Source organism: Aquimarina sp. Aq107, from assembly GCF_943733665.1.
GTDB lineage: Bacteria > Bacteroidota > Bacteroidia > Flavobacteriales > Flavobacteriaceae > Aquimarina.
Genome location: NZ_OX030782.1, coordinates 3,517,569 through 3,748,254 on the forward strand (window position 1 = coordinate 3,517,569; position 230,686 = coordinate 3,748,254).

Below are 230,686 nucleotides of genomic sequence, written 5' to 3' on the forward strand. Positions count from 1 at the left end.
ATAACCAATATTATAATCTATTCCTTCATATTCAATTGTTCCAGCAGCTCCGTCTTTTCCTTTAAATTGTTTAAATCCTATAAGTGCTTCTTCAAAACTATTTTGCAAATAATCACATTCTGATTTCCAATAAATTGCTTTTGCTGTAAATTTCGGATCTGTTTGTTGTGCCAACGATTTATCAAAATATAATTTCGCCTCCGCATAATTCGCTTCATTATACAACTCTATTCCACGAAAATATGCTACTTTTTGATATACTACTTTATCACCAAAATTGCGACTTCCCTCTAGCAAATCCATGGCTTCCTTATAATTCTTAGAAGTAATATAGGAACTAATTAACAATTCCTGAATTTCTTCTTTAAACTCAGAATTAGGATATGCTTCTGCATAAGACAATAATACTTTTGGAGTACTCTCATATGAATTACCAATCTCATAACTTAGCTTAGCGTAGTTATATAAAGCATCTTCTTTTATCTTAGCTTCAAAATCCATTTCGGAAGCATTCTTAAATGCGTTTAATGCTTGTTGTTTCTGATCTGTTTTTAAATAAGATTCTGCTAAATGATAATATGCATTCTGTGCAGTTTCATTACGCCCATCTACTATTTTATTAAACTCTGAAATAGCATTAGTATAATCTCCACCTTTATAATACGCATACCCTAATTGATAATAATCCGTATTATTCCATTTCCCTTTTCTACCTCTATATGCCTTTAGGTGCGGAATTGCTTTATCATATTGTCCTAAATTAAAATAACTTTCTCCGATGATTTTATTTAATTCTGACTTTTCCGAAGGTTTAGATCTAGAAAGTTGACCTAACCCATCATTAATTGCATCCTGAAACTTTCCAGACTTAAAATTCATATCACTCTGGAAATAGGATAAATTCTTATTGTATTTATCGAGATCTTTAACCTCATCAAACAATTTATCGGCTTCCTGATAATTATCTCCTTCATATGCGATGAAACCTAGATAGTACTTGGCCTGAGCTCCATATTTATCAGTTTCTTCTACTTTAGTTAAGAATTTTTTAGCTTCATTAAATCGTTGAATTTTAAAATATGCATATCCGTTATTAAAGTTGAACTTTTCTTTTTCGGAACGACTCATATTCCCCTCATCTACTTTGTCATACCATTTACGAGCATATGCATACTTACCATTATCAAAATAATAATTTGCTACATCCAGATATGCTGCATTACGTTTTATACTTGTCGGATACTGCACCACAAATTCTTCCATCAAATCGTCCGCACCTTTTTGATTTAACCATACAGCACAATTTGCTATATAATAAGTACATTCTGCATCGATATTTTCATCGTCTACAGCATCTCTTACTTTATCAAAAAGATTTTGAGCAGCTAGAAATTGCTTATTGTTATAAAGTTCTAATGCCTGATTGTACAGTACTAGTTCATTTGTGTAAATTGCTGATTGTTGTGCAGAAATCTTCGAAGATAGGACCGCTACAAAAAGCATCAAAGTGATGTATTTGTTCATGTAAATATTTCTTTCAAAGTTTAGACTCTGGATAATACCAAAGTTCCAGTTTAATAGAAATCTCAAGGATTGACCTTGACCAATTTTTCTTAAAGTAAATATCGTTTCCCGCGAATAAATTTTGTGTTAAAGATACCCTAATCTTCATACTAATAACGAAATATTTTGGAGATAATTACATTAACCTTCATTTTTTGGATCAGATATAATTTGATTTATGATTTTAGTATATTTTTTTGCCCCTTTATGGTTAAGATGATCAGGGTCGTAAAAATCTGTATCTTCTATCCTAATATCTTCTCTTAGGTTTATATAAGTTACATTCTTATAATGACTTGCTAGATCTTTACACGAATTGGTAATTTTCTCTAATTTACTTGGGTTAAGTAGTTTTAAATACTCATTATATACTGGCATATCAACTAAATAAACATTGCATTTTATTTTTTTGCAATAGGCTATAATCGATTGAAGTCTAATTAAATTTTCTTCGAAATCCATTAAAAAATCCTCATGCCTTTTTGCCGTAGCTCTACTTCCTTCTACTAAAGGTATATTGTTTGTATTTTCATAGTATGTCCCCCAACCCTTATCATCACACCCGATAATTGTTCCTTTATACATATAATCGTGAAATAAAGTAATTGATTTATCAAAACGACGAGTCAATGAGAGACTATATTTTTTCACATCTAGTGGATTAATAATGGGAACATCTAATTCCATTTGATTATGGTAAAAATATTTACGCCATCGATCTTCTTTGGTATTCTCCAGTTGACTTAAACTATAATAACCGATAGTAATAACTACATTTTTTAGATTAGGAAGACTATCTACATGCTTATCAAACAATAATTGATCAAAATACAAGCTCTGACTTATATTAGATGCATTAAAAGTTTTGGTATCCATAAATTCTGGATTAATACCGAAAAAAGCATGAGAATCCCCTAAAACCAATGTCTCTATGTCATTATAAGAGTTACTAATCATTCTATGCTTATAAGAATAATTAGATTCTACAGTTCTATAAAAACACTCTAATGCTACCCAAATAAAAAGCAGTGGTAGTAGAAATAAGAATATTTTTTTTATAAAAACCTTCATAGTTTAGAATTGAAAATAAATAAAGGTTTGTAAATCCCCTGCATAGTAAAACACGACGAATACCGTAACATAATAAATTAGATATCGAATGCTTTTAGACGATATATACTGAATATCCAATAAGTGTTCTCTTTTTTTCTGAAACCATTCTATGCCTAGATATCCAATCAATAAAATCAAAAACAACTTATTCCCTTGTGGAATAGAAAAAAGTGTTGATGAAAAAATACGATCTAGATACCCAAAGGCTTCCGTGATTGAATCTGCTCTAAAAAAAACCCAAGCAATAGTAACTATAAAAAATGTAATACTCATTCTTAAAAAATCAACTACTATTGAATTTTGATTTTGGAGAAAAACCCCAAATTTTGTTTCATTATTTATAAAAACTGTAAATATCAATATGATTCCATGAATCAATCCCCAAAAAATAAATGTAAGATTAGCTCCATGCCATAACCCACTTAGCAGAAAAACAACAAGAATATTAAATACCAATCTAAATTTTGAAACACGATTACCTCCCAACGCAATGTATACGTAATCTCTAAACCAAGTAGAAAGCGAAATATGCCATCGTCTCCAAAACTCAATTAAGTTCTTTGATAAATAAGGGAAATTAAAATTTTGCTTTAAATCAAACCCTAACAATCTTGCAGAACCAATAGCAATATCCGAATAACCTGAAAAATCTCCATAAATCTGAAAACCAAAAAATATAGCACCACATAACAAAGTGCTTCCTGAATATGCTGTATAATCTTCGAACAGTCTATTAACTATTACCGCACAATTATCCGCAATTACCATTTTCTTGAACAAGCCGCCCAAAATTAATCGCAAACCATCAATACTCTTACTATAATTAAAAACTCTACTTTTATTAAACTGAGGCAAAAGATTAGAAGCTCTTTCTATAGGTCCCGCAACTAACTGCGGAAAAAATGAAACAAATGCAAAAAATGAAATGAAATCATTGGTAGCGCGTATTCTTTCTCTGTATACATCTATTGTATAACTCAATGTCTGAAACGTATAAAAACTTATACCTACAGGTAAAACGAGTTGCAATGAACTATAAGATATTGGCTTACCAAATAACAAAAATGCCTCTGTGAACGTTTCTATAAAGAAATTAAAGTATTTAAAGACGAATAAAACACCTAGATTAAAGAATAAACTAATTCCCAAAAGTATTTTTTTTCTAACTCTAGTTGTGGTCTGCAATTGACTAGCAACCAAAAAATCAATCATTGAACTTAAAAATATAAGCGATAAAAATCTCCAGTCCCAAAAAGAATAAAACAAGTAGCTTACCGCTAGAAGAAAGATATTTTGAATCTTTTTTGAGCTGTTAAAAACGAACCAATACAAAACAAAAACGATTGGAAAGAACAACGCAAAATCAACGGTATTAAATTGCAAAATATGAGCATATGAATTCTCTGGAAAAATACTTAAAATCTACGTGGATAAAAAAACATTTTTAATAAATACATTATTGCATAAACTTTTTACTTTTACTAAAATTAATAAAATCAGAATTTCATACTATGTCCGATATGGTTTTAAGCCTTAAAAATGCTTCAATTTATCAACGAGAAAATTTAATTCTTTCAGATGTTAATGTCGAAGTTAATAAGGGAGATTTTGTATACCTGATCGGTAAGACCGGTACAGGAAAAAGTAGTTTCATGAAAACACTTTATGGAGACATTCCTCTAATAGAAGGGGAAGGAAGTATTGTTGATTTTGATTTAAGTACTTTAAAAGAAAATCAAATTCCATTTCTTAGAAGAAAATTAGGAATCGTTTTCCAAGATTTTAAACTTCTTAATGACAGAACTGTAAAGGATAATTTATTGTTTGTACTAAAAGCGACTGGATGGACTGATCAAAAAGCGATGGATAGTAAAATTGATGATGTCCTTGATAAAGTAGGCATGAAAACAAAGGATTTTAAATTCCCATACCAATTATCTGGTGGAGAACAACAGCGTATTGCTATTGCCAGAGCACTACTTAATGATCCAGAATTAATTCTTGCCGATGAACCAACTGGAAATTTAGACCCTCAAACTTCTGTAGAAGTTATGGAAGTACTACAGGACATCAATAAAAATGGTAATACAATTTTAATGGCTACTCATGATTATGCATTGCTATTAAAATATCCATCTAAAACTTTAAAATGTGAGGGTAACAAAGTTTTTGAAGTGGTTCAACGAAAAGGATAATTCTACAAATTAATACAATAATGCGACTAGTAACCCTCGATGACTTTATAGAGACTTACACTAAGTTTAGGCAAAGAGGACTGTCTTTTATTACCTCTAAACTAAACATTAATAGTATTAAAAGAACAAAAAGTGCTTTTAATGAATTAGATATACAATCTGCTAATTGGTGGATCATTCCTAAAATTCAAGAGCGATGGAATCAACTTATAACAGGAGACTCTAAAATTGAATATGAAGACTTTGTGATGAAAAAGTTCTTATCAAATTCTAAAGATCTAAAAATGCTGTCATTAGGCAGTGGAATTTGTAGTCATGAACTCACATTTGCAAGCTATAAGAATTTTAAAGAGATCGTATGTATTGATATTAACGAAGTACTTTTTGACGCTGCTAAAAAATCAGCATCAGAGCAAGAATTGGATAATATTAATTTTAAAATTCAAGATCTGTATTCCTATAATTTTCCGGAAAACTATTTTGATATTGTTTTTTTTCATGCCTCATTACATCATTTTAAAAACATAGAAGAGCTTGTCGGACAAAAAATAAAAAGAACCTTGAAAACGGATGGGAAGCTAATAATTAATGAGTTTGTGGGACCAAATAGATTACAATTCCCAAAACATCAAATAAAAGCTACCAATAGTGCTATAAAACTCATCCCTAAACCCTATAGAAAAAGGTTTAAATTAAATTTGTTTAAAAATAGAATTTATGGCTCAGGCATTATTAGAATGATCCTGGCTGATCCGTCTGAATGTATAGAATCAGAAAAAATATTACCTGCTATTCATAAAAACTATACCACAATTTATGAAGCTTCTTATGGTGGTAATTTGTTAGCAAATGCACTTAAAGACCTATCCCACCATTTTTTAGAATTAGATTCAGAAAAAGAAGTTGTACTAAATAAATTATTTGAGTATGAAGATAATTATTTAAAAAACCACTCCAGTGACTTTGTATTTGGAATTTACCAAAACACTACTAGTTGATTGAGCATACTAAGAATCATCTTTTTTATATACATGTGGATTTTCTCGAATTCCCTTTTTAAATATTTTTCGAACCCCCATTCTTATTGATGAATCGATTTTCAATATTTTATCTCTAAAAAATTGACCTGGCCAACCTCTAAAAGTAGTTACATGGAAAGATCTTTTCGCATCTACTGGTTCCGTAGAGAAATAATAATTAGAAATACAACATCGTACCTTATCCACTTTTACCTTACCAACAGAATGCCAAGAATTCTTATGAGTAGCCATAACGACTAATCTATTACAACGAGAATTTATAGATATTGGTTCGCTTTTAAGTCCTTTTGGCCATAGTTCTAAGTTTCCTCCATTTTCTGACATCCAATCCGGTGTTACATAATATAATAAATTAAGTACACGCCAAAGTTTGACATCCTTATCGTGAGAATTATCTAGATGCGGGTTCAAATAATTTCCTTTGCCCATCATCGAAATTCCTCCTGCATATAAATCTCCATCAGGTTTTACACTGCTATATTCGCATATTTTGGAGATTAAATCAACAATCCTCTTATCCTGAAAAGCATAAATAGTCTCCTCTAATAAAGGGTGATATCTATTCATTTGGGCAGCTACATATTTATACTCTCTTAAACTCCTTTTTACTTTTATATCCTTCGTACTAGGAAACTTATCAAAAATTTCACTAGTTAAATGTTCTGGTAGCAGATCATCTAAATAAAAATATCCAATACCCTCACTGGTATGAGCAAAGTGTTTTTTTAAAACTTCTTCATTATCTTTGAGCTTTAAAAAAATGAGATCAGCAATTTTATCTCTATTAGGGTGATTCATCTATCCAATTACAATTTTGTCTTAAAAATAATTATAAACTTCTAGTAAAACATCTATAAATGTTATCAATTTTGATCCCTGTCTATAATTATAACATTATTCCGTTGATTAAAGAGGTTCATCAGCAAATTTCATTATGTAACGTCTCTTTTGAAATATTAGTGTTTGATGATCATTCAGATCATTTCATAAAAGAAAATGATGGTGTTCATGAATTATCAAATTGCTCTTTTAAGAAATTACCAAAAAATATAGGCAGAAGTGCTATTCGGAATCTATTAGCCTCTAAAGCAACATATGATTCTCTTCTCTTTATAGATGCTGGAACACTTCCAGAACGCAAAAACTTTATTAAAACATATCTAGATAATATAAACCATAAGGTTATAACGGGTGGAATGACTTATTTAAAAAAGCCACCCAGCAAACCTTATCGCCTTAGATGGATGTATACTAAAAAAAGAGAATCTTTAGCTAACAGAAATAAAAGATCTATCGTTTGTTCATCGAATTTTTTAATTCAAAAAGAAATTTTTAAAACCATAAAATTTGATGAATCTTTAGAAAAATATGGATGTGAAGATGTAGTATTTTTTGATGCTATTGCTAAAAAAAACATTCCAATTACATATATTGACAACCCTGTAGTACATGATGCTAATGATAATGCAGAGGCTTTTATTATAAAAACAGAGCAAGCCATTGAAAACCTAATTGTTTTAATCAATACCAATAAACTTTCTTATGATAGATACAAGGTTTCTAGTATTTACTACAAAATAAATAAAATAAAAATCGACAAAATCATCTCATTTACCTTCAGAATTTCGAGAAACCTTCTTAAAAGAAATTTCAATTCTTCTTATCCTTCTATGGTATGCTATGATTTTTATCGTTTAGGTTACTTTTGTTTAATTAAAAACAAGATATAGTGCCTTTTTTCTCCATCATTATTCCACTTTACAATAAAGAAAAAAATATCGAGAAAACGATACAATCCGTATTCGCTCAAAATTACACGAACTATGAGATTATAATCATAAATGATGGTTCTAATGACAACAGTGAAAAAATCGTAAATACTTTTACGGATGAAAGGCTGCGATATTTTTTAACAGAAAACAAAGGAGTTTCTAACGCTAGAAATTTTGGGATTGACAAGGCGAATGGAGAGATTATTGCCTTTCTGGATGCAGATGATTATTGGTATCCAAATCATCTCGAAATATTATTTCAATTATATAAAAAATTTCCTGATGCTGGTTTACTAGCAACATCTTATGAGAAAAAATTTAATACAAATTCTATATTTTTAGCGGACTTTAAGAGCATAAAAACGGATAGTAATTCTTTCATAATTATTGATGATTATTTTGATTCTAGTTCCATTGATGCTATTGCATGGACTTCGGCCAGTGCAGCTCCCAAAACTGTTTTAAATGCAATTAAAGGTTTTGATTCTTCTATAACACACGGTGAGGATACAGATCTTTGGATTCGTATTGCATTACGGCATAAAGTAGCTTTGGCAACATATGTCACTGCCACATATAATCTAGATGCCAAAAATCGATCAAAAGAAATAAACATAAAGAACAAAAACTTTATAAAGTTTGAAAAATTTGTTGAAGAAGAAAAACATAACCCTTCTTTAAAAATATATCTAGATGCTAACCGATATTCTATAGGATTAGAATATAGAATTGCTGGAGATTATTTGACCTCAAAAAAATATTGTGAAAATATTAATTGGAAAAACCTACATTGGAAAAATAGATTTTTAATAAAACAACCTAAAATAATATTACTATTGCTAAAAAAAATCCAGAATATTTTAATTTCTATTTTTAGGCTAAAACTATCTAGTTTTAAATAGTTTAAAATCATTAAAGCTTCTGATATAATCTTCTTCTTTATATACATCAGAAGCTAATACTAAACAAACTGATCCAGAAGAAAAATTTTCTAACTCTCTCCATATTCCAGATTTAATCAATAATCCTTTATTGGGTTTATTAAGAGTTATTTTCTTTTGATTTTCCCCGTCATGTAAAATCACATCAAAACTACCACTTAATGCAATCAAAAATTGTTGTAAATTTTTATGCGCATGACCTCCTCGACTTGCATCACTAGGGACATCATACAAATAATATACTCTTTTTGTTTCAAAAGGTATAACATCCTTCTCTACCACCGCAATATTACCCCTAGGATCTTTTATTTTAGGAATTTCAATAATTTCACAATCCTCGGCGGTTGTCATATTTTCTATTTTTTGGAAGGAAGTATTGCTTGCCATTGTGGTATTATATTTTCTATTTCAAATTTTGAAACACTAGAGATCGTACCATTTTTACATTTTTGATAAAAAGCCTGATCTTCTATCATTTTATTTAAAGCCTCCGTAAAAGCCATTTCTTTATTTAAAGGCACTAATATACCATTCTCACCGGTAACAATCACTTCTGAGGGACCTGATTTACAATCTACCGACACTACTGGCGTCCCCATAGCTAAAGATTCTATTAACACCATCGGAAAACCTTCGTAGTTACTGGTTAATGTTGTATACAAAGCTTTTTTTACATAAGGAAATGGGTTTTCCGAAAATCCTTTGAAAACCACATAATCTTCAATCTTTAATTTTTTAACCAGATTTTGAATCTTTATTTTATCAGGCCCATCACCGATTATAAGAAGTCTTATACCTTGTTTCGGTAATCTTGATGCAGCATATGATTCTACTAGAAAACTATAATTTTTGGAGTCTTCAGAAATTCTACCATAAGATAAAATGTAAGGATAACTAGGTGTCTCTACATTTACCTCAGACATCGTATCCCAACGTTTTCTATCAAATGCATTATAAATACAACTTCCTTTACTTAAACCATATTTTTCTTTAAAATGACATACTGCTTCTTTAGAAACTCCAATCAATTCATATGCATCCTTATATAACAATTTTCCTAAAAATCTATTATCAGGAAAATAAATACCGATATTATAACTGTGAATAATAAAGACTGTATCCGTCTTTTGATACACAAAAGTATTAATAAACCATTGTCTAAACCACCAAGGTCTTGGAGCTGCATCGATGATATAATCAAACTTATTTTCTTTAATAAGTTTTCTACTAATTACAAATTTTCGCCAACGTTTGTGCAAACCCTTATTAGAAGTAGTAAGCAATTCTAAATTTACTAGGCTTCCTTTATAATCGTAAACAATATCATCAAGAATACTAACAATCGTAACATCATACCCAGAATCTTCTAGCATTCTCGACAAAATAGCACTTGATCGCTCAGCTCCTCCCGCACCTAAGGAAGAAACCATCAGACAAATTTTTATGCTTTTGTTTTGCGTCACGCTAGTTAAATTTTCCTATCTGGTCCAAAAAAAGATTTTCTGAACACTAAAATCAACAATAAAAAATAAAAGACATAATTAAAAAGATATGCCATAGAAGCACCAATAAACCCGAATTGGTTTATCAAATAAATACTTGCAAAATATAAAAATGTAAACGAAATAATTTCTGTAATTATATAATACCAAAACATTCTTTTAGCCAAAAATTGATATGCTATCACTAATGATGCTATTTTAAAAAGATCCCCAAACAATTGCCAGATAAACAAGGGTTCCATTGCGGTAAAATCATTTGAAAAAAGAATTTCAATTATAATATTTCTCAAAAAATAAATAATCAAAAATCCAATAACAAATATTGGTAAAATCGTCTTATAAAAATTAAAGACTTCTAATTTAAAATTTTTGCTACTACTTATTTCAGACAATCTAGGTAATAAATATATAGTTAACAAAGTCGTTATAAATAACATGTATTGACTACTAATACTCTGTATTGCTTCCCAATAACCGGCTTCTTCTAAGCCTTCATTAGCAATAATAAAATTTCTTATTCTGATCAAAATAGCCGGTAAAACGGTTACAGAAACCAATGTCATAATGGCAAATGAGCTTAATCTTTTTAGATATTTTGGCGATATCTTAGTAGATGGCAAAAATTTAGTAACATCTTTTTTATTCAGTATGATTACAATGGTAAAACATAATGATACCGCTGGATTTATGATAATAGCCCAAAATGCACCTTCTAGTTTATATTCCCAAACTAAGATAACTGTGATCAGCAAACCTAAAATACTACTAGCAATATTGAGTAGTATATACATCTTATATTTAGAATATCCATTAATTATTGCCAAACACAATGTGTTTACAGAATAAAAAGGTAGTGCTATTGCTATTGCTTTAAAAACAAAATTATATTGATAACTACCACCAAAAACCAGATTATTCCAAAATGTTGGAAACAAATAAAGCCAGGTAGACAAGAAAATGGTTACGACAAAACACAAAAGATAGGAAGTTGATAACATAGACCTAATCTCCTTATTATCACTCTTAAATTCTGCAATATATTTTACAATTCCATTATATAAACCTAGAGTACCGATTGATTGAATAGAGGTCAGAACATTTCTAAGATTACCAATCAATGCTAATCCTTCTGGACCTAAAAATATAGCAACTACCTTAAGACTTATAAAGCCGGTTATCATTTTCACGAAAACACCAATGGCATTAAAAGAGCTAACTTTAATTAAAACATTATTTTTTAGTTTATCAAAGTATGAATCCACTCCTTTAGTATTCGTTTAAGGTTTTTATAATCTTACCAACCTCTTGATCGGTTAGGCTTGTATTAAGGGGAATACTAACAACTTCTTTGTGCATTCTTTCCGTTATAGGTAATGAAAGTTCTGAAAACTCCTTTAGGGCATTCTGTTTATGTGGTGGAATCGGATAATGGATATGGTATCCAATTCCTAAATCATCTAAATATTGACAAAATTCTAAACGATTTTTGACTCTAACCACAAAAAGATGAAATACATGATTCCCGGAACCGTCCCAACCTGGCAGAACAATCTTATCATTTTCAATTTCTGAAAGATACCTTTTCGCAATTTGTCTTCGCCTTTGATTATCTTCCTTCAGGTCTTTTAACTTCTCCAATAAAAATGCTGCTTGCAGTTCATCCAATCTAGAATTAACTCCTAAATAATTGTTTTCATATTTTTTAGAAGAACCGTAATTCCCAATACTTCTTACCATATCCGCTAATTCTTTATTATTAGTAGTTATTGCACCAGCATCTCCCAATGCTCCTACATTTTTTGCAGGATAAAAACTAAAAGAAGAAGCATTACATAAATCACCTACCAACCTACCATCGTCATATATTGCTCCGTGCGCTTGAGCGGCATCATCAATTACAAGTAAATTATATTTCTTTGCGATTTCATTGATTTCGTTCATTTGTGCTAGTTGACCATACAAATGAACAGGCACAATGACTTTAGTTTTATTAGAAATATGTTTTTCAATTCTATTAATATCTATATTAAAAGTATCTCCATCAGGTTCCACCAACACAGGTTTTAATCCCGCATATTTAATAGATAAAATTGAAGCTATAAATGTATTTGAAGGAACAATTACTTCGTCTCCAGAATTAATTTTTCCAAGTTCAATATATCCTTTAAGGATTATTGTTAACGCATCTAGTCCATTACCAACACCAATACAATACTTAGCTCCACAAAACTCGGCATAAGAATCCTCAAACTCTTTAACAAAAGTTCCTTTAATATATCTACCCCCATCCAAAAACTTAGAAAAACAATCTTTATATTTTTCATGATAACGACTATTTATTTTATGAAGATCTAGAAATGGAATCAACTGTTTAGGGTTTGTCATTATCAAAAATATCTATCTACATTTATGAATTATCTTGTACAAAAAGAATTCAGTAGGATTCAGTTTTTATTATTACAGTATTAAAAATACCTTTACAGCAAAGATATTTGTTTTTGTGAAAGCCCATAAAAACGTATGATAATTTTTTAAAGTCTTTAATATAGGGACTTAACGTTACTTGAATGAAAATATTATTAGTAGGAGAATACAGTCGATTACACAATTCGCTCAAAGAAGGTCTAATAAAAAATGGACATGAGGTAACTATTGTGGGTAATGGTGATGTATTTAAAAAATTTCCAATTGATATAGATGTTGATGGAAGTATTGTAAAAAACAATTTTGTACTTAATAAGATCAGACACTTAATTTTTAAAATTACTTCGATTGATATTGCATCTGTGGAATCCTACATTAAATTCAAAAAAAATAAGGCCTCTCTATCCAATTATGATTTTGTTCAATTAATTAACGAAACTCCTTTTAATATTGGACAATATTTCGAGAAAAAACTTTTAAAATTTCTTTTTCAAAACAACAAGAATGTTTTTTTACTTGCTTGCGGCGATGATTTTAGATTTATTTCTTATTTACTTTCTGGAAAATTCCCATACAGCACCGTAAGTCCTTTTTTAAAAGACAACACTCTAAAAAAAGAATATAAACACACTTTAAAATTCGTTTCTAAAAAACAAAAAAGCATACATGATTTCGTCTTTAAAAATATAAAAGGGGTGATCCCTGTAAGTGTGGAGTATCATATTGCATATAAAAACACTCCTAAAGTATTACCACTGATTCCAAATCCTGTAAATATTGACTCTATCAAGATAATCCCTTTCGTAAAGCATAAAAAGATAAAAATACTTCACGGAATCAATACTTCAAATTACTTAAAAAAAGGAAATGAATATTTTGAAAATGCTTTAACCATTATTACTAACAAATATCCTGATAAAATCGAATTAATTACCACCAAAGACCTCCCGTATAACCAATACATCAAACACTTCTTATCTGCAGATATTATATTAGACCAAGCTCAAGCTCATGATCAAGGGTATAATGCCTTAGAAGCTATGGCAATGGGCAAAGTGGTTTTTACCGGTGCTGGAGAAGACTTCAGGAAATATTATAATCTTAAAGATATTGTAGCAATTGATACATACCCTGATAGTTCTAAAATAGCTCAAGATCTCGAAAAACTAATTCTTAATACTGATATGGTTTTTGAAATAGGAAAAAATGCCAGGGCATTTGTCGAAAAGGAGCATCATTACATTAATGTCGCAAAAAAATATATTGAAACCTGGAAAACATATAGTTGACACCTAAACAACCAACTCATAAAAATCCTGTGTATAGATTTCGCATCCTAACTCCTCCTTCTGTTTTAACAATCCAAAATTATTTTCAGTAACTGTACCCATATCGAAAAAGCGATACCCTTCTTTTCTATACTTATCAATTAAAGAGATAAAAAGAAAATCCAATGCTCTATATTGCTCACCTTTATCAGTAACCGCTCCATATTGAGACTTTACTACTCCTTCATTTTTAAAAATGGTAATTCCTGCAAGAACTTCTTTATCTAAACTTATGACAAACTGTTTTATAGATTCGGGAAACTTCTTTTTTAGCAAATGGATCTCTTGAAGTGTATGAACAGGTTTTACATTATGCTTTTCTTTCAGCCTTGGTATCAAGACACTATTCCAGAAACCTGAAAAGTCATTTACTTCTTGTATTTCAAAACCAATATCTTTCCTTTTTTCATAATGCTTAAGTTTACTCTTATGAATGCTAGATGGTAGACTATAATCTATAGCTAAATTTAGATCTCTACGATAAATTTTCCCTCCATGTTCTAACAAAAAAAACGTGAACTCATTCGTTGGCTTTTTATTGTAAAAAATTGGAATAGTCTTAACAAATAGATTACGAACTTTATAAGAATCAAGAAATTTAATTATTTCAGAAAGAATATTTCTTACTTTTTCTCCTCCAATACTCTTTTTAAGAATTATACCTCCATAGGTTAAGCCTTGATGCGAATAAACCGCTTCATTCTTGATGTTAGCAGGAAAAACAGCTATCAACGTTGAATTATTAAAAACTAATAAAGAGAAATCAAGGAATCTATCAGAATGATATTCCATAAAATCCCGGTTAAAAAGAAAAGTACCGTTCTTAGAGTTATCTATAAAATCATTCCATAACGAATAATCTTCTTTTTGATATTTTTTAATTGTATACGTTGACAAAATAAGTATTTATGAAAGTGAAAATAGCTAATTTGTTTGAGTATCTGGAATATAAAACTTACTTTTAGATGATTAAGTAAGAAGTTATGCTTCTTTTCTTAAAAAAAGGTAATAAAAGTTTATACCCGCAATTGCTGTATTAGTAATTATTATTGGCAATGACCAATTGAGTAAGACCCCATAAATTACAAAAGCCACACACCCCACAGTATTTATTAGACGAAGTTTTTTGATATTACGCATCAAAAATGATACAAGCACCATAAATGATGCAAAATACCCAACTAGTTCTATTATTAAATTTTGATCTAAAGACATAAAAAAATGTATTTTATCGATAAAAAATGTATTTTACCGTTATTTTGAAGAATTTTACAAGTTTATAGTTATTTCAAAAAATTACATTTGCACCGATAAAAAATTATACTAATAAGCAATTACCCCCACAAACGAATTAATCCCAAAACCATAATTACCCCAAGATTTCGACAAAAAATCCCGAGTTTCCTCGGGATTTTTTAATTGTATATTATAAATAAGAAATTTTAGACTTATACAATCTTATTTCTCTTACGTTCAACTTCGGTTAAGAATACTTTTCTTAATCTTAAATGATTAGGAGTTACTTCTACATACTCATCTTTTTGAATATATTCTAAAGCTTCTTCTAAAGAAAATTTAATTGCAGGAACGATCTTAGCTTTATCATCAGCTCCAGAAGAACGTACATTACTTAACTTTTTAGTTTTAGTAATATTAACTGTCATATCATCTCCTCTAGAATTCTCTCCTATCACTTGACCTTCATAGATATCCTCACCTGGATCTACAAAAAACTTTCCTCTATCCTGTAATTTATCAATTGAATATGGTATTGCAGAACCTTTTTCCATAGATACTAAAGATCCATTAATACGACCTGGAATATCACCTTTAAGCGGTTGATATTCTTTAAATCGGTGCGCCATAATGGCCTCTCCAGCAGTAGCGGTTAGTAACTGATTACGTAATCCAATAATACCTCTTGATGGTATCATGAACTCACAAACCATTCGTTCTCCTTTGGCTTCCATGCTTAACATTTCTCCTTTACGCATTGTTACCATTTCTACCGCTTTACCAGATACATTCTCCGGTAAGTCAATAGTTAATTCTTCAATAGGTTCGCATTTTACACCATCAATCTCCTTAATAATTACTTGCGGCTGTCCGATTTGTAATTCATATCCTTCTCTACGCATTGTTTCAATAAGAACAGATAAGTGAAGTACACCTCTACCGAAAACCAAGAATTTATCTGCACTATTAGTTTCATTAACTCTAAGTGCTAAATTTTTCTCTAATTCTTTTTCTAATCTTTCTTTGATATGTCTTGAAGTAACAAATTTTCCGTCTTTACCAAAAAACGGAGAATCGTTAATTGTAAATAACATACTCATCGTTGGCTCATCAATTGCGATTGTTTTTAAACCTTCTGGATTTTCAATATCAGCAACGGTATCACCAATTTCAAATCCTTCTAGGCCAACTAAAGCACAAATATCTCCTGCTTCTACTTTATCGACTTTCATTCTTCCTAAACCTTCGAAAGTATGAAGTTCTTTTATTCTTGATTTCTTTATAGTTCCATCACGTTTTACCAAGGAAACCTGCATTCCTTCCGTTAATGTACCTCTTTGTAAACGACCAATCGCTATACGACCTGTAAATGAAGAAAAATCTAATGATGTAATTAACATCTGTACTGTTCCTTCTTCAATCTTTGGCGCAGGAATATGCTCCATTACCATATCCAATAATGGTTCTATACTATCAGTTTCGTTCTGCCAATCATCACTCATCCAATTGTTCTTTGCAGAACCATAAACTGTTGGAAAATCTAACTGCCACTCCTCTGCTCCTAATTCGAACATTAGATCAAAAACTTTCTCATGTACCTCATCTGGAGTACAGTTCTCCTTATCTACTTTATTAACAACTACACAAGGTTTTAATCCTAAATCAATTGCTTTTTGAAGTACAAAACGTGTTTGCGGCATTGGCCCTTCAAAAGCATCTACTAATAATAGCACACCATCAGCCATATTTAATACACGCTCTACTTCTCCACCGAAATCGGCGTGACCTGGTGTATCAATAATGTTGATTTTAGTTCCTTTATAAGTAACAGAAACATTCTTAGAAGTAATCGTGATTCCTCTTTCGCGCTCTAAATCATTATTATCTAAAATTAAATCTCCTGTATTCTCGTTTTCACGAAATAATTGACAGTGATACATAATTTTATCTACCAAGGTAGTTTTACCGTGATCTACGTGAGCAATAATAGCAATGTTTTTTATAGCAGTCATATACGCCTGAATTTAAGGGTGCAAATGTACGTTATATTTTAATAGGTTGTACATTAAAACAAGAATAATAAAACAGCTTCAAAATCAAACACTTAAACCTCTCTTTTAAAGCTCCTTAAATTTCAGTTAACAATTAAGTATTCGAACAATAATATCTTGATAACATAGGGTAAGACAGCTAATATTCAACACTGTAATAGACATCAAACTTCTTGATAAATAATCTTTTCATTCGACCATTAAAACGCATATCTTTGCATTCTTAAAATATTGATATGGAACTTTCAAAGATTAAAAATCTAAAAAACCTTGATGCTAATAATTTTTTCCTTCTTGCAGGGCCTTGTGCCATTGAGGGAGAAGAAATGGCTTTAAGAATTGCTGAAAAAGTAGTAGAAATTACTTCTAAACTTAAAATTCCATATGTTTTCAAAGGTTCTTTTAAAAAAGCAAATCGAAGCCGTATTGATAGTTTTACGGGTATTGGAAATGAAAAAGCATTAAAAATATTACGTAAAGTAGGAGAAACTTTTGAGGTTCCAACAGTTACCGATATTCATGAGAATGATGATGCAGCTATGGCTGCAGAATATGTTGATATTTTACAAATTCCTGCATTTTTGGTAAGACAAACTGATCTAGTAGTCGCAGCAGCCAAAACCGGAAAAACAGTAAACCTTAAAAAAGGGCAGTTTATGAGCCCAGAAGCGATGCAACACGCAGTAAAAAAGGTTAACGATAGTGGTAGTGACTTAGCTATGATTACAGATAGAGGAACTATGTTCGGATATCAAGATATGATTGTAGATTTTAGAGGAATACCAACTATGAAACAATATGCTACAACAGTTCTTGATGTTACACATTCTCTACAACAACCTAATCAGACTAGCGGAGTAACGGGCGGAAGACCAGATATGATAGAAACGATCGCACGCGCTGGAGTAGTAACTGGTGTTGATGGTTTATTTATGGAAACGCATTTTGATCCTTCAAATGCGAAAAGTGATGGTGCTAATATGCTAGATCTACAATATCTAGAAAAGTTACTTAGTAACTTGGTTGCTATTAGACAAACCGTTAATTCGTTATAATTTTTTTATTTCTATGTAAATATGCTTGCTCAAGGAGGTCAATAAGCGTGTCTTCTTCTATTTCCTTTGGCTCAAAATAGCGTAAAGATTTAACGTATTTTCTTTTATCTGACACTAGCTTATCCATGTGCTTGGTAAAATATTGTGCTCCCCAAAAGCCAATATCCACATATCCTTTAGTTACATTTAGATAGCAAATAGGACTTTTATCTATGTAATAAAAAGGAACTTTCCACTTAAATAGCAATTGTACCTCTGGCAAAGTAGTTTCAATAAGTACCTGTAAATGAAGTAACATAGATCGAAATGGTTCCGGTTGGTTAAGAATATAATTTTCTGCAGGATTCAATAAAAAATGGTATTTTTAAATAGTTAATTTTACAATTATTAACCCCAAGATATCTAATCACATTGAAACCTCAAAACTCAATTCAATTAATCTTCTTTTTCCTTTTTTTATTACCTGGACTAGCTGAAAGTCAGATAAAAAAAAAGAAACAAGAAACATATGCCATAGAAGCAACTGTTCTGGATAAGAGCACCAAAACTCCTTTGCCTTTTACGAATGTTTTAATTGACGGAACATCAATAGGAACTATAACTAATGAAGAAGGAAAATTTGAGTTAACTATTAGTAAAAAATATGAATCCCGTAAAGTTGTATTTTCTTTTGTAGGTTATAAAAACAGTAGTATATCAATAAAAAAATTAAAAGATACTTCTAAAAAAGTATACCTAAATCCAGTTTCTACTTCATTAGATGAAATTGTTGTAACGGTAAAAAACAAATACAAAGAACTGATTGATCAAGCTATTTCATTAATTCCAGAAAATTACTCTCAGCAATCCACTGAACTAGAAGCATATTACAGAGAATTAACAAAAATAGATAACAATTACACAAAATTCTCCGATGCTGCGAGCCTTATACATTACTCCGCTTATGATTCTAATTTTGATTATTTATTATCTAGGACAAATTACATGCAGTTTAATCGTCTAGAATATAATATTAACCAAGTTCCTTTTCCTGAGCCCCAAAAATTTGTAGCTGACACCAGAGACAAGGCCAAAATAATAGCCTTAAGAAAAAGTAATAATCTACAAGATTATAAAATTTTAGAACAATCAAAGAAATTAAAATCTATCGACACTTTAAATCTAAAATGGTTGGAAAATAATGAAATAGGTGGAGGTCCTCTTCGATTAACTGGAGCAGATAAAGTAAAAAGGAAAGAAGATTTCTTTGATTCCCAAATAAATAACAAATATCTTTTCACCCTTTATGGAAAGAGCACTTATAATAATAAGTTAGTTTATATTATTTCTTTTAAGCCAAAAGATTTCTCTGATATTGAAACTCCCTATATTGGTGAAGTGACTATAGAAGAAGATAGCAAGGCAATTATTTCATATCAATATAAACTTACTAACGAAGCAAAGAGTACTTTAAACCAGCGATTCGCAGCCCAACTAAAAACTCCAGAAGTTATAGAAAAAAGTAGCAAAAAAGCATTTATTACGCGCATTACCAGTCTAAAGAACTATCAAGTTTATGTTACATTCTCTGACTATAAGAACACATGGTATCTAAAGCGAATTAAAGCAATTAATTCGTATGAAAACACAGGTGATTTATTCGAAAACTATAAAATAACTACAGAGTCAGAATTAATAGTTGGCGCGGTTAATATTGAAAAAATTTCTTCTTTTACTAATGACGAAATATTTAAAAATAATTTTTCTAATGCTCTATTTAACTACCCGCTTTCCTATGATAGCAATTTCTGGAATAACTACAATACCCTTATAGCTACTGGTGTTGTAGGAGAGGCATTAGAAGATTTAGAAGTTAAAGGAAGTTTAGAATCACAATTTAAACGTAAAAACTAATTCCAGATTAAGTTCAAAAAAATTTGTGAGTTTCAACATTTTAATTTTACTTTGTATTTCAAAGTACTTTTAATATGAGCACAGAAGATTATTTAAAAGATATTACGGAGATCAAGGATATGATGAATAAATCATCACGATTTTTCTCCCTTAGTGGTTTATCAGGAATATTAGCAGGTGTATATGCAATCATAGGTGCAGCAATTGCTTATTATCTTGTTAGTATCAGCGGTATAGATTATGTTATCGCCGAAGGAAAGATATTTAACTATATTCTAATTGACCTTGCAGCAGTAGCGCTTTTAAGCATTATAACCGGTATCATATTAAGCAACAGAAAAGCTAAGCAAAATAACGAAACCCTTTGGAATGGAACTTCCAAAAGATTACTCACTGCTTTTTTAATTCCATTGGTTACTGGTGGTATTTTTATTATCATCAAAGTTTATAATCATCATTATGGCCTTACTGGATCATTAATGCTAATTTTTTATGGATTAGCCTTAGTAAATGCGTCAAAATACACTATTGGAAACGTAAAATATTTGGGGTATGCAGAAATTATATTAGGTTTGGTGTGTTCTGTATTTCCGAATTATGGTTTCTGGTTTTGGGTTATAGGATTTGGGATAATGCATATTGTGTATGGTAGTTTAATATACTTAAAACACGATAGATAATTCTTAGAAACACTTAAATTTTAAGCTTAAAAGCTAAGAAATGAGCAGTATAATTGGAAACATAAATAAAGCATTTGATCACCGAATACGACTGGGTATTATGTCCATATTGGTGGTTAATGAGTACGCTGATTTTAAAATGCTAAAGGAATTGTTAGGTGCAACTGATGGAAATCTAGCTAGTCACACCAAAGCACTAGAAAAATCAGAATATATATTAGTTGAAAAATCTTTTATAGGGAAAAAACCAAACACGCGATATAGTGCCACTAAAAAAGGGCGTGAAGCCTTTAAAAAACATGTAGAAGCTATTGAAAAATTACTAAAGCAATAGCTATATTTTTTTATCTTTTTACTTTGAAATTCAAAGTACTTTTAAAAATTAAAAAATGAGATCAGTATTATTAGAAATATTATATGAATGGAGTAAAATACCATATCAAAAATGGTTTAAGAAAGAAGATCCTTGGGATATTCCTATATCACAATTATTGAGATATCCCCAAACCACTCTTGGGTTTCACTTAGGAAGCTTTTTATTACAACATGATTTCACACCTCAACCTAAATTAGAAAATCACGATGTATTCCATGTATTAACAAAAACTGGAATTACAGTTCCTGAAGAAATATCAATGCAATATTACCTTCTTGGAAACGGCAAAAAGAGTGCTTACCTATATACTGTAATCCTGATAGGAACCTTACTCTATCCTGATAAGTTTAAAGTATTTAGAAATGCATTTAAACAAGGGCGTAATGCCTATTCATTTCATCAATTGGATTTCAAAAAATTACTAGATCAATCACTGGACACCATAAGAACAACTTTTTTAATATCTACACCATGCAAATAACACAATCAGCAAATCGAAACGCCCTTATGATAGCAACCTTTAGCTTTCTTTTAGGCACGATACTCTTATTACTACATCTAATTGTTCCATGGGAACAAATAACCACAATAGGTCTATTTTATGTTATAATTGCCGTTGTTCTTAACGGAATAACTTTTATAGGATTATTAGCAAATACAGTTATCAATTATCACTGTTACAAGGAAAACTTAACCACTGTATTAGTTTTCTTATTAAATATTCCTATTGCTATTGGATACTTCTTAATCGTTATCAATAACCCTTTTCATACTATTATTTTATAATGAATTCTTTACAAAAACAACTCCCGTTTATTAAAGGTTTTAGTATAGCCGTAGCATTTAGCATAACACTTTTAATTATTAGAGTTACAAAATTAGATTCTGTTTTCTTTCTATTTTTAATCTGGAACTTATTTCTAGCCTGCATCCCATACGGAATAACAACCGTGCTTAGTTTTGACAGAATACACAAAAATAGATTTCTATTCGGATTAGGTTTTATAGCCTGGTTAGCTTTTTTACCTAACGCGCCTTACATACTAACCGATTTACAGCATATTAGACTTAGTTCTCTACATTCTGTATGGTTCGATGTGCTTCTCATCTTATCTTTTGCCATTAACGGATTAATAATTGGATTTGCTTCTTTGCGAACAATGCAGCGACTACTTCGGGAACACTTCACTAATAAAGTCACCAATATCATAATACATTTAACCTTATTACTATGTGGGTTTGGTATATACATGGGACGAATACTTCGATGGAATAGTTGGGATCTCCTTCAAAATCCACTACACATTCTCGGTGACATATTTAGACGAATAATATCACCTATCGAACACATACATACTTGGGTATTTACCATTGGTTTTGGCAGTTTTTTGATCATCACCTATCACTTAATACAATATTATCACAAAGAAAATAACTAAAAATACAATCACTATAAATTTAAACAGTCATGGAAAATCAAAAACCAAAAAAGTCCTTTGGACAATGGATAAAGACCTCAATCACCATTCGTATGCTTATGGTAGGTATATTAATTTTAGTTCTATTGATTCCTCTTTCTTATATCAAAAGCCTAATACAAGAACGTTCTATAAGACAAGAACAAACTGTAGTGAGTGACATCAATCAAAAATGGGGAAATCAAGTAATGCTTTATGGACCCATTCTAAAAATCCCCTATCAAACTCACAAAATAAAAAAAACATGGGATGAAAAAACTAAATCATACACCGAGGAAGATATCATTACTGTTCATCATGCGTTCTTCTTTCCTGATTTATTAGATATAAAGGCCAATGTAACATCCGACACACTAAAAAGAGGTATTTATAAATCTCCTGTATACACTTCTGACATGAAGATTAAAGGATCATTTTCAATACCATCTTTCGACACTCAAGACATTGCGGAAGAAGATATTTTATGGGATAAGTCTACTATTATTCTTAACTCTACAAATCTAAAAGGAATAAAAAGTAATCTCCAACTAAAACTCGGTACAGAAAATTACTTGCTCCAATCGAAATACTCAAAAAATTCATACACCAATACATTAGAAACTAAATTTCTAAACGAAAACTCCTGGCCGAAAGAAAAAGCAATTGACTTTAACCTAGATCTTATCATCAACGGAAGTAATCAACTAAAATTCATCCCAGTAGGTAAAGAAACCAATGTAAGTATAACTTCTGATTGGGCTTCTCCAAAATTTGATGGAAACTATTTACCAGACCCAAAAACTAAATCAATTACCGAGAAAGGATTCAAAGCTAGCTGGAAAGTTTTACAAGTAAACAGAGAATTCGAACAAGAGTTTTTTGGTGAATTACCACATATTAATTCATCTGCCTTTGGAGTAAAATTCATTGTACCTGTAGATGATTATCAAAAGAGTGAAAGGACTGCCAAGTATGGATATTTAGTTATAGCGCTTACTTTCTTAGTCTTCTTTTTAATACAAACTATTAGTAAGATAAATATTCATCCATTTCAATACCTAATGATAGGATTAGCATTGACCATGTTTTATACTTTATTGATATCAATCTCCGAACACTCTAGCTTTTTATATGCTTATCTGATTGCTGGTACATCTGTAGTAGTATTAATTTCTATTTATACTAAAGCAATCCTTAGAAGTTTTAAGTTTATGGCCATGATATCAACATCTTTAACTGCTCTGTACGCCTTTATATTCGTAATCATTCAATTAGAAGATTACGCTTTACTAGTCGGCAGTATTGGATTGTTTCTAATATTAGGAACTATTATGATGGTATCCCGAAAAATCGATTGGGGAAATGATGGAGTCTAATCTATTACTAACCCATTCATCTAATTCTAAAAAAATAAAATTCTAAACTATTAAATAACAAACAAAAATGCTGGTTAGTTAGTTGAGAAAAGTCGTGCTTCGAATTTTTGAAGTGCGGCTTTTTTTTAACAAAGATTTGTTTCTTTTAGAAATTGTGTTTCACAAAGAAAACCGTTACTTTTCGTTCTTAAACAGATCTTAACTCATATTGGACCAACAAAAAGAAAATACTAATGAAAAAAAACATATTTGTGTCAGTAATACTGGTTTTCAGTTTATTTATTTTCTCTTGCAAAAAAGAAACCGATAAAAAAATAGTCACAGAAGAGATAAAATTCACAAAAGAAGGAGAACTATCTATTTATAACTTACAAGATTCAATCCCAAGTCAAATTGTTTCGTTAGACATAGAAATCGCGGATAACGATTATGAAAGAGAAACGGGACTGATGTATCGTAAAACTATGGAAGAAAAAAGAGGTATGTTATTTATTCAGGAGAAGTTTAAACTACAAAGTTTTTATATGAAAAATACATTGATCCCTTTAGATATTATCTACATTGATGATCAATATAAAATCGTGAGTTTTCAAAAAGATGCAAAGCCATTAGACGAAACATCTCTTCCTTCTGGAAAACCTGCTAAATATATTTTAGAAATAAACAGTGGGTTATCTGATCAATGGAATTTAAAAATTGGTGATTCTATATCCTTTAAAAGAAACTAAACTTATCTGAGTCAAATAAAAACCCTTGAAAGATTATTCTTTTCAAGGGTTTTACCCAGGGATAAATCGGAAAAATTATTTAATAATCTTCACAACCTTATTAATAGTTTTACCACTGAATTTCACAAAATATATTCCTTTTGTCACATTAAGAGGTATTGATATCACTCCATTTTTACTTGATATCACATCAGAATAATACAATCCTCCTTTTACATCTCTAATCGTAACACTAAGAGACCTATCCTCTCCCAATATTTTAAAGTTAATCTCATCTTTAAAAGGATTAGGATAAGGTGAAGAAATCCTTACCGCATTTTTTTCTGGTTCTTTATTTAAAGGCTCATTTACCCAACCGTTATCATACCATCCTTCACCGCATATTTCTAAATCTCCTGTTTGTTGTTCTCCATTTATACTAAAAATAACTTTTGCACATGTTACCCCAGATAATGTATACTCATACCATCCATCTCCATCTATATCCGTCATTTGGGCACCAGGCCAAGAAGTAGTCAAAGATGTGGGAGTTGTTTCCCAGTAATATAATGTTACAGAATTCCAATTAGTATTGTTATTATTAAAATGAATTGTCAATTCATCATCAGAAACATCGCCAGGACAAGCTGTTGGACACTGATCATACCATTGATTAGTAGATGAATCATACCATCCATCTACTTCTCTCATCAAATCATCTGATTGCCCTCCATTGTTGTTGTTATTAAACACAATACCTATGTCAGCATTTTCTTCGATCAAAAATGAGTACCACTGTGAGGATTGTTCTCTATCCATTGATCTACCTGGCCAATTCCAACCAGGTAATGGTTGATTTGTATTTTTATCAAATAAATACACATATACATCATTCCAGTTAGACATATTTCGATAATAAACAGTAAATGATTGAGCCTCGGTGATATTATAATCTTCAGAAATAATCGATGACTGACCGCTACTATTATAAGCAATAGCCCTTAATGTAGTATCTTCTGTAAAAATCAATTCATTTTGATATAAAGAACTAGAATCCGAAGGTTCTGATCCATCTACGGTATAATAAATTACTCCTTGATTGGTAGTCGATAAATTAACCGAAACGCTTCCTTCATAAGATCCTCCTAATGGAGTAACTGACAATTCAGGCAATCCTAAAACTCCCGGACAATCCGAAGGGCATTGATCATACCAAATATTTTCTGAATACACATACCAACCATCTACATTTCTAAATTGATCGTCTGACTGTTCACCATTTCCATTTGTAAAAACAAGACCAACCTCTACTGACTCCGCTATGATTGTAATGTACCAAGGCGAATCTTGTTCTTTAGTCATTAATTTACCTGGCCAATTCCAACCAGGTAATGCTGCATTATTATTTTTATCAAAAGCGTATACATAAACCTGACTCCAATTAGAAGTGTTCTTAAAGTGAATACTATAAGAAGGCAAGTCACCAAATGTATAATTCCTAGTGATTACTTCTGAAGAATTTCCATTTTCATCAAATGCTATTGCTTTTAAGATGATTGGTTCACTATCAGCACTACCAATATCGAATGAATTCGAATATTCAGTACTTGATTGATCAGGATCTGATCCATCTATAGTATAATAAACAACAACCCCATCATTAACAGATGTTGTTGAAGCTTCTAACACTACTTCAATCGTATCATCATAATTTCCAGAATCGGGGGTTACAGTTAGAGTTACCTGATCACTACTATTAAATTCCCCAACATATACATGTTGAATAGGGGTCTTAAACACATTCCCCTTGGTATCCACAGCTTCTACATAATAATCTACCAATACATTAAAGAGACCTTTAATCTCTGCATAACATAAATCTGCAATAGCTGTTGGTTCTATAAATAAATCAATTTCTGGATCTTGTGTTACATTACCTTTTGGAAATTCTTTCTGTATCATAGAGATACTATTCCAAGAACTCACACCTTCACTAGTTGAATATACGTCATTCACATTATCAGAAATAGGATTTACGCCATCATTATCTGTTCTATATTTTAACTCTACTGAAGCCAGACCATTTACATCATGTGCAAATGTCCAAACATGAAAATCAGAAGTATTCTGAACTTCTTGATACGCATAAATAGGCCCAAACCCTTTACCTCCAGGATTATATGGAAAACGTTGTGGAATAAACACAGATGGTGGCGTATTGTCTTGTTCTGGGGCGTCTCCAATTTCTGCTTTCGCATGTTCTATTGCAATATTACCCGCTAGCGTCTGCTTAACCTCCATATCAATTGCTTTCCCATAATACATATAACCACTAGTTAAAGATGGTAAGAAAAAATGCCAAGCTTTTTCCGCATTAGAAGCCCCGAAAGAAGGGTCAATAACTTTTGCAAGATCAACACCTCCACTATTGTCCTCTGCAGTTAAAACATAGTTTTCTGCAGCAGTTATTACCGCCCAATTTCTAGCATCCTCAGTCCATCCATCCGGATTAAACGTATAATCTGTGGTATCATACAAAGGCCATAACCAATTAATAAATTGAGGGTGTCCCCAATCATTAGCAGCATTTACCCAAGATCCATCTTCTACTCTCACAATATCACTTTCTGGAACTGGGTAAGAGTTTAAGAATTGTTGTATTGTAGTAGGGTCATACCCCTTAGAAGCAGCTTCATTAGCAAATCCAGGAACTGACTCCTGATAATAGCTATCTCCACCACCCCAAGCATTATCACCATCATGAGCCAACAATACAATTGATGGTTGACTAGAATTACTAAAAGGAGCTATATTAGCATCTATTTCTCCTGTTCCCATAGAACTGAATCCATTCTGATAACTTAACAAATCTGCCATAGGGACTACGTCCATTTTATACGCTTGACCAGTTTCTGGATCAATATATTGAGCTTTATGTGCTTGATAACAATATGGAGCAGCAAAAGTACCTCCTCTCCCGTCTATTTGACCTTTCCACCAATTCTGTCCATTGGTAGCTACTTTATCCGCAGCATTAGGTGGGTCAATATTAACCCCAGAAGTTCCATAATCCAATGGGTAATCGTTTAAAGTACGTGATAAATGGCTATTAGCTACAACAGACCATTGAAAACCCTCTTCTACCAAAACCTTTATGATCCTTTCGGAAAAAGAACATTCTGCTGGCCAAAAACCTTTAGAATACTCTCCTCCAAAAGTTTCAGTCATTATTAATTTATGCGTTTTCAATTCCATTCTTAAAGCACGTTCACTTATTAATGGTGCTAATGCATGATGAAACGTAAATCCCGTTAGATCCATCCTAGGCTGTCCACCAGATGTTTTCCAGTTTTTAGCTTCTATAAAATTATTTTCCCAGCCCTGGCTATAACCCCAAACTCCAGCATTTCCTAGGCTATTTACATTTTCTATCAAACAACCAGAATAATTAACCTGCGCACCACCATTTGGTAATCCCAACAATGTTTGAACAGAGTTCTTTGGTCCATACTGATATGCTTTTACACGATCGTATTTCCCAAAAATTTCCTCCAAATTATTTAATGGATGACTTATTCCATCATCATAAATATTCCAGGAGTCACCAGAAATTTTTAGATTATGAGACTCTAGAACAGTCTGATAGCGGTTAGGATTTTCTTTACTTTTCTCAGGCCAATAATTGGGCTGTTGCATATGCCACAAATAAGAAGTGTGGACTTGTTGTGCTACTATCCCCGAATAGACAAATAGCAATACCAAAAATAAGTTAGTGTTTTTCATGAATCTTGTGTGTTAAATATATAATAGTGTTATGTTGTAAAACAACATTTATATATTCCAACGACAACTAACCCCTGCAAAGAAAATTTTCCCAGATCTTTTATTTGCAAACTACCTATAGATACTTCAGCGTCATTATATGTTCAAAAAAATGAACAACTAAAACTTTCGATTATGTATAACTACATAATACTAAAAAGTGGATAGCTGCTATTTTTACATCACACTCTTAAACTATCAATTAGTCAAAAAATTAACTATTTAATAGTGATATTTTCAAATGTAGGTAATTAAAAAAAATAATTTCTTACTCCATTATTACGCAAACGATATAGTGTTAACAAAAAGACAAAGATTCATAAAACAGTAACCTATCATTAGGGAAAATTCAAACAAAAAAAGAGTTGCATCCAACAAAGGACACAACTCTTTTTTTTCAAAATTTATAGAAAACTTACTCTTCAGTCTTCTTCTTTTCTTTTAAACCTACTTTCTTCACCGTATCATACATTACAGGAGTTGCAATGAATAATGAAGAATACGTACCTACTAATACACCAATAATTAATGAGAACATAAACCCTCTTAATGGTTCAGCAAAAATAAAGATTGCTATCAATACTAATAAAGTAGTTAACGAAGTATTTAATGTACGACTTAATGTACTATTTAATGCTCCATTAATATTCTTGTCTAATGACCAACCTGTGTGTTCCGCAAAATATTCACGGATTCTATCAAACACAACCACCGTATCATTCAGAGAGTACCCTACAACCGTTAATATGGCTGCAATAAAGGCTTGATCAATTTCCATATTAAATGGCATAAATTTCCAAGTAATTGAGAATACACCTAATACAACTAAAACATCATGAAATACTGCTGCTACTGCACCTAAACTAAACTGCCATCTTCTAAATCTAAATAAGATATACAAGAATACTACAATTAAAGATCCGATAACCGAAACAAATGCTGCTTGCTGAATATCATCTGCAATAGTTGGTCCTACCTTTCTAGAAGACATAATACCCACTTGCTTATCTTCATCTCCATTAGAGAATTCCGCATAAGTCATACCATCTGTCAAATAAGGTTTTAAAGCAGTAAATAAAGAATTAGAGATTTCAGAATCTACTTCTTCACCTGTTTCATCTACCTTATATTTTGTTGTAATCTTTAACTGATTATTAGCACCTAAGGTTTTTGCTTGCGCACTACCAAAAACAGCTACCAAATCCTTTTCTACATCTGTAGGCACTACATCCTGAGCAAAACGAACAGTATAGGTTCTTCCTCCAACAAAATCTACACCTTCATCTAATCCTTGTCCTGGAGTAAATAGTGATACAAGACCAGCTACGACGATAATACCCGAAATCACATATGCAATCTTTCTTTTTGCAAGGAAATTGATATTTATATTCTTAAATAAATTCTTAGTAGCCGCAGTAGAAAATGCTAGTTCTTTACCATTTTTACCATATCCATCAATAAATAATCTTGTAATAAAGATTGCAGTAAATAAAGATGTAAGAATACCAATTAACAAAGTTGTTGCAAATCCCTTAATTGGACCTGTACCAAAGAACAAAAGAATTAAACCTGTTAGACCTGTTGTAATGTTTGCATCTAATATAGATGACAATGCATTATTAAAACCGTCTTTAATTGCATCTACTTGAGATTTCCCTTTTGCAAGTTCTTCTTTAATCCTTTCAAAGATAAGTACGTTCGCATCCACAGACATACCAATCGTTAATACAATACCCGCAATACCAGGTAATGTCAATACAGCTTTTAATCCAGCTAGTACTCCAAAAATAAATAGAATATTTACTACCAAAGCAACATCAGCAAAAGCTCCAGCCTTACCATAGTAAAAAATCATCCAGATTAAAATCAACACCAATGCAATACCAAATGACATCACTCCACTATCAATAGCCTCTTGTCCTAAAGACGGTCCTACTATTGCACTCTCAATAATATCTGCAGAAGCTGGTAATTTACCAGCTCTCAATACATTTGCTAAATCTTGTCCTTCTTCAACAGTAAAGTCTCCAGAAATTTCACTTCTACCTCCAGAAATTGGTCCTTTAGAAACACCCGGTGCAGAATATACTATATTATCTAAAACGATAGCAATCTGACCTCTTGTTTGCGAAGCCCTTCCTGTCATTTCTTCCCATTTCTTAGCTCCTTTACCATCCATCTGCATGGTTACTATTACATTATTAACCTGATCATAAGTTTGTGCAGCATCCGTAATTACTCCTCCACTTAATTCTGGAGTACTATCACGGTTTCCTTTTAATGCATATAAATCTACTCTCTCGCCTTCTTTCTCAGGTTTACTCCAAGCAAATTTTGTGTACCTCAAAGCTTGAGGTAATAAAGCTCTAATGTCTTTTCTACTTAAATACTCATCAAATTGCTCTACATCCTTAATTGCAACTGAGATCAATGCTCCTCCAACTGAAGGAGGACCGATTAAATCGTTTATTGGATTTACCTGTGTTTCTACATCTGTAGAATCTTCTGAATCTGCCAATAATTTTTCTATTTCAGCATCTGCATCCGTTTTAGTAGTATCTCCCTGAACGGTATCTAATACTTTTTCTGATTCTATAACCTCATCAGTTACTTCTTCTTTAACTTCTACACCATCTTTAGCTTCTAATTCTTTCTTAAGCTTCTCATTCATTCTGCTTAAGAAAATACCAAGCTCTTGAGCATTTTCTACATCCCAAAACTCTAATTGTGCAGTACTCTGTAAAAGCTTTTTTACACGATCTACATCTTTAGCTCCTGGCAATTCTACTAAAATACGCCCTGACTCTCCTAAACGTTGGATATTAGGTTGTGTAACCCCAAACTTATCAATACGCTTACGAAGTACTTCGAATGCTGAAGTTACTGACTCGTCAATTTTTCTTTTTAAAACTGGCTCTACAATGTCATTAGACATATCAAAAGTAATATCATCACTTAAATTTTTATTCGCAAAAATATCTGGAGAAGCTAACTGAGCATCCGGTATTTTTTCAAACTCTATAAAGAAATCTTCAACATATGTATTCTGACTATTTTTCTGAGTCTGATCGGCAGCATCTAACGCCTGGATAAAAGCAGGGTTTTTAGAATTATTAGCCAATCCTTCTAAGATATCTCTAACAGAAATCTGAAGAATTACGTTAATTCCTCCTTTAAGGTCAAGACCTTTATTTAGTTCTTTTGATTTAGCATCGTTATAACTAAAATTTGCAAAAATTGGATCCTTACCAATAGAATCTAAATAAGTTTTTTCTGCTGTATCTCTTAATGCAGAAGCGTCTGCTTCTGGGTGTTTAGCTAAGGCATAAGCTTCAGCTTCTTTTTCTTTTGTGTATGTTAAGTACGTAAACGATAGTTGGTAAATACATACCAATCCAAATAAAATCGCAAATACTCTAACAAGTCCTTTATTTTGCATTACTATTTATTTTGGTCAAACCCTTTTAATCCTATAGGATTCAACAATTATTAATTTATTAGAAATTTATTATTAGAAAGCTTTGTCAAAATTTCGACATCAGCTATATTAAAAGTCAGAATATACTTCAGATAAGAAAACAATTTGATTTCCCTCTATTTAATAGACTTTTAAGAATGTAGTGGCATAAGGAATATTAAAAACAATATATTCCTACTTAGGAAATCGGCCCTGCTCTTACCTCAGGTATTTTATGAGAAATATTATCTATTGTAATAGCAATAGATCTATTAACTTTTTGAGCTAATTTTATTAAATTATCTAAATGATAAGTGTCATTTTCTGAATCAAAACTATATGCATAAAAACTTGAAGCTCTTTCTTGTTTTTGTTTTACTTCTAGAACAAAAATTCCATTAAAGTCTTTATCTAGATCCGAACTCTTATGAATTTTATAAACATCTAGATTATAATCTGAAGAATTTTTATTAAACGGAAATTGATCTTCTCCCCCATTCTGGTCATAAAAAATATGATCTAATGCAACATTTTGTTCTTTGGCAAGTATCTTTTTTATACTTTCTACATCAGCATCACTGTAGTAAGAAATTTTAAGTTTACCATTATGCAACTCTTTAGAGATTCGAGTGTTTTTCACTCCAATAGACTCCAATTGTTTCTTTACAACTGTAATTGCATTCTGTGCCTCTAAAGAAGTTACTTCAACATCAGTAAACTCTAAAACAATTTCTTGGTTAGGCACAACAGTTTGATGCTGCATTACAACCAACAGTGCAAATGCAGTAATTAAAACCTTGAAGTACCATTCTTTCTTCATGTGCGCAAATATAGAAAAAATTAAAACTGCATTTCTAAAGTCATACAATAAATGTCTTATAAAATAGTAATCAATGTAAAATATCTTTTTTTACAAATAAATCGTTATTTTGATTTTGAAAATTTAAACAACGAAATCTGTGAGATACATTTTTATAATATTGTTATTATTAAGCGTTCACTGGAGTCAAAAACTTATTGGGCAAGAACAATTCCCGCTTTCAACTTTAATAACTGTAGAGGGAAAGGAAATTAAAATTGAGGATAAATTAACAAAATTAACTGTTATTGATCTTTGGGCTACGTGGTGTAAACCTTGTATTAAAGAAACACCATACCTAGAAGAAATTAAAAAACAATATGGAGATAATATAGATATTATTTACATATCCTTAGACACTAATAAAGATAGATGGTTACAGTACGTTAAAAAGAAAAAGAATACTGAAAATCAATTTTGGGTACCACAAAACAGTCCAATACTAGCATTTATTTCTGAAACTACAGAAATGGGAGGAGTCACTTCAACATCTTGGTCTATTCCAAAATTTTTTCTTGTTGATGCTACTGCTAAAAAAGTGAGTCGCTTTTGTCCATTACCGTCTTCCGGAAGATTACAGGGTTTAATTGACAAAAATTTATAAGAAAGTGATTTTATAATTTATCAAAAAAAGAGCCGCTATATTAATAGCGGCTCTTTTTTTATAGATGAATGAATTATAATTCTAATAATCCATTAGTTTTCTTAACTCCTTCTGCACTCTCTGCAAGTTTAGCTTTTTCGGCATCACTAAGTTTAATTTCTACAATCTTTTCGATTCCGTTTTTACCTAGCACTACAGGCGCTCCTATACAAAGGTCATTTAAGCCGTACTCACCTTCCAACAACGTAGAACAAGGAAATATTTTTTTCTGATCACAAGCAATAGCCTGAACTAACCCAGAAACAGCAGCTCCTGGAGCATACCAAGCAGAAGTTCCTAATAAACCAGTAAGCGTAGCTCCACCAACTTTAGTATCTGCTGCAACTTGCTCTAAACGATCATCAGAGATAAACTCTGAAACCGGAACACTATTTCTTGTCGCTAATCTAGTTAGAGGCACCATACCTTTATCACTATGTCCTCCAATCACCATTCCATCAACATCAGAAATTGGAGCTCCTAATGCTTCAGCTAATCTATATTTAAAACGAGCACTATCTAAAGCTCCGCCCATTCCAATAATTCTATTTTTAGGGAGATCTGTAGTTTTATGAACTAAATAAGTCATTGTATCCATAGGATTACTTACTACGATAATAATTGCATTTGGAGAATGCTCAATCAAACTAGATGAAACAGATTTTACAATCCCTGCGTTAATACCAATCAATTCTTCACGTGTCATTCCAGGTTTACGCGGAATACCAGATGTAATTACAGCAATATCACTTCCTGCAGTTTTGGAATAATCGTTTGTAGTTCCTGTTATCTTAGTATCAAATCCATTTAAAGAAGCCGTCTGCATCAAATCCATTGCTTTACCTTCTGCATATCCATCTTTAATATCTAACAATACTACCTCTGAAGCAAAATTCTTAATGGCAATATACTCGGCACAACTTGCACCCACTGCACCAGCTCCTACTACTGTAACTTTCATTATCTCTATATAATTTTGATTAATATTATCTTGTCGTATTGAATCTCTTCAATATCAGCGCGAAAATACAAATTCTTTAACGATTTTGTTTGTGAATTCTTAGTTAAATTACCAACCAAAATTCAATCCTATAGAGAGATTTTGATAGTTCTGAAGTGTATAATCCAAATTAGCTCTAAAAAAACCTAATTTCACATTAGCTCCAATAGTAGCTTTAAGTCCAGAAGCTTTATTATTAACAGAAATTGGATCCTTAACAGTTTGACTAGCTAGTGGACCTCTTTGAATTTCATAAGTACCCAAAATATCTGCTTTACTATTTCCTGCATAATACCCAAAACCACCGTAAAAATTAAATTTAGGAAGCTTCGTTGAAATAATACCACTAACCAACCAAGAATTAGATTTTAATCGTATTTCTTGATCTGCTCCATCAATCTGGCTATCTGCAGTAAAATCATAAAACCCTCTAACATTAGTATACCCTATTAATCCAGAAAATCTAAAAGGAAGTCTTTTCCAAGAAAAAATCCAATCCGTCAATTCATGCTGAATTGCCAATCCATAAAGAAAAACTTCTGTGTTCTCTCGCACAGCAATTTTTGGTAAAAATCTTGCTTTAATCTCTGTGCTTCTTGATATCCCCATAGACCCCTGAAAAAATCCTGTGGGTGCAATATTTACTTCTTTTCCACCAATCCCATCCGGAAGTGTAATTTCTACTTGTCCTAATTGTCCTTGATCCAAAACCACCGAAATGTCTCCGCGATTACCTCCAAAAGCATTCGCCACCAACTGACTCGAAGGACCTTCACTAAATTCTAAACCTTCATATTCTGCTGTATTGAGAATAAATGACTGCTTTTCTTCTCTTACAAAAGAAAGATTTCCGATAAAACCTACCTCAAAACGCCACAACTTTTTTACTTCGGCAGTTTTATACCAACCATTAGACATACTATTTACCAACAATTCTCCTGCCGGAGCAAAATAATCAGTACTAAAACGCTGTGCATTTTCTATACCTAATTCTAATAACTGATCTACATTGGTTTGGGAATATGATACTTTAAACAAAAGCATCGTAAAAAGCAGTATCGTTTTTTTCATCTGTTTCTATCTATGGTTATTCAATAATCAGATGGAATGCACATAAACTAATATTTGAAAAAGTATTCAAACATTTTAGGTCTGTTCATTTCACAAGATTTGGGTTTAATAGGCGGGACAATATATAAAAAAATCCGCTATACATAGTATAACGGATTTCATTCTAAATTATTTAATAACACTTACATTACGCATCAATGTTTGCGTAAACGGCATTTTTCTCAATAAATTCTCTACGTGGCGGTACCTCATCTCCCATTAACATAGAGAAGATTCTATCCGCCTCTGTTAAATTATCAATTGTTACCTGACGCATCGTTCTAAACTCTGGATTCATAGTAGTATCCCATAATTGTTCAGCGTTCATCTCTCCAAGACCTTTATATCGTTGAATTTTAGAATTTTCCCCAAATTCTTTAACAATCATATCTCGTTGATCATCATTCCAAGCATATTGCTTTTTAGCACCTTTCTTAACCAAATATAACGGTGGTGCGGCAATATAAATATGACCTGCTTCGATCAATTCTTTCATATAACGGAAAAAGAATGTAAGAATCAGAGTTGATATATGACTACCATCCACATCGGCATCACACATAATTACAATTTTATGATATCTTAATTTAGAAAGGTTAAGTGCCTTACTATCTTCTTCTGTACCAATAGTAACTCCAAGAGCCGTGAATATATTTTTTATCTCTTCATTCTCAAAGACTTTGTGATGCATTGCTTTTTCTACATTCAAAATCTTACCACGTAGTGGCAAAATAGCTTGAAACATACGATCACGTCCTTGTTTTGCAGTTCCACCTGCAGAATCTCCCTCGACAAGGAACACTTCACATAAAGCTGGATCTTGTTCTGAACAATCAGATAACTTTCCAGGCAACCCTCCTATACTCATTACCGTTTTACGCTGTACCATTTCACGAGCTTTCTTAGCTGCGTGACGTGCTTGAGCTGCTAAAATTACTTTCTGAACAATCGTTTTAGCATCTGAAGGGTTTTCTTCAAGATAGTTTTCTAACATTTCAGAAACCGCTTGAGAAACTGCAGAAGTAACTTCTCGATTTCCTAGTTTAGTTTTTGTTTGTCCCTCGAATTGCGGCTCAGCCACTTTTACAGAAACGATTGCTGTCAACCCTTCTCTAAAATCATCACCTGCTACTTCGAATTTTAACTTATCAAGCATACCAGAAGCGTCTGCATATTTCTTTAAGGTAGAAGTAAGTCCTCTTCTAAAACCTGAAAGATGCGTACCACCTTCGTGCGTATTAATATTATTAACATATGAATGAAGATTCTCTGCATAAGAGTCATTATAAATCATAGCAACTTCTACTGGAATATCATTCTTCTCTCCTTCCATTGAAATTACATCTCCAATGATCGCATTACGACTGGTATCTAAGAATTTCACAAACTCCTTTAATCCTTCTTCGGAATGGAAAGTTTCAGAAACGTGATTCCCTTCTTCATCAGTATGTCTCTTATCCGTAAGAATAATTGTAATACCTTTATTAAGGTATGCCAACTCACGCATACGACTTGCTAAAGTATCATAATTATACTCTAGAGTTTGCTGAAAAATAGTAGGATCAGGTTTAAAAGTAACAATTGTACCATTAAAATCAGTATCTCCAGTGGATTTTACAGGGTATAAAGGTTTTCCTCTTTCATACTCTTGTTCCCAAACCTTACCATCTTTATGTACAATAGCATGTAAATGATCAGATAGTGCATTTACACAGGAAACTCCTACTCCGTGCAAACCACCAGATACTTTATACGAATCTTTATCGAATTTACCACCAGCTCCAATCTTAGTCATTACAACCTCTAAAGCCGAGACACCTTCTTTTTTATGTATCCCTACAGGAATACCACGACCATTATCTTTAGTAGTAATGGAATTATCTTCATTTATTGTAACATCGATAGCATCACAATGACCAGCCAATGCTTCATCAATGGAGTTATCCACAACTTCATATACCAAATGGTGCAAACCTCTAGTCCCTACATCTCCAATGTACATGGATGGACGCATGCGTACATGCTCCATTCCTTCTAACGCCTGAATACTATCGGCAGAATAATTATTTTTCTTTGCTTCTTCGCTCATAAATCAGCTTTATTTATTACAATTTTTGGTCAACAAACAAAGATAAAAAAACAGCTAAATGTTCAAAGGGTTTTATAAGGTATGATTTAAAGAGTTATCAACAATTAGTTAAGAACAAGACTAGGAAAAGAAAAAAACTCCTTAAAAGTGATTAAAACAGCCTTAAAATCGATTTAAGATTAAATTAATACTTTATATAATTCTCCTAAAACAAATACAATGCTTTGTAAACAAACACTTTAACATCAAAAAGAATCTTTTACAAAAATGCAGATTTATTTTCTGATGAAGAAAATAAATCTAAAAGCAAACAACAATATTAAAATAATGTTCTCCCTTAATGTCTTTACGTTTCCTCACCCAACTCTTACGAATAATAAACGCCTCTTAATTAAAGGACGTTATTCACAATAATACAACTTACTTCCGTTAAACCAACCAGACTACAGATGTAGTCGAATTAAAGGAAATACACACAATCAACAAATTTAATTTTTAAAAATGAAGACTAAAAATTTAATGAATTTAGGCAAAATTGCTTTTATCTGTCTAGGACTAACAATAGGTTCTTGTACAAATGAAAATTTTGATGAAGAAATTAGCAATGAGGAAAACAATGATATTGAACTTCTAAAAAAGTCCTTTCTAGGAGAAGCTATTTATGTTCAAGACTTAGGCAATGGAGAATATTTATCTGGTGACACTAAGTATTTTGAAAGTCAATTTGATAATGGTAATTTCGATCAAGATCCTGTACCTGGTGAAGAAGTTGAAAGGCTTGGAGTTTTTCCTGGAATCACAAAATGGCCGAATAACACTGTGATTTACGTGTTGGATAACAGCTTAACTTCTAATCAAATTTCAGTCACTATAGCATCTATGGAAGAATGGTCCTCTAAGACCAATATTAGATTTAAAGAAAGAACTAACGAAAATTACTATGTAACCATTCAAAATGATGGTCAAACTTGTAATTGCGGAAGAGCAAATCTTGGTGTAAATGGAAACAGAGGAACAATCACTATAGGTACCAGAACAGGCACCGGAGTCATGATTCATGAAATAGGTCATACTCTTGGGTATATCCACGAACAAAATCGTAGTGATAGAGATCAATTCGTAAACATACTACCTGAAAACATTCAGAACGGAGCTATAAGCCAATTCAGAATAACAAACAATTCTGTTAATCCTGGTGCATTTGATATAAATTCTATCATGATCTATAGCAGTTTTACATTTAGTAAAAATGGGCAACCAGTTATGCTTACGTCTGCAGGAAATCGCATACCTTTTAATGGTCGTTTATCTACTGGGGACATCGAGGGGACTAATATTATTTACCCAGCTGGTGACGGAGATGGTGACGGAGATGGTGATGGTGATGGTGATGGTGACGGAAATGACATCTGTGATGGAATAGACGAATGGTCTAGAAACATTAGATACAGTGTTGGAGACAAAGTTACTTATCAAGGTTTTTTATATGAAAGAGATTTTAACAGCTGGAATCGTTTAGGAGAATGTGGAGAAACTCAACCAGCGGACATCTGTGATGGTATTGACGCCTATAACGGAAACACAAGTTACTCACCTGGTGATCAAGTTACGTATAACGGATATTTATATTTACTACAAAGCAATAGAAGATGGTCTAATCAAGGCCGTTGCGGAAGTTAATAATCACTTTATTTACCTAACTAAAACAATAGGGCTACATTGATATGTAGCCCTATTCTTATTTGATATAATTCAATAAATAGTACTTATTAAATTATGTACAAGGAATAAATATTATTAAAAATTAGGACAAATAGGATCTGTCCCATCCAAACAAATATAGTCGCTTTGTACTCTGCACACTTGTCCATTAATAATACACGCACAAGGACCACCGAAAGGTGGTGCCCCAGGGAAAGTACACGCCGATGGTATAAATCCTCCGTTAATTGCCTGTTGTTCTTTTTTACTTAATTGTTGAGTCGTATTGAGCTTTAAAATGTTTTTTAACATAATAGAAAATTAAAATATGCTGCGAAAATTTCAAAGATGTTCACGACTTACACCCTATTAACAAAATTGATAATTTGATACTTGACAACTTAAAATGTTTTAGTACTCGATAACTAACACACACAATAAATTTCTCATAAATCTAATTATAAAAACACGGTATATTCCCCAAAAAATAGTTAAACTTATTATTTTAACAGCCCTAGATAATTAATTCTTTTTATAAGAAAATCACTAACTACAATGCAGTTATCTCTATCTTCAAAAAATATTTATTGATTACAAACATGTAAAAAACCCCAAGAAAATTCTTGGGGTTTTACATCTCAATTAACTCAACTTTCAGCGACTCAAGCTGAAATTTTTAAATTTCTTTTTATTCTATTACTATTGTGCAACTTCATCTAATAAATATGCATCGTCATGAACATTTGCTACTGCTCTTCCGCTAGGATCATTCATGTTTTTAAAAGCTTCATCCCATTCCAATGCTATTTTTGTACTACAGGCGACAGAAGGTTCTTGAGGAACACTCAATGCCGCAACATCACTTGGGAAATGTCCTTCGAAAATTGATCTATAGTAAAATTCTTCTTTATTCTGTGGTGTTTGTATTGGAAACCTAAAATGAGCATTAGCCATTTGTTCATCAGTTACCTCAGCATCTACTACTTCTTTTAAAGTATCTATCCAGCTATACCCAACACCATCAGAAAATTGTTCTTTTTGTCTCCAAGCAACGCTTTCCGGCAAATATGATTCAAAGGCTTTACGAATAACCCACTTCTCCATTCTTTCTCCGTTAATCATTTTATCCTGTGGATTAATACGCATAGCAACATCCATAAATTCTTTATCCAAAAATGGTACTCGTCCTTCAATTCCCCATGCCGCTAAAGATTTATTTGCCCTTAGACAATCATACATATGTAACTTATCCAACTTACGCACTGTCTCTTCATGGAACTCTTTTGAATTTGGTGCTTTGTGAAAATATAAGTATCCTCCAAATATCTCATCCGCACCTTCTCCAGACAACACCATCTTTACTCCCATAGACTTAATAACTCTTGCCATTAAATACATAGGTGTAGACGCTCTGATAGTTGTAATATCATAAGTTTCCAAATTATATATCACATCCTTAATAGCATCCAATCCTTCTTGAATTGTAAACTTAATTTCATGATGTATTGTTCCTATATGATCTGCTACTTTTTGTGCAGCCTCCAAGTCTGGCGATCCTTCCAAACCAACTGAAAAAGAATGTAATTGAGGCCACCAAGCTTCTTTAGTATCACCTGACTCAATTCTTTTTTCTGAATATTTTTTAGCTATTGCTGAGGTAACCGAAGAATCCAATCCTCCAGAAAGTAATACCCCATAAGGTACATCTGACATTAATTGTCTATGAACGGCTGCTTCTAAAGCTTCTCTCAACTCATCAATACTTGTTTGGTTATCTTTTACTGCTTCAAAATCAGACCAATCTCTAACATACCATTTAGTTAATTCTCCTTTTTTACTATCTAGATAATGACCAGGTGGAAATAATTCTATTTTAGTACAAACACCTTCTAGTGCTTTTAATTCTGAAGCAACATAAAAAGTACCATTCTGATCCCAACCCATATACAGAGGGATAATCCCCATGTGATCACGAGCTATTAAATATGAGTCTTGCTCAGCATCATAAAGTGCAAAAGCAAAAATACCATTTAGATCATCTAAAAACTGAGAGCCTTTTTCCTTATATAGAGCCAAAATAACTTCACAATCAGATTCTGTCTGAAAATTATAAAAACCATCAAACTTTTTACGAATTTCTCCGTGATTATAAATTTCGCCATTAGCAGCCAAAATCAACTTATTATCTTCACTAAACAAGGGCTGTTTACCAGACACAGGATCAACTATCGCAAGCCTTTCATGAGCCAATATAGCTTTATCATCTGCATAAATACCACTCCAATCCGGACCTCTATGTCTTATCTTTTTTGACATTTCTAATAACTGAGGTCTTAACACATCTGCTTTTTCTTTTAATTCAAAAGCGCAAACTATTCCACACATATTCTTATTTTTCTATTAATTGAGAAGTCAAAGATGCGTTTTTAGCTACATTACTTAAACATAAAACTTGTTTTTAGCTTCAAATTAAAACAAATAAGCACTTATTAGTTAAAAAATCAAACTATTACAACGCAAAAAACCTATCAAAACTATCAAGTTGTTATTTAACTCTTTTAACAGAATTTAATGAGAGGATTAACATTTCCCATGTATGTTCCTACATATCTTTACGACAATTAAGAAAATAAAATCACGAATTATGAAAAAATCACTCTTCTTCGCTGTTGTTATGTTTTTAGGAACAATCAGCACCATTAATGCTCAAAAATTCGCAGGACTGCAGAAAAGTCCGACGGATATCTCTTATGCAAAAACAGATAGAAATGCAAAACCAGATATCAAAGTAATTTATAGTAGACCCCAGAAGAAAGGTAGAACTATGCTTGGAGACAAGGTGTCTTTCGGAAAAGTTTGGAGAACAGGAGCTGATGAAGCTACTGAGATAAAACTTTTTAAAGATATGAAATTAGGAGATGGAACAGTAAAAGCTGGCACATATTCTTTATTTACTATTCCTGGAGAAAAAGAATGGACTATCATTCTTAATTCCGATCTAGATGTATGGGGAGCATATTCTTACGATGAAGGTAAGGATGTCGCTAGAATTAAAGTACCTGCGGGAAAAGGTGATGAGTTAGAAGCTTTTTCTATTGCTTTCAAAAAAGTAGACAAAGGATACCATATGGTTATGGGGTGGGAAACTACTAGAGTAGAAGTTCCTTTCTATAATTAGAAATAATACACAAAAACATATTAAATAAAAAAGAGGTTGAAAAATTCAACCTCTTTTTTAGTTTTAATAACCTTCTGACTAAAAAGGTTAAATTATTTCACTGAAATAATAACTATCTGTGGATAGCATTACTAGATGCCCCCGGTAATTCTTTAAGAAAGTCCATGACAATCCTAAAAGTTAATCTGAATTTAGTGTAAAATAGCCCCATAATATTTCCAATTTATTTAGTTACAAGATAACATCTAAAAGACTTTAAATCAACCTTTTTAACAAAAAATGTAAGAACTTTTAGATATAAAGTGAAATTTTACCGATTAAAAACATGTTTTTCAATTATACTAGTAAAATTTATTCCTACTTTTTGGTGTTACTATTAAATCTATATCAAATTATATTACCATATAGATTTATAGTTTTATAGAATGATTAGCATTCAATTTTAAATAACCTTGTTTCCCCAACTATATAATACTAACCGATTATCTATGTATAGCATTACTACTAGCAGATGGTAATTCTCTCAAAAAACTCTTCAATGAATTAAAATCTATTTTGAATATAGTGTAAAAGTATCTCATAATTATTTGATTTTTAATTTGTTATGCAAATATAAATCGCAAACTCAAATCAATAAAAAAAATTAACACCTAGAATTCAATATTTTAGACGTACAACTTATTTTACACGACATAACAACAAAAAACCATTTAAAACAACTATTTTAAAAGGAATTAACCTACAACCAAAAGAGTAAAACTAGGGGCTAATCCCCCTAATGTCGATTAGTTATTTTTATTTCTATCTCATCTTTACGTGGACAGGTTAATATTTTTAATTATTTACACCACCATAAACAACTTAAAAACAATTAAATAAATAACTATTAAGATTTTGAAGAGAAAACAAATGTAAACACACATATTGAACATTACATTTACATAAAATGTAGTTCATAAAACTTTTTATAAAAAACAAAAGATTACAAATTGTTGTAATCTTTTACTTATAAATTAATACGGGATGTTGAACTTAAAATTATCTACGCATTGCATAACGGGAAGCACTCGGAAGATCTCTCACAAAATCAATAAACATTCTAAAATCAAGCCCAAAAATAGAGTATAAGTTTTTCATAAAAATCTGTTTTTAAATTACTTACATAAAATTAAAAACATCTTTCTATAAAATCAAAAAAAAAGATAACTATCATTTAACAATTAGTTAAACACTTGTTTATATACGTTAAAAAACGTAAATCAAGGGAGGCTAAAAAATAAAAAAGAAAGTTTTATCTTACAAAATTACATTTCAATAGAAGGGAAAAATCCTACAAAACTACGGTCTAACCATAATCATTAACATACAAAAGAGCACAGACCATCGAAAAACGTCAAAAACCATAAAACACCTATGTTTTTATATGACCTAATTAAGGAATATTCAAGTACTTATGAGTTTGTAAAGACACCTTCCATTTAGGGTTTTTCATCACATATTCTACAATTAGAGGAATTACCTTGTCCCTAACACTCCATTCCGGCTGTAAATACAATACGCAATCATCCGAAACCTGAGAAGCTTGCTCTTCAGCAAAATCAAAATCACTTTTATTATAAACAATACATTTTAATTCATGAGCTTCACTATATATTTCTTTAGTAGGAAGTTTTACTTTTTTAGGAGAAAGACATATCCAATCCCAATTACCTGTAAGAGGATACGCTCCGGAAGTTTCTATATGGGTTTTAGCACCTTTACTCTTTAAGCCTTTCGTAAGTTCAGACATATCCCAAGTAAGAGGTTCTCCGCCCGTTACTACAATTACATTGCTATATTTTATAGCATTATCTACAATTACAGCAGTAGAAGTTGGTGGATGAAGAGCAGCGTTCCAGCTTTCTTTAACGTCGCACCAATGACATCCAACATCACATCCTCCAATTCTAACAAAATAAGCAGCAGTACCTTTATGATACCCTTCTCCTTGTATGGTATAAAATTCTTCCATAAGAGGAAGCATCTTTCCCTCATTCACCAATGTCTCTGTACTTTCTTGCATAAGGATGCAAAGGTAGATAATGAATTAGTAATCCTAAAGTAAGTTTAGGAATTCTTTCATCCGTATTAAGTATTTCTTTTACTTAGTTCTAGCTGCAACACATTCTATCTCAATCTTTGCTCCCACCGCTAATCCTTTGGCAGCAAACGTAGTCCTTGCTGGTTTATTAGGGAAATACGTTTTATAAACCTTATTAAATGCTGTAAAATCGTTAATATCAGAGAGAATAACTGTACACTTTACTACATCATTCATATTCATATTATGATGTTCTAATACCGCTTTTATATTTTCCAAGGTTTGTTTAGTTTCGGCTTCTATTCCACCCTCTACCAATTTACGTGTGGTATGATTCATCCCAACTTGTCCAGAAAGGAAATACAAATTACCTACTTGAACAGCATCCGAAAATGGGGCATTCGCTTTTTTGGGTTCATGAGTATCATGAAATATAATTTCTGTATTAGAATCATTTTTTTGATTACAACTATAAAAAATTGAAATTAAAATCGTGAATAAATATATCTTCTTCATTGTGATGAATTATGTGTTTCATCGATAAAAATAAACTATAATTTTCTACACTTACTCTTATTGATTTAAAAATTATAAATTTACCTAAAACAAAATCACAATCATTTCGATAGAATAGACAAGATTGCTATTTTTATCAAAATTTACATTAACTATGAGTAGTAATCAAGAATTCCTTGACCATATAAATAAAGGATATACTACCAAAGGCGATTTCATCACCTTAGGAGCTGCAATGCATAATGGAGAAACTGTGACAGATGCACACGTTAAAATTCCTCTAAAGACATTAAATAGACATGGGTTAATTGCTGGAGCAACAGGAACTGGTAAAACGAAAACATTACAAGTCTTAGCAGAAAACTTGAGCGAACAAGGAATACCTGTACTTCTTATGGATATCAAAGGAGATCTTAGTGGTTTAGCAGCCGCAAGTCCAGGTCACACTAAAATTGATGAAAGACATGAAAAAATTGGAATTCCGTTTGAAGCAAAGAATTTTCCTGTAGAAATTCTTTCTTTATCAGAACAAGATGGAGTACGTCTTAAAGCAACAGTAAGCGAATTCGGGCCAGTACTATTTTCAAGAATTTTAGATGTAACAGAAACACAAGCAGGTATCATTTCAATAATTTTCAAATATTGTGATGACAACAAATTGCCATTATTAGATTTAAAAGATTTAAAAAAGGTGTTACAATTTGCGACTCGAGAAGGAAAAGAAGAGCTAGAAAAAGATTATGGAAGAATATCTACTGCATCTACTGGCTCCATATTACGTAAAATTGTTGCTTTAGAACAACAAGGAGCTGATATCTTTTTTGGAGAAAGATCATTTGATGTACAAGATTTATGTAGAGTAGATGACGATGGAAGAGGTTTTATAAATATCTTACGATTAACCGACATACAGGATAGACCAAAACTATTTTCTACATTTATGTTAAGTCTTCTAGCTGAAGTATACAGTACCTTTCCTGAGCAAGGAGATAGCGGAAGACCAGAGTTGATTATTTTTCTTGATGAAGCTCATTTAATATTTAAGCAAGCTTCTAATGCATTAATGGATCAGATCGAAAGTATTGTAAAATTAATAAGATCAAAAGGAGTTGGACTATATTTTGTTACCCAAAACCCTACGGATGTACCAGATGGAGTATTGGGGCAACTGGGGCTAAAAGTGCAGCATGCCCTAAGAGCATTTACCGCTAAAGATCGTAAAGCAATTAAACTTACTGCCGAGAATTATCCTATGTCAGAATATTATGACACAAAAGAAGTACTAACAGCTTTAGGAATTGGAGAAGCATTGGTATCAGCTCTTGACGAGAAAGGTCGCCCTACTCCTCTTGCTGCAACGATGTTAAGAGCTCCTATGAGTAGAATGGATATACTATCCAAAAGTGAATTAGATGATTTATTAAAAAAGTCCACGCTTTCTGACAAATACAATGAAGAGATAGATCGAGAAAGTGCCTATGAAATTCTTAATGAAAAAATAGAAAAAGCTGAAGCTGAAGAAGCCAAAGAAGCTGCAAAAAAAGAAAGAGAGAAACTAAATAAAAGTTCTTCTCGTTCTAAAAGTAGAAAATCTAGTACTACAGAAAAAGCTGTGATCAAAGTTTTAACCAGTGCTACTTTTATAAGAGGAGCATTAGGTGTACTAAATAAATTATTGCGCTAAACTAAACACAAAATCAATCATTGTTTAACCTTGGGAATAATTAACAACCTATTATGATTAAAAAAATCAGCAGTATTTTACTTGTTTGTATAAGTTTACTGAGTTGTCAAAATGACAAAAAACAAGATCCATTCGAAATCTCTTATAACAGAATTGGTCATTTAACTAACACAATCAAAGTGAGTCAATTAGACTCAATATATGCAAATGATTCTATAGTAAAAATGTCAAAAAATGACAATATTATGGATGTTGCAAACACTATTCAAATTTATGAAAAAGGAGGAGCTAAATTATTATTATTAGAACCCAGAGAAGAAAACAATCCTGAATCCTCTATTGAAAGTATACAAGTAATTGATCCAAGATATAAGACTATATCAGGACTATCGGCAAATGGTGTTTTCAAAGATATCAAGGATAACTATTCTATCACTAAGATTACTAATACACTTAGTGCGGCCGTTATATTTGTAGATAGTATCCAAGCGTCGATAACCATTGATAAGAAAGAACTGTCAAGTGAGTTAAAGTTTAATACTGACAAAAAAATTGAAGCTTCTCAAATTCCTGATTCGGCTACAATTAAGCACTTTATTATTAACTGGGAGAATAATTAAAACCTATTATTGGATATTTATGAGTAAAAAATATCAAATTCAAAAATCACCATTTGTGGTACCAACTACAGATGGAAAATTAATTGAAGAACATTTTGGCAAAGCCACTGATGGAAATTCTCAGGTTAGTATAGCGCATATGGTAGCTCCTCCGGGTTGGAGCGAACCATTTCAAACACCAGAATTTGATGAATACACTTATATTATTCTAGGAAAGAAAAGATTTATTATTGATGACGAAGAAATCATCTTAGAACCTGGGCAATCTATTAAGATTGAAAAAAACACCAGAGTGCAATATTCTAATCCTTTCGAATCAGCGTGTGAATATTTAGCGATTTGTCTTCCTGCTTTTTCTATAGAGTCGGTTCATCGAGAAGAATTATGAAAGAAACATTAAAAAAGTACATCCCAATTTTTATTGGCAAACGACTTTTATTGCTCTTCTTTTTTAATAAAAAAAAGGCCTTGCGCAAAGCCTATATCTTATTTAGCACACCGCTTAAAGGAAAGATACTTCCAGATCAAGAATATTTTCTAGAGGAAGCTGAAGATGAAATTATTTCAGTAAAAGATAGGTTTTTACAGACCTATAGATGGCCCAATATGGGAGAAACTGTTTTGATGGTACACGGATGGGATAGTAATAGTCATAGATGGAAAACACTTATCGAAAAACTACATCAACAAAATTATAATGTTATAGCATTTGACGCTCCAGCTCATGGTAACTCTTCTGGCAAGACACTTAGTGTTCCGTTCTATGCAGAATGCCTTCAAAAAATGATAGAATTATACCGACCTAATTACGTTATTGGACATTCTGTTGGTGGTATGACAACTGTGTTTCATCAATTTAAATATCCAAACCTTGAAATAGAAAAACTAATTGTTCTTGCACCTCCTACAGAATTATCTGTAATTATGGAAGGCTATCAAAAAACGCTCAAATTATCTGATAAATTTATGAAAGCCTTAAGTCATTATTTCAAGGAAAAATTTGGTTTTCATTTCGAAGAATTTTCCATAGCTGAATTTGCGAAGGACTTAACTCATCAAGGCTTACTCATCCATGACAAATACGATGAAATTGCCCCGTATACGGGAACTGAAAAAATCAGTAAAAACTGGACTAATGCAAAATTCATTACTACAGAAAACTTCGGCCATTCATTATTCTTTGATGAAGTGGATGATATGATCATTCATTTTTTGAAAGATTAAATTTTATGAGCACCTTTGCACCGTGGAAAATTCTAAGCTTACAAGACTCAATAAATTCCTTAGTGAAGTTGGTTACTGTTCTCGTCGTGAAGCAGATAAACTAATTGATCAAGGTCGCGTAACCCTAAATAATAAAATTCCAGAAATGGGCACCAAAGTGGCTCCTGGAGACGAAGTAAGGGTCGATGGTGAATTGATAAATAAGCCTAAAGAAAAACACGTATACCTTGCTTTTCATAAACCTGTTGGAATTGTTTGTACAACTGCACAAAACGAAAAAGACAATATTATTGATTATATCAACTATCCAAAACGTATTTTCCCAATAGGCCGACTAGACAAGCCCAGTGAAGGATTAATTCTATTAACCAGTGATGGTGATATCGTAAATAAAATTCTAAGAGCAAGAAACAACCACGAAAAAGAATACATCGTTACGGTAAATAAGCTAATTAGCCCACAATTCATTAAAAGAATGGGTAATGGAATTCCTATTCTAGATACTATTACTCGTAAATGTGAGGTAGAACAGATAAATAAATATGATTTTAGAATAGTTCTTACACAAGGCTTAAATAGACAGATACGAAGAATGTGTGAGTATCTTGGATATGAAGTAACAAAACTAAAGCGAATTCGTATTATGAACATTAGTTTAGATACTTCAATAGGCCAATGGCGCTACTTAACAGAAAAAGAACTACAAATTATTAATAAAGATGTAGGAGATTCTAGTAAAACTGAAGAAGCATCTGTAGTCGAAGAAAATAAACCAGTAAGAAGACAAAACAACAATAAACATTTCTCTTCCAAAAATAAAGGTGGAGCAAGTAAAGAAAAACGAAATGGTGCTGCCTCTAAAAAAAGAAAAAGAAGTGATAGAAAACGTTAAAGCATCTATTTTCAAACTCTTAAAATAATCCCTTTCAATCAACGTAAATAACTTATGGAATCATTATCTCCCTTTCATCTTGCAATCCCAGTAGATAATTTAGAAGTTGCGCGCGATTTTTACAACAAAACACTTAATTTAAAAGAAGGACGAAGCAGTGAACACTGGGTAGATTTTAATTTTTTTGGGCATCAACTGGTTATTCATTACAAACCAAAATCAGAATTAAATAATCATCACAATACCGTAGATGGCAAAGAAGTTCCTGTGCCGCATTTCGGAATAATTTTAGAATGGGATACTTGGCAAAGTTTTGCACAAATGTTATCTGATAAAAAAATAGATTTTGTTATTGAGCCCTATATTAGGTTTCAGGGAGAGGTAGGAGAACAAGCAACCATGTTTTTTTATGATCCTTGCGGAAATGCACTAGAATTCAAGTCTTTTAAAGACCCATCTCAGATTTTCGAGAAATAACATACACCGAATTTCAAAAGAACCACGTCTTCATTTCAATAAACAATCGTTAAAAACATACTTTTTTTACTTAAAAAAGTAAAATGTTAAACTTTTACTGCAAATTCTTATTATATTCTGCCCCAATTAGAATACAACAAAAAGAAAATGGATTTTATACAGCCCTTAAAGTATGGCGTACCTTTATTTCTAGTACTTATTGTAGTAGAATTAACGTATAGCAAAAATCACGAAGAACATAAAAACCTTTATAATTGGAAAGATTTATCCGCCAGTTTCACAATGGGACTTGGATCAGCATTTTTAGGTCCTTTTCTTAAAACGGTTTTTTCGGTTGTTTTGTTTACTTATATGTACAATGTATTTAATCCTGAAATTGATGGTGTACGAACCAATATCATGGGTTGGGAATCTTTTAGCTATGCTTGGTATGTATGGCTATTATGTCAATTAGCCGATGATTTTACATATTACTGGTTTCACAGACAAAATCATATGATAAGAGCTTTATGGGCTGCTCACATAGTTCATCACTCGTCAGATAACTTTAATCTTGGAACAGCAGTTCGTAATGGGTGGTTTACTCTTTTATACAAACCGCTATTTTACATGTGGATGCCGATTGTAGGATTTCCTCCAGAAATGGTAATTGTCTGTTTGGGAATAGAAGCTTTATGGCAATTCCAACTACACTCTGTTTTCATTCCTAAAATGGGTTTTATAGAAAAAATATTCAACACCCATACAATGCATCAAGTGCATCATGCCAAAAATGTAGAGTATATGGACAAAAATCATGGAGGGTTTTTAAATATTTTTGACAAGATATTTGGAACTTGGAAAGAACTTGATGACGAAATAGAAGTACAATATGGAGTTACTCACGCGCCTAATTCTTACAATCCATGGGTTATTTTGACGCATGAGTATAAAGATATTTGGAACGACACCAAAAAATCTAAAAATTGGTATCATAAGTTTATGTATATTTTTGGCCCTCCTGGATGGAGTCACGATGGAAGTACGTTAACAGTAAAACAAATGCAGAAAGAGTTAGAATTAAAGAAACGTATGAGCACAGGATCGTAATTCTTTTATAACCTTGTTATATTTGTCATTATGAACTATCAGGAAATCATAAGCAATCAAAAAACGTTTTTTGACACCAATGCTACTAAAAATACATCTTTTAGAGTAAAGGAATTAAAACATCTAAAAAGTGTTTTACAAAAAAATGAAGACCTATTATACAATGCTATTTATAACGATTTTAAAAAATCAAAATACGAAACTTATACGACAGAACTAGCGATCATTTATCACGAAATTGATCTTGCGATAGTTAATATAAAAAAGTGGTCTAAAAGAAAAAGAGTAGGTACAGGATTAGCGAATCTTCCAGGTAAAAGTTATATCATACCCGAACCTTTAGGAACTGTTTTGGTAATGGGTGCTTGGAATTATCCGTTTCAACTGTCCTTAGTTCCAGCCATCGCCGCCATCGCAGCAGGATGCACTGTTGTTCTTAAACCTAGTGAAATTCCATCACATTCTTCGTCTATAATGGCTAAGATTATCAATCAAAACTTCAGTGAATCATTTTTTAGAGTTATAGAAGGTGGTGTACAAGAAACTACTGAATTATTAAAAATTAGATTTGATAAAATATTTTTTACCGGAAGCATACCCGTAGGTAAAATAGTTTATCAAGCTGCTGCAAAACATTTAACTCCAGTTACGCTAGAACTAGGAGGAAAAAGTCCTGCTATTATTACCAAAGACGTCGATATAGATATGACGGCGAAACGTCTAGTTTGGGCTAAATTTCTAAACACTGGTCAAACCTGTATTGCTCCTGACTATATAATGGTAGAATCTACCATACATAATGAGCTTTTATCTGCTATAAAAAAACATATCGAAAAAGCAGATTATAAGGTGGAGAACCAAAATTACACTCAGATAGTAAATCAAAAAAACTTCGAGAGATTACAAGCTCTTATCGAAAATGATAAAATATACCTAGGAGGTCAATGTGATGCAGAAAATAGAATTATAGTACCAACCATCCTTACTGAAGTTTCTTTTACAGATAAAGTAATGCAAGAAGAAATTTTTGGTCCTATACTGCCGGTTTTATCTTTTGACTCCATAGAAAAAGCTATCTCGGATATAAAAACATTATCAAAACCCTTATCCTGCTATATTTTTACAAAAAATAAATCAGTCAAAAACAAAATTCTTAACGAAATTTCTTTTGGTGGCGGAGCAGTAAATGATGCTGTTATGCATTTTATGGAACAAAACTTACCTTTTGGTGGTGTTGGTGATAGTGGTATTGGCAATTATCACGGTAAAGCAGGGTTTGTAGCATTTTCTCATTACAAAAGTATTTTACAAAAATCCTTTTTGATTGAGTTAAATCTAAAATATTCACCCTACACTAGCTCGAAGTTAAAATGGTTGAAAAGACTTATTGGATAACACAATCTTTATTTAACTATCCCATAAGTATTTAAACCTGAAATTATTCGCTTTTCTACCTCCTCAGTATCCCAAATGTTTTCAATATCTTCTATTTGCATGATTTCATCCATAATAGCAGCTTGTTGATCCCCTATTTCTAAAGCTTCAGCATAAGGTCTGTGCGTAAAGGTTACTCTAGTATAAAGAGGAACCCATTTATCGGGATGCTTTTCAGAAAAATGCTTTTCTATTTTCTTTCTTAGAAGAAAGCTACTATCTGCAGTTTTACTACTCATTTCCATAAAATTACGATATGAGAGTTCTGCAATTGCATCGGTACTTGGCTTTCTTGCTTCTTGATATTTTTCAAAAATTTCCTGCCAATTTTCTCCATTATACGTTTCAACAATATCATCTAGCACGGAAATATCTTCGAAACCAGCATTGATTCCTTGACCATAAAACGGTACGATTGCATGAGCAGAATCTCCTACCAACGCTACTTTATCCCAATAGCTCCAAGGATAACATTTCATGGTAACTAATGCACTGGTCGGGTTATTCGTAAAATCTTTAATTAAAGTAGGCATTAAGTCTATAGTATCTGGAAAATTTCGTTTCCAAAATTCTTCTACATCATTCTCATTGGTCAAACTTTCAAAAGAATTTTCACCTTCATGAGGCATAAATAATGTACAAGTAAAACTCCCATCTAAATTTGGTAATGCAATCAACATAAACTTACCTCTTGGCCAAATATGGAGTGAATTCTTATCTAATTTATGGGTACCATCTTCATTCGCAGAAATACCCAGTTCCTTATACCCAGCATCAAGAAAATCCTGAGAATAATCAAACCTACTTCTCCTTTGCATTTTATGACGTACTCTAGAAAAAGCTCCATCACAACCAAAAATCATATCATACTGATACTCTTTCCACTCACCTTTCTCAGTTTCTCCTGTATATATTTTTGCTTCTGGTAAATTAACATCCCAGACTTTTTCATTAAATCTAAATACAACTCCGGATTCTTCAGCAAGACTAATCATTTTTCGATTTAACACTCCTCTAGAAATAGAATATATAGCTTCTCCTTCTTTACCATAGTATTGATAATATTCTGGTTGGCCATCAACGTGCATAGCTCTTTTATTCATGGGAATAGCAAGCTTTCTAATCTCTTCTCCAATTCCAACTTTATCTAATGCTTTCCAACCTCGAACGGACATCGCAAGATTGATGGAACGACCACTAAATTCTACTTTTCGAATATCTGGTCTTCTATCGAATACTGTAACCTGATGATTACGTTTCTTTAAATAAATTGCTAACAGTGAACCTGCTAAGCCACTTCCTACGATAGCGATATTTTTTGCTTGCATACTTTTTTAGTAATTCTAGTTTGCCAAAGTATGAAAAGGAACTACATCATTAAGATCCGAGTCCTAATGTCCTTGACAAACTAGCTCCATAAATCCTGAAGCTTATGCAAACATTAAAACCTTCAACAAATGTAAAAAAATTATCAAAGAATTGTTACTTAAAAGCTTTAATCGCAAATAGTAATGGAAATAATTTATCCGAACTCTCAAACATGCCATTTCTATTCTTTATCAAATCCGGAAAAACATTATAAGGAGATTCATCATATTCTCTCAAATATTCTATTGTTAATCCTGCTTCGGATAAGGATGAAATTACTTCGCCCAGTCCATGATTCCAACCATACTCTTTACTTATCATCTTAGAATTATTATCCGCATATGTACCTTCATACTCTTCATAGATCGCTTCTTTTTGATGATATCCATATTTTATTCTTGGTGTTTCTTCTAGATAGTCAAACATCCAAACTATAGGGTGAAACTCTACCATATAAAAAGTACCTCCTAATTTTAGACGTTCTGCTATCATTCTGCCCCAAGGTTTTAAATCCGGTAACCATCCTATAACACCATAACTTGTATAAACAATATCGAACTGTTTTTTTATATAATTAGAAGTATCCAGGACATTACAACAAACAAAATCAGCATCTAATTTTAATTCACTATTTAATTGTTTTGCTAATTCTACACCTTTTTCTGAAAGATCAACTCCAGTGCACTTAGCTCCTTTCCTACTCCAACTTAATGTATCCTGACCAAAATGACATTGTAAATGCAATAATGATTTTTTGGAAACATCTCCTAAAGCTTCTAATTCATATTTCTTTAAAGAACTCTCTCCTTTTTTAAAAGATTCTAAATCATAAAATTCACTAGATGCATGAACTTCAACTTTTTTATCCCAAGTACTTTTATTTATTTCAAAATACTTTTGCAAATCACTAGACATACCCTTACTATTTAATAATTCCTAAATATAATAAATCTCATTACTACCATTTCTAAACCTAGACTCTTCTTTAAAGAAAATTAAAAGAGACGCTTATCTACTAAATGGATATAAACTTTATAAAAACCTTAAGAGTTGTTCCATCAAAAGGTATTGGAAAGAGGTATTTTATTACCTAAATTTAAACTAATGAAACTTAGTCTAGAAAATCTTCAACAAGTTCAAGAGTTTACCCAAGTTCCAGATAATCAATTACAGTGGTTAATCGATAAATCTTATGTCCAATTTTTAGATAAGGGTTCTTTCTTATTTCAGAGAGGAGATCCAATAGATAAATTATTTATTGTATTAGAGGGGAAAATTGAAATCAAAGTTCAACAAAACGGGAACTATAAACATGTAGCACTATTAAACATAAATCAAATTGGTGGTTTGCTTCCTTTTTCTAGAGCAAGTTCTGCTCTTGGTTTTGGAGAAGTGATTGAAAAAAGTAAGGTCTTAATACTTGAAAAATCTTTTTTTAAAGAAATGATCTCTAATCATTATGAGCTTACAGAATCCTTAGTGCATAAAATGACATCAAGAGTTAGAGAATTTACCAAAGACAATGTCCAAGCAGAAAAAATGATGTCTTTAGGCAAGCTATCCGCAGGATTGGCACATGAGCTTAATAACCCAGCATCTGCAATGGAAAGAAGTGCTAAAGCGCTTAAGGAACATCTTGGTAATGTTCCTGAGAAATTTAAGAGAGTAGTTTCAATCAGAATGGAAGAACAAGAAATTGATAGCATTAACAAAGTGCTTTTTGATAAGTTGCAAAATCGTCCAGAAAATAATATGAAACTAATAGAGCGCAATGAAAAGGAGGATGAATTAGAAGAATGGCTAGAAGATCACGGAGTAGATAACGCATATGAATTGACGGAGACTTTACTAGATTTTTGCATGGATGTAGAAGCTATGGAAGATATTTATAAAACTACAGGTCAAAAAAACTTTTCTAATGCGATTGAATGGATAGAAAATGTATTAACTACAGAAAAAATGGTAGACGAAATTGGCGAAGCTTCTAATAGAATTTCTAGTTTGGTGCATTCTATTAAAAGCTATACACATATGGATCGTGCACCAGAAAAAATAGCTACAAATATTCATGTAGGAATTAAGAGTACTCTTGTTATGCTTAATCATAAGCTTAAAAAGAAAAATATATCCTTAGAAAAAGATTTTAACGATGATCTTCCTAAAATCAAAATTTTTGTGAGTGAGATAAATCAAGTATGGACCAATTTAATTGATAATGCTATTGATGCAATGGATCACTCTGGAATATTAAAAATCAAGACATATAAAGAACAAGATTTCTTAAAAACGGAAATTATTGATAACGGAAAAGGAATTACCGAAGAAAATCTCACAAACATCTTTGACCCATTTTTTACCACAAAAGCTATTGGAGAAGGAACAGGTATGGGATTAGAAGTGGTACAAAGAATTATTAATCAACACCAAGGTGATATTACAGTAAAATCTAAGAAAGGAGAAACAATCTTTACTGTTTGCTTACCTATTACCTAATTACACTTATGAAAAAAATAACAGATATAAAAGGAACATTCAGATTACATAATGGAATTGAAATGCCTTACTTTGGTCTCGGTGTATATTTATCTGACAATGATAAAGAAGTAATTGACGCAGTACAATGGGCACTAGAAGAAGGGTATCGCCATATAGATACAGCAAGTATTTATAAAAATGAAGAAGGAGTTGGAACAGCAATACTTAATAGCAGTGTTCCTAGAGATGAAATTTTTGTAGTAAGTAAGGTATGGAATGCTGATCAAGGCTATGAATCTACTCTTAAAGCATTTGAAAAAAGTCTGCAACGACTGCAATTAAACTACTTGGATTTATATCTTATTCACTGGCCTGTAGAAGGAAAATATATCGAAACCTGGAAAGCATTAGAAAAATTATATAAAGACGGAGTCATAAAAGCCATTGGAGTAAGTAATTTTTTAGAACATCATTTAGAAAATCTTATGCAAACATCTGAGATTAAACCGATGGTAAATCAAATGGAGTTTCATCCTCATCTTGTTCAACAAGATTTGATTGATTTTTGCAACAAACATCACATACAATACCAAGCCTGGTCACCAATGATGCAAGGAAAAATTTTTGAATTATCTATATTGGACAATCTTTCTAAAAAATATAATAAGACAGCTGCACAGATTGTTTTGAGATGGAATTTACAAAAGGGAGTAATTACTATCCCTAAATCCTCTAAAAAACACCGAATTATTGATAACGCTAATCTTTTTGATTTTGAACTTTCTAAAGAAGATATAAATTATATTGACTCTTTAGATAAACATCAACGATTAGGACCAGATCCTGATAATTTCAATTTTTAGTCTGCTTTAACTTATAAAAACGATGAAAAAGCCTATCATATTTGCACTCGATGACGATCCACAAGTATTACGTGCAGTAACTAGAGATTTAAAATCTGAATATCGCAAAGAATATCGTATTATGAGCACTGAATCTGCCAACGATGCTCTAGAAGCTTTGATAGATTTAAAGAAAAAAAATGAAGTTATCTCATTATTTCTAGTAGATCAAAGAATGCCAGAAATGCTGGGAGTAGAATTCTTGCAACAAGCAAAAAAACTATTTCCTAATGCTAAAAAAGTACTATTAACCGCATATTCAGATACGGAAGCAGCTATTAAAGCTATTAACGACGTACAATTAGATTATTATCTGACAAAACCTTGGAGTCCACCAGAAGAAAAACTATTTCCTACTCTTAACGATTTATTAGACACTTGGTTAGTTAATTTTCAACCAGAATTTGATGGAATAAAAGTAATTGGTTATCAATACTCTCCAAAATCTCATGATATAAAAGATTTTTTATCGGGAAACTTATTTCCATTTCAATGGTTGGACGCAGAAACTAGTGATAAGGCAAAGGAAATTATTGACCTTTATGAGCTTACCGCAAAAGATCTACCAGTAATTTCATTACAAGATGGAAGTTGCTATAAGAATCCAGATATTATTGAACTTGCTACTGCACTTGGTTTAAACGCACATCCTAAAGACAATTTATATGATGTAACAATTATTGGTGCTGGCCCATCTGGGTTAGCCGCTGCAGTTTATGGAGGTTCAGAAGGTTTAAAAACATTATTAATTGAAAAACATGCACCTGGTGGTCAAGCAGGAACTAGCTCTAGAATCGAAAATTACTTAGGGTTTCCTAATGGATTAAGTGGTCAAGAACTAACTCATAGGGCTATTACACAAGCCAAACGATTTGGGATAGAATTTTTATCTCCTCAAGAAGTTACCTCTATAACTGAAAAAGATGGGTACAAAAGTATATCACTAGCTAATGGAGAATGTATTAGCACCAAGAGTGTAGTTATCACTACAGGTGTCAATTATAGAAAACTAGAGGCAGATGGGATAGAGAATTATACTGGAGCAGGTATTTATTATGGTTCATCTATGACAGAAGCTCAGGCTTGTTCTAATAAAGAAGTATATATTGTAGGAGGTGGTAATTCTGCCGGTCAGTCTGCTGTTTACCTCTCTAAATTTGCTAAAAACGTTTACATTACGGTTCGAAAAAAAGATCTTACAAGTAGCATGTCCAGTTATCTTATTGATCAAATTGATGCTATTGATAATATCACATTGCTAGGCCATACAAATGTCATAAAAGCAATGGGAGAAAATGACAGACTTACTTCTTTAGAAATAAGTAATAGTATTAATGGGGAATCCAACATTGTCGATGCAGATGCTTTGTTTATTTTTATAGGTGCTAAACCTTACACAGACTGGATTAAATTAGATATTATTAAAAACGAAAGAGGTTTTATTGAAACTGGTCGTGACCTAAGTCGATATGATGACTTTAAAAAGGTTTGGAAAAAAGATCGAGAACCTTTCTTATTAGAGACTTGTAGTCCTGGTATCTTTGCCTCGGGTGATGTCCGAGCTGGCGCTATGAATAGAGTAGCATCTGCTGTAGGAGAAGGAGCTATGGCAATAAAATTTGTTCACGAATATTTAGCTGAAATGTAATATGGGATTTAACACAAAAATTTGCGACCATTTAAAAAGTTTTAACCTACGAAATATCAAAAAAGATGATACTTATGAATGCGCTATTTGTGTACAGAATGGCGATAGCTGGGTACACCTAAGAACCTGTCAGGAATGTGGTATTACTTTATGTTGTGATTCCTCTCCTAATAAACATGCTAGTAAACATTTTAAAAAACATGAACACCCAGTAATAGTTTCTGCCGAGCCTAATGAAAATTGGGCTTGGTGTTATGAACACAAATCTTTTATTCAATTCTAAAATTTATAAACCAATTCAGGTATATTTATTTCATCAACATTGCAAAAATACATTCAAAATAATTAGATTTTCTATAACATATTTTATCCTAGGTAATTACTAAATTTGTATAAAATTACAAATAGCTTCTAAATTATTATTTTTTTATTATCAATCTAATTTATAGATAGTTGCTTTTTAAAAAACACTGATTTGTAATTTTACAAAATCAATTACGACTAATTCTATATATATTTAAAAGTTCTTTTATTTCTTTTTAATTTATTCAATATAACAAATGGTAATATTGACAATAATTAAGGAAAAAATTACCTTTTAATCTATATGTTTTTGCCCCAACTTTGTAGTATATTAAATACGGAATTTATTTCGTGTAAAAAACATTTCATTATGAAGACTTTACGCAATCACATATCAATAGTTATAACATTATTTTTCTTCGCTATATCTTTTTCAGGTCACACACAAGAAAAAACATATAAAACTCAATTAGAAACAGTATACCTTAAAAACACTAAAGAAGTAGTTTATAAAAACACTTTTAGCAATTACAACGAAAATTTAATTGCTCTAAATGAAATTAAATTTAAAAAAGAAATAAAAAATTCTAAGGGAGAAAACACCTCATTGTTTTTTTCTTCTAATAAAAACAATGTAGAGTTAATCGCTTCTTCTTATCTGAAAATCATACGTAAAGCAGCTAATAGAAGTAAGAGCCCCGAAGCATTTCAGGCTTTCTTGATGAACAATTTACCTCAACTATCTAATCAATTCGCTAATGATAACAACCTTGAGGAATTGTATATTATTTCTAGAAAGAATACCTTTAATGGAAGAATAGACGCATTACCCAGTGTTCTATAATAACTAACACAAACTCTAACATATTAAAATGAAAAATGCCTTACCCCTGGTATTAAGAATAATTGTTGCTATTATTCTTATACAAACCCTTAGATTTAAGTTTACTGGACATCCTGATAGTATTTATATTTTCTCTAAAGTTGGCCTAGAGCCATATGGAAGAATAGCTACAGGGATTGTAGAACTTATTGCAGGAGTTTTATTATTAATCCCCAAAACAGTTTGGATAGGTGCTACAATAACCCTAGGAGTTATTGGCGGTGCCATTTTTATGCATATTACAAAACTTGGAGTTGAAATTAATAATGATGGAGGTGTTCTTTTTATCACTGCATTACTAACTTTTATTCTAAGTGGCATTATTCTATGGATGAAACGAAAAGAAGTAAAGTTTTTTTAGAATAAAACATATCATATTATACTTTATATAAACCTCCTTAATTGGAGGTTTTTTTATTTCGGGAAAAATAGACAATTAGTAGGGAAAAACAACCATTCTAAAACCTTCATTAGAGTCTCATCTTTGTACTGTTAATTTAAAACACTATAAAAATGATAACTAATAATAAATCCATATTCAATTTAATAGAGATTTTCCGTCAGGGAAAAAGAAAAATTGTAAACACTCTAAATGCCAAAGCGCACTGTGATCAAAGAAGTCACCACGATTTTTATTGTGATGTAGAAAGACCTTTTATAAGCACTCGAAAATAAGCTAAGGGAAAAATTGACAAGTAGTCGGGAAAAACGACCATTCTAAAGTCCTTAATCCCATCGCATCTTTGTCCTGTCAAATTAAAAGACAATTAAAATTAAATATAAACTCATTCTGAAAAATAAATTCAGGATACTAAAAACATAAAATCATGGCAACATTTAATGTACCAACAAGAGAAGAAGTAAATGCAACAAATCAAGGGATTTTTGACAATCTTAACAGCGCATTAGGTTTTGTACCTAACTTATATGCAACTTATGCGCACAGTGAAACTGCATTAGAAAATTACTTAACTCTATCTAACGCAAAAACATCTTTAAAAGCTAAAGAAAAAGAAGTTGTTAATCTTGCAGTTAGTCAAGTAAACAATTGTATTTATTGTTTATCAGCACACACAGCAATTGGAAAAATGAATGGATTTACTGATGAGCAAATATTAGAGTTAAGAGCAGGGCATGCATCTTTTGATAGCAAATTAGATGCATTGGCAAAACTTGCTAAAAATATTACAGAAAATAGAGGGCGTACAGATCAGGATGTAGTAGATAATTTCTTTGCTGCAGGATATAACAAAGGAAATCTAGTAGATACCATTGTATTAGTAGGAGATAAAACTATTTCGAACTATATCCACAGTACTACTCAAGTCCCTGTTGATTTTCCAGTAGCACAACCACTAGAAACTACTACAGTATAAATCACTCAACCACCAATAAATACATTCAAAAGTTCTGAGGAGAAATAACACGATAAAATACGTTTCTCCTCAGAAAAATTAAAAATAATTTTCAACAATAATCATAAATATTAAAAATCATGAAAAAGTTAATCACATTATTTACATTTATTTTCGCAATTACATTAAGTACATCTGCTCAAGAAGTTAAAACAGTTTCTTTAGAACAAACAAAAGGAGAATTTACTCAGAAACAAGTAACATTATCAGAAGGTAGTTACGTTTTCAATATATCTAACAACAATTCTGGAACTGATGTTGGATTCGTATTAGTCCCTGCTGGTAAAGATGCTTCAGATCCTAAAAATCATATTCAATCAGCGTATGTAACTAAAGTTGTAGCTGAAGGAAAAACTGAAAGTTCTAAAACCGTAACATTAAAAAAAGGAGAATACAACTATTTCTGTCCTTTAAATAAGACACCACAATACAAGTTGATTGTAAAGTAATTGTACATACAAGAACAAATAAAAAAAGCTTCCATAACAGGGAGCTTTTTTTATTAATACCTAAAACGATGTTAATTCAATTCATCACGAATTTTGTTTTTTTATTTTAGCGAAAAACTCAGTCAAGATGAAAAATGTAATTAGCGTATTCCTACTTTCTATGTTAGTAATTGCTTGCAAGCAAGAAACTAAAAAAGAATATCAATACGAAGAGGATGCTGAATTAAAGGAAACCGAAACAGTTCTGCATAAAATACCAACTACGACTGAAGCGATTGCCAATGCGAATGGCTTTAAAAACTGGAAAAAAGTTAAAGAAATAAAATTCACCTTTAATGTCGATAGAGATAGTAGTCATTTTGAACGTTCTTGGAATTGGAAACCAAAAAAAGATGAGGTTACAATGATTACTTCTAAGGATACCATTACCTATAACAGAACTAAAATAGATAGTACTACATTAAAAGCAGATCAAAGCTTTATTAATGATAAGTATTGGTTACTAGCTCCGTTTAACTTAATATGGGATGAAAATAGTTTCTCATCAGAACATGAACTAAAAGCGATTGCTCCTATAAGTTCTAAAGAAATGCAAAAACTTACCATTATTTATAAAAATGAAGGTGGGTATACTCCAGGGGATGCATACGATTTTTATTTTGAAGGTGATTTTAAAGTAAAAGAATGGGCATTTCGTGAAAAGAACAAAAAAGAAGCTTCCTTAATAACATCATGGGAAGATTATGATGATTTTAAAGGAATCAAAATTTCAAAAACTCGCAATAGAAACGAAGGTAGTTGGAAACTTCACTTTACTGGCATAAAAGTAATTACAGAATAACATTAGAAGAATATATTATTTAACAGCTCTTTTTGAAATAAAAAATGTAACAATTAATGCAATTAATGTTGCTATTAACAAGGCTGTAAAACTAAGCTTTAGGCTTTCTATTTTTGATAAAAAACCAAGAAACGGAGGGCTTATCAAAAAACCAAGATAACCAAATCCTGCAACGAAAGAAATTCCTTTCGCAGAAGAAACACCTTTGGTCTTACCAGCTAATCTAAATAACTCTGGAATAATCACAGAGAAACCTAAACCAATTAATCCAAAACCGATTATTGTTAGAACCAATGAAATACTTAACACAGCTAAAAAACCAATAGCGCTAATTAAAGATCCTCCTATAATTATTGCAAAAGACCCAAAATGTTTACTCACAGCATCCCCAAAAAAACGGCCTAGTGTCATCATTAAAGAAAAAGCAACAAAACCAAATCCAGAAATCTTCTCCGAAGATATTTTTACCACATCTTGCATATAAAGTTTACTCCAATGCTCTATTGCCCCTTCGCTACCCATAATTAAAAATGCAATAATTGTAAGTCCTAAGAGAGGTTTGATAAGTTCTAAATCCAACCGTTTTTTAGAAGATTCTTCTTTTTCACCTTTTACAGTTAAATATTGCTTACATACTAAAAAGTTGGTTAAAATCACAAATATTGCGGCATATAGCATATGTAAAAATGGAACCTCAAAATAAGTAATCAAAAAACCACCAATACCTGCTCCAATAACACCTCCTAAACTAAAAAAACCATGAGAAGCAGACATAATATGTACATCATCTTCTTGTTCTATTTCGGACACCAATGCATTCATTGCAATATCAGTTAGGCAAGCAAACAACCCTACAACGAATAACACAATACACAATATCAAATAACTTGGAGCAACAATTGGCATTAAAAAGAGTAAAGAAAAAATTGAAATCCCAATAATTGTAGTCTTACCGATACCAAATTTTCCAATAATCAAGGATGATAAAGGTATCATTGCCAACGTACCTAAAGCAAAACAAAAAAGTGCTATTCCCAATTGCGCATCATCAATTAGCAACTTAGCTCTAATTTTAGGTATATACAACACCCAAGTACCTGTCATTATATTAAGCGAAGCAAAAACCCAAGCAGGTCCAAAATATCGTAATTTAGTAAGAATAAGATATAAAGAATTCAATTCGTGTAGTTTAAACAATTAATATCATATCAAAATTAACTACAAAAATAAATTTAAGGTAAAACAAAGTATTCTAACAATAAGTCAATTTATTCTAAAAATAGCAATAATCTGTTTAATTATGATAATTTTGTCATATGAAGCCATCCTATGAGCAAATTTATCTAGAACAATCCAAGTCTTTAAAAATAGAAAGTTATACTAAGGATTCACTTTGTCACGAAATAAATTGGCATTTACATCCTGAATACGAAATTGTTTTTATTAAAAATGGAAATGGCATTATTCAGGTAGAATCCCATCTTGAAAACTACCAAGAAGGATTACTCATTTTTCTTAGCCCCAATATGCCACATATGCCCTTTGGAAATAAAGATTTTAGAGACAATGTAGAGGTTGTAATTCAATTTAATGAAGATTTTATTGAAGAAAAATTACATCATTTTCCGGAGTTTTCTATAATTTTAGATTTCATAAAGAAATCTCCTAAAGGTTGTATCTTTTCTCAGAAAATTAAAGAAGAATTATCTGCATCTTTTTTAAGATTTTCTAATCAAAATAATATCGAAAAGCTATTAAACTTTATTAATATTCTATATCAGCTTTCCATTTCCAAAAATTATAGATCAATTATAAAAACAAATCATCTAGATATTGACAAAACTTCTTTACCCAGAATATCAAAAGTTTTTGAATATGTAAATAAAAACTATGCTAAAAAAATCAAATCAGAAACTTTAGCTAAAGAATTAGGGTTAACTACAAATTCATTTTGCAGAATTTTCAAATCCTCTACAGGAAAGAATTTTATTAGTTTCTTAAATGAATTTAGAATTAAGAAAGCGCAAGAATTTTTCTATAACAGTAACAATATATCTATCTCAGAGGTGCTATACCAATGTGGGTTTAATGACCCTTCTTATTTCTGCAAACTCTTTAAAAAACAAACTGGTCTTTCGCCTTCTGCATATATTAAGACATTAAAATAGGGATCTTAATTTATAATTTCTGCAATATCCCTTTCTTAAGAATTTGACCAAACTCGTACATATCCTCATAAGAACAATAAAAAGGTGCTGGAGCTAATCTAATTACATTTGGTTCTCTCCAATCTGTAATTACTCCATTTTTCATTAAATAATCAAATAACTTTCTTCCTTCGCCATGGAGAAATACAGAGAGTTGTGTTCCTCTTTCTTCCTGACTCGAAGGAGTTATTATTTCAAAAGTACTTTCTACTTCTAAATCAATCGATTTCAACACAAATTCTAAATAAGCAACAATGAGATTTCGCTTTTTAATAAGTGCTTCCATCCCAACTTTTTCAAATAATTCTAGTGAAGCCAAATATGGTGCTAAGGATAAAATAGGAGCGTTACTCAATTGCCAAGCATCTGCATTAGGCATGGGCTCGAACTCTGGTTTCATCAAAAATCTAGATTCTCTTTTAGTCCCCCACCAACCTTCGAACCGTGGAATATCTTTTCTGTCATGAAATCGTTCATGTACAAAGCAGCCAGAAGCATTTCCTGGACCACTATTCATATACTTATAACTACACCAAGATGCAAAATCCACATCCCAATCATGTAATTTTAATTCTATATTACCCGCACCATGTGCAAGATCCCAACCAACAAAAGCTCCGATATCATGACCTGCTTTAGTAATGGTTTTCATATCAAAAACCTGACCTGTATAATAATTAACACCACCGATTAGAATTAAAGCACACTCCTCTCCTATTGATTTAATAGTAGATAAAATATCTTCTATCCTAAAATTATGTTCTCCAGGGCGTTTCTTAATTTCTACAATAGCACCTTTTGGATCATATCCATGAAATCTAACCTGACTCTGTAACATATATTGATCACTAGGAAATGCTTTCTCTTCACATATAATCTTATATCGTTTTCCTTGAGGTCGATAAAATGAAACCATTAGCAAATGGAGATTTACTGTTAAGGTGTTCATCACCGTAATCTCAGAGGGATTAGCTCCAACTATTCTACTAAGGGGTTTGGCTAAACGTTCGTGATAGTCCCACCAAGGCTTATCTGCATAAAAATGTCCTTCAACAGCAAGTTCTGCCCAATCTTTCATTACTTCATCGACATACTTCTTTGTGTTTTTAGGCTGAAGTCCTAAAGAATTTCCTGTAAAATATATAACCTCTTTTTCATTAACTTTAGGAAAAAGAAACTGATCTCTATAAGAACTTAAAGGATCTTGTTGATCTAACTTTTGAGCAAATTCTTTACTGTTTTCAAATTGCATTTTTGAGTTTTGATTCAAAAATACAGATTAGAAATGAGATTAAATAATCTTTTAAAATGCTGTTAAAAATATTGGGGAAATTATCACTTATCATTATCTTCATAACTAGCAAAAAACTCCTCATAAATATCATAAAAAAAGACACAAATCCCGAGTGTCTATAAATGTTCGGGCATACAATATCTCTTAAACTCATATTTTAATGAAAGAATTAAAAAAATTAGACGGTGTACAAGAAATTAGTAAAAAAGTTCAGAAAAATGTAAACGGTGGACATTGTCCTCCTTGCGGTCCAGGAGAATGTGGACAGATTATTTTCCCTGGGCCAGATTGGTTTTGCGCACCTTGCTAAATAATAAGTAGTGCAGTAGTTTTATATAAAACTACTGCAATTTTTTTAATATAGTTTTTGCTTCATCAAAATTATAATTTCCTTCATCTAAAAGAATATTTTCTAACATTGGTATTGCTTTATTTTTTCTATCTTGTTTTAGATACACTAATGCTTTATACCAATACCCTTTTGATTGATCAACAGCATCAGAGCTTATTAAGCTATCAAAATAATAAACCGCTTCTTCATATTTATTTAATTCCAATGCAGAAAGTCCAGCATATATAAACAGAGATGGTAATGTTTGATCTTTATTTTCTATATAATTTTTAAACAAATTATAACTTTCTTGATATTTCTTTTGCTCGAACATTTTTTGTCCTTCTGCCAACTGATTTTCATCACTTCTACTCGTAAGCGATGGCAAATCTTTCCATTCGCTATATAAAACGTACAAATCCTGAGGTGAACTTTTAGAATTGAATGTATACAAAACTATAAATACTATAAAAGAAGCTGCCATCAATATAGAAACCCTTACTTTATTCTTAAACCAAGAAGAGCTATTATTTTTTTGATAAGCGTTCTTAGCTTTAATAATTGTATCTTTTAATTGTTTAGCCTCTTTACTTTTAAAATAAGATTCTACTTCGTTAACATCTTCTTTATCTGGAGTAAATGATTCATCAATCCAAGCAGATTCGTCAGTTAAAGCAAACAACTCTTGGTGTATCTTGAATTCGTGTAATAATTCAGGATTATTTTTTAATAATTCTTCAAAAAGTGCTTTTTCTTCTATAGAAAGTTCTTCTCTAAGATATGCATCGATTTGATCATGATATTTTTCTTGGTGGTTAGCGTCCATTATGATATCAATTTTTTAAATCGTTTATCGGATTTAACACTTTCTATAAGTTTAGCTTTACATTTAAAAACTCGTTGTCTAGCAACTGTTTCCGAAGAATATGATAATTGCTTAACGATTTCTGCGTAAGATACTTTTTTAAGAAATAAGGTTAATACCTGTCTGCAATTATCCGATAGTTTATCTAATTTCTCTTTAAAAAGCTCCCATCGTTCTTGTTCAAGTAAAGCATATGCCATATCCGATTCTTCACTTACCAGTTCCTTTACTTCTGTATTTGTTACCCGTTTTCTTTTATTTAATTCTCTGCGCCACAAATTTTTACATGCTGTAAATATATAAGCTTCAAAGGTAGAGGTAATAGTTTCTAATTCTCTACATCTAATTCTAGCAGAGATCTGCATTAAAACTTTCTGAAAAATATCTTCTGCATCTACTTCTTGTCCTTTATTACTAAGAACAAAACCTAAGACTTTAGGGAAAAAAGAGGTGTAAATTTCCGTTATCACTCTTTCATCTGAGTTCAGAATTCCTTGTATAAAATATTTATTTTCTGGCATTAATTTTGTGAAAATAATTTCGAAAATTGGGTAACAAAACTAGTTCTTCTGAAACTAACTAAAGAGGTTCTAATCATAAAACTTTATCAATTTTAAAGTTTTATCAATATCACACAATAAAAATCGCAATTTATGAGAAAAATCACAATTATTCTATTACTAGGGATTTTTACATTCTTTTCACAAAACTGTTCTTCTGATGAACACTCAAATTTTGAGGAAAACATAAAAATAAAGGAGAACTTTAATAGCAAAAATAACGGAGCTTCAAGCTCTGATAGTGTCTCATTAACAATTTGTCAGATCGCGTATATCTTTAATGATCCAAATATAACTCTTTCCGAAAAAGAGATCATAAGAAAGCGGTATCATACCAACCATTTTAGAATCTATGATTATACAATCATAAGTAATTATAAGGAAATATGGTCCGTTAATTGTCTTGATTATGAAACTTACAATGAAAATAATCCGAATTGTGACACTGATGGTTGTTATAGCTGTGCAATAGGTGGATGTGGGTCAAGCGACCCCGAAGAAGACGGGCCAGATGACCCATTTGAAATCATAAAAAATCTTCAACAGAATGAATAAAAACAGAATTCATTACCTATTAATTTTCTAAGATTGGGTAACAGATTATATTATTGTGAACTACCCTTTGAAAACTAATTAGCATAAGGTTTTCAAAATAAATAATTATCAATATTTTTAAATAAATTATCATCATGAAAAAAAACACAAATATTATTTTAATTTCATTTTTATTCTTTTTACTACAAGGGTGTTCTGTAGATGAACAAGAATTGATGGAAGAAAATTTAAAACTAACTGAGCAGGTTAATAACAAAAGTGTTCGCAGTGGTGATGAAGGGCCTATTCTTGAAGGATGTGAAATCGAGTATACATTTAGTGATCCTTTCTTAAGTCCCGCCCAGAAAGCTGCTATTAGAAACTCTTACGGCTTTTTTTATTCTTATACTGTAGTCGATCATGATACGGAAATATGGGTTGTTAATTGCGCTACATATCACAATTATGAGGATTTGAACCCTGGTTGTGATGGTAATGGTTGTTATGTGCAAACATCTGGTTGTCCAAGAGGTGGTTGCGGATCTACAGATCCTAAACCAGACGGACCTACAGATCCTTTTGGGAATCACAGATAACAACTAAATCAATAATTGGGAGAACAAGATATTGAATTATGGATTGTAAATTGCCTCGAGTTTGATGCTAACAATTCTCAAAATTCGGAATGTGATATTAATGGATGTTACGAAAAAACAGATTCAAGGTTACGGATCTTCGAATCCTCCATTAAATCGACCTAGCAATCCTTTTGAATAATCAGATCAAGTTCTTCATTAAAAATATTCCATAATCTAACTTAATAAGAGCGTTTAAAATGTTGAAAATTCATTGTAATAGAAAACACATCATTTTATTTGCTCTTATTCTTACTTTAATGGGTATTAATGCTCAAAATAGACCTTCGGATTCATATTATCAAATTGAGAATAATAAAACATATACCGACCTAGATAAAATAAAACATTTCCGTACTCTTCTCGAAAAACTTATTATTGATAAAAATGAGAAGCAATATGGACTTGATTTGACTGGTTTTTCGCGATGGTTATACCAAAATGAACATTATGAAGAGGGTATATTACAAACAAAAAAAGCAATTAATTTTTATAAGTCGTACAAACCATACAATAGTAAATTTCACCTTTACAACCTTAATCTTTTGGCTAGCTTTTATTCTGGAATCCAAGATTATACCAGTTCCAATAAAATTTTACTTAAAATCTTAAAAAATAATGAAACCAAAAATTGGCAAGGTAAAATTTATAGAAACATCGCAGAAAATTATCATGCAGAAGCAAATTATCATACTGCCACAAACTATTTTCTTAAAGCCTCAGTGGCATATCGTAAAGAAAAACGATACCGAAAACTATTCGACAATACGCTTTGGTTATCAAAAAATTATCAAAATATTTTAGATGACACTAGCACTAAAAAAGGTATTACGAGTATAAAAGAATTAGATACTTTAAAACCATATATAGAATATAACCTATATGATGAATATCTTATTAATGAAAGACTTGGAAATCTTTATAATTATGAAAGCTTATTTCATCCCTGTACAAGTTTACCCTATTACAAAAAAGCATTATCTATAGCCGAAGAGTTAAAACAAAATCGGAATATTTCTTTAATTAATAATAACATAGGTTATGTATATCGAGATATAGATAATGATTCTGCATTATTTTATTTTACAAAAGCACTTTCATATTCTCATAATGACAATATACTAAATGCTCAAAATCTATATTCATTAGGATTAGCATATCTAGATCAGGAAAAATATGACCTTGCATATAATTACTTAAATCTTTCTTTAAATAAATTAAAAATAGACCAAAAAATATCAAAAATTTCTGATGAAAACAGTATCAAATTAATTAACAACAACTTAGGTATCCAAGTTTTAAAAAACATGGCAATCACCAAAATCAAACAATTTGAAGTTAAAGATTCTAAAGAACTACTAAAGAAAACTTTTTTACATTTAAAGCAGGCAGATCAATTAATCGATCTTATAAAATTAAAGAGCACACATCAGGAGTCTAAATTGTTTTGGAGAGGATTAGCATCAGATATTTATATAAATCTGGTAAAAGTTTGTTATCTACTTAATGATACTAAATTGGCATATCACTACCTAGAAAAGAACAAGTCACTTTTATTATTAGAAGATCTAACAAAAGAGCGTTCTAAAACTTTTTTTAATATTCCTGATAACATTATAAGAAAAGAACTTTCTTATAAACAGAAAATGGCTAGCATCAAAAACAAATCACTTTCAAAAAATTACACGGATAAATCTCGTTCGCTTGAGCTTTTTGATATTAACAATCAATATAAATCCTTTATTGATTCTCTGCAATATAGCTATCCAAAATATTATCAAAACAAGGAGAAGGCTACTATTTTACCTTTTAAGGATGTAATCAAAAAAGCATCTAAAACAAATACATCCTTTGTTCATTACATTCTTAATGATCAATCAGGATATGGTTTAATTATTTCAAAAAACAAACAAGAACTATTTGAAATACAAAATATTCCATTACTTCAAAAAAATATAGGTAAATATAATTTACTTGTATCAAAACCTTTTTCTTCTAAAACTGAGCAAAAAGAATTTCTGAAGGTGAGTAAGGAATTATACAAAAACCTTTTCCCTAAAAAATTACTTAAAAAAGAAAGAAAGAAAATCATATTTATTCCTGACGACAATTTATTGAGTATTCCTTTTGAAGGATTACTACAAGAAAACAATAGATATTTAATTGAAGATTACGATATAAGTTATGCTTATTCTATATCTTTTCTTGAACAAAATAAGGACTTAAAAAGAGCTTATGAAAAAGAATTTTTAGGTTTTGCCCCTATTGATTATAATAATCTATCAACGCTAATTAATAGCTCTAAAGAAATAAACACAATTGCAACAAAGTTTAAGGGTGATATTTTGTTTCGAAAAGAGGCTTCTAATGAAAACTTAATCAATTCTTTATCCAGTTATAAAATCATTCATCTTTCTACACACGCAAATGCTAATGATTCTATTACTCCTTGGATCGCTACTAGTACCAAAAACATTACTTTAAATGACATTTATAGTACTAAAAACAATGCAGAACTTGTAACCTTAAGTGCTTGTAATACTTCTATAGGAAAATTACAAAAAGGAGAAGGAGTCATGAGTCTGGCTCGTGGTTTTTTTAATACCGGAGCGAATAGTGTAGTCTCTACTTTATGGAAAGCAGATGATCAATCCACTCAAAAAATAATTACCAACTTTTACACATATCTAAAAAAAGGAAAATCAAAACCTGAGGCTCTTAGACAAGCCAAACTTGAATATCTAAAAAATCATTCACTAAGTGAAACTTCTCCTTATTACTGGTCTTCACTTATTTTAATTGGAGATCCAGATCCTATGTATTCTTCAATAAACATCTGGTACATACTCATAGGAATCTTACTTTCTTCTCTATTCATATTTCTTTTTTACAAAAAAAAATAAAAATATTTTTTTTTCTGGGTAACAGAATTATTCTTCCTGAACTACTTCATATAAAGCAAAATATTGCAAATACACACTTGCTTTCGAAAAAGGGTTAGTTCCATGTTCAGAAACATTAATTTTTTAAAACAAACACGCTATGAAAAAAAGTTTATTACTTCTATTCTTATTATCTATTGCTATGAGCACCTATGCTCAAAGACCCTATTTATCTGGAGCATCAACAACTTGTGCGGTCACTCAAAAATATACAATCAACAATGTAGAATGTTTGATTAAAATCGAAAATGTTATTATATCCGGAAATGGATTCTATAGACCACATCCATTTGATGAATACTCTTTTTATGTAGATTGGATTAATCTTACTAATCAGGATTTGAACTCATTATTAACGGTAGAATATGAGTATTACCAACGAAATTTCGGTTCTTCTGGTGGAACAATTCATGGTAATCCGCTTTGCAGTTCTACACAAAAAGATAATAGTTTATTCAAGCAAATCATCATAAAAGGTGATCCTGTTGGAATCCCAAATCCGGTACAGAATGGACTATCTAGTTCGTTCCCTAAAAAGCACACATTCTCCACATCTGCATCCAATGCTTCAAAATATATCTGGAACATTCAAGGAGGTGCTATAATAGGCTGTAATACTTGTAGTTCTATACAAGTTCAAGCAAATCCTGGTGTATGCACTATTACAGGAACAGTTATAGCAGAAAACCCATGTGGTAGAAGATCCGATCCAGTAAGCTTTAACAAAACGATAACCAAACCTTCTTCGATAAGTAGTATTAGCGGACCAACATATGTGGGTGCTTATGGTGACTTCAAACTATATAGTGTTTCTTTAGAACCTAGTGCTACATCATACAAATGGTATTTTGCACCTGGATCCCAATTTTTGGGTTATTCTATTTCCAATAGCATATCTGTAGCTTGTAATACTAATAATACTACTGCAACTACTTTATATGTAGTGGCACAAAATTCCTGTGGGCAATCTTCCGTTAAGGCAAAAACTATAACTGGTGGTATTAATCCACCATATCGAAGCTTTGGAAAAACAACTGAAAAAAACTGGCAGAATATTACCTCTACTACTATTGTCCAGAATCTGGAAGCTCAAATCACTGCTTTGATACCTGATTATCAGAACATATTAACTGTTAATATTTTTGATCTTTCCGGTAAAATGGTAAAAACTTTTGCTCCAACAGGAGTCGAAAACAAGATCAATACTTCATCTTGGAAATCCGGAATATATGTACTCGTTTCTGTAAGTGGCTCTAAAAGAGAAAGTATCAAATTTCATTTAAAATAAAAATTTACAAAAAACTCATTCGCGAAGAGGAGACAGAAATCTCGAATGTCTATAAATGATCGAGAAATCATAACAATTAAATCAAATATTATGTTACAAAACATGTTAAAATTAGAAGGTGTAAACAAATTAAAAAAGAATGATCAAAAAAGGATTTTTGGGGGATTAAGTTTAGCCGGAGCTGATCAAACGTATAACTGCACTTGTAAAAATCAAAATGTTGATTGGACACAACAAGCAGGAAGTGCATCTGAGGCAGCTGAGTCTATTTCATCAAAATGTGATGATGGACAAGGTGCTTGTTGGTAATATTCCTTTAGCTATTCTTAATATAACTATATAGAAACAATCCTATTATTTATTGCTGATTCTCTAACCAAAGTCGAGAATCAGCAATAATTACATTCTAAAAACAATACAAAACCCTTAGCTTTGCAAAAAAATAACACCCTATGCACTTCATTCCAGAAGCATTAGATACATATGTAGTGAACCATACAGAAAAAGAACCTGAGTTATTGGAGCAATTAACTCGTGAGACCTACCAAAAAATATTGCAACCTCGTATGTTAAGTGGACCATACCAAGGTCGTGTATTAAGTATGCTCTCTAAGTTAATTAATCCGAAAAACATTTTAGAAATCGGAACTTATACAGGCTATTCGGCTTTATGTATAGCCGAAGGAATGCAAAAAGATGGAGAACTCCATACCATAGATATTAATGAAGAATTGGAAGATTTCCAACGAAAGTATTTTGATCTTTCACCTTATGGTCATCAAATACATCAACACATAGGTAATGCTACTGAGATTATTCCAAATTTAGCTATGAAATTTGATTTGGTCTTTATCGATGCAGATAAACCAAACTATCCTACTTATTTTGATATAATTATTGACAAAATGAATCCTGGAGGCGTTATTTTATCTGATAATGTTCTTTGGAGCGGTAAAGTTATTGAAGATGTAAAAAAAGATGATCTTTCTACAAAAGCTCTGTTAGCATATAATAAAATGTTAGTAGATGATAATCGTATCGAAACAGTATTATTACCTATTAGAGATGGATTAACAATTAGTAGAGTATTATAAAAAAAGTGGAATCTATAAAGACCCCACTTTTCAGATGTATTAGTAACTACAATTGCTAATTCATTAATTATTGCACTGCTTTTAGTGCGTCGATATTACCGTAACCAAATTTACTATTTCGATTAGGATAAAACTCTCCTGCTCTTTTTAACTTATCCAATACTTGCGCTCTAGACATATTAGGATTACGTGACCAAACTAATGCCGCAATACCAGCAGTCATAGCTGTTGCTACAGAAGATCCGCCAACATAAGATTGTGAACCATTATTAAATCCTAGTACTGGTACAGTTCTACTTGTGTTACTAGCTCTTTGCATAATAATAGTAAAATCAATTTTACTACCATCGTGACAAATATCACAACGATTATATCCATTATCTTTTAATCCTGTTACTGCAACAGTTTCACTCATACTTGCTGGAAATATAACACCATACCAATTGGTAAAAGTAGTAGATGTTCCTCCGGCTGCCATGATCATTTTACCTTTTCCGTACGCATACTTAACAGCATCTTTTACATTTCCTATAGACCAAGGATATCCTACTGACATCGAAATTATTTTAACATCACTTCTATTCCCTAATGCTTTTAATGCATTACTCACTCCTTTGCGTTCGTGATAATCGTTTAAAACAACATCTTCTGTTCCTCTATATGCTACCAAATTAGAATTGTATGCAACACCAACTGGCATAAAATCATTATTACGTGGTGAGGCAATGGCAGAAGCCATCTGAGTTCCGTGCCCACACTTATCGTTCGGACCATCAACATTATTAGACCACCACCAAGGAGAATCAATAAATGTTCCGAAACGTTGTACAGACCTTCCATTAGAAGCTCCATCATTAAAACCATTTCCTAAAAGATTTTGGTTAGCTGACAAGCCAGTATCTATAAGCCCAACAGTAATTCCTGCTCCAGTACTCAGACTCCAAGCATCATCAATATTATGATTTTTATAATTCCAAGGTAATCTCGCATTGGGAGAAATCACGCTATAATCAGCACTGTTAATAGATTGTCCACTTTGAGAACAACCTGCAGATTTTTGTTGTACTTCTTCCTGTAAATAAAACCCATAACCATTAGGTTCTAAATAACGAATATTATCCATTGCAAGTAACTCTTCAATTGTTTCCAATTTGGTTACTTTTAAATCTAAAACATTCAATAAATCATCTTCTGTAATTTGAAAATTAGAACGTTTTTCTCCTTCACTCTTCTGAACAGCAACATAAATATCTTCTACAATAGTATTTAATCTAGACGATCGTTCTGTCCCTTCAATAAAACTTTCTCCTTTTTCTCCGAAACCAATTGTTAATACTTCACCTCCATGCATCACTGCACTATATAACATATGTGCTGATGCATCATTAGCCCAATCCAAATCACCATTTTGCTTAAGCTGTGTCTCAATAAAGGAGTTAATCTCTTCGATGGATAGAATTTTCTGAGAATCCAGATTCTCTTCAATAATTTCTTCAGGATTATTTTTTGAACAAGATACAACAAGGAATAACCCTAAAATTAGAGGAATAATTTTTTTCATTTTAGTATAAGATTAATGAGTTTGTGTGTTAATGACTTTTAAGATCTTTATTTCCTTAAAAACATTAAATAATTATCATTTAGTTAATTTCTGTACTAATTTATTAAATAAAATTTAAATATTGACACATTATATTGAAAGAATCTTAAAAATAATTACGTTCCTATGCTTGCATAAGACTAAAAACTGGTTCTAAATACCAATGTTTATAAGGGTTTTACAGAAAAATACTACAGAATGAAGTAACCTTAAAAAACAAAGGATTTTTTTAAAGTTAGTTATAAAAAAGGAAGGTTTTTTATTGAAATACTAAAAAAAGGTATCGTAAAATTAAAATTTACGTTTTACTGGACCAGTAACATCTTCGATATCACTTTTAACTTGATTAATTTCTTTCTTGATATCAGATGTTATAGAAGAAGGAATATCTGTATCGATTCCATGCTTTTCTGCACTTTTGGTAATTTCTGATTTGATATCATTAGTAGCATCCTTTACTATACGCATACCTTTACCTAAACCCCTTGCTATTTCAGGTATCTTATCTGCCCCAAAAACCATAACCAAAATAAATACTATAAAGGCAATTTCTGTTCCGCTTATAAATAAAGGTAATCCTATCATATTAGTGCAAATATAGCTACAATAATGTACACAAAAAAGCCGTTCGTGATCACGAACGGCTTTAATCTATAATTTAAAGGTTTTTTAACTATTGTCCTTTTACCTTATTTTTAAACTTATCAAACTTTCCTAATTTTTTATTCTTAGGCCAGCTATTATTCGAAGTATCAATATCCGCAGTTTCTTGATTAGGATCTACAACAATTTTAGAAATCGCTTTTTCTGAAGCGATCGCTCTTTTAACTGAAGCATCATTTTTTCTCCAAATCTCTGCTGGATACGTTATAGTCTCTGTAGTACCATCTTCATAAGTATACTCTACTATTAACGGCATCACTAAACCACCTGGTTTTTCAAAAGTAACTTCATAAAAATATTTTGGCTCTTTAAGAACTTCTCTTTCTTCTACAGAAAAATTATCAATCAAATATTCTTTTAAAGTCTTAGCATTATCAATGATATTACCGTTCTTTTTGATTTTTTCATATTCCTCACTACCTTCTTCTACCATAAATACTAATGGCCCAAAATCTTCAATTTTAGCTCCTCGTGCAGCTGCAAAATCCTTTGTTCTTTGATTTGGTTCTTTAGAAACAACATATTTCTTAACATCTTTAACACCAATATCTGTGTAATCTGTAGTATAGAACCATCCTCTCCAGAACCAATCTAAATCTACAGCAGATGCATCTTCCATAGTTCTAAAGAAATCTTCTGGTGTTGGGTGCTTAAACATCCATCTTTGTGAATATGTTCTAAAAGAGTAATCAAAAAGATCTCTACCCATAACAGTTTCTCTAAGAATATTTAGTCCAGTAGCAGGTTTAGAATATGCATTAGAACCAAACTGGTAAATATTATTAGACTGGGACATAATAGGAGAAATAAAACTCTGATCTCCGCTCATGTAAGGAACTATTTTAGCTGCAGGACCTCTTCTAGAAGGATATTTTTTAAGTGGTGCTATTGCATCTGGATACCATTCTCCAAAATCTTGTTCTGCAACATACTGAACAAAAGTATTAAGACCTTCATCCATCCAAGTCCATTGACGCTCATCACTATTTACAATCATTGGAAAAAAGTTGTGTCCAACCTCGTGTATTATAACACTCATCATTCCGAATTTAGTACGATCATTGAACTTTCCTTCTTTATCAGGTCTTCCATAATTCCAACAAATCATAGGATACTCCATCCCTTGATTCTTAGCGTGTACAGAAATGGCTTTGTGATATGGATAATCAAAAGTCATTCTACTATATGATTTTAATGTACTTGCTACTGCTTTAGTTGACCAATCTTCCCATAAAGGATTCCCTTCTTTAGGATACATGGAAACTGCCATTACATCTTTACCTCCAATTTTTACCGCCATCATATCCCAAATAAATCTTCTAGAAGTAGCAAACCCAAAATCTCTCACATTTTTTGCACTAAGTTTCCAAGTTTTTTTACTTTCAGAAAATGTTTTTTCTTTAGCCTCTGCTTCTTTCTGAGTTACAATAAGAACTGGTTTATCGTATGATTTCTTAGCCTTTTCATAGCGACTAATCATTTCTTTAGTAAATACCTCTTTTCTATTTACCAAAACTCCTGTCGCATCTAAAATATGATCCGCTGGTACCGTAATATTAACATCAAAATCTCCAAAAGGAAGTGCAAACTCTCCTCTTCCCCAGAATTGGTGATTCTGCCATCCTTCTACATCATTATACACTGCCATTCTAGGATAAAACTGTGCGATAACATACGCTCTATTTCCATCTTCGAATTCTTCATAACCCGATCTTCCTCTTCCATTAACGTGATCGTTAATGTTATACCACCAATCTATAGAAAACACAAATTTACTACCGGATGCTAAATCTTTAGGCATCTCTACACGCATCATTGTTCCATTAATAGTATATTCTAAAGGTTTACCCGAAGTATCTTTAACAGCCGTGATATTAAATCCTCCATCAAAAGACTCTCCTAAATATTTACCTACAAATCTATTTGCCTGAACAGCTGCATCAACCCCAGTTGGTTGAATTAATGGTGTTTTTGATTTTCTGGATCGCATATTCTGATCTAATTGTACCCAAAGAAATTCTAAATTATCAGGAGAATTATTAGTATACGTAATAGTTTCTTTACCCGTAAGTTTTTTGTTTTTATCATCAAGCTCAATGTCCATTTTATAATCTGCTTGTTGTTGGTAATAAGCAGAACCTGGAGCTCCAGAAGCAGTTCGATACATATTTGGTGTAGCAAATTCATCATACATTTGCTTAAACTTATTCTGATTTGTATGCCCCAATTCACGAGTTTCCTCGCTGTTTTTTTCATTTTGAGCGTACAATCCTAAACCAGAAACAAAGAACGTCACCGTTAGTATAAAAAGTGTTTTTTTCATTAGAGTGTAATTGTGTTAAGTAATAAATTGCAAAATAGTTGTTTTTTAAAAGTTTACTGATTTATTCACTAAACTTTAACATGCCTTGATCTTTTTCTTTTTCGAGTATAAGGCTTTTACGTTTTTTTTGTTTTTTAACGTGTATAATATTCTGCTGATCATCAAAAAAGTCCATTAAAACTTGATTAGAAACAACTATTGTTCTTAAAGATTCAATATTTTTTACCTCCAGATAACACAACACTAAATCATTGTCATATTCTTTTCCTATAAAATCAAAAAAGACTTCCTCTCCGTTTACCGTAATTGACAGCTTTTGTTTTAGATATGTAGTCAGATATTGATCTACCTTTTCTTCTTGTTTATCAGAAACTAACTCTATAGTCTCATCATATCTTTTCTTAAGAACTTCTTCAATATCATCGATAAAAATCCTAGAAATAATCTGCAAAGATTTTTGTTCTTCTATATATTCTATTTGTGTTACACTAACATAGAATTTATGTAAGACGGTAAATGAACTCAATGAGACCAGAAATACCGATAAAATAATTAATAATTTCTTCAATTTCAAATAATTTATAGGATGGTAAATGTACTATTTTGACATAAAATATTATGCCAAAAATGTTTTATTAAATAAAAAGAAAATTATTCATCAATTTCTTTAAACTCTTTATAGGACTTTGATTTAACCTGAAAAAACTCTAATAATGATAATTTTTTAGTGTTTTCTAATAAGTTTTCAAAATAACTATCTTCTGCGCAATAATACATGAAATCAGAGATTAGATCTTCTGGCAGTCCTAAATCATTTGTGAAAAATGTAACACTGAATGAGGTTTCGCCTCTATGAATTAGTTTATCTAAATCTTGAATAGCTTTTATTTTTTTTAATTTTTTCAGTGTTCCATTTAGATAATTAATCGGTCGATCTATAATTCCGGATTTTGCAGTATAGATTCTTCTTTCTACTTGGGTAGGTTGTTTTATATCTCTGAAAGGAAGTCCTAGACTTTTATTGTTTACAAAAGGTTTAACTTCGATATCCTTCGTGTCTTTATCAATATTTCCTGAAAGATTAACATCACTAACATTTACCTGATCTAATTTTCTAACAACAGGAGTTAGTTTTATTCGAAAATCTTGGTTATTTATATCAAAATCTCCTACAATAAGAGAAACTATTTCATATTGGACAGAAGAAAAAATAATGGAATCATTAATTGATGCAGGAATTTCAAAATAACCTTTGTCATCATTGGTAGTTCCTATCTTCTTAGTATAGTTTACAATATTTATGGCAAATCCCTCTAATGAATCAGCAACGATAATTCCCTTTAGTCTTTGAGATTGTCCAAAGCTATTTACTAAAACAAAAAGAAATATGAAGATGGGTAAAATTTTGGTCATATAATGAATTAGTTTTATGACCAGATTCAATCTATTTTCTTACAGATAAACTTGAAAATTCCGTCATACTAATTCAAAAGACGAAAAATCATAAAAAATGTTGCGATTATATCAATACTATTTACGATCCTTATAAACTTTACTTTGAGAAACTAAAAATTCAAGAAGATTTAACTCGTTCCCTTCCTCCAGATATGATTTATTTAATCCATTTTCTTCTGCAAAGAAGATAAAGTCATTAATCTGGTCCATTTCTAAAGCTAAATTTGTTTTAAAAAACTCATCATTGTACATTTTTCTAACCTTAACATCTATATCCGCCGGAACCTTATCCTCATTTTTATCTTTATTCTTAAAAACTATCTTAAAAAGATTCACAAAGTTTAGTCCATAAATCATCCTATCTTCTAAAAAGACTTTGTTTTCTAACTCAGATAATTCATCAGCTGTCCAATCATAATCCGTATCATTAATCCTATCCGAGGTAAGTCTAGCGACATCATCTAATCCGCTCTCTGAAACATCAATTTTTTTAACGTCAATAGAAACATTACCTAACAGATCGTATGGAGTAACAATAACTTCATCTAGCAGATTAACAGATTCATTCAAAAAAATGTTCAACCTCCTATTATTTAATACACCCTTATCAATTAATACTACAAACTTTTGATATTGCATCGCTATTACCTCTATTTTATCATTGGTACCAACACTTATCCTAAAATTACCTTTATCATCTGTAATAGTCCCCTTTTTAGTAGTCAAGTTATAGACAACAACGCCCTCGACATCATCACCAATCGGGGCACTTACTCGACCATCAATCATAACTCTAGATGTTATCTGAGCAAAAGAAAAACTAATTGTAAAACATATAAAGAGTAGGGATAATTTCATTTTCATAGTTAGCTGGGTTAAATTTGTATGTATTGAAGATACTATATTTTTTCAATATGTTTTGAAGATTTCTCTATAAGAAAACGTTAAACTACCTTTACTAAAAACAATTATATGCAAAACTGTGTCATTGCGAGTACATCTACAATACATGGAAGTGGTCCGTTAGAATATTTATTTGATACTTTAATTGAACTTTACAAAGATTCTGAACAAATTTTATTTATACCCTATGCACGTCCAGGAGGAATCTCTCTAGATGAATATACAATAGGAGTTAATAATATTTTTAAGAAAATAAATAAAAGAATACTTGGGATTCACATGTTTTCTAATATAGCGGAAGCGTTCGAAAATACACAAGGAGTTTTTACTGGTGGGGGAAATACATTCTTACTTGTTGATCAACTATATAGAAACCACGTACTAGAACCTCTTAAGCAAGCAATCGACACAGGTGTTCCTTATCTGGGCACCAGTGCCGGAAGTAATATCTGTGGACTTACCATGCAGACAACAAATGATATGCCCATTGTACACCCTCCAAGTCTTAAAACTCTAGGGATTATTCCTTTTAACATAAATGCACATTATTTAGACCCTGATCCAAACTCTACACATAAAGGAGAAACTAGAGAAACCCGTATTAAAGAATTTCATAAATTAAATCCGCAACCTGTAGTTGGACTTAGAGAAGGAAGTTGGTTAAGAATTCGAGAAAATGATATTCAATTAAAGGGAGAACTCTCTGCTAGAGTTTTTGAACAAAATAAAACTCCCTATGAAATAAAACCAGACAACTCTTTATTAGGATTAAATTAAACTTTGTATGCAGTACCAAAAAATTCTTGACACCATCCAAGAAGAATTATCGAATAAACAAAATAATGGTAAAGTTGCCTCCTATATTCCTGAATTAGCTAAAGTGGATCCAAATAAATTTGGAATGCACTTATATTGTATTAACTCTGGTCATTATGGTTTTGGAAATGAACAAGAACAATTTTCTATTCAAAGTATATCTAAGGTATTTTCTTTAACACTAGCGATGTCTTTATTAGACGATGAGTTGTTTGAACGAGTAGATGTGGAACCTTCTGGAGATCCTTTTAATTCTTTAGTACAATTAGAGTACGAAAACGGAATACCCAGAAACCCTTTAATTAATTCGGGTGCTCTTGTTATTGCTGATGTTTTAGTTTCGACGCTAGAAAATCCCAAGAAACAGCTTTTAGAATTTATTCATGAAATCGCGGGGAATGTAACTATTGATGTTAACTCAAAAGTTTTTAATTCTGAAATGAAATATAGTCATAGAAATGCTTCTCTACTGCATTTGATGAAATCTTTTGGTAATATCAAAAACGACATAGAAACTGTATTAGATTTATATATTTACCAATGTTCTATAGCTATGTCTTGTAAAGAATTAGCAACCGCTTTTATGGTTTATGCAAATTCTGGAAGGACTCTATTTGGTGAAAAACAAGTTATCTCTGAAAGAAAAACAAAACGTATTAATGCTATTATGCAAACTTGCGGTTTTTATGATGAAGCAGGAGAGTTTAGTTTTAGAGTAGGTTTACCTGGTAAAAGTGGAGTTGGAGGTGGAATTGCGGCTATTCATCCAGGTCAATATGCCGTTACAACTTGGAGCCCTCCATTAAATCCTAAAGGAAATTCTGAATTAGGAATGTATGCATTAGAAAGATTAACTACTTTGACTGGGTTTTCTATTTTTTAAGAGTTTTTTTTAAATTTTCTTCTGAAACACCTGTAGTTTGTATTGAAGTATTTAGTTTCCTTTTAAAATAATTACATAAATGGACGAATAAAATCACCAATACGAAATAGACAAATAGCGAGTTATAGGTTGTACCTCTACCCGAATGTACCATGATCGAAGTAGCCGATAAAGGAAGTGAAACAATAATAAGCTTGATCCAATCCCAATCTTTTCGCTTAATCAAAAAATAAATTAAAGGAAATAACAACAAACCTGCATATGGTATAGGTATAGTCGCAGTCAGTGTTCTAAACACCCTTTTCACAATAATAGTTGTATACCACAAGGGGTCATTTTTAATATCAGTCAACACTTTTTCCTTTACGACCTCTTCGTAATTTGGTAATTCTTCAGGTTTTTTATAATATAGTTTTGCATCATCGTAATAATCATCTGTCTGATATTTACCAGAATAGCGAATATTCATATTATACTTCTTATTCAAAATAGGTATCGCATAATTATATGCTATGATATCATTCCACTCGTATCCATATTTGGTGTCAAAATCTCCTAGTCCGCAAAACATAGGATGCCAAAAATTATGACCACTAATTTTGGCACCATTATATACATGACCTTTATTTAGACTAACAAAATGGCTAGTTTTTTCGAATTTTAGATTGAAATGATTTCTAATATATTTTTTACTAGAATTAAAAAAGAAAACTACCGTTATGACCAAGACTATTCTAGGAACGATCTTAATATTCTTTGATAAGAGATAAATCAATAATAAAGAAACAATAACTATCGAGATTTCATTTCTGAACTCACTAAAAAACCCAAGTATTACTCCTGATATTATTGCAATAAAACCGAGTCTAAAATAATCTATAGATTTTAAAAATAACACATGTATGTTTAGACCTATAATCATAAAAAATACTGACGCCATTAATCCAAAAATATTCTCATTAGAATATACTTCAAAAAGAAAAAAGGGTGTACAATTGATTAAAAAACATAAAAGGAAACCAAACAAAGGTTTTTTTATTTTCCAAAACCCAAAAAAGAGCAATAGCAACCCAATAGTAAATATAAGTCCATTAAATAATTTTATAGATGGATTTTCTGGAGACCCTTTAAGATAAGCATTGGGCAAATATGCCAAAATCCGGGCGCTTTCACCGAGTCTAGACCAATGCCTATACTCCATAATTAAGTCTTTACCTCTATTAGTTATTTCTTTATTTGCACCTTCTTCTGAGTATTCTAAATCCTTATTTAAGGTAGCCAAAGGAAAATGATCAGTGTAAAAATAAAAATAAGCAAATTTATATGCTTTATCCGATGAGAAACCAGAAGCATCTCTTCTGGCTTGAATCGACGAATAATCACTATAATTAGACTTAATATACAGCCCAGTATTAAATAAAACAATAGACAATAATATTATCTTAAGCCCTTTTTTACTTTTCAAAAACAGCTCGAAACGATTAATTGTATTCATCAATGAATTCATATTAATCATTTTTTTGTTTAATAATATAAATAGGTCTCTTACGCATTTCTTGTATTAATTTCTCAAAATAAAGTGACAAGATAGAAAGCGTAACAAATAAAATAGAAAATGAAGCAGACATAAAAATGATTATAGTGTTATATCCAGACGGAGCTGTAGTTCCATTTAAATATGTATACAAAGTATATACTATCATGCCGATAGTGAATAAAATAAAAATAATCGATAAAAAAATACTAATTCTTAATGGCTTATTAGAAAAAGAAAATATTGCATTAAACGCCAACTTAAGTAACATAATATAAGAATAGTTGCTCTCTCCATATTTTCTCGCAGGTGCGTTGAACGATAATTTACTTTTAGAAAAACCTAATGATTGTATAAACCCACGTATAAATCTATTACGATCCCTGAAATTAGAGGCAAGTATAACTTTAATACGATTAGAAATTAAAAAGAAATCAGTAGAATTTTCTTCAAATTTAATAGCCGACAAATAATTTATTACCTTATAAAATATTTTTGAAAACTTCTTCTTAAAATATCCATTATCTTCACGCTGTGAACGCTGCATTAATACAATATCGTTTCCACTGTTATATGCTTCAATCATTTTAGGTATCTCTTCAGGAGGATGTTGCCCATCAGAATCAATACAAATAATTGCATCACCAGATGCATTATCAATCCCGGCTATCATAGCAGATTCATGTCCAAAATTTTTAGAAAATTCAATGCTAATATTTTTAATATTATTCAATGATTTTTCTTTTCTTATTTCATCAATTAACCTCTGCGTTCCATCCGTACTTCCATCATTTACCCATATTAGTTCAAAACTTCTTTTAGGCATGGAAATCAATACGCTCTCCAACGAATTCCAAAAATGAATCACACTCTCCTCTTCATTAAACAATGATATTACTATTGAGATATTTTGTTTGTTCATTTTTGGTTATTGAAATTTGACATTATTCAAAACAAGAAATCTAAATTACTTTCTTTACAAAAGGGTGATAATCTCCTTTTAGAGAAACAATTTCAGCATTTCTAATATCGTGGACAATTTGTATTGAGGTTTTAGCATCCAAAAGCCCATAACCATTACCTTCTAATATACTCTCATAACTACGTGTATGTAACTCTGTAAACCCTGTACTAAACTCTATTTCTTTATTATCAATGGTAATTGAACGGTATGTTCTTTTCCCTTGTGCTTTTATATCTTCGGGAATATTGTCGTAATTAATAGACAAAAACCAACGAACTCTAGCTTTTTCGAATTCTAAAAATCCAGAAGCACTATCATCTGTTAATAAATGAACTTTGTTTCCTTTAACCTTTCCAAAAACCCAAGATAACATATCGTAAAAATGAACTCCAATATTTGTTGCTATTCCTCCAGATTTAGAAACATCTCCTTTCCAAGAAGCGTGATACCAATTACCTCGAGAAGTTAAGTAGGTTAAGTCGAAATCATAAATTTTGTCTTTAGGACCATTATCTACCTTCTCCTTTAATGCTATAATACTTGGATGCAATCTCAATTGTAAAATAGTATTTACTTTCCCTTCAGATTCTTTTTCAATTTCAACCAATGTATCAATGTTCCAAGGATTAAGAACCAATGGTTTCTCACATATTGCACTAGCTCCTCTTCTTAATGCCATTCTAATATGAGAATCATGCAAATAATTTGGTGTACAAATACTAACATAGTCAAGTTGAATATTTCTTCTTCTCTTTAATTTCTCTATATGTCTATCAAAACGTTCAAATTCCACGAAAAAATGTGATTGAGGGAAATAACTATCAATAACACCAACACTATCAAATTTATCCAATGCAGCTATCAAATTATTCTCTGTATCCTTAATTGCTTTTAAGTGCCTTGGAGCTATATAACCCCCAACACCCATAATTGCAAAGTTCTTATTTTTCATCTATTAAATTTTAAAAACATTTCCTGAGATAAGTTCATATTTCTCTTTACTTTCTGGACAGATAGCTATGTCATCAGTATCAAAATCAAGCCTATGTCCATATTCGCTCATCCACCCTATTTGCTTAGCAGGATTCCCAACAACCAGGGCATACGGTTTCACTTCTTTTGTAACAACAGTACCAGCACCTATAAATGCATACATACCAATATTATTACCGCAAACGATAGTAGCATTAGCTCCGATAGTAGCTCCTTTACCTACATGAGTTTTGGCGTATTCCTTTTTTCTATCTATAGCACTTCTAGGATTTGTAACATTAGTAAAAACACAAGAAGGTCCCAAAAAAACATTATCATCGCAAACAACTCCGGTGTACAAAGAAACATTATTTTGAACTTTCACATTATCTCCCAAAATTACTTTCGGTGAAATCACAACATTTTGTCCTATGTTACATTTTCTACCTATTACGGAATTAGGCATAATATGAGAAAAGTGCCATATTTTACTACCTTCTCCAATAAAACATCCATCATCAACCACTGACGTTTCATGAGCAAAATAATTCTTATCCATTTAATTAATTTATTTCTATAGGAAACCTTGTTATTGTTACTATACAGAATATGTGTCTCCCAAATATAAAATAATTCATTTTGTTTATTTGTTTTAGAAAAAATACTTTTTTAAAGCCTAATTATTTTCGATTTAAATTCATCAGGATTAATTACCAAACGAATAAATACTTGACATAAACAAAAATATTTATCTTCAATACAATTAAAAAGACATAAAAACAACTATATTTAAACCCATTTACACGAAAAATAAGGGAATACTACAATCACAAACCTTAACAAACCATAAGCGATACAATCACCAATTACAATTAAAATTTTAAAGCTAGATGTTTAAAAATTTTACTTCAAAAAAATTCGAAATAAAAATCTTAGTAGCAATACTAATTGCTACTTTTTTTATATACATCAACCATTTCGACAATCCCTTTATCTTCGACGATATGCATACAGTCGTTAACAACGATTCTATAAGAACTTTAGATAATTGGCTCGTTTTTTTCAAAGATGCAGATACATTCAGTTCATTACCTGGAAATAGAGCGTATCGCCCTATGATCACATTGATGAACGCTATTGATTACAATATTGCAGGAAAATTGGACTCTAATTATTATCATTCCCACATCTTTTTATGGTTTTTGGTATTAATTGTATTAGTTTTTCTATTATTAAAACATATCTACAAAACATCTTTAACAAAAAATAAGTTTGTTGGACTAACTGCATTGTTCGCAACTGCATGGTTTGCATTTCATGCTGCAAATGCGGAAACTATTAATTATATATGCGCTAGGTCAGATTCTTTTTCGACATTATGTATTGTAGCTTCTCTCATTTTATACATAAATACTACAACTAGGAAATGGCACCTTTATCTTATTACTATGGTTATTGGAATATGGACAAAACAAACTGGAGTCATGTTTTTTCCTATTTTAGTATCTTATGTAATACTTTTTGAAGAACATGAAATTTTATCTCCTTCCAAGAAAAATATTCTTCCCAAGCTCCTAAAGATTTTTAAAAAAACTGCTCCTTCTGGAATTATAGCTTCTTCTCTCTTTATTTTAAATCAATATTACCTAACGCCGGAATCTACGGATTCTACTAATTATTTTGTTACAAGATTTGAATATTTCAGCACACAATGGTACATTATCACACATTATTTAAGCAACTTCATTTTACCCATAAACCTTAGTGCAGATCCAGATTTCACCATTATAAAACCTTGGTACAGCTTTAAAACACTATTTGGATTAAGTATAATAATTGGAATGTTATTTACAATGGTAAAAACATCTTTAAAAAAAGAATTAAGACCTATTTCATTCGGTATAGCTTGGTTTTTTATTGCTTTATTGCCTACAACTCTAAATCCTCTTTTCCAAATCGCTAATGACCATAGAATGTTTTTTCCTTTTATTGGGCTTTTTATTGCTGTCCCATATGGATTGCTAAAAGTTATTGAAAAACAAAAGACTGTTGAGAAAGAAAAAAAACAAAACATTTACATAATATCTATTATTGCTTTAATTCTTTTAGGCCACGGATATGGTACTACTCAAAGAAATAAAGTTTGGAATTCCATCGAGTCTATTTGGCTTGATGTAGTTATCAAAAGCCCTAAAAATGGAAGAGGACAGATGAATTATGGTTTGACTCAAATGCAAAAAGGAAATTATGATATAGCACTCAATTACTTCAATAAAGCCTATTCATTAAGTCCAAATTACTATGTTTTACATATAAATTTAGCAATTCTTCACGCTGCTAAAAAGGATTATAGTAAAGCTGAAGAATATTTCAATTCTGCAATTAAATTAAGTACAAGTTCTCCTTCTGCTGACTATTATTATGCAAAATTTCTTTTTGATCAAAAAAAATATTTAAAAGCTGAAAAGCACGTGAAAATTGCGCTTCAAAAAAGCCCTAATCATACGCTATCTAAGAACCTTTTAAATAACATTTCAAAAAGCTTAACTAAAATACAAGAGGAAATAAACTCATTAAAAAATCAAACAAAAAACACTAATGACCCTATAAAGCTTTTAGATCTAAGTTTAAAATATTATCAAATAAAAGAATATAAATCAGTTATAACAACCTGCGAAAAAATATTACAAATTGATCCAAAAAATGCTTTTGCCTACAACAATATATGTTCTGCCTATAATCAATTACAAGAATGGAAACTTGGAGCCGAAGCTTGTCAAAAAGCAATTAAATTAAATCCAAATTATTCATTAGCAAAAAATAATTTAAAATGGGCAACAAGTAATCTCAAAAAAATAAATAAAGAATAAAATTAAAATATAATGCTTAACAATAAAACAGTTGCAGTAGTAGTACCCTGTTATAATGAATCTCAACAAATAATGATGGTTCTAAATAGCATGCCTTCTTTTGTTGATAGAATTATTGTAGTTGATGATGCTTCAAAAGATGATACCGTCGAAACGGTGATAAAAAACCTAACCGATAACACATCAACTCTCGAAATAACTTCTAACTTAAATAACGAGATTATACCTAATATTTATAATCGTGCAGATATTGAAGTAAAGCAAAAAAGTATTGATGAAATTCAAAAATTTACTCCTTCAGAAATTATTAATCAAAATCCAGATTTTGAAAAAATAATTATAATTAAACATCTCGAAAATGGAGGTGTTGGAGCAGCTATTGCAACTGGATATAAGTGGTGTAAAGATCATAATATTGATTGTACAGCAGTAATGGCTGGAGATGGACAAATGGATCCTGATGAATTAGAATCTATTTGTAAACCCGTCATAGAAGAAGATATAGATTACGTTAAAGGAAATCGTTTGATCCATAAAAGCGCCTGGGTAATTATCCCAAGAGTGCGCTTTTTAGGCAACTCAATTCTTAGTATACTAACCAAGATCGCTTCAGGATACTGGGGAGTGTCAGATACTCAAAGTGGATATACTGCAATATCAAATAATGCTCTAAATTCTGTACCTCTTTATGACATCTATAAAAGATATGGAATGCCCAATGATTTATTAGTAAAACTTAATATTGCATTCTGTACTATTAGAGAAGTAAAGATTAAACCAATATATGGTGTAGGTGAAAAATCAAAATTAAATATCATCAAAGTATCTTTACCTATACTCTTTTTATTAGTTCGGTGCTTTTTCAAAAGACTTCAAACAAAATATTTATATCGTAGTTTCCATCCTTTATATTTATTGTATTGGGTCGCTTTTATTATTGGTATCATTAATAGTTATTTCTTCTACCAACTAATAACTAATTTTTTTGTTCCAAATTCTAAAACACCGACAGATTATCTAATCATATTTATCTTCCTAACCATATCAGGATTTCAATCATTGTTATTCGCAATGTGGATGGATATTCAAGATAACGAAAGGTTATCCAAATAATAAAATTATTATTTCATTTGTTTTAAATCTTTTAAACGTATCGGTGATAAATAAAACCAAATAGCTCCGGGAATAAATGAAATTAATTGAAGAATAAATATAATTAAGGATAAAGCTATAGCATCTTCTGCAGAAAGATCATACAACTGAAAAATAAAAATCAAAGATGTTTCGCGAACTCCAATTCCTAACACTGTAACAGGAAGCAATGTCAGTATCCCTAAAACAAAAGTCCCCAAAAACAGCCCTAAATGATCAATCTCAATTCGCATAGCCCAGGCAACATAATTAAAAACTCCATACATCATAATCATACTTAAGCAGGTAATCACAAAACCCAGTATACTTTTAGAGCATCCAAGATTATGAGAATTGAATGCTTCTATCCAAGGCTTAACAATTCTCTTAAACTTACCTCTAAACCTGTAAATCAATAAAAAAAATGTTATTACGCCTATCAAGGAAAATACCAATCCTATGTTGTTGTTTGGTAATTTTAGAACACCAAAATTAAACTGATAATAAAACAACGCTAATAAACTGAAAAACATTAAACCAACTAAATCAAAAAGACGATCCATAATCAAGCTAGACCAACCTATTTTCTGAGTAGGTAATTCATCCTTAATATAAAATAATCTACCAAAATCTCCCAAGCGTCCTGGGGTGATATTAGCCAAAAAAAGGCCTATAAAAAAAACTTTAAAGGCTTTATATTGTACTAAAGGAATTCCGTATGAATTCGAAATAATTTTCCACCTTATACTTTTCAAGTAAAAAGCTAACCATAAAATAAATACCGCGATAATGATATGAATAAAAGAAATCTTTTTAATTGATTCAAAAGTTTCTTCCCAACCTACTTTATATATTAGATAAAAAAATAAGGTTATTCCAATAAATTTTAACCAAAAGCTAATATTTAACAAATACTTCTTAGTCATTAATTTAAAATAATACTTTTTTCTTTTTCTATATTACCAATAAATACTAAATCACCATGTACTTTTTTACAAGAATAAAATTTCATTTTCATTTCTTGTTCAAGCATCCATTTGTAAGGAAAAAACCGTACATGCTCATCTAAAGTATAATAATAAGCTCTTTGACAAGGAACTACTACACATAAAGTTTTTTTAGTAATTCTTTTTAATTCTCTAACAGCTTTTTCAAAATCTATAACATGTTCCAAAGTATGTGTAGAGAAGACTACATCAAAGGAATTATCTTCAAAAGGCAAATTTTCTATATTAGCCTGAAAATAATCACTATGATCAAAACTTTTACCACCTATAATATCACATCCCACAGTTTTAAATCCTTTTTTATTCGCATATTCGAGTAAGAATCCATTTCCACATCCAACATCAATAAATGTTTGGTTATCAGATTTTATCTCTTCAAATACATATTTTAGGCATTGTTTAGACATATCAGTCTGTCTAGTGTTAGAAAACCTTGTATCCCTATTAGAATAAAAATCAGAAAACTCCTTCTCTGACCATTTAAAAATTGTGGATTTTAAATTCATTACGGTTTTTATATCCCTTCCTTTATATGCATAATAATAGAATAGAAACATGAAAAACTTAGAATCTCTGATAACTGGCGGTAACCACTCATCCATAAAATACCTAACAATATTTGTAAAACTTCTACTATTCATAAATAAACCTTTATTGTTTGAAGCTGAAATAACGAATGTAAGTATTACCAAACAGAATTTCTACTTTAACAATAAAAAAACTGATAAAACAAACCTATAATTAGCCTTAAGTAAAATAAGGCATTCGCCAAATCTGAAAAACAAAAGAAACAAAAAAAGCTTCACCATAATGATGAAGCTTTGAGCGGGAGACCAGGTTCGAACTGGCGACATTCAGCTTGGAAGGCTGACGCTCTACCAACTGAGCTACTCCCGCTTTTCAGGCGCAAATGTATTATATTTTATGAAAAATAAAAATAAAAATATTTTTATTTTTATTTTTGAACTATCCTCTCAATTTGCCTTAAGATCAAAAAAAGTCGCTCTTCACATTGAATAATAGTGTCTTATACTCAAGTCAAAAATCGAATAAAAAAGTATTTTATCGAAAATAATTGCATTTAATCGGATAAAATATGTATTTTTGTAGTTAATAAAATATTAATATATTAGCAACTTATCTAACTTAGCTTAGATAAAAGACTAGTTTTGTTTAAAGAAAATAGTTACGTGATAACCCCAAACAAAGAGAGGTAAAACTCTTTTTTGAAAAGAAATTTCCTACAGCCTATGAAGGTAAAATTACTTCTTTTTATATGTATACTTTCATCATTAAGCCATGTATATGCACAGGTGAAAGTTGGTGACAATCCTAACCAAATAGATACTTCTTCTATTTTGGAATTAGAAAGTGTTGACAAAGCGTTCGTTTTGACAAGAATAAATACTGCTCAAATGAATGCACTTACTCCTTTAAACGGAGCGTTAGTGTACAATACGGATGACCAATGTATTTTTCAATTCAACAATAACAGTTGGACCAGTTTATGTAATGGCAACGATAATCAAGCATTAACATTTAATTCAACTACCAATATACTAACACTAGAAAATGGTGGGTCTGTTGATTTAACTTCTCTAATAAACGATCAAGACTCCGACCCTACTAATGAAATCCAAATTTTAAGTCAAACTGGTAATACTATTACCTTATCTAACGGAGGAGGAAGTTTTACAGAAACCATATCCACTCTTATGGATAATGGCGATGGTACATTTACTTATACTTCCGAAGATGGTACTATAACAAATATTGGTACTATAGGTGCACAAGGACCCACTGGTGCACAAGGACCACAAGGTGATACTGGGGCGCAAGGACCACAAGGTATTCAAGGACCACAAGGAGACACCGGTGCACAAGGACCGCAAGGTATTCAAGGACCGCAAGGAGACACTGGTGCACAAGGACCGCAAGGTGATACTGGTGCGCAAGGACCACAAGGTGATACTGGTGCGCAAGGACCGCAAGGTATTCAAGGACCTCAAGGAGACACTGGTGCGCAAGGACCACAAGGTATTCAAGGACCGCAAGGAGACACTGGTGCACAAGGGCCACAAGGAGACACCGGTGCACAAGGACCACAAGGAGACACTGGTGCACAAGGACCACAAGGTATTCAAGGACCGCAAGGTGATACTGGTGCGCAAGGACCACAAGGTATTCAAGGACCTCAAGGAGACACTGGTGCACAAGGGCCACAAGGTATTCAAGGACCGCAAGGAGACACTGGTGCGCAAGGACCACAAGGTATTCAAGGACCACAAGGTATTCAAGGACCGCAAGGAGACACTGGTGCGCAAGGACCTCAAGGAGACACTGGTGCGCAAGGACCACAAGGTATTCAAGGACCGCAAGGAGACACTGGTGCACAAGGGCCACAAGGTATTCAAGGACCGCAAGGAGACACTGGTGCACAAGGACCACAAGGTATTCAAGGACCGCAAGGTGATACTGGGGCGCAAGGACCACAAGGTATTCAAGGACCGCAAGGTGATACTGGTGCGCAAGGACCACAAGGTATTCAAGGACCGCAAGGGGACACTGGTGCACAAGGACCGCAAGGTATTCAGGGACCTCAAGGAGACACTGGTGCACAAGGAACGCAAGGTGATACTGGTGCGCAAGGACCGCAAGGTATTCAAGGACCTCAAGGAGACACTGGTGCACAAGGACCACAAGGTATTCAAGGACCGCAAGGTGATACTGGGGCGCAAGGACCACAAGGTATTCAAGGACCGCAAGGTGACACTGGTGCGCAAGGACCACAAGGTATTCAAGGACCTCAAGGAGACACTGGTGCGCAAGGACCACAAGGTATTCAAGGAACGCAAGGTGATACTGGTGCGCAAGGACCACAAGGAGACACTGGTGCGCAAGGACCACAAGGTGATACTGGTGCGCAAGGACCACAAGGTATTCAAGGACCACAAGGAGACACTGGTGCGCAAGGACCGCAAGGTATTCAAGGACCGCAAGGAGACACTGGTGCACAAGGACCGCAAGGTATTCAAGGACCACAAGGTGATACTGGTGCGCAAGGACCACAAGGTATTCAAGGACCACAAGGAGACACTGGTGCGCAAGGACCGCAAGGTATTCAAGGACCTCAAGGAGACACTGGTGCGCAAGGACCACAAGGTATTCAGGGACCTCAAGGAGACACTGGTGCACAAGGGCCACAAGGTATTCAAGGACCGCAAGGAGACACTGGTGCACAAGGGCCACAAGGTATTCAAGGACCGCAAGGAGACACTGGTGCACAAGGACCACAAGGTATTCAAGGACCGCAAGGAGACACTGGTGCACAAGGGCCACAAGGTATTCAAGGACCGCAAGGAGACACTGGTGCGCAAGGACCACAAGGTATTCAAGGACCGCAAGGTGATACTGGTGCGCAAGGACCGCAAGGTATTCAAGGACCTCAAGGAGACACTGGTGCGCAAGGACCACAAGGTATTCAAGGACCGCAAGGAGACACTGGTGCACAAGGGCCACAAGGTATTCAAGGACCGCAAGGAGACACTGGTGCACAAGGACCGCAAGGTGATACTGGTGCGCAAGGACCACAAGGTGATACTGGTGCGCAAGGACCGCAAGGTATTCAAGGACCTCAAGGAGACACTGGTGCACAAGGGCCACAAGGAGATACTGGTACACAAGGACCACAAGGTATTCAAGGACCACAAGGAGACACTGGTGCGCAAGGGCCACAAGGTATTCAAGGACCGCAAGGAGACACTGGTGCACAAGGACCACAAGGTATTCAAGGACCGCAAGGAGACACTGGTGCACAAGGGCCACAAGGTATTCAAGGACCGCAAGGAGACACTGGTGCGCAAGGACCACAAGGTATTCAAGGACCGCAAGGAGACACTGGTGCACAAGGGCCACAAGGTATTCAAGGACCGCAAGGAGACACTGGTGCGCAAGGACCACAAGGTATTCAAGGACCGCAAGGTGATACTGGTGCGCAAGGACCGCAAGGTATTCAAGGACCTCAAGGAGACACTGGTGCGCAAGGACCACAAGGTATTCAAGGACCGCAAGGAGACACTGGTGCACAAGGGCCACAAGGTATTCAAGGACCGCAAGGAGACACTGGTGCACAAGGACCGCAAGGTGATACTGGTGCGCAAGGACCACAAGGTGATACTGGTGCGCAAGGACCGCAAGGTATTCAAGGACCTCAAGGAGACACTGGTGCACAAGGGCCACAAGGAGATACTGGTACACAAGGACCACAAGGTATTCAAGGACCGCAAGGAGACACTGGTGCGCAAGGACCACAAGGTATTCAAGGACCGCAAGGAGACACTGGTGCACAAGGGCCACAAGGTGATACTGGGGCGCAAGGACCACAAGGTATTCAAGGACCACAAGGAGACACTGGTGCGCAAGGACCACAAGGTATTCAAGGACCGCAAGGTGATACTGGGGCGCAAGGACCACAAGGTATTCAAGGACCGCAAGGTGATACTGGGGCGCAAGGACCACAAGGTATTCAAGGACCGCAAGGGGACACTGGTGCACAAGGACCGCAAGGTATTCAGGGACCTCAAGGAGACACTGGTGCACAAGGAACGCAAGGTGATACTGGTGCGCAAGGACCACAAGGAGACACTGGTGCGCAAGGACCTCAAGGTATTCAAGGACCGCAAGGTGATACCGGTGCACAAGGACCACAAGGTATTCAAGGACCGCAAGGTGATACTGGTGCGCAAGGACCGCAAGGTATTCAAGGACCGCAAGGTGATACTGGTGCGCAAGGACCGCAAGGTATTCAAGGACCGCAAGGGGACACTGGTGCACAAGGACCGCAAGGTATTCAAGGACCTCAAGGTGATACTGGTGCGCAAGGACCACAAGGTATTCAAGGACCGCAAGGTGATACTGGGGCGCAAGGACCACAAGGTATTCAAGGACCGCAAGGTGATACTGGTGCGCAAGGACCACAAGGTATTCAAGGACCGCAAGGGGACACTGGTGCACAAGGACCGCAAGGTATTCAAGGACCTCAAGGTGATACTGGGGCGCAAGGACCACAAGGTATTCAAGGACCGCAAGGTGATACTGGGGCGCAAGGGCCACAAGGTATTCAAGGACCACAAGGAGATACTGGTGCACAAGGACCGCAAGGTATTCAAGGACCACAAGGAGACACTGGTGCGCAAGGACCACAAGGTATTCAAGGACCGCAAGGTGATACTGGGGCGCAAGGACCACAAGGTATTCAAGGACCGCAAGGTGATACTGGGGCGCAAGGACCACAAGGTATTCAAGGACCGCAAGGGGACACTGGTGCACAAGGACCGCAAGGTATTCAGGGACCTCAAGGAGACACTGGTGCACAAGGAACGCAAGGTGATACTGGTGCGCAAGGACCACAAGGAGACACTGGTGCGCAAGGACCTCAAGGTATTCAAGGACCGCAAGGTGATACCGGTGCACAAGGACCACAAGGTATTCAAGGACCGCAAGGTGATACTGGTGCGCAAGGACCGCAAGGTATTCAAGGACCGCAAGGTGATACTGGTGCGCAAGGACCGCAAGGTATTCAAGGACCGCAAGGGGACACTGGTGCACAAGGACCGCAAGGTATTCAAGGACCTCAAGGTGATACTGGTGCGCAAGGACCACAAGGTATTCAAGGACCGCAAGGTGATACTGGGGCGCAAGGACCACAAGGTATTCAAGGACCGCAAGGTGATACTGGTGCGCAAGGACCACAAGGTATTCAAGGACCGCAAGGGGACACTGGTGCACAAGGACCGCAAGGTATTCAAGGACCTCAAGGTGATACTGGGGCGCAAGGACCACAAGGTATTCAAGGACCGCAAGGTGATACTGGGGCGCAAGGGCCACAAGGTATTCAAGGACCACAAGGAGATACTGGTGCACAAGGACCGCAAGGTATTCAAGGACCACAAGGTGATACTGGTGCGCAAGGACCACAAGGTATTCAAGGACCGCAAGGAGACACTGGTGCACAAGGGCCACAAGGTATTCAAGGACCGCAAGGAGACACTGGTGCACAAGGACCGCAAGGTATTCAAGGACCTCAAGGAGACACTGGTGCACAAGGGCCACAAGGTATTCAAGGACCGCAAGGAGACACTGGTGCGCAAGGGCCACAAGGTATTCAAGGACCGCAAGGAGACACTGGTGCGCAAGGACCGCAAGGTATTCAAGGACCGCAAGGAGACACTGGTGCACAAGGACCACAAGGTATTCAAGGACCACAAGGTGATACTGGTGCGCAAGGACCGCAAGGTATTCAAGGACCGCAAGGTATTCAAGGACCGCAAGGTGACACTGGTGCACAAGGGCCACAAGGTATTCAAGGACCACAAGGTGACACTGGAGCGCAAGGACCACAAGGTATTCAAGGACCGCAAGGTGATACTGGTGCGCAAGGACCACAAGGTATTCAAGGACCGCAAGGTGACACTGGTGCGCAGGGACCACAAGGTATTCAAGGACCGCAAGGTGACACTGGAGCACAGGGACCACAAGGTATTCAAGGACCGCAAGGTGACACTGGTGCGCAAGGACCACAAGGTATTCAAGGACCGCAAGGTGATACTGGAGCACAGGGACCACAAGGTATTCAAGGACCGCAAGGTGACACTGGTGCACAGGGACCACAAGGTATTCAAGGACCACAAGGTGATACTGGAGCACAGGGACCACAAGGTATTCAAGGACCGCAAGGTGACACTGGTGCACAGGGACCACAAGGTATTCAAGGACCGCAAGGTGATACTGGGGCGCAAGGACCACAAGGTATTCAAGGGCCACAAGGTGACACTGGAGCACAGGGACCACAAGGTATTCAAGGACCGCAAGGTGATACTGGTGCGCAAGGACCACAAGGTATTCAAGGACCGCAAGGTGACACTGGAGCACAGGGACCACAAGGTATTCAAGGACCGCAAGGTGATACTGGAGCGCAGGGACCACAAGGTATTCAAGGACCGCAAGGTGATACTGGTGCACAGGGACCACAAGGTATTCAAGGACCACAAGGTATTCAAGGACCACAAGGTGATACTGGAGCACAGGGACCACAAGGTATTCAAGGGCCACAAGGTGACACTGGAGCACAGGGACCACAAGGTATTCAAGGACCGCAAGGTGATACTGGGGCACAAGGACCGCAAGGTATTCAAGGACCACAAGGTGACACTGGAGCACAGGGACCACAAGGTATTCAAGGACCGCAAGGTGATACTGGAGCGCAGGGACCACAAGGTATTCAAGGACCGCAAGGTGATACTGGTGCACAGGGACCACAAGGTATTCAAGGACCGCAAGGTGATACTGGAGCACAGGGACCACAAGGTATTCAAGGGCCACAAGGTGATACTGGTGCGCAAGGACCACAAGGTATTCAAGGACCGCAAGGTGATACTGGTGCGCAAGGACCACAAGGTATTCAAGGACCGCAAGGTGATACTGGAGCGCAGGGACCACAAGGTATTCAAGGGCCGCAAGGTGACACTGGTGCACAAGGTATTCAAGGACCGCAAGGTGATACTGGAGCACAGGGACCACAAGGTATTCAAGGACCACAAGGTGATACTGGAGCACAGGGACCACAAGGTATTCAAGGACCACAAGGTGATACTGGTGCACAGGGACCACAAGGTATTCAAGGACCGCAAGGTGACACTGGAGCACAGGGACCACAAGGTATTCAAGGACCGCAAGGTGATACTGGTGCACAGGGACCACAAGGTATTCAAGGACCACAAGGTGACACTGGAGCGCAGGGACCACAAGGTATTCAAGGACCGCAAGGTGATACTGGTGCACAGGGACCACAAGGTATTCAAGGACCACAAGGTGATACTGGAGCACAGGGACCACAAGGTATTCAAGGACCGCAAGGTGATACTGGTGCACAGGGACCACAAGGTATTCAAGGGCCGCAAGGTGACACTGGTGCGCAGGGACCACAAGGTATTCAGGGACCGCAAGGTGACACTGGTGCGCAGGGACCACAAGGTATTCAAGGACCGCAAGGTGATACTGGTGCGCAAGGACCACAAGGTATTCAAGGACCGCAAGGTGACACTGGTGCGCAGGGACCACAAGGTATTCAAGGACCGCAAGGTGATACTGGTGCGCAGGGACCACAAGGTATTCAAGGACCGCAAGGTGATACTGGTGCACAGGGACCACAAGGTATTCAAGGACCACAAGGTGATACTGGAGCACAGGGACCACAAGGTATTCAAGGACCGCAAGGTGATACTGGAGCACAGGGACCACAAGGTATTCAAGGGCCGCAAGGTGATACTGGTGCACAGGGACCACAAGGTATTCAAGGGCCGCAAGGTGACACTGGTGCGCAGGGACCACAAGGTATTCAGGGACCGCAAGGTGACACTGGTGCGCAGGGACCACAAGGTATTCAAGGACCGCAAGGTGATACTGGTGCGCAGGGACCACAAGGTATTCAAGGACCGCAAGGTGATACTGGTGCACAGGGACCACAAGGTATTCAAGGACCGCAAGGTGATACTGGAGCACAGGGACCACAAGGTATTCAAGGGCCGCAAGGTGATACTGGTGCACAGGGACCACAAGGTATTCAAGGGCCGCAAGGTGACACTGGTGCGCAGGGACCACAAGGTATTCAGGGACCGCAAGGTGACACTGGTGCGCAGGGACCACAAGGTATTCAAGGACCGCAAGGTGATACTGGTGCGCAGGGACCACAAGGTATTCAAGGACCGCAAGGTGATACTGGTGCACAGGGACCACAAGGTATTCAAGGACCTACAGGAGATGTTCCAAATGGAGGTGGTTTAGATGTTATTTGGGCAGAAGAAAGTGGAGGATTAAATGTTGGTACAGGTTCAGGTTTTCAATTTTCGTTTGGTAATGGTGCTACTAGTCAATCTGGAGTAGTTGTAGGATATGAGTCTGTAGCTACTAAGCTATCTTTTTCAAGTCGAACAGCAGCAACTGGAACAGTAGAATTGTATGTAAATGGAGTTGCAACTGGTAGAACAATTTCTGTAACTTCAACAACTTCAAGTATAGTTCCTATTACTCCATTCACTCTTAACGAAACTGATAGAATAACGTTCAGAACTATTGCTGATAACGGATCTGCTAGAGGTTCACAAATAGTAATTGGTCTTGTTATCCAGACTGACGGTGTTACAGGAGCTACTGGGCCTGCTGGTGATCCGGCAACTGATGATCAAGATCTCTCTTTAAGTGGAAATATATTAAGCTTAACCGGAGATCCAACTCCAACTCCAGCTATTGACCTAACTCCATATTTAGACAACACAGATGATCAAACAGCTTCTGAAGTTGATTCTGATAATCCTGTAGATGTGGATGGTGATGGAACCACGGAAGGAACTGTAGAAGATGTAATTCAGGACATCGCGCCGATTACTTCTAAAGCTGCTAGGATATTCTATCCACCATCAATTGCTATTGATGCGAGTACGATTTCTGCTAATACAGCAGCCCCAGGTGATGAAAGCATCAATTTATATCAACAGTATATTGATCAATATACTCTAGCAAATGCTGCCACTTCTGCCTCTAGTACTAGTGCACCAGGAGCTATACCGACATACTTGGCGAATGAATTGTATTATTATGTAACTTTTTATGACCCTACAGTTTTCGCAAATGTTGAAATAGATGACAATGGAGTTATGACCTATGATATAATAGGTACACCTCCTGATTTTAACACATTAATTAATGTAGTATTCGTGGTAAGATAATTTTTATATGAAACTTATAAAATTATACAAAACTTTATCTAAATACCTAACTATTGGTATTATGATTGTGTATTTACTACCCTATACTTTATTTTCTCAAGAAACCTATAGAGATAATTTTAGTACAGTATCTTATGCCAACAATAACGGAAGTCAAAATTGGGCAGGAAACTGGATTGAAACAAATGACAATAACAGTCCAAATAACGGATTTATAAGAATAACTGGAGGAGATCTTAGATTTGATTGGTTGTTCGTAAACGATGAAAACATAAGAAGAACTGCTAATCTTACCGGAGCTTCTTCAGCAACTTTATCATTTGATTGGGAAACTAGCGGTCTAGATGGAGGTACCAATGGGGAAGAACTAAACATTCAAATATCCTCAGATGGTACAAACTTCACTGAAATAGGATCATTCACCGGAAGTCAGAATGGGACTTTTAACCAAGATATCTCCGGATTTATTTCTGCTAATACCACAATTAGATTTATTAATAATGGAGGTTGTGGTTTTTGTAATTGGGAAAATGGAGAATTTGCTTTAATTGATAATTTAGAAATATCAGCAGTTTTTGGCCCTATTGTTTCTGTTGTTGACTTGACAGTTAATGAAAATATAGGGATAGCAACTATTACTGCAAGACTTACTGGTGGTTCCATAGGTGGAGGATTTTCTGTAGATTATAATACTGTAGACAATACAGCTTTTGCAGATTCAGATTACGTTACATCTTCAGGTACTTTAAATTTTGCCGGAACCCTAAATGAAACGCAAACATTTACGGTACCAATTATTAATAATAGTTTTGGAGAAAACGACGAGACCTTTTTTATAAATCTTAGCAATATTAGCAATCCATCTGTAGGAATGGGAAATGGTACCATTACAATTACTGATGATGGCGACCCTGCCATTAATGATGATGTACCCTTAGCTTTATTTGATGAATTTAATGGATATTTTGATTATGCCTTAACAGCAGGTACGCTAAGAACTGAAGATGAAAGTGGTGATCCTTGTGCTATTACTACATCTTCTTCAAACACATTAACTACAACGATACTACCTGGATCTACTATAGAAAAAGCATATTTAACATGGGCGCATTCTAGCACGGCTGCCGATGATGTAGTCACTTTTGAAGGACAAACTGTAACTGCTGACGTTGTGAATACAGCTTTTGGTATTTATTATGGAATGGTAAGTGATGTTACATCTATAATTCAAAGTATTCCTAACCCTTCAACAAATACGTATGACTTTTCTGGACTTAGTATTGATACTACGGATGATAATTTCAGCTATTGTACTAGCACTGCTGTATTTGGTGGATGGGCATTATATATTTTCTATACAAACCCAACATTACCAGCCGTAACGATCAATATGTATAATGGTTTTGATGGTCAAGTAAATACTACTACAAACTACGCTTTAAGTGGCTTTTTTGCTATAGGATCTGCAGGTTCAAAAACTTCGGTTTTATCTTGGGAAGGAGACCCTCAACGAACAGGAAATGAAGTGATATCTATAACAACAACAGCAGGAACAACCAATCTTACTGGTGATGGTAATAATTCACCTCCTCTTGAAAGTGTATTCAACTCTACAATTTATGATGATACACCTATTCCTCCAGATCCCCCTATAAATAACACGTCTTTATTTGGTTTTGATCTTGACACTTATGATATTTCTTCTCTTATAACTACCGGAGAAACTACTGCTACCACAAATATTGAAACCGGTGGTGATTTTGTATTACTAAATTCTGTATTATTAAAAGTTCCTAGTAACCTAATCACTGGAACCGTTTTCGAAGATATTAATTATCCAGGAGGAACGGGAAGAGATCTTGCCACTTCATCTGGAGTAGGAATAGAAGGAGTTTTGGTAGAGTTGTACGATAATACAGACACTTTTATCGATTCTGATATTACAGATATAAACGGAGAATATAATATTGGTGGAATGGCTAACGGAACATATAGTTTAAGAGTGGTTAACAATACTGTACGTTCTTCTAGAGGCGGCGGATCTGCCTGTACAACTTGTTTACCTATACAAACGTTTAGATCTGACTATATACCTATTGCCGTTGGTTCTCCTAATACCCTTAGTTTTATTACTGACGAAATAGGTGGTGCTAATCCTGCAAACGAAGATGTTGCTGCTGGGACGATTACAAACGCGCAAACAATTTCTACTATAACAATTGAAAATGAAGGAGCTGTTGGTGTTGATTTTGGTTTCAATTTCAACAGTATAGTAAACACCAACTCTAGCGGTCAAGGCTCTCTAGGTCAATTTATAATTAATTCTAATAATCTTGACGAAACAGTATTAAACATTGAACCTAATAGTATATTTGATCCCGCAGCTGGAGAAGACACCTCTATATTTATGATACCTCCTACTGGAGATCCATTGGGAAGGGTCACGGATCCAAACTTTATTACTGGTTTTTTTGATATCAATTTACCAAACGCAGATCCACTTGATGATGTTACAGACGATTCAACTCATATAGATGGTAGAACCCAAACTGCTTACTCTGGTGACACAAATACAGGCACAATAGGATCAGGAGGAACTAACGTTGGTCTTTCAGCAACCATATTACCAAACTATGATTTACCAGAAATACAAGTCCGCAGTGATTTTGGTGATGTTATTCAATTGCAAGCATCGAATATTGTTGTAAGAAATTTAGCAGTATATGGTGGAAACAGAAGAGCTATACGACAAGATTCTGGAACGGGAAATCTAGTAATAGCAAACCTTTTAGGTGTTAATGCCCTAGGAGTTACTGGAACAGTTGGAGTTGGAAGTTATGTTGATGATGGCTTTGAAATTAATGGAGGACAAGTAACTCTTGACAGTAACTATATCTCCTCAAATACCGATTTTGGAATCTCCGTTAATGGAGGTACATCAACCTTAATACAAAATAATCATATTACCAATAATGGTTTTAGAAATTGTGAGTATAATATCAGAGTTGCTAATGGAAGTGGTGTATTAATACAAAATAATCTTATAAACAACTCGGCTGCAACAGGGATATTTGATAATCAAGGTAATGTAACAATTACCGAAAATACTATTACTACATCTGGTAGCAATAGTGGCGCTGGATGTACTGAACTTAGTGGTATCAATTTAGCGCAAAGTAATTCTTCTATTACTAATAACATTATTAATAATAATGCAGGAGCTGGTATTATATTAACTGGTGGAACCACATCTGGAAACCTAATCTCTCAAAATTCTATTTTTGCCAACGGTACGGTTGTCGATGCTCTAGGAATAGATATTGCGAATGATGGCGTAACTATTAATGATACAGGAGATACGGATGCAGGGCCGAATGGAAGTTTAAATTTTCCAGTTTTTGAATCTGTAACCATTTCCGGAACAACTTTAAAAATTACTGGTTGGTCACGCCCAGGTGCCATAATAGAAGTATACTTAACGGATATAAACCAAGGAACCGCTGCTGTTGGGGATAATCAATTAGGACTTAGTCTAGACTATGGTGAAGGTCAAACATATTTAGGTTCTGGTACTGAAGGAAGCGGTACAGATCTTGATACTACTATTTCGTTATATACAAATGCAGACGGAAACACTGATAACACCAATAGATTTAATATTAGTATACCATTAGGTACAACAATTCCTGTTGGAAGTATAGTTACTAGTACAGCAACAATATCAAATACTACCTCTGAATTTGGAAATCGAGCTATCGTTGGGGCGGCAACGGTTATTACTAATCGAAAAATCACGTATAGAGTAAGACCTAACTAAAATTAAGAAAATACAATTAGCTTAAAACGTAAACGCAGTATATTAGAAAACAGAATTCTTAGTAAAAAATCACCCATATTTAATTAAGAATTCAAACACTTAAATTAATTAATAATACTTAATCATCGTCATAATGAAGAATCTTCAAAACAAAGCCCATCTGATTTCTACCACAAGAATTAATATTTATTTTAACAACTGTATTTAAATAGGGGAATTAAATTACAAAGAGATACAAACCATAGTGGTTTGAAAATTCCCTTTGTGAAAAAATCTTACTAAAAATACAAAAACAACAATAATTTGCATTTTATCGTTATTAAACAGCATTTAATCGATAATATGTACCGAATTATGTTAATAAAAACGTGCGGATTCATTTTTTTTACATATATTCGCGTAACAAAACTACTTTAAAACCGTAATTTAATGTTACCCCAAAACACTAAGCTTACATATTTACTCCTAATTGGTTTATTAAATATACCCTTTACTATATTTTCTCAACTAACATTCCATAATTTCGGAAATGTGCAAATACATGACGAAGGTCAAGTAGGATTTCATCTCGATGTTATTAATGATGGTACTTTTGATCAGAATGTTGGATTTACTGGTTTCTATAACCAAAATAGTTTAACAATTTCTGGAAGTAATCGCCCAATTTTCCATGATATGGAAATCGATGTAATAGATGATTTATTTTTAGAAGTTCCGGTTGGAGTTAATAATTTTCAAGAATTTACTAACGGAAGAGTCTTTACCCCTAGAGATCAAATACAAGTTTCATTAGATTATATAAATGATGCACCGTACTTAGGAGAAAATAATGATCGTTATGTAGATGGATATGCTACAATCACTGGTCAATTAGATTTTTCTTTTCCAATCGGTGATGATTTCCGTCATAGACCGGCACGTATTGAAAATCAAGCCGCAACCAATACTGCAAGAGCCGCTTATTTCTTTGAAAACCCTAACTTCCCAAACTTTTTCCCAGACAACTTTGATACTAATAGCTTTGGAGATTTATTATATGGAATTAGTATTTTTGAATTTTGGGATGTAGACGGAGACGAAGAAACAAGAGTTACCTTAACCTGGGATACCAATAGTAATATTCCAACTTTAGTAAATGATTTATCTGATCTTAGAGTTGTGGGATGGGATCCTAATTTAGAACAATGGATTAATCTAGGAAACACTTTCATTACAGGAGATCTTGATAGTGGAGAAATCACTTCTGAATTAATAGTTCCTGATAATTTTGTAGCTTTAACTTTTGGTACCTCTAGTATTATATTAGATGGAGACTTAGAAATTTTCACTGCTGTTTCTCCAAATGGAGATGGTTTTAACGATACTTTTGTAATACAAGGATTAGTTCAATACCCGGATAACGAATTATTCGTTTATAATAGATGGGGGGTTTTAGTATACAATCGAAAAGCATACCATGAAGTTCAACAAACCTCAGAAGGATTTAATGGTATTTCTGAAGGTAGAGCTACGATTGCTAAAGGAGAAGAATTACCTGTAGGAACTTATTATTATGTTTTAAATATAGAAGGAACAAAGGATAGAGCTGGTTACCTTTACATAAATAGATAAATTCTAATCCTCAATTATTACTTCAATAACTAAGACGTAAATTGGGCTTTTTAATCCGAAGTTGTAAATAATACTTCACATTTGAGTATTTAGAAAATTAGATTACTATACCCCTTTCAAAACCTTATCAAACAACTTTTTTTTTGAAATAATAAATTCATTAATAGTAATAAGAGATTTCGCTAATAAAGAAATAGATTTCTAAAATCATGTTAAATATTAGATTCTTTAATAAAAGTATCAAATTTGTTATCTCATAAATCGTCATATTTTCCAAAATAATTATACTTTTAGCTATTGGTGTATATTTATATTTTATAAATACTGTATGCACTTAATTTTAGAAAAACAATTGTAAACTAATTACTGATGAAAGAAAAAGCTGGAAAAATCCAAGATATAATCGATAAAAAATTTTTAGAAGAGCGTAGTGTTTTTCTATGGGGGCAAGTAGATGACAAATCTGCTAAGCATGTCATTGACAGGCTTATGTATCTAGATATGATAAGTAATGATGAAATAAAATTATACATCAATAGTCCTGGTGGTTATGTAACATCTGGATTTGCCATGTATGATACTATAAAAGCTTTGAAAAGCCCTGTTTCTACAATCTGTACGGGACTAGCAGCATCCATGGGTTCCATTTTACTAAGTGTAGGAGAAAAAGGACGCAGGTTTATTCAACCTCATGCCAAGGTAATGATTCATCAACCAAGCGGCGGAGCTAGAGGACAAGCTTCCAATATAGAAATCCAAGCTACCGAGATTCTTAAAACTAAAGAATTAAGTGCTCAAATTCTTGGAGATAACTGTGGACAGGAGATTGAAAAAGTACTAAAAGATTTTAATCGAGATTATTGGATGGATGCCCAAGAATCTATTGAATATGGTATTGTTGATGGAATACTAGAATAATATAAATTAATAATTAAATACATCTATAAAAAACCAAGCCTATATCCATATGCTACGAAGAGATTTCATAAAAATTAGTGGATTAGGCCTCACTGCACTCTCATTATCTTCACTGAATATGATTCAATTAGAATTTACCAAAGATGATTTAATGGGAAAAAGTAATCCTGTTTTTTATGGAGACACTTATAAACTGAGAAAAGAAGCTCACGAAGCATTTTTAAAAATGAAAAATAAAGCTTCGGAAAGTGGTATTAAAATAAAAACCGTTTCGAGTTATCGAAACTATGCACATCAAAACAGAATCTGGGAACGTAAATATAAAAAATTTACTAAAGAGGGCTTATCCCCTATTAATGCCATAAAAAAAATAATAGAATATTCTACTATTCCCGGGACTTCACGTCATCATTGGGGTACAGATATTGATATCGTAGACGGAACACCTAAACAACCTAAAGGCCTTCTTCTAGAAGAAAACTTTCATGAAGAAGGTCCATTTTGTAAATTCAAGGAATGGATGGATATCCACGCCAATAGTTTTGGATTTTATCTCGTTTATACAAACAAAAAAGATAGAAAAGGTTTTAAATATGAACCTTGGCATTATTCCTATGCTCCTATATCTATACCCATGCTCAAATCTTATAAAAAACTGGATATAAAAAATGAATTACAGAATACTAACCTATTAGGTAGTAATTATTTTACAGTCGAGTTTATACAACAGTATATTACTGAAAATGTATTAGATATCAATCCTAAATTACTGTAAAACATACTAAAACATATTTCTTTCAGTTATACTAAAAAAAGCCCTATTATATCTATGAAAGTATTTTTTAAATTTTTCTTTACGGTATGTATCTCAACAATTATAGTTTCTTGTTCATCTGAGGATGATTCCACGAATTTAGATGTAAATACCGATGAACTTACTAATGAGACAAACATTTCTGATGATATACTTGTATTAGTAAATCAACATAGACAAAGTCTCGGATTATCAACATTATCAAAAAATGACACTGCAGAGCAACTTGCTATTGATCACACAAAATATATGATATCTATTGAAGAAATCAATCATGATAATTTTAATCAGCGAGGAAATATATTGGGAGATGAAGAGAATGCCACTGGAACAGCCGAAAACGTCGCTAGATTTTACACTGATGCTCAAAGTGTTGTTGATGGTTGGTTAAATAGTACAGGACATCGAGAAAACATAGAAGGTAATTATATGTATACTGGTATCTCCGCAATTAAAGACGAAAGTGGTAGATATTATTATACTCAACTTTTTTATCGTTAACCATCAATCAACTATGCTAATTAGCACTGTTCGTGTTTAAAAAACACGAATTTGAATCCCCTAGTAGTTGCTTACCAAAAAATGACCTCTTATACATTTATTTGGTAAGCAACTTTTATATTTAGTAACTTTAGAACTCCAAAACTTTTACTTTAACCAAAAAATAATTGATGAGACGCGGTGGATTAAAAATAAGAATATTAATAGGTCTTGCTATTGTGGCTTTTGCTTTTATCAAGAAATGTAACAACAAAACCCTCAATGAATATACGGATAGAGTTCAGAATATTAATATGACTACGGAACAGGAAATCGCTATTGGTCTCCAAAGCGAACCTGAAATGACTAGACAACACGGAGGACTATATCCAGATCAAAGACTTCAAAACTATGTTGATAATGTTGGAAACAAACTTGTCAATAATACAATGGCCAGAGAATCTGATTACCGATATGAATTTCATCTTCTAGCTGACCCCAATACTATTAATGCTTTTGCATTACCAGGTGGTCAAATATTCATTACCTACGCACTTTACTCAAAATTACAAAATGAAGATCAACTAGCTGGTGTACTAGGACATGAAATTGGACATGTTTTAGGAAGACATTCTGCAGAACGTATAGCAGAACACGAGTTTTGGAAAACAATTTCTACAGGAGCTTCTGTAGGTGCTGATGCTGGTGGACTTGTAAATGGGATAGGACAAAATGTTCTTTTAGGAAATGGTAGAGACGATGAATTAGAGAGCGATAAATTAGGAGTTTTATTTATGATAAATTCTGGTTATAATCCTCAAGAAATGATCGGAGTAATGGAAATTCTAAAAAATGCGGCTGGACCTAACCGTACTCCAGAATTTCAAAGTACACATCCTGACCCCGATAATCGTATTGAAAAAATTCAAGAAGCTATTAAAGAATATAGTGTGCAATAAAAACTTCGATTAGTAACTTACTAATCGAAGTTTTTCGGAATTTTAAAATTAAATTTAAGACATTTCTTTAAGAAGATCCATTGCTTCCTTAGCATTAGCTAATTCTGCAAATTTCAAAGCAGTATTACCTTGACTGTCTTTAGCCTCAAGATAAGCTCCTTTTCCAACTAATAACCTTATAATATCAACTCGATTATACCTAGCTGCATACATTAAAGGTGTTTTTCCATCCAATCTTAGATTTACATCACTCCCATCATCTATCATTTTTGCCACAGTATCAAGATCTCCTTTAATAACCGCCATAAAAAAAGGATCCACTTTATTAATAGTTAATTCATAATCCTTACTATCACTTACCTTTACTTTTTCTGAAGCAAAGTTTACAGGTATAATGAATAGAATCATTAATACTGCCATAATTGTTTTTCTCATAATGTTGTGAATTATTGAAGTTAGTATATTGATTTATTAATTTTTTAATAAAATAAAAGAGATAATAGTTTTTTATACACTTACCTAATTTACAGATTTTTAACCAATAATCAACTTAAAAATTTGATAATATTTTAAAAAATTAACGTTTTAGTCACGAATATTTAAATTTACAATTCCATAATTTATCAATTATTTACACATGTGAGTTGAAAAAATTATTGTTCATCTTACATAAATCAAAAATTCAATTATCATCATTAAAACCCAATCATTACTAAGAATTAGCTATTTTATGCCTTGTTCACTAAGATCTATTATTAGTTTCTCAAAAAAACATCCAAACATAACAATCTAAACCTTCAAAAATCAGAAATCAGTATCAACAGGTTTTTGTCTGCTTCTATTCTATATTGTAATTTAGCCTCTAATCAAAGTTGTCAGCAATCAGTTAAATAAGTGATTGAAAAACATCAAATCGTATATAGAAAAGAAATGAACAAAAAAGTAATCTTAATGATTCTGGATGGATGGGGAACATCGCCAGATCCTAAAGTTTCTGCAATCGATCATGCTAAGACTCCATTTATTGATAATTTATACACAAAATACCCTAACGCTTCCTTAAGAACTGATGGTTTACACGTAGGACTTCCTGATGGCCAAATGGGAAACAGTGAAGTAGGTCATATGAATCTTGGAGCAGGACGAATAGTATATCAAGATTTAGCCAAAATTAATATGGCTATCAAAAACGATACACTAAAAAATGAGCAAACTCTGATTGATGCTCTTAAATATGCTAAAGAAAACAATAAAAATGTTCATCTGTTAGGATTGGTTAGTGACGGAGGCGTTCATTCTCATATTAATCATATCAAAGGGTTATTGGATGTAGCAAATTCTGAAGGGTTAGAAAATGTTTTTTTACATGCTTTTACTGATGGTCGTGATGTAGATCCAAAATCTGGAATAAATCATATTAAGGAGATTAAAGATTATATGGAAACATCTACCGGAAAATTAGCATCTGTCGTTGGGCGATACTATGCAATGGACCGAGATAAAAGATGGGAACGTGTTAAACTAGCATATGATCTTCTGGTTAATGGAACAGGAACTCCAACTGATAATATTATTGAAAGTATTCGAAAAAATTATGATAACGATATCACTGATGAGTTTATTAAACCAATAGTAATAGAGGAAGAAGGAGCTCCTGTGACTACAATTAAACAGGATGATGTTGTTATATTCTTTAACTTTAGAACGGATCGCGGTCGTGAACTCACAGAAATGCTTTCTCAATCCGACATGCATGAATATAATACTCATAAGTTGCCTCTATATTACGTTACGATGACCAATTATGATGAGAATTTTAAAAATACTCATGTAATTTATGATAAAGACAACATCACAGAAACCTTAGGCGAAGTATTATCCAAAGCTGGAAAAAAACAGATTCGTATAGCAGAGACAGAAAAATATCCTCATGTTACATTTTTCTTTTCTGGAGGGCAAGAAGAACCATTTGAAGGTGAATCTAGAATTCTTAGAAACTCGCCAAAAGTTGCCACCTATGATCTTAAACCCGAAATGAGCGCATATGAACTAAAGGATGCATTAGTTCCTGAATTAGAAAAAGGTGAGACAGATTTTATCTGTCTAAATTTTGCTAATGGGGATATGGTAGGTCATACAGGAGTCATGGAAGCAGCAATAAAAGCTTGTGAAGCTGTTGATCAATGTGTAAAAAATGTTGTAACAAGTGGATTAGAAAATGGATATACTACTATATTAATCGCGGATCACGGTAATTGCGAAACTATGATTAATCCAGATGGATCTCCTCATACAGCGCATACAACAAATCCAGTTCCTGTTATATTAATTGATACTGATAGTATTGAAATAGAAGATGGTGTGTTAGGGGATATTGCACCTACAATATTGGATCTTATCGGTCTAGAACAACCAAAAGCAATGACACAAAAATCTTTATTGAAGAAATAGATAGTAAATACATAAAAAATATAAAGATGAGTTTAGTAAATCTTATACTCATCTTTATATTTTTTTTGCGTTATTATTTAACATTAAGTACATAAATTAAATATTTTAAATTAAATATTTTAAATTAAAATTAATATTGAATTTATCTTTTTAATGCATACGCCGATCCTTGTGCAAGATCTTTTAAAAAACTAATACATACGTTAAAGTTCATCTGAAAAAAAGGGTTTAAATACTTCATAACTAACTGATTTTTAAATTATAACACAAATCTATTCATTAATTATCTTCAAAATAGCATTTTTCGTTTAGTGAGTCTAAAACGTAGTTAAAATGTCAGTTATATAAGACCAAAGAAATTCGCATTCTAATTAACAAACATTTCATTTTAGTATCTTTAATATATTATTATAAATTTTATAATAATAGCACGCAGCGAAATCCTATATCCTCAGTTATGTTTTATGAGAGTAAGCACTAACCCTTATTCATGAATAAAGAAGAACAAGACAGACTGGTTAAAGCTTGTAAAAAGAATGACCGGAATGCTATGGAAAAAATATATAATACTTTTATGCCCAGGATGCTTGCGGTAAGTTTTCGCTATTGTAAAAATCAATCAGATGCAAAAGATATTGTACAAGAAGCATTTATTAAGGTTTTTAAAAACATAAAAAAATATAAACATAATGGTACATTAGGAAGTTGGATCGAAAGAATTGTAGTTAATTGTGCAATTGATGATTGGCATAAGAGAAAAAAAACAGTTCTAATAGATAATTCAGAATTAATAGAAGAAGGTGAAATACAAGAATTAGATGATTTTGAAAAAGATCACTTTTCCAAACAACTTTCTTCAGACAAATTAAGAACACTAATAAATGAACTCCCTGAACAATATAGATATGTATTAAACTTATATGCTATTGAAGGATATTCACATAAAGAAATAGGAAAGATATTGAAGATTAAAGAAAGTACATCTAGATCTAACTATACGAGAGCGAGAAAAAAGCTTTTAGAAAACATGAGAGCTATCGGAATAGAAAAATATCAATAATTATCTCTAAATGAGAAACAGATGAAAGAGGATAAAGACCTTTTAAAAGAGCTTTTGCAGACAAAATTTAAAGACGACATTATAGAATCGTCTAGAGATGGCTTTGATCTAATTTTTGATGCTGTACAAGAAAAATCCGATGACAAAAGTTTGTTTTATTGGTATACTGCCGGTTTCATAATTCTAATGATTATTGGCGTGTTTACCATATACTATTTTAAAAACAATAGAACTTCAAGCATTAATATAGAAACAACCAATACAGAAAATATTACTAAAAATGATAATAATAATCTGACAACTATAATTCATGATTCTATCTCAGAGAAAAAAGAAAAGAATATCACGCTCATTAGCAAGGATGAACCAACTATAATAGATCAATCTTCTAAGGAAACTGAAAATAAACAGATCGATGTAACCACCTTGGAGCCTGAGGATGAAATTATAGAAAAAGGTGTTATCACAGTAACATATACTGCTTCTGACAAGTATGCATTTACAGAAAGAACAAAATACAATACGCTACCAGATTCTAGTACGATTGTAGTAAGAAAAAATAGTAAGGTAAACTTTACAGCTACAAAACAAGGGTATCGCAGAGCTGATATTATTGGCACTGTATTTTTAAACATCAGAAAAGATGAATACAAGCCGTTCATTCTTTTTGGAAAACATGGTAAAGTACAAATTACTGGTAATTCTTTTGCTATGCATTCTGCCCCGGAAGCGGATTTAATGACTTTAATCCAAGGATCTGCAAAAATAGTTCATAATGAAACAAAAGAAGTAAAAATATTAGCTCCTGGGGAGAGTTTACGAATAGATGATAGAGGAATTTCAGTATTAGAAAAATCTCCGAATCGATTTGCGTGGAAAACTGGCAAATTATTTTATCAAAATACTACCATAAACGAAATCATTAATGACCTTGGAAATAATTACGATGCCAAAATCCTATTAAAAAACCGTAATATATTAGACTGTAGATATTCTGGATCTTTTAATAATGATAAGATCTCACAAATATTGAAAAAGCTAACAACATCTTTAAATCTTAAATTAACCAAAGAAGATGATGTATATATAATTACAGGAAAAGGATGTGCTAAATAAAGAGTTTGATACACCATCAACTGGCTAATTGGAATAAAATTTCAATATCGCAAAACCATATCTTCATAAAAATGCTCTAATTTAAAAAACACCTCCACCCAACTTTACAGAACTACTACGTAAATATTATTCATATATTAAAATTTCTTATTTAACTTTTAAAATTCAATAAATATTGATGTTTTATTGATTTTTGCAGGCCACCTCGACAATTAACTAAAAAAAACATAATAAATCATTCATATTCGAAGCAATTGAAAGATCGAATAGATCTTCTAATGTATAAACCAAATAAACTATAAAGGCCATATTTTTAATAGAAAATATGAACCTCTTTCACAAGGTTATAAAAAAGATATTCAATACACCTGTAAGACAGTTACTAAGCAGATATAGCAACTTCACGATAAAACTTTAATAGGATATATTTTTTCTAATCTAATCAATTAGTAATCTTATATTTCTTTTAAAACTAAATAAAAAAACCGCCTGCAAATAGTCTGCAGACGGTTTTTAGAATTTAACTAAACTATCTATTATAAATCAAAAACAATAGACTCTCCATTATCTCCTGTTAATGTGACCTCTCTATCACAAGCGCCATCTCCGAAATCAATATTAAAATTAACACCAAAACTACTGGTAAAATCCAAAGATCCTTGAACTGGATATCTCAAGAAATTTAATCTATTGAAACAAGCTACTTTATATACTAAAGGTTCATTTTCTACAGATTCTGATTTCATAAAGTATGTTTGGGTAATACCTTCTACTAAAGAAGATTCTTCTAAAATAACAACCTCATCTGCCGAGAATCGATTTTCAAATGTAAAATTTCTATTTGTTGTATACCGATAAGAATCACCATTAGGTTCAGTAATTACTCCATCAATAACAACATCAAAAACCTTCGTTGTTTCTGTGCTTAATGTTGAATTTTGTTCCGCAACTCTATAACCGTCAAATGTATAACCTTCATGTCCTCTAACATTTTTAAATACTGTAGAATCCTTCCATTGCTCGTTAAACACTCCAGCTACATAGTATTCTAATTTACCACTCCAATCATCAAATTGGCATTGTTCTTCTCTATAATCCAAAATCATTTTACTATAATAATCATACCCCTCAAAACCTGGTAATGAAGCCTCTTCGTTAGACACCAATAATTCTATAGACACACAACTGCTTTTAGAATTCCTAGAAGAACTCTGCACCTCATTAAAAGCCGATTCAGAAATTAAATCAAAACTGTCCATCGCTCCATCCAAACTATGATACATTTCAAAATTTTCTTTATCGCTATTCTGGATAGATACCGTATCATCCATATCCTCTACGGCACAACTTACCATTAACCCTAATCCTGCTATACAAATCAATAATTTTTTCATGGTTTACTTTTTTAAATGAATATTATAATGTGTTTTCTATCTATTAAACCTGAAAAAGTAAAAACGCTGCGTATTTTTTTATTTTTTTTTGATGCACTTCCTAATTATCAGCAAAAAACTCAGGTAAAACAGGGTTTTTCAGGACAATATTTTTTTTATAAAAAAGTATATTTCATATAAAATTAATCCTATTTTAATTTAAAAATTCAATAAAATCATCATCCTAAGAGCACTAAAAAGAGAATTCTTATCGGAGATTAAAACTTGATCAATTGACTGAATCCTAATATTCTTTGTAAATTTGCCATCCTTAATGAGGATACTATGATCATTACTAAAACACGTGAAGAAATTGAATTAATGCGCGAGAGTGCTCTAATTGTCTCTAAAACGCTTGGAATGCTTGCTCCAGAAGTTAAACCAGGAGTAACTACACTTCAATTAGATAAACTAGCAGAAGAGTTTATTAGAGATCATGGAGCCATTCCCGGATTTTTAGGATTATATGATTTTCCTAACACTTTATGTATGAGTCCAAATGCTCAGGTAGTACATGGTATTCCTAATAATACTCCATTAGAAGAAGGAGACATCATCTCCATAGATTGCGGAGCCATTAAAAATGAATTTTACGGGGATCACGCATATACTTTTCCAGTAGGAGAAATAGCTCCAGAAGTTGAACACTTACTCAAGATTACCAAAGAGTCATTATATAAAGGTATTGCCGAATTAAAAGTTGGAAAACGTGTTGGTGATGTTGGATATGCAATTCAGAAATTTACAGAAGAAGCAGGATATGGTGTGGTGAGAGAATTAGTGGGGCACGGATTAGGGCGTAAAATGCATGAGGATCCAGAAATGCCTAATTACGGTCGCCGTGGAAGAGGTAAAAAACTTGTAGAAGGAATGGTCGTGGCAATAGAGCCTATGACTAATATGGGCACACACCGTATAAAGCAATTAAGAGATGGTTGGACAATACTAACTGCAGATGGTAAACCAAGCGCTCATTTTGAACATGATGTAGCTATTATAGACGGTAAGCCCGAAATTCTTTCTACGTTTAAATATATTTATCAGGCATTAGGTATAGAATCTGATGAAGAAGATGCATTTAGACAAGAATTATTAGCGGTTTAGTTTTTTTCAAAACATGAAAAAACTCTTCAAGTTTATATTAAACACAATTCCTAGGCCTTTATTAATTCGTTTGAGTTATGCTGTAAGACCTATAATCTCTATATTCCTTAAAGGAAATACTTTTACAGATCCTATCGATGGAAAAAGTTTTTCTAAATTTTTACCCTATGGATATGGAAATCAAAGAGACAATGTTCTTTCACCTTCTACCCTATCTTTAGAACGTCATCGATTACTTTGGTTGTATTTAAAAAATGAAACTGATTTTTTCACTGCTAAAGCTAAAGTATTACATTTTGCTCCTGAACAGGCTTTTTATAAAAAGTTTAGACATTTAAAAAACTTGGAGTATAACACTACCGATCTTAACTCTCCATTAGCAGATGTAAAAGCAGATATTTGTGACCTCCCATTTGATAGTAATCAATATGATATCATATTTTGTAATCATGTTTTAGAACACATTCCTGATGACACTAAGGCAATGCAAGAATTATTAAGAGTTCTAAAACCTGGAGGTATGGCTATTCTTCAAATTCCGCAAGATCTTAATAGAGCAACTACTTTTGAAGATAACACTATTATTGACCCAAAAAAACGTGCCCAAATTTTTGGTCAATATGATCATGTAAGAGTCTACGGAAGAGATTACTTTGATAAACTGCGTTCTATTGGTTTTAAGGTTAATGAGGTTGATTACACAAATGAATTATCTAAAGAAGAAGTAATCAAATACTGTCTAGCTCCCGGAGAAATACTTCCCGTTTGCTATAAGGCGTAAAAAATATTCATCAAGAAACATCTTTTTTTATATCAGATTTTTTATCACTACCAAGTTCAGAATATAACGGATCTTTAGCTATCAATTCCATTAGGTGTTTTTTACATTCAAATTTTCGCTTCCTTACATATCCTTCAGTATAATTCGTTAATTGAGCGATTTCTTTCATACTCTTTCCATCAAAAAATAAAAATAATAGATCTTTACATTTACAATTAAGATTTAAGAGATATTTTCTATATAGTGATTCACGGTCTCTTTGCTCTATATTATCTATTATAGAAAAGTTTGTATCCGACACAAAATCAGTTATCCTTCCACAACAAGAAACTTTTTTTAACTTATTTAACCTTCTCATCCAAATATTTTTAGAAATACCATAAAAATATGTATGTATAGAATAGTCGAGCACTAAAGAATCATTTTTTATTTTTTGATACAGAATAACAAGAGCATCCTGAAATATATCTTCAGCATCTTTTTCTGTTCCAGAATTTTTGATAATAAAACTTTTTATTATGATAAAATTTCTTTTATAAAAATCTTTTAAGATTTTATTATTACCATGTAATATCCCGTTGAAAATTTTAATCTCATCATTGTACCCCATATTGATGATATAAGTTTAGTTAGTTTTTTATAGATAATACCTGTAACAACTTTTGTTCCATTTTTATATAAGAAGCTATAATGTTTTAGAAACTTCGTAATGTTATAAAACGGTAGATATTACCTATTAAAACTGAAGTTAATTAGGATCTAAAAAAATTAAAAGTCTAAATGAGAGAACACCCACTCTCAATGAGTAAAAGTGCCTATTCATTTTCTCTATGTAACATTTTGATTGTTATAGTATCAATTTAAATTTCTTTCATACTTCCCAATGTTAGGTTATGAATTAACTACCTATGTTACAATTCAACTTAAAATGACGACGATTGAAAATTAAATCATTTCATTTCCTTCTTAATTTCTAGATATTCGAGTCATCATTTAATAAGGCTATTAACTAAAACTAAACAGATATGACTACCGCAGATACTTTTTCTATAGCTAATATGATTGCTATGCCAATGTGGGTACTAATGATACTACTACCTAAATGGAAAATAACCAGGTTCTTAATTGACTTCAAAATAATTCCCATAGCACTCTCCCTGATTTACGCCTTTTATATTTTTCAGGCAATACAAATTGGTGGAGGCATGGATTTCGGAAGTTTAGCTTCCGTGATGGCCTTATTTACCGAAGAAAACGCAGTACTCGCTGGTTGGGTACATTATCTAGCTTTTGATCTAATGGTAGGTATGTGGATACTAGATCAAAATAAAAAGATTGGAATACATCAACTGCTAATAGCACCTTGTCTTTTTGCAACATTTATGTTAGGACCAATTGGACTTCTACTCTTCTTAATCATCAAATCAATCAAACAAAATAAATCATGAAACATCTAAATCAAATATTCAAAGAAGTAAAAAAAGAAAACCTCATATTATATTGGGCAGTCATCATATACTTTATAACCGCAATTTTTTGTCTATCCGGAGTTTTAATTGATGACAGAACCCTAATGGGAGTGAATGTGTGGATCAAACCTTTAAAATTTTCCATCTCCATTGGTATCTATACCCTAACAGTTGGATATTTGATAACACTATATCCATATTCTAAAAGGAAAAAAAACATTATAAACAATCTAGTTGTTTGGACACTATTAATTGAACTAGCAATCATTGTATATCAGGGTTCAAGAGGAGTACGTTCCCATTATAACGAAGAGACCTTATTTGATGGAATGTTATTCCTAGCAATGGGATTATTAATAGGAATCAATATATTAATAATGATATTGTTCATTATTGACACTTTACGATTAAAGTTAAATACTCCCAGATCTATTCAATATGCTATTCTGATGGGTTGGTTAATTGTATTTTTCGGAAGTTGGATAGGTGGTCAAATGATTTCGCAGATGGCTCATAATGTTGGTGCAGCAGATGGTGGCGCTGGTCTTCCATTAGTCAATTGGAGTACTATAAGTGGAGATCTTAGAGTAGCACATTTTTTTGGATTGCACGGTATACAAATAATTCCGTTATTCGCATTATGGCTGTCTAAAAAATGGACTGTTTCTAATAAAAAACAAATCATCACAGTACTTATCTTTGGATTGCTATACGCTGGATGGATTGGGTTTACTTTTTATCAAGCCAAGCAAGGTATACCATTACTTAAACTATAATTAAACCAACATGCTAATTAATAAAAAGAAGCGCATAAAATACTTAGGTTTTGATGACTTTTGGTTTATTATCATCGGAATTTTAATCCTTAGTTTTATTACGGATTACCTATTTAGCAATTCTTTCGTTCGGCTTCCTTTTGGTAAGGCAATTATTAGTTGGAGTGTATCCCTTTTCTTTTCCACCTGTGATTGGTTTATCATTCGCGCCATCATGATTCTTTTACGAAAAAGACTCCCCGATTTTAAAGATAATTCGAAGCGTATCTTTTTGTTCTTTATTGCTATTGTGAGTACGGTTTTTCTAGTTGATGTATTCGGCAATATGGTATTATCTTTTATTTGGGGATTAAACTACAATCCTTTATCAAGAGCTAAAGTATTAGTTCCAGTAATTTTGATTAGCACTATGACTATGGCGATATATGAGGCTATCTATTTTTATGTAAGACTAAAAAAATCTATAAGAGATGAGGAACAAGCAAAACAAATGATAGTGCAGGCACAATTGGATACACTTAGAAATCAAGCTCAGCCACATTTTTTATTTAACACTTTAAATACTCTTAGAGATATCATTGATCAAAACTCTAAAGAAGATGCTAAGGAATTTGTAGATAAATTAGCTGATGTCTATAGATTTATATTAGAATCTGGGAATGCAAATTTGACATTATTAAAAAATGAATTAAAATTCGCCAGATCATATATCCACATACAGTCAGAAAGGTTTGGGGAAAACCTAACAGTGTATTGGGATATTCCAGAAGCCTCATTAAATATGATGATAGTACCGATGAGCCTTCAACTTTTATTAGAAAACGCAATAAAGCATAATGTAATTTCTAAATCAAAGCCACTCATCATATCAGTAAAAGTTGAGAACAACTCTTTATATATAACAAATAAGATTCAACCAAAATCTACTAAAGTACCATCCACCAAAGTTGGGTTAAAAAACATTGAAAAACGATATGGGTTAATCTCTAATGAACCTATTGAAATAAAAAACGATGGAAACCATTTTATTGTTTCCCTTCCATTATTAAAATCATCTGATCAAAAAAACAATTATGCAGATACTGATTATTGAAGATGAACCACGAGCAGCCAACCAACTGCAAAATAAGCTGAAAGCTGAAAAATTTAATTATGAATTATTAGACATCATTGATACTGTAGAAGATGCAGTACTATGGTTTCATAAAAATAAATCACCCGACTTAGTATTTATGGATATTCAGTTAGCTGATGGATTAAGTTTTGAAATTTTTCAAAAAATAGATATTGATGCACCTATCATATTTACTACAGCCTTTGATCAATATGCTATCCAAGCATTTAAGGTTAACAGCATAGATTACCTGTTAAAACCAATCCAACAAGAAGAATTAAATCACGCATTGGATAAGTTTAAAAAATCTAACAAGCAACCTATAGTTGATCCATTGATCTTAAAAAAACTTCTTGGCAGTATACAAACTACTAATAAAAGAGAAGGTATATTAGTTAAAGAAGGAAATGGTTTTACGCAAATTAAAATAGCCGATCTATTATATTTTTATTCTCAGGAGAGTATCACTTTTGGTGTCACTCTGGATAAAAGATTTATTATTGATGAGACTATGGATCAATTATTTAGTTCATTAGACACGAATCAATTCTATAGAATTAATCGTGGTCAAATTATCTCTAAAAATTCAATTCAGAAGATAGACTCCTATTTCAACCATCGGGTTAAATTAGGAATTCTAAATCCAAGAGATCAGGATTTTATTGTAAGTAGACAAAAAACTAGTGATTTTAAAAACTGGTTAAATAGTTAAATTTAGTTTTCAGGAAAACTATTCAGGTTAAGTGTTTTCAATTCTTTATGATCATCTTCATAAATAAAGTATACTTTTAGCTTAGGGTGAGTTTTTAAAAACGCTATAGATTCTTCTAAACCCATGGACATTAATGCTGTAGCATATGCATCAGCGTCCATACATTTTTCTGTTAATACGGAAACACTTAATAGATTAGATTTATGAGGATATCCTGTTTTTGTATCTATAATATGAGCATATCTGTTTCCGTATTCATCAACCTTAAATTTGCGATAACTACCAGAAGTTGCCATTGCTTCATCCTCTAAATAAATAACTTTACTATAAGATTGCGTTTGATCAAAATTAGGATCTTCGACTCCTATTTTCCAAGATTGTTCTTTAATTAAATTACTTCCTTTTCCCCTGATCTCACCTCCTATTTCAACCAGATAGTTTTCTATTTTTTTTGATTCTAAAAAATCTGCAAATACATCCACCGCATACCCTTTTGCTAATGCATTAAAATCAATAAAAGTATTCTTATGTTGTTTTATAACCTTATCCTTTTGTAAAGTAACTTTATCCAACCCAACAGAAACCAATAAACTATCTATTTTAATGCTATCTAATGCTACTATTTTACCTTCTGGTCCAAAATCCCACGCATTTACTAAAACTCCAATAGTAGGATCAAAAACTCCATTTGTTTCTTTATAAATTCTTTTAGATGCTTTAAATACAGTTTGGAAATGATCATCAATAGTAACTGTCGCATCTCCTTGATTAATTCTAGAAATATCAGAATCATTTTGATAGGTAGACATAGAAGTATTGATAACCGTTACTATACTATCATATGATTTTGATAGATCTATTTTTTTTGAATCAATAAACTGAACCGAAAAGGTAGTTCCAAATGCATTTCCGTTGGTATAATTCAAATGCTGTTCTGGTTCCTTATTGCATGAAAACAAGCATATCACTAAAAGTAAAAAAAGGAAATTACGAATCATGTTATTTAATTGAGATGAGTTTCTATTACTTGTAATCCAGCATATTCCATTGCATATGCTTCATTTAAGAAAACAGGTTTATTTGGGTTTTCGGAATTTTGTAATCCCACACCCGCATAAAAAACCTTAGCTTCTTGTTCTCTGGCGTGCTTTTTAAACGCTTCCATCCAAACCATATCATAATTATGCGGATTATCTGGATAAGATATAGCCTTTACAATTACAAAATATCGTTGATTCGATGTATCAATACATACAAACTGTGGATGTTTCCCTAACTTACTATTAATAGCAATAAACTCGAAACCCTTTTTTTCCAATTCTTCTCCAACAATATTCATTGCTAGATTATGAAGTTCTTGTTTGGTTAAAATCCTACTCATAGAAGGACAAAGATAGTACTATTAAGGTGTTTTCTTAAAATTTTAAACTTCCAATCTCAATTTCTGCCTCTTGTTTACCCAACCTTACAATACTTACTTTTTTTGATTCGTTTTTCTTTCCATAATTCGTAAACATAGTTACTTTTAAAATCGTTGGACCGGATATTTTTTGCACATTATCGGCATAATAATCAATCATTACTTTATAGTTCCCTTTTATAGCTTTTTTAAGCATATATTCTTCTGGACCGTACCCTTCAGTCATATCTTCGGATAATCTACCTCCTATTTCTGTTTCTTTATTGCTATAATACCCCTTTTCTTCATTTGGATCTATAACCCATAAATCAATATCTGTATCATTATGATTCCAATCAATTACTACTCTTACATCTACCGGAATTTCTTTAAACACCTTTTCTACCGATTTTGGTAGTTTAAGTTTCTTTTTATACTTATATACCAATCTATTGAGTTCTACATAAGCCAATTGTTCAATTCCCAAAAAACGTTCATCTTCATCTTTTTCTAACAAATCCCCATTATGAATTTTATATAAGAGATCAAAACTCTTTTGAAACTCACCGATACTTTCATAAACCAAAGCTAGGTCTCTATAGGATTGCGGCTCTTCTGGTCTCAATTCTAATATTTTCTCATATACAAAGACAGCCAGTTCATTTTGTTCAAAATATTCTAATTTATAAGCCAATGCTCTCATTAATTCATGATTATCCAAGTCTTTTTCAATCAGATTAGTTAATATCTTGATTGCTATCTCAGGAGCTTCTCTTTCATCAAAAAAGTCGGCTACATCAAGGTAAAATGAAGGAGTATTGGCATATTGACTTCTAATCTCTAAATATTTAGCATATGCTAAATCAACAGTCTCTTCTTTTGCTAACTTCGCTAGATAAGGAGCTTCAGGATTCCAAGACTTTAATTCTATTTTTTCTGAAATTTTTTGATTTAACTGTTCAATTTTTTCTAAGTTATTTTTCTTCCCTTCTTTTGTAGTAATAACAATAATACCATTATTCCCCGCAGAACCATACAATGCTTCTCCTGCTGCTTCTTTTAAAACCTGCATAGATTCTATTTGATTAGGCAGTAATTCATTCGTTGGGTTTCCCTGAACAGGTACACCATCAACTATATAAAGAGGTTTAGAATTTGAAGTAATTGAGGATACACCTCTAACTACTACAGATGAATTTGTTCCTGGTTGCGAATTATCCACCTGAACTCCAGCAACAGCTTCAGAAAATGATTGATTTGTAACAGTAACGACTGATGCTGTCATCGATTTTCGTTTCTGAGCGCCATAACCAATCACCACTACTTCTTCTAACTGCGATGCATCTTCCTCTAACTTAATTTGTAGGTTACTCGAATTGGTAGTAGCAATTTTTTTAGAAGCAAATCCAACATATGATATATTTAATTCTTGTGTGACTTCAGCATTAATTCTGAAATTTCCATCAAAATCTGTTTGAGTACCATTATTAGTTTCTTCTACCCATACATTTACTCCTGGCAATGGCAAACCCTTGTCGTCAGTAATCACACCAGATACAATTCTTTTTGTTACGTCAATTCTATTTCTACTCGTTTCTATTGATACGCTTGTCTCATCAGTTGTCGGTTCTCGGGAGGTATCAATACTAGTGTCTTGTTGTGTACTTTGATTATTACTTGTATTTCTATTATTAATTTGATTTTTGGGCTTTTGTACTTTCTTCGGAAATTGTGTTATGTACCACGTCCATAAATCTTCATAATCTTCAAACAAATCTGCTCGTCTCTCTTCAATTTTTCCCTTTTTATATAATTCTTCTTCCTCAATATTCACAATCCATTCTTTATAGTCAGCTTTTAACTCTTGTGGAGGTTCTATACGGTATTTAACATAATCTTCTATTCTATCTAAAATTAACATAGAAGTGTATTCTGTGACTAATTTATATTGTTTTGCTAAAGAGATAATTTTTCCCCTATTCTCTTTTTTATTTTTATTTAAAAATGTGAGTTTTTGTTTTGCCCATAGTCTTCTTATGGTCTTATCTTCTGTTTCAGGAGATATGAAAATTTTAAATTCTTCTGTTACTTTATTCCCATATCCAAAAAGTAATTTGACTGTAGTATTTTCTTTAAACTTTCCGGTTAAAGAAAAATCAGATAGCACATTTATATTTTGATTCGGATATACCTCTTCTACCATACCATTCTTGGTTATTCCTAAAAACTGATAGGTTTCATGTTTTAAAATTTCCAAAGCATTCTTAGCAGAAAATCTAGTAAGGTTTATATAATTACCTCCTGAAGTTGTTGCAATTTCATTCATAAATTCGTGATCCCCAGAAACAGAAGAATTTACAGTATAAATACTTCTATTAATCTTCTTTGTAAAACCGCCTAGATTGATTAACCCATCGGTAAAAAACAAAACTTCTTCAGATCTTATTTTCATATTATCTAAGAAACCCAAAGAAGTACCTCCATCATATGCTAGTCCTTCTATCTGCTCTTTTAAAATAGACCAATTTCCATTAGCAATCCCGAACTCTTTAGTGTTATGCATTGAGTTACTAAAAGATATAAATTCCACTTTTACATTTTGTAAATAATTAAAATACAAATCCAACAGTTCTAGTTCTTTTTTAATTTTCCTATGATTATTAGAAAATGAAGAGTCCCATAAAATTGTAATACTGTTTGGTTTTTCCTTTAATCTGGAATTGGGCTTTAACTGTTGATTAATATAGAAAAAATCATCATAAGTAATTACTTGTCTTGAACCTACATTTTTAGGAATATCAATAATAATTGAAGAAGAAGCTATATAGTTCTTTTTACTTATTAATGCCTTGTATTTATTACCCTCCTGATGAAAAACTATATCATCATTATTTGTCTGCGGCTTTTCATCTCCATAAACAGCTATATCAATCAAAAATTCATCAAGAGTATCTGTGAAACTAAGAGGCAATTCGTAAAGCTTAGAATTATTCTTGCTGTACAATTCTTGTTCATAAGTAATCACAATATTCTTATACTTTTTTGGTAAAATCGGATAAATTCTAGCTTTATAATTATTTCCTTGTGTCTTTTCCAAAAGACCAGGATCGATATTTTGTCTTACAGTACTTTCATAAGCAACTCGTGCCAATTCTTTTTCTACAATAACCGCTTCTCTCATTTTATCATTGACATCCATAGTAAATCCAGATACTGATTGTCCCTGCCCCAAAGGAAATACCAATTCACCCTCCAACGTCCTATCCAATTCGTTATAGAATTTCATATCGTATGTAGTAGTAGCAAAATTTCCAACAATTTTTACATCTACCTTTAAAACAGAAAGTCTCAACTCAGTAGAATCTTTTAATTGAATAACAGGAGCTTCCTGACTTAGTAATTTTGTTAAAGAAACAAGAAACGTAAATAGTATTAATGATTTTTTCATGATTGGTTTGTTTTCTATTTAGAATAAAACTCAACATTATTAATCATTCATAAAACCAGAAATGAGTGAAGTAACCTTTTGATTTAGTAAACGCAACTTTATTTAAACCTTATAAATACACCTTTTTCAAAATAATAACTTGGGGTATAAATAGTAGTATTTTCTTCAAATCGATACCAAGGAGAAATATCAGTATCTTCAAAATTCTTAAGCAAGCATACATTCTGTGCTGGTGTGTTTCCTTGTGCTAACAAAAATAGTTTCTGCCCTTGATCATTTACTATTTCATCTACTATTATTTCTATATGACCAGGAGTTCCTGGGTTTACTAGCATATCACCAATAGTCAAATCCTTTATCTTCACTTTTGGTAATTCTGTATATAAAGACAAAGTTCCTGCATACGTATAAACAAGATTCAAATATTTATAAAAATTTGATTTGGAAGAATTCGGGGTAGCTGTTTTATGAAAAATTACTTTATTGCCTTTAATTTTAGGACGAAAGCCTGCTGCGTATTTTTTCCAAGAACAATAATGCCCTGAAGTAAAATTGAATCCTATCTCATCTTGTCTATTCGCATCCCACAGGTACTCCGCTCTCATTCTCATTAAAGCATCCGCACATTGTTGTAATCCATTAGCAGGAACAGGAATTTCTAAAATGGCATCATGCCAATTCTGTGCAAAATATCTAGTGTTATCATAATTAATAATGGGTGACCCATGCTTTTTTAATTGATAATTACGAAGATATTCCTGAAAAGAACCATCAGGATATACTTTTCTTTTATATCCCTCTGGAAGCTTAACTCTTGTAGAAATCGAATCACCTTCTTCATCAATATAATCAGGAACTGAAACTATATTTTTAACAACTCCTTTAACATGGTTAGTAAGATGTTTCCCTTTTGAAGTTGTTCTAATAATGAGTATTAAAACGATTATTACCAAAACTAAACCAATTCTTTTCATAGAGAACCAAATTACTAATTCTTATCATTTCTATCTTTCCTCCAATCTAGGAGATATAAAAATGCTGAAAGTAATATTAAAACTATTGAAATAATCCAATCATATTGTGACGCCCACTCAAAAGCAACTTTTACCTGACCATCTTTAAGTGTTTTTTCTAGTTGAAAAGAATAACTCAACTTAAGAACCAATAAAGAAATAGCTAATCCAAGCGAAAACCGTGCTGCTCTAAAAAACCTTCTTTCGGGATTCCCTTTCAATAATAAGACAGAAGTTATCAAAATAAAACAAATAATAAACGAAATAAAAGGTTCCAATTCGAAAAAAAAAGATAATAATATGGCCCCAAAAACTCCTCCTAACAAGCCTAATGCTAAACGTGACATCCACCACAACTCAAACCATTTAGTGCTCTTTCTTTCATTTTTTATTAATGATTCCCTTATTTGTTCAGCTCCTTCAATATTATTCAACCCTTTTTTATCATTATAGTAAATAGTATTGATACTTCCTGAACCAAAATTAAAATTTTTAGTTTCTTTGGATTGATCTGATAAGGAGTTGGTATTATCATACTCATAATTATCTAACAATCCATTCACATGAACTGTTTCAAATGGTGGCTTTAAACATCCTATTAAATATTTCCCATACTTGATATGATCTATAATATTATTATAATTATAAAAGTGTGGTTCATCAGAATCAACACAAGCTTTACAATTACAGGGAACTAGTTTTTCTACATTTATACCATCATAAGACGAATTTAATTTATCGATTTCAGAGGAAATAATACTAATAAGTTCTTTTTTATTTACCCCACTTACTCTGACAATTATTAAATTTTGAGCAAATTTCTCTTCGATTAGACCAATTGCATCATCTTTTTGAAGAATGACTCCATTCTTCCAGCTATTATCTTCATTTTTTAAATAAATATGAGAGCGTACAATAAAACGGCTAATTAAACCCTTGGGCATAAATCTATATCTATATCTAAGTTGTAAATTATTAGCCGAGCTCCATAAAATACTATCTGGTTTACTTTCTGGCAATAACTGAGGTATTAAATAATATCCTTTTTTATCAACTAGTTCGTAGCATAATTCAAAATTTAGCATCAATGCCAATAATTCTGGATGCATTTCCCTATAAATTGATTCTTTCCAAATTTTAGATGCCTTATTTAATGTAAAACGACCATTGTTCTTTTTAACCTCTTCATCATCCAGAACTCTATAAACAGCAGCAGTAGCCCATTCATTTTGTAAAATAATTGTTTTTCGTAAAAGAGGATCTTCATTAAAATGTAAGATTGAACCTAAATCATGTAAATATTGACTGAGTTCTGAAGCTTTTTCTCTATCTACTATAGAATATTTTTTACATAAATTTAGAAATAAATCACAAGAAATATAAGGCTTCCCTTTAGCTAAATTTAATAACTCATTTCTAACCAGAATCCAGTTTTTAGGTAAAACTGATCCTATATGAGGCAAAGTCTGCATTTGATATTTGAGCCCTTCTTCTAAATCATCCAGGCTTTTACCAGGATTAAGTAAGTCCGATGAATAACGCTCCTTTATGAAATCGAATTGAGATTTCATGCTTTTAAAATCAATATCCTTACTTCTACCTCCTTTTTCATTCTGAAAAATCAGAAGTGGACTATTGCCACCAAATAACTCAATTGTTTGAAGCCAATATTTGAAACTTGCATCATTAACCGTTCTATCATCATCTTTAGTATCATCAACAAGAATATAAATCGACCTTTTAGTTAAAAAAAACTGATGTGTAGCATGATAAATTTCCTGACCTCCAAAATCCCAAATATTAACAGTAAAATTAATTCCTTTGTTATTAACAAAGCCGTATGATCTAATATCAATACCTTTAGTGGTTCCTTCTTCCTTTGGCAAAGGGGAATCTCTATCTAATAGTTTTGAAACTAGGCTAGTTTTGCCAACTCCTCCTTTACCAACAATTAACATCTTAGCTTCATAAATAAACTCTCCTCCTTGAGAATTTATTTCATCGAAAAAATTTATAATAGCTTTATTTCCCTTTTGAACAATTTCCGGCGGAGGTGAGGATAAGGGGTTATCCATCAAATAAATGCTATCTTGCAAATAATGCTGTTTCCATTTAACTGGGACACCTTTTTTGATAATTGAAATTAAGGGTTGAATACTAGTAACACTATTACCAACAAGATCCAAATATCTTAAATTTGATAAACCTTTTAAAGAATTAATTTCTGAAATATTGTTAAATTTCAAATCAAGTAACTCTAAACTATATAATTTTTTCAGAGGACTAATATCCGAAACCTTATTTCTTTTTATATCTAAAAATTTTAAATTTATCAAGGAATCTAAAACTGATAAATCCGAAATCTTATTATTGCTTAAGAGTAAAACTTCCAAACTAATAGATTCTTTGAGAAAAGAGAGATTTTTAATTCTGTTAGCACTAATATCCAAAAAACGAATTTTTGTTAATTGCTCTAGATTAGGGATGTTTGAAATTTGATTATTTTGGATATCAAGCTTTTCGAGACTTTTTAAATTGGTCAAAAAAGATAAATCTTTAATATTATTCCCTACAAGATCAAGATTTTCCAGTTTTGTCAAGTTTTCCAAAAAAAATCCATTAGTGATTTTATTATTTCTTAAATTAAGAAAAGTTATACTAGAGAGATTCTTTAAAAATGAAATATCTGAGATTTGATTGTAACCTAGATTCAGTATTTCTAGAGAATTTATTTTTTTCAAAAAGGAAAAGTCCGAGATATTATTATTCTGAATATCGATAGACTTTAAACCACTAAGGTTTGTTAAATAAGAAAGATCATTAATACAATTATTTTGTAGATTAATATGTTCTAGATTAGCCAACTTCTCTAAAAAAAATATGTTTGAAATATTATTATTTTCTAACCAAATCTTTTTAAGGTTTATTAAATTAGCTAAAGGTGAAAAATCAGAAACACTATTATAACCTATATCTAAAACTTCTAAATTGCTTAGATTTCTTAGGGAAGAAATATTATCTACAACATTACCTCTTATATCAAGTTCTTTTAAGCTATCAATTTTTTCCAAAAAAGATAAGTCAGAAATACTATTTCCACGTAAATTAAGAATGCTCAAATCTTTTACTTCAAGTATTTCATCTGGTATTTTGGTAAGATTACAATTTCTTAAATCAAGTGAAGTACTATATTGATTTTTAGCTTGTTTTATAATTCTTTGTGCGAGATCTAGCATGCAAAATTTAATAAAGGTTTAAACAATATAACTAAAAGAGTCTAATAAGCAAAAAAATGAAAAAAACAACCAAAACTAAAAAAGCCGATACAATGCTGTATCGGCTTTTTTAGTTATTTTAAAAGATATTTAATGTTTATTCTCATAAGAAATTAGAAATTCAGGGTAAACCCTAGTATTAAACAAGCAATTAATCCCCTGATAACCATATGATTTAAATTTGATATTTTTGAGTATGACAAACAACTACCTTTCATCACTTCTGAAAAATCATCAAAATAACATTGTTCTCATCTGTTTTTTACTAGTATGGACGGTTGGTATATCTCAAACAAAAAGCATTGATAGTTTGAGAAACCTACTTAGTAATACACAAAACGATTCAATTCGTTTCGAACTTACACAAAAATTAGCTTTTGATTTTTTATTTACGCAATTAGATTCTTCGATGGTGTATGCTATACAACTGAATGAATTAGCTAATAAGAATAATTCAATATCATTTAAAGGAAGATCATTAGAAGTACTAGGACGTGTTAATGCGTATCAAAACCACTACGACAAAGCAAAGCAAATACTAAACGAGGCCTTAGAACTTGCTGAAAAACATGACCTAGATAAATCCATCATATATAGCTCATTAGGAATAACATACCAACGAGAAGGACTTTATGAAAAATCAATAGAATATTTTTTTGTAGGGCTTAAATTAGACGAAAAAGAATCCAACAACGATGGAATAATCACAAAAAGTGTAAATATCGCCAATACCTATTCTAAACTTGGTGATAATCTAAAAAGTATAGAATATAAAAAAAATGTAATCCACTTAATTGAAAATACTAAAAACAAAAAAATTAGACATCAAATAGGTGTATTTTGGAATAACATGGCCGTGGATTATGCCCAACTGAATAAATTAGATTCTTGTATTTATTATTTAAAAAAATCTTTACACGCTAATAGCCTAGCAGATAATAAGGCAGAAATTTCTAGATCTTATCATAATATCGGAATAATTTTTAGAGAAAAGAATCAATTGGATAGTGCTCTCCATTACACAAAAAAAGGGTTGCAAATAAACGAAATACTTAAAGATACACTAGAACTGGTTTTATCTAACAGAGCAGTAGGTACGATCTATTCAAAATTAAATGATTATACAAATTCTCTAAGCTATTTAGATAAAGCCAATGAACTTGGGATCCAGATTAATAACCCTTCTCTCATATCTGATAACAATCTTGCTTTTAGTAAATTATACGAACAATTTGGCGATCATAAAAAATCTCTAGAAGCGTATAAAAAATATATCAGTTATAAGGATAGTATCTTTAAGATCAATAGCCAAAAGAATATTGACGAACTAAAGGTCAGTTATGAAACGGAAAAAAAGGAAAGGGCAATTGCCGAGCAGCAAATTCAGATTCAAAATCAGGAATTAGATATCATCAAAAAACAACGCCAAGTTACACTATGGGTAATCATAGGTGGTATTTTAGCATTATTACTAGGAATAACCTTTTGGTTTAATAAAGAACGTCAAAAAAGAAAACAACAACAAATTGAAAACCTTCAGAAACAACAAGAAATTATTAAATTAGAAGCCCTAGTATCAGGAGAAGAAAAAGAACGAGTACGGTTAGCTCAAGACTTACATGATGGAATTAATGGTGACCTATCTGTCATAAAATTTAAAATAAACTCTCTTGACAAAAAAACATTCTCAGAAACCGAAACCGGTGTGCATAATCAAGCTATAAGTATGCTAGACAATGCTATTGATCAGGTGCGTAGAATTTCTCACAATCTAGCACCTCCATCGTTGCATAATTTCAGCCTACTAGAAGCTATTAGGCAATATTGTAACAAAGTACAACAAACAAATTCTTTTACAGTAGATTTTCAGAATTTTGGAAACTTATTTTCTTTTGATAGTGAGAAAGAAACAGCTATTTACAGGATCATTCAAGAATTATTAAATAATATATCAAAACACGCCAAAGCTTCTGAGGTCTTAGTGCAATTAAATAGCACCGAAGAGGTCCTAGAAATAACTGTAGAAGATGACGGCCAAGGATTTGATACTCAAAACGTCAAAAATGGAATTGGCTTGCAAAATATTGCGTCGCGAGTTTCTTTCTTAAAAGGTAATCTACATATAAACTCAGGAAATGATGGCAGTGCTTTTATCATTACTATTCCTTACTTAACTAGTACGAAAATCTCATGATTAAAATATGCATTTTAGACGATCATCAAATGATCATAGAAGGATTAGAATCCATGTTAAGAACTGAAACTGATATTGATGTAATTAATAGTTTTACTCATAAAGAAAACTGCTATGATTTTTTAAAAAAAGAAATTCCCGATGTGTTACTTTTAGATATTAATCTTAAGAATGCCAATGGAATAGAAATATGCGGTGAATTATCAAAAATATATTCTTCTCTAAAAATTATTGGTGTTAGTAATTATACAGAACCTGGTTTTATCAAAAACATGCTGCGTAGTGGGGCAAAAGGATATCTTCTAAAAAACACTACACAAGAAGAATTAGTAAATGCAATTAAAGTCGTTATGAATGATCAAACATTCCTACCTCGTTCTGTGGAAACTATTTTATTAAATGACAGTATCGGCTCTCCGCAACCCAAAAAAAGTGTTCCTAAACTAACTCGACGCGAAAAAGAAATATTACAGCTCATTAGTGATGAGATGACAAATTCCGAAATTGCAGAAAAGTTAATAGTTAGCATTAAAACAGTAGAAAGTCATCGTAACAATTTATTACAAAAATTCGGTGTTAAAAATGCCGCTGGACTTATAAAAAATGCTATGAATATGGGTTTTATATCTTAGCTGATCAAAAAAACTCAGGGTTTACCCTAGTACACACATTTACAATATATTACTGATTCTTCGCATTACTTCATTTTAGACCTTAGCTATATAATTATAAGCCATATCAAAAATGAAAACAACATACACTTTTATCACAATACTAGCCTTATCATTTATTGGATGTTCTAACGATGATGACGTAATTATAGAAAACAAACCACCTACAAGTTTTACTGTTACAACAGAAGTCATAAATAATGATGTCACTATTTCTTGGACAGAAGCTACAGATCCAGAAGGAGAACAAGTCACTTATGAAATAATATTAAATTCTGAAAGTATTAGCACCAATGAAGAAAACACATCTTATCAAATAGACGATTTATCCTATGAAACTAGCTACCAAGGTAGCATAATAGCTAAAGATACAGACGGATTAACAACAATCAGTGGTTTCACTTTTAGCATTGGCGAAAAAAATAATACGCCTCCTACTATTGAGCTTTTAGGTATCGATAATGGTGAAGTAATACAACAATTCACCAATATTACCCTAACCTGGAAAGGAATGGATCAAGAAAATGATCCGTTACGATATATTGTTCGGTTCGGAAAAAACCCAGAAAGTTTAGGAACCTTAGCGGTTGATTATACAGAAGAAAATTATACTATAGATTATTTAACTACTGGAGAAACCTACTATTGGCAGATTAGTGCATTTGACAGCCAAATGAGAAGCAGTTCAGAAATTAGAGGTTTTAAGGTATATGAAAAAGTTTTTGAAGGAGATTACGAAATAAAAAACCTTCAAGAAATGGAAGCATTTGCCAACGCAGGGTATACCCAAGTTACAGGAAATTTTTCTCTCATAGACTATGCTGATCCTAATAGCGAAGGACTACAATCACTTAATAAAATCAATGGAAATCTTATCATACAAGGCACAAATCTTTCTGATTTAGAAGGGTTTAAAAACGTAGAAATTATGCAAGGAAACCTTGATATAAGGAATAATGACTTTATAGGAAATTTAGAAGGTCTTAGGAGAATCAAAAAAATAAGTAAAGGACTATTCATTCTAAGAAATCCACTACTTATAAATCTTACAGGAATTGAAAATATAGATTTCACAATGGATGGGTACGTTTCTATTATTGAAAACGATTCATTAAGTGACATTTCGATTCTTGAAAAAATACGTGTAATAAATGGGTTCTTTTGGGTAGCTTCAAACATTAGCTTAACTAGCATTATATTGCCCAATTTAGAAGAAGTAAACGGAAATATTTTTGATGAAGTTTTTCATTCTATAGGGTTATTAATCCGTGGTAATTTTAATCTAGAAAGCATACAACTTCCTGCTTTAATAAAAGCTTCCAGAGCAGAAATAATAAATAACCCCCTTACTACTGAAATTAATATGGATACTATTACAACTATTGAAAACGAACTTTCAATTTCCCGTAACCAGAATTTGATAACTATCAATGGTTTTCAAAATTTAGTTGGTAATAGCGAAAGTTTTTTTCTAGAGATCAGTGAAAACAGGGAATTAGAACATATTTTTTTCCCAAGTATTAATAGTGCTGATAAGATTTTAATAGCGCAAAATAATAAGTTAACCACTATCCAGCTCAATGGCTTAGAAAATGTATCGACCGGCTTTGACATTCTCAACAATGAAATTCTTGAAGATTATTGCAGTTTAGCAAGCTATGCTAGTATCGCACTCGCAGAACAAAAAGAAATCACCACTGAAGGAAATTTGTATAACCCAACTACAGAGATGATCTCTACTAGAGAAGGCTGTAGACTATAAAAAAATAAACATGAAAAAACTTATATATATCATCATGATAATTTCTAGCAGTATATACGGGCAATTAACAGGTCGTGTAGCATATAAAGAAGAAGGTGTTACTTTTAATATCCCTACAAACTGGGTTGGGCAAGAAGTAGAAGAAATATTTATTATGGGATCCCAGCAAGAATCAGGTTTAATAGCACTTATAACACATCCTGCTAAAAATCTAAAAGAACTTCAAGATACTATGCAATTAGGACTACAAGAAGGAGGGGTTACCTTAAGTTTAAATAATAACCTCAAGAAATTATCGAATACAATGGTGGAAGGCATGTATGAAGGTGTCATAGATAATCAAAAAGTAAAAGGAAATGCCGTTGGATTACTCAATTCTTATGGAGAAGGTATTGTTGTTTTTTCCTTAATAAGCCCTGATTTATTTTCTAATCGAACGCTACAAATTGGGAGAGAAGTAGCAAATAGTGTTAGTTTCTATGCTCCTCAACTATCTAATAACGCTTCTAATGGACTAAATGCCGCTCAAGTAACTAAAGATTTAGGAGGTAATAAATTAATTTATTCAGAAAGTTATTATTCTAATACTCCTGGCGGAGGTGGTTATGAACGAAGCAAAGAAATTAATCTATGCCTTAATGGAACCTTTACTTATTATGGTAGTAGTTATCTAAACTTTACAGATCCTAATTTTGATCCCTACAGAAAAAATGGACAAAGTCATGGCACCTGGAAATTTATCGATCAAAACGGTAGCGTATATCTAAATTTAAATTACAGAAATGGCAGTAAAGAAAACCTTCGTGTCAGCTATAAAAATGATAAAACATTTCTTGATGGAGGCAGATATTATCTAGGTGATGTAACCTGTTATTGATATATCAAAATATTTTAAAACAATCTTATGCAACGTACTAATATGAATTAAAGTCTTTCATATATAAACATTTAGCCAATAGGTAAAAGGGAAATCAATAATGATTTCTCTTTTTTATTTTAATTAAATATACAAGTATAAATTAACAAAATATTAATAAACAATCTATTTTTTCCCTTTGTCTTTAAAGTAATTCACAACATAAATTTAAACAAGACAATATGAAAACAACATTTTTACTTCTAATCGCAGCACTAACATTATCCACAACTTATGCTCAAGAAAATTCTTCATTTGGATTTAAAAAGGGAGATATTACCATCTCTGGAACTATGAGTTATTCTTATCAAAACTCTGATTCTTTTAGAAATGATATAGATGGTAATGCTTATCGATTCGAAACGAAAGGACATAATTTTAGCATCATCCCCGAAATAGGTTACTTCGTATCATCGCATTTTATGACCGGTTTAAAATTTGGATATATTAGTTCCAAAACAGAAAGTTTTGATAATGATCTTTATGATTATACATCTAAAGGAAGAGGATATAGCACTAGTCTTTTCGGAAGATACTATTTCACTCCTCAAAAAAGAGTTTCATTATTTATAGAATTAGAAGCAGGTTATACAAAAAACACAATAGATTCTGATAGAGTATTTCAGGTTAATGATCTAACAAGTTATACTAATAAAGTTCAAAATTATAGTGTAACAGCAGCTCCTGGAATAAATATATTTATTAACAAAGATCTTTCATTAACTTCTCGAATTGGTCGAATTGGATATTCGAATATTAAAGACAATTTTAGTAACTCTAGTGGAGATACAGGCACGAATAAAAGAGATAGCATTGATGCTAGTATTTCCTTAAATAACTTCTATTTTGGTGTACTCTATAGAATATAAACTGGGAGAGACAATAGTTCACAAAAAAACCGATACTAATACATATCGGTTTTTAATTATTTAAATGACACTATGTGTCTATCCTCCAAAGTCATCAAATCTGATATTCTCATCAGGAATACCAAAATCTTCTCCCATTTTCTGAACAGCCTTGTTCATTAATGGAGGTCCACAGAAATACAATTCTATATCTTCTGGAGATTCATGATGATTCAAATAATTATCGATTACACAATTATGTATGAATCCAACAAATCCATCTCCTTCGGCATCTATATCACTTTTCACCTTCCAGTTATCTTCCTCTAAAGGTTCAGAAAGTGCTAAGTAGAATTTAAAATTAGGGAAGTTTTTCTCTAAATCATAGAAATGATCTAAGTAGAATAACTCACGTTTAGAACGTCCACCATACCAATACGTAACTTTACGTCCTGTTTGTAAGGTTCTAAATAAGTGATATAAATGAGAACGCATTGGTGCCATACCTGCACCACCACCTACATATAACATCTCAGCTTCAGACTCATTGATAAAAAATTCTCCATAAGGTCCAGAGATAGTTACTTTATCTCCTGGCTTTTGAGCAAAAATATATGAAGATGCCACACCAGGATTCACATCCATCCATCCATTCTTACTTCTATCCCAAGGCGGAGTAGCAATACGTACATTAAGCATAATCTCTCTTCCTTCTGCTGGGTAAGAAGCCATAGAATAAGCTCTTTCTACAGTTTCATTATTTTTCATTACTAATGGCCATAGACCAAACTTATCCCATTCTGCCTGAAACTTATCTGGTGTTTCATGTTCTTCTGGGTGTGCAGTAATATCAATATCCGAATATTTAATCTCGCATTGAGGAATTTCAATCTGAATATATCCACCAGCTTTATATCCCATATCTTCAGGAATCTCTACAACAAATTCCTTGATAAAAGATGCTACATTGTAATTACGTACAACAGTAGCTTCCCATTTTTTAATTCCAAATACCTCTTCTGGAACCTCGATATTCATATCCTGTTTTACCTTCACCTGACAAGCTAAACGTGCTCCATGTTGTAATTCCTTACGAGAAAAATGTGGTGTTTCTGTAGGCAATGCTTCTCCTCCACCTTCTAATACGTGGCACTCACATTGAATACAGGTTCCACCTCCACCACAAGCAGATGGTAAAAATATTTTTTCATTTCCTAAAGTAGATAGTAAAGTTCCTCCAGAAGCAACTTCAATCTCCTTTTCACCATTAATAGTAATTTTTACAGGTCCTGATGGTAATAATTTATCTTTTGCAAATAATAAAATCCCTACCAATACCAAAGTAAGTACCAAAAACGAAATAATGGTGATAGCGATTGTTCCAAGTGTTGACGCTAAAAATATCATATTATTTAAGTGTTGAAACGTTAGTGTTTTCTGCTACTTCTTTAGCAGCTTTCTCTTCTATCTGAACAGTTTCCTGTTTCTTTGATTCCTCTTCATCTCCTCCTGTAAGCATTCCTCCGAAACTCATAAATCCAATTGCCATAAGTCCAGTTAGAATAAAAGTGATTCCTAATCCTCTTAATGGAGCAGGAACATTAGAGTATCTAATCTTTTCTCTAATCGCAGCAATAGCAAGAATTGCTAAGAACCAACCAATTCCTGATCCAATTCCATATACCGCAGCATGAGAGATTGCTGGAAATTCTTTTTGTTGCATAAACAATGATCCACCAAGGATTGCACAGTTTACCGCTATTAATGGTAAGAATATACCTAATGAGTTATATAAAGATGGTGAAAACTTCTCAACAATAATTTCTACTAATTGTACCATCGTAGCAATCGTAGCAATAAAAAGGATGAATGTTAAGAAACTTAAATCATAATCTGCGTACTCAGGACCTAACCATATTAAAGCACCTTCTCTAAGTATATACTTATCTAATAAAAAGTTTAAAGGTACTGTAATTGCTAAAACGAATATAACTGCAGCTCCTAGACCCACAGCAGTAGATACCTTTTTAGATACCGCAAGGTAAGAACACATTCCTAAGAAGAATGCAAATACCATGTTATCTATAAAGATCGCTTTTAAAAATAATTCTAAATATTCCATTTTTTATAATTTTTAAATTGCCAGTGATAGCTTCATACCACTAACAATTGTGAACTTTCTAGTGATCTTCGATTAGTGCTTTATTTCTACTTCTCTGAATCCAAATAATGATCCCTACAGTTATCAAAGCCATCGGGGCTAATACCATAAAACCGTTATTTTCATAACCGAAAGCATACAATCCAGTTTTCTCTATTGGATCTCCCAATACTTTAGCACCAAACAATGTCCCTGATCCTAATAGCTCTCTGAAAAATGCTACAATTATCAATAAAACTCCATATCCAGCCGCATTACCTATACCATCTAGAAAAGATTTCCATGGTCCATTTCCTAAAGCAAAAGCCTCAAAACGTCCCATAATAATACAGTTGGTAATAATCAGACCAATAAATACCGAAAGCTCCTTACTCAATGTATAAGCAAAAGCTTTTAATACTTGATCAACTACAATTACCAAAGCAGCTACTACTACTAACTGTACAATAATTCTAATTTTTGACGGGATAATATTTCTCATTAATGAGATCACAACATTACCAATACCAAGTACAAAGATTACCGAGATAGCCATTACTATTGAAGGCTTTAACTGGGCAGTAATTGCAAGTGCAGAACAAATACCTAATACCTGGATAGTAATAGGGTTATTATCCGCTAGAGGATCTGTTAATAATTTATTGTTTTTCTTCGAAAACAATGGCTCTTTAGGCTCTTTTACTTTAACTTCAACTTTTTCTTCTGTTACTTCAGCCATTTGTTATTTTTTTAAAGTTTCGAAATAAGGTTGATACATCTTAATTCCTTTCTTCACCATTGCAGTTACACCATCTCCGGTAATTGTAGCTCCCGCCATAGCATCTACTGCATTATCATCTTTTCTTACGTTTTTAGGATCTCCATTACCTTTCTTTACTGTAATTCCTTTATAATTTCCAGAAGCATCTAAAATACTCTCTCCAATAAAGTCATCTCTAAAATAAGCTTCTTTGATATTAGCTCCTAAACCAGGAGTCTCTCCTTTATGATCAAAAAAGGCACCTTTCACAGTTTTAAATTGTTTATCTAAAGAAACATATCCCCAGATTGCATCCCAAAGACCATTTCCTCTCATAGGCACAACATAAAACTCCTGACCGTCTTTTTTACCAATAAACAATGGCATTTTTCGCTCATAATTTGGATCCTGCTTTACCTTATCATTCTCCTTCTTCACTTCTATATTAAAAGCATCAGTTGTTTTCTTAGCAGAATTTCCAGTAATGATATATTGCTCATCTCCTACATATTTATCAAACAATTCTTGTGCTTTTTCTGCAGGTACAAATTCGTTAGGATCTTCCGTATCCGAAATCCCCATTGCGAATAATATATTCTGCTGCTTTTCTGTGATTTTATTAGCCGTTATATTTGGTTTAAGTACCGAAGATATACCTGCTAATATAGAACCTACCACAACTACCATTGCAACTGCAAAGATAATTGTATATGAATTTTTATCTGTATTAATCGCCATAACTAAGCAGTTTTTAATTTTAGACGTTTCATTCTTTTCTTAACATTTCCTTGAACCACGTAATGGTCAATTGTAGGTGCAAATACATTCATCAATAAAATTGCTAAAAACACACCTTCTGGATATGCTGGATTAAACACTCTAATTAATATTGAAATAAATCCAATCAAGAATCCGTAAATCCATTTTCCTTTATTGGTTTGAGAAGCTGTTACAGGATCTGTAGCCATAAAGACAATACCAAAAGCAATACCTCCTACTATTAAGTGTTTCCAGAACTCTAGATTCATTAATGCATAAAACTTACTAGATTCTGCTATCCAACCAGCATTGGTAACTCCATTAAAAATTAGTCCCATAACCAATGTTCCTAATACAGCACTTACCATAATTCTCCAGCTTCCTATTTTTGTAAAGATTAAGAAAGCTGCTCCTAATAATATTAATAATGCTGAAGTCTCTCCTACAGAACCTGGAATAAATCCGAAAAACGCATCCATAACCGAATATGTAGCATCTCCAGAACCTAAGATATTTTTTCCTTGTGCTAATCCTCCTAAAACAGTCTCTCCCGAGATAGCATCTAATTGAGCTCCTCCAGCAATTTCGTTCGCTCTATCTACGGCTCCGTGTACCCAAACCTTATCTCCCGACATCCAAGTTGGATATGCGAAAAACAAAAAGGCTCTAATTGTTAGTGCTGGATTTAAAATATTCATTCCAGTTCCTCCAAAAACCTCTTTACCTATTACCACTCCAAAAATAACGGCTACTGATAACATCCATAATGGAGTATCCACAGGAACAATTAATGGAACTAACATTCCTGTAACCAAATATCCTTCTTCTACCTCGTGTCCCTTAATTACTGCAAATAAAAATTCTACCGCTAATCCTACTCCGTAAGAAACCACTACTAATGGTAAAACTTTCCATAATCCGATAACTAAATTATCAAATGACCAAAATGCAGCACTAAAAAAACCATTTGCAGCTGCTTCTATCTCACCTAACGCTAAATGATGCTGATAACCTGCATTAAACATACCAAATATTAAACACGGTACTAATGACATGATTACAGTATTCATGGTACGTTTTAAATCATCTGCAGCACGAACGTGAGATCCTGAATGTGTAATCTCATTTGGCAGATATAAAAAAGTATGGATTGCATTAAATGCAGGTGCCATCTTTTTATCTTTATACTTAAGTTTTAAGTTATGTAATTTACTTTTTAAACCCATGACTTTATCCTATTTCTTTTAACATTAAATCTAGTCCTTCTCTAATGATCTGCTGATGTGGTTGCTTAGAAACACATATAAACTCAGTCAATGCAAAATCCTCAGGAGCTACTTCATACATTCCTAATTGTTCCATAGCATCTAGATCATTAACCGCGCAAGCTTTTAAGATTTGCAATGGATAAATATCTAAAGGAAAAACAGTTTCGTAATTACCAGTTACAACAAACGCCCTATGTTCGCCATTTGTATTGGTATTTAAATCATATTTTTTATTCGGAAACAACCAAGAAAAAGTCAACGCTCTAGATGGAGATATTTTATTGAAAATTGGTTTATTCCAACCAAACAATTCATAATCATCTCCTTCTGGAATCACAGTAATCATATCGTGATAAAATCCTAAATGACCATCAGGCTTTACATTATCACCTGTAAGAACATTTCCGCTGATAACCCTTATGTTATTATCTTTAACACCAGAATCATAAATAACAGAAGAAACCTCTGCTCCGATCTTAGTTTTAAAATATTTTGGGTTCTTTACTGAAGATCCAGTCAACGCAATGATACGCTCCGCGTTAAACTTACCAGTTAATAACAACTCTCCAATAATAACAAGATCTTGTGGATTTACGACCCACACAACTTCTCCTTTATTTATTGGATCTACTTTTGCTATTTGTACTCCAACATTCCCAGCAGGATGCGGACCACTTACATTGTGTACAGTAATATTATCCAACCCATTAAAAGGTGAATTATCCTTCTTCCCTACAGACACATGAACATCTCCTTGTGTTAACTTACTTAACGCAGTTACCGCTGTCTGAAGCTCTTTTTCTTTACCATCTAGCGCATACCCAAGATCAGCTGCTAAAGGAGCTGTTGCATATGCAGATATAAAAATTGCTTTAGGAGCAACATCCGGATTAGCTATAACATCATACGGACGTTGTTTGATAAAAGGCCAACAACCCGATGACAGCAAGTGAGATTTGATCTCCTCACCATTCATTGACTTTACATCCTTTGTTCCAAAGTCTGTAAATTGTTGTTCTTTATCTGCTAAAATCTTAAATGCTAATATTTTTCGTTTAGCACCGCGAACAATTTCCACAACCTCACCGCTTACTGGTGAAGGAAAAAGCATATTTTCATTAGATTTAGAGTGGAATAAGGGTTCGCCGGCTTTAACTTCTGTACCCTGTTTGGCAATAACTTTTGGCACAATACCGTGAAAATCGTCAGGCTTAATTGCGTAAACATTACTTTTGGTAGCTTCTGCAGTAACTTTCTCTGCTTCGCCAACAAGCTTAATGTCCAAGCCCTTTCTGATACGAATGTCTTTTGACATATTTGTAGTCTATGTTAATTAACTAAAAAAATCGTGCAAATTTAATAATTAAAACACGTAAGTGAAAGCTACCACTCTTATAAGATTTTATTTATAATGTTTCTAAATAACGAGTTTTAGGCTTTAAAATCACCAACTCATTTTTAGGCATACATTTTGTTTATCTTTACACAGCTAACAATTCATTTAATGTCACAAAATCTTAAACAATTCTTACTAATTCTAGGAATATTTAGTAGTTCTTCATTTTTTATTACAGCTCAGCAAGTTACAAATGAAGTAAACCCTCCTGACCACATCAAAACCATTCAGCTATTTGGTAGCGAAGAATTTTCCGGAACACCTATTTTAAAACTCGGAGAGCCTCTTCATATTAGATTTGACGATATCAATGGCGATGAAGTAGATTACTACTATAAAATCACTCATTATAATTTTGACTGGACTCCTTCTGTTTTATATAAAAACGAATACTTAAATGGCTTTGATGATATTAGAATCGTAAACTACGAGAATTCTTTTAACACACTACAGATGTATAGCAATTATACACTAAGAATACCGAACGAAGACACAAAAGGATTGAAAGTAAGCGGTAATTATATGATAGAAATTTATGATGAGGATGACGAAATAGTGTTCTCTCGAAAATTTATAGTCTACGAAAGTATAACTAACATAAAGGTTTACACAAAGAGATCAAGAGACTTAAAATATATTGACACTCGACAATCAGTACAATTTGAAATAAGCTCTCCTAATGAAATTTTAAAAAATCCAAAACGAAATTTAAAAACATTAGTGATTCAAAATAATGATTTAAAAAATGCAATTACAGATCTCGTACCACAATTTACAATTGCGAATAGTTTAGTATACAAATACGATGTAGAATCCAGTTTTTGGGGTGGCAATGAATATCTTTTCTTTGACAGCAAAGAAGTAAGGTCACCAACTGCCAATATAAGAAGTATCGATCTCCAGAAAATATATCACAATTACCTGTACACAGATATTGTTAGAGCCAATAGAATATACACATATTACCCAGACATCAACGGTAGTTTTGTTGTAAGAAATTTAAGAGCCGAAAACAGTAACACAGAAGCTGACTATGTTTGGATGCACTTTTCTCTAGAATGCTACGAACCTCTTAATGGAGGAGAAATCCATTTATATGGAAATTTCAACAACTATGTTACAGATGATTCAACTCGATTAACTTACGATAAGGAAAATGGAATTTACATCGGGAAAAAATTATTTAAACAAGGATTTAATAATTATAAATATGTCTTAGTAAAGTCAGATGGCACTATAGATCCAGGTTTTATTAGTGGAAATTTTGATGAAACTGAAAACGAATATATGATCATTCCTTATTATCGAGCACCAGGAGCAAGATATGATAGAGCAATAGGCAAAGGTATAGGCAATTCTAGAAATATTACAAACTGAGAAATTTAAAACCTACATTTCATTTTTGATTACCAGAGCTAACAAAATTGACAACGTACTTTCTATTAGTTGTTTCTTTTTATTACTAACAAATTTTTCAATATTAAACACAGCAATAATACTCTTTAAGCCATACCGCTGTTACTAGTATCACCTATATTAAATAACACCTATTTTAATCTCTTTTAAAGACATTCAGAATTTTTATGTTTTGTAACGAAATACTATTATTTTAGTCCCATTACGCAAACCATGGACTACACATGAAAGAAAAGGGGAGATTTCTTAAAAAACATAGAGGAAACGAATGCTTAAACTGCCACGTACCTCTAGATGTTATTGATCGATATTGTCATAACTGCGGCCAAATAAACACTACTAAAAAACTGTCTTTTAAGGATTTTTTTAATGAGTTTTTTGCTAGTATATTTTCGTATGACTCCAGATTAAGACATACTGTGGTTGGTTTATTATTTCGACCAGGAATGATCTCTAAAGATTATATCGAAGGAAGAAGAGTAAAATACGCTAACCCGTTTAGATTTTACCTTAGTGTATCAATAATGTTTTTTATTATAAGTGGTTTATTTATTGATTTTGACACTATAATTACTAAGAATAATGATCAAGACAAAGAAGTATTAGAGATAAATTTATCTGATCAAGATAAGGATCAACAAAACGATACAACAACTAATGATACTACATCAACTTCTGACAATAAGGCCGATAATGATTATGTATATTTTAGTGAGAAACAGTTGGACACCATGGGTATGTTTACTGCTATCAGCAAACGTTGGGAAACATATAAATCACATTATAAAAAAACCGAGCAATTATCCGCTATTATTGCTTTAGACAGTTTAAAGCACTCTAAAAATGGATATACTAAATATCTTTACAAAAGGAGTATCAGAACAAAAAATCTTAATGAAAATCCGATGGAGCTTCTTAAGTTTGTTTTCAACAAACTACCTTTCATAATCTTTTTCTTTCTTCCTTTTTTTGCGTTAACAATATGGATTATATATATAAGAAGACCTTTTAACTACATGGAACATCTTGTATTCATTTTTCATACACAAACCATGTTTTTCATCCTTATGGGAATTGCTATTTTGATTGATCAAATTACCAAAAGTGAAGTTGCATCCAGCATTGCAATGTTCATTTTTCTATTTTACCTCTATAAGGCGATGCGTAATTTTTACCAACAAAAAAGAGCCAAAACTATTGTTAAATTTCTGTTAGTGAACGTATTATTTTTTATCTTAGCAAGTATAGGATCTTTAATTACGATCATAGGATCAATGTTTATTTTTTAATATGGTTGAACAAGTAACCAGAGGTATAAAAATTTCGGTGGACACCACCTTTGAAGGCACGTTCTTTAAGAACTATAAGATGCACTTTGCCTTTGGATACCGTATAACTATAGAAAACCAAAGTAAAGATTCGGTACAACTTACTTCTCGCTTTTGGGAAATAAAAGATGCGCTAAGTAACACTGAAATTGTAGAAGGAGAAGGTGTTATTGGAAAAAAACCCGTTTTAAAACCTGGAGAATCGCACACTTACAATAGTGGATGCCTTTTAAGCTCTCCATTTGGCTCAATGAAAGGACACTATAACATGGTTAATTTTACCTCTACAAGAAAATTTAAAGTAATCATCCCTAGTTTTAAACTAAGTTCTCCTTTTGCTCTGAACTAAGCCTCTTTATGAGATCAAATCTTATAACTTTCCCTTCCTGTTCGATATGACAATATTTACAATGTGAATCAAAAACGAATTTATAGTTTTTACCATAAACAAACATTGATCTAGGTTCAAACAACCCTCTAAAATCCTCTTGCCCAAGCTCTGTATATCTCCTTATTTCAAAAAATGAGCTTTCAGAAGATTCTTTCATAACAAAATATGCTCCACTACCGATTCCTGTGAGAAAACATGCCTGTTCTAAAAAATCAGGTAATATACTTTTATTCTTTTGAATTAAATTTGGTGTTTTCTTATCAAAATAATTAGTGAGATTTTCTATAAAAACAGAATTTGGATATTCTATTAGATTACCACTTTCTACTTGATAAATTTTATTCTCCATAGATCCCTTTTCTACATTACCCAAAGGACTTGGAGTAAACAATTTATTTCGCAATAACGGGGTTCTTATTTTGGATTTATCAGTGCTTCTTAAAATGGTATCTGTGACTATTCTAGAACAATTACTACCTTCTTTTCTAAACGTAGAATATGGAATACTTCCTTTATTTTGGATTTCTAACACATATTCTTTTGCTTTATCGTAATATATATAATCACATACGGATGCGACTAATCGACCACTACCGTGGGTTTTTTCAGGATGTGCTTCTAACCACAAAAGAAACTGATCAACATTAGACAATTTACCTTCTGACGTAAAAGTCGCTTTAAAAGGAATTTCAAGCTCCACATCAGTCTCAGCACTTCTTACTCTTCCTTTACCTGGCGGAGTTATATAACGGCCAAAATCATAGTACTCTGCGACTCCTGTTTTATTCTCAATTAAAACAAAAGCAGCATGACCAGCCTTAATAACACCACCTTTGCCCAACCCAAAGAATTGTAACAAACTGGTAGATTTTTTTTCCTCGTCAGAAAAACGAACAAAAGTATCTGGAAAAGCTAGGGAAATTATTTTACCCGTGTAATTCATCACACGCTTAAAATTTTAATATTATACGTATTTTCAAATGCAAGATTGCGTTTATCACTCAATTTCAAGCTGTTATCGCTTCAAAAGTAACAATGTTTACTTCAGAATTCTGAAGATCTTCATAACGCATGGTAAGTTCTTCTTCGTTATTTTTAACAACCTGAGTTATACTTCTAGTCTTTAAAAAACCTCTATCAATCTGCAAATCTATATCCTTATTTCCTACCCCTGCATTCTTATGAAAATCTAGAAGTGTTTCTGGTGTTAACACATTTTCTTTTTCAAACACTTCAAACCAATCTTCTCTTTTACCCTTCATTTCGGAAGTATACAAAGTCGAAGATGACCAAATATAAATTTCTTTATCTAGTACCCTGAAATGTTTTTGCTTACCATCCCAAACTAATTCAAAAAACTCTAATTCTGATTGCCAATTTGCAGCGACTATAGTAAACGGTTCAATGCCCTTATAATCATAATTCATAATTGCATCCTGTAAATTATCAGCACCTAACAAATCTTTAACCACCACTCCTCTACTTTGTCTATAAGAAGCTAATCTTTCATGAATTTTAAAACCTCCATTAAGAAGACAAATCATTGTATTTTTATCACTAATTCCAATCCAAGTCCCTCCAGCTACTGCATCTTTCGGAAATAACATTCTAGTTTTATCAACTTGATAAAACTCAGGAACTAAAGTTTTTCTGTTTAATGCTTCATCGCGATTAGAGGTTAATATAAAACCGTTTTCTTGGGTGGGAATCAACGTTACTGTACACATAGATTTTTGGGTCGCATAAATTTTGCACAACTTACAAAAAAAAATACACACTATACATGTTTATAAAAGGTTAAAATAAACATTACCCTACATAATTTCCTATCTTTGCCGCTTGAAGTATTCTAACACATCTTACAAATTAAACTAAAATACACGCAACTATGGGAAAAGGTTTTTTTCAAGTTCCAACAGCAATAAATGAGCCTGTAAAATCATATGCACCAGGGACTCCCGAGAGAGAAGAAGTTTTGGCAACATATAAATCAATGTATAATTCATCTGTAGATGTTCCTTTATACATAAATGGTGAAGAGATCAGAACTGGTGACACGGGAACCATGTCCCCACCACACGACCATAAACATTTATTGGGAACATATCACAAAGCCGAAAAACAACACGTTCAAAAAGCAATAGATACTGCAATAGAAGCTCGTAAAAAATGGGCTGATTTAGCTTGGGAACAACGTGCAGCTATATTTTTAAGAGCTGCAGAATTAATAGCTGGTCCTTATAGAGCAAAAATTAACGCAGCAACTATGTTAGCGCAGTCTAAAAATATTTTCCAAGCTGAAATTGATGCTGCTTGTGAATTTATAGACTTCTTACGATTTAACGTAGAGTTTATGACTCAGATTTATGAAGATCAACCTGATTCTACTTCTGGAGCTTGGAATAGATTAGAATATAGACCTCTAGAAGGTTTTATATATGCGATCACTCCATTTAACTTTACTGCAATTTCTGGAAACTTACCAGCAAGTGCGGCGTTAATGGGGAACACTGTTGTTTGGAAACCAAGTGATAGTCAGATTTATTCTGCAAAAGTAATTGTAGATATTTTTAAAGAAGCAGGAGTTCCTGATGGAGTAATAAATGTTGTTTATGGAGATCCAGTAATGATTACAGACACAGTACTAGCTAGTCCTGATTTTGCTGGAATACATTTTACAGGAAGTACCCATGTGTTTAAAGATATATGGGCTAAAATCGGAACTAACATTCATAACTACAAGACCTATCCTAGAATAGTAGGAGAGACAGGTGGAAAAGATTTTATTGTTGCGCATCCTAGCGCAAATGCTAAGCAAGTAGCTACAGGGATTTCTCGTGGAGCTTTTGAATTCCAAGGGCAAAAATGTAGTGCTGCATCTAGAGCTTATATTCCTAAAAGCCTGTGGGCTGATGTAGAAAAGTTCTTAAAAGCAGATATCAAATCCTTTAAAATGGGATCTCCAGAGGATATGAGTAATTTTATCACCGCAGTAATCCACGAAGGTTCTTTTGACAAACTTGCTAAATTTATTGATAAAGCTAAAGAAGATGATGGAGCTACAATTATTGCAGGTGGAGGATATGATAAATCTAAAGGATATTTTATAGAGCCAACTGTTATTCTTGCAGAAGATCCTAAGTATACAACTATGTGTACTGAGCTTTTCGGACCAGTAATCACTATCTATGTTTATGATGATAACAAATGGGAAGAAACATTAACCTTAGTTGACCAAACTAGTGAATATGCATTAACAGGAGCTATCTTCTCAACTGATAGATATGCTGCCGCAGAAGCTACTAAAAAATTAGAAAATGCCGCTGGTAATTTCTACATCAATGATAAACCAACAGGTGCGGTCGTAGGACAACAACCATTTGGTGGAGCTAGAGCATCTGGAACTAATGACAAAGCAGGATCTTACCTAAACCTATTACGTTGGGTATCGCCTCGTACAATCAAAGAAACTTTTGTAACTCCAGCAGATTACAGATATCCATTCTTAGGAGAATAGTCTCTGGTGAAGTACATAACACATAAACCGTATATCATTTTTTGGAGTTTGATTCCAATTTTATTGATATACGGTTTTGCTTTTAGTAAAGAAACTCTAAAAATCAATATGTACGACACGTATTTCGTAATTTATTGGTCTCATTTTTTTACGTTTTTATCTATTTTATTCTTGGGTATTGGGCTACTTTATTTTACCATTCATAAATTAAATAAAAAAAGAAGATCATTACTATCTAATATCCATCTGATCTCTACAATTACCGCTACATTGGTATTTATTTTTACCCCCTTACTTTCTATTTCTAAATCAACTGAGAAAATAGAAGAAGTTGCATTAATTATCCGTCTTATTTCTCTTGTTACCATAATAGTAGCACAACCGATACTTTTCTTATATTTAATTATTAGTGTTTTTCAAAAAAAATAAAAAATGATAATACGTCCAGCACATATTGAAGATCTCCCTACCTTACTTGATTTTGAACAGGGAATTATTGAAACAGAACGTCCAATGGATGTTACGCTTAAAACAGAAGAGAAAATCAACTATTACGATCTTAGCGAATATATAAAATCAAATCATACAGAAGTTGTTGTTGCCGAAGTTGATGGACACATAGTTGGCAGTGGTTATGGGCAAATAAGAAATCGAAAAGAGTTTTTTAAACAGGATACTATGGGGTACATAGGCTTTATGTTTGTGAAAAATGAATTTCGTGGACAAGGAATTAGTCAAAAAATAATTCAACATCTATCAGATTGGCTCACGAAACAAGATATTACAGAAATACAGCTCGATGTCTATGATCAAAATCCAAATGCAATTAAAGCCTATGAGAAAGCAGGTTTTGAAAAGTATCTAGTACGCATGCGTATGAACTTAAAAAAATAAGTAGTTCTACTAAACACCGTGTTTACATATTTTTGTTTCCGAATTAATTTGCGTTACTTGTCTGTGATAGTTTAACACACAGCTTTATGAATCAAAAAAAAATTCCGTGGTATTTTCTTTTATTACTCATTTTAGCTGGTGAATCAGTTTTTATACTTCCTTTTGTTCTAGCTCGCGTATTTAGGCCAACTGTATTAGAAACATTTAGTTTAGACAATATCCAATTAGGATTTTGTTTTTCTACTTATGGCTTTGTTGCTTTTCTATCTTATTTATTTGGAGGTCCAATAGCCGACAAATTTCCACCGAGAAAACTGATAGCAGTCGCTCTTTGGATGACTGCTCTTGGAGGACTCCTTTATTCCACCTTCCCTAGTTACAACACATTAAAAATACTATATGGCTACTGGGGCTTTACTACTATTTTTTTATTCTGGGCTCCTATGATAAAAGCCACAAGAATATGGGGAGGATCTACATCTCAGGGTAAAGCATTTGGATTTCTAGATGGGGGAAGAGGATTGGTTGGCGCTCTATTTGGAGCTATGGGTGTATTTATTTTCTCTCTTTTTATTACTTCGAGTGCTTCTGAAATTACAATTTCCGAAAGCAGAACAGCTTTTAAACTAGTAATTCTTATATCATGTGCCATAGTTACTATTATAGGTATTCTAGTATGGTTCTTTATGAAACTAGACAAAAAAACAGAAAAAGAAACTATTATAGAAAAAATAACTATTTCTCAAATTACAAAGGTCCTGCGTTTGCCTTCTGTATGGTTATTAATGGTTATAATCCTATGCGCTTATGTCGCTTATAAAATCACAGATGTATTTTCTTTATTTGCTAAAGATGTTATGCTATATGATCAAGTAGCTTCTGCGCAGGTAGGAACTTTTCTTTTATTTATTCGTCCCGTTATTGGAGTTATCATTGGAGTACTAGCGGATCGTTCTAAAATCACTTTCTGGTTGGTCATTAGTTTTATTATTTCATTTTTTGGAGCATTGTTATTTGCTCTTGGGGTAATTTCGGATTCGGCAACTGTATTATTTTTCTTATCTATATTAATAGTCGCAACTGGAGTATACGCAGCACGTTCACTTTATTTCGCTGTTATGCAGAGAGGTCAAATCCCATTAATTCTTACAGGTACAGCAGTTGGCCTTATCTCTTTAGTAGGATACACCCCAGACATATTCGCGGGACCAGCAATTGGATATCTTTTAGAAAATTCTCCTGGAGCCACAGGTCACCAACATGTATTTTGGATGCTTGCTTTATTCTCTTTCATAGGTTCTATTGCCTCTCTATATTACTATAGATTATACAAAAGAAAAACAACTTAAAACAGCAATCTTAAAGTATTTTTTTTTAGCAGATAGTATATTAGTTATACCTTATATTTTATTGGGAGGTGTACTACTTTTTTTGTTTCAAAAAAGTCTTCTTTGAAATAGTCTTGTAAATTATATTGTGTTGCCTTGGGGAATAAGGTTAGCTCTTCTGTTAAGTCCCCTCCTTTTAAATACAAAATACCATTAGATAATTCATGTAAAGATTTTTTAGCCACATTCTTTCTAACCCATTTTACAAAATCGGGCATATTAGTAACTGCTCTACTTACAACAAAATCAAAACGCTCTTCAAATGTTCCTGCCCTGCGTTGTTCCGCTTTTACATTTTCTAGACCTAAAGCGCTAGAAACTTCATTTACAACCCGTATTTTTTTAGCAATTACATCTACCAAATAAAACTGGGTTTCTGGAAACAATATAGCTAACGGTATTCCTGGAAATCCACCACCTGTTCCAACATCTAAAACACTTGTACCTTCCTTAAATCCCTGAATTTTAGCAATTCCTAAAGAATGCAACACATGTCTTTCGTATAATAGATCAATATCTTTTCTAGAAATCACATTAATTTTAGCATTCCAATCTTTATATAATTCACCCAGTTGCGTAAACTTTTGTATTTGATCATCTGTTAAATCAGGGAAATATGTAAGTAGAATATCCATACAGTAAATTTTAAACAGCAAAAATACATGTTAACTTAATATATTTTACTACTTTTTAAGAAGTTAAAAAAATTTAAATACCTAACTTTACCGAATAAATTATGACGAAAAACGTTAAGTCATAAACACAAAGCCCATGACTACACCTACCGTAAAATTTAGTAGAGTAGATTCCGCAAAATTTTTCAGAACACTGAACAAACGTGTGAATCAATATTTCAAAGAAAATAACATTAAACGTACAGGAAACTGGAAACTTCATTTGAAGACAATTATTATGTTTTCAATATTTCTTACGCCATATTTCTTAATACTGACTCTAAATATATCTCAATGGTGGATGTTATTACTTACCGTAGTAATGGGTATTGGTATGGCTGGAGTAGGAATGAATGTAATGCATGATGGAAATCATGGATCATACTCTTCTAAAAAATGGATTAACAAATTAATGGGTAGCAGTATGTATGTACTAGCTGGAAATGTATACAACTGGCAAGTACAACATAATGTATTACATCATACGTACACTAATATCCACGGGCACGATGAAGATATGGATGCAGGAAGAGTTATACGTTTCACCAAACATGCCAAGTGGATGAAGTTTCATAAATTTCAGCACTACTACTCGGTATTTTTATATGGCTTATTAACTTTTAATTGGGCGCTGACTACAGATTTTAAACAAACCAAAAGATATTTAGCTCGAAAATTAGCATATGGTAAGCTACCAAGTCCCTTGAAACAATGGAGCACTATTGTAGTTACAAAAATTATTTATGTATTGATCTGGATCGTTATCCCTATGATAATTATGTCTGTTTCTTGGTGGAAAATTTTAATAGGCTTTTTCGTAATGCATTATGTAGCAGGACTTATTTTAAGTATTGTTTTTCAATTAGCGCATATGGTAGAAGAAGCACAAATGCCGCTTCCGGACACCACGGGAACTATGAAAAACACTTGGGCAATACATCAGTTATTTACTACAGTAAATTTTTCGACAAAAAATAGATTGATCAACTGGTTTACCGGAGGATTAAATCATCAAGTGGAACACCATATTTTTCCACATATTAGCCATATTCATTATACCAAAATTTCTAAAATTGTAAAGCAAACTGCGCAAGAATTTAATTTACCATATAATGAATATAAAACCACTCGCAAAGCGATTGTTGCTCATTTCAAACATTTAAAAGAAATGGGAATCAAACCCGCTATGCAGTCATAACTTTTATTTACCAATTACCAAAATGAGCACACAAGTATCAGAAATGAGCATTCAATTATCAGACAAAATCAACAAGCTTAAAGCCTCTGCAACTTTAGCAATGGCTGCAAAAGCAAGAGAATTAAGAGCAGAAGGAAAAGATATTATCGGGTTAAGCCTAGGAGAACCAGATTTTAACACTCCAGATTTTATTAAAGATGCCGCAATTCAGGCCGTTAATGACAATTATAATTCTTATACTCCAGTAGATGGATATGTAGAATTAAAGGACGCGATTATAACAAAGTTTAAAAGGGACAATAATCTAAACTATGATCACTCTCAGATTGTTGTATCGACCGGCGCAAAGCAATCTCTTTATAATGTAGCTCAAGTATATTTAAATTCTGGAGATGAAGTTATACTTCCTTGCCCTTATTGGGTAAGTTATAGTGATATTGTAAAACTAGCGGAAGGTGTTCCTGTAGAAGTAAAAACTTCCATAGAGAATGATTTTAAGATGACTGCTGATCAATTAGAACAAGCCATAACTCCTAAGACTAAAATGATTTGGTATAGCTCACCTTGTAACCCAAGTGGTTCTATATATAGCAAAGATGAATTAAGAGCACTAGCAGATGTTCTTCAAAAATATCCAGATATTATTGTTGTTAGTGATGAAATCTATGAACACATTAATTATGTCGGTGATCATGCTTCAATGGCCCAATTTGACGATATGTACGAGAGAACAGTAACTGTTAATGGAGTTGCTAAAGCTTTTGCTATGACCGGATGGAGAATTGGATATATAGGAGCTCCAAAAGCTATTGCTAGAGCTTGTAATAAAATGCAAGGACAAGTAACTAGTGGCGCTAATTGTATTGCACAAAGAGCAGTAATTACTGCCTTAGAAGCTCCGGTTAGTAAAATCCAATACATGGTTGACGAATTTAAAAACCGTAGGAAATTAATTTTAGATTTATTAGCTGAAATCCCAGGGTTTGAGTGTAATGAACCAGAAGGAGCATTCTATGTATTCCCTGATGTTTCATACTACTTTGGTAAAACTATTAACGGAAACACAATAAAAAACGCATCTGATTTCTCTATGTTTTTATTAGAACAAGCGAATGTTGCTACGGTAACTGGAGACGCTTTTGGAAACGGAAATTGCATTAGAATTTCTTATGCTGCGAGTACAGAACAAATCAAAGAAGCAATCAATAGAATTAAAAAAGCACTAAGCTAAATTAGCAATACCGTATAACTTTTATTAAAAAGCCGATGATTCAATAAAAATCATCGGCTTTTTATTTTCCTAAAAATAAATTATTGTTTTTTGAGTTATTAGATTGCTATATTAAATGTTTTGGGGAAAACACTTAAAGAAGAGATAATTGTAGTTTGAACATAAATAACAATCTTAAAACCTACTTTTGTATTTATGGACATTCTTGAAAAAGAACGTATTGTTCAAAAAAATGTGCTTGAAATTTTCAAAGAAAATTTTAATAGCCCTTATTCCGAAGACGAAATTCTAAACTATACTCCTACTGATGTAGAAGAGACTGTTTCATATTATGAATCAATTCTTGACATCTTTTTTATAGAACCAGAATACCTGCAAAGTGTAAAAGGTTGTGTGAAGGATACTATTAAAAAAGTCGCAGAGCTTTGGCATATCAACCCATATGCTTTTGGCCCTTGGGAAGAATCTTACTAATTACTTAACTCTGGTAAATTATTATCTGTTTCTCCAAAAGAAAGGAGTAAGCAAAATAAGAACTGTGAACAGCTCTAATCTTCCTATAAGCATTAGAAAAGAACACCACCATTTACCGAAGGCTGGTAGTACATCAAAATTATTTACAGGACTTAGTTTCCCTAAGGCAGGCCCTACATTTCCTAAAGAAGATGCCGCTCCACCTATGGCAGTTTCAAAATCCAACCCTAACATTCCTAACACTAAAGACCCTATTATAAAGGATAACATGTATAATATAAAAAACGCCAATATATTAAATACGATTTCTTTAGAAACCGCTCTTTTATTATAACGCACAGGCAACACAGCTCTAGGATGTAATGTTCTTTTAAATTCTAAAATACCATTACGAATTGTAATAAGATGCCTTACTATTTTCATTCCACCCGCTGTGGATCCCGCAGAACCTCCTAAAAACATTAATCCAAAGAATACGATCTTCAGAAAAGGAGTCCAAACTGTAAAATCGGCAGAAACAAAACCCGTAGTAGTAATAACAGCCAACACTTGGAACAAAGAATGTCTAAAAGCACTTTCTGCTTCTCCAAAAACCATAGGATGATCTATAACAGAATTTGCTGGATCCGCTTTTAAATAAATAATCAACGCAGCAACAGCAGTAAAAGCCACTATAGAAATACCATACCATTTAAACTCCTCATCTTTAAGAAATTTTCCAAATTTCCCTTTAAAACCAAAGTAACTCAGAATAAAATTCATTCCAGCAAGGAACATAAATAAAATAATAATATACTGTATTAAGGGTTGATCATTCCAATAAGCGACACTTGCATTTTTTGTAGAAAATCCTCCCGTAGACAATGTACTCAGCGCGTGATTTATCGCATCAAAAAAATCCATTCCAGCGAGCTTTAATAAGATTGTCTCTGCCGCTGTATATCCAAAATATATTAACCACAACCTTTTTGCGGTATCAGTGATCCTTGGATGTAACTTATCAGCACTTGGACCAGGAGCTTCTGCTGCAAATAACTGCATCCCTCCTATTCCTAACAACGGAAGAATAGCTACCGCAAGAACAATAATCCCCATTCCACCGATCCAATGTGTAAGACTACGCCAAAAAAGAACACCTTTAGGAACAATTTCTATTTCATTAAGGATAGAAGCTCCAGTTGTTGTATAACCAGACATTGTCTCAAAGAAAGCATTGGTAAATGATGGAATTGCTTCAGAAAATATATAAGGTAGCGTTCCACTTAAAGACATAAATATCCAACCAAACGTAACAACTATATATCCTTCTCTCTTATTTATTGATTTCTGATGTTCCTTAGTAAGAAACATTAAAATTATACCCACAAACATGGTCGATAACGCTGCTAACATTATCTGCATTGTAACACCATCCTTATAAATAAAGCTTATAATGGTTGCTATTAACATAAACCCTCCATTACAGAGCAAAAGAAGCCCCATAATATGAGTAATAATTTTAAAGTTTAGTTTGGACATGTTACAAGAAAAGGTTTTCTATCTTCTTAATGGATTTAGGTAGACAACATACCACTACTCGATCTCCAGCTTTAATATAAAAACCTCCTAAAGGAATCATCCCAACTCCATCTCTTATAACTCCAGCTATAATAGCCGAACGAGGAAAATCTAGATCTCTAATTAAGTTATCACTTACTTCAGATGTTGGCTTTACAATAAACTCCAACAACTCAGCATTCATATTATTAAGCTTTGTCATAGCAACTACTTCTCCTTTTCGGATAAATCTAAAAATATTATTAGCTGCTAATAGTTTTTTATTTATTAATGTATCAATACCTATAGAATGAGAAAGCTGAAAATAATCCATATTCTCCACCAAGGCAATTGTTTTACGCACTCCTTTAGATTTAGCTACTAAACAAGACATGATATTGGTTTCAGAATTACCTGTTACGGCAATGAAGGCATCCATATCATCTATATTCTCTTCTTCAAGCAATTCTACATTTCGCCCATCTCCATTAATAATCAATGCATTTGGCAAATCATCTGCTAAATCAAATGCTTTATCTTTATCACTTTCGATCAGCTTTACTCTAAATTTATGATCACATAGATCACAGGTAGTTTTATGACCAATTTTACTACCTCCCAAGATCATCACTTTTTTAATTTGTTCTTTTACCTTACCCGTTAACTTGTAAAGCTCATCTACTCCTCCTTTAGAAGTAACAAAATAAACCTGATCCCCTTCCTTAAATTTTGTATCTCCTCTAGGAATTATCGTGTATTGCGTTCCAGACCTTTGAATGGCTATCGGCATAAAATGTAGTTCCGGAAAAATCTCGGCAGCCTCTCTAACAGTTTTATCCACAAACAATGCGCTACTAGAAAGAGTTGTTCCTACCATGGTTAGTGCACCATCCTCAAACTCATAACTATCACTAAAAGCCGATTGATTTAATAATAATTCTATCTCACTTGCCGCTAGCGCTTCTGGAGAAATCAATTCATCAATTCCAAACTTGATAAAACCAACTTCTTCTTTATTCTCTATAAATTCTGTATTGGAAATTCTGGCAATTGTTCGCTTAGCACCTAATTGTTTTGCTAAAACACATACGGTAATATTAGTAGTCTCACTCGAAGTAACACTAATCACCATATCAACATTCTGTACTCTGGCATCTTTTAAAATACTTATTGAGGTAGCATCTCCCTTAATCACTCTAATATCCAGATGGCTATCAGCATAATTTAAGCATTCCTTATCAGGATCAATCAGGGTAATGTCCTGAGATTCAAATGAAAGTAATTTTGCCAAATGAAATCCTACTTCACCAGCACCGGCAATAATAATTTTCATCTGTGTTTTCTGTTATTTATCATCAAAAGATAAAATTAAACTTCAGCAAAATCCCCTTAAAAACAAAGTGAAAATTTCTTGCTGAAAAATAAAAGCCTACAAAGATAGTGGAATTTCATTAATTCATAAAACAATTAATAACTAGCCACTTATTTATATCTACTATTCTTTTTCAATTAACAAGAACATAGGGCTTACCAAAAATTCCGCAGTACTAGTATTCATAGACAACTAATCATTAAACTACAGAATCACAAATAATACTTAAACGCAACTGTAACAAAAAATATACTTTAACCGTCTTAAAAGAACATCATCAATCAAAAAGCAATCATGAAACATTCTGCACTAAGTATTTCAATATTTACAATTTCTTTAATTCTATTCACTGTTAGTTGTAATACAAGGAATAACAACAGCTCTTCAACAGAAAACAAAAGTGATCTTATAATAGAAAAGAAAATAGATTCATTATTAAAATCATTAAATCAAAACGGAAAATTTAATGGAAATATTTTAATCGCTAAAAACGACCAAATCATATACAAAAACGAAATTGGCTTTTCTGATGGTTACAAAAAAAACTCCCTTAAAGAGACTGACAGATTTAATATCGGTTCTATTTATAAGGAAATTCCCGCAATTACTATCATGCAATTAGAAGAAAAAGGTCTTTTACAATTACACGACCCCATTAAAAAACACCTTAATTATCTGCCGGATTGGTCTAACAATATTAAGATTATTAATCTTTTACAATACACAAGCGGATTACCGAAAATTGATTGGAGAAAACATGAAATAATAAATGATCAAAACCTCATAAATGATCTATCAAAAATATCTAAATTAGAATTTACACCTGGAGAAGACTACTTGTATACAAACTTCAGCCCATTCTTACTTTCAAAAATAGTAGAAAGTATTACAGATACTACCTTCTCTTCTTATGTAAACCAAAATATCATAACACCTTTACATCTAGAACAAAGTACATTTAACATCTCATTTCCATATAAGAATAGGGATTCAATGGCCCTTCCATTTAACAACAAATTTGAAGAAGACAAACTTCCATTCGTTATAACATCTCCTATATTTCTATTTTCTACTACAACTAATGACCTTTTTCAACTTATAAAAAACTTGCATTCTGGTAAAATCATCAGTAAAAACTCATTGCTCAAGATCAGCAAAACCACAAATTTAGATAAGAACAACATGCAATCTGCGTTGGGAAATGTCGTCTATGAAAAAGAAAAAATAATAGAACACACACATCATGGAACAAGCGGTAACTATGAATCTATTATAAGTAAAAATGAATTAAACAGTACTACCATCATTATTTTAACAAACAACAAAAGTGGAAATATTCACACTTTAAGAAATACTATTATTGAATTAATAAAAACCAATAGCGAAGTAAAATAACAATTTCCTAATCTGCTTTTTTTAAAAAGAACTTATTTATTTCTAAACACAATTCATAAGCTAAAAATAACAACTCAGTAATTATTCTTTTCAAGATTTCTGCAATAGCAACATCTTAGCAGTATAAATACTAACTTTTTACTTATGAAAACGAAACTTATATTACTAGCATTATTTATTACTAAACTTATTTTCGTCCAAGCACAAATGGACGACAAATTCTATTTCCCAAAAAAAGATTTAAATCAGATAGCTTGGGAAAATTATGAAGAATTAATGCTTAACACAGAAACTGATACAATTTCTGTATTAATTCTAAAACCAAAAGAAACACCAAAAGCAACTATATTTTATTTTCACGGAGCTGGAGGAAATATAACATACTACCTTCCCTTAACACAAATATTAGCAGAAAATAACTTTCAGGTAGTTATGGTTGATTTTCGAGGGTACGGAAAATCAACAGGAACTCCTACACACAATAACATAGCTAAAGACGGTGAATTATTCTTTGAAACTCTTCTTAAGAAAAAAGGAATAAAAGAAACTCCAAAAATAATATATGGAGTCTCTATTGGAACTCAAATTGCTACTTTACTAGCCAAAAATCATCAAGATAAAATTGAAGGATTAGTATTAGAAGGAACTATGGCATCCTTTACAGATATCGCCATGTATCACGTACCTGAGTACAAAGATTTTTTAGAAAAAAACTATATCTCTCCCTACTCAGCAAAAGAAGACATAAAAACCATTAACAAAATTTCTAAACTCTTCTTGCATAGTAAAGAAGATAAAGATGTACCATTTACACAAGGCGAAATCGTATACAACAATGCATCAGAACCAAAAGAGTTTCTAGAATTTAAAGGAGAACACCTACATGCACTTAAATACAGAAGGGAACAGATACTACAAAAAATCAATGAAATGATAGAATAAATTTTATAATTACAAAATCGATAAATAGAAGTAAAACAATAAGCTAATAACAACTTAATGACATTCTTTTCCTACGATCCATATCAAAAATGTATATTTGCCTAAATTTTTTTGAATGTCAGAAAAAATAACGCCATACAAAGATAAAAACACGACCAAAAAACAACAGGTTACAGAAATGTTTGATACTATTTCTGGTAATTATGATGGTCTTAATAGAGTGATTTCTTTTGGAATTGATGTAAAGTGGCGTAAAAAGGTTGTAAAAATAGTTGCAGACACAAAACCGAATAGCATTCTAGATGTTGCAACCGGAACCGGAGATTTAGCTATAAACTTAGCTAAAACAGGTGCTTCAGAAATTATCGGATTAGACATCTCTGCAGGAATGTTAGAAGTTGGAAAAGATAAAGTAAAGGCTAAGAAATTAGATCAGACAATCTCTATGATTAAAGGAGATGGAGAAAGCCTACCTTATGATAATGATTATTTCGATGCAATTACTGTAGCTTTTGGTGTAAGAAATTTTGAAGATTTAGATCAAGGTCTATCAGAGATATATAGAGTTTTAAAACCTGGAGGTATTTTTGTTGTTTTAGAAACCTCTGTACCCACCAAAACACCTTATAAACAAGGATATAAACTACATACTTCTTTAATTTTACCATTAATTGGGAAGATCTTTTCTAAAGACAGATCTGCATATTCATATCTTAGTGAAAGTGCCGCAGCTTTTCCTTATGGAGATGCTTTCAACAATATTTTGAGAAAAATTGGGTTTATAGAAGTCGAGGATAATCCGCAAACTTTTGGTGTTGCCACAATTTATACAGCCACAAAATAATATGAAAAGAGTTTTTATAGCAATAGCTGTTATCGTTTGTACTCAGAATGTGAGTGCACAATTGTTTTCTAAAGAACGAGTTAGAAATCTTCAAAATTACGATAAACCTAGATTAAGTTGGGGTTATATCCTTGGGTTTAATAGTTATGATTTTAATTTTGATTATAAAGCTACACCAGAAGGAGAAGAACCTATATTGGATGGTGATGTTCAAGTAGCAAAATCTATAGGTTTTAATGTAGGATTATTAGGTAATATGAGAATCAATGATTATCTAGATCTTAGACTAGAACCTCAGGTATCTTTTGTTCGAAGAGATCTTACATTTACTGGACCAGATTTTGAAGATTCTCAAAGATTTAGAGAAGTAACATCAACCTATGTACACATCCCTCTTTTACTAAAAATATCTACCAAAAGGCTTAATAATTTTAAACCTTTTATTGTTGGAGGAGTATCTACCTCTATTAATTTATCAAGTAATGAGGATAATCCCGATGATAATAGTGTAGGACAATTTAGAACTAAAACGAATACTAATTATTTCGAACTTGGATTTGGAATAGACTTTTACATGTTCTATTTCAAATTTACACCTTCTATTAGAGGAGTATTCGCTATGTCTGATGAGTTAGTAGCCGATAACGACCCTAATAGCCCTTACACTGCTGCTATTGATAAAATGTCGTCAAGAGGAATTTTCATCAATTTTACCTTCCAGTAGTTTTTAAATTCGCCTAAATTCATTTAGAATAATAGCAGTTGCAGTCGCCACATTAAGACTTTCTGTTACTGGAGTAATTCCAAATCTTGGTATTGCAATCTTTTTGTTTACTAATTGCTCTATATCAGAAGAAATACCGTTCGCTTCATTCCCCATCACAATAATTCCTTTTTTAGGTAATTGTTCACTATAAATGGTATTGCCATCCATAAAAGTGCCGTATACCGACATTTCTTCTCTTCCAGAAATTAAAAAACGCTCTAGATTCGTATAAACAATATTAACTCTTGTTACGGACCCCATTGTTGCCTGAATAACCTTTGGGTTAAAACAGTCAACCGTTTGCTCTGAACAAACTAAATCTTTAATACCAAACCAATCACATAGTCTTATAATTGTCCCTAAATTTCCTGGATCTCTAACGTCATCTAACGCTAAAATTAGCCCATCATTCTTCAACAGTTGAGTTTCTGGAATATAAAACATAGCTAATGCAAACTGCGGAGTCGTCAGAAAACTGATGCTTTTAAGCTCAGTTTCTGTAACAGTAAAAACTTTTTCTGAACTTATTTTAAAAAAAGAAGTATCCAAAGCAAAAAGTGAATGAAGCTTCAAATCAGCTTCTAGCAACTCATTAATCACCTTTTTACCTTCTGCAACAAATAATCCATGTTGTTTTCGGTACTTTTTTTGATGTAAACTATTTATTAATTTCTTTTGGTTTTTGCTAACCATACAAATAATGTATTTTTGACACAATAATGAATCTCGATTGAAACACCTGCTCACAAAAATAGTATTTGTTGTAATATCTACAATTTTTTTAATTTCTTGTAATGCGATTAAAAGAGTGCCAGAGGAAGAACACCTGTTGACTAAAAATGAAATTTTTGTTGACAGCACTAAAACCAACGACGCTAAATTATATAATCAGCTTTACCAAAAGCCTAATTCTAAACTTGCTTGGACTCCTTTTAGACTACATCTTTATAATCTTGCTAAGGTAAACCCTGACTCATCATATCAAAATTGGTTACATAATAAACCAAATAGAGAACGAAGATTAAATAATTTTTTATCTAAAAAACAAGTTAATCGATTAGGTGTAGCATATACAGGAATTAACAATTGGCTAAAAAAAGCGGGAGAGACTCCAACTATAATCGATGAATCTAAAGCAAAACGATCTGTAAAAAGATTACAATCTTATTACTGGAATAATGGTTGGTTTAATGTAAAAACAGATTACAAAATAAACTTGAACGAGGATCAAAGAGCCTCTGTATCATATTACATCCAACCTTCTAAACCCTATTTTATTGATTCTCTAAACACTAAAATAGAGTCTAAAGCTGCTGATTCTATATATAAATTACATCAAAACAAATCTAACATAGTAACCGGAAAACAATATCGAACGTTAGATATAGAATCAGAAAGAGAAAGACTTACTAGTTTATATAGAAATTCTGGATTGTATAATTTCGAAAAAGAATACATCAAATTCGATGCAGATACTGTCAATACCGATCAAAAAATACAACTCAATTTACTTATCAAAAACAGACAAATTAAAGAAGGTGAAGAAACTAAAAGACTGCCTTTTAAGGTCCACAAAATAAGCAAGGTAAACGTATTCACAGACTATTCTTATCAAAACAGAAATGCAATACCAAAAGATAGCGTTTCTTATAACGGATACAATATTTATAGTTATGATAAACTTAGATATACGCGTAAAGCAATAACAAATTCCATTTTAATTACGCCTGGAGAGATTTTTAAGGACAAAGACAGAACTCTTACCTATAACCAAATCAACAATCTTAAAACTTTTAAATACCCAAATATAAGATACAGTATTGACCCTGATAGCCCAGAAGGAACTGACCTTATTGCAAGTGTTTTACTTACACCAAGAAAAAAATATAGCACCAATGTAGAATTTGATGTATCTACTTCTAATATTCAAGTATTTGGAATTGGTTTCAGCGGTTCTTTCTTAATACGAAACGTATTTGGAGGAGCAGAAATTTTTGAAATATCTGCAAGAGGTAGTGTTGGTTCTTCTAAGGATCCAGTAGATCCAAGCGGACAGTTTTTTGATATCTCAGAAATTGGAGTAGATCTTAAACTATCATTTCCTAAAATAATTTTTCCTATCCGAACAAGAAAAATTATTCCAAAATACATGTCGCCAACTACGAACTTGATTTTTGGTATCAATACACAACAAAACATTGGACTTGACAAACAAAATGCATCTGGTATATTTAACTACCAATGGAAACCCAGTACCAAGCTTACTAATCAAATTGACTTAGTAAACGTTCAATATGTTCGTAACCTTAATACAGGTAATTATTTTAATGTATACTCTAACTCTTTTAACAGACTTAATAATATTGCGACAGAAGTATTAGATTCTAATTCACCTTTCTTTGACCCGGATAATACAAGCGAAAACATCTTATCAATTCCATCTGGTGCAAATAGTTTTATAGCACAATCATTAGGAACAGCACCTGATAGTGATTTAACTACAGATCAATTACAAGAAATTAGTAATATTAATGAACGAAAAGAGCGATTAACCGAGGACAACCTAATTTTTGCATCTAGTTATACATATTTAAAAAATAACAGAGAAAATCTTTATGACGAAAACTTTTCAAGATTCAGAGCAAAAATAGAGTTCGCTGGGAATGTACTAAATACTGTTTCTAATCTAGCAGGTCTAAAAGAAAATTCACGTGATCGTTTTGAAGTATTTGGTGTTGAATTCTCACAATATGCTAAGACAGAACTAGATTACATCAAGCATTGGGATCTTGGAAGAAAAAGGGTGTTAGCTTTTAGAGCATTTGGTGGGATTGCCCTACCCTTTGGAAACGCAAATAGCATCCCTTTTGCTCGAAGTTTTTTTGGTGGTGGCCCTAATGACAATAGAGCTTGGCTTCCATATGATCTTGGTCCAGGAAGTAGTGGAGGAAGAAACGAATTTAACGAAGCGAATATGAAAATTGCGTTAAATTTAGAATATAGATATAATATTTTAGGTTCTCTTAACGGAGCATTTTTTGTAGATGCTGGTAACATATGGAATGTTCTAGACAGTGTAGAAGAAGAGGATGCCGTTTTTTCTAGCTGGGATGATATTCAAGAAATCTCTGTTGGTAGTGGCTTAGGACTTCGGTATGATTTTGACTTTTTTGTAGTTAGATTGGATTTAGGTTTCAAAACATTTAATCCCGCTAGAATAGAGGATCAACGATGGTTTAAAGGATATAATTTTTCGGAAGGTGTTTACAATGTCGGAATCAATTATCCTTTCTAAAAACAATCATCATTTTTCATTCTTAAATATAAAATTCATTCCGTATTATTTTACTATTTTTGTAGGCTTATTAACTAAAAGTAAATTATGAGTCACAACATCAAACCAGGAGTTGCAACAGGAGACGAAGTACAGGCTATTTTCAATTATGCCAAAGAAAAAGCATTTGCCTTACCAGCAGTAAACGTAATTGGATCCAATTCTATTAACGCAGTATTAGAAACTGCTGCCGAATTAAACTCCCCTGTAATTATTCAGTTCTCCAATGGAGGAGCTCAATTTAATGCAGGAAAAGGACTTTCTAATGAAGATCAAAAAGCCGCAATTGCAGGAGCAACTGCAGGAGCTAGACATGTACATCTAATGGCAGAAGCTTATGGCGTACCTGTAATTTTGCATACTGACCATTGTGCAAAAAAATTACTTCCTTGGATAGACGGATTATTAGATGCAGGAGAAGCATTTTATAAAGAAACAGGAAAGCCTCTTTATAGTTCTCATATGATAGATTTATCAGAAGAACCTATCGAAGAAAACATTGAAATCTGTAAAGAATACCTAGCACGAATGAGTAAATTAGGTATGACTTTAGAAATAGAACTTGGTATTACAGGAGGAGAAGAAGATGGTGTTGACAATAGTGATGTAGATGATTCTAAACTATACACGCAACCAGAAGAAGTTGCTTATGCTTATGAAGAACTAAGTAAAGTAAGTGATAAATTTACAGTAGCAGCAGCTTTTGGTAACGTACATGGAGTATACAAACCTGGTAATGTAAAATTAACTCCAAAAATTCTTAAAAATTCTCAAGAATTTATTTCGGAAAAATACGGTGTAGAACATAACCACATTGACTTTGTATTTCACGGAGGAAGCGGTTCTACTCTAGAAGAAATTAGAGAATCTATTGGATATGGGGTTATAAAAATGAATATTGACACTGATCTTCAATTTGCATTTTGCGAAGGTATTAGAGATTATATGACTGGTAAAATCGATTATCTTAAGACTCAGATTGGTAATCCTGATGGAGCTGACGAGCCGAATAAGAAATATTATGATCCTAGAAAATGGTTAAGAGAAGGAGAAATCACTTTTAAGAACCGACTTAAAAAGGCTTTTGAAGATTTAAATAATGTAAACACATTATAATTAAGATAGAAAACCAAGCTGAAACTCTAAATAATAAAGAGTTTCAGCTTTTTTAATACAAATAATTTATGGCTTGGTTTAAGAGAACTCAAAAAGGTATACAGACTGCTACTGAGGATAAAAAGGATGTTCCGAAAGGACTCTGGTATAAATCTCCTACAGGAAAAATAGTAGATGCAGAACAACTAGAGAAAAACTTTTATGTAAGTCCGGAAGACGGATATCACGTAAGAATAGGTAGTAAGGAATATTTCGAAATTCTATTTGACGATAACAAGTTTAAAGAATTAGATAAAAATCTAACCTCTAAAGATCCTCTTAAATTCGAAGACAAAAAGAAATATACCGATCGTCTTAAGGATGCTCAAGAAAAAACAAATTTAAAAGATGCTGTAAGAACTGCCGTTGGAAAATCAAATGGTAATGATTTAGTAATCGCTTGTATGGATTTTTCATTTATCGGAGGTTCTATGGGTAGTGTCGTTGGTGAAAAAATAGCGAGAGCAGCTGATTATGCACTTAAGAACAAGATCCCGTTTATGATTATTTCTAAATCCGGAGGGGCTCGTATGATGGAAGCTGCATTATCATTAATGCAGTTAGCAAAAACTTCTGCTAGACTTGCCCAATTAGCTGACGCAGGGATTCCATATATATCACTATGTACAGATCCAACAACTGGAGGTACTACCGCATCCTTTGCAATGCTTGGTGATATTAACATTGCGGAACCAGGTGCACTGATTGGTTTTGCTGGACCAAGAGTAGTTAGAGACACTACGGGAAAAGAACTTCCTGAAGGTTTCCAAACTGCAGAATTTTTAAAAGAACACGGATTTTTGGACTTCATTAGTCCTAGACAAAATCTTAAAGAAAAAATCAACTTATATCTAGATTTAATTCTAAATAGGCCTTTATCTTCTAATTAGATATCAGATTTAAAAAAAAGCATTAAAAAAACTCGGTATAAATCGGTTTTTTTAATGCTTTTTTCTCGATTGTATGATAATATCAAAAAAAAACGCCTTCGAAATAGAAGGCGCTTCTTTAACTGCTAAAAACAACTATTTACAACATTATTTCCCTCTCTTCGCCTTCAGAATTTGTAAATGTCGCAGTGTTATCGCAAGATCCATCACCATAATTCAAAGATCCACTATATGTAGTTCTTACCAATTCTATTACTCCACTTACCAAAAACCTACAACTAGCTTCTCTTCTTAATGGAGTAGAAATTGTTGTACTATGAATATTACCATTAGCAAAGTTCGTTTGCCAATTTCCATTAATTAAGAAAACATTGTCTCCCCAATTACCATTAAAAGCACCTTCTATCCATTCACGAGTCTTTGAACCTGTTCTAGACGCCTGAGTACCATCTAAAAATGTTACCGTAAAATCTAAACTCATTGTATATTGCGGATTACCATTTTCATTAGCTTTTAACCTAGTAATAGTTCTAGATCCAGAAAACTGAACATCATCAATAAAGAAATCCTCCAAACTATAGTTAATCAATAAAGACATTGCATCTATATCCAATTCATAAGACATCAAAATCTTTCCTTTTACAATATGACCACTTCTTACCTCACATCCTTCTGCTCCAAAATCTATTGTCACATTTTTTGTAGTATCAGTTAATTCTATAGTCACGGTAGCACAATCAGGTAAAAAGCGATTTGTATTACTTTTTGCCAAACTCTCCTCATCTTCAAAACCTTGTAATGTAAGATCACTAAGTACTTCAGAACCATCATCTATTGTTGCTGTTAACGTAGCTTCTTCACTATCGATTTCATCTATTGATAATTGATCCGTTGTTTCTTCACTATTACACCCTACTAAAACCACTGTAAAGAATGCAATAAAACCAAATTTTAAAATGTTGTTCTTCATTATCTTAATTTTTAATGTTACTCCTCTAGGACCTAATTATTTACAAAAGGTTTAATCAAACATGTTTTTTTTCATAAGAAGCAATTCTAATATAAAAAATACTATATTTGCACGCTGATAGCAGAATGCTATTTATACATAAAAATCATTTAAAATAATATTGGAATGTATTTAACGAAAGAAACAAAAGAAGAAATCTTCGCAAAACACGGAAAAGGTAAAAACGACACCGGTTCTGCAGAAGGACAAATTGCATTATTCACGCACAGAATTACTCATTTAACTGAGCACTTAAAAAACAACCGTAAGGATTTTAATACTGAACGTTCGTTAGTAAAGTTAGTAGGTAAGCGTAGAGATCTTTTAGATTATCTTGTTAAGAAAGATATTATGAGATATCGTGCAATTGTAAAAGAATTAGGATTAAGAAAATAATCAAAAAAGAGAGGCAGTACGCCTCTCTTTTTAATTATATTCATTCCTAGTAAAATAAGTTTAAATTAAAAAACGCTTTGGTCAAGAGATGATCAAAACGATGCCTTAGTTTTTCATTGGTCGCACAACTACACAACAACAACACAACCTTGTCCGTCCGAGTAAGACGGAAACCAATGTTTAATGAAACCTTTGATATTCGAAGTATCTAATTAACTGACGATATACAAGGTTAGAATCAAAAAAAATATGATTCCAAAAGTTTATAGAGAGGTCATTGACCTAGGAGATGGAAGAGAAATTAGCCTAGAGACCGGAAAATTAGCAAAACAGGCACACGGATCTGTAGTTGTTCAATCAGGAAAATGTATGTTATTGTGTACTGTAGTTTCTAACTACAAAGCTGCTGATGTAGATTTCTTACCTTTAACAGTAGATTACCGAGAAAAATTTGCTGCTGCAGGTCGTTATCCAGGTGGTTTTTTCAAAAGAGAAGCTAGACCAAGTGACGGAGAAGTGTTAACAATGAGATTAGTTGACCGTGTATTACGCCCTTTATTCCCTAAAGATTATCATTCAGAAACTCAGGTAATGATCCAATTAATGTCTCATGATGAAGATGTTATGCCAGATGCAATGGCAGGATTAGCGGCTTCTGCTGCAATACAGTTATCTGATTTTCCATTTGAATGTGCTATTTCTGAAGCAAGAGTAGGACGTATTAACGGTGAATTTATTATCAACCCAACGAGAGCTCAATTAGAAGAATCCGATATTGATATGATGATCGGAGCATCGGCTGATTCCGTAATGATGGTTGAAGGAGAGATGGATGAAATCTCTGAAGAAGAAATGACTGAGGCTATTAAATTTGCTCACGAAGCTATAAAAATTCAATGTGCTGCTCAAGAAAGATTAGCAGAAGCTTTCGGAAGAAAAGAAGTTCGTGAATATGAGCCAGAAAGAAATGATGAAGAGTTAGCTAAGAAAATTCATGATATGGCATATGACAAAGTATATGCTGTAGCAAAACAAGGTTCTTCTAAACATGAAAGAGGAGCTGCTTTTGCTGAAATCAAAGAAGAGATAAAAGCTACTTTCTCTGAAGAAGAGTTAGAAGATTTCGGAGATTTAGTATCTAAATATTATTCGAAAGCAGAAAAAGCTGCTGTTCGTGATTTAACACTTAATGAAGGATTACGTCTTGATGGTAGAAAAACCACTGAGATTAGACCAATTTGGTGTGAAGTAGATTATTTACCTTCTACACACGGATCGTCTATATTTACAAGAGGAGAAACTCAAGCACTGGCAACAGTAACTTTAGGAACATCTAGAGAAGCTAATCAAATAGATATGCCATCATATGAAGGAGAAGAAACATTCTATCTTCATTATAACTTCCCTCCTTTCTCAACTGGTGAAGCAAGACCTATACGAGGTACTTCTAGAAGAGAAGTTGGACACGGTAATTTAGCACAACGAGCACTTAAAGGTATGATTCCTAACGATTGTCCATATACAGTTAGAGTTGTTTCTGAAGTATTAGAATCTAACGGTTCTTCTTCTATGGCGACTGTATGTTCTGGTACAATGGCATTAATGGATGCTGGTGTACAACTTAAAAAACCAGTTTCTGGTATTGCAATGGGACTAATATCTGATGCTGATTCTGGAAATTACGCAGTATTATCAGATATCTTAGGTGATGAAGATCATTTAGGAGATATGGACTTTAAAGTTACAGGAACAGCTGATGGTATTACGGCTTGTCAAATGGATATTAAAGTAAAAGGTTTAAGTTATGAAATCTTAGTAAACGCTTTAAATCAAGCACGTGACGGACGTCTTCATATACTTGAAAAGCTTACTGATACGATCGAGAAACCAAACAACGATGTTAAGGCACACGCACCAAAAATGGTTACCAGAACAATCCCTGGAGAATACATTGGAGCACTTATCGGACCTGGTGGAAAAGTAATTCAAGAATTACAAAAAACTACGGGAACTACAATTGTAATTAATGAAGATCCTGTTACAGAAGAAGGAATTGTAGAAATTCTAGGAACTGGACAAGAAGGAATTGAAGCAGTATTAGCAAAAATTGATTCTATTACATTTAAACCTGTCGTTGGTAGCATATATGAAGTTAAAGTAGTTAAAATGTTAGATTTTGGTGCTGTTGTAGAATATATGGATGCCCCAGGTAATGAAGTATTGCTTCACGTTTCTGAATTAGCTTGGGAACGAACTGAAAATGTAAGTGACGTTGTAAATATGGGTGACGTTATGGATGTAAAATATTTCGGTATTGATTCTAGAACTCGTAAAGAAAAAGTTTCTAGAAAAGCTTTATTACCTAGACCTCCAAGACCTGAAGGTAGCAAATCTAGGGATGATAAGCCAAGAGGTGATAGAAAACCAAGAAATAATGATAAAAAAGAGAATTAACACACTCTCTTTATGACACTTAAAAAACGCCTTCAAATTATGAAGGCGTTTTTGTTTTTTTCATAAATTATATTGGTTTTACGAAAATGAACAGTATATTTGTATTGGTTGACCAAATTGGTTGACCAATTTTAAACAAAAAAAGTAAAGCCCTAGATTATGAAAAACAATTATTTGAAGGTGTTTACCTTCTTATTAGTATTGATCACTTCTTACAATCACACCTACTCTCAGATTGTAAACAACAATTCAGAATTACAAACAGCTATTACCAATGCTAGTGCCGGAACTACCATAACATTAGCAAACGGCACTTGGACCGATGTACAAATCAACATCAATAAGAATGGTACCGAAACAAATCCTGTTACTATCCAAGCAGAAACTCCAGGATCAGTTTTTTTTGAAGGCAACTCACGTGTAAGTATGGGTGGTTCTTATATTATTTTTGAAGGGGTTGTTTTTCAAAACCCATCTAATTTAGACGTAAATGGTAGTACTATTGAACCTGTTATAGAACTCAGAGACTCTAGCAATAATGAATGTGATAATTGTACTATTACAAATATTAAAATAGACAACTACAATGGAACCGCAGCTCAAGAGTTATTGACGTTTAAATGGATTATTGTCTATGGGCAATACAATGAAATAAGCTTCTGCTCATTCGAAGGAAAATATGGTATAGGAAGTATTATAAATGATAATAGAAATGCCACCTCTACCGAATTTGCAGAACCAGATTTTACAAAAATACATCATAATTACTTTGCTGACCGAACACCTGTTGGTGTGGTAAATGACCTAAATGATCAGGATGCTATTAGAATTGGAAATAGTAGTACTTCATTACATCCATCAAATACTGAAGTGTATGATAACTTATTCTACAATTGGTCAGGAGAAGTTGAAATCATTTCTAATAAAAGTGGTGAAAACAAGTATTACAACAATACTTTTAGAGATTACCAAGGAACACTAACACTTCGACATGGTGATGATTGCGAAGTATATAACAATTTCTTTTTTGCCGAAAACAATCTTTTCTCAGGTGGTATTCGTGTAATCGGAGAAGGGCATAAAGTATACAATAATTATATTGAAGGAGTAAATTCTGAAAAACCTGATGGAGGGAATACCAAAACCGCAGGAGCTATCAATGTAAGTAATGGACAAGAAAATTCACCTCTTAATCGTTATTTCCAAGTTAAAGATGCAGTTATTGTAAATAATACTTTTGTTAATTGTGATTATGGTTTTAGAATTGGGACTAGCGTAAGTAGCAATCCTGTTTTAACCTTAGCACCAGAGAATTTGGTAATTGCCAACAACATTATGATTAACACAGAAGAAAATGCAGTTGATGAACAAACAGCTCCAATAGGTTCTTCCATATATCAAGGGAATATTACTCAAAATGGAACTTGGGATCTTACCACTGGAACTAATAACAATCAAGTAGTAACCAATGGACTCTTAGAAAATGGGACTTTGTATTATGAATTAGGAAGTAATAGTCCTGCTATTGATGCTGCAGTTGGAAACTATCCTTTTGTAACTAACGACATCTTAGGCGGAAATCGATCCGGAAATCTTGATGCAGGTGCTGAAGAATTCAATTCAGGTGGTTCTCGTATTCCTTATACCACTGCCGATGTAGGTGTTTCAATTGGTTTTGGTGGAACCGGTATTGACAGTCCTAGATTAACTACAAATACTACATCTATAAATGTAGCAAGAAGTTCAGGAAATACTTTGTTTGATATTGATGCTAATGTAGATTGGACAATTACCGATAATGCGGATTGGTTAACTCTTGACATAACTTCTGGAAGCAACTCTGCAATAATTACAGCTAATTTCACAGAAAACACCTCATCTGCTCAACGTACGGCTACTATTACTATTAGTGAGGTAGCTGGAGGAAGTGATTTAACTACTATGTTGACCATAACACAGTCTAATATATTTTCGGAAGAAATTACAATTGTTGATGCAACTGCTATAGGAACTGAACCAGGAAAACCTAATGTAGGACCTCAATTTGCTTGGGATGATAATGTAACCGACGCAGAATATTGGACGGGAGATGCCAATACAGAACCAGAGGTTTCTATAACTTTCGATCTGTCTTGTATCAGAGTTCTAAGTGAAATAGGAATTCATGTGCTAAAAGCTGATGAAAGAACTATTAATTTTGACATTGCAGTATCTGATGATCAAACAGGTCCATTTACCAGCGTATTAACGGGTCAAGATAGTATGATTGAAATAGGTGCGGAAAATACAGAACAACTTTTTAACCTTAATAATGCAACAGGGAGATATGTGAAATTTACTTCTAACGGAAATAGCACTGGTTCTGGATTTGCAAGTATTGTAGAAGTTAACATCTATGGTGATACCACCTGTGATGCTACACTAGGAGTAGATGACAATCTTCTTTCTTCTAAAGGTATTTTATTATATCCTATTCCTGCAAAAAATCAACCTATTGTAATCGAATCCAACACGATAATTGGAAAAGTAGAAGTATTTGACTTACACGGAAGGCTAATGTTGAAAAAAGAAATTGACAGTAGTATTGGTCAATTAGAAATTAGTAATTTTAGCACAGGGACTTACATTGCTAAAATACAAGGAGCTTACGGTCGTTTTATAGTCCAGTAAACGACAAAATATTAGAAAAAAACGCTTATAACTAATGTTACTATAAGCGTTTTTTTTTGATTAATAAAGTTAGGTTTAATTAAACCGATACTGAAATACCATACTTCCCATATATGTAGTATTTATAGTATTAAAATTCACCTCTGGATTGATCCCGAACGAAAATCCTCTGGAAGAATCAATCATTAACCTTAGATCTACGGGGATTCCAATGATCTCTTTTGTATCATATCTTCCATCAGAAGCTAACCAATCCTTATATAGATACACCCCTAAACCGGTATGAGCTTCTATTCTAAACCATTTAAAAACAGAAAATTCTCTACCATATAGTATATCGTAACTATTAAAAAAAGTCTCTTCATTATCGCCTCCACCAATAGCTTCAAATATGATATCAGGATACAGGTCAAGCCCTAAATCTACATCTAGCGAAAAAATATGTTTTTTATACGCCAGAGATAACCCAACTGACAAAGTGGGACCATTTTGATTCGATCCAAAAGGATCATCAGTACCTCTAAGATCTGCATGGTAAACCCCAAAACCAGCAGTTATAGACTTAACCTTTAATTTATGCTCTTTTTTAAGGCTTTCTTGCCCAAATACATAATTCATAGTTAATAAAAGAATCATACCAAGTGTTACTAATTTGTTCATCATAATATTACTTTAAATTTGTTTAGTTATTCAAACATAAAAGCTATTTATCTACTACAATTGTCAAAAACGCAAGGGTAAAAACATATCTTTGTGATTAATACAACCAAAACATTACATCATAAAAAAACCTTCTAAAAATTATTAAAAGGTTTTTTAATACTAGTTAAATAGATTAATTCAAAAGAGTCTTCCCAAAACAACTCCAAACTGTAATCCATATACACTTTTTACTCCATTTAGATTACCATATGCAGAAAGTTCTACACCTACTACCCTAGTAAAGGTATATCTTAAAGATATTTTAGAAAATCCTCCAAAAATTATTTTCTTATTCTCCTTACTTCTCATATAATCCAGTGATGGACCCGAGTTTCCTCCAGGAAAACAAATTCCTCCAAAACCACAAGATGAGTCAGGAGAATACTTAGCCGTATATTCATAATCTTCACTATATATAATAGAAGGACCACCCATTACAAATATGCTAAGAGATCTCGTTTTATTAAGTGCAAAAGACTTAAACACGTTAGGTGATAAAGAATATAATCTATTATCTCTTTTACTATTATAAGTAAATCTTTTTTCAATTCCGGAGGGTAATTCAGTACCTTCAAAATTTTCAATTTCTGTAACTGGAGGAATTCCTTTAGTACTTTCTGCTGTATAAGCGGATCTTGTAAAATCAAAGCCATAACCCCATCCATTCTTCCGCTCAAACAATACACCTGCATAAATATCTAATTCATTACTCTCGTCACTTACAATCGTACTGAACCCATTTGTAAAAGCAATCGGCTTTTTATCAGATCTTATATCCTGACCATAACAATATTTAGAGATACACAGTAGCAAAAAAAATAGTTTAATTAATGTTTTCATTATAAAAATTTTATTGTTTAGTGATTCAAACATACTTGCTATTCGATAACTACAATTGTCAAAAACACAAGAGTGAAATTTTGTTGTTGTGATAATCACAATTACTAAATCAGGACATAAAAAAACACCCCCAGAAGACTGAAGGTGCCTGCTCATTATTATAATTATCAGTTCCTATAAACTTCCTAAATACTTTAAATGAGACAGATGGGATTTTACACCTCCCAAATATGTTGTCTGATTAGGAATAATATTATTTTTAATCAAATTATTATATAAAACCTTATTTAGTTCCGGATAATAAACATGGTGAATATGAGGAAATAGATGGTGTGCAATATGATTATTAAATCCTCCAAATATGAAATTCGCTATTTTACTAAAAGGATAAAAGTCATTAGAGCTTTTTATCTGATTCATTAACCACGAAGTTTTTATAAAACCAAAGTTATCCGTTTTAGGATACATCACTCCTTTAATATGATGTGTCATAAAAAAAGTAAATAATAAAAATAAAGACTGTATCAAATGCATCATCATAAATCCCAAAAGAATCACATACCATTCTTGATTAGTCAAAAATAATGGTAGCACAATTAAGTACGATACATAAAAAAGTTTTTGACACCAAAAAGAAATTTTATAACGTTGAGTTCTTCTCTTTCCCGTGATAGTTTTTCTAAAAAATATTTTAAAATCTTTTATAAATATCCAGAACAATGAATAAGTAGTATATAAGATTGGAGCATACCAATGCTGATATTTATGAAACCATCGCAAAGAACTTCCGGGAACCACCCTAATAAGATCAGTTATTTCCAAATCTGTATCATACCCTTCTACATTTGGCGCGTGATGATGCGAATGCACATGTCTATCTTTCCAAGCTTCTGCATGAGCACCAACCATTGTATAAAGGAATACAAAACAACTATGATTTAGTTTTTTACTTTTAAAAATTGTATTGTGAGAAAAATCATGAGCAAAATTAAAAGCGAATAACAATGCAATTAAACCAAATAACACGTAAGTCGCTATTAATAAAAATGGATCACTTATAATATAAAGACTTATATATGCCATAATAGTTAGAATTATATAAACAAAACCTTTAAAAACGATCCTTTTTTTAAATCGATTCGGGCAGAAATTTAATTTTCTATCAATCTCCTTCTGAATGAAAAGAAATAATTCTTTGTGAGACGGGTTATATATATGTTTAGATTTCATAAGACATGGTTTTAAATTCTAATTGTGTTCCCATTTTCTTCAGAAATCTAAAATGTGAGCGTAATGCTTGACTATATGACATTTCCATATATATGATACCATACTTCTTTGCAACCTCTCTAAATATTGGCAGTAATTTTATGTAATGTATGTGACATATATTAGGCAATAGATGATGTAATGCATGTGCATTAAAACCACCTAACGTCCAATTTAAAAAATTACTATTTACATTATAATCAACAGAAGTACACATCTGCAACTTGGGCCAACTCATAGAAATTTTCCCTTCCGAATCGGGTTGAGGATGTACTACATAATCCGACAAATGCGATACTCCTAATACTCCGGTAAATAGTATAGATACTAAGAAATGATTTAATAAAAAAGCTACTAAAATATACTTCCAAGCAAACGGTAATACAATCCCCGGAATGATTATCATATAAGTGATATAAGCAATCTTAAAAAATACAAGCTTGACAATCTCCCAAGTAGGAATCATAATCTTTATTGTTCTACTCGATCTATTAAAAATCATTAAGAATTCTCTAAACAAAAACCAATTCAAAGAATAAAACAGATACAAAAAAGGAACATATAAATACTGAAACCTGTGATACCATTGTAAACTTTGTTCTGTTGTCATTCGTACCAAAGGATTATTGAGTACATCAATGTCGCTTCCTTCTATATTAGTATACAAATGATGAGACTCATTGTGGTTTTTACCCCATACATATGCATTGTTCCCCTGCAGATTAAAGCTTAATTGAAATAGAAGTTTATTCCAGAATTTACTTTTTACAGCTACTCCGTGCGCAGCATCATGAGAGACATTAAATGCATTTAATAACACTGATATTCCTAAACCAATGTAAAACACAAAGAATGCCACTAAATCAGATGAAATGAGCATCAAAAAATAAAACAAAAATACTAGCGAAAAATACATCGCTATTTTAAAAACCATCTTTCTATTTCCTGTTTTATCAATCTGATTATTTTCAAAATAATTTCTAATTCGTTCATTGAGTTCCTTATAAAAATCAGAACCCTCATCTCTAGAAAACTTTATTTTTTTCATAATTATTTCTTTAAAAATTAGACATACCAATAGTAGCGGGATGATCAAAGGCTATCGCTTTGATATCTCGATTGTATTGTGTATATATGATATTAATTACTCAGAATTCACACAGAACTAAAGACTTGTTCTGTGCTCATATTATTAATTTTAATCTTACTTTTTCTTTCTAGAAGTAAGATCTTTAAAAACTCCTAATTGTACTTTCCCTGTTTTTGACAAAAAAATTAATAACTGTTGCTTGCTAGAACGTACATTTATTTTTTGAGTCCGCCAATGCTTAATAAACGAAAATATTGAAGTAATTCTGTTACAAGATGAAACACTAAAAATCCCATCTCTTAGCGTTCCTTTTATGTATTTATTAATTTTTTGAGTTTCTGATTTCATTAAACTAATCTTCAGGGTTCTGTCGTCCAATAGTCTAATGCGCGTATATAATTTTTCTTTTACTGGAATAAGACCAACCAAGTCTCCAGTAAGTACATAAAAAGCTTCGAATCCATAATCCCCTTCGATGCTTAAGTTGCTAGTGATATTCATAATTAAGATGTTTTTGTTTTCACTTTTTTCCTAGAAAATTGCCAGTTAATAAAAGGTAGAGAACGTCTTTCATTTTTGTTCCACAATCCTATTTGAATTCCTCTAAAATTATCTGCTTTATTTAGAATTCCGATTTGGATTCCTTCATATTTAGAATGAGTAGTAGTATCATGATTAGACAAACCAATCTGGATTCCCTTATAATCATTAGAAGTATTAAATATACCTAGTTGCATTCCTCTACCAAAACGCTCAATATCATTAAACGCTCCTACTTGAAGACCTAAATAACTATAAGCATAATTACCTGATAAAGCTATCGATGCTCCCAATCCATGATAAACTTCATTCCCTAATAAGGCAATTGATATCCCATTTTGTTCTTCTATAGAATTTGCAATTCCACCAATTGCTATTCCATTCATAACCTGTAAATATTGCCCTATAAAAGCACCAGATATCCCATGAACGGCAATTTCTCCCAGACTACCTCCAGAAAAATTAATTCCATATACTTTTTCTAAAAGATTATCATTATCAGGTCCTCCAGAAAGATATGATTTCGGAGCAATTGGATAAAAAATTCCTAAACCAGGTGCTTCTAATTTCATACCATATGTTCTTGTTAAGGTAGTATCTCCTAACATGTCTTTTGGAGCAATCCCAAGTGAAAGCCCCATTATATCGGCATTATTAGAATGATAAGTCCATGCTCCAATATGTTTCTTACGTTGCTGACTAAAAGAAGACAGAGAAATCAATAATACAAATGTTATTACAATGCTATTTTTCATTTTTCTTGTTTTTAAAAATTCAACAAGTCAAAACTATTGTGATAATTACAAGACCAAAAGTGATAAATGCGAATAGAAATTTATTTTTTTGCGATTATCACAAAATTCTTACAATCTATCTTATAAAAACACCTTTTCATTTGTCCGTTACGCAACCTTTCAGAAGCATCTAGTCTAAATGGATGAATCAACATAAAAATGAAATCATGAAAAGAATACAAAAATTGTTAATACTCCTGTGTATTGTTTTATCATCTTGTGAAAATGAATCTTTTGAACCGCTTGTTGAAAAAATAGATGCAAACTCTGAATTATATGCCAATCTTAAAGACGTTGCCGAAATCAGATCAGAAAACTCAGAAGTAGTCTGTCTAACTTTTATTTATCCATTTAATGTTTATTTGTATAATGATAATGGTGAAATAACACAGAGTCAAATCATAAACGAAAATCGAGAATTTGTTTCCCTTCTAGGTCAAATTGATAATGAAAGCGCAATAGGATTAAGTTATCCCATTTCGGGGACTACCAATGATGGCAATACCATTAATATCAATAATAATTTAGAATTGAAAGAAGCTATAGAAGCCTGTATTGAGGATCAAATAATATCATATTGCAATGACTTATTAGAACAAGACTGTGTTTGGAAAATTGAATCTTTAAATAATAATAATCTATATAACACCTCCTATTTAAAATTTTATGACGATGGTACTGGTGTTTTCTATCACAATGGAAATTCATTTAGAACATCCTGGATATCATTATATATAGAAGAACAATTACATATAAATATAAATCTAGAAGGAGATTCTTCAATTACTGAAGATTGGAATTTTGATTGGACAGCAACCATTATTGATGAGAATACGATAATAATAAACAATGAATTACAAGGTTTTGAAATCAAGAAAAACTGTAATATCGAAAACAACTGTGATTATGTAGAGTTTAGGGAATGTGAATCTGATAATGAAGATGAAGCTCAATTCGTGTTTGATAATTATGTAGCATGCATCGCATCATATAGAGAAGCTTCAGAAATTAGAGCATTGGAATTAACATTCTACGAAACTATCGACGACGCAGAACAACAAATCAATCCATTACCAACATCCGGTTATAACAATATTACAAATCCGCAAGTCATTTTTGTTGTAACTAAGAATGTTATCACAGAAGTTTCTGAAATCACAAGGATTGTTTTATTTGAAGAACTCTGTAGTGAAAATGAATAGCCCAAATTGATTTCATAAAGTTTAGAATTAGCCAAATAATTTCCTGAACTAAACATAGCACAGAGTACATATGCTTTATAGCTTTTACTCTGTGTTCATTAAAAAAAAGGTGCGATATAGACATACTTGATTTTTTTTCAAAAAAAAACTTAGTTTGACGCAACCTTTTTATTGATTTTGGTCTAAATTGGTAATAAACCGAATGAAAGAATAAAATTATAATCTATTGGATAATAGAGAACTGATTAACAAGTGTAAGAAAAACAATAGAGAAGCACAAAGTAAATTATTTTATGCCTACCGGGATAAATTATTTTCATTGTGCTTAAAGTATTGCAAGAATTATGAGGAAGCAGAGGACATTTTACACGATTCTTTTCTTATTATTTTTAAGAAAATAAATCAATATAATTTTAAAGGTTCTTTTGAAGGATGGATGAAGAGAATCACCATTAATAAGGCAATAGATCACTACAAAAACGATTTTAATAAAAATGTACCTCTAAAAGAAGAACTAACTTCTAATATTAACATAGACACACAAACATTTAATTTTTCTATAGACGAATTATTAGCATTTATTCATGAGTTACCTAGTCAATATAGATTAGTTTTTAGTTTATATGAACTAGATAATTATTCTCATAAAGAAGTGGCAAAAATGCTTAAAATTTCTGAAGGAACATCTAAATCCAATTTACATAGGGCAAAAATATTATTAAAGACAAAGATTCTTGCGCAGAATGATTATCAAAAAAAAATGGCAGTAAGTAATGGATAATGGAAAAGACATAGGAAAAGTGTTCAAAGAGCATCTAGGTGATTTTAACAAATCGCCAGAAAATGTTATCTGGAAAGATCTGGAGGCAGAATTAGACAAAACAAATACTTCTAAACGAATCTATTGGTTACGTATTATAGGTATAGCAGCTCTCTTTATAATGATAATTGTAACTGGTGTTTTTACATTCATTGAGCCGTCTAATAAAAACAAACCATCATATACTGACATATTTATTCAACAAGATCAGAACGAAAATTGTAATGAAATTGACAATAATCCCAATGGAGAAATAACAAATAACACGAACCAACTTTTCTCTAGTGATAATGAAAAAATTGAAGATAAGAGCATACTCAATAAAACCGAACCAAACCATAATGATTTTCGAAAAAAAGACACAATCGAAATTATAAGTGTAACAACCACAACCTCTGATAAAACAGTTCCCCAAAATGTTCCTAATCCGGCTTTAGTAACAAATCAGAATAAAATCGCTAATAGTAATACATCTATAATATCTGATTCGATCCCTAAGAAAATAATGAATGGTTTAATTTCAGAAAAGAGCAACAAAACCAAACGTGCAAAGAATTATAATCAAGCTTCAGCTAATATTCCGAGCACTAAAACAAATCAAAACAACAAATCAGAACCTTTTAAACGTACAATATCTAAGGATACTATTTTCTTAGGAGCGCCTAATCAAAGTATTGTCTCGGATAATCAAGAAAATAAAATAATAAAAAATGACACTATACCTACCGATGTTATTACTGAAAACAATGAAATTCTTAAAAAAACCTCTAAGGATACATTGATTTATCTAAAGCCTGTCCAGAAAAAAATGTTTAAAAACTTCAATTTTGCGGTTCACGCAATTCCAACGTATACCATTCCTAACAATGGTTCTTTGGTAAGTGACAGGTTATTAAACAACGAGCAAACCGGAAAATTAACTTTAAATTATGGTGTAGTTCTTACCGCAGATTTTAATGAAAAAATTAGCTTAAGAACAGGTTATAATAGAATAGCATTAAACACTAAAATTAACGATATAAAAATTGACACACTACCTAGTGCTCTTTTAGATTCGAACATATTAATACCTAATACTATTGTTCAGAGTATTTCAAATCAAGAAACAGTCGACCTGACTCAAAAGGTGTTTTATCACGAACTTTCGGCAGGATTAGCGTATAAAATAATTAATAATCGATTTGATTGGTCTATAATAGGTGGCGCGAGCTTTTTAATTCTGCAAAAAAACAACATAACCTTGCAGTCAAATTCTAATACTTTTAACTTAGGAAGAAGTAACAATCTAAAATCAACAAATACAAGCATAAATTTTGGTTCGAATCTTAGATATCTTCTTTTTAAGAATACATATATCAATGTAGAACCTATATTTAAATATCAAATGCAGAGCGCTAGTAAAAACCAAAAAAGCTACAAACCTCTATATTTTACGATACAGACCGGATTATCAATTGATTTCTAAGTACTTATGAACTAAAAAAAGTAATTATCTTTCATTTTTTTATCCAATAATCATAGTATCCCTACTTATTTTAGAAATCACCCATATAATATATCCAATAAGAAAGAAAACTGATATATTTATTTTGCGAAAAGCGTAATAATCACAAGCCGATGTTTTACTATTTGCGAAAAACGCAAAATTAACTTATTTTTCTACATTACTTTTCCACTTCGGAACATCATCAATCTTATTAAAATCAAAAAATGATACAAGAAAACTTCTTAGAACTTATAAAAAAACAAATTAATTCTAAAAATTCTCTTATTGATGAAGTAGCTACCGCATTGGACATTAGTTATGACGCTGCTCACAGAAGAATCAGTAAAAAAAGTAAATTATCATTAGAAGAAGGAGTTACATTAGCTAAATACTTCAGTTTATCAATAGATCAGCTATTCTCTAGTGAAGACGAACACATAGTAGCTGTAAAAAAAACAGCTCCTGTTCGCGATATGGAAAGTCTTCTTGCTTATTATGAGAATTCCTATAACTCCTTATCACCTCTCATAAACAATAAGGATGTAGAAATGATTTATTCTGCTAAGGATTTGCCGATTTTTTATACATCAGACGACAATTTACTTTCTAAATTTAAAATGTATGTCTGGTTAAAAATAATGGATTCTGATCTTGGTGATGTTAGATTTACAGGTTTTAATCCTTCTTTATCACTATTAGAAGCCGCAAAACGTTTAGGTAATATGTACAATGACCTAAACTCCGTAGAGATATGGGATATTACCACTATAAATAGTACATTAAAACAAATCCACTTTTATTTTGAATCGAATTCACTTACTTCTAAAGATGCATTAGAAATATGTGATGACCTTCAGAAATTGATTCAAAGAATTTCTAAAAAAATAATTGATCAAAAAGATAACTTTAAATTCTATTATAATGAGTTATTACTAATGAACAATCGTGTATTAGTTAAAACACCTACCGAAACATCATTATATGTTCCTTTCACTATTCTATCATATTATAGAACCAATGATGTGATTACCTGTAATCAAGCAGAACATTTTTTGAATATACAAATGGATGGCTCCAAACTATTAAGTACAGCTGGCGAAAAGGAAAGAAATCTATTTTTTAATAAAATGTACAAAAAAATAGATGCACTCCGATCTCTTATAGCAGCTAAAAATGTTCTTGAATTCGAATAAAATTGTAAACATTTAGATTCTCTTACGACAAAATTCTCAAGTTATTTTATGTCCTAAAAGAAGGCTATAAAAAAATAATTTTACTTTTTTGTAACATTTTCGTAACAACATACGTATAATAAATAAAAAGCAAAGCCCTAAAGTATTCACTAATAAAATTTCAAGGATAACATAGATGAGACAACTTAAGATTACGAAGCAGGTAACGAATCGTGAGACTGCATCGCTGGACAAGTATTTGCAAGAAATAGGAAAAGTAGATCTTATTACTGCTGATGAAGAGGTGGAATTAGCTCAGCGAATAAAAGCTGGAGATGAAAGAGCCCTTGAAAAATTAACTAAAGCGAATTTACGATTTGTTGTATCTGTTGCAAAGCAATACCAAAATCAAGGACTTACTTTACCTGATTTAATAAATGAAGGTAATTTAGGATTAATCAAAGCTGCTAAACGTTTTGATGAAACAAGAGGTTTTAAGTTCATTTCGTATGCAGTATGGTGGATTCGTCAATCTATCTTACAAGCTTTAGCAGAACAGTCTCGTATCGTTCGTTTACCATTGAACAAGATTGGTTCTATTAATAAAATTAATAAAACATATGCTTTTCTAGAGCAATCTCACGAACGTCCGCCAAGTGCTGAAGAGATTGCAAAAGAACTAGATATGACTATTAATGACGTAAAAGAGTCTATGAAAAACTCTGGTCGTCACGTAAGTATGGATGCTCCTTTAGTAGAAGGTGAAGATTCTAATCTTTATGATGTATTAAATTCTGGAGAATCTCCAAATCCTGATAGATCATTATTGCACGAATCACTTCGTACGGAGATTGAAAGAGCTCTAGAAACACTTACTCCTAGAGAAGCTGATGTAATCCGTTTATATTTCGGTCTTGGAGATCAACATCCTATGACATTAGAAGAAATTGGAGAAACTTTTGACCTAACACGTGAGCGTGTTCGTCAAATTAAAGAAAAAGCTATTCGTAGATTAAAACATACATCTCGTAGTAAAATATTAAAAACTTATTTAGGATAACTTTTTATTTCCTAAATTGCGATTACAAACAGTTTATAACATAACTGTTCGTTTTTTGATTGATGAATGACCTCCGGCTGATTACCGGAGGTTTTTTCATGTATATACATAGTTATTCAAAATTTAAAGAAAATTTTCTAGCGAACTTTTGAAACCATTTTATATTATCCAAGTACTTTTTGATATAAAAAACAGTATATTTAAGAAAGATTCATATCAAATGTGGCAAACTATTAGTTATGTAAGTACCGTAGATCCTTCACTAAGCGACGATGATATGGAAAAATTATTTGACTTCGTTAAATTAAAAAATAATAACCTTAAAATTACTGGGATTTTAATGTACTCAGATGGTAATTTTCTACAGGTTCTAGAAGGAAAAAAAGATTTAATCGATTCCTTATTTCTAAAAATAAAACAAGATGCTAGGCATTATAATATTATCAAAATCTTTGATAGAGCCATAGTAAACCCTTGTTTTTCTAGATATCATTCTAATTTTACAGTTGTTGGAGAATCTTATGATCATAGTGAACTTCAAGCTTTTCTTAGAGAAGAAAAATCATTTAATCCAGACAATTACAAAAGTATCTCATATCTAGCTAATAAATTCATGAAATTATCATAATGAATGTTCTGTTTTTTACGGTTTCGTAAAAGTGATTTCAATAAAAGAATAAACAAACGATAAAATTAAAAATTAACATAAAAATTCCCCAAAAAATAACTAACTTTAGTTTATAAGAAACTAATATGTTACATACAATATCTTATGTAAGTACTTCTAAAAAGCTTTCTGATTTTCAAATCAATGAACTGTTATATATTTCAAAACTAAAAAATGATGAGCTAAATATTACTGGAATTTTGATGCATTCTGATCAAAATTTCTTTCAAATCATAGAAGGTGAAAAGCCAATCATATTAAACCTATATCGAAAAATCGAAGAAGATTTAAGACATTTCAATCTCATTAAAATATTTGACAGACCAATTCATACTCCATCTTTTAAAAGTTTTCAGAGTAGCTATACCACTGTTCGCGGAAAAAAAGATTATTTAGAACTACAACAGTTCCTAGAGCAAGAAAAAGCACATAACCGAAAAAGTTTTAAAAGTATTTCATATTTGACTAATAAATTTTTGGGACTTCCCTAAAAATATACGGTCAAAAAAATGATAAGATTAAACTATTAAACAAATGTTAATTTTTTTAAGATTAGGGATAACTCCCCACAATTAATATTAAATTTAATAAACACTTATTTTGTTATGTGGCAAACCATTAGTTATGTAAGTACAGCAAATCGATTATTAACTAACGCTGATATTAATGAACTACTAGATTTTGTTAAGGTTAAAAATAATAGCCTAAACATAACCGGTATTTTAATGTACTCTGATGGTAACTTTTTTCAAATCCTTGAAGGTGAAAAAACTATTATAAAAGAATTATTCAAAAAAATACTTCTTGATTCTATGCATTATGATGTAATCAAGATATTTGATCATGAAATGGAGAAACCGTCATTTTCCGCATATAATTCCAGTTTTTCTACAATTAATAGAAGATCTGAACATTCGGAATTACAGCAATTTTTAGAAAAAGAAAAATCTAATAATCCCGAAACATTCAAAAGTATATCTTATTTAACAAACAAATTTATGCAGCTTTCTTAACCCCAATTTCAAAACTTTAATAGTACTTTTGTGGCAAACAACACAATTTTATGTCTTCAAAACTAATTGCCCCTTCAGTACTAGCTGCCGATTTCGCTAACTTACAACGTGATGTAGAAATGATCAATAACAGTGATGCGGATTGGTTTCATATCGATATCATGGATGGAGTTTTTGTACCTAACATCTCTTTTGGGATGCCCGTATTAAGAGATATCGTAAAACACGCAACAAAAACTATTGATGTACATTTAATGATTGTTGATCCAGACAGATATATAAAAACTTTTGCTGATTTAGGAAGTAATATACTTACTGTTCACTACGAAGCTTGTACGCATCTCCATAGAACATTACAAGCTATAAAAGCAGAAGGTATGAAAGCAGGTGTTGCTATAAATCCGCATACGAATGTAAGCCTACTAGAAGATACAATTAAGGATATTGATTTAGTATGTATTATGAGTGTAAATCCAGGTTTTGGAGGACAATCATTTATAGAAAATACTTACAAAAAAGTAAAACAACTTAAAGAAATCATTGATCGCAATAATTCGCAAACAATGATCGAAATAGATGGAGGAGTTACTAACAAAAATGCTAAACAGCTTATAGAAGCTGGTGCCGATGTTCTTGTAGCTGGAAGTTATGTATTTAAAAGTGATGATCCAATCCAGACCATTACAGGATTGAAAGAGTTGATTGCCTAATGAAACATTATGATCTTATAGTAATTGGTGGTGGTCCAATAGGTATCGCCTGTGGACTAGAAGCGAAAAAAAACGGGTTAGATTATCTTATTATTGAGAAAGGACCAATAGTGAATTCTCTTTTTAACTACCCAATTAATATGCAGTTTTTTTCTTCTTCAGAAAAACTAGAGATCGATGGAATTCCTTTCATAAGTAATGAAGCTAAACCTAAAAGAAATGAGGCTTTAGAATATTATCGAAGAATTGTTACTTCTAATGATATAAATATTCATCTTTTTGAAAAAGTAAATACCATAAAAAAAGAGGATACTACTTTTTTTATAGACACAGAAAAACAAAATTACGTAGCGAATAAAGTTATTGTTGCAACTGGTTTTTATGATATTCCTAATACAATAAATGTTCCCGGAGAAGATCTATCAAAAGTGTCTCACTACTATAAGGACCCCCATTTTTTTGCAAAACAAAAATTAGTCGTTGTTGGCGCTAGTAATTCTGCTGTAGACGCCGCTTTAGAGTGTTATCGAAAAGGTGCTGATGTAACCATGATTGTAAGATCACCAGAAATCGGAAATAGAGTAAAATACTGGGTAAAACCTGATATTGAAAATAGGATTTCAGAAGGAAGCATTAATGTTTTCTTTAATAGTACGGTAAACAAAATATTACCTCTACATATCATTATAAATACGCCAGATGGAGAAGTTAGTATCGAAAATGATTATGTCTTAGCGTTAACTGGATATACTCCAAATTTTGATTTTCTACAGAAAATTGGAATTCAACTCTCCGATGATGAGAAAAAATATCCTAACTATAATGACCAAACTATGGAATCAAACATCAGTGGATTATATTTAGCTGGTGTTATCTGTGGAGGAATGGATACTCATGTTTGGTTCATAGAAAACTCCAGAATACATGCAAAAACTATTATAAAACATATAATATCCAAACGCTCAAGTGTTTTATAAAGATCCTATAATCGTTTTTAAAAGAAGATCAGAAAAATGGTATACAGATCTTCAAAATTATAGTCAGGACGAATTGTATCACAAACCTGCATCTAATCAATGGTGTCTTGCAGAGTTATTCGATCATATCATTCGAGTAGCAAAAACATATCAGCTTCCTAATTTTCAAAAATGTATTGAGAATAGCATTAAAAAAGGAAAACCAAAAAATAGTGCTGCGTATCTAATATTTAATTTAAATATTATTCCTTCTCGTACGATAAAAATGGAATCTTTTCCCACTAAAATTGTATCAGATTTTACCCCTGAAATTTTAGAAAGAGAAACTTTAGAAAATAAATTCAAAGAATTTATTACAGAAGCTTTATCCCAGGAACCATTAATCAAACATTTCGATAAAAAAATAAAACATAGCCATCCATTCTTCGGAATGATTAACGCTGTAGAATGGTTTTCTCTTATAGAAATACATATGAGACATCATGAACGCCAAAAGAAACGGTTAGAAGTAATAACAAATAAAAAAGCTCTCTAAATTTAGAGAGCTTTTTTATTTGTTATTACTTTAATTTAAAAGGTAAATTAATCGTTTGATAGGATGCTTAAAATATACCAAAATAATAGCATTAAAGAAGCAAATAACCCTAGAGAAGCACCAACATACTGGTCTTCTGAGTATTTATGTACCATATTAGAAGTCTGATACAAAATAGAACCAGATGCCAATACTACCATTCCTACACTAAACCATAATCCAAGATTAAATCCAAACAATAATCCAGCGATAATCAAACCCAATGCTATAAAGAAACCAATTGTCAACATAGATTTTAAGAAAGAAAAATCTTTTTTAGTTAACAATACCACTCCAGATAGCCCTGTAAACAATGCTAATGTTAATATCGCAGCTTGATTTAATATATTAGCTCCACCACTCTCTGCAATCATCATTGCAATTCCTATTAAAGGGATAAAAATAAAAGCTTCAGCTACTACATAAAGAAGCAGTCCTAAATACTGTTTATTAATATCATGAGTTTTATGGGCCATTTTCTCTGCATAATTGGTTGCTAACATAAAACCTCCTAACATAATCATCCATCTCCATCCTTGAGTCATTGAAAATGCAAAATTTACCAAAGGCTCAATCTGAAAAAACACCCATTCTACAATCACAAATAACAATACTGCCATTGCTAGATGCGTATATGTCTTTTTATAAAAAGTAACTCTTTTTTCATCAGTAAGTGAACTTACTACAGGCGCTACTTGCTGAAACTCTTCCATATTATTCATTTTAGATTTAACTGTTTAGTTAGATAAAGATAGTTTTATCATTTAATATAAGTATCATAGTAAAGTAAAATGTTACCTCCATTTCTCGTGTTTTTCACAAAAAACACATAAGAATTTAAAAATCAATCATATATAAGAATTCAATCTAACGAGTCATACATATTTAAACTTTAAAATAATTAAAATTTAGCATGCGGCTCACGTAGGTATAAATATCTGGAAATTGCTTTTTAAGTTTTTCCGGAGATTCCATAAAAACTTCCACTAATACAGCTATAAATTCGAACTTATCGGTAAATGCGTATTCTCTTAATATTTTAGATTCAATAATTTTATTGCGTAATTCTAAAGACGATAAATGTTTTTCTAACTCCAAAAAAGTATCGTGAAATATCTCGGAGCTAATATTATTACTTTTTAATGAACAATAATGGATTGCATGAGTAATTTCGTGTATTCCTAGATTTACTCCATCTTCTTGATGTAAGTTTCCTAAATTAAAATGTTCCCAAGACAACACTAGCGCTTTTGATCTTGGATTAAACTCTCCGTTGTTCTCCGTTTTATTAAGAATAGAATAATAACTCGATGGATATAAAATAATTGTTTCAACATATTCTAACAAATAATTACGCATACCAAAAGTCAATTGGATGACCATCATGGCAATCTGCATACGTTTATCATCATCAATTATAAGTCCCTCTCGTCCAACAAACTTGGTCGTTTCTAAAAAATGTGCAACACGATGTTCAAAATACTTCTTTCTTCGCTTATCTAATTGATTATACAATGTGTTAGTCGCTAAAAAAGAAACTAACCTAGTAGGTACTTTTTTATGAGTTAAATAAAAATGCACAAAGAAAGGCTTCTTATGCACCTTTGCATATACCGTTTCTAAATATCGGGATACATAATATATACATATAGAAACAATCCCAATAGTAAGAATAACACCAAGAAATTTTGGAATTCCTGGTTGCGGCACCTCCTGAAGAAATATTATATATAGTAAATTAAGGTTCAAAAAAAGGATAAGTAGGTTTATTAGGTTACAAAATAGTGGTTTTGAAATAAAACTCTGTTAAATCAACTACTAAAACGTCAATCTAGCCTACATAGTATTAAAACATACTAAGAAACAATCATTAAGATATACAAAGAAAAACCCCTATACGGTAGTTTGTATTCCTGCTTCCTTAATTGATTTAAAACCGCCAGCAACATCCACCAAATTGTGTATTCCTCTACTTTTTAAAATAGAAGCAGCTATTACAGAACGATATCCTCCAGCACAATGAATATAAAAAGTTGTATCTCTTGGAAATTCGTTAAAATGATTATTTATCAAATCAAGCGGAGTATTATAAGCTCCTTCTATATGAGCAGCAGAAAATTCATTCTGTTTTCTAACATCAAAAACAGGAGTAGTACCTGTTAGTAGATTTTTAAAAGTATCCGCAGGGATAGAATCTAAAGTATCTATTTCTCTACTTTCTTCTTGCCAAGCTTCAAAACCTCCTTTTAAAAACCCTAAAGTATTATCAAAACCTACTCTGGAAAGTCTGGTAACTGTTTCCTCTTCTCTTCCTTTAGGTGTTATCAATAATATAGGTTGCTTTACATCTCCAATTAATGCTCCAACCCAAGGTGCAAAACCTCCATCTAAACCAATAAAAATAGATCTTGGGATATGTCCCTTAACATATTCATCTTGATGACGTACATCTAGAATAATTGCACCTGTTTCATTAGCGATTATTTCAAAAGCCTCTGGATCTAGAGCTCGCGTACCACGCTCTAAAACTTCGTTAATATCATCATATCCTTCTTTATTCATTTTAACATTTAATGGAAAATAAGAAGGCGGAGGAAGTAAACCATCTGTTACTTCTTTTACAAATTCTGCTTTAGTCATATCAGGCCTCAGCGCATAATTCGTTTCTTTCTGAACACCTAGAGTTCCTATGGTTTCTTTACTCATATTCTTTCCACAAGCTGATCCGGCTCCATGAGCTGGATATACAATAACATCATCAGATAATGGCATAATCTTAGTTCGCAAACTATCATATAACATCTCTGCTAATTGTTCTTGAGTCATGTTTGCAGCTTTCTGTGCAAGATCAGGTCTTCCCACATCACCAAGAAATAGCGTGTCGCCACTAAAAATGGCATGATCCTTTCCTTCTTCATCTTTTAGCAAATATGTCGTACTTTCTAAAGTATGTCCTGGTGTGTGCAATGCTACAATAGTGATATTTCCAATTTTAAACTCCTGACCATCTTCTGCTATAATTGCATCGAATGAAGTAGAAGCTTGCGGGCCATACACAATCGGAGCTCCAGATTCTTTGGAAAGCGTAAGATGACCACTGACGAAATCTGCATGAAAATGAGTTTCAAAAATATACTTTATGGTTGCATTATCTTCCTTGGATTTCTCAATATAAGGATTCACTTCTCTGATAGGATCAATAATTGCAGCTTCGCCATTACTCTCTATATAATATGCTCCTTGCGAAAGGCAACCTGTATACATTTGTTCAATTCTCATTTTTTCTCTATAATAAATATCAAATAATTTTTCAAAGGTATGATTAATTAAAAATACCACAAGCCATAGGAATCCAATTTAAGAAGCCCCTAAATATTTCAATAATTCATACACCAAAAAAGCGGGCCAAAAAATGGCTTTTACCACTCCAAATAAACCCATCCAAAAACTTGTTGCATGGCCTATATAATAGACTAAAGCTCCTATAATACCCAAACCATAAACTGTGTTTGAAGATGCTTTTTTCTGAACTTTTTCTCTCATAATTATTTCCGTTCTATACTATTAATCATTCTGGATTCTCCCGAGAGCACAACTTACATAGGACTTAACTTTCCTTTGCAAATTATTTTGATCATTAACCAATGGATATCCAAGTCTAGTTAGCTCTTTCTCTACAGTTTCTATACCATCACTAGTATCATAATTAAATGAAACTGTACAATTATTAGTATTTACTAATACATCTCTTATTCCCTTAAGTGTGTGAAGCTTTCTTGCAATTGTACTTTCGCATCCACTACACTTTAAATTCTGTATCTCTACTGTTGTTTTCATATTCATTGTTTCTAATACAAAAGTAGCTATACGACGTAGCTCTTACTATGACAATTATCAGTATTAGGTACCCAGCTTATTTCTTCGATTTTCTAAAACCATATATTAATTGGTTAAAAAAACTCTTAGGTACTTTTTCATCTCCTGGAAAACCAATTTCTATTGCACCACTATCTTCTGGTACATAATTCGTTTTAAAAATATAATCCCATACACTCAAACTAATTCCAAAGTTAACACCATAGGAATCTTTTGGTAGTGCATAAGAGTGATGGTATAAATGCATAACTGGATTATTTAAAATATACTTCATAGGTCCCCAAGTAATTTTAATATTTGCGTGATTAAAATGCCCTATAGTAATAGCTACGAAATGTACAATATAGGCTTGCTCCGGTTCAAAACCTCCTAAAACCATGACTCCTATGGTTTTTAAAGGTTTATAGAATATGTTTTCCATCCAATGATATCGAAGATGGGCTGCAAACCCCATTTCTTTTACAGAATGATGAATTTTATGGAATCTCCAAAGAAATGGATATTTATGAAGTAGTACGTGAGTAAACCATTGTACAAAATCCAATATGACAAAAAAGATAATTAATTGTCCCCAAGTGGGTAATCCAGAAATATCAATAAGTGTTAAACTTTTTGTAGAAACTCCAATATCCTCGAAAAACAGGGCTAGGAGTTGATAAAATCCACCAATTAAAATCGCAAAAACGAAAAAATTAAAGAACATATAAAATGCATCTAACCAGAAATCTTTTCTAAAAATAGATTGTTCTTTTCGCCAAGGAAACAATATTTCTAAACTCCAAACTAATAACGAAATTACAATCAAGCCCCAGAAATAATTTATATACCAAGGCACTTCTAATAGTATAGATTTCCAGGTCCACTGGATATTATTTATAAAAGCATCAATAAAAGCATTGATATACTTCTCCATATCATAAAATTTTATAGAATAACAGATATGATTCTGTCGTCTAAAACATTAAAACATTTCCTTTCCTACCTCATCTAATCATCGAGATAATTTCATGGCTTAAAAGTATAAAAAGTGAATACTTCTTTCAGTAACTTATGTTACAATATGCAAATACAGAAAACTATCTTTATAATTACTAATAAAGAATTTCGAACATTGTATAAGGCAAAACAGTATCTTCCTTTATAGAAACATCAGTAACTTCTGCCAATTCAGGTCCTTTGCCACACCAATCTAAAAATGTTTTTAGTTGCGTGTCATTCCCTTCGACCTCAATATAGACATTACCATCCGACATATTCTTTACGATTCCTTTTACATCTAATTCCCATGCTTTTTCTAAGGTACTTTTTCTATACCAAACCCCTTGAACTTTTCCTTTTACAACTATATTATAATGCTTAACCATACTACTTCGAATTACCTGTCCAATTTATCATACAATATACCTAAAGTTTAAAACAACCATAAAACATTTAACTAATCATATTAAATCATTATCAAGATCGACAGGTATGACAATTATCATATTAATTAATCTTAACATCCTCTAATTTTGATCGTATAAAATAATTAAATATGAAAAAAATTCTTGTCCCAATAGACTTTTCTGAGCATTCAGAATATGCATTACGAGTAGCCGCTACTATTGCAAAACAGCAACAAGCAGAAATCATTGTAATACATATGCTTGGTTTATCAGAAGCCATCTTTACTAAAGATGAAGCTCAAGAAACAGCAGAAGCTATTTATTATTTAAAACTTGCAGAAAAAAGATTTAGTACTTTCCTAGACACTGATTTCCTAAAAGACATTAAAGTCACGGAGACAGTACAAAACTACAAAGTTTTTAGTGAGCTAAATGAAGTAGCAAAACAAAACGATGTAGATCTTATCGTTATGGGATCTCACGGAAGCAGTGGACTAAGCGAAGTATTTGCTGGATCAAATACTGAAAAAGTAGTACGTACTTCTGATATCCCAGTACTAGTGATCAAACATAAGATTCAGGAGTTTTCAATAGAACAAGCTGTTTTTGCTTGTGATTTCAAGATGGAAAATATCAAAGCTTATCATAAAGCAAAAAAATTGTTTGATTTATTTGATGCTACATTGCACCTAGTTTATATCAACTTACCAGGTGATAGATTTAGAAATTCTAATCAAATTGAAAAACGAATTAAAGATTTTCTTTTCAAAGCCGATTCCGGAAATTTAGAAAACTTTGAAAAAGTATATATTCAAAATGATTACTCCGTAGAAAGTGGAATTTTTAACTACTGCAAAAAAATAAACGCCGATATTATTGGAATACCAACTCATGGTAGACAAGGTATATCTCATTTCTTTAATGGAAGTATCGGAGAAGATATAGCAAATCATGCCCATGAACCTGTAATTACTTTTAAGATTTAGAGTTAATCAATATATAGTTCACAAAACCCTTTATAAATCAAAGTTATAAAGGGTCTTTTAATATATTATTTCTATCTAGAAGTTACCAAAGTCACACCAGAAGAAGTACCTAACCGAGAAACTCCCATATTAATATATTGCATGGCGGTCTCAACATCTCTAATTCCACCTGAAGCTTTTATTTGTATTGCATCCTTTGCAACCTCCTTCATTAATTTCACATCCTCTATAGTGGCTCCACCTCCACCAAAACCGGTAGATGTTTTTATAAAATCCGCACCTGCATCAATAGATAATTGGCAAGCGATTTTCTTTTCCTCTTCAGTAAGATAACTATTCTCCAAAATTACTTTTAGCACATTATCTCCAATGGCTTTTTTGATCAAAGCAATTTCATCCTGAACAATTTTATGATAACCGGATTTAAGTAATCCTATATTTAGCACCATATCTATTTCATTTGCTCCATCATCAATACACTGTTTAGCTTCAAACACCTTAGCTTTAGTGGTCATAGCACCTAAAGGAAATCCAATTACAGCTGCAATCTTTATATCTGATTTCATTAATTCACTACAAGCTAAACCTACATAAGCACCATTAACACATACTGAATAAAAACCATATTGTTTAGCTTCCGTACATAATTTCTTAATATCCTCTACAGTAGCTGTCGGCTTTAAAAGGGTATGATCTATATATTGATTAAGTTCCATAGCTATTTATTAGCATTTATAATACTAATTATCTCTGTTTTTTGTAAAACTCCTGATTGTCGCCAAAGTTGTTTTCCTTCTTTAAAAAGTAACATTGTGGGTACTCCTCTAACTTGATATCTAGCTGCTAATGGTTGATTTTTATCTACATCAATTTTCACAATTTTTATTGACGTTCCTAATTCTTCTTTCACTTCTTTTAAAATAGGAGCTAATGTTTTACAAGGACCACACCAATCTGCATAAAAATCTACCAGTACAGGTGTATTAGAATCTATAATATTACTAAAGCTATCTTTCATTTTTGATTTTCTTTTATTAATTTAAAATATTCTTTTTTTGCATAAACATATTCATAATATTTAAAAGAATATAATATCCACCCAAAAGTGATAATAAATATCCCTCGTTGATATATCCCTCTATAATCAGAATGAATAAACATCAAAAAAGATCCTATTAAAGTAATTATCCCAACGAACAACGCCATCAACTTTTGACTCTTCCATCTTGCAGCGAAACTAATGACTAAAGAATATGCACAAAATGAAATACCAGTAATGATCGAAAATACAGAATGCATTTCATTTTGAAAAGAATCAAAAACGAGCTTTCGATCTATGGGAGCAGATAAATATATTGCAGATAATACGAGAGAGAGACAAAAAACAAGTAATATCAATAACTGAACACGCTGCTTTTGTAATATTCTAAAACCATTAGCAAATGTTATCAAGGCAAGTAAAATAAGGACAACGTTCATGATCCAGTTATACGAAGTTTTTTGAGCTCCTAGTTCATATAACGTATGTTTTGATATCGAGTATTCAGAATCAGAAAAAAAGGGCAACATAAACCCTATTACTATTAGGATAATATATACCCCACATAAAAGCATGAAATCTTTATGCTGCTTTTTTCTATCCCTGATCATCCTATTAAAGGTTTATTATTATACTTTTTTATAAGATGAATAACATCATTTATTAGAATCTCTATGGCATATGTTCCGGTATATGAAGGACAGATAATACAGTCGTCAAAATAAAATTTAATAACATCCTCTGTAATAACAAAATTGTTTTTATAAACCCTAAAATCTTCCTTAGACAATTGCCAACATTCATAATATAAGTCTCCAGAATTTATTCCGTCAGATATCACAGTATTGATAATGGATAACAACTCACTTTCTGAATTATCGACAAAAAAATCATCATAATATAGAAATTCATGATTCTCTATATCATAATTAAGACACTCGAACATATAGGTGGAATGTTTCATCCCCGAATAATAATTCTCTTTATAGAGTAACACACTTATAAGATGTCGTTTTACTGTGTATATTTTATAATCAATAATTCGCTTATCCATGCATCTACCGATTGCCAGAGAATCACAGAATAGGACTTTATCTTCTAAAATTTCATTTTCCGTAGCTTCAATATTTAAATAGTTTTCAGTCAGAAAATCATTAAATACAGAATTATTCTCATCCATATTCTCATTTAGGTAAGGATATTTATAATCCAAAATATACACGTCTTCAGCTTTATAGAATTGTTTATCTATAACTAGTCTCTGTAATTTATGCTCATCATCTTTTGTAGACATCAGACGCTCTACTTTTGTTGATTTTGTTTTTTCCTGATGTAGTTCTTGACGCTCTTCTAATAAATACTGTATACTATCTTCACTTAGAGTATTGTCTTTTTCTATCTGTGTAGTGTAGGTTTCAGGTTTTTCTTTGATCTGAGTTTTATTATTACAAGCGATTAAGCTTAACATCACAAAACTGGTAATTAGCGTTCTCATAGGATACTTTTTATTTTATATAAATGTAATAGGGCTACTTCTTAAAAAATATGATATCCATCAGTTACAAAGACATAAAAAAACGAGTCTCATCATATGAAACTCGTTTCTCATTAAGCGTTATATGTAAAATATCAAAATAAACTATTCCCAATAATCAGTAAACTATTAACTAGTAGACTTACGATCAATAAATCTAATACTAATTTAGGCTTCTGAACTGTTAATATCGCAGCATTATGAGCACTACAAACGGATACTGTTAAAAACACTAGAAGCATCTGTATAAAACCATTACCAGCTAATAAAGTGGTCATAATTGCAATGGAGCCTAAACAAGTAGATGCAATAATTGCTAAAGCGGAATATCCAATATAGTTCTCAGAAAAATCAGCGTTAATTTTTGCGTATAATGTCATGATCGTTTAATTTTTAAATTCAAGGTAAAATTACAAGGCTCTTACTAGTTAAAATATGACAAAAGTCAGTTCTCAAAAATTAACTGAAGCTTTCCAAGCATCATCAATTCTGATTTATTTTTACCAGAAAAAGCTCCGGCAATACTATTAGATGTATTCCACACCAACTTCTTTACGTTCTCCGTAAAAAGCGATGTATTCTCCTGATAAAAATCTTTGAATTCAATAAAACTGTCTTCTGCAATTAGTGATTCATAATCTAACCAATCAAAAACAATTTCAATTTGGAATGCAGCATCTACTCCAAATTCATCTTCTAAATCATCAACGGCTAACCAAGCAGACTTTACTAGTTTTTTTAAGGTTGCATATTCAGATTTACGTACTATTTTATCAGAAGCGGCAATAGCATAAAACAATTTTCCTAAATTCTGATAAAAACTAATTCCTATATTTTGAGTTGCATTCATATTGCTAAAAATTATTTGTTTATTAAGTAAAAATAATATCTAATCTTCACCTTTTTTATGACAAAAATCAGTTCTTACTATTAATACAAATTGACTATTTTTGAGAAATGAAGGTCTTTGAGAAAAACAATAATATTTTTAAGATTCTTTCTGAAGCTATTTCGGAAGGAATCATCGTTGTAAACGAAGATCAAACCATCGTAGCTACGAATCAATCTGCCAATGAAATCTTTGGATACGAAGAAAATGAACTGGTAGGAAAAGAACTAACTGTTCTAATCCCCAAAAAACATCATCACGCGCATGGTGGATATGTCAAAAAATTTATTGCAGACAGCGGGAAAAGAAGTATGGGAGTTGGTCGCGATCTTTATGGTGTACGAAAAAATAGTTCTAAATTTCCTGTAGAAGTAGGATTAAATCCATTTGAGATTTATGACAATTCATATGTAATGGCATTGGTAAGTGATATTACACTTCGTAAGGAACAAGAAGTTAGAATAAAAGAATTAAACTCAGAACTAGAACAAAAAATAAAGCTGCGCACACAAGAGCTTTATACTACGATAAAAGAATTAGAAGAAGAGATCAAGTTACGTAAGGAAGCAGAAGCTGTTACACAAGAATCGCTTAAAAAAGAACGACAACTTAATGAACTAAAAACCAAGTTTCTTTCGCTAGTTTCTCATGAATTTAAAACACCATTAAGTGGAATCCTCACTTCGGCAACATTAATAGGAAAATATACTAAAGCCGAACAACAAGAAAAAAGAGATAAGCATCTAGACACGATTAAAAACAAGGTAAAATACCTTGATAATATCCTTAACGATTTCTTGTCTGTAGAACGTTTAGAAAGTGGTAAAGTAAAGTATAAATATACCACATTCCCACTAAGTAAAGTGATCAATGAAGTAATATATGATGCCAATATGTTGCTAAAAGATGGTCAGCGCATTAAATATCCAAAGGATATCGATGAGTATGTTATAGATTTTGATGAAAAAATATTAGAACTGGTCTTAACAAATCTCATAAGAAATGCCATAAAGTATTCTGGGGAAAATACAACGATAGATCTACAGGTTTTGTTAGAAAACGATTTGCTCACCTTTTATATTATTGATGAAGGAATTGGTATTCCTGAAAAAGAGCAAGAATTTATATTCAAAAGGTATTTTAGAGCAGAAAATGCATTACTTGATCAAGGAACAGGAATTGGTTTAAATATTGTAAAAAGTCATTTAGAAAATTTAGGAGGCAGCATTACTTTTATCAGTAAAGAAAATCAAGGATCTACATTCACCGTAAACATACCAATATCTAAACTATCATAAACCAATGAAGACCATTCTATTAATAGAAGACGATACGGCATTAAGAGAGAATACCGCAGAACTTTTAGAATTATCTGATTATCGCGTGATCACAGCGCCTAATGGAAAATTGGGAATAACAAAGGCTAAAGAAGAAAATCCAGACATCATTGTTTGTGATATTATGATGCCAGAAATTGACGGCTATGGTGTTCTAGAAGCTTTATCAGATGATTTAAATACGCATCAGATTCCATTTATCTTTTTATCTGCCAAAACGGAACATAAAGAAATCCGAAAAGGTATGGATTTGGGAGCTGATGATTATCTCACAAAACCTTTTGATGAAGATGATTTATTAAGTGCGATTGAGAGTCGCTTAGCAAAAGCTCATATTCTTTCTAACATCGTAAAAGAGCAAGCTCAAAAACCAAAAGAAGATACCGAAGATGGATTGCGAAGTTTGCATGAGCTCAAGAACTTTTTTGATGACCACGGAGACATTTCGAACCACGCAAAAGGAACTTCCATTTTTAAAGAAGGAGATCATTCTAATAAGATATATCTAATTCTAAAAGGTGTGGTTAAAACACACAAGATGGACGAGAATGGGAAAGAACTTATTACTGCCTTGTTTAAAGAAGATGATTTCTTAGGTTTTACATCATTTACAGATCATACTCCATATCAGGAATCAGCTACGGCAGTAAAAGATGCAGAATTGGCGGGTGTATCCAAAACAGATCTAAAAGATATCTTGGAAAAGAGTAACAATATCTCTTTAGAACTTATGGAATTATTAAGTGACAATCTATCCGAAGTAAAGGAACAATTATTACAAATGGCGTATAGTTCTGTGCGCAAAAAAACTGCACAAACAATCTTACAGTTTACCCAGGTATTAAATAAGAAACCAGAAGAAAGCATCAAAATATCTAGAAATGATCTAGCCAGTGTAGCTGGTATTGCAACAGAGAGTTTAATACGTACCTTATCTAGTTTTAAAAAAGACGGATTAATAGAAATCGAAGGACGTAATATTAAAATTCTAAATCTATCAAAACTCCAGTTAATAGAATAAAAATTCCCTAAGCTGATTTTTGTCATATTTTTAATAGGCACATCCGAATACATTTGTTGTATTACAACCTATTAAAAATGAAGAATATTCTTGTTCCGACAGATTTTTCAGAAAACTCATGGAATGCTATTACATATGCATTGTCCTTTTTTAGTGAAGTGACATGTAATTTTTATTTCCTACACGTTTCTCCTTACGAACAAGTTATTAGTAGTGATTCTTTTTTTGAGCCAGCTGATCAAGTCATTGAGAAAGTAACTCATAGTGATAAAGGACAACTGGAATTACTGATAAAAAAAGTTCAAAAATTACCGCATAATAACAAGCACAAATTCTTTACTATTAATGAGCACATTTTTTTCATAGATACTATAAGAAAACAAATAGAAGAAAAGAATATTGATATTATCGTGATGGGCACTAAAGGAGCATCTGGTCTAAAGGAAAAAACGATCGGAAGCAATACCGGTGATGTTATCACCAAAGTAAAATGTCCTGTACTCGTTATTCCAGAAAAGGCTACATATACCAACATAGAAGAGATTGCATTTCCTACGGATTACAATATATTTTTCAAAAATAAAATACTCAGTACCATTACAGAATTTCTTAAGCTACAAGATGCGGCATTACGCATACTGCATGTTTCTAAAAAAGAAAAAGAGCTTACAGATTTACAAAAACAACATAAAGATTTTCTTGATGATTATCTAGAAAAAGACATACCACGTAGTTTTCATTTTTTATCCAATTCCAATATCGAACAAGCCGTACAGTGTTTTGTAGAAAGCAGAAACATTGATATGATTACGATGGTGGCTAAGAACCTCAACTTTTTTCAGAGAATTCTATTTCATCCAACAGTAGAAAAAATAAGCTATCACATCAATATCCCATTTCTGGTATTACACGAATAAGAATTAAATATCAACAAGATTATGCATACTAATTTAGTGGACAAATATAATGTTCCAGGACCTAGATACACCAGCTACCCCACGGTTCCCTATTGGGATCAAGAAACATTCTCTCTAAAAGGATGGAAACACTCGGTGATACAATGTTTTAAAAACAGTAATGAATCAAAGGGAATAAGTTTATATATTCATTTACCATTTTGTGAAAGCATGTGTACTTTTTGTGGATGTAACAAACGGATTACAAAAAGACATACTGTAGAAACACCTTATATCAATACAATTCTAAAAGAATGGCAATTATACTTAAATCTATTTGAGACCAAACCCAGGATCAAAGAATTGCATCTAGGAGGCGGAACTCCCACCTTCTTTTCTCCAGAGAATTTACAATCTCTAATCAAAGGATTATTTTACTCTACAGCATCGATAGAAACATGTGAGTTTAGTTTCGAAGGACACCCCAATAACACAACCAAAGAACATCTACAGGTATTATACGATGTAGGTTTTAGAAGAGTTAGTTTTGGAGTTCAGGACTATAATCAAAAAGTCCAAAAAGCGATTCACCGCATACAACCTTTTGAGCATGTCAAACACGTTACTGAGGTTGCCAGAGAAATTGGTTATACCTCGATTGGTCATGATATCATTTTTGGATTGCCTTTTCAGACAGAAGAAGCGGTGATTCATACCATCCAGAAAACCAAAGAATTGTTGCCCGATCGCTTAGCTTTTTATAGCTATGCCCACGTTCCTTGGCAAAAAGGAAACGGGCAACGTGGATTTAACGAAGTCGATCTTCCAACTCCAGAACAAAAACGAAGACAATATGAAACCGGCAAACAATTGTTATCTACAATGGGTTATGTAGAAATTGGAATGGATCATTTTGCCCTAAAAAGCGACTCCCTATACAAAGCAATGGAAAATAAAAGTCTACATCGCAATTTTATGGGGTATACGGTTTCTAATACAACCATGATGATTGGTCTAGGCGTATCTTCTATTAGTGATAGTTGGCAAGGATTTGCTCAAAACGTTAAAAACATCGAAGAATATCAAAACTTAGTAAGCGAAGGAATAATACCAGTATACAGAGGCCACTTACTAACCAAAAAAGATGAAACAATAAGACAACACATACTAAACCTTATGTGCCATTTTAAAACTGATTGGAGCAGTAATCAACTTTATTTTGATGAACTAATAGACGTATCTATACGCTTAAAAGAAATGGAATATGATGGATTGGTAATTATAACTGATACTAGTATTGAAGTTACTGAAAAAGGAAAACCCTTTATACGCAATATATGTATGGCTTTTGATCTAAGATTACAACATAACAAACCAGAAACTCAATTATTTTCTATGACAATTTAATACTGTAGGTATCAATGACATTCAAAATTTGTAGAAATAGTTTCTGTTGATTGTTTCGGCGAAACATAAGGAATTCCTAATCCCATTCCCCGCAAAATGAACAATAATCCAATCATTATAATAAATACAGGAATCGCTTTTTGGACATGTTTTCGTATCCACTTTGCCTTAAAAAAGTGACTTGCATATACCACCAACGTCATTAACGGAATCGTTCCTAAACCAAATAAAAGCACATACAGTGTGCTGCTTAGTATACTACCCAAAGCTACGGCAGCAAAAACTGCTATATATACCAATCCGCAAGGAAGAAAACCGTTTAAAAAACCAATGGTTAAAAATGTATCTGGTGTTTTCTTTTTCAGCTCTTTTCCTAATGCGCTTTTGATTCTGGAAATTATTCGATATATCGGTTTAGAAAAATTATATTTCATAAGTAAAGATGTAGGGATCAAAACCACCAAAATCATTACAATCCCAATACCAATAGAAAGTCCTTGTTGCATTCCAAAAATATTCAGGCTCTTTCCTACCAACCCAAAAAATAATCCTATAATACTATAAGCCAGCAAACGGCCCAAATGATATAAAGAGATTTGAAAAAATTTCTTAAGCTGATACTTATGATCCAAAGGCAGCATAAAAGCAATAGGTCCACACATCCCAACACAGTGAAAACTTCCTAAAACGCCTAATATGAATGCCGAAACTAACATCTAATACGTAAATGATTCTCTAAATAAATAAGAAGTATTTTCATACTCCCAATTCACTGTAATATTCCATCGCCCTTCGATCAATTGATTTTTAGGAACCAATATTTCCGAACTCTGAAGTGTGATCGGAACTTCGAAATCTAGCTTTTTGTTAGATGGACGATATAAGGAAATAGTTCCTGATAGGTTTTCTACGTTTATATCCTCTGGAAATTTAATCAGTAATCCTTCGGACACTTTTTCAATAACAATATTGTTTTTTAATGCCTTTGCATTTTTTTCGGCATTGATCTCTTGCTGAAAAGCCAATTCTTGTTTGTAGTAATCTTCTGTTACTAAATCATGCTCATATTTTTTATCAGTATTCATTCGTATCACGAAGAATAAAATAAAACTTATAAATCCTATAAATACCAATACAATCGATGTACCCCAGTTTACTTTCATAACTCATTTTTTATTTTAGATTCCACTTCATATCTTTTAGAATTCTCTTTTTTCCAATACTCCCGAACTCATGGACTCATCTTCATTACCTATAACTTCTAGGTCCCAAAAACGCTGTTGTCGTTGTTTCAATTAATTCATTATCATTAGCGTATACTCCGATTTTTACTTTATCCTTATCACCACTTAACGCAGATGCATTAATTTCTATAAATAATGTTCCCTCAGCCAATCCTTGCTTGGGCACTACAAAGTTTTTATGCGTTACCACTTCTATAGTTCCTGTATGTGATAGCAATTCGAAATGAACATTTTCGATATCATTAATCGTCTTATTAACCAGTTTAAAAGTGTACACATTACTAATGATATTATGCTCTTTTCGCTCATACAATTGCCCTGGTAACCTTAAAACATTCGCTTCGACATCATTTCTTAAAAAAGACATTCCTAGAAAGACACCAATCAATATTACCAATACTGCTGTATATCCTTTTAGTCTTGGTGTAAACTTAAATTTCTCTTTTTTAGCAATATCATCTTCACTCGCATATCGGATCAATCCTTTCGGAAGATTTACACTTTCCATCATATGATCACAGGCATCAATACAGGCTGTACAATTCACACATTCTAACTGTGTTCCATTTCGAATATCGATTCCTGTTGGGCACACGTGTACACATTGAAAACAATCAATACAATCTCCTTTTCCGGTAATAGGTCTGTCCTCGTTCTTCTTAAATTTGGCGCGCCCTGCTTCTTTTTCTCCTCGCTTATAGTCGTATGCAACTACAATTGATTTGGCGTCTAACAATACCCCTTGTAATCGACCATATGGACAAGCAATTACACAAACCTGTTCTCTAAACCAAGCAAACACAAAATAAAATACTGCGGTAAATATTAATAAAGAAATTAAAGTCCCCACATGCTGAAAAGGACCATCAATAAATATATATTGGATAAGCACATCACTGCTAATCAGGTAAGCTAAAAACACATTGGCTATTAAAAATGAAATGATAAAAAACACTACCCATTTAAGCAGGCGCTTTTTGATTTTTTCGGCGTTCCAAGGTTGTTTATCCAAGCGTATTTGTTTTCCTCTGTCTCCTTCGATCCAATATTCTATTCTTCGGAACACCATTTCCATAAATATGGTTTGCGGACATATCCAACCACAGAATAATCGTCCAAAAGCTACTGTAAATAATATTACAAAGACTACCCCAATAATCATTGATATTACAAACAGATGAAAATCCTGTGGCCAGAAAGGAGCTCCGAAAATGTTGAAACGTCGCTCTAAAACATTAAATAACAAAAACTGGTTGCCCTTTATTTTGATAAAAGGAGCAGAAAACAAAAAAATCAATAATCCATAACTTACCCATTTGCGGTATTCATAAAATACGCCACTTGGCTTTTTAGGATATAACCAAGCACGTTTTCCTTCTTCGTTAATTGTACCGATAGAATCTCTAAATGTTTCGTTTTTTGGTGTTTCCAATGGACAATAATTATTGATTATATAATATATGTTATACTAAACTTTATGGCACTAATTACTTACTACAGACGTTGAGTCTGTAACAGTTTCTGGAACTTCTTCTTCTAAAATATCTTCTTTTACAGCATCTGGATCAATCCAGATCTCTCCTTGCGCCTCTTTAGGTTCTGCAGGAGTTGTGCCGCCTAATGTGATTACATAACTAGCCACTTGCGCCATTTCTGCTGGTTTTAGCGTTTGCTTCCAGGCAACCATTCCTTTTCCATCACGACCACCTTCAGAAATAGTCCTGAATACGTTTTTAATACCTCCGCCCAAAATCCAATTTGGATCCGTTAGATTGGGACCGATACCTCCTCCTCCATCTGCTTTATGACACGCTACACAATTGGTTGTAAAAATTGCTTTTCCGGCAGAAATATCAGCAGCCTCTGTTAACAATACCACGGTATTTATATCCACAAGATCTTTTGCTGTTTTTTTATACGCTTCGATAGCAACCAAAGCCTCTGCTACTTCTGTTTCATACTCTTCTATCTGATTGTAATCATCAAATACATGGAAACGCACCAAATAGATCACTCCAAATAAAATAGTCGCATAAAAACCATACACCCACCAAGGCGGAAGGTTATTATCCAGCTCCTTAATTCCGTCATAATTGTGATCCAGAATGATTTCATCTTCTTCTGATACAGGTGTACTATCTACCAATTTTAGATAGGTCGCTTTGATCCATCGAAATTGTTTCTCTTTTTTAATCTTTTGACTTAATACATAGCGTTCTTGAGCTTCGGGTTTCAGGGATTTAAACAACACACTTCGTAACGCCTCTACACAAATCTCTATGGCGATCCCAAATAACAATACGATTCCTAACACTACCCAAGTAATTGGTACTGCAATAAATGCTGATTCTTCTCCAGAATCCACTGCCCATTCTATTAAAAAATAAGTTATCAATAGCAATGCAATGACTCTGATATAGGATACTGTACTTCTCATAGTATTAATTCGTTTTCATTTTCTGATTCAAAAGGAATCTCGCTTACTTCTTTTATATGTTCTTTTTTTGCTGAAATTACCCACCAGAATAAGGCAGTAAAAAAGATGAAAAATATTAGTAGTGATATGATAGGATATATCTCTACGCCTTCGATACTTTCCATATGTCCTTTTATAAATTTAAACATGGTATATTTAATTTGAATTTGCAGTTTCGTTTTTAACTTTGATATCCGTTCCTAATCGTTGTATGTAGGCAATTAAGGCGATGACTTCTCTATCTCTCATCTCGATAAAATCCAATCCATTATCCTTAGCATATTTTTTATCTGCTTCATAGGTTTTGGCAAAATCTGGATCATCATACAGGTTTTTCTCTATCTGTGTCGCTTGCTCATCCATCCATTGTTGGGCTTTAGTAATCTCTTCTGGAGTATAAGGAACCCCAAGAGTAACCATAGCTTCCATTTTGGTTTCTGTATCCGATCGATCGAGTTCATTTTTTAGCAGCCATTTATAACTTGGCATAATAGAACCCGACGAAGTACTTTGCGGATCATAGAAATGATTAAGGTGCCAGTTATCCGAGTATTTACCTCCGATACGCATCAGATCAGGCCCAGTTCGTTTACTTCCCCAAAGAAATGGGTGATCATAGACATATTCACCAGCCTTAGAATATTCTCCATAGCGCTCTACTTCACTGCGGAAAGGACGAATCATCTGCGAATGACAAGACACACAACTCTCTCTTATGTAAAGATCTCTACCTTCTAATTCTAGCGGTGTATAAGGTTTTACACTAGTAATTGTAGGGATATTGGAATCGATCATTAGGGTTGGTACAATCTGTACGGCTCCTCCAATAAGTATCGCAATTGTAGCAAAAATCGTAAGCTTTACCGGTCTTCTTTCTAACCAAATATGATATCCTTCTTTTGCAGTTCTTTTGTTAGTTACTTTTGTTAATGGAGCAGCTTCTGCCAATTCATCGGTAACCTTACTGCCTGCTTTGATTGTTTGGATCACATTATACAGCATGATAAACATCCCTAAGATGAACATACTACCACCGATAGCTCGCATCCAATACATCGGTATAATTTCGTTTACGGTTTCTAAAAAATTACCGTACACCAAACTTCCGTCTGGGTTAAACTGTTTCCACATAGAAGCCTGAACAAATCCAGCGACATACATAGGCAATGCATACATAATAATCCCTAAGGTCCCGATCCAGAAATGTGCATTAGCCAATGCTGTAGACCATAATTTAGTTTTAAATATTTTAGGTATTAACCAATATGCCATCCCAAAGGTGAAGAAGCCGTTCCATGCCAATGCACCTACGTGGACGTGTGCAATCACCCAATCACTAAAATGTGCGATAGCATTTACATTTTTTAAGGAAAGCATAGGACCTTCGAACGTGGCCATCCCATATCCTGTAATGGCAACAACCATAAATTTTAGCACTGGATCTGTACGAACTTTATCCCAGGCACCACGCAAGGTTAATAATCCATTGATCATACCACCCCAAGATGGTGCAATTAGCATAATAGAAAATGCCACTCCTAAGTTCTGCGCCCAATCTGGTAGCGAAGAATATAGCAAATGGTGTGGTCCTGCCCAGATATAAATAAAAATCAATGACCAAAAATGCACAATCGATAATCGATAGGAATATACGGGCCGGTTCGCTGCTTTAGGTACAAAATAATACATCAATCCTAAAAAAGGAGTTGTAAGAAAGAAAGCTACCGCATTATGTCCATACCACCATTGTACCAGTGCATCCTGTACTCCTGCATATACCGAATAACTTTTTAGCGCACTTACGGGTACTTCTAAACTATTAAAAATATGAAGTACCGCCACAGTAACTACAGTCGCCAGATAAAACCAGATGGCTACATATAAATGACGTTGTCTTCGTTTTAGAATGGTCCCAATCAGATTCCAACCAAAAACTACCCAAATCACTGCAATCGCAATATCAAAAGGCCACTCTAGTTCTGCATATTCTTTAGAAGTTGTATATCCTAAGGGCAATGTAATTGCAGCGCCGACGATGATCAACTGCCAACACCAAAAGTTAATGTTACTAAGCGTATCATTAAACATTCTGGTTTTTAGCAATCGCTGGGTAGAATAATATACTCCTGCAAAGATCGCATTACCTACAAAGGCAAAAATCACTGCATTGGTATGTAATGGTCGTAAACGCCCAAAACTTAACCAAGGAATACCATCGGTAAGGTTAGGAAATAAAAACAGAAACGCCAGCAGCAATCCGACCGACATCCCTACAATACCCCAAAGCATCGTGGCGTATAAGAATTTTTTTACGATTTTATTATCGTAATAGAATTGTTCTATGTTCATATTATACTTAATTGTTATTAGTTGTTACTGAAGATTTTTCTTTGGATTCTGTGATCACCTCATCATCAAACAGCATTCTGATTGCGGGTGTATAGGTATCATCGTACTGTCCTTTTCTTACAGAAAGAATAAAAGCCACAAAAAATACGAGGGCAACAACGATACTAATGGTTAATAAAACATATATAACACCCATAGCGGTTCTTATTATGCTCCAAAAGTATGGGTGCACGTTTTCTTAAAAAATGACATTTATCAGGTTTTAGAAAGGTAGTTTGTACTAAGAACTGGTGTTATTAGTAACTCTTATAATTTGGTAGAAGAAATAGTTATATAAAGTATCTGAATTAGAATTTTGAATTTGGGGAATTTTTAATTTATTTTAGAAGCAGAAAACAAATAATTACAAATGCGTGTAATTAATTACAAACGGTACTATACGTAATAACTATACTCGCATGTTGTGCGTCATTAGAAAAAAAATGGAATTGAAAGAGGAATTAATAAAATCTTTTCACGAGCAATTTGCTCAAAATCAAAATCATCATCAGAAATTATTCTTTCAGATACTCTCAGTAATCGTAACTGTTACGGTTGGATATAGCTATGCATATACAATGGGTGGAGAAATCCCAAACACTGAATTAAAACCTTCTGTTTTTCTTCTTTCTCTTGCTCTTATTATTTCAACTATTGTTTTAGGCTTGAGTTTAGTACTTCTTTCAAATATGGCATATGGTTTTAGACGTGATCAATATGTAAATAATCGAATTAGAAAATACGCAAAACTTATTCATAATGAGAATGAGACAAAAGACATCTTTCCAAAATCTTATGATCCTGCTTGGAGTTTTAATAAAAAACAGGAAGATTACTCAGAAAGATTAAAAAGAATGGCTTTACCAATACGTTTGACATACGGATTATGGATTTGGATTCTAAAGAGATTATCGTGGATGCCTAATTTTCACAATTATCTATTTTTTATGCTTGGCTTAATTCAAATACTGTTGTTAGTAAGCTATATTTTTAATCCTTTTGACAATGTTATCTTATTTAATTTTAGTGAACCAATTGAGTGGACTTTTTTAATAACTATTTTTGTTTGGCTAATTCTAACAGGCTTGGTTTTACGATCGCAATCGGTATTTTATAAAAAATTAGGAGTTTTATATAAGAAAAAATCAAATGATTGATAAAATTGCTGAAATACCAATGTTTATTGGAAAAAATATTATTGGAGGTATTTTTATTGGTGTCGCTCTAATCATTCTTGTGAGGCTTTTATTTAAAGAAAAAATAGAGACTATAATTTCATTAGAAATCATAAGATGGATCATAATAACTTATTGTTTTATAGCTTCAATTAGCTGGCTACTTTTACTAATATTTCCACACTCTGAGGAATATGCTTTTCTTAATAGAGCAACTGGACCATATGCTTGGGCTTACTGGTTAATGTTATTAATGAACACTGTAGTTCCGTTTATACTTTTGAATAAAAGCATTGGAAAGAAAATCTATATAATATTTTTTTTGACCTTGTTTATGAATATTGGTTGGATTTTTGAATACTTTATCATATTTGTAACAAGTTTACATAGGGATTTTTCTGATGGTAACCACACAGATCTCTTACTGAATAGCAGACAAATAAAAACTCTAGTAAAAGGCTTCTTTATTGGATTAATTTCTCTTGTTGCTGGAAATGGAATTAGAAAATGGAGCACATTAACTAAAGAAAAACGAACGCACAACAATGTATAAGAAAACACAGGGCTTTTAGGCTTAATCAAAAGGTCTGTGTTTATTTGCAAAGTCGCCAACTATAAAATTTGGCGTTTACAAGAAAAAAGATAAAAGCAAAATATTTATATTTGGCTTAGTACCAACCCGAAACGTATCGCTTATCACCTGCCCTACGTTTCTTATACTAAACGTTGTGAGCAAGCTAAAAAAACATCGAGATTAAATTGAAATGATAGGAATTGAAAATTATTTAGGTTTTATTATTGCTGGAATTATTATGAATTTGACGCCTGGAGCAGATACGATTTATATAATCACACGAAGTATTGCTCAAGGTAAAAAAGCTGGAATTTACTCTGTTCTCGGAATTAGTTGTGGAGCAATAATACACGTAATTTTAGCTGGACTTGGACTTTCTGTAATTTTAGCTAATTCAATTCTGGCGTTTAATATTATCAAATGGATTGGAGCAGTTTATTTGATTTATTTAGGTGTCAAAATGTTATTAGACAAATCAAAATTATTCGCTGACAAACAAACCGAATTTGAAAAACTGAATTTTTGGAAAATATTCCGACAAGGATTTTGGACAAATTTGCTAAATCCTAAAGTGGCGATTTTCTTTTTATCATTATTACCGCAGTTTATAAAACCTGAATATGTGGATAGTTCAATACCATTTATAATTCTTGGTTTGACATTCTTGACAACTGGAACAATTTGGTGTTTATTTTTAGCTTATTCAGCGTCATTTATGACTAATACATTGCGGAATAATGACCGAATTGGAAAAATAATGAAGAAAGTGAGCGGATTTGTATTTGTTGGTTTAGGTCTTCAATTATTGCTCAAACGAAATTGATTGCGCAGAAAGCCAGCTCACAACAATGTATATAAAAAATAGCGCAAGTCGTTGCTAACACAAAGGTTTGGGCATTTTTGGAAAGTCGCCAAATTTTTAAATTTGACAAATTCCCAAAAATAAAATAATTAGTAAAATTTAAAAATTCGGCTTGTGTATAATCCGAAAAGTTAATGCTTATTTTCAGCGCTACTTTTCATATACGAGACGTTATGCCTAATCCCCAATTAGATGAGTGAAGTATTAAAAAAAATAGAGAATGTAAAAAAAAACAAGTCTTCTTTATTAAACTTGTCCGGAATGAGTTTGAAAAAAATTCCTGCAGAAGTTTTTGAACTTAATTTTCTTACCAACCTTAATCTAAGGAATAATAATATTTCCGAAATACCTGATGGAATTTCAAAACTTTCGAATTTAAAAGTTGCATATTTTGATTCGAATAAAATTGAATTCGTTTCTAAAGAACTTTACAATCTAGAGCAACTAACTGTTTTAGATTTGGGAAGTAACAAAATAAAAGAAATACCAAACGAGATAGGTCACTTAAAAAATCTGACAAAACTGCTTATCTCAAGAAATGATTTAAATACTATTGCTAAACCTATTGGATACTTAAATAAGTTAAAAATATTTGATTTAAGAAATAACACTCTTCAAAAAATCCCTAAAGAATTTGGAGAATTAATTAACTTAAATCGACTTGATTTATCTAAAAATGAACTATCAAATTTCGAAATTAATTGTGATAGGTTAAATCAACTCGAATGGTTAAACCTTAAGTCTAATAAAATATCAGAAGTTTCAACAACGATTGGTAGACTTAGCAATTTAACAAAGTTAGATTTAGGTGACAATAAATTATTTAAAACACCTTTAAACCTTGAACAACTAAAGAAATTAGAACAATTAAACCTTTCTGAAAACTCAATTTCTTCCTTAGAGCTGGATATCAAAAAAATGAAAAGCTTGAATGAAGTGAAAATATTTCTCAATTCTGATATCCAAATTCAAAATGGATTGGTAAAAAAACTGATTAAAAGAAAATCTTGGTCGAACAGTCAATTTAAATTAATAGTCGATAATGAACAAGCAGAAAAATTAGCGAAATTTAAAGACCATTTCAAGTCTGGAGCGATTGGAGTAATTGATTTTGCGAATAAAAAAATTCCACTCGGCCATTACAAACAAATTGGACCTGATATAGTGGAGAAATATGAACTAAAAGACCCAATGAGAGAAAGAATACGTGAAAAAATCACTGGGCATAACAATGGCTATAGTTAATACGGGTTTTGGTGCTTAATCCTAAGTTTAGTGTATTTTTATAAAGTCCGCCAAATCTTTTGATTTGGCTTTAAAATGAAAAAATAAAACAAAATAAAAAGTTTTGGCTAGGTGCTTAATCGGAAATTAATCGCTTGTTAACTCCCCCGTACTAACCATAGCCAAGACGTTAGCAAACATTAAGAAAAAAAATAAACAATGACATTAGACAATCTACTAGAAACAATAATAAAATCAGATTCTACCAATTGGAATGAGATTGGTTGTTGGGGATATGGAAGTGGGCCCTCTTATAAAAGTCAATTTACATTTTATGAAGCATTTGACGGAGATTCGAATATCTTAAAAGAAGATTCTCATAGTACTGTTTCTGTTTTTAAAGACGACCTGTCAATAACAATGGCTTATGGTTTAATGTCAAATGATGATTTTAAAGAAAAATGGGCTAACAAATTCCCTGACCCTAAAGCATATTCTCAAATGGTTGATATTTTCTATAACAATTCTTTAGTTTTTCGAGAAACATATCTTGTTGTAGATGGCGGACGATGTAAGTTACCAATTCCAAGTTATGATGAAAATGGAGAACTTTATGTAGCACAAGGATATTACGATTTCATAAAATTCTTAGAAATGCTTTCATCGGGAACATCAAAAAACTTCGACTATTATTTCGGACAAACGGGAATTAAAATTATTGACAGGGAATGGAAATAACTAGCCTGATTGTTGGAATTGTTGGAGCTATTGCTTCTGCATATGGCGCGTATTTAGCTATTAATGAGGCTAAAAAAGCAAAAAAGTCTGCTGATAAAGCCGAAGAAATGAAAAATGCTATCGCAACTGAGCAAAACAAAATTTCTCTTGGAAGACTATTCAATGAAACTAAAAATTGTATGCGAATTACAATTAAGTTAGCAACTTCGGCTACACCAGATAAAAAAACTAGAGGGTTAAATTATCAAGATTCAATAGGGAAAATTAGAGAGTTTATTGATGTTTTAAAGGAAAACTGCCATTACTTACCTGAACCAAAGATAAAACTAGTCGAAAAAGAATATCAGAATATCGAAACTCAACTTGTTGGATTAGCCAAAGAAAATAATCAACCAAAAAAATACGAGATTGGAGACGATATTCATAAATCTATGGGAGAAATATTAAAACACATTAAGCCTGAATTAGACGTAAAAACGTTTGCTAACAAGGTGTATAAAACATAGCTAATAAGTATAAACCTTAAGGCTTGTGCTTATATCCAAAGACCGCCAAATTTTTAAATTTGGCTTTTATGAATGATAAATTAAAAACAAAATATAAAAATTCGGCTCTGTGTTAACCCGAAAAGTTAGTGTCTTTTTACACGCTACGTTTCATACACAGAACGTTAGCAATAAGCCAGAAATAAATTATGAAAAAAGATTTTGAGAAAAAACTAAAATCAAAAAGGACTATATTAAAGGGAATTGGAATTCTTGAAATAATTGGCGGAATTACTGGTATTGGATTAATAATGTGGTTGATTTTAAAAGGAATTGAAACAAATATTTATTTATATCTGATTTTATTACTTGCTTTTGGGTTTTACTTTTACTCAATTTTTGCTGGAATTAAAATTTTCAGGAACCTCGAACAAGGAACTTTTCATTCTATAGTTTTACAATTAATACAGCTTATAGCAATATCATATGGAGGAGTTACCTATTTATTAACTTCTGCTGGATATTTATTTATTGGATATAATATTACCGGGAACGATCTTAAATTAGAAACTTACCTCGGAAGTAGATTTCAAATTAATATTATTAACTCTGATCAAGACAGTTTTGTCTTCATAAATATAGTAGCACTTGTTATTCTGATCATAATTGATACGTCTAAAAAAAGTATTAAGGAACAAGCAAAACTTAAAGAAAGTTATGACGCTAATATGAGAGAGTTTGAGAAAAAAGCCAATTGCTAACATTATATATGAAATCAGAGCAAAGTTTGGTACCAATCTAAAGGTCATTTCCTTTTTGCAATGGCGCTAGATTTTTATAAGTTTAATAAGAAATAAAAATGCGTAGATAAATCAATTGGTTCAAGCATGTTTGCCTTGCTCCGATTCATATATTTGGCGTTGTGGTGCATTTAAGAAAAACTGTAACAAACATAAAAAATTGTAATCTTTAGAGTAGAAATCAAATAATACTATGCGAACTAAAACTACTCTTTTCTCTATTCTACTAATTTTAATTTTGTTAATTGGTTGCAAACCGAATAACGAGAAAAACAACTCAATCGAAGGAATTTGGAAATCCATAGGATATGGAAAAATTCTTAAAATAGATACTAATTCTTATGAATATTTTGACACAACGGATATCTCTTGCTTGCCTGCAAAAGAAGGCGATATTTCAGAAGTCAAAAATACAATGCAAATTTCAAATGATACACTTACCGTAAAACGTGGATTTAGCAAATATCGCTATGTAAGAGTAAACGAGTTTCCAGAAATATGTCAGCAAAATTTAAAAGACAAAAAAGACATCACATATAATTTCGAAGTTTTTGCTAATACCTTCGAAAATCATTATGCTTATTTAGACCTCAATAATGTTAATTGGGACAGTCTCTACAAAAATTCTAAAAATAAAATTAACTCAAAAAGTACGGAACTTGATTTGTATTTAGTGATGGAAGACATGATTGAAAGTTTGAAAGACAACCACGGTTCGATAGAACCAACGGATGAAATTTACGAATTGGCAGAAAACCAAATTCAGTCAGAAATAGAAGACGTAGAAACGGAAGAGTTGAAAGAATATGGCGATTTTGAGATTGCTGGAATTGTTGCAGATTATTATCTTAAAGAGGATTTGACAAAAGATTCGTGGCTTATAAAATGGGGAAATATGGAAAATAATGTTGGTTATATCCAAATCAAAACAATGTTTCTATACGCAGATTTGAGCTTAAATGAAAGCCTTGTTAAAGAAAATGGATTTGTTTCAACATATATGGACGCATTTGACAGTTTAGATTTCGAAAAGCAAATTTCAAAAGAAGTAGCTGGAATAAGCAAGTTAATGGATACAATAATGGAAGACCTCAAAAAAACAAGACACATTATTATCGATGTCCGTTTTAATGGTGGTGGTCAAGATGTAGTGGCTTTAGAAATTTTGAGAAGATTTAACATTGATAGAAAACAAATCGCTGTGAAAAAAGCAAGACACAATAATCACTACACAAAAAATACACCTATTTATTTAGAGTCTGCCAAAAACCCTTATACAAAACCAGTTTATCTATTAACTTCCCAACAATCTGCAAGTGCAACCGATATGATGGCTTTAAGTTCAATGGAGTTAAATAATTTAAAACGTATTGGCTCACATACAAATGGAGCAATTTCAGATGCTTTACAAAAGACTTTACCAAACGGATGGTTTTTTTCAGTCTCAAACGAAATTTACACAGATAAAAACAATAAAATTTACGAAAATATTGGAGTTCCTGTTCATTACGAATTGAATTATCCCGATGATAGACAAACATTTTTTAGAAGCGTTGCTAACGACTTAGAGAAAGATAAAAAGAATATTCTAAATGCGATTAACGAGCTACAAAACGAGTAAAGTCGAGTAGGTAAAGGGGAATCTCACCCCTAAACCTCTCCCAGAACCGTACGTGATAGTCTCCCATCATACGGCTCTTCTTAACAAGTCAAGGCATAAAACCGTATTGCCAATGTACAAACATTGTAGGATACTGCTTCGCAGTTTCCTGTAACCATTTGTAACTTGCAAACCAATGTTTACGCCTAAATCTCCGATATTTGTTACGTACCCATTTTGCCAGTCGCATATTCAGAAAACGGAATACATAATGTAATTCACTCATCCGAACTTTTCCATAATAATGAATCCACCCTCGTACTTTGGCTGCTATAATGCCTGCCAAATCTGACAGGCATAAGTGAACCATACGATGTAGTTTCATCTTGAATAAAGTTTGATTGATCCGCTTCTGTCTCTTACGACTAATTGAGGGGGTAAAACCTAAATGAAAATGCCCGAAGTAACCCTTAACCATTCGGGGTTTGAATGTAAATCCTAAAAAATCGAATGTTACATAATGAACCGCAAATGGAGGATGCTTCTTTTGGTTGCGTTTGCAATAAACAATATTGCTCTTCCCATCTTTTATCTCCAATTTACATTGAAATAAACGATGTTTTACTGCTTCCAAGGTACGCATCGCTTGTTTGAAGTTTTTACAATGAATAATAATATCATCGGCATAACGCTCAAACTTTACTTCGGGATGATGCTTCTCCATCCAACTATCAAAAACTACGTGCAAAAAGATATTTGCCAATAATGGACTAATAACGCCTCCTTGTGGTGTGCCTTTAGTACGTGGATGGATTGTACCATCTTTCTTTACAACTGGAGCTTCTAACCAACGTTTTACATACAAGTGAATGTGCTTCTTTTTGGTAAAATGTCTTAATGCGTTAAGCATTAAAACGTGGTCGATCTCATCAAAGAAACTCTTGATGTCCAAATCGATTGCCCAATCTAGTTCCATACAGTGCTTTCTACATTGTACAATAGCTTGATGTGCCGATTTATTGGGTCGATAACCATATGAAGAACTACTAAACAAATGATCTACATCTTGTTCTAATTCTTCTCGAATTACCATTTGAGCTGTTCGGTCTTGTACCGTAGGGATGCCCAGTTTTCTTGTTTTACCTTCCTCTTTGGGAATACTAACTTCACGAACCGCTTTTGGAAAATAACTACCACTAGCTAATCGATTCCATACAGGATATAGGTATTTCCTCGGCTGTGTGGATACCTCTTTTATAGATAATTTATCTACGCCATAAGTACCGCCGTTACTTTTCACCTTTTTAAAGGCCTGCCAAACTTGTTCGCGCAATATCGGTTGCGACTTTTGTTTCTCTTTGAAAATCATCCTAAAAAAAAAAATCTTAGTTGTAATACAATTTAAAACTGTTAAGTCAGCTCCTTCGCTCCATATTCATTACAAATACTTCAACACTACTACGAGCTAATCCGTCACTAATAACATAGTATTGCTACTTTCTTCGTTGCCCTTCGGGGTTATCGAATTTTTGCACTACATTTTAGCTTCTCCTGTTCCGTAATTGAGCCGTAAGTAAAGCTCCTGCCCTCTTTATGCCGATTGCCACTTAACCAGTAAATAGGTTACTCCCGTTAAGTTCTGTCTCGCTAGACCGCCCATCCTTCGATTTTGACAATACTAAAGTTGTTTACGACAATTCTACAAGGGTTCAATCTCATCTCTTTCAGCTTCTTTACTCCCACCATAGCTTAACTAAACTTCTCATTATACAAAAATGGTAGCGCCTTTAACCTTATCGCTCAAGACCAACTCGTGAAAAGTAAGCCCCATAAGGCGGTTTGACTGATATGCCTATACATCCCAGCCGAGAGACCAATACTCACTTTCCTTTTACGTACTTCCACTTGAAACTAATGTCAAGATTGTTTCTAAAAAAAATGAGCCTCTCATCTCAGTTACAGTTTTTGTTGCTCCTTATTTATTTTAGTAAATTGTATCCCGAAGCAACCCAGGACACACAACTATCGCTAACACAGTGTAAACGCAATAATGGCTGAATTTCCTAATCGGAAATTCATACCTTTTTAATAAATTAGTAGCGTCATAGGAAAGTACTAGCGCACTTTCCCATTACTGACGCTTACACAAAACCGTTAGCAACTATTACAAACATTCTTTAATGACAAAGTTTTCTCTTAGTATTATTTTGATGTGCTATCTTTTAGTTTCTATTAAGAGTTATGCTCAAAAAAACTACTTGAACTATCATTCTAAAGTTATTGAATGCGAACAGTTAATTGTGGAAGGTAAATACACTTCTGCAACTAATATGTTTGACTCTCTATTCAAAGAGTTCGATTTCTTGTTTCTAAGAGATATCAAAATTGCTACAGAACTTAGCATTTTTCAAAAAGATTATAAATCAGCATTGAAATTTATTAAACTTGGATTCAAGTATGGATGGACAATTGAGAGTATTAACAAAAATGATCGCTTGCAATTTTTAAAGGAACAACAGGAATGGCCTCAAATCATAGCAGCTTACGATTCCATTCACAAGATTTACTCGTCAAGACTAAACCTTCAACTTAAAGAGCAAGTCTATGAGATGTTTAAAAAAGATCAAAAAAAAGCTCTTGGAGCGTTCCTTAGAATTGGACAAAAATCTAAAAGGAAATACTCTGAAAATAAATTTGCCCCACATAGTGAACGTCAGATGGAAAAATTAGAGGCAATTTTAAATGAATATGGTTATCCTGGGGAACGACTTATAGGGAATAATGTGTGGTGTTCAGTGATTTTAAGCCATCACAACTCAATATCTGTAAGTTATAATTCTAAGGATACTATATACACTCAATTAAAGCCGAAATTATTGAATGCGTTGAAAAAAGGTGAAATATCGCCATATGAATTCGCTCAAATAGAAGACTGGCAAATTGCAGCTTTAAATGACCATAAATTAACATCTTATGGATTTCTCGGAACTATTCCAGACGATATAATTCTTGAAACTATAAATAAGAATAGAGCTAATATTGGACTTAGAAGCATTGAGCTAAGAAATAATTTAATAGATGTTGAAAATAAGATAGGAATTAACTTATATCTGCCCAAAGGATGGCAAAACGGAAAAATAATAATTAAAGAGAAATAAACAGTTGCTAACACGGTGTATAAAACATAGCTAATAAGTACTTAACCGAAAGGTTTGTGTATATTTAGAAAGTCCACCAAATTTTTAATTTGGCTTTTAAAAAGAGAAATTAAAAGAAAATACAAAAAGATTTGGCTTGTGGCTAAACCGAAAATAACCGCTTGTCTTCTGCCCTACTTGCCATATATTTAACGTTACCAACAATACTATATAGCTATAAATATTTTGATGAAGCAAATAATAAATATAACCCTATGTTTCTTTTTTTTAAGTGCAATAGGGCAACAAACAGATAAAATAGACAGGAGAATTAATAATTTCATGAATAAATGGCAGATACCTGGGCTATCTGTTACAATTATAAACAATGGTAAGCTAGTCTATGCAAAAGGTTTTGGATATACTAATATTAAGTCAAAAAAAGAAGTCTTCCCTAATCATATGTTTAGAATTGGAAGTATTTCAAAACCTATAACGGCGATAACCATTTTTAAATTAATCGAAGAAGATAAACTAAGTCTTTCAGACAAAGTTTTTGGAAACAACGGAATTTTGAATGATTCCTTGTACTCAAAAATACTAGATAAAAGAGTTTTAGATATAGATGTAAAACAACTATTAGAGCATTCTGCCGGGTGGGATAGAAATAAAAGTTTTGACCCAGTGTTCGAGAATAAACGTATTTCTGATTCTTTAAAATTAGATAAATCACCTACCTCAAAGGATATTATCAAATATATGCTACAAAATCATTATCTGGATACTGCCCCTGGTTCTACATTTGCTTATTCAAATTTTGGATATTGTATTTTAGGTAGAATAATTGAAAAATTGACAGGCCTTAATTATGAAGATGCTGTAAAAAACAAAGTTCTTATTCCTTTAGAAATGTTTGACACTAAGATAGGTGATTCCAAAAAATCTAATGAAAACGAGTCAATGTATTATAGCGAAGATGATTATATTGTTAACTCTGCTTTTTATCCCTTTCAAGAAAAAGTTAAACCTGAATACGGAGGCTTTGATCTATCCATATTGGATTCTTGTGGAGGGTGGATTTCTTCAGCTATTGATTTAGCAAAATTAATTTGTGCAATAGATGGTTTCACAAATAGGGCTGATATTATTTCTGAACAATCTTTAAAGAACATGTCAACAGTATTTAAAAATTCTAATTATGCTAAAGGCTGGATGGTAAATCATAAAAAGAATTGGTGGCATACAGGATCTATTCCTGGTACATATGCTATGATATCTAAAATGAATGATGGGAATGGATGGGTGATACTGATGAATAAACGTATACTCGAAAATAAAAAATTCTACAAAGACGTTGACCAACTAATATTTAAACCTATGAAAGGAATGGATTTATCAGAACTAACTAATCTTTTCGATAAATACTAATTAAAATATAAAGTTGGTAACAATGTATATAAAAAAATAGTGCGTAAAACCTGCTACTTTTCATATACTAAATGTTGTGTACTATAAAAACTACGAAAATAAATGAGTTTTTGGAAGAAAATATTTGGAAAAAACAAAGAGAAAAATGTTAATAAAACTGAATCCCATTTTGATAAATATAAACGTGAATTGAATGACCTAAATTTGAAATCAACTTCAGATTTAGAAACTTTGGTTAAGCCTTTAATTAAACAAACAACTAAACTTGAAATTTCTCCAGCTTCAAGACCTCCCGAAAATTCACAAATGAATTCTCATTTTGGAGGTAACCCATATTTTGAAAAAGGAGAAAAATGGCCAGTAACTAAAAAAGGCAAACACTTAGATTTTATTTTTCAAGTATTTAACAAACTCGAATCTCAATTACCTGATAATATTGAGCTAATTCAATTTTATTATGATTGGGATGAATTTCCTTGGGACACTTCTGATGATGGGTGGTTAGTTAAAATCTATAAAAATATTGAACCAAAAAATATCGAATTTATCAATAAACCAAGTGATTTAGAAAAATCAAAATATTGTGAAATAACATTTAAACCTTCAAGTTCATTACCTGATTGGGAAGGAATTGATTTACATTGCTATAATGCAACTAAACTATCTTGTGTTTTAAACGAAGATGAACCTTGGGATAATTATAGACAGATTGTAAAAAAGCTTATCGAAAAACAAGATTACCAAAGCCAACTCGGTGGATACCCTAAATGGGTTCAAGGAGAATCTACACCAAAAAACAGTAATGGAGAACCGATGGAACTTTTATTCCAAATTGATTCAGAAGAAAATGCCGATTTGATGTGGGGAGATAGTGGTTTAATTTATGTTTTTTATGATAAAAAATCAGAGAAAATAGAATTTAGCTTACAATGTTATTGAAAAACTACGGTACGCAACACGGTGTGCTAATAAAGGATAAACCGAAAAGTTAGTGTCTTTATACTCGCTATGTTTCATACACAAGTCCGTTGTAAAACATTTGACTAAATGAAAAAGATGTTTCACGACAATTTAAGTTTAGTTAACTCATTTCAAATATTAAATTCTAAACAAAGCTTTTAGATTTGGAATATGAAAAAAATATTTCCTCTTATTATTCTAATAATAGCTGGCTGTAAATCAGCTAATTTAAAAAAAGGTACTGAATTCAAATTAAACGATGAATCAGTGAATTTATATGCCTTCATTGGAGAAAAAATATCTGTAACGGAATTTGACCCAAATAAAAATAATACTCGTATAGAAATCGACTCAATATCTGGCGATACAATTCGCAGAGTTAGGTATGTAATGGATAACGGATTTATAAACAAATATAAAGTTGTTAAAAATGTATTCAATGACTTAAAATCTGATACAATTGAATTTGTTGCGTACGATCATTATGGTCGACCAGGATTTGAAAAATATAAAAATGTGATTTTATACATATCCTTAAACAAGGAAAAAGGTAATTATTATCATCAGAAATATCAATTTGACCCTATAGAGAAAACAAAAAATGGAACCTGGAAAGGTCTGAACGGTGAAAGAGTTGAAAAGCTGTTTAACGAAAAGAAAAATGGTGTATTAACTGCTCGTGGGCTGTTTGACAAATAAAAAACATTTTACAACAATGTATAAAAAACATAGGGCGTTTGTGCTAAATTTAAAAGTCTGCGCATATTAACAAAGTCCGTTGTACACAAACTAAAAGTGACCCAAATTGACAACAAAATGAACCAATTGGAAACCCCCAAATAACTGACAAAAGTTATCTTTACAAGAAAAGAAAATGGTACAAGACTATAAAACTATAGACTTATTTGGGAAGTTACTATTTGAAACAATTATTTTAAAGCCACCTTACAAAAAGCCTAATTTGATGCCCAATGAGGCTTGCTTTTTGTATATACTTAAAGGTGAGTACGATTCAATTTCTGAAACTGAACGACTTCGAATTGAAGCCGAAGAATCACTTTTAATGAAATGTGGAAACTACACTTGCAATATGCATCCATCAAAGGTTTCAGACACCTATCAAGCGCTTGCTGTACATTTTTACCCTGACATTTTGATGAAAATCTATGAAAACAATCTTCCCGATTTTCTTACACAAAAAATACCTTTAGATATTGGAATGTCTAAACTTAACAACGATATTCTAATTCGGAAATATATTGAAGGCATATTGTTTTATTTTCAAAACCCAAAATTAGTAACAGAAGAAATCCTGATTTTAAAACTAAAGGAAATTATTCTGTTGTTAAATCAGACTAAAAATGCTCCTGCAATACGTTCTATACTTTCAAATTTGTTTAGCCCAAATTCGCATTCATTTAGAGAAATTGTCAAAGCTCATTACTATGAAAATATTACATTAGATGAATTAGCTATCTTAAATAATCAAAGTTTATCTACTTTTAAAAGAGAATTTAAGAAGCTATACAACGCATCCCCAGCTGCTTATTTGCGTGAAAGAAAACTAGAAAAATCTGAAAAACTACTTGTTTCTACAGATTTAAGAACTACAGATATAGCATATGAATGTGGATTTACAAATGTTTCTCATTTTTCAAAGACATTTAAAAATAAACACGGAATTTCTCCAACAATATTCAGGTTGACTCATTTAGACAAATCTTTGAACTAATCTTAAAACACTTCGTACTACTCTGTTCTCATCTTTGCATCATTAACAAAAAACATGTAAATATGAAAACAGTACTTATTACAGGATCTAGCAATGGATTTGGTTATTTATCAACATTAACATTGGCCAGAAAAGGTTATAACGTTTGGGCAACAATGCGTGATACCCATGGCAAAAACAAAGCGAAAAAAGAAGAGCTTGAAAATATTGCATTAGAAGAAAACATTGCAATTACAGTTGCTGAACTAGATGTGACTAGTGATAAATCTACCTATGATTTGGTAGATAGATTTCTTATTGAAGAAGAAAACGGACTTGATGTTCTAATAAATAATGCAGGTATAATGTATGTTGGTATCACAGAGGCCTATAGTATAGAGCAAGCACAAGAACAATTTGACACAAACTTCTTTGGCGTTATTAGAGCATCAAAAGCATTTCTTCCTCTCTTAAAAAATTCTTCTGATGGACTAATTATAAATATCTCCTCATTAGCTGGACGATTAGTGTTTCCATATTTTGGAATCTATTGCGCAAGTAAATTTGCACTTGAAGCTTATTCACAAGCATTGAAATATGAATTAAAGCCTCTTGGTGTTGATGTTTCGATTATAGAGCCAGGTCCTTATCCATCAGGTCTATTATATAGTGGACCTAAAGAAGAAGATGCAAAAACTCTAGAAAGTTATGGAGAAATGGCTGATGTCCCAAAAGCAATGCTTCAAAACTTTGACCAATTCTATAAAAGTGATGCATCTCCAAATCCACAAGAAATTCCAGATGCTATTTTAAAAGTAATCGAATTGCAAAAAGGAGACAGACCTATTAGGCAAGCGATAGGAATAGATTACAACACAAATGAGTTGAATAGTAAAACTAGCTCAATTCAAGAAAATTTGATAAAAGAGGCTTTACAAATGGAACATTTAATTTAAATCATTAATGATGAAATATTTAAAAACACTAACAAATTTTGCTTTACTATTATCATTAGTATTATCGTGTACTACAAAAGCACAAAACTCAAATAATAACACAAAAAAAACAGGTAAAATGAATGCGAAAAATCAAGAAATAGTAAACGTTGCTTTAATGTATATAAAAAATGAAGAGGAAGCACGTTTTGAAGAATACAAAAAGAAAGGGGGTGCCATTTTAGAAAAATATGGAGGAAAAATTGAACGCATTATCAAGCCAAAAATGTTAGCTGAAGGAAAAATGGAAATGCCAGATGAAATTCACTTCGCCAGCTATCCAAGCATTGAAGCATTTAACAAATTTAATAAAGATCCTGAGTTTATAAAGGTTAGAAATGAATACGCGATTCCTGCACTTAAAGATATTTATGTTTTTACAAGTAAGAATACCAATTTTGAATCTAGAAAAGAGGTTGGTGACAAAAGTAAGACTTATGGTGTTGCACTAATTTATTTTAATGAAGGTGAAAAATATGAAAAGCAATTTGAGGATTACCATGAAGAAGTTTGTGAAATTATGCCAGAATTTGGGACTCACTTTGAACGGTTTATAGCTCCTTTTCAATCAAAAGGAAGTTTAGAACAACCTGATGAAATTCATCGCTTCTATTTTGATTCTATGGAAGGATTACAACAAATGGGAACGGATGAACGAATGAAAGCATTATTTCCAAAAAGAGACGCTTCGTTAAAGAATCTATATTTTTTTATTGGAGAAGCTAGTTTATAATAACATATGGCTTAATATTGAAATAAGCCAACGTACAACAACCTGTATAAGTAATAGCGATTTGAGTTTTAATTCAAATCGCTATTCTATTTTATTTTGTAAATTACTTTGCGAAAAGTAGTGTGCTAAAACCTACAACTACTCATGCACGAACACGTTGTAACCAATTAAAAACGAACGTAAATTGAATTTAAACAATAAAAAATTTGTGACTACCGAAAATAAAAGTGGATTGTCATCAGATGAGACGATTTTTCATTATTCTCAAAGTGGAAATACGATTACAGGAAAATATAAAGGAGGCTCAATCTTGGAAGGGATGATTATTGGCAAACAAACCCAAGATTCAAAAATTGAACTGTTGTATCAATGCCTAACAACTGCTGGTGAATTAAAAGCAGGAGAATCAAAAGGTCTGATTTCAGAAACTGAAAATGGAAAACTAAAACTGGAATTTGACTGGAATTGGCTGAATGGAAATTTGTCTGGAGGCAAATCGGAATACATAGAAATTAAATAGAAAACTGGCTACAACAATGGCTATACGTAATTGCTTGTTCTCCCCTACTTCTGAAAATCCTTGCGGTTTTCAGTTTGGTGCATACTTGCAAAGTTAAGTGCTAAAACACACAACTATTGATACACGAGACCGTTCGTGGTAATTTGACAAACAAATGAAAATGTCTTTTACATATATCTATATTTTGACTTTACTGTTTTCGTGTAACATGAAAAATGAACCTGTTTATACTCAATTAAAGCCGAATATCTATGAGATAAACAACCAATATTTCTATAGCGAAAAAGTTCACACATATCTAATTGTATTGGAAGATAAAGTACTTCTATTTGACATTCCGACCTATTCAAAAGAAATCAAAGATTTTATAACTTCCTTCGAGAAACCCGCTTATGCAATAATTTCTCACGGTTCGTGTGGAATTTCGGATGGAACAGAATGGCAGAGAGAAATTGGTCTTAAAGTCTATGCTCATAAAGCCGACACGAATCACCCTTGGTTAAGAATGAAACCTGATGTCTTCTTTACAGAAATGCCTGAATTTGGAAAAAATATCGAAGTAATTCACACGCCTGGGCATAGTCCAGGAGCAGTTTGCGTATTAGAGAAATCATCAAAATCTTTATTTACTGGAGACACTTTCTATGGCAACAAGAATGGTGAGATTAGAGACTTTAGCAAAGAAAATCCTGCTGATTATGAAAACCTATCGGACAGAATTGAAAGTTGTAAAAAACTATTGAACTATGATTTTGAAGATGTTTATCCATTTCATTATGAAATAATAGATAAAGATGGAAAAGAAAAATTAATGGAATACTTGAAAGATAAATAAAAGCTACCGCCAACGCGGTGTATAAAACATAGGGCGTTTATGCTTAATCGAAAGGTCTGTGCTTATTAACAAAGTCCGCTAAATATAAAATTTGGCTTTTAAAAAGTGAAAAATTAAAACAAAATATAAAAATTCGGCTCTGTATTAATCCGAAAAATTAGTGTCGCCATCGCACCATCTCGCCCACTGCTCTCGCAGATGTCGTACGCTACTTTTCATACACAAGTGGGTTGGCAGCAAGTTAAATGCTATTCAAAATCTGATATAAAAATGAATGATTTAAAAAACTCAAAGGTAGAATGTCAAATGATGATAAGAAAGTCTGTTTCAGAAGTATTTCAAGCATTTGTTGACCCTAGAATTACAACCAAGTTTTGGTTCACAAAATCAAGTGGAAAACTTGAAAAAGGGAGAACTGTAACTTGGGAATGGGAAATGTATGGTATTGCTGAGGAAATAAAAGTAATTGAAGTTGTGCCTAATAAGAAAATAACTATTGAATGGGACAATCCCTCGACAACAGTGGATTTTGAATTTTCAGAATTATCTAAAGAAACTACTTACGTTGTAATAAAAAATTATGGCTTTCATCAAATCGGAAATGATTTAATTGAAGCAATTAAAAATAATACTGGTGGTTTTACAACTGTATTAGACGGATTAAAAGCTTACCTTGAATATGGAATCGAACTAGATTTAGTGAAAGACAAATTTCCTAAAATCCAAAAGAAATAATAAAATAAAAACCTCGTGTATACTTCCAAAAACCATATTAAATAAATCAATGACAGTTTACTTATGAAGAATTTTCTTTCTGTTTTTTTTAGATCAAGTGACGATAAAGAGAAGATCAAATTAAGAAGAGAATTTGAGAACGAAAAGCAAAGGTTTACTAATGAGCTGAAAAAAAAAGATATTAGCTTTCTACTTGATAATATGGAATCTTCAGAGTATTTCTCTAATATAGTTGTAGAAAAACAAAAAGTATTAAAATCCTATGGATCTGAAGACTCTATAGGTCATTATGTAAGGGCACAAGTAAGGGATTTGAAAAACCTCGAATTCAAGAATAAGCTTATTAGTTTTTTAGATCAAGAAGAGTACTATGATAAAAAAGACAAAATATATACCTGTCTTTCTTCTTTATGTGGAAATACTAACAACGAAGAGATTTACTATTTTTTGATGAAACAATTAAATAACGAAGAAAATTATAAAATTGAAATTCTTCAAGGTTTATGGAAATTTCAAAAAACAATAGATTACGATATCGAACCCATTAAAAGCATTATACTACATGGGAAATATTATGAAAGATTAGCCGCTATAGAAGCGTTAAAGAATTCGGATCATCCAGAAATTCATGATTTTCTTTTGAAAGAATTTAAAACTAGTGGTGATGATTTTATGTTAAAAATACTATGGGTAATCTGGAAAACGTCTACAGAAGAAACGATTCCAGTATTAGAAAAAGGTAAGAGAAAATCAAAAGATCGATATTTAAGATTAGAAATTGAAAAATTGATTGATGATATCAAAGACAGAAAATAATACTATATACAACAGTTTGTATATTGCATATGTCGCTTTCGAAAGGCAAACGCGACATACAAGGGATGTTGTAAAAAATTATAGTAAATGAACATTATTTTAGGAATAGGTATTGGAATAAATCTATTAGCAGTTTTTCAATTGTTGAAAGGAAAAAACTCCAAACTTATTTCTACTAAAATTGCTGTTTTAATTAATATAGTATGGTTTGTTAGACTCATTTTTTTTCTGCTAAAAGATTCTGAAATAGCTTTAAAATTTCCACTTTTATTAATGTTAGATCAAAACTTGCTATTGTTAGATAGCGTGGTTTTATGGCTTTACTCAAAATCTTTATTACATACCACAAAGTTTAAATTTAAAATACTCCTAAATTTTCTTCCTTTTACAATTGGCTTATTACTCTCTATAAGTATGTATTTCTCAGTTCCTGATGAGTTCATTGTAGAACAATTTATAAAACTTAAAAATGACATAACCAATAATAAGTCTCTGTTCTCTATAGATGTTTTAGTTCTTTTCTTAGTTATAATTACGATATCAACCGTATATTTTGTGAAGAGTATTAAAGAGATAAAAAAATTTAATAGTGTTCTTTATAATCACTTTTCGAGTCTAAAAAACATTAGCGCAAATTGGATTTTAAAGTTTCACAGCTTATGGGTTTCTCTTTTCTTAATTCCAATTATACTCTATTTTATTAAT

Annotated in this window: 212 protein-coding genes and 1 tRNA gene (2 of these 213 only partly in view); 123 read left to right on the plus strand and 90 right to left on the minus strand. The window is 32.3% G+C overall.

All coding sequences use genetic code 11. The annotated features are described in order from the left end of the window. The 3 genes from NMK29_RS15100 to NMK29_RS15110 form a co-directional block, all read right to left on the minus strand. Positions 1-1,524 carry the 5' portion of a tetratricopeptide repeat protein gene (locus NMK29_RS15100; RefSeq protein ID WP_108802401.1) on the minus strand. 1,494 nt of this gene lie to the left of the window's left edge, so only the first 1,524 of its 3,018 coding nucleotides appear in the window; it begins with the start codon at positions 1,522-1,524; its stop codon lies off the left edge, out of view. Between the two features lie 180 nt (positions 1,525-1,704). Then, a complete protein-coding gene (locus NMK29_RS15105; protein WP_108802400.1) occupies positions 1,705-2,634 on the minus strand; it encodes a hypothetical protein in 930 nt (309 codons plus the stop codon). A gap of 3 nt (positions 2,635-2,637) precedes the next feature. Further along, complete coding sequence (locus NMK29_RS15110) at positions 2,638-3,888, minus strand: MBOAT family protein (protein WP_369862842.1); 1,251 nt, start codon at positions 3,886-3,888, stop codon at positions 2,638-2,640. A gap of 299 nt (positions 3,889-4,187) precedes the next feature. On the opposite strand from NMK29_RS15110, the gene NMK29_RS15115 reads away from it, so the two are divergent. After that, positions 4,188-4,871 (plus strand): cell division ATP-binding protein FtsE, encoded by a 684-nt coding sequence (locus NMK29_RS15115; RefSeq protein ID WP_027393755.1) that lies wholly within the window; start codon positions 4,188-4,190, stop codon positions 4,869-4,871. Between the two features lie 20 nt (positions 4,872-4,891). Then, on the plus strand, positions 4,892-5,869 hold the full coding sequence (locus NMK29_RS15120) for a class I SAM-dependent methyltransferase (RefSeq protein ID WP_108802398.1): 978 nt from the start codon (positions 4,892-4,894) through the stop codon (positions 5,867-5,869). 9 nt (positions 5,870-5,878) lie between these two features. Here the strand turns inward: NMK29_RS15120 and NMK29_RS15125 are convergent, their stop codons facing one another. Further along, positions 5,879-6,709 (minus strand): 2OG-Fe(II) oxygenase, encoded by an 831-nt coding sequence (locus tag NMK29_RS15125; RefSeq protein WP_108802397.1) that lies wholly within the window; start codon positions 6,707-6,709, stop codon positions 5,879-5,881. 59 nt (positions 6,710-6,768) lie between these two features. On the opposite strand from NMK29_RS15125, the gene NMK29_RS15130 reads away from it, so the two are divergent. Beyond that, complete coding sequence (locus NMK29_RS15130; protein ID WP_108802396.1) at positions 6,769-7,641, plus strand: glycosyltransferase; 873 nt, start codon at positions 6,769-6,771, stop codon at positions 7,639-7,641. Next, a complete protein-coding gene (locus tag NMK29_RS15135; protein WP_159092133.1) occupies positions 7,641-8,585 on the plus strand; it encodes a glycosyltransferase family 2 protein in 945 nt (314 codons plus the stop codon). Before NMK29_RS15130 ends, NMK29_RS15135 begins: the two co-directional genes overlap by 1 nt. Here the strand turns inward: NMK29_RS15135 and NMK29_RS15140 are convergent. The 4 genes from NMK29_RS15140 to NMK29_RS15155 are packed head-to-tail and all read right to left on the minus strand — an operon-like array spanning position 8,568 to position 12,511. Beyond that, positions 8,568-8,975: an FdtA/QdtA family cupin domain-containing protein gene (locus NMK29_RS15140; protein WP_108802451.1), complete on the minus strand. Its 408-nt coding sequence runs from the start codon at positions 8,973-8,975 to the stop codon at positions 8,568-8,570. The two genes, NMK29_RS15135 and NMK29_RS15140, sit on opposite strands and share 18 nt — an antisense overlap. 5 nt (positions 8,976-8,980) lie before the next feature. Beyond that, positions 8,981-10,054 carry a glycosyltransferase gene (locus tag NMK29_RS15145; RefSeq protein WP_108802394.1) on the minus strand — a complete coding sequence of 358 codons (1,074 nt, stop codon included), beginning with the start codon at positions 10,052-10,054 and terminating at the stop codon, positions 8,981-8,983. Between the two features lie 38 nt (positions 10,055-10,092). Further along, the gene (locus NMK29_RS15150; protein ID WP_234424222.1) at positions 10,093-11,388 is read right to left on the minus strand and encodes an O-antigen translocase; all 1,296 of its coding nucleotides are present in this window, start codon (positions 11,386-11,388) and stop codon (positions 10,093-10,095) included. Between the two features lie 4 nt (positions 11,389-11,392). Next, positions 11,393-12,511 (minus strand): DegT/DnrJ/EryC1/StrS aminotransferase family protein, encoded by a 1,119-nt coding sequence (locus NMK29_RS15155; RefSeq protein WP_234424221.1) that lies wholly within the window; start codon positions 12,509-12,511, stop codon positions 11,393-11,395. A 182-nt stretch (positions 12,512-12,693) separates the two neighbouring features. On the opposite strand from NMK29_RS15155, the gene NMK29_RS15160 reads away from it, so the two are divergent. Next, a complete protein-coding gene (locus NMK29_RS15160; protein WP_108802392.1) occupies positions 12,694-13,839 on the plus strand; it encodes a glycosyltransferase in 1,146 nt (381 codons plus the stop codon). 3 nt (positions 13,840-13,842) lie between these two features. Here the strand turns inward: NMK29_RS15160 and NMK29_RS15165 are convergent, their stop codons facing one another. The 3 genes from NMK29_RS15165 to typA all read right to left on the minus strand — a co-directional run bounded on the left by NMK29_RS15165 (position 13,843) and on the right by typA (position 17,126). Next, positions 13,843-14,775, minus strand: coding sequence for a GNAT family N-acetyltransferase (locus NMK29_RS15165; RefSeq protein ID WP_234424220.1), 933 nt, complete (start codon positions 14,773-14,775; stop codon positions 13,843-13,845). Positions 14,776-14,859: 84 nt separating this feature from the next. Next, positions 14,860-15,093 carry a uroporphyrinogen decarboxylase gene (locus NMK29_RS15170; protein WP_108802390.1) on the minus strand — a complete coding sequence of 78 codons (234 nt, stop codon included), beginning with the start codon at positions 15,091-15,093 and terminating at the stop codon, positions 14,860-14,862. 233 nt (positions 15,094-15,326) lie between these two features. Further along, positions 15,327-17,126, minus strand: coding sequence for a translational GTPase TypA (gene typA, locus NMK29_RS15175; RefSeq protein ID WP_108802389.1), 1,800 nt, complete (start codon positions 17,124-17,126; stop codon positions 15,327-15,329). A gap of 275 nt (positions 17,127-17,401) precedes the next feature. Here typA and kdsA point away from each other — a divergent pair, with 275 nt between their 5' ends. After that, entirely contained in the window at positions 17,402-18,220 is an 819-nt protein-coding gene (gene kdsA, locus NMK29_RS15180; RefSeq protein ID WP_108802388.1) for a 3-deoxy-8-phosphooctulonate synthase, read from the plus strand. On the opposite strand, the gene NMK29_RS15185 is transcribed toward kdsA, so the two are convergent. Beyond that, positions 18,207-18,569 carry a DUF1801 domain-containing protein gene (locus tag NMK29_RS15185; protein WP_108802387.1) on the minus strand — a complete coding sequence of 121 codons (363 nt, stop codon included), beginning with the start codon at positions 18,567-18,569 and terminating at the stop codon, positions 18,207-18,209. The two genes, kdsA and NMK29_RS15185, sit on opposite strands and share 14 nt — an antisense overlap. A gap of 62 nt (positions 18,570-18,631) precedes the next feature. On the opposite strand from NMK29_RS15185, the gene NMK29_RS15190 reads away from it, so the two are divergent. The 8 genes from NMK29_RS15190 to NMK29_RS15225 all read left to right on the plus strand — a co-directional run bounded on the left by NMK29_RS15190 (position 18,632) and on the right by NMK29_RS15225 (position 24,730). Further along, positions 18,632-20,113, plus strand: a complete 1,482-nt coding sequence (locus NMK29_RS15190; protein ID WP_159092132.1) for a carboxypeptidase-like regulatory domain-containing protein — start codon at positions 18,632-18,634, stop codon at positions 20,111-20,113. A 74-nt stretch (positions 20,114-20,187) separates the two neighbouring features. Further along, positions 20,188-20,793 carry a hypothetical protein gene (locus tag NMK29_RS15195; RefSeq protein WP_108802385.1) on the plus strand — a complete coding sequence of 202 codons (606 nt, stop codon included), beginning with the start codon at positions 20,188-20,190 and terminating at the stop codon, positions 20,791-20,793. Positions 20,794-20,833: 40 nt separating this feature from the next. Further along, the gene (locus NMK29_RS15200; protein ID WP_091412334.1) at positions 20,834-21,127 is read left to right on the plus strand and encodes a transcriptional regulator; all 294 of its coding nucleotides are present in this window, start codon (positions 20,834-20,836) and stop codon (positions 21,125-21,127) included. A 55-nt stretch (positions 21,128-21,182) separates the two neighbouring features. After that, entirely contained in the window at positions 21,183-21,650 is a 468-nt protein-coding gene (locus NMK29_RS15205) for a Coq4 family protein (protein ID WP_108802384.1), read from the plus strand. A gap of 26 nt (positions 21,651-21,676) precedes the next feature. Beyond that, positions 21,677-21,955 carry a hypothetical protein gene (locus NMK29_RS15210; RefSeq protein WP_147404134.1) on the plus strand — a complete coding sequence of 93 codons (279 nt, stop codon included), beginning with the start codon at positions 21,677-21,679 and terminating at the stop codon, positions 21,953-21,955. Continuing rightward, the gene (locus NMK29_RS15215; RefSeq protein WP_108802383.1) at positions 21,955-22,608 is read left to right on the plus strand and encodes a DUF1361 domain-containing protein; all 654 of its coding nucleotides are present in this window, start codon (positions 21,955-21,957) and stop codon (positions 22,606-22,608) included. The genes NMK29_RS15210 and NMK29_RS15215 overlap by 1 nt, the downstream gene beginning before the upstream one ends. A gap of 29 nt (positions 22,609-22,637) precedes the next feature. Further along, complete coding sequence (gene creD, locus NMK29_RS15220) at positions 22,638-24,002, plus strand: cell envelope integrity protein CreD (RefSeq protein ID WP_108802382.1); 1,365 nt, start codon at positions 22,638-22,640, stop codon at positions 24,000-24,002. A 233-nt stretch (positions 24,003-24,235) separates the two neighbouring features. Continuing rightward, complete coding sequence (locus NMK29_RS15225; protein WP_108802381.1) at positions 24,236-24,730, plus strand: DUF192 domain-containing protein; 495 nt, start codon at positions 24,236-24,238, stop codon at positions 24,728-24,730. A 75-nt stretch (positions 24,731-24,805) separates the two neighbouring features. Here NMK29_RS15225 and NMK29_RS15230 read toward each other — a convergent pair whose 3' ends face one another. The 3 genes from NMK29_RS15230 to NMK29_RS15240 all read right to left on the minus strand — a co-directional run bounded on the left by NMK29_RS15230 (position 24,806) and on the right by NMK29_RS15240 (position 32,808). Then, the gene (locus tag NMK29_RS15230; RefSeq protein ID WP_108802380.1) at positions 24,806-28,492 is read right to left on the minus strand and encodes a starch-binding protein; all 3,687 of its coding nucleotides are present in this window, start codon (positions 28,490-28,492) and stop codon (positions 24,806-24,808) included. 454 nt (positions 28,493-28,946) lie between these two features. After that, positions 28,947-31,970 carry a protein translocase subunit SecDF gene (secDF, locus tag NMK29_RS15235; protein WP_108802379.1) on the minus strand — a complete coding sequence of 1,008 codons (3,024 nt, stop codon included), beginning with the start codon at positions 31,968-31,970 and terminating at the stop codon, positions 28,947-28,949. Positions 31,971-32,187: 217 nt separating this feature from the next. Continuing rightward, positions 32,188-32,808, minus strand: coding sequence for a hypothetical protein (locus NMK29_RS15240; RefSeq protein WP_108802378.1), 621 nt, complete (start codon positions 32,806-32,808; stop codon positions 32,188-32,190). Positions 32,809-32,947: 139 nt separating this feature from the next. Here NMK29_RS15240 and NMK29_RS15245 point away from each other — a divergent pair, with 139 nt between their 5' ends. Next, the gene (locus tag NMK29_RS15245; protein WP_108802377.1) at positions 32,948-33,451 is read left to right on the plus strand and encodes a TlpA disulfide reductase family protein; all 504 of its coding nucleotides are present in this window, start codon (positions 32,948-32,950) and stop codon (positions 33,449-33,451) included. Positions 33,452-33,524: 73 nt separating this feature from the next. Here NMK29_RS15245 and mdh read toward each other — a convergent pair whose 3' ends face one another. The 3 genes from mdh to gyrB all read right to left on the minus strand — a co-directional run bounded on the left by mdh (position 33,525) and on the right by gyrB (position 37,689). Further along, positions 33,525-34,451 carry a malate dehydrogenase gene (mdh, locus tag NMK29_RS15250; protein WP_108802376.1) on the minus strand — a complete coding sequence of 309 codons (927 nt, stop codon included), beginning with the start codon at positions 34,449-34,451 and terminating at the stop codon, positions 33,525-33,527. A 108-nt stretch (positions 34,452-34,559) separates the two neighbouring features. Continuing rightward, positions 34,560-35,561, minus strand: coding sequence for a DUF6588 family protein (locus tag NMK29_RS15255; protein WP_159092131.1), 1,002 nt, complete (start codon positions 35,559-35,561; stop codon positions 34,560-34,562). Between the two features lie 187 nt (positions 35,562-35,748). Then, entirely contained in the window at positions 35,749-37,689 is a 1,941-nt protein-coding gene (gene gyrB / locus NMK29_RS15260) for a DNA topoisomerase (ATP-hydrolyzing) subunit B (protein ID WP_027393727.1), read from the minus strand. 501 nt (positions 37,690-38,190) lie between these two features. Here gyrB and NMK29_RS15265 point away from each other — a divergent pair. Then, complete coding sequence (locus tag NMK29_RS15265; RefSeq protein WP_108802374.1) at positions 38,191-39,369, plus strand: M12 family metallopeptidase; 1,179 nt, start codon at positions 38,191-38,193, stop codon at positions 39,367-39,369. Between the two features lie 117 nt (positions 39,370-39,486). Here the strand turns inward: NMK29_RS15265 and NMK29_RS15270 are convergent, their stop codons facing one another. Both NMK29_RS15270 and asnB read right to left on the minus strand, forming a co-directional pair. Continuing rightward, positions 39,487-39,702, minus strand: coding sequence for a hypothetical protein (locus tag NMK29_RS15270; RefSeq protein WP_027393725.1), 216 nt, complete (start codon positions 39,700-39,702; stop codon positions 39,487-39,489). Positions 39,703-40,089: 387 nt separating this feature from the next. Continuing rightward, positions 40,090-41,775, minus strand: coding sequence for an asparagine synthase B (gene asnB, locus NMK29_RS15275; RefSeq protein ID WP_027393724.1), 1,686 nt, complete (start codon positions 41,773-41,775; stop codon positions 40,090-40,092). A 259-nt stretch (positions 41,776-42,034) separates the two neighbouring features. Between asnB and NMK29_RS15280 the strand changes: the two genes are divergently transcribed. Beyond that, positions 42,035-42,568, plus strand: a complete 534-nt coding sequence (locus tag NMK29_RS15280; RefSeq protein WP_035085686.1) for a DUF2911 domain-containing protein — start codon at positions 42,035-42,037, stop codon at positions 42,566-42,568. A gap of 1,432 nt (positions 42,569-44,000) precedes the next feature. On the opposite strand, the gene NMK29_RS15285 is transcribed toward NMK29_RS15280, so the two are convergent. Then, a complete protein-coding gene (locus NMK29_RS15285) occupies positions 44,001-44,630 on the minus strand; it encodes a 7-carboxy-7-deazaguanine synthase QueE (RefSeq protein WP_027393722.1) in 630 nt (209 codons plus the stop codon). 78 nt (positions 44,631-44,708) lie between these two features. After that, positions 44,709-45,164 carry a RidA family protein gene (locus NMK29_RS15290; RefSeq protein WP_108802373.1) on the minus strand — a complete coding sequence of 152 codons (456 nt, stop codon included), beginning with the start codon at positions 45,162-45,164 and terminating at the stop codon, positions 44,709-44,711. A 154-nt stretch (positions 45,165-45,318) separates the two neighbouring features. On the opposite strand from NMK29_RS15290, the gene NMK29_RS15295 reads away from it, so the two are divergent. The 8 genes from NMK29_RS15295 (at position 45,319) to NMK29_RS15330 (ending at position 52,545) form a co-directional block, all read left to right on the plus strand. Next, positions 45,319-46,848: a helicase HerA-like domain-containing protein gene (locus NMK29_RS15295; RefSeq protein WP_108802372.1), complete on the plus strand. Its 1,530-nt coding sequence runs from the start codon at positions 45,319-45,321 to the stop codon at positions 46,846-46,848. A 53-nt stretch (positions 46,849-46,901) separates the two neighbouring features. Continuing rightward, entirely contained in the window at positions 46,902-47,468 is a 567-nt protein-coding gene (locus NMK29_RS15300; protein WP_108802371.1) for a hypothetical protein, read from the plus strand. A 19-nt stretch (positions 47,469-47,487) separates the two neighbouring features. Beyond that, positions 47,488-47,856, plus strand: coding sequence for a cupin domain-containing protein (locus NMK29_RS15305; RefSeq protein WP_108802370.1), 369 nt, complete (start codon positions 47,488-47,490; stop codon positions 47,854-47,856). After that, a complete protein-coding gene (locus NMK29_RS15310) occupies positions 47,853-48,692 on the plus strand; it encodes an alpha/beta hydrolase (RefSeq protein WP_108802369.1) in 840 nt (279 codons plus the stop codon). The genes NMK29_RS15305 and NMK29_RS15310 overlap by 4 nt, the downstream gene beginning before the upstream one ends. 22 nt (positions 48,693-48,714) lie before the next feature. Then, positions 48,715-49,584, plus strand: coding sequence for a 23S rRNA pseudouridine(2604) synthase RluF (rluF, locus tag NMK29_RS15315; protein WP_108802368.1), 870 nt, complete (start codon positions 48,715-48,717; stop codon positions 49,582-49,584). A 54-nt stretch (positions 49,585-49,638) separates the two neighbouring features. Next, a complete protein-coding gene (locus NMK29_RS15320; RefSeq protein WP_108802367.1) occupies positions 49,639-50,061 on the plus strand; it encodes a VOC family protein in 423 nt (140 codons plus the stop codon). Between the two features lie 147 nt (positions 50,062-50,208). Then, positions 50,209-51,150 carry a sterol desaturase family protein gene (locus tag NMK29_RS15325; RefSeq protein ID WP_108802366.1) on the plus strand — a complete coding sequence of 314 codons (942 nt, stop codon included), beginning with the start codon at positions 50,209-50,211 and terminating at the stop codon, positions 51,148-51,150. Positions 51,151-51,180: 30 nt separating this feature from the next. After that, positions 51,181-52,545 (plus strand): aldehyde dehydrogenase, encoded by a 1,365-nt coding sequence (locus tag NMK29_RS15330; RefSeq protein WP_108802365.1) that lies wholly within the window; start codon positions 51,181-51,183, stop codon positions 52,543-52,545. A gap of 8 nt (positions 52,546-52,553) precedes the next feature. On the opposite strand, the gene NMK29_RS15335 is transcribed toward NMK29_RS15330, so the two are convergent. Further along, entirely contained in the window at positions 52,554-53,912 is a 1,359-nt protein-coding gene (locus NMK29_RS15335) for an NAD(P)/FAD-dependent oxidoreductase (RefSeq protein ID WP_108802364.1), read from the minus strand. A 154-nt stretch (positions 53,913-54,066) separates the two neighbouring features. After that, positions 54,067-54,867, minus strand: coding sequence for a bifunctional 2-polyprenyl-6-hydroxyphenol methylase/3-demethylubiquinol 3-O-methyltransferase UbiG (locus NMK29_RS15340; protein WP_108802363.1), 801 nt, complete (start codon positions 54,865-54,867; stop codon positions 54,067-54,069). A 189-nt stretch (positions 54,868-55,056) separates the two neighbouring features. Between NMK29_RS15340 and NMK29_RS15345 the strand changes: the two genes are divergently transcribed. From NMK29_RS15345 to NMK29_RS15385, 9 genes are all read left to right on the plus strand, one after another. Further along, positions 55,057-56,445, plus strand: a complete 1,389-nt coding sequence (locus NMK29_RS15345; RefSeq protein WP_108802449.1) for an ATP-binding protein — start codon at positions 55,057-55,059, stop codon at positions 56,443-56,445. Between the two features lie 8 nt (positions 56,446-56,453). After that, complete coding sequence (locus NMK29_RS15350; RefSeq protein WP_108802362.1) at positions 56,454-57,290, plus strand: aldo/keto reductase; 837 nt, start codon at positions 56,454-56,456, stop codon at positions 57,288-57,290. Positions 57,291-57,312: 22 nt separating this feature from the next. Then, positions 57,313-58,977 carry an FAD-dependent oxidoreductase gene (locus tag NMK29_RS15355; protein WP_108802361.1) on the plus strand — a complete coding sequence of 555 codons (1,665 nt, stop codon included), beginning with the start codon at positions 57,313-57,315 and terminating at the stop codon, positions 58,975-58,977. Position 58,978: 1 nt separating this feature from the next. Then, complete coding sequence (locus tag NMK29_RS15360; RefSeq protein ID WP_108802360.1) at positions 58,979-59,260, plus strand: UBP-type zinc finger domain-containing protein; 282 nt, start codon at positions 58,979-58,981, stop codon at positions 59,258-59,260. Positions 59,261-59,650: 390 nt separating this feature from the next. Then, positions 59,651-60,124 carry a hypothetical protein gene (locus NMK29_RS15365; RefSeq protein WP_108802359.1) on the plus strand — a complete coding sequence of 158 codons (474 nt, stop codon included), beginning with the start codon at positions 59,651-59,653 and terminating at the stop codon, positions 60,122-60,124. 28 nt (positions 60,125-60,152) lie between these two features. Continuing rightward, positions 60,153-60,524, plus strand: coding sequence for a DoxX family membrane protein (locus NMK29_RS15370; RefSeq protein WP_108802358.1), 372 nt, complete (start codon positions 60,153-60,155; stop codon positions 60,522-60,524). A 466-nt stretch (positions 60,525-60,990) separates the two neighbouring features. Then, on the plus strand, positions 60,991-61,539 hold the full coding sequence (locus NMK29_RS15375) for a carboxymuconolactone decarboxylase family protein (protein WP_108802357.1): 549 nt from the start codon (positions 60,991-60,993) through the stop codon (positions 61,537-61,539). A gap of 119 nt (positions 61,540-61,658) precedes the next feature. Continuing rightward, entirely contained in the window at positions 61,659-62,027 is a 369-nt protein-coding gene (locus NMK29_RS15380) for a cupredoxin domain-containing protein (protein ID WP_027393704.1), read from the plus strand. 127 nt (positions 62,028-62,154) lie between these two features. Continuing rightward, entirely contained in the window at positions 62,155-62,868 is a 714-nt protein-coding gene (locus tag NMK29_RS15385; RefSeq protein WP_108802356.1) for a hypothetical protein, read from the plus strand. A 15-nt stretch (positions 62,869-62,883) separates the two neighbouring features. Here NMK29_RS15385 and NMK29_RS15390 read toward each other — a convergent pair whose 3' ends face one another. Beyond that, positions 62,884-64,047, minus strand: coding sequence for an MFS transporter (locus NMK29_RS15390; RefSeq protein WP_108802448.1), 1,164 nt, complete (start codon positions 64,045-64,047; stop codon positions 62,884-62,886). A gap of 137 nt (positions 64,048-64,184) precedes the next feature. On the opposite strand from NMK29_RS15390, the gene NMK29_RS15395 reads away from it, so the two are divergent. Further along, positions 64,185-65,036, plus strand: a complete 852-nt coding sequence (locus NMK29_RS15395) for an AraC family transcriptional regulator (RefSeq protein WP_108802355.1) — start codon at positions 64,185-64,187, stop codon at positions 65,034-65,036. Between the two features lie 10 nt (positions 65,037-65,046). On the opposite strand, the gene kynU is transcribed toward NMK29_RS15395, so the two are convergent. Continuing rightward, entirely contained in the window at positions 65,047-66,327 is a 1,281-nt protein-coding gene (kynU, locus tag NMK29_RS15400) for a kynureninase (protein ID WP_108802354.1), read from the minus strand. A gap of 202 nt (positions 66,328-66,529) precedes the next feature. Between kynU and NMK29_RS15405 the strand changes: the two genes are divergently transcribed. Then, complete coding sequence (locus NMK29_RS15405) at positions 66,530-66,679, plus strand: hypothetical protein (RefSeq protein ID WP_159092130.1); 150 nt, start codon at positions 66,530-66,532, stop codon at positions 66,677-66,679. Between the two features lie 31 nt (positions 66,680-66,710). Here the strand turns inward: NMK29_RS15405 and NMK29_RS15410 are convergent, their stop codons facing one another. Further along, the gene (locus NMK29_RS15410) at positions 66,711-67,526 is read right to left on the minus strand and encodes a CDC27 family protein (RefSeq protein WP_108802353.1); all 816 of its coding nucleotides are present in this window, start codon (positions 67,524-67,526) and stop codon (positions 66,711-66,713) included. Then, a complete protein-coding gene (locus NMK29_RS15415) occupies positions 67,526-68,086 on the minus strand; it encodes an RNA polymerase sigma factor (RefSeq protein ID WP_108802352.1) in 561 nt (186 codons plus the stop codon). The genes NMK29_RS15410 and NMK29_RS15415 overlap by 1 nt, the downstream gene beginning before the upstream one ends. Before the next feature lie 132 nt (positions 68,087-68,218). On the opposite strand from NMK29_RS15415, the gene NMK29_RS15420 reads away from it, so the two are divergent. The 6 genes from NMK29_RS15420 to NMK29_RS15445 all read left to right on the plus strand — a co-directional run bounded on the left by NMK29_RS15420 (position 68,219) and on the right by NMK29_RS15445 (position 74,618). Next, positions 68,219-68,680, plus strand: coding sequence for a hypothetical protein (locus NMK29_RS15420; RefSeq protein WP_108802351.1), 462 nt, complete (start codon positions 68,219-68,221; stop codon positions 68,678-68,680). A 134-nt stretch (positions 68,681-68,814) separates the two neighbouring features. After that, positions 68,815-69,255 carry a hypothetical protein gene (locus tag NMK29_RS15425; protein WP_108802350.1) on the plus strand — a complete coding sequence of 147 codons (441 nt, stop codon included), beginning with the start codon at positions 68,815-68,817 and terminating at the stop codon, positions 69,253-69,255. Between the two features lie 239 nt (positions 69,256-69,494). Next, on the plus strand, positions 69,495-72,197 hold the full coding sequence (locus NMK29_RS15430) for a CHAT domain-containing protein (RefSeq protein WP_108802349.1): 2,703 nt from the start codon (positions 69,495-69,497) through the stop codon (positions 72,195-72,197). Between the two features lie 139 nt (positions 72,198-72,336). After that, a complete protein-coding gene (locus NMK29_RS15435; RefSeq protein WP_108802348.1) occupies positions 72,337-73,524 on the plus strand; it encodes a T9SS type A sorting domain-containing protein in 1,188 nt (395 codons plus the stop codon). A gap of 90 nt (positions 73,525-73,614) precedes the next feature. After that, entirely contained in the window at positions 73,615-73,833 is a 219-nt protein-coding gene (locus tag NMK29_RS15440; RefSeq protein WP_159092129.1) for a hypothetical protein, read from the plus strand. Between the two features lie 143 nt (positions 73,834-73,976). Further along, positions 73,977-74,618 carry an O-methyltransferase gene (locus tag NMK29_RS15445; RefSeq protein WP_108802346.1) on the plus strand — a complete coding sequence of 214 codons (642 nt, stop codon included), beginning with the start codon at positions 73,977-73,979 and terminating at the stop codon, positions 74,616-74,618. A 67-nt stretch (positions 74,619-74,685) separates the two neighbouring features. Here NMK29_RS15445 and NMK29_RS15450 read toward each other — a convergent pair whose 3' ends face one another. The 6 genes from NMK29_RS15450 to NMK29_RS15475 all read right to left on the minus strand — a co-directional run bounded on the left by NMK29_RS15450 (position 74,686) and on the right by NMK29_RS15475 (position 81,523). Beyond that, positions 74,686-76,179 (minus strand): S8/S53 family peptidase, encoded by a 1,494-nt coding sequence (locus tag NMK29_RS15450; RefSeq protein ID WP_108802345.1) that lies wholly within the window; start codon positions 76,177-76,179, stop codon positions 74,686-74,688. 330 nt (positions 76,180-76,509) lie between these two features. Further along, on the minus strand, positions 76,510-76,803 hold the full coding sequence (locus NMK29_RS15455; RefSeq protein ID WP_108802344.1) for a twin-arginine translocase TatA/TatE family subunit: 294 nt from the start codon (positions 76,801-76,803) through the stop codon (positions 76,510-76,512). An 88-nt stretch (positions 76,804-76,891) separates the two neighbouring features. Continuing rightward, positions 76,892-79,204: a M1 family metallopeptidase gene (locus NMK29_RS15460; RefSeq protein ID WP_108802343.1), complete on the minus strand. Its 2,313-nt coding sequence runs from the start codon at positions 79,202-79,204 to the stop codon at positions 76,892-76,894. A gap of 61 nt (positions 79,205-79,265) precedes the next feature. Further along, the gene (locus NMK29_RS15465; protein WP_108802342.1) at positions 79,266-79,772 is read right to left on the minus strand and encodes a DUF6702 family protein; all 507 of its coding nucleotides are present in this window, start codon (positions 79,770-79,772) and stop codon (positions 79,266-79,268) included. Between the two features lie 83 nt (positions 79,773-79,855). Then, positions 79,856-80,617, minus strand: a complete 762-nt coding sequence (locus NMK29_RS15470; protein WP_108802341.1) for a hypothetical protein — start codon at positions 80,615-80,617, stop codon at positions 79,856-79,858. A gap of 117 nt (positions 80,618-80,734) precedes the next feature. Further along, positions 80,735-81,523: a carboxypeptidase-like regulatory domain-containing protein gene (locus tag NMK29_RS15475; protein WP_108802340.1), complete on the minus strand. Its 789-nt coding sequence runs from the start codon at positions 81,521-81,523 to the stop codon at positions 80,735-80,737. A 108-nt stretch (positions 81,524-81,631) separates the two neighbouring features. Between NMK29_RS15475 and pepE the strand changes: the two genes are divergently transcribed. Together pepE and NMK29_RS15485 are read left to right on the plus strand one after the other, a co-directional pair. Beyond that, a complete protein-coding gene (gene pepE, locus NMK29_RS15480) occupies positions 81,632-82,339 on the plus strand; it encodes a dipeptidase PepE (RefSeq protein ID WP_108802339.1) in 708 nt (235 codons plus the stop codon). 7 nt (positions 82,340-82,346) lie between these two features. Further along, positions 82,347-83,261: a glutaminase gene (locus NMK29_RS15485; protein WP_108802338.1), complete on the plus strand. Its 915-nt coding sequence runs from the start codon at positions 82,347-82,349 to the stop codon at positions 83,259-83,261. Here NMK29_RS15485 and NMK29_RS15490 read toward each other — a convergent pair. The 4 genes from NMK29_RS15490 to NMK29_RS15505 are packed head-to-tail and all read right to left on the minus strand — an operon-like array spanning position 83,251 to position 87,290. After that, positions 83,251-84,768: a hypothetical protein gene (locus NMK29_RS15490; RefSeq protein WP_159092128.1), complete on the minus strand. Its 1,518-nt coding sequence runs from the start codon at positions 84,766-84,768 to the stop codon at positions 83,251-83,253. The two genes, NMK29_RS15485 and NMK29_RS15490, sit on opposite strands and share 11 nt — an antisense overlap. Before the next feature lies 1 nt (position 84,769). Next, the gene (locus NMK29_RS15495; RefSeq protein ID WP_108802336.1) at positions 84,770-85,717 is read right to left on the minus strand and encodes a glycosyltransferase family 2 protein; all 948 of its coding nucleotides are present in this window, start codon (positions 85,715-85,717) and stop codon (positions 84,770-84,772) included. A gap of 40 nt (positions 85,718-85,757) precedes the next feature. After that, complete coding sequence (locus tag NMK29_RS15500) at positions 85,758-86,711, minus strand: Gfo/Idh/MocA family protein (protein WP_108802335.1); 954 nt, start codon at positions 86,709-86,711, stop codon at positions 85,758-85,760. A 3-nt stretch (positions 86,712-86,714) separates the two neighbouring features. After that, positions 86,715-87,290 (minus strand): acyltransferase, encoded by a 576-nt coding sequence (locus tag NMK29_RS15505; RefSeq protein ID WP_108802334.1) that lies wholly within the window; start codon positions 87,288-87,290, stop codon positions 86,715-86,717. Positions 87,291-87,621: 331 nt separating this feature from the next. Here NMK29_RS15505 and NMK29_RS15510 point away from each other — a divergent pair, with 331 nt between their 5' ends. Together NMK29_RS15510 and NMK29_RS15515 are read left to right on the plus strand one after the other, a co-directional pair. Next, positions 87,622-89,601: a tetratricopeptide repeat protein gene (locus tag NMK29_RS15510; RefSeq protein ID WP_108802333.1), complete on the plus strand. Its 1,980-nt coding sequence runs from the start codon at positions 87,622-87,624 to the stop codon at positions 89,599-89,601. 12 nt (positions 89,602-89,613) lie between these two features. Next, the gene (locus NMK29_RS15515) at positions 89,614-90,714 is read left to right on the plus strand and encodes a glycosyltransferase family 2 protein (protein ID WP_108802332.1); all 1,101 of its coding nucleotides are present in this window, start codon (positions 89,614-89,616) and stop codon (positions 90,712-90,714) included. An 8-nt stretch (positions 90,715-90,722) separates the two neighbouring features. Here NMK29_RS15515 and NMK29_RS15520 read toward each other — a convergent pair whose 3' ends face one another. From NMK29_RS15520 to NMK29_RS15530, 3 genes are all read right to left on the minus strand, one after another. After that, entirely contained in the window at positions 90,723-91,658 is a 936-nt protein-coding gene (locus tag NMK29_RS15520) for a lysylphosphatidylglycerol synthase transmembrane domain-containing protein (protein WP_108802331.1), read from the minus strand. Further along, positions 91,658-92,380, minus strand: coding sequence for a methyltransferase domain-containing protein (locus tag NMK29_RS15525; RefSeq protein WP_108802330.1), 723 nt, complete (start codon positions 92,378-92,380; stop codon positions 91,658-91,660). The genes NMK29_RS15520 and NMK29_RS15525 overlap by 1 nt, the downstream gene beginning before the upstream one ends. Positions 92,381-92,563: 183 nt before the next feature. After that, a tRNA-Gly gene (locus NMK29_RS15530) sits at positions 92,564-92,636 on the minus strand. 888 nt (positions 92,637-93,524) lie between these two features. On the opposite strand from NMK29_RS15530, the gene NMK29_RS23855 reads away from it, so the two are divergent. Beyond that, complete coding sequence (locus NMK29_RS23855) at positions 93,525-100,580, plus strand: hypothetical protein (protein ID WP_305883534.1); 7,056 nt, start codon at positions 93,525-93,527, stop codon at positions 100,578-100,580. An 85-nt stretch (positions 100,581-100,665) separates the two neighbouring features. Here the strand turns inward: NMK29_RS23855 and NMK29_RS23895 are convergent, their stop codons facing one another. Next, a complete protein-coding gene (locus NMK29_RS23895) occupies positions 100,666-100,833 on the minus strand; it encodes a hypothetical protein (RefSeq protein ID WP_254097230.1) in 168 nt (55 codons plus the stop codon). Here NMK29_RS23895 and NMK29_RS15550 point away from each other — a divergent pair. The 7 genes from NMK29_RS15550 to NMK29_RS15580 all read left to right on the plus strand — a co-directional run bounded on the left by NMK29_RS15550 (position 100,751) and on the right by NMK29_RS15580 (position 110,120). Beyond that, positions 100,751-101,521 (plus strand): hypothetical protein, encoded by a 771-nt coding sequence (locus tag NMK29_RS15550; RefSeq protein WP_254097306.1) that lies wholly within the window; start codon positions 100,751-100,753, stop codon positions 101,519-101,521. The two genes, NMK29_RS23895 and NMK29_RS15550, sit on opposite strands and share 83 nt — an antisense overlap. Before the next feature lie 7 nt (positions 101,522-101,528). After that, the gene (locus tag NMK29_RS15555; protein ID WP_234424201.1) at positions 101,529-105,338 is read left to right on the plus strand and encodes an S-layer family protein; all 3,810 of its coding nucleotides are present in this window, start codon (positions 101,529-101,531) and stop codon (positions 105,336-105,338) included. Between the two features lie 429 nt (positions 105,339-105,767). Further along, positions 105,768-106,949 carry a gliding motility-associated C-terminal domain-containing protein gene (locus NMK29_RS15560; protein WP_108801815.1) on the plus strand — a complete coding sequence of 394 codons (1,182 nt, stop codon included), beginning with the start codon at positions 105,768-105,770 and terminating at the stop codon, positions 106,947-106,949. Positions 106,950-107,318: 369 nt separating this feature from the next. Further along, positions 107,319-107,867, plus strand: coding sequence for a ClpP family protease (locus NMK29_RS15565; RefSeq protein ID WP_027395685.1), 549 nt, complete (start codon positions 107,319-107,321; stop codon positions 107,865-107,867). 49 nt (positions 107,868-107,916) lie between these two features. Next, on the plus strand, positions 107,917-108,642 hold the full coding sequence (locus NMK29_RS15570) for a M15 family metallopeptidase (RefSeq protein ID WP_108801816.1): 726 nt from the start codon (positions 107,917-107,919) through the stop codon (positions 108,640-108,642). 54 nt (positions 108,643-108,696) lie between these two features. Beyond that, positions 108,697-109,182 (plus strand): CAP domain-containing protein, encoded by a 486-nt coding sequence (locus NMK29_RS15575; RefSeq protein WP_108801817.1) that lies wholly within the window; start codon positions 108,697-108,699, stop codon positions 109,180-109,182. A 170-nt stretch (positions 109,183-109,352) separates the two neighbouring features. Beyond that, positions 109,353-110,120, plus strand: a complete 768-nt coding sequence (locus NMK29_RS15580) for a M48 family metalloprotease (RefSeq protein WP_108801818.1) — start codon at positions 109,353-109,355, stop codon at positions 110,118-110,120. Positions 110,121-110,174: 54 nt separating this feature from the next. Here the strand turns inward: NMK29_RS15580 and NMK29_RS15585 are convergent, their stop codons facing one another. Beyond that, positions 110,175-110,555: an ankyrin repeat domain-containing protein gene (locus tag NMK29_RS15585; protein ID WP_108801819.1), complete on the minus strand. Its 381-nt coding sequence runs from the start codon at positions 110,553-110,555 to the stop codon at positions 110,175-110,177. A gap of 495 nt (positions 110,556-111,050) precedes the next feature. On the opposite strand from NMK29_RS15585, the gene gpmI reads away from it, so the two are divergent. The 3 genes from gpmI (at position 111,051) to NMK29_RS15600 (ending at position 114,747) form a co-directional block, all read left to right on the plus strand. After that, positions 111,051-112,571 (plus strand): 2,3-bisphosphoglycerate-independent phosphoglycerate mutase, encoded by a 1,521-nt coding sequence (gene gpmI, locus NMK29_RS15590; protein ID WP_108802305.1) that lies wholly within the window; start codon positions 111,051-111,053, stop codon positions 112,569-112,571. A 490-nt stretch (positions 112,572-113,061) separates the two neighbouring features. Next, the gene (locus NMK29_RS15595; RefSeq protein ID WP_108801820.1) at positions 113,062-113,631 is read left to right on the plus strand and encodes an RNA polymerase sigma factor; all 570 of its coding nucleotides are present in this window, start codon (positions 113,062-113,064) and stop codon (positions 113,629-113,631) included. 21 nt (positions 113,632-113,652) lie between these two features. Then, positions 113,653-114,747, plus strand: a complete 1,095-nt coding sequence (locus NMK29_RS15600) for a FecR family protein (RefSeq protein WP_108801821.1) — start codon at positions 113,653-113,655, stop codon at positions 114,745-114,747. A gap of 536 nt (positions 114,748-115,283) precedes the next feature. Here NMK29_RS15600 and NMK29_RS15605 read toward each other — a convergent pair. Then, positions 115,284-116,141, minus strand: a complete 858-nt coding sequence (locus NMK29_RS15605) for a hypothetical protein (protein WP_108801822.1) — start codon at positions 116,139-116,141, stop codon at positions 115,284-115,286. A gap of 324 nt (positions 116,142-116,465) precedes the next feature. Here NMK29_RS15605 and map point away from each other — a divergent pair, with 324 nt between their 5' ends. Together map and NMK29_RS15615 are read left to right on the plus strand one after the other, a co-directional pair. Continuing rightward, positions 116,466-117,284 (plus strand): type I methionyl aminopeptidase, encoded by an 819-nt coding sequence (gene map, locus NMK29_RS15610; RefSeq protein WP_108801823.1) that lies wholly within the window; start codon positions 116,466-116,468, stop codon positions 117,282-117,284. Positions 117,285-117,297: 13 nt separating this feature from the next. Next, entirely contained in the window at positions 117,298-118,065 is a 768-nt protein-coding gene (locus tag NMK29_RS15615) for a class I SAM-dependent methyltransferase (RefSeq protein WP_108801824.1), read from the plus strand. A gap of 10 nt (positions 118,066-118,075) precedes the next feature. Here NMK29_RS15615 and NMK29_RS15620 read toward each other — a convergent pair whose 3' ends face one another. Then, positions 118,076-118,675: an RNA polymerase sigma factor gene (locus NMK29_RS15620; protein ID WP_108801825.1), complete on the minus strand. Its 600-nt coding sequence runs from the start codon at positions 118,673-118,675 to the stop codon at positions 118,076-118,078. 415 nt (positions 118,676-119,090) lie between these two features. Between NMK29_RS15620 and NMK29_RS15625 the strand changes: the two genes are divergently transcribed. From NMK29_RS15625 to NMK29_RS15640, 4 genes are read left to right on the plus strand one after another with little or no spacing between them, the layout of a single operon-like run. Beyond that, on the plus strand, positions 119,091-119,513 hold the full coding sequence (locus NMK29_RS15625; RefSeq protein ID WP_108801826.1) for an ABA4-like family protein: 423 nt from the start codon (positions 119,091-119,093) through the stop codon (positions 119,511-119,513). Next, positions 119,510-120,310, plus strand: a complete 801-nt coding sequence (locus NMK29_RS15630; RefSeq protein WP_108801827.1) for a hypothetical protein — start codon at positions 119,510-119,512, stop codon at positions 120,308-120,310. The genes NMK29_RS15625 and NMK29_RS15630 overlap by 4 nt, the downstream gene beginning before the upstream one ends. A gap of 10 nt (positions 120,311-120,320) precedes the next feature. Continuing rightward, positions 120,321-121,403: a sensor histidine kinase gene (locus tag NMK29_RS15635; RefSeq protein WP_108801828.1), complete on the plus strand. Its 1,083-nt coding sequence runs from the start codon at positions 120,321-120,323 to the stop codon at positions 121,401-121,403. Further along, the gene (locus NMK29_RS15640; RefSeq protein WP_108801829.1) at positions 121,384-122,136 is read left to right on the plus strand and encodes a LytTR family DNA-binding domain-containing protein; all 753 of its coding nucleotides are present in this window, start codon (positions 121,384-121,386) and stop codon (positions 122,134-122,136) included. The genes NMK29_RS15635 and NMK29_RS15640 overlap by 20 nt, the downstream gene beginning before the upstream one ends. A 2-nt stretch (positions 122,137-122,138) precedes the next feature. Here NMK29_RS15640 and NMK29_RS15645 read toward each other — a convergent pair whose 3' ends face one another. From NMK29_RS15645 to NMK29_RS15665, 5 genes are all read right to left on the minus strand, one after another. Next, positions 122,139-123,062, minus strand: coding sequence for an FAD:protein FMN transferase (locus NMK29_RS15645; RefSeq protein ID WP_234424202.1), 924 nt, complete (start codon positions 123,060-123,062; stop codon positions 122,139-122,141). Between the two features lie 77 nt (positions 123,063-123,139). Then, complete coding sequence (locus NMK29_RS15650) at positions 123,140-123,517, minus strand: Na(+)-translocating NADH-quinone reductase subunit F (protein WP_108801831.1); 378 nt, start codon at positions 123,515-123,517, stop codon at positions 123,140-123,142. Positions 123,518-123,551: 34 nt separating this feature from the next. Continuing rightward, entirely contained in the window at positions 123,552-126,983 is a 3,432-nt protein-coding gene (locus tag NMK29_RS15655; protein WP_108801832.1) for a VIT domain-containing protein, read from the minus strand. 98 nt (positions 126,984-127,081) lie between these two features. Further along, positions 127,082-127,957: a DUF4846 domain-containing protein gene (locus tag NMK29_RS15660; protein WP_108801833.1), complete on the minus strand. Its 876-nt coding sequence runs from the start codon at positions 127,955-127,957 to the stop codon at positions 127,082-127,084. Between the two features lie 14 nt (positions 127,958-127,971). Continuing rightward, positions 127,972-131,232, minus strand: a complete 3,261-nt coding sequence (locus NMK29_RS15665; RefSeq protein ID WP_108801834.1) for a COR domain-containing protein — start codon at positions 131,230-131,232, stop codon at positions 127,972-127,974. Between the two features lie 349 nt (positions 131,233-131,581). On the opposite strand from NMK29_RS15665, the gene NMK29_RS15670 reads away from it, so the two are divergent. The 5 genes from NMK29_RS15670 (at position 131,582) to NMK29_RS15690 (ending at position 137,683) form a co-directional block, all read left to right on the plus strand. Then, positions 131,582-133,465, plus strand: coding sequence for an ATP-binding protein (locus tag NMK29_RS15670; protein WP_159092077.1), 1,884 nt, complete (start codon positions 131,582-131,584; stop codon positions 133,463-133,465). Beyond that, positions 133,462-134,097: a response regulator transcription factor gene (locus tag NMK29_RS15675; protein ID WP_108801836.1), complete on the plus strand. Its 636-nt coding sequence runs from the start codon at positions 133,462-133,464 to the stop codon at positions 134,095-134,097. Before NMK29_RS15670 ends, NMK29_RS15675 begins: the two co-directional genes overlap by 4 nt. Positions 134,098-134,209: 112 nt before the next feature. Further along, positions 134,210-135,898 carry a fibronectin type III domain-containing protein gene (locus NMK29_RS15680; RefSeq protein WP_108801837.1) on the plus strand — a complete coding sequence of 563 codons (1,689 nt, stop codon included), beginning with the start codon at positions 134,210-134,212 and terminating at the stop codon, positions 135,896-135,898. Positions 135,899-135,908: 10 nt separating this feature from the next. Continuing rightward, complete coding sequence (locus NMK29_RS15685; protein WP_159092078.1) at positions 135,909-136,775, plus strand: hypothetical protein; 867 nt, start codon at positions 135,909-135,911, stop codon at positions 136,773-136,775. Between the two features lie 221 nt (positions 136,776-136,996). Continuing rightward, on the plus strand, positions 136,997-137,683 hold the full coding sequence (locus tag NMK29_RS15690) for an outer membrane beta-barrel protein (protein WP_108801839.1): 687 nt from the start codon (positions 136,997-136,999) through the stop codon (positions 137,681-137,683). A 78-nt stretch (positions 137,684-137,761) separates the two neighbouring features. Here the strand turns inward: NMK29_RS15690 and nqrF are convergent, their stop codons facing one another. From nqrF to NMK29_RS15720, 6 genes are read right to left on the minus strand one after another with little or no spacing between them, the layout of a single operon-like run. Continuing rightward, on the minus strand, positions 137,762-139,069 hold the full coding sequence (gene nqrF, locus NMK29_RS15695; protein WP_027395709.1) for an NADH:ubiquinone reductase (Na(+)-transporting) subunit F: 1,308 nt from the start codon (positions 139,067-139,069) through the stop codon (positions 137,762-137,764). Position 139,070: 1 nt separating this feature from the next. Then, entirely contained in the window at positions 139,071-139,784 is a 714-nt protein-coding gene (nqrE, locus tag NMK29_RS15700; RefSeq protein ID WP_027395710.1) for an NADH:ubiquinone reductase (Na(+)-transporting) subunit E, read from the minus strand. Between the two features lie 58 nt (positions 139,785-139,842). Further along, a complete protein-coding gene (locus tag NMK29_RS15705; RefSeq protein ID WP_234424203.1) occupies positions 139,843-140,541 on the minus strand; it encodes an NADH:ubiquinone reductase (Na(+)-transporting) subunit D in 699 nt (232 codons plus the stop codon). 3 nt (positions 140,542-140,544) lie between these two features. Beyond that, positions 140,545-141,300: a Na(+)-translocating NADH-quinone reductase subunit C gene (locus NMK29_RS15710; protein WP_027395712.1), complete on the minus strand. Its 756-nt coding sequence runs from the start codon at positions 141,298-141,300 to the stop codon at positions 140,545-140,547. A 2-nt stretch (positions 141,301-141,302) separates the two neighbouring features. Beyond that, complete coding sequence (locus NMK29_RS15715; protein ID WP_108801840.1) at positions 141,303-142,547, minus strand: NADH:ubiquinone reductase (Na(+)-transporting) subunit B; 1,245 nt, start codon at positions 142,545-142,547, stop codon at positions 141,303-141,305. Positions 142,548-142,551: 4 nt separating this feature from the next. Continuing rightward, on the minus strand, positions 142,552-143,904 hold the full coding sequence (locus tag NMK29_RS15720) for a Na(+)-translocating NADH-quinone reductase subunit A (RefSeq protein WP_108801841.1): 1,353 nt from the start codon (positions 143,902-143,904) through the stop codon (positions 142,552-142,554). A gap of 189 nt (positions 143,905-144,093) precedes the next feature. Between NMK29_RS15720 and NMK29_RS15725 the strand changes: the two genes are divergently transcribed. The 3 genes from NMK29_RS15725 to apaG all read left to right on the plus strand — a co-directional run bounded on the left by NMK29_RS15725 (position 144,094) and on the right by apaG (position 147,078). Next, complete coding sequence (locus NMK29_RS15725) at positions 144,094-145,362, plus strand: DUF5103 domain-containing protein (RefSeq protein WP_108801842.1); 1,269 nt, start codon at positions 144,094-144,096, stop codon at positions 145,360-145,362. A gap of 263 nt (positions 145,363-145,625) precedes the next feature. Then, the gene (locus NMK29_RS15730) at positions 145,626-146,690 is read left to right on the plus strand and encodes a DUF3667 domain-containing protein (protein ID WP_108801843.1); all 1,065 of its coding nucleotides are present in this window, start codon (positions 145,626-145,628) and stop codon (positions 146,688-146,690) included. A gap of 1 nt (position 146,691) precedes the next feature. Then, complete coding sequence (gene apaG / locus NMK29_RS15735) at positions 146,692-147,078, plus strand: Co2+/Mg2+ efflux protein ApaG (protein ID WP_108801844.1); 387 nt, start codon at positions 146,692-146,694, stop codon at positions 147,076-147,078. On the opposite strand, the gene NMK29_RS15740 is transcribed toward apaG, so the two are convergent. Next, positions 147,047-148,063 (minus strand): DUF6695 family protein, encoded by a 1,017-nt coding sequence (locus NMK29_RS15740; RefSeq protein ID WP_108801845.1) that lies wholly within the window; start codon positions 148,061-148,063, stop codon positions 147,047-147,049. The genes apaG and NMK29_RS15740 overlap by 32 nt on opposite strands. Positions 148,064-148,127: 64 nt before the next feature. Further along, positions 148,128-148,847: an NRDE family protein gene (locus NMK29_RS15745; RefSeq protein ID WP_108801846.1), complete on the minus strand. Its 720-nt coding sequence runs from the start codon at positions 148,845-148,847 to the stop codon at positions 148,128-148,130. A gap of 161 nt (positions 148,848-149,008) precedes the next feature. Here NMK29_RS15745 and pruA point away from each other — a divergent pair, with 161 nt between their 5' ends. The 3 genes from pruA to NMK29_RS15760 all read left to right on the plus strand — a co-directional run bounded on the left by pruA (position 149,009) and on the right by NMK29_RS15760 (position 152,880). Next, the gene (pruA, locus tag NMK29_RS15750) at positions 149,009-150,637 is read left to right on the plus strand and encodes an L-glutamate gamma-semialdehyde dehydrogenase (protein WP_108801847.1); all 1,629 of its coding nucleotides are present in this window, start codon (positions 149,009-149,011) and stop codon (positions 150,635-150,637) included. A 432-nt stretch (positions 150,638-151,069) separates the two neighbouring features. Next, positions 151,070-151,531 carry a GNAT family N-acetyltransferase gene (locus tag NMK29_RS15755; protein ID WP_108801848.1) on the plus strand — a complete coding sequence of 154 codons (462 nt, stop codon included), beginning with the start codon at positions 151,070-151,072 and terminating at the stop codon, positions 151,529-151,531. 86 nt (positions 151,532-151,617) lie between these two features. Then, on the plus strand, positions 151,618-152,880 hold the full coding sequence (locus tag NMK29_RS15760) for a nitrate/nitrite transporter (RefSeq protein ID WP_108801849.1): 1,263 nt from the start codon (positions 151,618-151,620) through the stop codon (positions 152,878-152,880). 44 nt (positions 152,881-152,924) lie between these two features. On the opposite strand, the gene rsmG is transcribed toward NMK29_RS15760, so the two are convergent. Then, positions 152,925-153,554: a 16S rRNA (guanine(527)-N(7))-methyltransferase RsmG gene (gene rsmG, locus NMK29_RS15765; RefSeq protein WP_108801850.1), complete on the minus strand. Its 630-nt coding sequence runs from the start codon at positions 153,552-153,554 to the stop codon at positions 152,925-152,927. Positions 153,555-153,690: 136 nt separating this feature from the next. Between rsmG and NMK29_RS15770 the strand changes: the two genes are divergently transcribed. The 3 genes from NMK29_RS15770 (at position 153,691) to NMK29_RS15780 (ending at position 156,496) form a co-directional block, all read left to right on the plus strand. Further along, a complete protein-coding gene (locus tag NMK29_RS15770; protein ID WP_108801851.1) occupies positions 153,691-154,791 on the plus strand; it encodes an acyl-CoA desaturase in 1,101 nt (366 codons plus the stop codon). A 43-nt stretch (positions 154,792-154,834) separates the two neighbouring features. Further along, on the plus strand, positions 154,835-156,022 hold the full coding sequence (locus tag NMK29_RS15775; RefSeq protein ID WP_108802307.1) for a pyridoxal phosphate-dependent aminotransferase: 1,188 nt from the start codon (positions 154,835-154,837) through the stop codon (positions 156,020-156,022). 195 nt (positions 156,023-156,217) lie between these two features. Further along, entirely contained in the window at positions 156,218-156,496 is a 279-nt protein-coding gene (locus NMK29_RS15780; RefSeq protein ID WP_108801852.1) for a hypothetical protein, read from the plus strand. A 21-nt stretch (positions 156,497-156,517) separates the two neighbouring features. Here the strand turns inward: NMK29_RS15780 and NMK29_RS15785 are convergent, their stop codons facing one another. Next, positions 156,518-158,014, minus strand: a complete 1,497-nt coding sequence (locus tag NMK29_RS15785; protein WP_108801853.1) for a TrkH family potassium uptake protein — start codon at positions 158,012-158,014, stop codon at positions 156,518-156,520. 1 nt (position 158,015) lies between these two features. Further along, complete coding sequence (trkA, locus tag NMK29_RS15790; RefSeq protein ID WP_108801854.1) at positions 158,016-159,365, minus strand: Trk system potassium transporter TrkA; 1,350 nt, start codon at positions 159,363-159,365, stop codon at positions 158,016-158,018. A gap of 333 nt (positions 159,366-159,698) precedes the next feature. On the opposite strand from trkA, the gene NMK29_RS15795 reads away from it, so the two are divergent. From NMK29_RS15795 to NMK29_RS15810, 4 genes are all read left to right on the plus strand, one after another. Further along, entirely contained in the window at positions 159,699-160,799 is a 1,101-nt protein-coding gene (locus tag NMK29_RS15795) for a serine hydrolase (protein WP_108801855.1), read from the plus strand. A 144-nt stretch (positions 160,800-160,943) separates the two neighbouring features. Then, positions 160,944-161,741, plus strand: a complete 798-nt coding sequence (locus NMK29_RS15800; protein ID WP_108801856.1) for an alpha/beta hydrolase — start codon at positions 160,944-160,946, stop codon at positions 161,739-161,741. Between the two features lie 115 nt (positions 161,742-161,856). Then, entirely contained in the window at positions 161,857-162,585 is a 729-nt protein-coding gene (gene ubiE / locus NMK29_RS15805; protein WP_108801857.1) for a bifunctional demethylmenaquinone methyltransferase/2-methoxy-6-polyprenyl-1,4-benzoquinol methylase UbiE, read from the plus strand. A gap of 1 nt (position 162,586) precedes the next feature. Continuing rightward, on the plus strand, positions 162,587-163,309 hold the full coding sequence (locus NMK29_RS15810; protein ID WP_108801858.1) for a porin family protein: 723 nt from the start codon (positions 162,587-162,589) through the stop codon (positions 163,307-163,309). A 3-nt stretch (positions 163,310-163,312) separates the two neighbouring features. Here the strand turns inward: NMK29_RS15810 and NMK29_RS15815 are convergent, their stop codons facing one another. Then, entirely contained in the window at positions 163,313-164,044 is a 732-nt protein-coding gene (locus NMK29_RS15815) for an RNA methyltransferase (RefSeq protein ID WP_108801859.1), read from the minus strand. 115 nt (positions 164,045-164,159) lie between these two features. Here NMK29_RS15815 and NMK29_RS15820 point away from each other — a divergent pair, with 115 nt between their 5' ends. The 3 genes from NMK29_RS15820 to accD all read left to right on the plus strand — a co-directional run bounded on the left by NMK29_RS15820 (position 164,160) and on the right by accD (position 168,730). After that, the gene (locus tag NMK29_RS15820) at positions 164,160-166,646 is read left to right on the plus strand and encodes a BamA/TamA family outer membrane protein (RefSeq protein ID WP_371924102.1); all 2,487 of its coding nucleotides are present in this window, start codon (positions 164,160-164,162) and stop codon (positions 166,644-166,646) included. A gap of 87 nt (positions 166,647-166,733) precedes the next feature. Continuing rightward, complete coding sequence (fbaA, locus tag NMK29_RS15825; protein ID WP_108801861.1) at positions 166,734-167,801, plus strand: class II fructose-bisphosphate aldolase; 1,068 nt, start codon at positions 166,734-166,736, stop codon at positions 167,799-167,801. Between the two features lie 68 nt (positions 167,802-167,869). Further along, positions 167,870-168,730, plus strand: a complete 861-nt coding sequence (accD, locus tag NMK29_RS15830; RefSeq protein ID WP_108801862.1) for an acetyl-CoA carboxylase, carboxyltransferase subunit beta — start codon at positions 167,870-167,872, stop codon at positions 168,728-168,730. 139 nt (positions 168,731-168,869) lie between these two features. On the opposite strand, the gene NMK29_RS15835 is transcribed toward accD, so the two are convergent. After that, on the minus strand, positions 168,870-169,700 hold the full coding sequence (locus NMK29_RS15835; protein ID WP_108801863.1) for a hypothetical protein: 831 nt from the start codon (positions 169,698-169,700) through the stop codon (positions 168,870-168,872). A gap of 165 nt (positions 169,701-169,865) precedes the next feature. Here NMK29_RS15835 and rpsO point away from each other — a divergent pair, with 165 nt between their 5' ends. From rpsO to NMK29_RS15850, 3 genes are all read left to right on the plus strand, one after another. Continuing rightward, on the plus strand, positions 169,866-170,135 hold the full coding sequence (gene rpsO, locus NMK29_RS15840) for a 30S ribosomal protein S15 (protein ID WP_027395738.1): 270 nt from the start codon (positions 169,866-169,868) through the stop codon (positions 170,133-170,135). 249 nt (positions 170,136-170,384) lie between these two features. Continuing rightward, positions 170,385-172,589 (plus strand): polyribonucleotide nucleotidyltransferase, encoded by a 2,205-nt coding sequence (locus NMK29_RS15845; protein ID WP_108801864.1) that lies wholly within the window; start codon positions 170,385-170,387, stop codon positions 172,587-172,589. A 159-nt stretch (positions 172,590-172,748) separates the two neighbouring features. Then, complete coding sequence (locus NMK29_RS15850; RefSeq protein WP_108801865.1) at positions 172,749-175,259, plus strand: chondroitinase-B domain-containing protein; 2,511 nt, start codon at positions 172,749-172,751, stop codon at positions 175,257-175,259. 75 nt (positions 175,260-175,334) lie between these two features. On the opposite strand, the gene NMK29_RS15855 is transcribed toward NMK29_RS15850, so the two are convergent. The 6 genes from NMK29_RS15855 to NMK29_RS15880 all read right to left on the minus strand — a co-directional run bounded on the left by NMK29_RS15855 (position 175,335) and on the right by NMK29_RS15880 (position 180,455). Beyond that, positions 175,335-175,919, minus strand: a complete 585-nt coding sequence (locus tag NMK29_RS15855; protein ID WP_159092080.1) for a hypothetical protein — start codon at positions 175,917-175,919, stop codon at positions 175,335-175,337. Between the two features lie 180 nt (positions 175,920-176,099). Next, the gene (locus NMK29_RS15860; RefSeq protein ID WP_159092081.1) at positions 176,100-176,801 is read right to left on the minus strand and encodes a hypothetical protein; all 702 of its coding nucleotides are present in this window, start codon (positions 176,799-176,801) and stop codon (positions 176,100-176,102) included. Between the two features lie 174 nt (positions 176,802-176,975). Beyond that, complete coding sequence (locus NMK29_RS15865) at positions 176,976-178,031, minus strand: fatty acid desaturase (protein ID WP_108801868.1); 1,056 nt, start codon at positions 178,029-178,031, stop codon at positions 176,976-176,978. Next, positions 178,021-179,118: an acyl-CoA desaturase gene (locus tag NMK29_RS15870; protein WP_108801869.1), complete on the minus strand. Its 1,098-nt coding sequence runs from the start codon at positions 179,116-179,118 to the stop codon at positions 178,021-178,023. Before NMK29_RS15870 ends, NMK29_RS15865 begins: the two co-directional genes overlap by 11 nt. Before the next feature lie 156 nt (positions 179,119-179,274). Then, a complete protein-coding gene (locus tag NMK29_RS15875; protein ID WP_108801870.1) occupies positions 179,275-179,661 on the minus strand; it encodes a hypothetical protein in 387 nt (128 codons plus the stop codon). 2 nt (positions 179,662-179,663) lie between these two features. After that, complete coding sequence (locus tag NMK29_RS15880; protein WP_108801871.1) at positions 179,664-180,455, minus strand: LA_2272 family surface repeat-containing protein; 792 nt, start codon at positions 180,453-180,455, stop codon at positions 179,664-179,666. Positions 180,456-180,661: 206 nt separating this feature from the next. Here NMK29_RS15880 and NMK29_RS15885 point away from each other — a divergent pair, with 206 nt between their 5' ends. The 11 genes from NMK29_RS15885 to NMK29_RS15935 all read left to right on the plus strand — a co-directional run bounded on the left by NMK29_RS15885 (position 180,662) and on the right by NMK29_RS15935 (position 190,136). Then, entirely contained in the window at positions 180,662-181,696 is a 1,035-nt protein-coding gene (locus NMK29_RS15885; protein WP_108802309.1) for a hypothetical protein, read from the plus strand. Positions 181,697-181,922: 226 nt separating this feature from the next. After that, positions 181,923-182,477 carry an RNA polymerase sigma factor gene (locus NMK29_RS15890; RefSeq protein ID WP_108801872.1) on the plus strand — a complete coding sequence of 185 codons (555 nt, stop codon included), beginning with the start codon at positions 181,923-181,925 and terminating at the stop codon, positions 182,475-182,477. Continuing rightward, positions 182,470-183,981, plus strand: coding sequence for a hypothetical protein (locus NMK29_RS15895; protein ID WP_108801873.1), 1,512 nt, complete (start codon positions 182,470-182,472; stop codon positions 183,979-183,981). The genes NMK29_RS15890 and NMK29_RS15895 overlap by 8 nt, the downstream gene beginning before the upstream one ends. A gap of 245 nt (positions 183,982-184,226) precedes the next feature. Continuing rightward, entirely contained in the window at positions 184,227-185,195 is a 969-nt protein-coding gene (locus NMK29_RS15900) for a hypothetical protein (protein WP_108801874.1), read from the plus strand. 175 nt (positions 185,196-185,370) lie between these two features. Next, complete coding sequence (locus tag NMK29_RS15905; protein ID WP_027395748.1) at positions 185,371-186,234, plus strand: RNA polymerase sigma factor RpoD/SigA; 864 nt, start codon at positions 185,371-185,373, stop codon at positions 186,232-186,234. 148 nt (positions 186,235-186,382) lie between these two features. Beyond that, the gene (locus NMK29_RS15910) at positions 186,383-186,862 is read left to right on the plus strand and encodes a BLUF domain-containing protein (protein WP_108801875.1); all 480 of its coding nucleotides are present in this window, start codon (positions 186,383-186,385) and stop codon (positions 186,860-186,862) included. Positions 186,863-186,987: 125 nt separating this feature from the next. After that, positions 186,988-187,392: a BLUF domain-containing protein gene (locus NMK29_RS15915; RefSeq protein ID WP_108801876.1), complete on the plus strand. Its 405-nt coding sequence runs from the start codon at positions 186,988-186,990 to the stop codon at positions 187,390-187,392. 114 nt (positions 187,393-187,506) lie between these two features. Further along, positions 187,507-187,914 (plus strand): BLUF domain-containing protein, encoded by a 408-nt coding sequence (locus NMK29_RS15920; RefSeq protein WP_108801877.1) that lies wholly within the window; start codon positions 187,507-187,509, stop codon positions 187,912-187,914. A 50-nt stretch (positions 187,915-187,964) separates the two neighbouring features. Further along, complete coding sequence (gene rpe / locus NMK29_RS15925; protein WP_108801878.1) at positions 187,965-188,624, plus strand: ribulose-phosphate 3-epimerase; 660 nt, start codon at positions 187,965-187,967, stop codon at positions 188,622-188,624. Continuing rightward, on the plus strand, positions 188,624-189,601 hold the full coding sequence (locus NMK29_RS15930) for a YpdA family putative bacillithiol disulfide reductase (RefSeq protein ID WP_108801879.1): 978 nt from the start codon (positions 188,624-188,626) through the stop codon (positions 189,599-189,601). The genes rpe and NMK29_RS15930 overlap by 1 nt, the downstream gene beginning before the upstream one ends. Beyond that, positions 189,591-190,136, plus strand: a complete 546-nt coding sequence (locus NMK29_RS15935; RefSeq protein ID WP_108801880.1) for a hypothetical protein — start codon at positions 189,591-189,593, stop codon at positions 190,134-190,136. Before NMK29_RS15930 ends, NMK29_RS15935 begins: the two co-directional genes overlap by 11 nt. Positions 190,137-190,183: 47 nt before the next feature. Here the strand turns inward: NMK29_RS15935 and NMK29_RS15940 are convergent, their stop codons facing one another. From NMK29_RS15940 to NMK29_RS15970, 7 genes are all read right to left on the minus strand, one after another. Then, positions 190,184-190,888, minus strand: a complete 705-nt coding sequence (locus NMK29_RS15940) for a Bax inhibitor-1 family protein (RefSeq protein WP_108802310.1) — start codon at positions 190,886-190,888, stop codon at positions 190,184-190,186. Between the two features lie 172 nt (positions 190,889-191,060). Beyond that, positions 191,061-191,924, minus strand: coding sequence for a zinc-dependent peptidase (locus NMK29_RS15945; RefSeq protein WP_159092082.1), 864 nt, complete (start codon positions 191,922-191,924; stop codon positions 191,061-191,063). A 144-nt stretch (positions 191,925-192,068) separates the two neighbouring features. Next, a complete protein-coding gene (locus NMK29_RS15950; RefSeq protein ID WP_108802311.1) occupies positions 192,069-193,454 on the minus strand; it encodes a rhodanese-like domain-containing protein in 1,386 nt (461 codons plus the stop codon). 78 nt (positions 193,455-193,532) lie between these two features. Then, positions 193,533-193,718: a hypothetical protein gene (locus NMK29_RS15955; protein WP_108801882.1), complete on the minus strand. Its 186-nt coding sequence runs from the start codon at positions 193,716-193,718 to the stop codon at positions 193,533-193,535. 21 nt (positions 193,719-193,739) lie between these two features. Beyond that, entirely contained in the window at positions 193,740-194,012 is a 273-nt protein-coding gene (locus NMK29_RS15960; protein ID WP_159092083.1) for a heavy-metal-associated domain-containing protein, read from the minus strand. Positions 194,013-194,088: 76 nt separating this feature from the next. Then, positions 194,089-194,964 carry a sterol desaturase family protein gene (locus NMK29_RS15965; protein ID WP_108801884.1) on the minus strand — a complete coding sequence of 292 codons (876 nt, stop codon included), beginning with the start codon at positions 194,962-194,964 and terminating at the stop codon, positions 194,089-194,091. Positions 194,965-195,142: 178 nt separating this feature from the next. Then, the gene (locus NMK29_RS15970; RefSeq protein ID WP_108801885.1) at positions 195,143-195,415 is read right to left on the minus strand and encodes an acylphosphatase; all 273 of its coding nucleotides are present in this window, start codon (positions 195,413-195,415) and stop codon (positions 195,143-195,145) included. Between the two features lie 170 nt (positions 195,416-195,585). Between NMK29_RS15970 and NMK29_RS15975 the strand changes: the two genes are divergently transcribed. Then, positions 195,586-196,422 (plus strand): universal stress protein, encoded by an 837-nt coding sequence (locus tag NMK29_RS15975; RefSeq protein ID WP_108801886.1) that lies wholly within the window; start codon positions 195,586-195,588, stop codon positions 196,420-196,422. A 71-nt stretch (positions 196,423-196,493) separates the two neighbouring features. Here NMK29_RS15975 and deoC read toward each other — a convergent pair whose 3' ends face one another. The 6 genes from deoC to NMK29_RS16005 form a co-directional block, all read right to left on the minus strand. After that, positions 196,494-197,138 (minus strand): deoxyribose-phosphate aldolase, encoded by a 645-nt coding sequence (deoC, locus tag NMK29_RS15980; protein ID WP_108801887.1) that lies wholly within the window; start codon positions 197,136-197,138, stop codon positions 196,494-196,496. Between the two features lie 2 nt (positions 197,139-197,140). Then, a complete protein-coding gene (gene trxA / locus NMK29_RS15985) occupies positions 197,141-197,440 on the minus strand; it encodes a thioredoxin (RefSeq protein ID WP_027395772.1) in 300 nt (99 codons plus the stop codon). After that, complete coding sequence (locus NMK29_RS15990; RefSeq protein ID WP_108801888.1) at positions 197,437-198,072, minus strand: DUF998 domain-containing protein; 636 nt, start codon at positions 198,070-198,072, stop codon at positions 197,437-197,439. Before NMK29_RS15990 ends, trxA begins: the two co-directional genes overlap by 4 nt. Next, a complete protein-coding gene (locus NMK29_RS15995) occupies positions 198,069-198,956 on the minus strand; it encodes a DUF3298 domain-containing protein (protein ID WP_108801889.1) in 888 nt (295 codons plus the stop codon). The genes NMK29_RS15990 and NMK29_RS15995 overlap by 4 nt, the downstream gene beginning before the upstream one ends. A 134-nt stretch (positions 198,957-199,090) precedes the next feature. Beyond that, positions 199,091-199,375 carry a hypothetical protein gene (locus tag NMK29_RS16000; RefSeq protein ID WP_108801890.1) on the minus strand — a complete coding sequence of 95 codons (285 nt, stop codon included), beginning with the start codon at positions 199,373-199,375 and terminating at the stop codon, positions 199,091-199,093. Positions 199,376-199,440: 65 nt separating this feature from the next. Continuing rightward, entirely contained in the window at positions 199,441-199,845 is a 405-nt protein-coding gene (locus NMK29_RS16005) for a hypothetical protein (RefSeq protein ID WP_108801891.1), read from the minus strand. Between the two features lie 107 nt (positions 199,846-199,952). Here NMK29_RS16005 and NMK29_RS16010 point away from each other — a divergent pair, with 107 nt between their 5' ends. The 4 genes from NMK29_RS16010 to hemN all read left to right on the plus strand — a co-directional run bounded on the left by NMK29_RS16010 (position 199,953) and on the right by hemN (position 204,545). Further along, complete coding sequence (locus tag NMK29_RS16010; RefSeq protein WP_108801892.1) at positions 199,953-201,182, plus strand: HAMP domain-containing sensor histidine kinase; 1,230 nt, start codon at positions 199,953-199,955, stop codon at positions 201,180-201,182. 4 nt (positions 201,183-201,186) lie between these two features. Next, positions 201,187-202,242 carry a response regulator gene (locus NMK29_RS16015; RefSeq protein ID WP_108801893.1) on the plus strand — a complete coding sequence of 352 codons (1,056 nt, stop codon included), beginning with the start codon at positions 201,187-201,189 and terminating at the stop codon, positions 202,240-202,242. A gap of 77 nt (positions 202,243-202,319) precedes the next feature. After that, a complete protein-coding gene (locus tag NMK29_RS16020) occupies positions 202,320-203,159 on the plus strand; it encodes a universal stress protein (protein ID WP_108801894.1) in 840 nt (279 codons plus the stop codon). Between the two features lie 21 nt (positions 203,160-203,180). Continuing rightward, the gene (gene hemN, locus NMK29_RS16025; protein ID WP_108801895.1) at positions 203,181-204,545 is read left to right on the plus strand and encodes an oxygen-independent coproporphyrinogen III oxidase; all 1,365 of its coding nucleotides are present in this window, start codon (positions 203,181-203,183) and stop codon (positions 204,543-204,545) included. 11 nt (positions 204,546-204,556) lie between these two features. Here hemN and NMK29_RS16030 read toward each other — a convergent pair whose 3' ends face one another. The 7 genes from NMK29_RS16030 to ccoS form a co-directional block, all read right to left on the minus strand. Continuing rightward, positions 204,557-205,261: a sulfite exporter TauE/SafE family protein gene (locus tag NMK29_RS16030; protein ID WP_108801896.1), complete on the minus strand. Its 705-nt coding sequence runs from the start codon at positions 205,259-205,261 to the stop codon at positions 204,557-204,559. Further along, entirely contained in the window at positions 205,262-205,708 is a 447-nt protein-coding gene (locus NMK29_RS16035; RefSeq protein WP_108801897.1) for a FixH family protein, read from the minus strand. It lies immediately after the preceding gene. Between the two features lie 85 nt (positions 205,709-205,793). After that, positions 205,794-207,221 carry a cytochrome c oxidase accessory protein CcoG gene (gene ccoG, locus NMK29_RS16040; RefSeq protein WP_108801898.1) on the minus strand — a complete coding sequence of 476 codons (1,428 nt, stop codon included), beginning with the start codon at positions 207,219-207,221 and terminating at the stop codon, positions 205,794-205,796. Between the two features lie 51 nt (positions 207,222-207,272). Further along, positions 207,273-208,226, minus strand: coding sequence for a cbb3-type cytochrome c oxidase N-terminal domain-containing protein (locus NMK29_RS16045; RefSeq protein ID WP_108801899.1), 954 nt, complete (start codon positions 208,224-208,226; stop codon positions 207,273-207,275). After that, entirely contained in the window at positions 208,223-208,414 is a 192-nt protein-coding gene (locus NMK29_RS16050) for a CcoQ/FixQ family Cbb3-type cytochrome c oxidase assembly chaperone (RefSeq protein ID WP_091407395.1), read from the minus strand. Before NMK29_RS16050 ends, NMK29_RS16045 begins: the two co-directional genes overlap by 4 nt. 7 nt (positions 208,415-208,421) lie before the next feature. Beyond that, entirely contained in the window at positions 208,422-210,614 is a 2,193-nt protein-coding gene (gene ccoN / locus NMK29_RS16055; protein WP_108801900.1) for a cytochrome-c oxidase, cbb3-type subunit I, read from the minus strand. Between the two features lie 7 nt (positions 210,615-210,621). Then, positions 210,622-210,810: a cbb3-type cytochrome oxidase assembly protein CcoS gene (gene ccoS, locus NMK29_RS16060; RefSeq protein ID WP_108801901.1), complete on the minus strand. Its 189-nt coding sequence runs from the start codon at positions 210,808-210,810 to the stop codon at positions 210,622-210,624. Positions 210,811-211,096: 286 nt separating this feature from the next. On the opposite strand from ccoS, the gene NMK29_RS16065 reads away from it, so the two are divergent. The 8 genes from NMK29_RS16065 (at position 211,097) to NMK29_RS16100 (ending at position 218,132) form a co-directional block, all read left to right on the plus strand. Continuing rightward, positions 211,097-211,810, plus strand: a complete 714-nt coding sequence (locus tag NMK29_RS16065) for a hypothetical protein (protein WP_108801902.1) — start codon at positions 211,097-211,099, stop codon at positions 211,808-211,810. Further along, positions 211,803-212,381 (plus strand): hypothetical protein, encoded by a 579-nt coding sequence (locus tag NMK29_RS16070; RefSeq protein ID WP_108801903.1) that lies wholly within the window; start codon positions 211,803-211,805, stop codon positions 212,379-212,381. Before NMK29_RS16065 ends, NMK29_RS16070 begins: the two co-directional genes overlap by 8 nt. 211 nt (positions 212,382-212,592) lie before the next feature. Further along, a complete protein-coding gene (locus NMK29_RS16075; RefSeq protein WP_108801904.1) occupies positions 212,593-213,225 on the plus strand; it encodes a LysE family translocator in 633 nt (210 codons plus the stop codon). A 231-nt stretch (positions 213,226-213,456) separates the two neighbouring features. Beyond that, positions 213,457-214,509 carry a leucine-rich repeat domain-containing protein gene (locus tag NMK29_RS16080; protein WP_108801905.1) on the plus strand — a complete coding sequence of 351 codons (1,053 nt, stop codon included), beginning with the start codon at positions 213,457-213,459 and terminating at the stop codon, positions 214,507-214,509. Positions 214,510-214,707: 198 nt separating this feature from the next. Beyond that, a complete protein-coding gene (locus tag NMK29_RS16085) occupies positions 214,708-215,226 on the plus strand; it encodes a hypothetical protein (RefSeq protein ID WP_108801906.1) in 519 nt (172 codons plus the stop codon). Continuing rightward, positions 215,217-215,732 (plus strand): hypothetical protein, encoded by a 516-nt coding sequence (locus tag NMK29_RS16090; protein ID WP_108801907.1) that lies wholly within the window; start codon positions 215,217-215,219, stop codon positions 215,730-215,732. The genes NMK29_RS16085 and NMK29_RS16090 overlap by 10 nt, the downstream gene beginning before the upstream one ends. A 188-nt stretch (positions 215,733-215,920) precedes the next feature. After that, the gene (locus tag NMK29_RS16095) at positions 215,921-216,472 is read left to right on the plus strand and encodes a hypothetical protein (RefSeq protein ID WP_108801908.1); all 552 of its coding nucleotides are present in this window, start codon (positions 215,921-215,923) and stop codon (positions 216,470-216,472) included. Between the two features lie 232 nt (positions 216,473-216,704). Further along, positions 216,705-218,132 carry a S41 family peptidase gene (locus tag NMK29_RS16100; protein WP_108801909.1) on the plus strand — a complete coding sequence of 476 codons (1,428 nt, stop codon included), beginning with the start codon at positions 216,705-216,707 and terminating at the stop codon, positions 218,130-218,132. An 88-nt stretch (positions 218,133-218,220) separates the two neighbouring features. Here NMK29_RS16100 and ltrA read toward each other — a convergent pair whose 3' ends face one another. Then, entirely contained in the window at positions 218,221-219,444 is a 1,224-nt protein-coding gene (ltrA, locus tag NMK29_RS16105) for a group II intron reverse transcriptase/maturase (RefSeq protein WP_254097215.1), read from the minus strand. Positions 219,445-220,291: 847 nt separating this feature from the next. Here ltrA and NMK29_RS16110 point away from each other — a divergent pair. The 12 genes from NMK29_RS16110 to NMK29_RS16165 all read left to right on the plus strand — a co-directional run. Then, a complete protein-coding gene (locus NMK29_RS16110; RefSeq protein WP_159092085.1) occupies positions 220,292-221,269 on the plus strand; it encodes a hypothetical protein in 978 nt (325 codons plus the stop codon). 228 nt (positions 221,270-221,497) lie between these two features. Next, positions 221,498-222,676 (plus strand): serine hydrolase, encoded by a 1,179-nt coding sequence (locus tag NMK29_RS16115; protein ID WP_108801912.1) that lies wholly within the window; start codon positions 221,498-221,500, stop codon positions 222,674-222,676. Between the two features lie 102 nt (positions 222,677-222,778). Beyond that, positions 222,779-223,615, plus strand: coding sequence for a DUF1963 domain-containing protein (locus NMK29_RS16120; RefSeq protein WP_108801913.1), 837 nt, complete (start codon positions 222,779-222,781; stop codon positions 223,613-223,615). A 192-nt stretch (positions 223,616-223,807) separates the two neighbouring features. Beyond that, entirely contained in the window at positions 223,808-224,335 is a 528-nt protein-coding gene (locus tag NMK29_RS16125; RefSeq protein ID WP_108801914.1) for a hypothetical protein, read from the plus strand. Between the two features lie 175 nt (positions 224,336-224,510). Further along, positions 224,511-225,368 carry an AraC family transcriptional regulator gene (locus NMK29_RS16130; protein ID WP_108801915.1) on the plus strand — a complete coding sequence of 286 codons (858 nt, stop codon included), beginning with the start codon at positions 224,511-224,513 and terminating at the stop codon, positions 225,366-225,368. 62 nt (positions 225,369-225,430) lie between these two features. Beyond that, the gene (locus tag NMK29_RS16135) at positions 225,431-226,303 is read left to right on the plus strand and encodes an SDR family oxidoreductase (protein WP_108801916.1); all 873 of its coding nucleotides are present in this window, start codon (positions 225,431-225,433) and stop codon (positions 226,301-226,303) included. A gap of 10 nt (positions 226,304-226,313) precedes the next feature. Continuing rightward, entirely contained in the window at positions 226,314-227,075 is a 762-nt protein-coding gene (locus NMK29_RS16140) for a DUF1330 domain-containing protein (protein WP_159092086.1), read from the plus strand. 208 nt (positions 227,076-227,283) lie between these two features. Then, entirely contained in the window at positions 227,284-227,595 is a 312-nt protein-coding gene (locus NMK29_RS16145; RefSeq protein ID WP_234424204.1) for a hypothetical protein, read from the plus strand. Between the two features lie 160 nt (positions 227,596-227,755). Continuing rightward, entirely contained in the window at positions 227,756-228,430 is a 675-nt protein-coding gene (locus tag NMK29_RS16150; protein ID WP_159092087.1) for an MBL fold metallo-hydrolase, read from the plus strand. Positions 228,431-228,700: 270 nt separating this feature from the next. Beyond that, positions 228,701-229,165 (plus strand): SRPBCC family protein, encoded by a 465-nt coding sequence (locus NMK29_RS16155; RefSeq protein ID WP_199915027.1) that lies wholly within the window; start codon positions 228,701-228,703, stop codon positions 229,163-229,165. 63 nt (positions 229,166-229,228) lie between these two features. After that, positions 229,229-229,981 carry a hypothetical protein gene (locus NMK29_RS16160; protein WP_108801920.1) on the plus strand — a complete coding sequence of 251 codons (753 nt, stop codon included), beginning with the start codon at positions 229,229-229,231 and terminating at the stop codon, positions 229,979-229,981. Between the two features lie 87 nt (positions 229,982-230,068). Beyond that, positions 230,069-230,686 carry the 5' portion of an AraC family transcriptional regulator gene (locus NMK29_RS16165; protein WP_108801921.1) on the plus strand. It continues 501 nt past the right edge of the window, so the window shows 618 of its 1,119 coding nt (coding positions 1-618); it begins with the start codon at positions 230,069-230,071; the stop codon falls past the right edge of the window.

Coding starts and splice junctions, on each gene's coding strand:
- NMK29_RS15470 (WP_108802341.1), bottom strand. CDS start 80,617: ATGACCAAAATTTTACCCATCTTCATATTTCTTTTTGTTTTAGTAAAT.
- NMK29_RS15895 (WP_108801873.1), top strand. CDS start 182,470: ATGGATAATGGAAAAGACATAGGAAAAGTGTTCAAAGAGCATCTAGGT.
- deoC (WP_108801887.1), bottom strand. CDS start 197,138: ATGGAACTTAATCAATATATAGATCATACCCTTTTAAAGCCGACAGCT.
- NMK29_RS15195 (WP_108802385.1), top strand. CDS start 20,188: ATGAGCACAGAAGATTATTTAAAAGATATTACGGAGATCAAGGATATG.
- pepE (WP_108802339.1), top strand. CDS start 81,632: ATGCAAAACTGTGTCATTGCGAGTACATCTACAATACATGGAAGTGGT.
- NMK29_RS15395 (WP_108802355.1), top strand. CDS start 64,185: ATGAAGCCATCCTATGAGCAAATTTATCTAGAACAATCCAAGTCTTTA.
- NMK29_RS15885 (WP_108802309.1), top strand. CDS start 180,662: ATGAAAAGAATACAAAAATTGTTAATACTCCTGTGTATTGTTTTATCA.
- NMK29_RS15665 (WP_108801834.1), bottom strand. CDS start 131,232: ATGCTAGATCTCGCACAAAGAATTATAAAACAAGCTAAAAATCAATAT.
- accD (WP_108801862.1), top strand. CDS start 167,870: ATGGCTTGGTTTAAGAGAACTCAAAAAGGTATACAGACTGCTACTGAG.
- NMK29_RS15410 (WP_108802353.1), bottom strand. CDS start 67,526: ATGGACGCTAACCACCAAGAAAAATATCATGATCAAATCGATGCATAT.
- NMK29_RS15475 (WP_108802340.1), bottom strand. CDS start 81,523: ATGAAAATGAAATTATCCCTACTCTTTATATGTTTTACAATTAGTTTT.
- NMK29_RS15485 (WP_108802338.1), top strand. CDS start 82,347: ATGCAGTACCAAAAAATTCTTGACACCATCCAAGAAGAATTATCGAAT.
- NMK29_RS15360 (WP_108802360.1), top strand. CDS start 58,979: ATGGGATTTAACACAAAAATTTGCGACCATTTAAAAAGTTTTAACCTA.
- NMK29_RS15520 (WP_108802331.1), bottom strand. CDS start 91,658: ATGACTAAGAAGTATTTGTTAAATATTAGCTTTTGGTTAAAATTTATT.
- NMK29_RS16080 (WP_108801905.1), top strand. CDS start 213,457: ATGAGTGAAGTATTAAAAAAAATAGAGAATGTAAAAAAAAACAAGTCT.
- pruA (WP_108801847.1), top strand. CDS start 149,009: ATGGGAAAAGGTTTTTTTCAAGTTCCAACAGCAATAAATGAGCCTGTA.
- NMK29_RS15105 (WP_108802400.1), bottom strand. CDS start 2,634: ATGAAGGTTTTTATAAAAAAAATATTCTTATTTCTACTACCACTGCTT.
- ccoN (WP_108801900.1), bottom strand. CDS start 210,614: ATGAACATAGAACAATTCTATTACGATAATAAAATCGTAAAAAAATTC.
- NMK29_RS15640 (WP_108801829.1), top strand. CDS start 121,384: ATGCAGATACTGATTATTGAAGATGAACCACGAGCAGCCAACCAACTG.
- NMK29_RS15740 (WP_108801845.1), bottom strand. CDS start 148,063: ATGAATTACACGGGTAAAATAATTTCCCTAGCTTTTCCAGATACTTTT.
- map (WP_108801823.1), top strand. CDS start 116,466: ATGATCATTACTAAAACACGTGAAGAAATTGAATTAATGCGCGAGAGT.
- NMK29_RS16070 (WP_108801903.1), top strand. CDS start 211,803: ATGATTGATAAAATTGCTGAAATACCAATGTTTATTGGAAAAAATATT.
- NMK29_RS15125 (WP_108802397.1), bottom strand. CDS start 6,709: ATGAATCACCCTAATAGAGATAAAATTGCTGATCTCATTTTTTTAAAG.
- NMK29_RS15600 (WP_108801821.1), top strand. CDS start 113,653: ATGAAAGAGGATAAAGACCTTTTAAAAGAGCTTTTGCAGACAAAATTT.
- NMK29_RS15335 (WP_108802364.1), bottom strand. CDS start 53,912: ATGCAAGCAAAAAATATCGCTATCGTAGGAAGTGGCTTAGCAGGTTCA.
- secDF (WP_108802379.1), bottom strand. CDS start 31,970: ATGCAAAATAAAGGACTTGTTAGAGTATTTGCGATTTTATTTGGATTG.
- NMK29_RS16050 (WP_091407395.1), bottom strand. CDS start 208,414: ATGTTTAAATTTATAAAAGGACATATGGAAAGTATCGAAGGCGTAGAG.
- NMK29_RS15860 (WP_159092081.1), bottom strand. CDS start 176,801: ATGAAAACATTAATTAAACTATTTTTTTTGCTACTGTGTATCTCTAAA.
- NMK29_RS15575 (WP_108801817.1), top strand. CDS start 108,697: ATGAAAGTATTTTTTAAATTTTTCTTTACGGTATGTATCTCAACAATT.
- NMK29_RS15970 (WP_108801885.1), bottom strand. CDS start 195,415: ATGGTTAAGCATTATAATATAGTTGTAAAAGGAAAAGTTCAAGGGGTT.
- NMK29_RS16100 (WP_108801909.1), top strand. CDS start 216,705: ATGCGAACTAAAACTACTCTTTTCTCTATTCTACTAATTTTAATTTTG.
- NMK29_RS15300 (WP_108802371.1), top strand. CDS start 46,902: ATGATTAAAAAAATCAGCAGTATTTTACTTGTTTGTATAAGTTTACTG.
- NMK29_RS15415 (WP_108802352.1), bottom strand. CDS start 68,086: ATGCCAGAAAATAAATATTTTATACAAGGAATTCTGAACTCAGATGAA.
- trkA (WP_108801854.1), bottom strand. CDS start 159,365: ATGAAAATTATTATTGCCGGTGCTGGTGAAGTAGGATTTCATTTGGCA.
- NMK29_RS15760 (WP_108801849.1), top strand. CDS start 151,618: ATGAATCAAAAAAAAATTCCGTGGTATTTTCTTTTATTACTCATTTTA.
- NMK29_RS15270 (WP_027393725.1), bottom strand. CDS start 39,702: ATGTTAAAAAACATTTTAAAGCTCAATACGACTCAACAATTAAGTAAA.
- NMK29_RS16115 (WP_108801912.1), top strand. CDS start 221,498: ATGAAGCAAATAATAAATATAACCCTATGTTTCTTTTTTTTAAGTGCA.
- NMK29_RS15995 (WP_108801889.1), bottom strand. CDS start 198,956: ATGAGAACGCTAATTACCAGTTTTGTGATGTTAAGCTTAATCGCTTGT.
- NMK29_RS15340 (WP_108802363.1), bottom strand. CDS start 54,867: ATGTCTAGTGATTTGCAAAAGTATTTTGAAATAAATAAAAGTACTTGG.
- NMK29_RS16130 (WP_108801915.1), top strand. CDS start 224,511: ATGGTACAAGACTATAAAACTATAGACTTATTTGGGAAGTTACTATTT.
- NMK29_RS15580 (WP_108801818.1), top strand. CDS start 109,353: ATGAGACGCGGTGGATTAAAAATAAGAATATTAATAGGTCTTGCTATT.
- NMK29_RS16090 (WP_108801907.1), top strand. CDS start 215,217: ATGGAAATAACTAGCCTGATTGTTGGAATTGTTGGAGCTATTGCTTCT.
- NMK29_RS15305 (WP_108802370.1), top strand. CDS start 47,488: ATGAGTAAAAAATATCAAATTCAAAAATCACCATTTGTGGTACCAACT.
- NMK29_RS15850 (WP_108801865.1), top strand. CDS start 172,749: ATGAAAAACAATTATTTGAAGGTGTTTACCTTCTTATTAGTATTGATC.
- NMK29_RS15730 (WP_108801843.1), top strand. CDS start 145,626: ATGAAAGAAAAGGGGAGATTTCTTAAAAAACATAGAGGAAACGAATGC.
- NMK29_RS15430 (WP_108802349.1), top strand. CDS start 69,495: ATGTTGAAAATTCATTGTAATAGAAAACACATCATTTTATTTGCTCTT.
- NMK29_RS16110 (WP_159092085.1), top strand. CDS start 220,292: ATGACAAAGTTTTCTCTTAGTATTATTTTGATGTGCTATCTTTTAGTT.
- NMK29_RS16160 (WP_108801920.1), top strand. CDS start 229,229: ATGAAGAATTTTCTTTCTGTTTTTTTTAGATCAAGTGACGATAAAGAG.
- NMK29_RS15200 (WP_091412334.1), top strand. CDS start 20,834: ATGAGCAGTATAATTGGAAACATAAATAAAGCATTTGATCACCGAATA.
- typA (WP_108802389.1), bottom strand. CDS start 17,126: ATGACTGCTATAAAAAACATTGCTATTATTGCTCACGTAGATCACGGT.
- NMK29_RS15255 (WP_159092131.1), bottom strand. CDS start 35,561: ATGAAAAAAACGATACTGCTTTTTACGATGCTTTTGTTTAAAGTATCA.
- NMK29_RS15440 (WP_159092129.1), top strand. CDS start 73,615: ATGTTACAAAACATGTTAAAATTAGAAGGTGTAAACAAATTAAAAAAG.
- NMK29_RS15920 (WP_108801877.1), top strand. CDS start 187,507: ATGTGGCAAACCATTAGTTATGTAAGTACAGCAAATCGATTATTAACT.
- NMK29_RS15375 (WP_108802357.1), top strand. CDS start 60,991: ATGGCAACATTTAATGTACCAACAAGAGAAGAAGTAAATGCAACAAAT.
- NMK29_RS15570 (WP_108801816.1), top strand. CDS start 107,917: ATGCTACGAAGAGATTTCATAAAAATTAGTGGATTAGGCCTCACTGCA.
- NMK29_RS16020 (WP_108801894.1), top strand. CDS start 202,320: ATGAAGAATATTCTTGTTCCGACAGATTTTTCAGAAAACTCATGGAAT.
- NMK29_RS15835 (WP_108801863.1), bottom strand. CDS start 169,700: ATGAAGAACAACATTTTAAAATTTGGTTTTATTGCATTCTTTACAGTG.
- NMK29_RS15320 (WP_108802367.1), top strand. CDS start 49,639: ATGGAATCATTATCTCCCTTTCATCTTGCAATCCCAGTAGATAATTTA.
- NMK29_RS15280 (WP_035085686.1), top strand. CDS start 42,035: ATGAAAAAATCACTCTTCTTCGCTGTTGTTATGTTTTTAGGAACAATC.
- NMK29_RS15930 (WP_108801879.1), top strand. CDS start 188,624: ATGAAACATTATGATCTTATAGTAATTGGTGGTGGTCCAATAGGTATC.
- NMK29_RS15160 (WP_108802392.1), top strand. CDS start 12,694: ATGAAAATATTATTAGTAGGAGAATACAGTCGATTACACAATTCGCTC.
- NMK29_RS15110 (WP_369862842.1), bottom strand. CDS start 3,888: ATGATTGATTTTTTGGTTGCTAGTCAATTGCAGACCACAACTAGAGTT.
- NMK29_RS15845 (WP_108801864.1), top strand. CDS start 170,385: ATGATTCCAAAAGTTTATAGAGAGGTCATTGACCTAGGAGATGGAAGA.
- NMK29_RS15265 (WP_108802374.1), top strand. CDS start 38,191: ATGAAGACTAAAAATTTAATGAATTTAGGCAAAATTGCTTTTATCTGT.
- NMK29_RS15655 (WP_108801832.1), bottom strand. CDS start 126,983: ATGAAAAAATCATTAATACTATTTACGTTTCTTGTTTCTTTAACAAAA.
- NMK29_RS15450 (WP_108802345.1), bottom strand. CDS start 76,179: ATGAAAAAAATTATTCCTCTAATTTTAGGGTTATTCCTTGTTGTATCT.
- NMK29_RS15225 (WP_108802381.1), top strand. CDS start 24,236: ATGAAAAAAAACATATTTGTGTCAGTAATACTGGTTTTCAGTTTATTT.
- gyrB (WP_027393727.1), bottom strand. CDS start 37,689: ATGAGCGAAGAAGCAAAGAAAAATAATTATTCTGCCGATAGTATTCAG.
- NMK29_RS15285 (WP_027393722.1), bottom strand. CDS start 44,630: ATGCAAGAAAGTACAGAGACATTGGTGAATGAGGGAAAGATGCTTCCT.
- NMK29_RS15345 (WP_108802449.1), top strand. CDS start 55,057: ATGAAACTTAGTCTAGAAAATCTTCAACAAGTTCAAGAGTTTACCCAA.
- NMK29_RS16085 (WP_108801906.1), top strand. CDS start 214,708: ATGACATTAGACAATCTACTAGAAACAATAATAAAATCAGATTCTACC.
- NMK29_RS16135 (WP_108801916.1), top strand. CDS start 225,431: ATGAAAACAGTACTTATTACAGGATCTAGCAATGGATTTGGTTATTTA.
- NMK29_RS15155 (WP_234424221.1), bottom strand. CDS start 12,511: ATGACAAACCCTAAACAGTTGATTCCATTTCTAGATCTTCATAAAATA.
- NMK29_RS15330 (WP_108802365.1), top strand. CDS start 51,181: ATGAACTATCAGGAAATCATAAGCAATCAAAAAACGTTTTTTGACACC.
- NMK29_RS16005 (WP_108801891.1), bottom strand. CDS start 199,845: ATGAATGCAACTCAAAATATAGGAATTAGTTTTTATCAGAATTTAGGA.
- NMK29_RS15595 (WP_108801820.1), top strand. CDS start 113,062: ATGAATAAAGAAGAACAAGACAGACTGGTTAAAGCTTGTAAAAAGAAT.
- ubiE (WP_108801857.1), top strand. CDS start 161,857: ATGTCAGAAAAAATAACGCCATACAAAGATAAAAACACGACCAAAAAA.
- NMK29_RS15290 (WP_108802373.1), bottom strand. CDS start 45,164: ATGAAGAAGATATATTTATTCACGATTTTAATTTCAATTTTTTATAGT.
- NMK29_RS16015 (WP_108801893.1), top strand. CDS start 201,187: ATGAAGACCATTCTATTAATAGAAGACGATACGGCATTAAGAGAGAAT.
- NMK29_RS15950 (WP_108802311.1), bottom strand. CDS start 193,454: ATGAGAATTGAACAAATGTATACAGGTTGCCTTTCGCAAGGAGCATAT.
- NMK29_RS15715 (WP_108801840.1), bottom strand. CDS start 142,547: ATGGGTTTAAAAAGTAAATTACATAACTTAAAACTTAAGTATAAAGAT.
- NMK29_RS15855 (WP_159092080.1), bottom strand. CDS start 175,919: ATGAACAAATTAGTAACACTTGGTATGATTCTTTTATTAACTATGAAT.
- NMK29_RS15385 (WP_108802356.1), top strand. CDS start 62,155: ATGAAAAATGTAATTAGCGTATTCCTACTTTCTATGTTAGTAATTGCT.
- NMK29_RS16030 (WP_108801896.1), bottom strand. CDS start 205,261: ATGTTAGTTTCGGCATTCATATTAGGCGTTTTAGGAAGTTTTCACTGT.
- NMK29_RS15725 (WP_108801842.1), top strand. CDS start 144,094: ATGTCACAAAATCTTAAACAATTCTTACTAATTCTAGGAATATTTAGT.
- NMK29_RS15120 (WP_108802398.1), top strand. CDS start 4,892: ATGCGACTAGTAACCCTCGATGACTTTATAGAGACTTACACTAAGTTT.
- NMK29_RS15620 (WP_108801825.1), bottom strand. CDS start 118,675: ATGGGGTACAATGATGAGATTAAAATTTTCAACGGGATATTACATGGT.
- NMK29_RS15615 (WP_108801824.1), top strand. CDS start 117,298: ATGAAAAAACTCTTCAAGTTTATATTAAACACAATTCCTAGGCCTTTA.
- nqrE (WP_027395710.1), bottom strand. CDS start 139,784: ATGGAATATTTAGAATTATTTTTAAAAGCGATCTTTATAGATAACATG.
- NMK29_RS16075 (WP_108801904.1), top strand. CDS start 212,593: ATGATAGGAATTGAAAATTATTTAGGTTTTATTATTGCTGGAATTATT.
- NMK29_RS15960 (WP_159092083.1), bottom strand. CDS start 194,012: ATGAAAACAACAGTAGAGATACAGAATTTAAAGTGTAGTGGATGCGAA.
- NMK29_RS15870 (WP_108801869.1), bottom strand. CDS start 179,118: ATGAAAAAAATAAAGTTTTCTAGAGATGAGGGTTCTGATTTTTATAAG.
- NMK29_RS15990 (WP_108801888.1), bottom strand. CDS start 198,072: ATGATCAGGGATAGAAAAAAGCAGCATAAAGATTTCATGCTTTTATGT.
- NMK29_RS15460 (WP_108802343.1), bottom strand. CDS start 79,204: ATGAAAAAAACACTTTTTATACTAACGGTGACGTTCTTTGTTTCTGGT.
- NMK29_RS15770 (WP_108801851.1), top strand. CDS start 153,691: ATGACTACACCTACCGTAAAATTTAGTAGAGTAGATTCCGCAAAATTT.
- NMK29_RS15745 (WP_108801846.1), bottom strand. CDS start 148,847: ATGTGTACAGTAACGTTGATTCCCACCCAAGAAAACGGTTTTATATTA.
- NMK29_RS15710 (WP_027395712.1), bottom strand. CDS start 141,300: ATGGCGATTAATACAGATAAAAATTCATATACAATTATCTTTGCAGTT.
- rpe (WP_108801878.1), top strand. CDS start 187,965: ATGTCTTCAAAACTAATTGCCCCTTCAGTACTAGCTGCCGATTTCGCT.
- NMK29_RS15815 (WP_108801859.1), bottom strand. CDS start 164,044: ATGGTTAGCAAAAACCAAAAGAAATTAATAAATAGTTTACATCAAAAA.
- rsmG (WP_108801850.1), bottom strand. CDS start 153,554: ATGGATATTCTACTTACATATTTCCCTGATTTAACAGATGATCAAATA.
- creD (WP_108802382.1), top strand. CDS start 22,638: ATGGAAAATCAAAAACCAAAAAAGTCCTTTGGACAATGGATAAAGACC.
- NMK29_RS15720 (WP_108801841.1), bottom strand. CDS start 143,904: ATGTCAAAAGACATTCGTATCAGAAAGGGCTTGGACATTAAGCTTGTT.
- NMK29_RS15365 (WP_108802359.1), top strand. CDS start 59,651: ATGAAGACTTTACGCAATCACATATCAATAGTTATAACATTATTTTTC.
- NMK29_RS15865 (WP_108801868.1), bottom strand. CDS start 178,031: ATGAAATCTAAACATATATATAACCCGTCTCACAAAGAATTATTTCTT.
- NMK29_RS15405 (WP_159092130.1), top strand. CDS start 66,530: ATGAAAGAATTAAAAAAATTAGACGGTGTACAAGAAATTAGTAAAAAA.
- NMK29_RS15685 (WP_159092078.1), top strand. CDS start 135,909: ATGAAAAAACTTATATATATCATCATGATAATTTCTAGCAGTATATAC.
- NMK29_RS15495 (WP_108802336.1), bottom strand. CDS start 85,717: ATGAACAAACAAAATATCTCAATAGTAATATCATTGTTTAATGAAGAG.
- NMK29_RS15905 (WP_027395748.1), top strand. CDS start 185,371: ATGAGACAACTTAAGATTACGAAGCAGGTAACGAATCGTGAGACTGCA.
- NMK29_RS15380 (WP_027393704.1), top strand. CDS start 61,659: ATGAAAAAGTTAATCACATTATTTACATTTATTTTCGCAATTACATTA.
- NMK29_RS15635 (WP_108801828.1), top strand. CDS start 120,321: ATGCTAATTAATAAAAAGAAGCGCATAAAATACTTAGGTTTTGATGAC.
- NMK29_RS15780 (WP_108801852.1), top strand. CDS start 156,218: ATGGACATTCTTGAAAAAGAACGTATTGTTCAAAAAAATGTGCTTGAA.
- NMK29_RS15810 (WP_108801858.1), top strand. CDS start 162,587: ATGAAAAGAGTTTTTATAGCAATAGCTGTTATCGTTTGTACTCAGAAT.
- NMK29_RS15230 (WP_108802380.1), bottom strand. CDS start 28,492: ATGAAAAACACTAACTTATTTTTGGTATTGCTATTTGTCTATTCGGGG.
- NMK29_RS15145 (WP_108802394.1), bottom strand. CDS start 10,054: ATGGTTTCTTCCTTAGGTGCGGGAGGAGCTGAGCGATCAAGTGCTATT.
- NMK29_RS15915 (WP_108801876.1), top strand. CDS start 186,988: ATGTTACATACAATATCTTATGTAAGTACTTCTAAAAAGCTTTCTGAT.
- NMK29_RS15490 (WP_159092128.1), bottom strand. CDS start 84,768: ATGAATTCATTGATGAATACAATTAATCGTTTCGAGCTGTTTTTGAAA.
- NMK29_RS15505 (WP_108802334.1), bottom strand. CDS start 87,290: ATGGATAAGAATTATTTTGCTCATGAAACGTCAGTGGTTGATGATGGA.
- NMK29_RS16140 (WP_159092086.1), top strand. CDS start 226,314: ATGAAATATTTAAAAACACTAACAAATTTTGCTTTACTATTATCATTA.
- NMK29_RS16035 (WP_108801897.1), bottom strand. CDS start 205,708: ATGAAAGTAAACTGGGGTACATCGATTGTATTGGTATTTATAGGATTT.
- asnB (WP_027393724.1), bottom strand. CDS start 41,775: ATGTGTGGAATAGTTTGCGCTTTTGAATTAAAAGAAAAAGCAGATGTG.
- NMK29_RS15900 (WP_108801874.1), top strand. CDS start 184,227: ATGATACAAGAAAACTTCTTAGAACTTATAAAAAAACAAATTAATTCT.
- NMK29_RS15205 (WP_108802384.1), top strand. CDS start 21,183: ATGAGATCAGTATTATTAGAAATATTATATGAATGGAGTAAAATACCA.
- nqrF (WP_027395709.1), bottom strand. CDS start 139,069: ATGATATTTTTAGCGTCAACACTTGGAACAATCGCTATCACCATTATT.
- ccoS (WP_108801901.1), bottom strand. CDS start 210,810: ATGGGTGTTATATATGTTTTATTAACCATTAGTATCGTTGTTGCCCTC.
- NMK29_RS15210 (WP_147404134.1), top strand. CDS start 21,677: ATGATAGCAACCTTTAGCTTTCTTTTAGGCACGATACTCTTATTACTA.
- NMK29_RS15680 (WP_108801837.1), top strand. CDS start 134,210: ATGAAAACAACATACACTTTTATCACAATACTAGCCTTATCATTTATT.
- NMK29_RS15325 (WP_108802366.1), top strand. CDS start 50,209: ATGGATTTTATACAGCCCTTAAAGTATGGCGTACCTTTATTTCTAGTA.
- NMK29_RS15775 (WP_108802307.1), top strand. CDS start 154,835: ATGAGCATTCAATTATCAGACAAAATCAACAAGCTTAAAGCCTCTGCA.
- NMK29_RS16155 (WP_199915027.1), top strand. CDS start 228,701: ATGAATGATTTAAAAAACTCAAAGGTAGAATGTCAAATGATGATAAGA.
- NMK29_RS15115 (WP_027393755.1), top strand. CDS start 4,188: ATGTCCGATATGGTTTTAAGCCTTAAAAATGCTTCAATTTATCAACGA.
- apaG (WP_108801844.1), top strand. CDS start 146,692: ATGGTTGAACAAGTAACCAGAGGTATAAAAATTTCGGTGGACACCACC.
- NMK29_RS16065 (WP_108801902.1), top strand. CDS start 211,097: ATGGAATTGAAAGAGGAATTAATAAAATCTTTTCACGAGCAATTTGCT.
- NMK29_RS15975 (WP_108801886.1), top strand. CDS start 195,586: ATGAAAAAAATTCTTGTCCCAATAGACTTTTCTGAGCATTCAGAATAT.
- NMK29_RS15355 (WP_108802361.1), top strand. CDS start 57,313: ATGAAAAAGCCTATCATATTTGCACTCGATGACGATCCACAAGTATTA.
- NMK29_RS16045 (WP_108801899.1), bottom strand. CDS start 208,226: ATGAGAAGTACAGTATCCTATATCAGAGTCATTGCATTGCTATTGATA.
- NMK29_RS15795 (WP_108801855.1), top strand. CDS start 159,699: ATGAAACATTCTGCACTAAGTATTTCAATATTTACAATTTCTTTAATT.
- kdsA (WP_108802388.1), top strand. CDS start 17,402: ATGGAACTTTCAAAGATTAAAAATCTAAAAAACCTTGATGCTAATAAT.
- NMK29_RS15940 (WP_108802310.1), bottom strand. CDS start 190,888: ATGGAAGAGTTTCAGCAAGTAGCGCCTGTAGTAAGTTCACTTACTGAT.
- NMK29_RS15785 (WP_108801853.1), bottom strand. CDS start 158,014: ATGTCCAAACTAAACTTTAAAATTATTACTCATATTATGGGGCTTCTT.
- NMK29_RS15555 (WP_234424201.1), top strand. CDS start 101,529: ATGAAACTTATAAAATTATACAAAACTTTATCTAAATACCTAACTATT.
- NMK29_RS16000 (WP_108801890.1), bottom strand. CDS start 199,375: ATGACATTATACGCAAAAATTAACGCTGATTTTTCTGAGAACTATATT.
- kynU (WP_108802354.1), bottom strand. CDS start 66,327: ATGCAATTTGAAAACAGTAAAGAATTTGCTCAAAAGTTAGATCAACAA.
- NMK29_RS15170 (WP_108802390.1), bottom strand. CDS start 15,093: ATGTCTTTAGATCAAAATTTAATAATAGAACTAGTTGGGTATTTTGCA.
- NMK29_RS15630 (WP_108801827.1), top strand. CDS start 119,510: ATGAAACATCTAAATCAAATATTCAAAGAAGTAAAAAAAGAAAACCTC.
- NMK29_RS15425 (WP_108802350.1), top strand. CDS start 68,815: ATGAAAAAAAACACAAATATTATTTTAATTTCATTTTTATTCTTTTTA.
- fbaA (WP_108801861.1), top strand. CDS start 166,734: ATGAGTCACAACATCAAACCAGGAGTTGCAACAGGAGACGAAGTACAG.
- NMK29_RS15130 (WP_108802396.1), top strand. CDS start 6,769: ATGTTATCAATTTTGATCCCTGTCTATAATTATAACATTATTCCGTTG.
- NMK29_RS15560 (WP_108801815.1), top strand. CDS start 105,768: ATGTTACCCCAAAACACTAAGCTTACATATTTACTCCTAATTGGTTTA.
- NMK29_RS15565 (WP_027395685.1), top strand. CDS start 107,319: ATGAAAGAAAAAGCTGGAAAAATCCAAGATATAATCGATAAAAAATTT.
- NMK29_RS15625 (WP_108801826.1), top strand. CDS start 119,091: ATGACTACCGCAGATACTTTTTCTATAGCTAATATGATTGCTATGCCA.
- NMK29_RS15525 (WP_108802330.1), bottom strand. CDS start 92,380: ATGAATAGTAGAAGTTTTACAAATATTGTTAGGTATTTTATGGATGAG.
- NMK29_RS15370 (WP_108802358.1), top strand. CDS start 60,153: ATGAAAAATGCCTTACCCCTGGTATTAAGAATAATTGTTGCTATTATT.
- NMK29_RS15755 (WP_108801848.1), top strand. CDS start 151,070: ATGATAATACGTCCAGCACATATTGAAGATCTCCCTACCTTACTTGAT.
- rpsO (WP_027395738.1), top strand. CDS start 169,866: ATGTATTTAACGAAAGAAACAAAAGAAGAAATCTTCGCAAAACACGGA.
- NMK29_RS15140 (WP_108802451.1), bottom strand. CDS start 8,975: ATGACAACCGCCGAGGATTGTGAAATTATTGAAATTCCTAAAATAAAA.
- NMK29_RS15675 (WP_108801836.1), top strand. CDS start 133,462: ATGATTAAAATATGCATTTTAGACGATCATCAAATGATCATAGAAGGA.
- NMK29_RS16120 (WP_108801913.1), top strand. CDS start 222,779: ATGAGTTTTTGGAAGAAAATATTTGGAAAAAACAAAGAGAAAAATGTT.
- NMK29_RS16150 (WP_159092087.1), top strand. CDS start 227,756: ATGTCTTTTACATATATCTATATTTTGACTTTACTGTTTTCGTGTAAC.
- gpmI (WP_108802305.1), top strand. CDS start 111,051: ATGAACAAAAAAGTAATCTTAATGATTCTGGATGGATGGGGAACATCG.
- NMK29_RS15705 (WP_234424203.1), bottom strand. CDS start 140,541: ATGGCTGAAGTAACAGAAGAAAAAGTTGAAGTTAAAGTAAAAGAGCCT.
- NMK29_RS15690 (WP_108801839.1), top strand. CDS start 136,997: ATGAAAACAACATTTTTACTTCTAATCGCAGCACTAACATTATCCACA.
- NMK29_RS15880 (WP_108801871.1), bottom strand. CDS start 180,455: ATGAAAAATAGCATTGTAATAACATTTGTATTATTGATTTCTCTGTCT.
- trxA (WP_027395772.1), bottom strand. CDS start 197,440: ATGAAAGATAGCTTTAGTAATATTATAGATTCTAATACACCTGTACTG.
- NMK29_RS15965 (WP_108801884.1), bottom strand. CDS start 194,964: ATGGAGAAGTATATCAATGCTTTTATTGATGCTTTTATAAATAATATC.
- NMK29_RS15295 (WP_108802372.1), top strand. CDS start 45,319: ATGAGTAGTAATCAAGAATTCCTTGACCATATAAATAAAGGATATACT.
- hemN (WP_108801895.1), top strand. CDS start 203,181: ATGCATACTAATTTAGTGGACAAATATAATGTTCCAGGACCTAGATAC.
- NMK29_RS15435 (WP_108802348.1), top strand. CDS start 72,337: ATGAAAAAAAGTTTATTACTTCTATTCTTATTATCTATTGCTATGAGC.
- NMK29_RS15800 (WP_108801856.1), top strand. CDS start 160,944: ATGAAAACGAAACTTATATTACTAGCATTATTTATTACTAAACTTATT.
- NMK29_RS15455 (WP_108802344.1), bottom strand. CDS start 76,803: ATGATAGGATTACCTTTATTTATAAGCGGAACAGAAATTGCCTTTATA.
- NMK29_RS15350 (WP_108802362.1), top strand. CDS start 56,454: ATGAAAAAAATAACAGATATAAAAGGAACATTCAGATTACATAATGGA.
- NMK29_RS15650 (WP_108801831.1), bottom strand. CDS start 123,517: ATGAGTAGGATTTTAACCAAACAAGAACTTCATAATCTAGCAATGAAT.
- mdh (WP_108802376.1), bottom strand. CDS start 34,451: ATGAAAGTTACAGTAGTAGGAGCTGGTGCAGTGGGTGCAAGTTGTGCC.
- NMK29_RS15660 (WP_108801833.1), bottom strand. CDS start 127,957: ATGAAAAGAATTGGTTTAGTTTTGGTAATAATCGTTTTAATACTCATT.
- NMK29_RS15420 (WP_108802351.1), top strand. CDS start 68,219: ATGAGAAAAATCACAATTATTCTATTACTAGGGATTTTTACATTCTTT.
- NMK29_RS15605 (WP_108801822.1), bottom strand. CDS start 116,141: ATGAAAAAATTATTGATTTGTATAGCAGGATTAGGGTTAATGGTAAGT.
- NMK29_RS15500 (WP_108802335.1), bottom strand. CDS start 86,711: ATGAAAAATAAGAACTTTGCAATTATGGGTGTTGGGGGTTATATAGCT.
- NMK29_RS16010 (WP_108801892.1), top strand. CDS start 199,953: ATGAAGGTCTTTGAGAAAAACAATAATATTTTTAAGATTCTTTCTGAA.
- NMK29_RS15215 (WP_108802383.1), top strand. CDS start 21,955: ATGAATTCTTTACAAAAACAACTCCCGTTTATTAAAGGTTTTAGTATA.
- NMK29_RS15515 (WP_108802332.1), top strand. CDS start 89,614: ATGCTTAACAATAAAACAGTTGCAGTAGTAGTACCCTGTTATAATGAA.
- NMK29_RS15310 (WP_108802369.1), top strand. CDS start 47,853: ATGAAAGAAACATTAAAAAAGTACATCCCAATTTTTATTGGCAAACGA.
- NMK29_RS15875 (WP_108801870.1), bottom strand. CDS start 179,661: ATGAATATCACTAGCAACTTAAGCATCGAAGGGGATTATGGATTCGAA.
- NMK29_RS16095 (WP_108801908.1), top strand. CDS start 215,921: ATGAAAAAAGATTTTGAGAAAAAACTAAAATCAAAAAGGACTATATTA.
- NMK29_RS16125 (WP_108801914.1), top strand. CDS start 223,808: ATGAAAAAAATATTTCCTCTTATTATTCTAATAATAGCTGGCTGTAAA.
- NMK29_RS15955 (WP_108801882.1), bottom strand. CDS start 193,718: ATGAGAGAAAAAGTTCAGAAAAAAGCATCTTCAAACACAGTTTATGGT.
- NMK29_RS15510 (WP_108802333.1), top strand. CDS start 87,622: ATGTTTAAAAATTTTACTTCAAAAAAATTCGAAATAAAAATCTTAGTA.
- NMK29_RS15585 (WP_108801819.1), bottom strand. CDS start 110,555: ATGAGAAAAACAATTATGGCAGTATTAATGATTCTATTCATTATACCT.
- NMK29_RS15240 (WP_108802378.1), bottom strand. CDS start 32,808: ATGAAGAAAGAATGGTACTTCAAGGTTTTAATTACTGCATTTGCACTG.
- NMK29_RS15445 (WP_108802346.1), top strand. CDS start 73,977: ATGCACTTCATTCCAGAAGCATTAGATACATATGTAGTGAACCATACA.